Genomic DNA, 178,006 nt, shown 5'->3' with positions numbered 1-178,006 from the left:
GGGTAATTGAAAACTTCTTCGTGCCGCCATCGGCGGCCCCTTAAAATCGGCAAATGCCTGACCTGCCTACCTATCAACCGTCGCGCCTGCCAGCGGACGGCACTCGCCTGTTAGACGCCCAGTCGCTGGCCGCCGCATTGTCGCGCCCTATTGTCTTTGTCGACCTGGAGACCACCGGCGCGGACGCCCAGCGTGATCGCATCACCGAGATCGGCGTGGTCGAAGTGGGCCCCGACGGTATTGTCGAATGGGACACCCTGCTCGACCCCGGCATGTCGATCCCGCCGTTTATCCAGCGCATGACCGGCATCGGCGACGACATGGTGCGCGGGCAGCCCACCTTCGAATCCCTGGCCGAGTCGCTCGCCGAGCGCCTGCAGGGCCGCCTGTTCGTGGCCCATAACGCACGCTTCGACTACGGCTTCCTGAAGAACGCATTCCGGCGCGCCGGCGTGACGTTCCGGGCCGACGTGCTGTGCACCGTCAGGCTCTCGCGCTCGCTGTACCCGTCGGTCGAGCGCCATGGCCTGGACGCGCTGATCGCCCGCTTCGGCCTGACGCCCAAGGGCCGGCACCGCGCGCTGGCCGATGCGGAGCTGCTGTGGCAGTTCTGGCAGAAGATCCATGCCACCTATTCGGTCGACCTGGTGGAAGCGGCGGTGCGCACGCTGGTGCGGCGCGCCAGCCTGCCGGCCGGACTGGAAGAGACCGCGCTCGAAGACGTGCCCGCAACCCCGGGCGTCTATATCTTCTATGGCGACCAGGACGTGCCGCTCTATATCGGCAAGAGCGTGCACCTGCGCCAGCGCATCGGCGCGCATTTTTCCGGCGACTACCGCTACGGCAAGGATATGCGGCTGGCGCGGCTGGTGCGCCGGGTCGAATGGCGGGAAACCGGCGGCGAAACCGGCGCGCTGCTGCTGGAAGCCCGGCTGGTCAAGGCCATGCAGCCGGTGCACAACCAGCTGCTGCGCCGGAATACGCGCCTGTACGCCTGGGAGCTGCCGCAGCAGTTGCCGGTGCCGCGCCTGCGTTCGGATCGCGACACGGACTTCTGCCGCCATCGCGACCTGTTCGGCGTCTTCGGCAGCCGTGGCGCGGCCGAGGCACGCTTGCGCGCGCTGGCCGAGGAGCACGGCCTGTGCATGGCCACGCTGTCGCTGGAAAAGACCACGCGCCGTGGCAGCCCCTGCTTTGCGCGCCAGGTCCACCGCTGCGCCGGCGCCTGCGTCGGCGTGGAATCGTCGCGCGAACACCGTGCCCGTCTGGCCGCCGCGCTGGGGCCGATCGCGCTGGTGCCATGGCCGTTCGACGGCCCGGTGGCCTGGCGCGAGCAACACGGCGCGCGCGCCTGGTGGCATGTGGTTGACGAGTGGTGCTACCTGGGCTGCGCGGACACGCTGGAGGATGCCGGCGCACTGGCCACTGCGCCCGCGCATTTCGACCTGGACACCTACCAGATCCTGGCGCCGCGCCGGGAGCAATGGATGCCGGACGCGGTGCTCCTGTCCGTACGGCGGGATTTCACGCTGACCGCGCCGGAGACCGCCGCTGAAGCTCCGCGTCCTGCACGCCCGGTGTCGACGCCTGCTGCGCGCAAGTCCTTTGCCGCCGCAGAACAGCAAACCCTGGGCTTGTTTGCCGAGTAAGCATGCCTTGCCGTGGGGCCCGGCAATCTGTACGCCAGCCCCCACAACGCGCTTGCAAACGATGTGACAGCTCCACTAGTCTCCACAGACCGGCCCTTGCCGCCGGCTGCGCCGATGTGGAGCCCCCATGCCCGCCGATCCAGCCCCAGTTGCGTATGCCACCCGAACCGCGGCGCGCAGGCATGCGCGCGTCGCTGTCCTGTGCGCGGCGACCTTGGGGGCCACTTTGGCGGCGGCCTGTGCAGGTATCGGGACGGGCGCGATGCAAGACGTCATCGATTCCTGGAAGAGCATTCCGGTCGACGAAGCAAAGCGGCAGTGGGGTCCGCCGCAGGCGGTGCAGGCGCTTCCCGCCGGCACCGCCTACGTCTGGACCGATTCCGTGCCGGCCGCGCGGCCGCCAGGCAGCGGCCCGCGCGATGCCGGCATGGAGCGCACGCCTGCGCCGGGGCAATGCCAGCGCAAGCTGCTGACGGATCCCAATGGCATCGTGACCGGCGGTGAATGGCGCGGCGACGCCTGCTGCATCACCGCGCTGGCCGGCCGCTGCGCCGCGCTCAAATACCGGGCGCGCGGCTGAACCCGGCCATCGCCCGGCTCTCCTCCCGCCGCGCTCAGCGTTCCGGCCATGCGCCGGTATCGGCCAGCACCGGCGAGAACTCCCGAAAGGCGAAGCGCAGCGGCAGCACGCGCTCGCGCCGCACCACGCGCTCGACATGCAGCCGCACCAGCCGCTCGGCGCCAGCGAAGGCGGCCAGTGCCTCGCCCTCCCAGATCACTTCGGCGCGCCCATTCACATGCAGCAGCGAACCGTCGGCAAAATCCGGCACGACGATGCCCGCACGCGGGTCGGCCATCAGGTTGCCAACCGTGTTGAAGAAGTTGTTGCCGTTGAAATCCGGGAACGTCAGGGTATGGGCGTCGTCCACGCGGATAAAGCCAGGTTTGCCGCCGCGGTGCGAGACGTCGACACCGCCGGTGTGCTCGCCCTCGTCTTGCGGCGACGCGCTATGGCTGGACGCGATAAACAGCGTATCGGCGCCGCGCAGCCAGGCGCTGGCATGCGCGTCAAGCGCGTCGCCGTGCCATGTCGCGGGCGCGGCGGCAGGCTCGGCCGAGGCGACATCGCGCAGCTGGATGTAGCGCGGGCAATTGCCGAAGCTCTGCTCGACCTCGACCGTCAGCCCTGCCTGATCGCGCGCCACGATGATCCCGTTCATGCGGTTGCGCCGGCGCGTGGGCAGCTCGATGCCAAGCAGCCCGATGCGTGCGCCCTGCTCCAGCGCCGCGGCCAGCGGATCGCCGGGCAACGGCACGGCGTCGATGCGCAGATGCGTGGCGTCCGGCGTCTGCGCGAACCCGGGCGGTCCGACCAGCAGCGTGGCCCACGGCATGCCGTCGGCATCGACCGCGCCGGCCAGCAGGAACGGCAGTTGCGCGAAGAACGTGCGGTGCTGTTCCGGCATCTCGCCGCGGATCACGCGCGGACCCGCCGCGGCCATGCGCTCGCGCTTGCCGGCGCGCTGCTGTGCCGCGAGTTCGCCGGCGTGGAATGGCAGGCCGGCATGCGGCCAGGTGGGCAGGTCCATGATTGGCTCCTTCGCAACGTGAATGGCTTGACGCTCGCCGGGCGCAATGGCTAGGCGGCCACGCTGGGCTTCGATACCACCATCGGCACGAAGCCGGGCAATGCCTCGACGCGGCGCAGCCAGGCATTGAGCGCCGGGTACGGCGCCAGCGGCACGTTGCCTTCCTCGGCGCGAGCGATATAGCTGTAGGCGGCCACGTCGGCAATGGTGGCGTGATCGGCGGCGAGGAACGTGCCCTCGGCCAGCACCGATTCCATCAGCGTGAACAGCCGCTGCGCGCGGGCGACGGCATCTTCCATCGGCACCGGCCGCCCGAACAGCACGCCCAGGCGCGCGGCGGCCGGGCCGAACGCAATCTCGCCGGCCGCCACCGACAGCCAGCGCTGCACGCGCGCGGCACCGACCGGATCGCGCGGCAGCCAGCGGCCATCGTCATAGCGCGTGGCCAGGTAGACCAGGATCGCGTTGGAATCGCCCAGCACCACGCCGTCGTCGTCCAGCACCGGCACCTGGCCGAACGGGTTCAGGCGCAGGAAGGCCTCGCCGCGCTGCTCGCCGCCGCGCAGGTCGACGTCCACCAGCCGGTAGGGCAAGCCCAGCAGCCCCAGCATCAGTTCGGCGCGATGCGCGTGGCCGGACACCGGCGAACGGTACAACACCAGCGGCCTGGCGGGCACGGCGGGGGAATTGGTCTGTTGCATGGCACTCTCCTGAGCGGTTGGTATGGACGGATTCTCGGGGCCGGCGACACTGGAATAAATGGGGCCATTGGTATTTGACTACTCCAGAAAATGGAGTAATGTTTGGCGCCATGGACAAGCTACGTGCGATGCAGACCTTTGTGCGGATCGTCGACGAAGGCAGCCTGACGGCCGCAGCGGCGTCGCTGCATACCTCGTTGCCGGCGGTGGTGCGCACGCTGGCGGCGCTCGAATCCGAACTGCAGGTGCGGCTGCTCAACCGCACCACGCGGCGGCTCTCGCTGACCGCCGAGGGGCGCAGCTACCTGGACGGCTGCCGGCGCATCCTGGCCAATATCGACGAAGTCGAAGCCGGCCTGACGGAGAGCCATGTCGAGCCCAGCGGCCGGCTCACGCTGACCGCCTCGGTCCTGTTCGGCCAGATGTACGTGGCTCCGGCGGTGACGCGCTTCGTGCAGCGCTATCCGCGCGTGCGCTGCCGCATGGAATTCACCGACCGCGTGGTGAACCTGCTCGAGGAAGACCTGGACGTGGGGGTGCGCATCGGCCCGCTGGCCGACTCCACGCTGGTGGCGCAATCCGTCGGCCGCATCCGCCGCGTGGTGGTCGCCACGCCGGCCTATCTGCGCAAGCACGGCGTGCCGCGCCATCCGGACCAGCTGGCCAGCGCCAACTGTGTGCGCTTCACCGGCAACCATGCGCACTGGTGGTCGTTCCGCGACGGCGAACGCGAGTTCCATGTGCCGGTGTCGGGCAACCTGGAGTTCAACCAGACCGCGCCCGCCGTGGCCGCATGCGCGGCCGGTGCCGGCTTCGGCCATTTCCTGTCGTACCAGGTCGCGCAGCTGGTGGAAGAGCGCAAGCTGCGCATCGTGCTGGAAGACTTCGAGCTACCGGCGTGGCCGCTGTCGCTGATCTATCCCCACGCGCGGCTGCTGCCGGCGCGCACGCGCGCCTTTATCGACTGGATGCGCGACGAGCTGAGCCCGCGGTTCAGTTAAGCCTGGATCTCACGCGCTCGCATTCAGACTGTTCTGATTGATGGCCCGGGCAAAGCGCAAGGCACGCGGCCCGCACCGTCGTGCGCCGCACGGCATCCGTGCGCAACATTTGCAGGGCCAACCGACAAAACCTCTTGACGCGTTGCCGTGCGCACCGGTATTTTCAAATTCGAATCCGAATTCGAATACGGAAATATGACCATGTCAGCGACGCCTTCCAGCTTCCCCGCCAACGCTTCCTTCCCCCGTATCGACACCCCCTCGATCCTGCAGCCGCCCCGGCAGCGCCGTGCGCGCGAGACCGAACAGGCCTTGCTCGGCGCAGGCCGTGAACTGCTGGCGACGCGCGACTTCGCCGCGGTCTCGGTGGCGCAGATCGCAGCCTCGTGCCAGGTATCGGTGGGTGCCTTCTATGGGCGCTTCCGCGACAAGATGGCCTATTTCGAGGCGCTGCGAGCGCTGGTGATGGAAGAGACCTCCGCCTCGATTGACCGCTACCTGGCGCAGGAACGCTGGGAAGATGTCACCACACCGGTGCTGCTGGAAAAGACCGCGAGGTTCATGGTGCTCGGCACGCTGGCCAACCGCGGCGTGATGCGCGCGTCGCTGCGCCATGCCTCCACGCGTCCCGAGGAATGGCTGCCCCACCGCCAGAACGGTGAAGCGATCGTGGAGCGCATGGTGCAGCTGCTGGTGCCGCGCCTGCCGCTGCCCGCCGACACCGCCGAACTGCGCGTGCGCTTTGCCATGCAGGCCGTCTTCAGCGTGCTGGTCAATGCCGTGCTCAACGATTCCGGCCCGCTGCGCCTTGACGACGAGCGGCTGATCACCGAGCTGAGCCGCCTGATGGCTGGCTATCTCGACGTCAGGCCGGCCGCGGCGGCCTGAGCCTGCCTGGGTAATGCAGCCGGGCCATGGCTTCTATGAATTGCGCGGCGCTTGCTTGGCGGTGGCGCCGGCGCTCCCTAGAATGTGCCCACGCCCGGCCCCGCGCCGAGGCAGCCCTATCCGCCTCACTGCTTATCGGGACCGCTCATGGCCACGCTTTTCCTCGTCCGCCACGGACAAGCCTCGTTTGGCGCCGCCAACTACGACTGCCTGTCGCCCACCGGCCGGCAGCAGGCGCGCTGGCTTGGCGAATATTTCGCCGAACGCGGCGTCAGCTTCAGCCGGGTGGTGGCTGGCACGCTGGTGCGCCAGCAGGACACCGCCACGGAGATCCTGGCCGGCATGGGGCAGCCGCAGGCCGCGGTGATCTCGCATCCCGGCCTGAACGAATACGACGGCGAGGCACTGTACCGCTGCCACACCGGCGGCGCCGACCACCGCGCGCACCAGAACTCCGACTACAACGACTACTGGCGCACCTTCCGCGCGGCCTACGCGGCCTGGACGCAGGACGGGCTCGCGGAAATGCCCGAGAGCTGGACCGACTTCGGCGCGCGCATTGCCGGCGCGCTGGCGCAGGCCAGCGAGGGCACCACGCGCGAGGACGCCATCCTGGTGGTCAGCTCGGGTGGCGCCATCGGCCGCGCCACCGCCGACCTGCTCGGCGCGCCGGCGCAGGCCGCGATCGAGATGAACCTGCAATTCCGCAATACCGCGTTCTGCGAGATCATCGTCGGCCGCGGCGTGCAGCGGCTGCTGAGCTTCAACAACGTGCCCCACCTCGAGCGTGCCGACCGGCGCAGCGCCGTGACCTTCGCCTGACGCGCATTACGAGATCGGCGTTCTTCGCCACCAAATGACAATGGCCGCGATTTCGCGGCCATTCCTTTTTCTACTCCGGCTGCTGGCGCGGGCACTTTGACATGCCCGCGCCGCCGGTCCTTCTCCCTTTACTGCTCTTTATCGTGCTCTGTGCCGCTGCGCCGCTGCTTTACAACCGCTCGACGATGGTCACGTTGGCCAGCCCGCCGCCCTCGCACATGGTCTGCAGGCCGTAGCGCTTGCCATGCGTATGCAGCGCATGGACCAGCGTGGTCATCAGCTTGGCGCCGGAGCCGCCGAGCGGGTGGCCCAGCGCGATCGCGCCGCCATGCACGTTCAGGCGTTCCGGATCGGCGCCGGTGGCCTTGAGCCAGGCCAGCGGCACCGGCGCAAAGGCTTCGTTGACTTCGAACAGGTCGATATCGCCGATGCGCAGGCCGGCGCGCTTGAGCGCCACTTCGGTGGCCGGCAGCGGCGCTTCCAGCATCACCACCGGGTCATGGCCGATCACGGTCATGCTGTGCACGCGCGCCAGCGGCTTGACGCCCAGCTTCTTCAGGCCGGCTTCGTTGACCACCATCAGGCCCGCGGCGCCGTCGCAGATCTGGCTGGCGCTGGCAGCGGTGACGCGGCCGCCTTCGGCGATCAGCTTGACGCTGCCGATGCTTTCCAGCGTGGCGTCGTAGCGGATGCCTTCGTCGGTGGTGTGCCTCTCGCCGTTGGCGCCATCGGCGGTGCGCACTTCCACCGGCAGGATCTCGGCGCTGAAGCGGCCGGCCTTGGTGGCGGCGATGGCGCGCTGGTGGCTTTGCAGCGCGTAGGTGTCGAGCTGTTCGCGCGACAGCTCGTACTTGCGCGCGATCATCTCGGCGCCGGTGAACTGGCTGAATTGCACGCCGGGGTAGCGCGATTCGACGCCCGGGCTCTTGGGCACGCCGAAGCCGTTCTTGGCCGGCAGCTGCGAGGACAGGCCCATCGGCACGCGCGTCATGCTTTCGACGCCGGCGGCGATGACGATGTCCATCGCGCCCGACATCACCGCCTGTGCGGCAAAGTGCAGGGCCTGCTGCGACGAACCGCACTGGCGGTCGACCGAGGTGCCCGGCACGCTTTCCGGCAGGCGCGAGGCCAGGATGGCATTGCGCGCGACGTTGCCGGCCTGCTCGCCGACCTGGCTCACGCAGCCCATGATGACGTCTTCGACCAGCGCCGGGTCGGCGCCGGTGCGCTCCACCAGTGCGTCGAGCACCTGCGCGGCCAGGTCGGCCGGATGCCAGCCCGACAGCTTGCCGCCCTTGCGGCCGCCGGCGGTACGGACCGCCGCGACGATGTATGCCTCTGCCATGTGATCTCCTTGGTTCGGTGCAGGCCGCCGGGGCAGCCCTTGTGTTGTGCGGGATGCCGGCGCGGGTGCCGGCAGCATCGATGGCTATTGTTGCGCCGCGGGTCGCGGCCAGCGTCGTCGGAAGCGACGAAGTTGCCGCACCGCTCAGGCGCGCGGCGCCAGCACCGCGAAGATCGCCGTGGCGCGCAGCAGGCAGCGCTCGCCACTGAACAGCCGGCAGGTGCCGTAGCGCAGCCGCGAGCCGAGCTTGTCGAATTCCACGCGGGCTTCGACCCAGTCGCCCGGGCGCGCCGAATCGAGATAGTCGAGGCTCAGGTTGACCGTGACCGCGCTTTTGGCGCGGCCGGTTTCCAGCGACATCATCATGCCGATGGCGGTATCGGCCAGCGTCGCCAGCATGCCGCCGTGCGGGATACCCAGGTTGTTCAAATGGCTCTCGTCGATGCGCACCGCCAGCGTGCGGCGAGCCGCGTGCAGATAGAGCTGGCCGAAGCCGGCCATGTAGCCGCTCATCCGGCGCAGCGGGACAAAGCCTTCGGGCACGTCGGCGCCGGTTTCGGCCGGCGCGGCGATGGCGCGGGTCAGCGCCGCCTCGATTTCCGCCTCGGCCATGGCGTCAGGCAAAGTAGCGCGAGGCCACGCTGAGGTGTTCGCGGCAATCGGCCACCATGCGCGTGATCAGTTCTTCGCAGCTGGGCACGTCGTCGATCAGGCCCACGCACTGGCCGGCGCTGATGATGCCGCCGTCGGTCTCGCCCGCCTTGAGCGCGGCCTTGCCGCGCACGCCGGCAACCAGGTGCTTGACGTCCTCGAACTGCGCGCCGCCGGGACGGCGTTCGATGCTTACCACTTCGTCCGACACGGCGTTCTTGAGCACGCGCGCGGTGTTGTGCAGGGTGCGGAAGATCAGGTTGGTGTCGCGCTCGCTGGCTTGCACCAGCGCCTGCTTGACGTTGTCGTGGATCGGCGCCTCGCGCGTGGCGCAGAAGCGCGTGCCCATGTTGACGCCCTCGGCGCCCAGTGCCAGCGCGGCCGCCATGCCGCGCCCGTCGGCGATGCCGCCCGAGGCGATCACCGGGATCGACAGCTTGCGCACCGCCTGCGGGATCAGCACCATGCCGGGCACATCGTCCTCGCCCGGATGGCCGGCGCACTCGAAGCCGTCGATCGAGACCGCGTCCACGCCCAGCCGCTCGGCCGACAGCGCATGGCGCACCGCCACGCACTTGTGGATCACCTTGATGCCCGCGGCCTTGGCCCGCGCGATATGCTCCTTGGGGTTGTTGCCGGCGGTCTCCAGCACCTTGATGCCGCTCTCGATGATGACGTCGAGGTAGCGCGCGTACGGCGGCGGGTTGATCGACGGCAGCAGGGTCAGGTTCACGCCGAACGGCTTGTCGGTCATCTCGCGGCAGCGGCGGATCTCGGCGGCGAGGTCCTCGGGCGTCGGCTGCGTCAGCGCCGTCAGGATGCCCAGGCCGCCCGCGTTGGAAACGGCGGCTGCCATTTCGGCGTAGCCAACCCATTGCATGCCGCCCTGGATGATCGGGTAGCGGATGCCAAGCAGTTCGGTGATGCGTGTCTTCATGGTGGTCCCTTTTGCTGTCTGTGCCGGCAGGGGCAACGGCGCAATGTCGCGATGTGCCGGTCCTGCCGCCTGATCGGCATCAGTCTACGGCGGCGCGCGCCGTCCCAGCCTCGTCGGAAGCGACGATTGCGGGCGGCGCAATCTGCACTAGTGTTGGGCGAGCCCCGCCCCCGCTGCCGGCGCCTGTTCCGCTTGCCCCGGCACTCCGGCATCCCTTCCTACCTCCCAGCAGGAGTCCCGCATGACGCCAGCCACGCCTTCGTTCGAAACCCTGCGCTATGCCGTTGAAGACGGCGTCGCCACCATCACCCTGCACCGCCCGGACCAGCTCAACGCCTTCACCGCGCAGATGATGCACGAGCTGATCGCCGCGTTCGACGCCACCGATGCCGACGACAACGTGCGCGCGGTGATCGTCACCGGCTCCGGCCGCGCGTTCTGCGCCGGCGCCGACCTGTCGGGCGGCAGCTCCACCTTCGATTTCGAGAAGCGCTATGGCGCCAGCCCCGACACCGCGCATCGCGACGGCGGCGGGCGCGTGTCGCTGCGCATCTTCCGCAGCCTCAAGCCGGTGATTGCCGCAGTCAATGGCGCCGCGGTCGGCGTGGGCGTAACCATGCAGTTGCCGATGGATATCCGGCTGGCGTCGACCGACGCCAAGTTCGGCTTTGTCTTTGCGCGCCGCGGCATCACGCCGGAAGCGGCGTCGTCGTGGTTCCTGTCGCGCGTGGTCGGGATCTCGACCGCGCTGGAGTGGTGCTATACCGGCCGCGTGTTCTCGGCCCAGGAGGCGCACGAACGCGGCCTGGTGCGCTCGCTGCACGCGCCCGAAGACCTGTTGCCGGCGGCGCAGGCGATTGCCCGCGAGATCGCCGCCAATTCCGCTCCGGTGTCGGTGGCGATCTCGCGCCAGCTGATCTGGCGCATGGCCGGCGCCAGCCACCCGATGGAAGCGCACAAGCTCGACAGCCGCGCGATCCAGTCGCGTGGACGCTCCGCCGACGTGAAGGAAGGCGTCAGCGCGTTCCTGGAAAAGCGCCCCGCCGCGTTCCCGGAGACCGTGTCGCACGACATGCCCGACTTCTTCGACTGGACCGGCGAGCCGCTCTTCGCCTGATGCGCCCGCGTCGATCCCTGTTTCCGGAGTCCCGATGAAAGTCAGCCAAGCCGTCTCCAGCCGCAAGTCCGTCCGCGGCTTCCTGCCCCGGGCCGTGGCGCCCGACACCATCCGCCGCGTGCTCGACGCCGCGGCGCGCGCGCCGTCCGGCGGCAACCTACAGCCGTGGCACATCCATGTGGTCGGCGGCGAGGCGCTGGAGCGGCTGCGCGGCATCATGCGCGAACGCATCGCCGCGGCCCCCGCCGGCGAAGCGCGCGAGTACGACATCTATCCGCGCGAGCTGGTCTCGCCCTATCGCGAGCGCCGCTTCCAGGTGGGCGAGGCGCTCTACCAGCACCTCGACATCCCGCGCGAGGACAAGGCCCGGCGGCTGGCGCAGTTCGCCAGCAACTTCACCTTCTTCGGCGCGCCGCTGGCGCTGTTCTGCACCGTGGACCGGCGCATGGGCCCGCCGCAATGGTCGGACCTGGGCATGTACCTGCAGACAGTCATGCTGCTGCTGCGCGAAGAAGGCCTGGACAGCTGCGCGCAGGAGTGCTGGGCGATGTATCCGCAGACCATCGCCGCATTCCTGTCGCTGCCGGCCGAGCGGATGCTGTTCAGCGGCATGGCGATCGGCTACGAAGATCCCGAGGCGCCCGCCAACCGGCTGCGCGCCAGGCGCGCGCCGCTGACGGAATTCACCGAATTCATCGGTATCTGAGCCGGAGGGTCAGAGCAGGCCGAGCTGGCGCGCGATCGCGACCGCCTGGGTGCGGTTGCTGGCGTGCAGCTTGGCGCTGATATTGCGCAGGTGCGTGCGCACCGTGGTCTCGGACACGAACAGGCGCTCGGCCATGGCGACGTTGGAGTAGCCCTCGGCCAGCAGGTGCAGCACCTTCTGCTCCTTGGGCGTCAGTGGCTCGACCAGCGCCGCCGGCGCAGGCCGGCCGGCGCCGGGCGGCTCCGCGGCGGCCTGGCCGCAAGCCTGCAGCAGCTTTTCGACGTAAGGGGCCGGCAGGCTGGCCGCCTGGCGCGCGCACGCGTCGGCCACCAGCCGGCGCACATCGTCGCCCTCGTCGGTGAAGATGCGGACAAAGCCTTCGGCCGCGCCGAAGCGCAGCGCCTCGCCCATCACCACCAGCGCATGCGCGCCGTCGCCGCTGCGCTGCCACGCCTGCGCCAGCAGGATGCGCAGCTTGAGCGCGCGGCGCATCAGCTGGTTGCCCGCGGCGGCCGCAAGTTCGCGCTCGATGGCTTCGCGCACCGGCGTGCCCGGGCGCGCGTACAGGTCCAGCCGCAGCCGGCCCAGCGTGATGTCCTCGACATCGCTGGCAAACGAGCTGACGCCGGGACGCGTGCGCCACAGCGCCGGCTCGGCGGCGCGCTCGATCGCCTCCTGCGCGGCATGCACATTGCCCTGGCGCAGCGCCAGCCGGGCACGCTCAAGCATCGCCGCCATCACCAGCCGCGTCAGGCCGCGATGGTGGCCCAGCGCTTCGAGCTGGGCCAGCCATTCGTGGGCCTGGTCGGTCTCGCGGCGCTCGAAGGCGATGCGGGCCAGCACCGCGTGGCCGGTGATGATCTGGTCAGGCAGGCCGAGGTCGCGCGAGAGCGGCAGGTAGACGTTGAGCAGACGGCTGGCACGCTCGGAATCGCCGCTCTCGTACAGGCCCTCGGCCAGCAGGATGCCGGCCATGGCGTTGCCGTTGGTGGGCCCGAAGCGGTTCGGCAGCATCGTGCTGGCGGCGATGCGGAAGCGCGCCAGGGCCTGCTGCAGCCGACCCTGGCGCAGATCGATCAGCCCTTCGACGGACTCCGAGAAGATCTTGTTGAAATTGCTGTCGGACCCGCGCACCGCGTGCCGCGCCACCTGCAGCAGCCGGCGCGCCTCGGGATAGTCGCCGGCCACCGCGGCCAGCCGCGCCATCGAGGTGGCCAGAATCGCGTCGGGGAAGGCATAGCCCATCGGCAACGGTGGCAGCTCGTTGCGGGCGAAGGCGCGCGCGTCGTCGAAGCGGTCCATCATGTTCAGCAACATGTGGCGCAACGCGCGGATATGCGCCAGCAGGTCGCCGGCCGCACCCTCGGTGGGGATCTGCTGCAGCAGCGCGATGGCTTCGGCCGGCCCGCGCGTGAACGACACCGCCCACACGCGCGCGATCTGCAGCTTGGGCAGGCGGGCCAGGTCCTCGGCGGGCACCGACTCCAGCCAGCGCGTCAGCAACCGCATGCGGCCCTGCGCCAGCAGGTCGTCGGCGGCGCTGTCGAGCAACTGCAGCGCATGCGCCAGCGCACCGGCAGCGAAGGCGTGTTCGATGGCGGGCACTAGCCGCCCCTGCGACTCATACCAGCGCGACGCCGACAGGTGCAGCTGCGGCACCGACTCCGGCATGGCCTGCGCCAGCTGCGCGCGCAGGAAACCGGAAAACAGGCTGTGATAGCGATACCACTGCTCGGGCGCGGCGCCGGAGCCGCGTTCGCCATAGCGTTCGCTCTCCAGCGGCAGCAGGAACAGGTTGGCGCGCTCGAGCCAGGCGAGGATCTCCTCGCTGCTGCCCGCGGCGGGCTGGCAGACCGCGTCGCACAACGGCCCGCATAACTGATCCAGGATCGAGGTGCGCAGCAGGAAGTCGCGCACCGCTTCGGGCAGGTGCAGGAAGACATCTTCGACCAGGTAATCGGCAATGGCCGCGTTCGAGCCCGAGAAGCCGGCGATAAAGCCCTCCGGCTGGGTGCGCCGCTCCAGCGCCACCGACGCCAGCCACAGCGCCGTGGCCCAACCCTCGGTGCGCCGGTGCAGCACGCTGATGGCGGCCTGCTCCAGCTTCAGCCCGCGCGCCTGGCGCAGGAACGATGCGGTCTCGTCGGCGGAAAAGCGCAGCTGCGCCGGCTCGATCTCGAGCAGCTCGCCGCGCGCGCGCAAGCGTGCCAGCCCGGTTTCGGGCACCCAGCGCGTGCCGATCACCACGCGGCAGCCGGGCGGCAGGCTTTCCACCAGTTGCCAGACCAGTCCCGCCACGGCAGCGTTCTGCACCGCTTCGAAATCATCGAGGAACAGCGTGAACTCGCCGTGATGGCTGGCGAGGCGGTCGATCAGCGCCAGCGCCTGCTCGCCCGGGTCCTGCGCCAGCGCCTGGCGCGCGGACCGGTCCGGCCCGCCGCTGCCGAGGCCCTGGGCGATGGCAGCCTCGATCGAACCGAGGAAGCGCGAGGCGTCATTGTCCGAGCGGTCCAGTGTCAGCCACGCGGTGCGGCCGCCGGCGGATTCGAGCCGCGCGCGGCACTGGAGCATGGCGGTGGTCTTGCCGAAGCCGGCGGGTGCGCGCACCAGCACCAGCTTGACAAAGCCCGCCGCGCACACGGCATCGCAGATTGCCGTGCGCTGGACCTGGAACGGGGTCAGCAGCGGCGGGCGCAGCTTGGCGGCCAGCGATGCCGCGCCGGCGGGTGGCGGCGTGCGCCGTCCGGTCTCCTCGATACTTGCCATTGGCTGTCAGTGGTCTCCCGCACATCGCGGCCCTTGGCGGGCGCGCCATGCGCCCCCGGCGCTGCAGGATGCAGGCGGGCGGCCGTGGCTGTGGTGTAGCGAGGCATTATGACGTAAACCGCTGCGCTGGCGAAAACGCGGGCAGCGGCCCGGCACCGCTTGCCGCGGTCTCACACCAGCTTGCTGGCGTGTCCGGCCCAGTAGCGGTCGCGCAGCAGCCGCTTGAGCAGCTTGCCGGTGGGCAGGCGCGGCAACTCGGGCTCGAAGTCGACCGAGCGCGGGCACTTGATGGCAGACAGGTTGGCGCGGCAGAACGCGATCAGCTCGGCCGCCAGCTCGGGCCCGGCCTGCCCCATGTCGGCGGGCTGCACCACGGCCTTGACCTCTTCGCCGAAATCCTCGTTGGGCACGCCGATCACGGCGACATCCATCACCTTCGGATGCGTCATCAGCAGGTTCTCGGCCTCTTGCGGGTAGATGTTGACGCCGCCGGAGATGATCATGTTGGCCTTGCGGTCGGTCAGGTAAAGATAGCCATCCGCGTCCACGTAGCCGACATCGCCGATGGTGCTCCAGTCCGGATGCTGCGGATGGCGCGTCTCCGCGGTCTTGGCCTCGTCGTTGTGGTACGTGAACGGGCGGCCCTCGGCAAAGTAGATCGTGCCCGGCTCGCCCGGCGGCAGCAGCGCGCCGTCCGGCCCGCAGATGCGCAGCTTGCCGACCATGGCGCGCCCGACCGTGCCCTTGCGTTCCTGCCATTGCGGCGTGTCGACCACGGTCACGCCGTTGCCCTCGGTGCCGGCGTAGTACTCCCAGATCACCGGCCCCCACCACGCGATCATCGCTTCCTTCACCTGCACCGGGCACGGTGCGGCGGCGTGGATCGCCACGCGCAGCGACGACACGTCATAGCCCTGTCGCTGCGCCTCGGGCAGCTTGAGCATGCGCGAGAACATCGTGGGCACCAGTTGCGTATGCGTGATGCGGTGTTGCTGCACCAGCCGCAGGTACTGCTCGGCATCGAAGTGCTCCATCACCACCGCAGTGCCGCCCAGCGCCTGCACCGACATGGTGTAGCGCAGCGGTGCCGCGTGGTACAGCGGCGCGGGCGACAGGTAGCGCGTGTCGGCATCGAAGCCGTAGAGCCGCTGGCACAGCGTGGTCAGCGTGGTCGGCGCGTCGATGTCGGGGCTCGACGGCGGCGCGTACACGCCTTTGGGCCGGCCGGTGGTGCCCGATGAATACAGCATGTCGCCGCCGGTCACCTCGTCTGCGATGCGCGTGGCCGGACAATCGGCCAGCGCGGTCTCGTAGGCGTCGTATCCGGGCACCGTGCCATCCAGCATCAGGCGCGCCTGCAGCACCAGCGTCTGCCCGCTCAGCGCCGCTGCAATCTCCGCCTGGGCGTGCGTGGTGACCAGCATGCGCGCGCCGCTGTCATTGACGATATAGGCGGCGTCGGCTGCGTTCAGGCGCGTGCTCAGGCAGATATAGACGATGCCGCTGCGCTGCGCACCCCAGCACAGCTCGAACAGCCGCGGATGGTTCTCCACCATGAAGGCCACGCGGTCGCCGGGCCGCACGCCGAGCTTGCGGAACAGGTGGGCGACCTGGTTCGAGCGCTGGTCCAGCTCGCGGTAGGTGACGACGGCGCCGCTGCCGCCCATGATGACGGCGGGCTTGTCGGGCGTGCGCTGCGCGTGGATGTGCGGATGCATGGCGTGGAGCTCCTCGACTGGAATGGTGGGTGGGCGGATGCCGATCCCGCATTCTCGGAACCCTGGCCGGTTCGACCATCGTCGGAAGCGACGAAGCGGCACGGCCGCGTTTTGCCGCAGCGCCGCAAAAGAAGGCGCCCTCCGGCCCCACCTTCCGCCCCCACTTCAGCTTCGTCCGATGCGACGATGCGCCGCCCGCCGGCCTGGCCGGAAGATGCCCGCCAGACTACCGCCCTTACGCCTCACCCTTATCCGAAGGAGCCAAGGTGGATTTCCAGTTCAGCGAAGAACAGTCGATGCTGCGCGACACGCTCGCGCGTTACCTGGCCGATCACTACGATTTCGAAGCCCGCCGCGCGGCGGCGCAGTCCGCGGCGGGTTGGCGCCCGGACTGCTGGCACGCGTTTGCGCGCGACCTGGGCATCCTGGGCGCCGCGTTTCCCGAGCACCTCGGCGGCCTCGGCGGCGGCGCCGTCGAGCACATGGTGGTGATGGAACAGCTTGGCCGCCACCTGGTGCTGGAGCCCTACCTCGGCACCATGGTGCTGGGCGGCGGCGCGCTGTTGCACGGCAGCCCCGAGCTGGCGGCGCAGTGGATTCCGGCCATCATCGGCGGCGAGGCCACGGTGGGTTGGGCCCATGCCGAGCCCGCCAGCCGCTACTGCCGGCACGCCGTCCAGGCCAGCGCCACGCGCCAGGGCGACGGCTACCGGCTCAGCGGCCACAAGCACGCGGTGGCCGGCGCACCCTTCGCCTCGCATCTGCTGGTCAGCGCCCGCAGCAGCGGCACGCGCCGCGACCAGCGCGGCATCAGCCTGTTCTGGATCGCGCGCGACACGCCGGGCGTGACGCTGCGCGACTATCCCACCTTCGACGGCCAGCGCGCCGCCGAGGTGCTGCTCGACAACGTGCAGGTGCCGGCCAGCCAGCGCATCGGCGCTGAAGGCGAAGCGCTGGCACTGATCGAGCAGCTGTGCGACCACGCCATGGTCGCGCTGGCCGCCGAAGCCAATGGCGCGATGGCGCGCATGCTGGCCGACACCATCGACTACGCGCGCCAGCGCAAGCAGTTCGGCGTGCCAATCGGCACCTTCCAGGTGCTGCAGCATCGCATGGCCGACATGTACATGCAGCTGGAGCAATCGGTGGCACTGACGCAGGTGGCCGCCATGCAGGCCGCCAGCGCTGCGCCCGTGCGCGCGCAGGCCGCGTGCGCCGCGAAGATCCAGGCCGGCCAGGCGGGCGCCTTCGTCGGCCAGGGCGCGGTGCAGATCCACGGCGGCATGGGCGTGACCGAGGAACTGGCCGTGGGCCACTACTTCAAGCGCGTCACGGCGATCGACCTGCAGTTCGGCTCGGCCGAGCACCACCTGCGCCGCTATGCCGACCTGCTCTATCCCGCCCGGGCCGCGGCCTGAAGCCGCCCCGACCCACGATCGATTACCAGCGAGGCCCGTCGATGCATCTCGATTTCTCCCCGCAAGACCAGCAGTTCCGCGAAGAAGTACGCGCCTGGATTGTCCAGGCCTATGACGCCGACCTGCGTGCGATGATGGCGCAGTCCAAGAACGGCTACCTCGACAAGGCCGGACAGGTGCGCTGGCAGAAGGCGCTGTACGCGCGCGGCTGGGCCGCGCCGAACTGGCCGAAGGAATACGGCGGCCCGGGCTGGAGCGCGACCGAGCGCTTTATCTTCCAGTCCGAACTGGCCGCCGCGGGATGCCCGCCGGTGTCGCCGATGGGCCTGAAGATGGTGGCGCCGGTGATCATGAAGTACGGCACGCCCGAGCAGAAGCAGCGCTTCCTGCCGCCGATCCTGAGCTCCGACGTTTGGTGGTGCCAGGGCTATTCCGAGCCGAATTCCGGCTCCGACCTGGCGTCGCTGCAGCTGCGCGCCGACCACGGCACCGATGGCGACGGCGAGCACTACATCCTGAACGGCTCCAAGATCTGGACCACGCATGCGCAATGGGCCGACTGGATGTTCTGCCTGGTGCGCACCAGCCGCGAATCGAAGCGCCAGGAAGGGATTTCGTTCCTGCTGCTCGACATGCACACGCCCGGCATCACGGTGTCGGCGCTGCCAACGCTGGATGGCCCGATGCCCGGCCAGCAGGAGGTGAACCAGGTCTTCTTCGAAAACGCGCGGGTGCCGGTGGCCAACCGCATCGGCGAGGAAGGCAAGGGCTGGACCTACGCCAAGTACTTGCTGGAGTTCGAGCGCGGCGGCACGTATAGCCCGATGCTGCGCAAGCAGCTGTCCAAGATCGCGGAAATCGCCGCGGAGCAGCCCGGCGATGACGGTGGGCGGCTGCTGGATGATCCGGTGTTCCGGCGCAAGCTGGCGGCGCTGCACCTGCGTGCGGCGGCGCTGGAAGCGGTGGAGTTGCGGGTGTTTTCCGGGGTGGAATCGGGCACTTCGATCGGCGCCGCGTCGAGCATGCTCAAGCTCACAGGCACCGAGACCTTGCAGGCGGCAAGCGAGCTTGCGGTGGAGGCGGCGGGGCCTGCGGCGCTGCCGTTCGTGCAGGATACCTGGGCGGAACTGCAGGGGCGCGACGCGCAGCCGCGGGTCGGGCCGGATTATGCGGCGGTGCTGGCGCCGCGTTATTTCAACTATCGCAAGGCGTCGATCTATGGGGGGTCTAACGAGATCCAGAGGAACATTATTGCGAAGCTGGTGTTGGGGCTTTGAGGTGGGGGGTCGACGTTCGAAAGGGCCGATTCTTTGGGGGGATCGCTGTTGGTGACATGCTGTCGGCTGTTGAACCGCGTGGTTCCGCCCTGCTGGGCGGGTCACTTTTTGGCCGAGCGCCAAAAAGTAACCAAAAAGCGCGTTTACGGCCCTGCGGGCGGCATGCTTATCGTAGTGTGCCTGGGGGTTTTCGTACGGGGCTGGGCTTCCTCACATAGCGGGGCTGCCTGCCGCGGGGGTGCACCACGGTGGGTGGGGCGTTGGAATGATGGTTGAACGAGCCCAGAGCGCGGAGTGGCCCCTGCTGCTGGCCTTGTCGTAGGAACGCCTACGGCTGCTGCGCCGGCCCTATCGCGAAGCGTGGGCCCTGGCACGGTACGCTTCGCTGCGCTCGCTTGGCGCTGCCGACCTGTGACCGGGGCTGGCGAAATCGCGCAAATGCTAAATGCCCGGCCAGCGCAATTGAGCCCGCGCAGCAGCCGTAGGCGTCCCCGCGATACGGCCGGCAGCAGGCTGCCTACAACCCTCATTGGGATTGTTCAATAGTGGGTGATCGCAGGCATCGTCCCTGACTCACATAGCGTTAGCAGGGTCGAACGGGCACCCACGCCCAAACGGAAAGCACCACCGCCCGAACCACCAACGCCGTGGAATTGATTGCCAGCCGCACAGGCGACGCGCTTTTTGGTTACTTTTTGGCGCTCGGCCAAAAAGTGACTCGCCGGCTACGCCGGCGAAACAGCCGCGCCTGCCAAGCACGATAGGTCGCCGGAATTCCACCTCTTAGGGTTCCCCTTAATTGACGCTCCCCCCTCTCACCCATATATTTTTATGAACATCTAGTTCATTTTTGAACACAACCACCAGTCAGCTGCAAAAAATGTCTCTCAAAATCGGAATCAACGGCGCCGGCATCGGCGGCCTGGCCGCGGCCATCGCGCTGCGCAAGCTCGGCATGGAAGCCGTGGTCTACGAGCAGGCGCCCCGCTTTGCCCGCGTCGGCGCCGACATCAACCTGACGCCCAACGCGGTACGCGCCCTGGACGGGCTTGGCGTGGGCGAGGCCCTGCGTGAAACCGCCGCCCGTCCCAGCCACCGCATCAGCCGCATGTGGGACACCGGCGCCGAAACCTCGCGCCTGCCGATGCAGGAAGAGGCCGAGCAGCGCTACGGCGCGCCCCAGTTGACCATGCACCGCGCCGACCTGATGACGGCACTGGAAGCCGCGGTGCCTGACACATGCGTTCGGCTCGGCCACAAGGCCGTGGCGATCGAGACCCGCGCCGATGGCGCGACGCTGCGCTTTGCCAACGGCGCGCAGGAAGATGTCGACGTGCTGGTCGGTGCCGACGGCATCCACTCCACCGTGCGCACCGCGCTGTTCGGCCAGGAGAGCCCGATCTTCACCGGCGTGGTCGCGTATCGCGCCGTGGTGCCGGCCGCGCGCCTGGCCGGCTTGCCGAACCTGGGCGCCTTCACCAAATGGTGGGGCCCGGACGCGGCCACGCAGATCGTCACTTTTCCGCTCAACCGCGGCCGCGACATCTTTGTCTTCGCCACCGTCGCGCAGGACGCTTGGCGCCATGAATCGTGGACCACGCCGGGCCGCGTGGAAGACCTGCGCAACGCCTATGCCGGCTTCCATGCCGAGGCCCGCGCGCTGCTCGACGCCTGCGACGACGTGCTGATCTCCGCGCTGTACGTGCGCGATCCGCTGCCGGCCTGGTCGGCCGGCCCGGTCACGCTGATGGGCGACGCCTGCCATCCGATGATGCCGTTCATGGCCCAGGGTGCGGGCATGGCGATCGAGGACGGCGTGGTGCTGGCGCGCTGCCTCGCCGATGCCGCAACTGACGGCGCCGCTGGCGTGCCGGCCGCGCTGGCACGCTACCAGGCCGCGCGCCATGCGCGCACCAGCCGCATCCAGGTCGGCTCGCGCAGCAATGCCTGGCTCAAGGAAGGCGGCAACGCCGACTGGGTGTACGATTACGACGCCTGGAACGTCGCCCTCGGCTGAAACCGCCGGCCCCGCGTTCCGCGCCAGCACGGCCGCCTGCGCGGCCGTTTTCCATGGATAGTCCACGCCCACATGCCCAAGTCCCGCCTGCCGACCGAACCTGACCTCGACGATGGCGCCGCACCGGAGGATGCCCGCGAGGCCCAGCTGGTGTCGCCGGTCATCCGCGGCATGCGGCTGCTGCGCTTTATCGCCGAAGGCGGCGCCACCGCCAACCTGAGCGAGGTCGGCCGCCGCATCGACGTGAACCGGGTCACCGTGATGCGCCTGCTCGATACGCTCGAGCATGAAGGCATGGTCGAGCGGCTGCCCCAGGGCGGCCACCAGGTCGGCTTCAACTTCCTGAAGCTGGCCTCGCGCGTGCTGGCCTCCAACGACCTGACCAGCTTCGCCGGGCGCGTGCTGGCCCGGCTCAGTGCCTCGCTGCAGCTATCGGCCTACCTGGCGGTGCGCGATGGCGGCGATGCGCTCTACCTGCTGCGGCAGATGCCGGCGGCGGCGCTGGTCAGCAATATCCAGGTGGGCAGCCGCGTTGCCGCGCACCTGACCACGCCGGGCCGGATGCTGATTGCCGAGTTGCCGCCCGAGACGCTGCGCGAATTGCTGGGGCCCGATCCGCTGCCCGCGGCCACCGGGCAGAGCCCGGCGACCCATGCGCGCCTGGCCGAGATCCTGGCCGCCGACCGCGAGCGCGGCTGCGCCTGGAGCTTCTCCGCCTACGAACCCGGCATCGATGCCTGCTCGGCACCGGTGCGCGGCGCCGACGGCGCGGTGATCGCCGCCATCAGCGTGGCCGGGCCGCAGCAGCGCTTCGAGGCCGACGGCACGCTGCGCGAGCGCGTGCAGAAGGAAGTCCGGCAGGCGGCGCGCGACCTGTCCGGACTGATGGGCTATCGGGGCGACGCTGCGCCGCGGTGACGCCGTACCGGCGGCCCCGGTTCAGGCAAACGGCCTGGGCACCTCCGGCCGGTAGTCGAGCAGCCGCGACAGCTCCGCCGCGGCGCGCCGCACCTGTTCCACCATGTTGTCGAGCTGGTCCGGGTCGATGCGAGCGGCCGGGATGGTCGCGCCCAGCGCCGCCGTCACCTTGCCGCTGCGGTCGCGCACCGGCGCCGCGATGGTCGAGATGCTGGCCTCGAAGAAGCCTTCGTGCAGCACGTAGCCACGCTGGCGGTCGCGCTGGACCATCTCGTACAGCTCTTCGACCGTGCGCGGCGTGCTTTCGGAATAAACTTCCAGCCGCTCTTCCGGATAAAGCGCGCGCAATTCGGCCAGCGACAGGTCTTCCAGCAGCACGCGCCCCAGCACCGTGGCATGCGCCGGCAGCCGGGTGCCGACATTGACGGTGCTGGCAAACGGGCGCGACGCCACCGACTTGGCCACATAGACGATGGAACGGCCGTCGCGCACCACCAGGTTGCACGGGTAGTGGATCTCGTCGCGCAGCCGGTCCAGCAGCGGGCGCCCAAGCTCGGTCAGCTCGAGCGAAGCCAGGTAGTCGAAGCCGAGGCGCAGCACCGCCATGCCCAGCCGGAACTCGCGCCCACCGTCGGTGCGCTCGACGAAGCCCATCATTTCCAGCGTGGCCAGCAGCCGGAACACGGTCGAGCGCGGCACCTTGAGCCGGCGCGCCAGCTCGGCGGCCGACAGGGTGCGCTCGCGGCTGCTGAACTCGCCCAGCAGGCGCAGCCCGCGCTCGAGCCCGGGCACGATGTACTTGTCTTGCGCGCTTTCTGGTGCACCCTCCTGCGCACTCTCCTGGCCGCCTTCCTGCGTGTCTTCCTGCGGCGAATCGGTCGTCATGGTCTGTCTCTGCAATAGTCGGTCTTGGCGCAACGCTCTCATATATCACGCCCGCACCCGATAGGGTACCCGTATTGCGGACAGTCCCCGCTGCCAAGGCCGCCGACGCCGCTATGCGCCAGGGCGCAGGTAGTCGTGCAGCCACGCCGCGCACTGCTCGCCATGCGCCGCCGGCCAGCGCACCACGATGGTCTCGTCGGGGCGGCGCAGCTCGATGCAGATCTCGGCATGCGGCCCGCGCGCGGCGTCGCCGCGCCCGAACAGGCGCGCCAACAGCCCGGCCGGAGCGGCTTGCGGCGCCAACGGGCGCGCCGGCAGCACTGCGTGGCCGTTGGCGGCCGAACGCGGCGCGACGGCGGTCGCCTGCGCCGCAGGCGCTTGCTGCGCCGGCTCGGGCACAGCCTGCCCGTCCTGCGGCGACAGCCGCGCCAGCAGGTTGGCGCCGAACTCGTCCCACATGCGGTCGGCCTTGGTTTTCATCACGCTCAGGCCGAAGGTCCCCAGCCGCCCCAGCACATCGACCTGCACCTTGATGCGCAGCTGCGTGCCGCCATGGTCCAGCGGCGTCAGGAACAATTCGCTCGACTGGCGCAGCGAGCTGGCCACCGAAGCGTCCTCGCCGCTGCCCTCGGTGCGCAGGTAATGGGGCGCGCGGGTCTCGACGATCTTCGTATGCAGCCGGAAGCGCGCGTTGATGAAGGCGATCTTTACCGCCATGTGCGCGACGTACTCGACCTCGCTGAGCACTTCGATCGATTCCATGCCGGGCACGCACGCGCCCATCACGTTGGGGTCGAGCAGCAGTTCCCACACGCGCGCCTGCGGCGCCGCGGTGACCAGGGTCTTTTCAATTTCCACGCATTGCCTCCGCGGCGGACAGGACCGATTCGACGATGCCGACATAACCGGTGCAACGGCACAGGTTGCCGTTCAGGCCATGGCGGACTTCTTCTTCGGTCGGATTGGGATTATTGGCGAGCAGCGCGCACGCCGCCATCAGGAAGCCCGGCGTGCAATAGCCGCACTGCAGCCCGCCGTGCTCCATGAAGCTTTGCTGCAGCGGATGCAGCTGGCCGTCGGCGGCCAGGCCTTCCACGGTCATCACATGACGGCCGCGCGCCTGCACCGCGAGCAACAGGCAGGACTTGACCACCTCGCCGTCGACCAGTACGGAGCAGGCGCCGCAGATGCCGGTCTCGCAGCCGCGCTTGGTGCCGGTCAGGTTCAGGTCGTCGCGCAGCAGGTCGGCAAGCAGGCGCCGCGCCGGCACCTGCACCTGGTGTTCTTCACCGTTGACGGTGACTTCGATGCTGACTGGATTCATGGGTAGGCTCCTTACTCCGATGCCACGCCGAACAAGGCGGCAATGGTGCGGTGCGCGACCACGCGCACCATTTCGCGGCGGTAGCCCTCGGCCCCGCGCGCGTCCGACACGGCATTGATGTCCTCGGCGACGATGGCCGCGGCTTGCGCGGCCAGCTCCGCCGTCACTGCCTGGCCCGCCAGCAGCGCCTCGGCGCGCCGCAGCCGGCACGGCACCGGCGTCGACGCGCCCACCGCCAGGCGGGCCTCGATACAGAACGCGCCCTCGCGCCGCACCGCCAGCGCCACGCTGGCCAGCGGGCGGTGCTCGGCGGCCGTGCGCAGGAAGCGCGCATAGTGGCCGTCGGCGCCGGCACCCGGCGCGGGCACGCGGATCTGCGTGACGATTTCATCTGGCGCCAGCGCCGTGACGTAGTAGTCGACCAGGAAGTCCTCGATGTCGATCACGCGCTCGCCGTCGCGGCCACGGACCACGACCTGCGCGCCCAGCGCCATCAGGCAGCCGGGCGGATCGGTGGCCGGGTCGGCATAGCAGAGATTGCCGCCGAGGGTGCCCTGGTTGCGCACCTGCGGATTGGCGACGCGCGCGGCCATGCTGGCCAGCATTGGATAGTGCGCCTGCACCAGCGGCGAGCGCGCAAGCTCGGCATGCAGGGTCAGCGCGCCGATGCGCAGGCCCTCGCGCGCATCGAAGCTGATGCCGCGCAGCGCATCGAGCCGGCCCAGCGAGACCAGGTGGCTGGGCGCCAGCATGCGCTGGCGCATGCCCAGCATCAGCGCGGTGCCGCCGGCAAAGAGGCGGCAGCTGTCGCCCAGGTCGGCCAGCATGTGGCTGGCCTCGGCCACGGTGGCCGGCTCCAGGAAAGCAAAGTCACGCACGGGCGGCCTCCTTTTGGTCGAGTTCGCGCAGGCCTGCCAGCACCTTCTCGGGCGTGATCGGCAGCGACTGGATGCGCACGCCGACCGCGTCGAACACGGCATTGGCGATCGCCGCCGCGCCCGGCAGGATCGCGGTCTCGCTGGCGCCCTTGGCGCCGTAGGGGCCGTTGGGGTCGTTCGATTCGACCACGTCGGTGCGCAGCATCGGCACCGCGTCGGCGGTGGGCATGGTGTAGTCGGCGAAGTTGCCGTTCATCAGGCGGCCGTCCTCGTATTGCAGATGCTCGTACAGGGTCCAGCCGATCGCCTGCACGGTGGCGCCGTGGGTCTGGCCGTGAACCGCGAGCGGGTTGATGGCCTTGCCACAGTCGTCGGCGACAAAGCTGTCGATCACGGTGACCTGGCCGGTGCAGGTATCGACCTCCACTTCCACCGCCTGAGCCGCGAACGAATGCGCGGGGGCGACGTTGCCGTAGTAGTTGGCGTCGTGCATCACCGTGGGCGCGTCGTAAGTGGCGCGCACGTGGATGCCCTCGCCGCCGTGGCGGAAGATATGCAGCCGCGCGATCTCGGCCAGCGTGGCCGACTTGTCGGGCTGATCCGGCACCGCGATGCGGCCATCGGCGATCACCAGTTGCCGCGCCTCCACGCCGAGCTTTTCCGCCGCCAGCGCCAGCAGCTTCTGCCGCGCCTCGCGCGCCGCGCGCAGCACCGCGTTGCCCGAGATGATGGTCACGCGCGACGCCAGCGAGCCCAGGCAGAACGGCGCGGTATCGGTATCCGGCGCCATTACGGTAACGTGCGACAGCGGAATGCCCAGCTCCTGCGCGCAGATCTGGCTGAGCATGGTGTTGGCGCCCTGCCCCATGTCGCACTCGCTGGTCTGCAGCATCACGCGCCCGTCCTCGTTCATCTTGAGCAGGATGGTCGAGCCGTCCCAGTTGCCCAGCGTGCGGTTGCCGCTGACATGCATCGCCGCGGCAATGCCGACGCCGCGCCGGCGCGTGCCGGTGCCGCGCGGCGCCGCGCGCTTGTCGTCCCAGCCGATGGCGCGGCGCGTCATGTCCAGGCATTCGGCCATGCCGGTGCTGCTGATCTTCCAGCCATGCACGCTGGTCTCGCCGGCGCCGATGGCATTGCGCTTGTGCACTTCGATCGGGTCGATGCCGAGCATGCCGGCCAGCACCGTCAGGTGGCAGTTCAGCGGAAACTGCATCTGCTGGCCGCCGAAGCCGCGAAAGGCGCCGCGCGGCGGGTTGTTGGTATAGGCCATCACCGCGTGCGAGCGCACGTTGTGCAAGCGATGCATGTTGTCGCTGCGCATGGCGGTGACGTGCATCACATCGCCGGCCAGCCCGGAATAGGCGCCGCACTCGGCCGTGATGCGCACGTCCTTGGCCAGGATCACGCCGTCGGCGTCAACGCCCAGGCGCAGCCAGACTCGCATCGGCACGCTGGCGCGCGCGCCCTGGAAGTCTTCCAGCCGGTTGTTGACCAGCCGCACCGGGCGCTCCAGCCGGCTCGCCAGGAAGGCGCAGATCAGGCTGTTGTTCTCCTCGACGATCTTGGCGCCGAAGCCGCCGCCGGTGGTGGCCTGAACCACGCGGATGGTCGAGACCGGCCGGTCCAGCGCCTCGGCCAGCCGCGCGCGCGCCAGGAACACCGACTGCGTCGACGCCCACACCGTAAGCCGTCCGTTGCCGTCCTGCGCGGCGACCGACGCCATCGGCTCGAGGTAGCCGGGGTACTGCGAGTGCATGTCGTAGGTCGCCTCGTATACCGCGGCGCACGCCGCGAAGGCGGCCTCGACGTCGCCGCGCTCGATGCGCATTTCATGGCCGATATTGCCCGTACCGGCGTGGATCTCCGGCGCGCCCGCGGCCAGCGCCGCGGCCGGCGTCAGCAGCGCGGGCAGCGCCTCGTACTCGACCTGGATCAGGTCCAGCGCATCGCGCGCGATCTCCTCGCTGACCGCCACCACCGCCGCCACTTCCTCGCCGACATGGCGCACCACGCCGCAGGCCAGGATGCGCTGCTCCTTGCGGTGCGGCCCCCAGTGGCGGGCGGGCACGTCGTACCCCGTTACCACCAGCTTCACCCCGGGCAGCGCCCTGGCTGCGGCGGTGTCGATGCGCACGATGCGCGCGTGCGGGTGCGGGCTGCGCAGCACCTTGGCGTGCAGCATGCCGGGCAGCTTGAGGTCGCCGGCATACTGCGCGCGCCCCATGACCTTTTCCCGCGCGGTCACCTGCGGCGTGGACGTTCCCACGATGGCCCTGCTCATGCCGGCCTCCTGTCTGTCGTTGTTGTTTCCGTTGCCGATGGCGTGGTGCTGGAAGGCGATGCGCCGGTGCGGTTTATTCCGCGGTGATCGCCAGCTCGCGGATCACCTTGCCCAGGCGCTCGTAGTCGGCCGCGTTGACCTTCTCCAGCGCGGCCGGTGCGCCGCCGACGGGGATGGCGCCGAAGGTGGCCATCTTGTCGGCCACGTCGGGCAGGCGCAGCACCTCGTTGAGCTGCTGGTTCAGCGTCCTGACCACCTCGGGCGGCGTGCCTTTCGGCGCCATCACGCCGTGCCACGCGCCGACCACCACGTCCTTGTAGCCCAGCTCGGCGAGCGTCGGCACATTGGGCAGCAGCGGCGAGCGCCGCGCATCGGTGATCGCCAGCGGGATCAGCCGGCCCGTATTCAGGTATTGCGCCACCGGGCCCAGCGTGACGTAGGCAAACGGCACGTGCCCCGCCACCACGTCGTTGACCGCGGGCGCCACGCCCTTGTAGGGCACGTGCTGGATCTTCACGCCGGCGGCGCGGTTCAGCATCTCGCCGGCGATATGCATCGGCGATCCCGCGCCCGGGCTGCCATAGGTCAGCGCCTTGCCGGCCCTGGCCGCGGCCACCATCTCGCCCACGCTTTTCACGCCCGCCTGCGGGTTGGCCACCAGCAGCACCGCCTGCACCGCGGTCTGGATCACCGGCGTGAAGCCGTGCAACGGGTCATAGCTGGCCGACGGCGCCAGCTTCAGCACCGTTGGCGCCAGCGTGAACGGGTTCGGCGTGTACAACAGCGTGTAGCCGTCCGCCGGCGCGCGGCTGACGAATGCGGCGCCCACCACGCCGCCGGCGCCGGGACGGTTCTCGACGATGACCGGCTGCTTCAGGCGGGCCGACAGCTTGTCGGCGTAGAGCCGCGCCATGGCATCGGTATCGCCGCCTGGCGGATAGGCCACCACCATGGTCACGGCCTTGGCCGGATACGGGGCGGCAGCCTGCGCGCCGGCCGCGCTCAGCGCAAGCACGGCCATGGCGGCGGTGACAAGGCCGGCAGCAGCGCCAGCGGCGCGTCGGGAACGTTGTTGTCTCATCTACAGCTCCTGTGGGGGCGCATTCGCGACGCTTGAGTCAGTGGTTGTGCACATCGCGAAAACAGGGGTGGCGTGGGTACAACTCTCGTCGGTTGTTTTATTAATGAAACGTTAGTTCAATAAAGGAACACAATCATCGTAGGCCGCCTTATTTGACAACTCAACTTACGTTAACCACTAATTGACGGTTGGCTTCTCTTTAAGATTTTTTTGCGCTGACGGGATCCAGACTCGATGGCGGCAATGGCAAGCGCCTGTGAGACAATCTGCCCCGCTAACCGGCCACGCATCCTGGCCGGCAGACCAGACCAAGAGGAACGCATGTCCCGTGATGCCGCGCCCGCCCATGGCACGCCCGCGCCCGCCCCTGCCGCCAACGCCAACGCCAGCCCGTGGACCGATCTCGACGAGGCCGGCAGCGGCCTGACCGTCGACAACTTCCTGACCACGATGCTGAGCCAGCTGGTGACCGCGCTGCGCAGCACGGTCACCAAGCCCTATGCGGAGCAGTTCGGCCTGACCGTGCCGGAATGGCGCATCCTGGCGCTGCTGGCCCATGCGCGCGCGTTGCCGTTTGCCGAACTGGTGACCCAGTCCACGTCGGACAAGGCGCTGGTCAGCCGCACCCTGCGGCTGCTGGAAGACCGCGGGCTGGTGCAGCTGACCTCCGCCGGCAATACCCCGCGCAAGAAGCTGCTGTGCGCCATCACCGAAGCCGGCATCGCGCTGCACGACCAGGTGATGCCGCTGGCGCGGCGCGGCCAGGCCGAGGTGATCCGGCAGCTGTCGCCGCAGGAGCGCGAGGCGGTGTACCAGGGACTGCGCAAGCTGTTGCACGCGCAGGCATAAGAAGAAGGGGCCGCGACGAGCGCGGCCGGTTTTCCTCCCGCAAGACTTCTCCACGCCCGGGCATGACGGCACCAGCCAGATCGCCTATAACGTCTGCTACCGGCTTCCTGCAAGGAAAACCGGACCCGGGCGACGAACGTCGCGACCTGGCCGCGACGCCGATCGCTACGAGCTGAGCGGAACGAGAAATCACTACCCACGGGAGGAGACACCATGACGCTTTGCCATTCGATCCGACGCCGGACCGCCGGCGTCCTCGCGCTTGCCGCGGCGCTGGCCTGCGGCACCGCGCAGGCCCAGCCCAGGGCCGCGATTTCCGATGACGTGGTCAAGCTCGGCATGCTGCTCGACATGAGCGGCCTGTACGCCGACGTCACCGGCCGCGGCAGCGCCACCGCGGCGCAGATGGCCATCGACGATTTCGGCGGCAAGGTGCTCGGCAAGAAAATCGAGCTGCTAGTGGTCGATCACCAGAACAAGGCCGATATCGCCGCCAACAAGGCGCGCGAGTGGTACGACACCGGCAATGTCGACGCCATCCTCGACGTGGCCGCGTCGGCGCCGGCGCTGGCGGTGCTGGAAGTGGCGAAGCAGAAAAACCGCATCGTGGTGTTCTCGGGGCCGGGCACCGAGCGCATCACCAACGACCTGTGCACGCCGGTGTCGGTGCACTACGCCTACGACACCTACGCGCTTGCCAACACCACTGCGCGCGCGACGGTGCAGCGCGGCGGCAAGAGCTGGTTCTTCCTGACCGCCGACTACGCCTTCGGGCACACGCTGCAGGACTCCGCCACCGCGGTCATCAACGAAACCGGCGGCAAGGTGGTGGGGGCCGCGCGCCACCCGATCGGCGCCAGTGACTTTGCCTCGTACCTGCTGCAGGCGCAGGCCAGCAAGGCGCAGATCGTCGGGCTGGCCAACGCCGGCGGCGACGCCATCAACGCGATCAAGGCGGCATCGGAGTTCGGCCTCACGCGCAACCACGCCCAGCGCATGGCAGGCCTGCTGCTGTACGTCAACGACATCCACGCCCTCGGCCTGAAGACCACGGCCGGCCTGCTGCTGACCGAAGGCTTCTACTGGGACATGAACGACGCCACCCGCGCGTGGTCGCGACGCTATTTCGAAAAACTGAAGAAGATGCCCAACATGAGCCAGGCCGGCGCGTATTCGTCGGTAATGCACTACCTGAAGGCGGTGCAGGCGGCGGGCACCGACGAGACCGCGGCGGTGATGAAGCAGATGAAAGCGATGCCGATCAACGACTTCTTCGCGAAGAACGGCCGCATCCGCGAGGACGGCCGCATGATCCACGACATGTACCTGTTCGAGGTTAAGACGCCGGCCGAATCGAAGTACCCATGGGACTACTACAAGGTGGTGGCGACGGTGCCCGGCGAGCAGGCCTTCATGCCGGCGGCGAAGTCGAAATGCCCGCTGCTGCGGCACTGACAGCGTTGACCGGGGTGTCACAAGCCGCAGCGCCCATGCGCTCCTGACGGAAGCAGCATGGGCACGTGCCCGCTCAGACCTCCAGCTCTTCCAGCACCCGCCCCTTGGTCTCGATGCCAAGGCAATGCACGGTGATGGCGGCCAGCGCCGGCACCACCGACAGCGCGAAGAACGCAATGCTCAGGTCGCCGCTGCCGATGGTGCTGGCGATCAGACCCGGGGCGAAGATCGCCGCCAGCTTCAGCCAGGCTCCGCCGAGGCCGCAGCCCATGGCCCGCACGCTGGTCGGATACAGCTCCGGCGTGTAGACGTAGGCAGTAATGAAGCCGCTGGCGAGGAAGCCCATCGCCAGCGCGCAGAAGGTGGCGACAACGTACACGCTGGAGGCGTGGAACACCCCCGCCAGCACCAGCGACAGCGCACACAGCAGGAACGACACATTGATCACCGGCTTGCGCCCGACCTTGTCGACGATCATGGCGCAGACCAGCGACCCCACCACCCCCAGCACCGATGCCGCCGCGGCCAGGTTCAGCGCCAGCTGCAGCGGCGCGTGATAGACGGTCTTATAGACCGTGGGCAGCCAGGTCGACAGCCCGTACTGGATAAAGCCGCAGGTGGCCCACAGCATCCACACCGCCAGCGTGCGGCCGAGATAGGCCTTGCTGACCAGGTCGCGCACGCGCCGGCGCGGGTGGTGGACCATGTGTTCGTAGGCGCCGGCGTTCTGCGGCGGCGGCAGCGGATCCCTGGCGCGCGCCTCGAACGCGCGCAGCGCGGCGTCGGCTTCTTCCAGGCGCCCCTTCTCGGCCAGCCAGCGCGGCGATTCGGGAATCACGCGCCTCAGGATAAAGAACAGCACCAGCGGCACGCCGCCAATGAAGTACATCACCTCCCAGCCATAGTGCGGCACCAGCCAGGCGCCGACGCCGTTCGACACCATCAGGCCGATCGGGAACACCACCTCGTACAGCAGCACGAAGCGCCCGCGGCCGTGCGCGCGCGTGACTTCGTTGATATAGGTCGCGGCGACCGGCAGCTCGCCGCCGAGGCCCAGGCCCTGCACGATGCGCAGGAGCAGGAAAATCTCGAACGACGGCGCGAAGCCGCAAGCAATGCTCATCAGGCCGATGATGCCCGCGCTCCAGCCGATCGAGCGCAAGCGCCCGAAGCGCTCCGCCAGCCCCGGGAACAGCAGTGCCCCGACCAGCTGGCCGACCGACGGCGCCGCGATCAGGACCCCGATCTGCCCGGGCGTGAGCGACCACTGCGCGATCAGCAGCGGCAGCGTGGCGGCGATGGCGATCACGTCGAAGCCATCGAAGAAGGTGGCCAGGCCGATCAGCAGCCGGGCCCGCACATGCATGGCGTTGCCGGGCATGCGCTCGATGCGGGCGACGATATTGCCGCGCGTGAGCGGGCCGGTGCGGGCGCTGGCGGCGCTCCGGCCGGCGCTGTCGGCCGTGGTCACGATACCTGCGGTGGCGGCCACCGGTGCGCCGGGGGACGCTGCGTCTTGTCTCTGGGTTAGCACGGTATTTTTTGGGTTGGGTCTTTCGAATGGCTCCCCTCTCCCGCTTGCGGGAGAGGGGTTGGGGGAGAGGGCAGGCGCTTGCAGGCGGCAGATGCCTGGCTTGCCGATGGCCCTGGATGAGGAAGCCGGGACTCTGCATGGCGCTGGCTTCTGCCGGCGCTGGCCCTCTCCCCCGCCCCTCTCCCGCACACGGGAGAGGGGAGCAAACACGCGCGGATCGAGCGCTCGCGAACTACAAATCCAGTACCAGCTTGCTGCCCTTGCACCCCGACACGCACACCATCATGGTCTTGTTGCTGGCGCGCTCGCTGTTGCTCAGCACGCTGTCGCGGTGGTCGGGGCAGCCTTCCAGCACGGCGGTCTCGCACGAGCCGCATACGCCTTCGCGGCAGCTGTATTCGACCTCCACGCCTGAGTCGAGCAGCGCGTCCAGCAGCGACTTGCCCGACGGCACCTTGACCAGGCTGCCGGTGCGCGACAGCTGCACCACGTACTCGCCTTCCTGCACCGCTTCGGTCGACGGGTCGGCGGCGAAGCGCTCGATATGGACGTTGGGGTAGGCATGCGCTTCGCATGCGGCCTCGAACGCGTTCAACATCGGGCCCGGGCCGCAGCAGTAGAAGTGCGTCTGTCCGTCCTGGCCGCCCAGCATTGCCTTCAGGTCCGGCGGCGCGCCCGCTTCATCGTCGAAGTGGAAGCGCACCGCGTCGCCGTAGGCCGACAGCGGTTCGACGAACGCCGCCTCGGCGCGCGAACGCGCGCAGTAGATCAGCGTGAACGAGCGGCCCAGCTCGGCCAGCCGGCGCGCCATGCAGACGATCGGCGTGACGCCGATGCCGCCGGCCACCAGCACCGTGTGAGCGGCGCTCTGGTCGAGCTCGAAGTTGTTGCGCGGCGCGCCCACGGTCAGCGTGGCGCCCACGCGCAGCTGCTCGTGCACGTAGCGCGAGCCGCCGCGGCTGCCGCGATCCAGCAGCACGCCCACGGTGTAGCGGTTGCGCGTCTCGGGCGCGCCGCACAGCGAGTAGCTGCGCACCAGGCCGTTGCCCAGGTGCAGGTCGATATGGGCACCCGGGCTGTACTCGGGCAGGGGCTTCCCTTCGGGGTCTTGCAGTTCGATGCTGACCACGCCGCGCGCTTCGTAGCGCATGGCCTGGACCCGCAGGGTCAGGGACTGGTGGGCACTCATTGCTGCTTCCTTCTGTTGCGCTGCTGCTTACCGCTTCTCGGTCAGGAACTTGCCTGCCGGGCCGCCCGCGTCCTTCTGGCGGCGGGTGTTGCCGTCGATGCCGCCCTCGATCGCCCATTCGGCGAACATGGTCGGGCCCGGCTCGAAGGCGCGCGGCTCCCAGTGCTCGTCGAGCTGGTCTTCGTCAGCGTAGTACTCGATCAGGCCGCCGGCCGGGTTCTTGAAGTACCAGAAGTAGGCAGACGAAATCGGGTGCCGGCCGGGGCCGAGCTGCGTGTCCCAGCCCTTGCGCGACACGTGCATGCCGCCGCCGAACACTTCATGGATGTCGCGCACGGTGAAGGCAACATGGTTCAGGCCGCTCTTCGGTTCCGGCAGCTGCAGCAGGAACAGGTCGTGGTGGCCACCGTCCGCGGTGCAGCGCAGGAACGCGCCGCGGTCCGGGTAGCGGTCCGACGGCACGAAGCCGAACTTCTCGACATAGAACCGCTCGGTGGCTTTGACGTCCTTGACGAAGAACACCACATGGCCCACTTCGATCGGCGTGGCGTGGTCGTAGATCGGACTGCGCTGGTTCATGCGCGGCTTGTCGTTCCACGTGTTCATCAGCGCGCATTCGACCTGCACCTCATGCTTGCGCGTGACCTGGAAGCGCACCGCGAGGCCGTTCGGATCGGTGCAGCCGAGGCGCAGCGTGTCGCCTTCGCCCTGCTTCACGAAGCCCGGCGCCGCGGCGATCGCTTCGGCGAGGTGGTCGAGCGATGCCTGCGATTCGACGCCCCACACCACTTCGCGCAGCGTCGGGCCGGCCTCGATCGCGGGCGGCAGCGACGGATCGTCGATGCGGCGCACCAGCACGCGGCAGCCATTCAGCGTTTCGAAATCCAGGCCCTGCGCGTCATCGCGCTTGATGGCCAGGCCCCAGTCGGTGAAGAAACCGCGGCAGGCGTCGAAGTCATCCGCGCCGTAGACGATCTCGTCGATTCCCAATACCTTGATCATTGTTTCTCTCCAGCCTGCCGGGTTCAGTGGTTGGCCCACGGCAGCGGTTGTTCGTTCAGGCCCCAGTACACGCTTTTCTGCTCCATGTACTGCAGGATGCCGAGCCGTCCCTTCTCGCGGCCCAGGCCGCTGTCGCGCCAGCCGCCGAACGGCGTCGAGATCGAGAACTGCTTGTAGGTGTTGATCCACACATTGCCTGCCTGCACCGCACGGGCCACGCGCCAGGCGCGCTTGTAGTCGCGCGTCCAGATGCCGGCGGCGAGCGCATAGACGCTATCGTTGGCCTGCGCGATCAGGTCGTCCTCGTCGTCGAAGGGGATCGCCACCAGCACCGGGCCGAAGATTTCTTCCTGGCAGATGCGGGCGTGGTTATCCAGGCCTTCAATGATGGTCGGCGTGTAGAAATATCCGTTGGGCAGGCCGGCCACGTCGGGGCGCACGCCGCCGGTGCGCAGCTGGCCGCCTTCGTCCACGCCGGCGGCGACATACGACTCGATCGAATCGCGGTGGCGGTCGGTGATCAGCGGGCCCATCTGGGTGCGCTCGTCGGCCGGGTCGCCCACGCGCAGCTGCGCGGCGCCGTGCGCAAGGCGGTCGATGAAGGCCTCGTACTGCGAACGCGCGACGAACAGGCGCGAGCCGGCGATGCACGATTCGCCCGACGAGCTGAAGATGCCGTACAGCACGCCGTTGACGGCATGGTCGAGGTCGGCATCGTCGAACACCATGGTCGGCGACTTGCCGCCCAGCTCCAGCGACACCGGCATCATCTTGTCGGCGGCGATATGCGCGATGTGCTTGCCGGTGGTGGTGCCGCCGGTGAACGACACACGCCGCACCAGCGGATGCTTGGTGATGGCGTCGCCGATCACCGAGCCCTTGCCCGGCAGCACGCTGATCAGCCCCCGGGGCACGCCGGCCTCCTCGCAGATGCGCGCCAGTTCCAGCGCCATCAGCGGCGTGACTTCGGCGGGCTTGACCACCACGGCATTGCCGGCGGCGAGCGCGGGCGCCATCTTCTGCGCCTCGCTGGCGATCGGCGAGTTCCACGGCGTGATCGCCGCGACCACGCCCATCGGCTCGTAGACGCTCATGGTCAGGCAGTCGCCGCGCTGCGGCGTGATGGTTTCTTCCAGCGTTTCGCAGGCGGCGGCAAAGAACTGGAAGGTGCCGGCGGCGCTGGCGACCAGTGCCCGGGTTTCGCTGATGGGCTTGCCGTTGTCGAGGCGCTGGCGCTGGGCCAGCTGCTCGCCCTTGGCGCGGATCAGCTCCGCCACACGGTACAGCACGGCGGCGCGCTCGTGCGGCTTGCGCTGGGCCCAACCGCTGGTAATGAACGCGCGATGGGCACCCTGCACGGCCTCTTCGACATCGGCGAGGCTGGCGGCATTCAGTTCCGCGACGACCTCGCCGGTCGCCGGGTAGCGCGTGCCGTAGCGGTCGCCCGTGCCGAGGCGCCACTCGCCGGCGATGCAGATGGGGAGGACTTCTTGTGGGTTCATGTCGTTGCCTGCTAAGTCATTGGAGCGTGGCCGCGTGGGCTACCGCGTCAGATCGATACTGCATGCGCCCGGTTGCCCAGCGCGCGCACCACGCTGAACACCGTGAGCGCGGAAGTCTTCGGATTCGCCGCCAGCGGCTTGCCGCGCATGGTCAGCTCAAACCCGCCGAACGCCCCACGCGCTTCGACGTGGTGCACGTTCTCCACCGCATGCGGATCGGCCAGCAGCTTCACCGCGGTGCGGTCGAGCCCGAGGCCGGCCAACGACACCGTGGCGGCGACGTTGGCGTTCTTCGGGTACAGGCGCGCGGCATCGCGCGCGGTGCCTTCGAAGATCACCGTGGTCTCGGTCAGCGCCTCCAGGTCGAACAGCTGCTCGGCCGGCGTGCCGGTCCATGCGCGCGCGGGCTTGCGGCCGGTGTAGATGACCTCGTCGAGCCCGCCGACACGCGCCGCGGCCAGCGCGTCGATGGCGCCGATCGCGCCGGACAGCAGCTGCACCTGCGTGCCGCCGCGGCGCGCCGCGGCTTCCAGGCGCTCGGCCATGCCGGGCTCGGACAGCGCGCCCACCGACACCACCATGCAGGGGATGCCACGCTCCAGCGCCGGCACGATGTGCTCTTCCAGCGCATGGTGGCCGGCGCACTCGACCAGCAGGTCGGGCCGCTGGTCGTCCAGTTGCGTGGCAACGCGGGCGCGCGGCGCCAGCGCGGAGACCGCGCCGCGGGCCTCGTCCATCGTGTGCTCCGGCACGATCACCACGTCAAACACCACGTCCGGATCGCTCTTGAGCAATTCCATCACGCCGCGGCCGATCGCGCCGCAGCCAACCATGGACACATGCAGCATCTCCGGTCTCCTTCAGGCGGTGACAGTGGTTTGGTCGCGCGCCGGCTCTTCGTTGTCCTTGTTCACCGGCGGGCCGGCGAAGATGGTCTTGAAGGAACCGATCGACAGCATGTCGATTTCCAGCAGGAACGGGCCGGACTCGGACTGGGCCGCCGCGAGCGCGGCGCCGACCTCGGCCAGGTTGCTGACACGCGCGTGGCGCAGCGACAGCGACTTCGCCAGCGTGGCGTAATCCGGCGTATGCAGGTCCACATAGTGGCGGCGGCCGCCGTACTGCGCATCCTGGATGTTCTTGATCACGCCGTAGCCCTTGTCGTTCATCAGCACGATCACCATGTCGGCGCGTTCCTGCACCGCGGTGGCGAGTTCGCCCAGGTTCAGGATGAAGCCGCCGTCGCCGGCCAGCGTGTAGGTCTTCTTGCCCGAGCCGGCGGCCGCGGCGCCGATCGCGGCGCCGATGCCCATCGCCAGGCCCTGGCCGATGCCGCCGCCCAGCGCATGCACGCCGGCGCGGGAGTCGAAGATACGCAGCTGGCGGTTGCCCCAGGTGCTGTTCGACACGGTCACGTCGCGCACCCAGTTGAAGTTGCGGCCGACCGCGTCCTGCAGCGCCTGCACCAGCGCCGAGTACGGGCCCAGGCCATCGACCAGGCTGTTGACCGCGGTGTCGTGCGCGCGGCGCAGGTCGGCGGCGAAGGCCGGGTCGATCTGCATGCGCTTTTCGAGTCGATCCGCCAGCGCATCCAGCGCCAGCGCAGCGTCGCCGCTGACAAAGTAGTCGCTCATGTAGCAGCGGCCTTCGGCGGCGGGATCGGCGTCGATGCGCAGCAGCGGGCGCGGCAGCTTCAGCTCGTACTTCAGGGTTTCATTGCCGCGCAGGCGCGAGCCCACCACCAGCATTGCGTCGCAGGTCTGGTAGAAGGCCTCGACCGGCTTGTGCAGGTTGAACGCGCCCAGCGAGCGCGGATCGTCCTCGGGCACGATGCCGCGGCCCTGGGTGCTGGTGACCACGCCGAAGCCCAGGTCCAGCAGGCGCTGCACCTGCTTGCTGGCATGGCGCGCGCCGCCGCCCAGCCACAGCAGCGGGCGCTTCGCCTTGACCAGGCGCTCGGCCAGCGCGTCCAGCGCATGCGCGGACGGCACGTGCTGCGGCACCGGCAGCGGCTGCAGGTCGGCCGGCAGGTCGATCAGCGCGGCCTGGATGTCGATCGGGATCTCCACGCTGACCGGGCCGGTCGGCGCCGTCAGCGCGGTCTGCACCGCCAGCTTGATGGTGCTGAGCGCGGTGTCGGCGCTGCGGATGCGGAAGGCGGCCTTCGACACCGCCTTCAGCATGGTGAGCTGGTCCGGCGCTTCGTGGATGTAGGCCAGGCTCTGATCCAGGTACGGGGTCTCGATCTGGCCGGTGATATGCAGCATCGGCGTGCCGGCGGTCAGCGCTTCGACCATGGCGCCGGCGGCGTTGCCGGCGGCGGTGCCGGTGCTGGTCAGGCACACGCCCAGGCCGCCGGTGGTGCGGGCACAGGCGTCGGCCATATTGGTGCCGCCGGCTTCGCCGCGCGCCGGCACGAAGCGGATCTTGCCGCGCTCGCCCATGGCGTCGAGGATCGGCATGTTGTGGATCGAGATCACGCCGAACGCGGCCTTGACCCCGCACTGCTCGAGAAACGCCGTGATGGCGCAGCCGACGGTGACCTGCTGCTGTTCGTACGGTTGTTGATTAGGCATGACGGGAGTGTCCTCCGGAGATATCGATATGGCTGCCCGTGGTGTACGAAGACAACGGCGAGGCAAGGAACAGGATGGCGCGGGCTGCCTCGACGGGCAGGCCCAGGCGGCCAAGGGGAATATGTTTCTGCCGGGCCAGGCGCGCGGTCCACGCGGCCCAGTCCAGGTGGCGATCCTCTTCGGGGCGCGCGTCGAAGCGGCGGCGCCACTGGCCCGATTCGACCAGCCCGATCAGGATGCCGTTGACGCGCACGCCCCTGGGCGCGAACTCGGTCGCCATCGAGCGCACCAGGTTGAGCACGCCGGCGCGTGCGGCGGAGGTTGCCACCATGTGCGGCTCGGGCTGCTGCGCCAGCAGCGAGTTGACGCAGACGATGGCACCCTGCCCCGACTGCTCCAGCTGCGGCAGGAACGCGCGCGTCGGGTGGATCACCGAGAAGAACTTGAGCTGCAGCTCGTCCATCCAGGCCGCGTCCTCGGTATTGGCGAAGGTGGACACGCGGCCCTGGCCGGCGTTGTTGACCAGCATGTCGACGTTGCCCAGCTTCTGCTGCACGTCGGCGGCAAAGGCGGCGACCTGTTCCGGCCTGAGCACGTCGCAGGTGGCGGCATGGAGCCGGCAGCCGGGGAATTTCTCGCGCAGCTGCGCTTCGGCGCTGCGCAGGCGGGCCTCGTCGCGGCCGCACAGGGCGACCGCGGCGCCCGCTTCGAGCAGCAGCTCGACGGTCGCCAGCCCGATGCCGGAGGACCCGCCGGTAACGACAGCAACCTTGCCGCCGAGATCAATCATGGACATTGTCCTCACTCCCGATACAGATTCACGACCTTGCCGGCGCTGTGCAGCGACGGCCGGTAGTCGAGCAGGCGCGACAGCTCGCCCGCGCTCTCCCTGACTTTCTCCACCATCGCGTCCAGCTGGTCCGGATCGATATGCGCCGCGGGGATGGTCGCGCCCAGCGCCGCCACCACCTTGCCGGTGCGGTCGCGCACCGGCGCCGCGATGGTCGAGATGCTCGATTCGAAAAAGCCTTCCTGCAGCACGTAGCCGCGCTCGCGGTCGCGCTGGACGATGGCAAACAGTGCATCGGCCGTGCGCGGCGTGCTGTCGGAGAACACTTCGAGCTGCGCCTCCGGATACAGCGCGCGCAGCTCCGCCAGCGACAGGTCTTCCAGCAGCACGCGCCCCAGCACGGTGGCGTGCGCGGGCAGACGCGTGCCGACGTTGACCGAGCTGGCGAAGGGCCGCGGCGATACCGCCTTGGCCACGTAGACGATCGAACGCCCGTCGCGCACCACCAGGTTGGTCGGATAGCCGATCTCGTCGCGCAGCCGCTCCAGCAGCGGGCGGCCCAGCTCGGTCAGCTCCAGCGACGCCAGGTATTCGAAGCCGAGCCGCAGCACCGCCATGCCCAGCCGGAAATCGCGGCCGCCATCGGCGCGCTCGACGAAGCCCAGCATTTCCAGCGTGGCCAGCAGGCGGAACACCGTGGAGCGCGGCACCTTCAGGCGGCGCGCCAGTTCCGCGGCCGACATGCTGCGGTCCTTGCTGCTGAACTCGCCGAGCAGGCGCAGCCCGCGCTCCAGGCCCGGGACGATGTACTTGTCCGGGGTCTCGTTGGCGGCTGGCGTGGTCGGGATGGCGTTGGTGTTCATGGTCAGTGCGTGCGGACGGGCCGATGGCGCATCAGCGCTTGATCTTCGTCAGCGGGTGCTCGGGCGGGTAGGTCGGCGTGATCGGCTTCTTGGCGCCGAGCATCACGCACATCAGCGCGTCTTCCTCGCCGATATTGATTTCCTCGCGATATACGCCCGGCGGCACCGAGACCAGGTCGCGGTCGGTCAGGATGGTCTCGAAGCGCTCGCCGTCCTTTTCCAGGATCAGCTTGATCTTGCCGCGCAGGATGAAGAACACCTCCTCCACGTCGGTGTGCAGGTGCGACGGGCCCTCATGGCCGGCCGGGATGATCATAGTGGAAAACGTGAAATGCTCCGACGGCACGGTATTGGTGTCGGCGGCCACGCCGGTGCCGCCGGTGCCCAGGTAGCGCATCTGCGCGCGGCGGTACTTGGGGTCGTGGTCGGCCTGGAACTTCAGCGCGTCCCAGTCGTACTTGCGCGTGGAGAAGCGCGCAACGCGGCTTTCCATCCACTGGTCGAACGAGGCGCCCTCCGGCTGGTCCCAGGAACGCTTGATGTTTTGCTGTTGGGAAAGATCGCTCATTTGGATTCCTTGTGCTTGGATGTGGCTATCGGTGGATCGGTGGATCAATGCATGACAAAGCCGCCGTTGACCGCCAGGGTCTGGCCGGTCACGAAACGGGCGAGGTCGGACAGCGCGAACAGCACCGCGCCGCAGACATCGTCGGGCAGCTGCTCGCGCGGGATCGCGCGCTGCTCGCGGTACAGGTCGTGGCGATGCTGGGGCACGTATTCGGTGGCTTCCACCAAGGTCAGGCCCGGCGCCACGGCGTTCACCGTGATCTGGTCCTGGCCCAGTTCGCGCGCCAGCGAGCGGGTCATGCCGATGATGGCGCTCTTGCTGGCCACGTAGGCGAGCAGGTTGGGCGCGCCCCACAGCGGCGTGTCCGACGCCAGGTTGACCACCGCGCCACGGCCGCTGGCGCGCAGCGCCGGCAGGCAGGCGGTGGTCATCAGCCAGGTGCCGCGCACGTTGACGTTCATCACGCGGTCCCAGGTGGCGATATCGATGGCGCCGGCATCGCGGCCGCCCGAGTCGGTCACGGCGGCGTTGTTGACCAGGCCGTCGAGGCCGCCCAGCGCCTTCACCGCCGCGTCGGCGCAGGCCTGCACCGAGGCGGGGTCCGACAGGTCGAGCGTGACCGGCACCACCTTCAGGCCGCGGGCGCGCAGCGCATCGGCTTCCTGCTGCAGGCGCTCGGCCAGGATGTCGGCCATCGCCACGCTGGCGCCGGCTTCGGCCAGCGAGGTAGCGAAGGCCAGGCCCAGGCCGCGCGCGGCGCCGGTGACCAGCACCTTGCGGCCCGCCAGCAGCGTGTTGTGCTTGATGGCTTCAGGCATGGCTGGCGGCTCCGGCAGGCTTGAGCATGGCCACCGGCTCGTCGGCGACTTCCTGCTCGGCGCGGCGCTTGAGCAGCCGGCGCACGCGCGTGATGCCGGCATCGTGCTGGTACAGCATCTCGTGCTCGCGCGCATTCGGCGCCATCATTTCCAGCACCACGCGGTCCTGCTCCAGCACGTCCCAGTGCAGCTGCTCCAGGCGGTTGCGATACAGGAAGCGCCACACGTCGCGCTCCCAGCCCTGCACGTGGCGGGTGCGCCAGAAGAACACCATGCAGTGGTCTTCATCCACCGGCGTGGCCATGCCGACGATGCCGAACGGGCCACCGGGGCCGACCTTGGCGCGGTACGGGATCGCCAGGCGCAGCCACAGCGTGCCGGTCTCGCCGAACTCGACCCAGTCGAAGTTGACGCCGCGCTGGCCGGTCTTCTCGAATACCAGGCCGTGCTCGGTCTCGCGGATCTGCATCACCGCGGACTTCTCGCCGGCCGCCATCGAGTGCGACACCGCATGCAGGTAGGCGCCGTGCATCGGGTCCATGACGTTGTCGATGGCGTAGCGGTAGTTGCAGTCCCAGTGCGCCACGCACAGGAAGTGGCTGTGCTCGTCGCTGGCCAGTTCCTCCGGCAGGCGCAGTTCGTCGGGACTGCCCTCGCCCTGCGGTGCCTGCTCGCCGAACCAGAGGAAGATCGCGCCGGCCTTTTCCTGCACCGGGTAGCTGCGCACGCAGGTGCGCCCTTCAAGCGGGCAGCTTTCCACCGCCGGCACGCTCTTGACCTGGCCATCGCCGCCGACTTCGACGCCGTGGTACCAGCAGGCGACGCGGTCGCCCAGGTTCCAGCCCATCGACAGCCGCGCGCCGCGGTGCGGGCAGCGGTCTTCCAGCGCATGCACCTTTCCGGCGCCGTCGCGCCACAGCACGATGTTCTGGCTCAGGCGCGTGATGCCGATCGGGGCATGCGTCACCGCCCACGAGGCGGCGACCGGGTACCAGTAGTTGCGCAGGCCGGTGTTGAGGCGGGCTTCGGCGCGGGCTTGCTTGTTCGATTCCATGTGGTTCTCGCTAAGGCGCTGTGCTGGGACGGCTGGTGGCTTAGGCGTTCAGGCGCCCAGGCGGCGCATTTCCGACAGGAAGCGCTCTTCGGTCCAGGGCTGGCTGTCGACGGTGAGGAAGCCGGCGGCGTTGAATGCGCGCACGATGTCCTGCGGGTTCTGCGCACCGCCTTCGAAGGCGGCCTCGAGGGCGTCGCCCAGCGCGTTCTCGTACGCGCTCGGTGCCGCGGCGCGGGTCTGCCAGACGATGTTGGCGACCTTGCCGGGGCGCTCGATATGGCCCTTGCCCGCCACGTTGTTCGGCGCCGGACGCTCCCAGGGCACCAGGTTCGGGTTGTACGAGAGGCTTTCCATTGCGCTTGGCTCCATGTCTTGCAGCAGGGGGACCGTGTTCCGCGTGTGTGGCTGGCCGTCTTCCGGTTGCCGACCACGTTTTACTAATGAAACACCGGTTTAGATATTGAACACAGGTACGACTATAGACAACGACGGCGTAAAAATTGACTGGGGTTAACCCGCGACCGGGCCGATTGCCCGGCGCTGCTGCGCAAGCGAGGCGCCATGGATGCGGAGACCGCGGCGGCAGGACGCCGCCACGGGAATCAGTGGCCGCCCGGCAGCGCCGAACGGATCAGCCGCGCCGTGGCGGCGGCCTGGTCGATATAGCAGGCATGCCCGGCATCCGGGATCAGCGAGAACGGCAGGCCGAAGCGCTCAGCCAGCGCTGCGCAGGCAGGCGGCGTGGTGACGACGTCGCGGCCGCCGCAGGCGATCTGCGTCGGCAGGCGTTCGGGGCGGCGCGCCAGGTAGGCGTCGATGTTGTCGCCGCACAGCATCGCCACCGCCTGGCGGTAGCCCTCCGGGTTCAGCCGCCGCATGTTCCAGCGCACCCAGGCCTGCGCGCCCCCATCGGCCGCTTCGCTGAGCAGCCGCGCCGGGCCGCGCTCGGCCAGCCCTTCGACGCCCAGCGACGCCAGCGCCTCCAGTCGCTGGCTTGCCACCGCGCTGGCCTGCGACTCCTTGCCGGCCGCGCCGTAGCCTTGCGCCACGCTCAGCAGCAGCAGGCGCGCCGGCAGCAGGCGCGCGGTGGCGGCATAGGCGGCCGCCATCAGCGCGCCCAGCGAATGCCCGACCACCAGCGCCGGCTGCACGCCCAGGGTCTCCAGCAGGCCTTCGAGCCGCCGCGCGTAGTCCGCGGCCAGCGGCCGCGCCTGCGCCAGCGGCGACGAATCGCCGTAGCCCGGTGCGTCCCAGGCGATCACGCGCGCATGCGCGGCCAGCAGGCTGGCGCATGGCAACCACGACGCCGCCCCGGAGCTGATGCCGTGCAGCAGCATCACCACCGGCCCTGATCCGCCGCCGCAGCGATAGGCCACGCGCTCGCCATCGACGTGCGCCATGCGCTGGGCAAACCCGCTGTCCAAGGCCTCCAGCAAGCCACGGTCCGGTTCGGGAGGCGTTTGATGCTGATTTTGTTCCATATATAAGACGATAATTTGCAAATAAAACACATGAAGGATAGGCGCTGCTGTAGTGCCGACGGGATCAGGGTTAACGATAGGCATACCGAAAAACGGCGTCGCCACGCCAGCCCCGGTCATCCAGGCCGGCTGCTTTAGGGATAACCCTCCTCACATCTTCCCGAAAGTCGCGGCTATATTTTGCTCAACGTTTCTTATGTTGTTTGACGTTTCATATATAAAACACAAAAGAGACCGAGACGACATCCAGTGCCGCCATTCGCAGGGGGTACGGGAGCACAAGACCAAGACACCACAAGACGGAAAACGGAAGGAAACCGGTAGATGAAACTTGCACGAACCGCCGCGGCGCTGCTTGCGGCCTCCCCCCTGCTGGCCTGGGCGCAATCGTCGTCATCGTCGGTCACGCTGTACGGCGTGATCGACAGTGGCGTCGAGTACGTGAGCAATGTCGGCGCCAACGGCGACGGCCTGGTGCGCATGCCCAACAACACCGCCACGGTGCCGTCGCGCTGGGGCATCCGCGGCACGGAAGACCTGGGCGGCGGGCTCAAGGGCCTGTTCGTGCTGGAATCCGGTTTCTCGCCCGACACCGGCAGCGCCAACCAGGGCGGCCGCCTGTTCGGGCGCCAGGCGCTGGTCGGCCTGAGCAACCCGTACGGCCAGCTGTCGTTCGGCCGCCAGTACACCATGCTGTTCTGGGCCATCCTCGACAGCGACATCCTCGGGCCCAACGTCTACGGCTCGGGCTCGCTCGACAGTTACCTGCCCAATACGCGCGCCGACAACGCGGTCGCGTACAAGGCCAACTTCAACGGCATCGTGGTCGGCGCCACCTACAGCTTCGGGCGCGACGCGGTCAACGCCGGTCCCAGCCCCGCCGGCACCAACTGCGCCGGCGAGAACCCGGCCGACAAGAAGGCATGCCGCGAATGGTCGGCCATGATCGGCTACGACAGCAAACGCTGGGGCGTGATCGCGGCCTATGACTCGCAGCGCGGCGGTCCCGGGGCGTTCGGCGGCCTCACCAGCAGCAACCTGACCGACGACCGCCTGTCGCTGGGCGGCTACATGCTGCTGAAGAACACCAAGCTCGGCGCCGGCTGGATCCGCCGCGACAACGAGGGCAGCCCGACGCCGGTCAGCGACCTGTACTACGCCGGCGTCTCGCACGACCTCACGCCAGCGGTCAACCTGGCCGGGCAGGTGTACTTCCTGAACTACCACGGCAGCGACAACCAGGCCATGCTGTACGCGCTGCGCGCGACCTACAGTTTCAGCAAGCGCACCTCGGTCTATGCCACCGCGGGCTTTATCAACAACGACGGCCAGCTGGCGATGTCGGTCAGCGGCGGCTCGCCCGGTTCCGCCCCGCGCCCGGGCGAGAACCAGTGGGGCTCGATGCTCGGCATCAAGCACATCTTCTAAGTCCGCACTATCCATCCGAGCCGCCGACGCGCGCCGGTTCCACGCAACGCGGCACCGCCCCCGGGCCGGTGCCCGGTTTTACCGAGGTCTGAAGATCATGAAGTCCGCACGACGCCACCTCCTGGCCACGCTGGCCGCCGCCACGCTCGCTCCCGCCGCCCTGCTGGGCGCCGGCGGCGCGCTGGCCCAGGGTTCGTACCCGAGCAAACCCGTCACCATCGTCGTCGCCTACCCCGCCGGCGGCGACGTCGACGTGCTGGCACGCATGCTGGCAGAGAAACTGGCTCCGCGCCTGAAGCAATCCGTGGTGGTGGAAAACCGCACCGGCGCCGCCGGCACCATCGGCAGCGCCTACGTGGCGCGCGCCAACCCGGACGGCCACACGCTGCTGCTGGCGCCCAACACCGTCGCGATCGCGCCGCTGGTGCTGCGCGCCGGCACCGGCGCCAGCTACGACGTGCAGCAGGACTTCACGCCGATCAGCCAGATCGGCACGCAGTCGCTGTTCGTGGTGGTCAACAAGGGCACTGGCATCACCAAGGTCAGCGATCTGGTGGCGCGCGCCAAGGCCGGCAAGGTCGAGACCTATGCCACCCCCGGCAACGGCTCGCCGATGCACATCATGGGCGAGCTGTTCAACAAGTCGGCCGGCATCAAGATCAGCCAGGTGCCGTACCGTGGCCTGGCGCCCGCCATCGTCGACGTGATCGGCGGCCAGGTGCCGGTCACCTACATCACCTACGGCGCGATCTCGCAGTACGTCGGCAACGGCAGCCTGGTGCCGCTGGCGGTGGCAGACCAGAAGCGCTCGCCGTTCGCGCCCAACGTGCCCACGCTGGCCGAGCTGGGCTACAAGGATGTCGAGATCGGCGCCTGGCAGGCGCTGCTGGGGCCGAAGAACATGCCGGCCGAGGTGGTGCGCACGCTCAACGCGCACGTCAACGAGATCCTGAAGATGCCCGACGTGGTGTCGCGCATGGCCACCATCGCGGTCACGCCTTCCGGCGGCGAACCGGCCGTTCTGTCCAGGCTGATCGCCAGCGATACCTCGCGCTATACCAAGGTCGTGAAGGAGTTCGGCATCCAGGCCGACTGACCATGGTTCGCAGGCACGGCCAGCGTGGCCGGTCCGTGCCTGTAAGAATTACCATTCGATACCTGCGATATAGCGGCGCCGGCGCCACGGCGCGGTCGCTCCGTGCTTTGCGCGGCTGGCAAGAATGTTGCAGCGTTGCCGGCATGGACTTTTCGATCGACTGGCGCGAAGCGCTCTTCTTCACCGTCTCGCCGCTCGAAACCATCGTGCGCGGCACGGTGATGTACTGGTCGCTGTTCCTGCTGTTCCGCTTCGTGGTGCGGCGCGACATCGGCTCGATGGGCATCGCCGACCTGCTGCTGATCGTGATCGTCGCCGACGCGGCGCAGAACGGCATGGCGGGCAAGGGCGAAGGCGTGGCCGACGCGGTGCTGCTGGTGATCACGCTGATCGTCTGGAACCGGCTAATCGACTTCCTCGCCTACAAATACCCGGGCTTCCAGCGCTTTGCCGAAGCCAGGAAGGTGCTGCTGGTGCGCGACGGCGTCAAGCTGCACGAGAACATGCGGCGCGAGAACATCACCGACGAGGAACTCGAGGCCAAGTACCGCCAGCATGGCGTCGATTCGATCGAAGGCGTCAAGGCGCTCTACCTGGAAGCCGACGGCAAGGTCAGCGTGATCAAGAAGGAATAGGCCTCCGGGCCCGCCACAAGCAAAAGCCCGCCGGGTCGCGACGGGCTTTTGTCGTGCGGGGCTGGCTTCAGTTCACCTGCCGGTTCATGCCTTCCCAGAAAGGCTCGCGCAGCTTGCGGCGCAGCAGCTTGCCTGACGGGTTGCGCGGCAGCGCATCGACGAACTCGATGCTCTTCGGCACCTTGAAACCGGCCACGCGCTGGCGCGTCCAGGCGAGGATGGCATCGCGGTCCGCCGCCTGCCCCGGCTTGAGCACGACCATGGCCTTGACCGCCTCGCCCCACTTCTCGTCCGGCACGCCGATCACGGCCACGTCCGCCACTTGCGGATGGCCGTAGATGGCGCTTTCGACCTCGGCCGGATAGACGTTCTCGCCGCCGCTGATGATCATGTCCTTGACGCGGTCGTGGATGTACAGGTAGCCCTCGGCATCCATGTAGCCGGCGTCGCCGGTGCGCAGCCAGCCGTCGGCATCGATGGTGCGCGCGGTCTCTTCGGGCTGCTTCCAGTAGCCGGCCATGTTGTGCTGCGAGCGCACCACCACTTCGCCGACCTCGCCCGGTGCCAGCTGGCGCCCTTCGTAATCCACCACCTTCAGCTCGACCCCCGGCAGCGCCTTGCCCGCTGCGCGCATGCGCGGCACCTCGTCGGTGGTGTGGTCCTCGGGCGGCAGCGCGACGATGGTGCCGGTGGTCTCGGTCATGCCGTACTGCTGCACGAAACCGCAGCCGAATACTTCGATGCCTTCGCGCAGCAGCGCCGCAGGAATCGGCGCGGCGCCGTACAGCAGGTACTTCAGGCGCGAATAGTCGACCTGGCGCGCGCGCGGGTCGCGCAGCACGATCTGCATCGCGGCCGGCACCAGGAACAGCTTGCTGACGCGTTCCTTCTCGATGAAGTCGAGCACCGCGCGCGGATCGAACTCGCGCGCGACCACGCCCTTGGCGCCGGACAGCAGGTTGCGCAGGCCCCAGCCAGAGCCGCCGATATGCGCCACCGGCATCGCCACCAGCGAAATATCGTCGGCCACCCAATGCGACCAGGCCAGGTGTTCGCGCTCGCTGACCTCGGTGCCGATGGTCAGGTTGCGGTGCGTCAGCATCGCGCCCTTGGGCCGGCCGGTGGTGCCTGACGTGTACAGCTGCAGCACCACGTCGTGCGCGGCCGGCTCATGCGCCGGCGGCGTGGCCGGATGCGCGTCGCGCCAGTCGGTGTAGCAGGGCCAGTCGCCCTGGCCGTCGCACGGCTCCATCACCACCACCTTGCGCACCAGCGGCAGCGCCGGCAGCAGGTTGCGCGCCATCGCCGCCGACTCGGCGCCGACAAACAGCACCACCGCATCGCTATGCGCGAGGATGAACTCCACCTCGGGCGGCGCGAGGCGCCAGCTGGCCGGCGCCATCACCGCGCCGGTCTTGGCCGCACCCAGCAGCAGTTCGAAATAGTGGTCGCTGTTCTTGCCGATATAGCCGATGCGATCGCCCGCGCGCACGCCTTCGGCCAGCAAGCCCTGCGCCACGCGGTCGGTGTAGCGCTCGAACCCGGCGTACGTGGTCTGCCGGCCTTCGAACGAATACGCCACCGCCTCCGGCCGCAGGCGCGCGAAATGGCGCACCGCGTGAGGCAGCGTCGTCAGATAGCTGAAATCCATCCGCGTCTCCCAAAGATTTCATGCCATGTACGGACTCGCGTGACGCGGGTCCGCACATGGCGACAAGCCGGTCTTGCGTTCAGCGCGGCGCCATGCGGATGGCGCCGTCCAGTCGCACCGACTCGCCGTTGAAATAGCCGTTGCGGCACATCTCGACCGCCAGCGAGGCAAACTCTTCCGGCTGCCCCAGGCGCTTGGGGAACGGCACCGACGCGGCCAGCGCGGCCTTGACGTTCTCGGCCGCGCCCTGCAGCAGCGGCGTATTGAAGATGCCGGGCAGGATGGTGTTGACGCGGATGCCCTCGCCCGCCAGGTCGCGCGCGATCGGCAGCGTCATGCCGACCACGGCCGCCTTCGATGCCGAGTATGCAGCCTGGCCCATCTGGCCGTCCTGCGCCGCTACCGAGGCGGTGTTGATGATCACGCCGCGCTCGCCGCCGGCGGTGTCCAGCGTCAGCATGCCGGCGGCCGAACGCGCGATGCAGCGGAAGGTGCCGATCAGGTTGATCTGGATGATGCGCTCGAAGGCATCGGACGGGAAATGCTTGATCTGGTCCGGCGCTTCCTTGGAACGCGAGGCGGTCTTGATGGCGTTGCCGGTGCCGGCGCAGTTGACCAGGATACGCTCCTGGCCGATGGCGGCGCGCGCCTTGGCAAAGCCGGCCTCGACCTCGGCCTCGGAGGTCACGTTGACCTGGCAGAACACGCCGCCGAGTTCACGCGCCAGCGCTTCGCCCTTCTCGGCGTTCAGGTCGAACAGTGCCACGCGCACGCCCTGTGCCGCCAGCGCCCGTGCGGTTGCCGCGCCCAGGCCCGAAGCGCCACCCGTCACCACTGCCGATACCGATGCATTGAGTTCCATGCCGTCTTTCCTTTGTCTCTTGTTGCCGTGCGGCCGCGCTGTGCGGCCGCGTCCTGGTTGAAGCCGGCAGGCGCGAGCAGCGCCTGTACCGGAGTGGGTTCGAGATTCGGGGATCGGCGCCGCCGATGCATCGTCTGAAGCGACGAATGCGCCCGATGCGCGCCCCAGAACGCCGCCCGGCACACCACGCGACCGATGCGTTACAGTGGCGCGATCGATGGCCATTCCGGCGCCGGCGCCAGCCGGCAAACGATCACCCGCCATGCGCAAACCCGACCCTAACGCCTTCGCCCGGCGCCGCCGGCATGCCGCCCTGGCCTGGCTGGCCGGCCTGCTCGCGCTGCTGTGCGCCATGCCGGTGCGCTCCGCCCCGGCCGGCCCGCTCGCCGCCTTGCTGGCGCCGGCGGAAAAACCCGCGGCCCCCGCCAGCACCGCTGCCGCCAGCATGCCGCTGGCGCAGTCGCTGGACCAGGTCATCGCCACGCTGCAGGACGACGGCGAGCGGCGCGCGCTGGTGGGCCAGCTGCAAACCCTGCGGCAGGGCCTGGCGGCGTCAGCGGCGATGGCGTCGTCGGCCGCCGCGGCTTCGGCGCCAGGGCTGTTCGGCGCCGTGGCGCAGGTGCTGGACGAAGTCGACTCGCACCTGCGCGAAGACCGTGGCCCGTGGCAGTACTGGGGCTGGCGCACGCGCTTCGCGGCCGAGGAATGGCGCGCCGCGCTGACGCTGGGCGGCACGCGCCCGGCACTGGACTCGCTGCGCGAATTCGCGCTGGTGCTGGCGGCATGGGCGGCGTGCGGCTGGCTGCTGTACGAGGCCGGCCACCGGCTGCGGCGGCGGCGCACCGCAGGCACCGCGCCCGCGCCGCGCGGCAAGCTGCCGGAACTGCCCTCGTGGGTCGACGTCGGCCTCTACATGCTGCGCCATATCGGGCCATGGGTGGTGGCATTCGGGCTGACGCTGCTGCTGGCCCGGCAGCTGTTCGCGCAATCGCCGGCCAGCGTCGCCGCCGTGCTGCTGGCCTACGCCATCGTCGCCGGCGCGGTCGCGGCGGCGGTGTGCCAGGTCATCTTCGCGCTGTTCCGCAGCGCGCACCGGCAACTGGCGGTGCGGCAACTGCTGGCGCGTTCCCCGTGGCTGCTGTTCTGCACCGGCGCGCTGGCCGCGCTGGGCAACGGCGCCGCCGACGGCCGCATGGTCGCGGTGCTGGGCGGCAACCTTTGCGCGCTGGTCTCGACCCTGGCCAATATCGCCGCGGCGCTGGGCATCGGCGCGTTCGCGCTGGGCTTCCGGCGCCAGATCGGCCAGCTGATCAGCCAGCGGCCGCTGGCCTTCCGCCAGGCCCATCCCGCCGTGACCGACCTGCTGCGCCTGGCCGGCAACGCCTGGCACCTGCCGGTGCTGGCGGTGGTGGTGGCATCGGTGATCGGCACGGTGCTGGCCACCGGCCATGCCGATGTGTTCCTGCGCCGCACGGTGGCGTCGGTGGCGCTGTTCGTCGCCGCGCTGCTGCTGACCATGGTGCTGGGGCGCTCGCCCAAGGCCGGCGCGCGCGCACCGCGCATCCGCGACCGCCGCCGCTCGGCTTACCTGCAACGCTTCGGGCGCTTTGCGCTGGCGCTGGGGCGCGTGCTGGTGTGGGCGGTGTTCGTGGAAATCGTCATGCGCGTGTGGGGCACGTCGCTGGTGCGGCTGGCCGAGTCGTCGGCCGTCGGGCGCCACCTGACCGAGACCGCGTTCCACGTCACCAGCACCGTGCTGCTGGCCTGGCTGGTCTGGCTGCTGATCGACACCGCGATCATGCAGTCCCTCTCACCCGCGCACGCGCGCGCGGCGCAGCCCAGCCTGCGGGCCCGGACCATCCTGCCGCTGGTGCGCAATGCCTCGTTCATCGGCCTGCTGGTGCTGACCGTGATCGCGGTGCTGGCCAACCTGGGCGTCAACGTGACGCCGCTGCTGGCGGGCGCCGGCGTGGTCGGCCTGGCCATCGGCTTCGGCGCGCAAAGCCTGGTGCAGGACCTGATCACCGGCCTGTTTATCGTGGTCGAGGATTCCATCGCCATCGGCGACTCGATCGAGCTGCCCGACCACGCCGGCGTGGTCGAGGCCATGACCATCCGCACCGTCAAGCTGCGCGACGGCCGCGGCGCGCTGCACACGCTGCCGTACAGCCAGATCAAGGCGGTCAAGAACCTGTCGCGCGGCTACGGCTACGCCGTGCTCAGCATCGGCATCAGCTACCAGAGCGACCTGGACCAGGCGCTGGAGCTGATCCGCACCACCGGCGCCGAGCTGGCGCGCGACCACCGCTACGGCCGCAAGCTGATGTCCGGCCTCGAGATCCTGGGCCTGGACCGCTTCGACCCGAGCGGCCCGGTGGTGATGGCGCAGATCAAGACCCGGCCGCTGATGCAGGCGGAGATCACGCGCGCCTTCAATGCCCGGCTCAAGCGCAACTTCGACGCCAGCGGCATCCGCATGGCGTCGCCGAACCTGACCATCCAGGTCGATGGCGGCACGGTGGAGTTGCCCGCCGGGGAGCTGGCGACAAAGGCCGCGCCCCGGTAACCGCCTGCACCCGGGCGAGCGGCTGAAGTTGCCTCCGGCCCAGCTCGTATCCTGCCCCGAAAGCGACGCAGGATAAGCCTGATGAGAATTTTGCGCCGCACAATCGGGGTTTCCCCCTCCAACACGGGGTATAAAACATACAACATTGTTTGGCATGATTGCGGCACGGCAAGCGCGACCAACCAGGCGCGCTGCCGGCAGCAGCCGTATCGGCGCCACTACAGAACGCCAGAACGGAACCGATAACACGAAGGGATGTGGCCACTTGCCGTGGCGCAGAGCAAGAGGCGTTTGCCACCGGGGGGATCTGAACATGGGCGAACACCCGACAACGGACGAAGACTTCCATCGTCTGGTCGACTCCATCTATGAGTCCGCGCTGGACGTCGCGGCCATGCCCGCCGCCCTTGACCTGTTTTCACGGTACACCTGCACCGTCAGCCCGCGCTACCTGATCTGGGACAAGCTGGCCGGCCATGCCCGCCTCGGCGTGACCCCGCACGGCTGCTTCACCGGCGGTGCCAGCCTGCCGGGAACGCTCGGCGCTTGCCACGGTGCCCGCCCGGCCCCGCTCGACGCAGCCGCGCTGTGCTGCGGCGGCGCGACCGCCACCGATGTCGCGGCGCTGGTCTGCAGCGAACTCGAGCAAGGCATCCGGCTGGTCGAGAACGCCGAAGTCTGCGTGCTGATGAGCGGCACCAACGCCGGCAGCATCAGCACCGGCCAGCGCGAACGGCGCCTGTCGCATGTGATGCCGCACTGGGTGCGCGCGGCGCGCATGCAGCAGCGCAACTTCGAACTGAGCGGGCTGGCCAGCCTGGGCCTGGCCGGGCTCGATACGCTGGACTTCGGCGTGATGGTGCTGCAGGCCGACCTGCGCGTGCGCTACGCCAACAGCTGGGCCGAAGCGCTGGTGCAGGCCGACAGCCACCTGTCGCTGCAGGACGGCGTGCTGCGCGCCCACAGCGACACGCTGCAGGCGGTGCTGCGCAAGCTGCTCGACGGCGCCATGCGCGGCCGCGGCGCCGACGCCGCGTCGGGCTCGTGGATGCATATCACCTCCGGCGGGCAGCCGGTGCCGATCATCGTCACGCCGCTGGTGTCACGCCAGCCGGTGGAGGGCCCGTGGCAGCTGCCGGCGGCGATGCTGCTGCTGGGCAACTCCGAATCGCGCTCGGTGCTGGATGCCGGCGTGCTGACCTCGCTGTTCGGGCTGTCGCGCAAGGAGAGCATCATCGCCATCCGGCTCGCCGCCGGCGAAACCCTCAACGAGATCGCCGAGCGCGAGTTCCTCTCGCCCCATACCGTGCGCGTGCATATCCGCGACACGCTGCGCAAGACCGGCACGCATCGCCAGTCCGAGCTGGTGCGGCTGCTGCACCTGCTGCCCGGCGTCAACCTGGAGCGGGCCGGCATGACTTCGGCGATCCGGCCGCGCACCCCGCGCCCGCGCGCCGCCTGAGCGTCCAGGCTGGTTCCCTGTTTACTGCACCGCGGCCTGCGCCGCCGCCAGGAAGCGTTGCACCTGGCGGTCGCCGTCATCGGGCCGCGCCGCCAGCGCAATGCCGATGCGGCCCGCCGGCCGCGGGCTCGACAAGGGCAGGAAGCGCACGCGCTGGTTGGCGTAGCGCGCCGCCACGCTCGGCACCAGTGCCACGCCCAATCCGCTTTCCACCAGGCTCACCTGGGTCTGCACCTGCACCGCCTCCTGCGTGACGCGCGGCACGAAGCCCGCCTGCTGGCACAGCAGCATTGCCACCGCATGCAGGTTGGGCACCTGCGCCGCCGGATACATGATGAAAGGCTGGTCGGCCAGCGCGCGCAGCGCGATCGCGTCCGCGCGTGCCAGCGGGCTGTCAGCCGGCACCGCGGCGACAAAGACATCGTTCTCCAGCGGCGTCAGCGCGTAGCCGCCGCTGCTCAGGATCGGGAAGCGCACCAGCCCGGCATCGATCTGGTGCTTTTCCAGCCGGTCGAGGATCGCGGCGGTGGTCGATTCATGCAGGATCAGCTCGATCCCGGGATGCGCGGCGCGGAACGCCGGGATCAGCTTGGGCAGCAGCGCATAGGTGGCCGAGCCGATAAAGCCGATGCGCAACGCGCCGCGCTCGCCCTGCCCCGCCGCCATCGCCGCGGCGCGCGCCTGCTGTGCATGGAACAGCGCCCGGCGCGCGTCATGCAGGGCGGCCTCGCCCGCCTGCGTCAGCCGCACCCCGCGCGAGGTGCGCACGAACAGCGCCGTGCCGAGCTGCTCCTCGAGCTTGCGAATTGAAATCGAAAGCGGCGGCTGCGCCATGTGCAACCGTTCGGCGGCGCGGTGGAAATTGCCGGTCTCGGCCAGAGCGACAAACTGCTGCAATTGGCGCAGGTCCATGGTTGCCAATATCCAGGGGATATCGATTGCTAAAAAACTAATATTAGACCAGCCGGTCCCCGCTGATCTACCCTGTGGCCCACAGTACAAAAGACCGGAGACACTATGCTGCCGCTTGCAGGTATCCGCGTGGTCGACCTGTCCACGGTGGTGATGGGGCCGTATGCCAGCCAGTGGCTGGCCGACCTCGGCGCCGAGGTGATCAAGGTCGAGCCGCCCGAAGGCGATTCCACGCGCCGCACCGGGCCCGCCGCCGAACCCGGCATGGCGGCGATCTTCCTCGGCGTCAACCGCGGCAAGCGCAGCGTGGTGCTGGACCTGAAGCAGCCAGCCGCGCAGGCCGCGCTGGAGCGCGTGCTGGACCGCGCCGACGTGCTGATGCACAGCATGCGCCCGCAGAAGCTGGCGGCGCTTGGCCTGGACCCCGACGCGGTGCGGGCGCGCCATCCTGACCTGGTCTTCGTCAGCCTGCTGGGCTTTGCCGAGGACGGTCCCTACGGCGGCCGGCCGGCCTACGACGACATCATCCAGGGCCTGTCGGGCAATGCCGCGCTGATGGCGGCGCAGACCGGCGACAGCCGCTACTTCCCCACCATTGCCGCGGACAAGACCAGCGGGCTGGTGGCGGCGCTGTCGGTATGCGCGGCGCTGGCCGGCCGCGCGCAGCGCCAGGCCGACGGCGGCGCCGGCCATGGCACGCTGGTCGAGGTGCCGATGTTCGAGTCGATGGTGGCGTTCAACCTGGTCGAGCACTTCTACGGCCACCACTTCGAGCCGCCGCGCGGCCCGAGCGGCTATCCGCGCGTGCTGGCGCCATTGCGCCGCCCCTACCGCAGCGCCGACGGCCATGTCTGCATGATGCCGTACACCGATGCGCACTGGCGCGACTTCTTCCACGCCGCCGGGCGCCCCGAGCTGGCTGCCGATGCGCGCTTTGCCGACATCGCCGCCCGCACCGAGCATATCGAGACCCTGTACGAACTGACCGGCGAGATCGTGCAGGCGCACGGCACCGCGCACTGGGTGGCGCTGTGCGAACGGCTGCAGATCCCGGTGGCGCGCATCAACGCGCTCGACGACCTGACGCACGATCCGCACCTGGCCGCCACCGGCTTCTTCGAGACCGCCGACGATCCGGCCATGGGCAAGCTGCGCTTTCCCGGCGCGCCGGTGCGTTTCGACGGCCAGCGCGCGCCGCTGGCGCTGCCGCCGCGGCTGGGCGAGCACACCCGCGCGGTGCTGGCCGGGGCCGGCCTCGCTGAAGAACAGATCGCACAACTGCAACAGAGCGGCGCCGCGCACTGCGCCGCCGCCACGGAGACACCATGACGCATGCCGAACTGCCCCGCCTGGGCCAGGGCTTCTACTGGCAAGACCTGCACCAGGGCCAGGCCTTCCGCACCTTTGCCCGCACCGTGACCGAAACCGACCTGGTCAACTTCATCTCGGTCACCGGCATGGTCGAGGCCATCTTCATCGAAGCCGGCTACGACGGCGGCGCGATCCAGGGCCGGCCGGTGCCGGCGGCGCTGACCTATGCGCTGATCGAGGGCTTCATCCTGCAGACCATGATCCAGGGCACCGGGCTGGCGATGCTGGAGCTGACGCAGCAGATCCACGGCCCGGTGCTGGTCGGCGACACCATCCACGCCACCGTGACCGTGACCGGCATCCGCCCGACCTCGCGCAGCGGCCGCGCCGTGGTGGATTCGCGCATCGAGGTGTTCAACCAGCGCGGCGAACAGGTGATGACCTATACCGCGCGCCGGCTGCTGGCAGGTCGGTGACGCTGCGCGGAATCCAAAGCACGCCTCTGCCATATCAAGCGACAGGACTCAAACGTGACCGCATTGCTTTCCACCTTCAGCCTTACCACCCTGCCTCCCCACGCCGCGGCATTCCGCGCCGAGGTGCGGGCCTTCCTGGACCAGCACATGCCGGCGCTGCCGCCGGAAACGCGGGCGCGCTCGTGGATGGGCTTCGATGCCGGCTTCAGCCGGGCGCTGGCCGCGCGCGGCTGGGTCGGCATCACGCTGCCGGCGCAGTACGGCGGCGCGGGGCTGGACCCGTTTTCGCGCTTCGTGCTGGTCGAAGAACTGCTGGCGTGCGGCGCGCCGGTGTCGGCGCACTGGATTGCCGACCGCCAGAGCGGCCCGCTGATCCTGCGCTACGGCAACGACGCGCAGAAGGCGCGCTACCTCCCCGCGATCAGCCGCGGCGAGGCCTTTTTCTGCATCGGCATGAGCGAGCCCAATTCCGGCTCGGACCTGGCCAGCGTGGCCACGCGCGCGGTGCGCCAGCCGGATGGCAGCTGGCGCCTGAACGGCCGCAAGATCTGGACCACCAATGCCGACCGCTGCCACTTCATGATCGCGCTGGTGCGCACCTCGGGCACGCCGCAGGACCGGCAGGCCGGGCTGTCGCAGTTCATCGTCGACCTGCAAGCGCCGGGCGTCACGGTGCGGCCGATCCGCGACCTGGCCGGCGATGCGCACTTCTCGGAAGTGAGCTTCGACGACGTGGCGCTGGCCGCGGATGCGCTGGTCGGCAACGAAGGCAGCGGCTGGGAGCAGGTCAACGCCGAGCTGGCGTTCGAGCGCAGCGGCCCGGAGCGGCTGTATTCCAGCGTGGTGCTGCTCGACACCTGGCTCGACGCCCTGCGCCGCCTGCCGCCGGCGCGGCGCGACACCGTCACCGCCGGCCGCCTCGCCGGCCACCTGGCGGTGCTGCGCGCGATGTCGCTGGCGGTCACGGCGCGGCTGGCCGCGGGCGAAAGCCCGGTGGTGGAGGCCGCGCTGGTGAAGGACCTGGGCACCACCTTCGAGCAATCGGTGCCGGCCCTGGTGGAAGCCGCGCTCGGCGACGAACCGGCACTCGCGGCCGACGGAGCGCTGTACCGCACCCTGGCCTATGTGACGCAGATCGCGCCGTCGTACTCGCTGCGCGGCGGCACCCGCGAAATCCTGCGCGGCATGATCGCGCGCGGACTGGGCCTGCGCTGATCCGCTCCCGTCGACCGCCATCCTGAACGAGATTGCCCATGCATAACGCCTACTCCGATGCCCTCGATGCGCTGCTGCGCGACTGCTGCACGCCCGCCACGGTGCGCGCGCTGGAATTGCAGGCCAATCCGCAGCCGCTATGGCAGCCGCTATGGCAAGCGCTGCAAGACAGCGGCTTCGCCGACTGCCTGTTGCCCGAATCCGCCGGCGGCGCCGCGCTGCCGCTGCAAGAACTGGCGCCGGTGCTGTTCGTGACCGGCCGCCACGCCCTGCCGCTGCCGCTGGCGCAGACCGTTTTTGCGCGCGCGCTGCTGCATGCCGGCGGCGTCGCGCTGCCAGACGGCCCGATCGCGCTGGCAAGCTTCGACGACGGCGCCGCCGCCACGCTGGTGGCGGACGCCCGCCATGCGCAGTGGTTCCTGCTGCAGGACGGCGAGCGCTGCCTGCTGCTGCCCGCCGCGGCGGCGCGCGCCGAGGCCACCGGTGCGCACGGCGACCTGACGCTGCGCGTGCCGCGCCCGGACGCCGCCGCGCCCGCGGCATTCCAGCTCCCGGCCGGCACCGTGCGCACGCTGGGCGCCTGCCTGCACGCGGCGCAACTGGCCGGCGCGCTGTCGCATGTGCTCGACGTGACGCTGCAGTACGCCAACGACCGCCAGCAGTTCGGCCGCGCCATCGGCAAGTTCCAGGCAATCCAGCACCAGGTCAGCGAAATGGCCGAGCATGTCGCCGCCGCGCGGGTGGCCGCGCAGCTGGCCTGCGACAGCGGCGGCGCCACGCCTGACCGCCTGCGCGCGGCGATCGGCAAGCTGCGCGCCAGCGACGCGGTCACGCCGGTGGCCGCGATCGCCCATGCCGTGCACGGCGCGATCGGCATTACCGAGGAATATGACCTGCAACTCTATACGCGCCGGCTGCATGCGTGGCGCGTGGCGGACGGATCGGAACGCTGGTGGAGCCGCGTGCTGGGTGAAGCGGTCTGTGCCAGCGACGGCCGCAAGGCGGTGGAACTGGTGCGCGACTGGTGCGAACCGGCGCCCGCCGCCTGAAGCGGCGGGGCCAGCGGCGCCGCTTCAGGCGGCCAGGCTCAGCCCGCTGCCGTGCGGGCGACGGTGGCGGCGCTCAGGCTTGCATTCGTACTTGAGCTCGGTGCGGCCGTCTTCATAGGCCACCTCCAGCCGTACGGTAAAGCCCCATAGCCGGGTCACGTGCCGCACCACTTCATCGAAGTTGTGCGCCAGCGGACGCCGGTCGTTCTGCAGGTGGCGCAGCGTCAGCGAGCGGTCGCCGCCGACATCGACGTTGGTGACCTGGATGTTGGGCTCCATGCTGGACAGGTCGTACTGCGCCGCCATCAACTGGCGGATGGCGCGGTAGCCCTCGTCGTCATGGATCGCGGTGACGCGCAGCTTGCCCTCGCGGTCATCGTCCAGCACCGAGAACAGCTTCAGCTCGCGGATCACGCGCGGCGACAGGAACTGCAGCAGGAAGCTCTCGTCCTTGAAGTTGCGCATGGCGAAGTCCAGCGTCTTGCGCCAGTCGGTGCCGGCGATCTCGGGCGCCCAGCGGTAGTCTTCGTCGGTCGGGCTCTCGCACATGCGGCGCAGGTCCTGGAACATCAGGAAGCCCACCGTGTAGGGGTTCATGCCGCTGTAGTAGGGGCTGTGGTACGGCGGCTGGTAGATGACGTTGGTGTGCGCCTGCAGCAGCTCCATCATGAACGCGTCGTTGACCAGTTTTTCCTCGTACAGCTGGTTGATGATGGTGTAGTGCCAGAACGTGGCCCAGCCTTCGTTCATCACCTTGGTCTGGCGCTGCGGATAGAAGTATTGCGCGATCTTGCGCACGATGCGCACGATCTCGCGCTGCCACGGTGCCAGCTTGGGCGCGTTCTTCTCGATGAAATACAGCAGGTTCTCCTGCGGCTCGGGCGGGAATGGCACATCCGGCTCGGGCGTGTCGTCGTCCGACGCCAGCGCGTGCGGCCGGTGCTTGGGCAGCGTGCGCCACAGGTCGTTGACCTGCATCTGCAGGTAGTTCTCGCGGTCGGCCTGACGGGCCTTTTCCTCGGTGATCGACAGCTTCTTGGGCCGCTTGTAGCGGTCCACGCCGTAGTTCTGCAGCGCGTGGCAGGAGTCCAGCAGCAGCTCCACCTCCTGCTCGCCGTAGCGCTGCTCGCACTCGGCCACATAGTTCTTGGCGAACAGCAGGTAGTCGACGATGGCGTCGGCGTTGGTCCAGGTACGGAACAGGTAGTTGCCCTTGAAGAAGGAATTGTGGCCGTAGCAGGCATGCGCGATCGTCAGCGCCTGCATCGGCATGGTGTTCTCCTCCATCAGGTAGGCGATGCAGGGATTGGAGTTGATGACGATCTCGTAGGCCAGCCCCATGTGCCCGCGCTGGTAGCTGCGCTCCGACGCCAGGAAATGCTTGCCGTAGGACCAGTGGCTGTAGCCTACCGGCAATCCCGCCGACGCGTAGGCGTCGAGCATCTGCTCCGCGGTGATGATCTCGATCTGATTGGGATAGGTATCCAGGCCGAATTCGCCGGCGATGCGAGAAATCTCGCGGTCATACCGGTTGATCAGCTCGAAGGTCCATTCCGAACCCGTGGACAGATAAGCCATCTTCGCCCCTTTTGTCCGGGCAAGACAGGCAGGCCGGTGCTGACGGCGCGGGCGCGCCGCCAGGTCCCCTGTCTTGCCAATATTGCCTTCTTCACCGCGGCTTGCCGGTCATTGCCGCCAATGTCCGGCCCAGCACTGATTATGCCGCGCGTTTCTGGAACAGGTCGTGCAGCACCGGATAGATCTCGTCCGCGCCGATGATGCGCTGCATCGCAAAGTGATCGAACTGGCTCTTCACCGTCAGATACTCTTCCCAGAGGTTCTGCGGCTCTTCCGACGCTACCTCCACATAGGCGTAATACTGCACCAGCGGCAGGATCGACTCGCGCAGCAGCCGCCCGCACAGCTCGGAATCGCCGGCCCAGTTATCCCCGTCCGAGGCCTGCGCGCAATAGATGTTCCACTGGCTGGGCGGATAGCGGTCATGGATGACCTCCACCATCAGCTTCAGCGCGCTCGACACGACGGTGCCGCCGGACTCGCGCGAGTGGAAGAAATCTTCCTCTTCGACTTCCTTCGCCACGGTGTGATGGCGGATAAACACCACATCGATGCGCTCGTAGTTGCGCTTCAGGAACAGGTACAGCAGCATGAAGAAGCGCTTGGCCAGGTCCTTGCGGCTCTCGTCCATCGAGCCGGACACGTCCATCAGGCAGAACATCACCGCCTGGGCCTGCGGACGCTTCTTCAGCACGCGGTTGTTGTAGCGCAGGTCGAGCTTCTCGATAAAGGGAACGCGATCGATGCAGGCGCGCAGGTGCCGCATCTTCTCCATCAGCTCGAGCGTGCCTTCGGCATACGGTCCGTCCTGCTCCAGCGCCTCGGCATAGGCCAGCTCCAGCTGGCGCAGGCGCTTCTGGTAAGGGCTGGACAAGGCGATGCGCCGCCCCAGCGAACTGCGCATGGTGCGCAGGATCGACAGGTTGGACGGGGTGCCGTCGATGGAAAAGCCGGCGCGCACCTTGCGCACCTCGGCAATCTTGGCGAGGTGGCGCTTGGCCAGGTCCGGCAGCGCCATGTCCTCGAAGAAGAAATTGAGGAAGTCCTCGCGCGACAGCGTGAAGACGAAATCGTCCTCGCCCTCGCCGCTGTCACTGGCGCGCGAACCGGTCCCGCCGCCGCCCTGCTGCTGGCGGTCGAAGGAATCACCCTTGACGAACTTCTTGTTGCCAGGGTGAATCCACTCGCGCCGCCCGCCCGGGCCGTGGTGGAAGATGGGTTCGCTGATGTCCTTGACCGGAATGGACACCTGCCCGCTCTGCTCGATGTCCATGATCTTCCGGCCGGACACCGCCTTTGCCACCGCTTGCCGGATCTGCTCGCGGTAGCGCTTGATGAAGCGTTGCTGGTTGACGGCACTCTTGTTGCCGCCGTTTTCGCGCCGATCGATGACCGTAGCCATATGTTGCCCTCGTTGAGAGACCCGTTCCGCGGCGCCGTTACGATGACTTTCTTACGCGCAGATACCACTCCACCAACAGTCTCACTTGCTTGGGCGTGTACCCCTTCTCGACCATGCGGTTGACGAAGTTCTCGTGCTTGTCCTGGTCTTCGCGCGAAGACTTGGCATTGAACGAGATCACCGGCAGCAGGTCCTCCGTGGTGGAGAACATGCGCTTCTCGATCACCATCCGCAGCTTTTCATAGCTGGTCCAGACCGGGTTCTTGCCACCGTTGTTGGCCCGCGCCCGCAGCACGAAGTTGACGATCTCGTTGCGGAAGTCCTTCGGGTTCGAGATACCCGCGGGCTTTTCCACTTTCTCGAGCTCGTCGTTCAGCGCGTTGCGGTCGAGGATTTCGCCGGTGTTGGGATCGCGGTACTCCTGGTCCTGGATCCACAGGTCGGCGAACACCACATAGCGGTCGAAGATGTTCTGCCCGTACTCCGAATACGATTCCAGGTAAGCGGTCTGGATCTCCTTGCCGATGAACTCCACGAACGGCGTGGTCAGGTACTCCTTGATATACGACAGCAGCTTGGCCTCCTGCTCCGGCGGGAACTGCTCGCGCTCGATCTGCTGCTCGAGCACGTACAGCAGGTGCACCGGGTTGGCCGCCACTTCGGTGTTGTCGAAGTTGAAGACCTTGGACAGGACCTTGAAGGCGAAGCGCGTCGACAGCCCGTTCATGCCCTCGTCGATGCCGGCGTAGTCGCGGTATTCCTGGTACGACTTCGCCTTCGGATCCACGTCCTTCAGGCTCTCGCCATCGTAGACGCGCATCTTCGAGAAGATGTTGGAATTCTCCGGCTCCTTGATGCGCGTGAGCACGGCGAACTGCGCCATCATCTTCAGCGTGTTGGGCGCGCACGGCGCGGCCGACAGCGAACTGCTGCGCAACAGCTTGTCGTAGATCTTGACCTCGTCGGACACGCGCAGGCAGTACGGCACCTTGACGATATAGATCCGGTCGAGGAAGGCCTCGTTGTTCTTGTCCGCCTTGAAGGTCTGCCACTCGGCCTCGTTCGAGTGCGCCAGGATGACGCCGTCGAACGGGATCGCGCCAAAGCCTTCCGTGCCCTTGTAGTTGCCCTCCTGGGTCGCGGTCAGCAGCGGGTGCAGCACCTTGATCGGCGCCTTGAACATTTCGACGAACTCGAGCAGGCCGCGGTTGGCCAGGCACAGGCCGCCGGAATACGAGTACGCGTCCGGGTCGTCCTGCGGGAAGTCCTCGAGCTTGCGGATGTCTACCTTGCCCACCAGCGACGAGATGTCCTGGTTGTTCTCGTCGCCCGGCTCGGTCTTCGAGATCGCGATCTGCGACAGCACCGACGGGCGCAGCTTCACCACCTTGAACTTGGTGATGTCGCCGTTGAACTCGTGCAGGCGCTTCACTGCCCATGGCGAGGCAATGGTATTGAGATAGCGCAGCGGGATGCCGTAGTCCTCTTCCAGGATCTTGCCGTCTTCTTCCGGCGAGAACAGACCCAGCGGTGACTCGTGGATGGGCGAACCCTTCAGCGCGTAGATGGGGATCTGTTCCATCAACGCCTTCAGCTTTTCCGCGAGCGAGGACTTGCCGCCGCCGGGAGGCCCGAGCAGATACAGGATCTGCTTGCGCTCTTCCAGGCCCTGCGCCGCGTGCTTGAAGAACGAGACGATCTGCTCGATCGTGTCCTCCATGCCGTAGAAGTCGCGGAAGGCCGGATAGATGCGAATGACCTTGTTGAAGAACAGGCGGGACAGCCTGGGATCATGGTGGGTATCCACCAGCTCAGGCTGACCGATCGCGGCGAGCATGCGTTCGGCAGCGGTCGCGTAGGCAGTCGGATCCTTCTTGCAGATCTCCAGGTATTCCTGGATGCTGTATTCCTCTTCCTTGCGAGCTTCGAACCGCGTAGCGTAATGGCCAAAAATGTCCATACCTCACTCCCGTCAGAGTTCACGTCCGAGGCGTAGGTAGTGCTACCCCCAAGGCTTCGCGCAACGTTCGCGGTACACCACCCCGGCCTGGCGACCTGTCATGTTGCGAAGTCTTTACTTCATCATAGTCAAATAACGGCGATGGTGGAGTCCGAGTTGACGAATCTTGCATCGATGCAACGGGTGTTTCGTTGCTGCATTTCCCGCTGCATTCCTGCCGGATTTCGCTGTCAGCTTTTGGCTGATCCCACTCGGCTTCGCCTCCGCGCGCGACGGGCCATTGACCATGCTTGTGACACACCTTACACCTTTCCCGCCATCCGTGCACATCCGGTTTTGTAACCATAAGCACGAAAGCCGGCACAGGTGCCGGCTTTCATTTTTGCGCATGTCGTCAGGCGTTTTGCGACGTCTCGCGCTGCCTGCGCGCACTAGCACACAGACAGTGCTGATAGCGCAGCGCCTGCGTTGACGGGCTCAGAGCGTGCGTGCGACCAGCTCCTTCATGATCTCGTTGGAGCCGCCGAAGATCTTGCTGACGCGTGCGTTCGCGTACATGCGCGCGATCGGGTATTCCAGCATGTAGCCATAGCCCCCGTGCAACTGCAGGCACTCGTCGATGACCTGGCAGTTCTGTTGGGTGCACCACCATTTGGCCATCGCCGCGGTCGCCGCGTCGAGCTGGCCGTCCATCAGGCGCTGCATGCAGTCGTCGACGAAGGTCGCGGCGATGGTGGCCACGGTCTTGCATTCGGCCAGCTTGAAACGGGTGTTCTGCAGGTCGCCGAGGGGCTGGCCGAACACCTTGCGCTGGCGCACGTAGTCGGTGGTCAGCTCGATCGCGCGCTGCATGGTGGCGACCGCGCCCAGCGCAATGATCATGCGCTCCTGCGGCAGCTGCTGCATCAGCTGGTAAAAGCCCTGCCCTTCCTGCGTGCCGAGCAGGTTGTCGCATGGCACCAGCACGTCGTCGAAGAACAGCTCGGCGGTGTCCTGGCCCTTCTGCCCGATCTTTTCCAGGATGCGGCCGCGGCGGAAGCCCGGCAGGTCGCGGGTTTCCACCATGACCAGCGACACGCCGCGCGAGCCGGCCTCCGGATCGGTCTTGGCCACCACGCAGATCAGGTCGGCGTGGTAGCCGTTGGTGATGAAGGTCTTGGCGCCGTTGATGCGATAGCAGTCTCCGTCCGCGGTTGGTTCCCGCAGCGCGCGGGTGCGTATCGCTTTGAGGTCGGAACCGGCGCCGGGTTCCGACATCGCGATGGCGGCCACCAGTTCGCCGCTGGCCATCTGCGGCAGCCACTTTTGCTTCTGCGCTTCGGTGCCGTAGCGCAGCAGGTAATGCGCCACGATGCCGCTGTGCACGTTGTTGCCCAGGCTGGTGCAGACCGCGCGCGACATCTCCTGGGTGATGATGGCCTCGTGGGCGAAGGTGCCGCCGCCGCCGCCGTATTCCTCGGGGATGCTGGCGCACAGCAGCCCGATCTGGCCGGCGCGGCGCCACATGTCGCGGTCAATGTAGCCTTGTTCGGCCCAGCGCGCCTCGTTGGGGGCGAGTTCGCGCTCGACGAAGCGGCGCACGGTGTCCTGGAACATTTCCAGCTCTTCGTTCATCCAGGGGGTCTGGCGTGCGGCGGGCGCCGCGTTCTGGTCTTGGGATCCCATAAGTCGTACCGGTATCAGGGTAAACGTGAACAATGAAGCGGCAGGCGTCGGACGATGCCGGATACCTGCCTATATAAATAAGGGCGAAAACAAGGGGGTGACCGATGCTGCGGGCAGCAAGCCCCGCCGGCCCCTCAGTCCGGCCAGCGGTAGCGCAGCGGCTGCTTGGCCATGAAGCGATCGGCGGCCTCGCGGCGGTAGCCGGTGGAGAAGGCGATGCCCTGCGCGTCCGCCTCCATCGCCAGCATGGTGCTCAGGTCCTGTCCCAGCGACGCATTGAGCGCCTGCTTGGTCAGGCTGACCGCCACCGGCGAGGCCTCGGTGAACGCCTGCGCGAGCGCCCGGGCGCGCGCCTGCAGGCCGTCGGCGGGCACGATTTCCATGACGATGCCAAGGTCTTGCGCGGCCTGCGCATCGAGCTCGCGCATCGAGAACATCAGCGCCTTGGCCCGCTGCAGGCCGATCATGCGCGGCAGCGTGTAGAACACGCCACAGTCAGGCACCAGCCCCATGCGCAGGAACGGCAGCCCGAAGCGCGCGCGCGGCGTGGCCAGGATGATGTCCGCCGTCAGCGCCAGACTGAAGCCTGCGCCATAGGCGGCCCCATCGACCGCGGCGATGACCGGCACGTCCAGCTGGATCAGGTCTTCCAGCCAGCCGTGCAGCTTGCGCAGGCGCCTGCGGCCCTGCTCGGCGCTGATCTCGACCTGCATCGAGCTGATGTCGCCGCCCGACGAGAAATCGGTGCCAGCGGCGGTCAGGATCAGCGCGCGCACGCTGTCGTCGTCCCGTATCCCGCGAATCACTTCGCCGATCTCCTCGCGCATCTGCAGCGACAGCGCGTTCTTGCGCGCCGGCGCGTCCAGTGTCAGCGTGGCGACGCCGTCCTCCAGGGCAAAACGGATGGTTTCCATGGCTTGGGCTCCGCGATGGTGTCAGTCCAGCTGGATGTTGGCGTCGCGCACGATCCTGGCCCACTTGGGCGTGTCGCCGGCGACCACGGCAGCCAGTTCCTGCGGCGTCGAGCCGACCGGCTGCAAACCCATGCCGGCCAGCTTTGCCGTCACTTCGGGCAGCCGCACGATGCGCGCGGTTTCGGCGGCCAGTTTTGCCGTCACGTCCCTGGGCGCGTTGCCGGGCAGGAACAGCCCGAACCAGCCATTGGGCTCGAACCCCGCCAGGCCCAGCTCGGAGAAGGTCGGCACATTGGGCAGCGCCTTGTAGCGCTGGGTCCCGGTGATGCCCAGGATCTTGAACTTGCCGCTGGTCAGGTAGGGGTTGGCCGAGGTCACGTCGACGAAGGCGCTGTCCACCTGGCCGCCCAGCAGGTCGCTCATCAGCGGCGCCGCGCCCTTGTACGGGATATGGGCGATCTCGATGCCGGCCTGCTGCCGCAGCAGTTCGCCGTGCAGGTGCGACGAGGTGCCGTTGCCGTACGAGCCATAGCTGAGCTTGCCGGACCTGGCCAGCGCCAGGAACTCGCGCATGGTGCTGGCCGGCACGCGGTTGGGCACCACGAACAGGTCGGACGACTTGGCGATCAGCGACACCGGGGTGAAGTCCCTGGCGACGTCGTACGGGGTGCGCTTGTACAGCGCCGGCGACTGGATCAGCGCGGTGATCGCCAGCAGCAGGGTGTAGCCGTCGGCCGGCGCCTTGGCGACGGTGTCGTTGCCCAGCATGCCGCTGGCACCGGGCTTGTTTTCGACCACCACCGGCTGGCCCAGGCTTTCGGCCAGGCGCTGGCCAATCAGCCGCCCCACGGTATCGGTGCCGCCGCCGGCCGGGTATGGCACGATCAGCCGGATCGGCTTGGCGGGATACGGCTGCTGGGCGAAAGCCTGCCCCGCGCCGCCAAGGATGGCCGCGCCGGCCAGGGTGCCGGCCTGCGCCAGCCAGTTGCGTCTGCTCTGCTGCATGGTGTCTCTCTCTTTGCTGCTCGGGTTGCTGCGCGGGGCGGCATCACCGCTACGCTCAGGCGCCCGGTTGGTTCGCCTGCATCTCGCGCTCCTGCAGCGCGCGCCACAGGATCTTGCCGGTGGCCGACTTGGGCAGCGCCTCGACCACGTCGACGATGCGCGGCACCTTGTACGCCGCCATATGCTCGCGGCACCAGGCCATGATGCGTTCGGGGTCGGCCTCGGCCGTGCCGCGCGCGTCGGGGCGCAGCGCCACCACCGCCTTGACGGTTTCGCCGCGGCGCTCATCGCGCGCCGCGATCACGCAGGCCTCGTGGATGGCGGGGTGGCCGTACAGCATGTTCTCCACCTCGGCCGGCCAGACCTTGTAGCCGGACGCGTTGATCATGCGCTTGAGGCGGTCGCGCATGAAGAAGTAGCCCTCCTCGTCCATGAAGCCCAGGTCGCCGGTGCGCAGGAAGCGCTTGCCGTCGAGCTCGATGAAAGTGGCGGCGTTGGCGTCTTCGTTGTGCCAGTAGCCCTGCATCACCTGGCCGCCGTGGACCACGATCTCGCCGGTCTCGCCGTGCGGCAGTTCGCGCAGCGTTTCGGGGTCGACCACGCGCGCGTCCACGCCGAAGGTGGCGATGCCCAGGCATTCGCGCTTGGGCTGGTTGCGCGGGTTCGACAGGATGAAGGCCGCGGTCTCGGTCATGCCGTAGGCCTCGACATAGGGCAGGCCAAAGCGCTGCTGCAGCATGTTGGCCACCGCTTCCGGCATGGCCGCGCCGCCGCCGCCGACGTAGGCCAGGCTGGACAGGTCGCGCGCGTCGATGCCGGGCTGGGAGAAGAAGTCCACCATCATCGCCGGCGGCGCGCCCCACACCGAGACGCGGTAGCGCTCGATCAGGTCCGCCGCCAGCGCGCGGTCCCAGCGCGGCATCAGCACCACCGTCGCGCCCAGGTAGAGCGGCGAGTTCATGCAGTTCTGCATGCCCAGCAGGTGGAACATCGGCGCCACCGCCAGCACCACCGATTCGGGCGAGCCGCCGCGCCAGATCACCGAGCCGGCGGCCGCGGTCATCAGCGTGCCGTGGGTATGCATGCAGCCCTTGGGATTGCCGGTGGTGCCCGAGGTATAGGCCAGCATGCACAGCGTGTCCTGGCCGGCCTGGTGCGGCAGCGGCCGGTGTCCGGCGCGGCTGGCGGTGTCCCACGCCACCGGCATCGCGCCGGAGGGAGCGGCCTGCGGCGCGGGCGGCGCTTCGCGCAGCCAGGCCGGCACCCGCAAGCCGCCGTCGTCGCGCAGCATGCCCGCGTAGTCGTGCAGGATCACGTGGCGCAGCGCGGGACCGTGCAGCGGCGCCATGCGCGAGTACAGCTCGCTGCCGGCGAATGCGGCGACCGCGCCGCTGTCCTGCACCACGTGGGCAAGCTCGGCTTCCAGCCACATCGGGTTGGCGGGAACGACCACGCCTTCGGCGCGCAGGATGGCGTAATAGGCAATGATGAACTGCGGGCAGTTCTGGCTGAACAGCACCACGCGGTCGCCGGGCTGGATGCCGCAGGCGTGCTGCAGGTAGCCGGCCATCCGTTCGATCTCGTCGCGCAACTCGCCATACGAGATCGCGGTGCCGAAGTACTGGATCGCGGTCTTGTCCGGATAGCGCTGCGCCGCGACCTCGACGTTGTAGAACAGGCTGGTGCGCGGCGTATGCAGCGTCGCCGGCAGGCCGGGCGGCCAGGCGGGGGAACGGAACGGCGGGGTGGTGCGTGTGGCAGGCTTCATTGCAGCAATTGGTGGGTCAGATGCAGGTCAGATACAGCTCAAACGGAGAAGGACTCAATCCAGGCGGATATTGCGCGTGCGGATCACCTTGCCCCAGCGCACGTAGTCGGCCTGGATGGTCTGGGCGAAGGCATCCGGCGTGCTGCCGGTCAGGATCACGCCAAGCTCGTTCATGCGCTTGCGCACGTCAGGCTGGGCCAGCACGCGGTTGACGTCGGCGGAGAACTTCTCGACGATCGGGCGCGGCGTGGCGGCCGGCAGCAGCAGGCCGAACCAGCCCATCGCGTCCATGCCCTCGATGCCGGCCTCGCGGAAAGTGGGCACGTCCGGCAGTTGCGGCGCGCGCGCGGGTCCGGTCACCGCCAGCGCGCGCAGGCGGCCGGTGGCGACATGGGGCTTGGCGCCCATCACCGAGATCACCGCGGCCGGCACCTGGCCGCCGAGCAGGTCGTTCAGTTCCGGCGCCTCGCCCTTGTAGGAGACGTGGAGCATGTCGATCCTGGCGGCGTCGTTGAAGACTTCGCCATACAGGTGGCCGCTGGAGCCCGCGCCAAACGAGCCATAGGAGAACTGCTTGGGCTTGGTGCGCACCAGCGCGATAAAGTCCTTCAGGTTGGTGGCCGGCACGGCATTGGTATTGACCGCGAACACGAGATTGGTGGTGCCGAGCTCGGAGACGGCGGCAAAATCCTTCACCGGGTCGTACGGTGCGCGCGCATACAGGCTCGGCGCCTGCACCAGCGGCGTGATCGTCAGCAGCGCGGTATGGCCGTCGGCCTCGGCGCGGGCGACCACTTCGGCGCCCAGCATGCCGCTGGCGCCCGGGCGGTTCTCCACCACCACCGGTCGCTTCCACTGCTTGCCCAGGCCCTCGGCCAGCGCGCGCGCCAGCACGTCGGTGGCCCCGCCGGCGGGGAACGGCACCACCATGCGCACGGTGCGTGCCGGGAAATCAGCCTGGGCGTGGGCCACGCCCGCGCCCAGCATGCCGGCTGCCAGTCCGCTCCACGCCAGCAATCCGGCGCCCAGGTAGCCGAGGGTACGGCGACGCGGACTACGCTCCCCACTACGACGATCTGCCTGCATGTGCTGTCTCCTTTGGTTTTTCCGTGGGCGGGCACGGGCTTTTTGCCGCGTTGCGGGATCCGCCCGGGCCGGTGGGCCGGCCTTGTAGAGGTACTTGCCGGAGAGTGCGCGATGCTGCGGTGCGTGGACAATGACCAGACGCGCCAAAATGATTGGCCGAATCGCTCAGGCGGAAGGCAGGCTTTGGCAAATCCCGATTGTGCGGCGCCGCGCGGGCTTGCTAAGGTGGCGCCATGATGTGGCCAGAGGGCTGAAAGGCCTGGAGAGGCCGGCACCGGCGCGTCGCCGTGACGAGGAGACCCATGCAAACAGCCGTTCTGCCATCGCTGCGCCCGCCGATGCCGGGCCAGCCGCACCTTGCCGGCCACGCGCTGCCGGGGGCGCGCCTGCGCGAAGCCGGCGGCCCCTCAGCTTCGGGCGCGACAGTGGAACCAGCCGCGCCGGCTCGCCACACCATCGCCATCCAGCATGTGACGCATATCCTGCAGGGAGCGCGGCGGCTCGGCTACGACATCGATGCGCTGCTGCGCCGCGCCGACATCTCGCCGGCCCTGCTGGCCTCGCCCAGCGCGCGCGTGACGCAGGGCCAGTATGCGGCACTGATCCGCACGCTGCGCCGGGTCATGCGCGATGAGCTGTGGGGCCTGCTGGAGCGGCCCGTGACGCCCGGCGTGTTCGCGCAGGTGTGCCGCAGCCTGGTCCATTGCGCCACGCTCGAGGACGCCATCCGCACCGGGCTGCGCCTGTACCGCCAGCATATCGACGCCTTCGCGCCGCGCCTGCATGTAGGCGCCGACGGCAACACCGCGGCGGTGGTGCTGCATCCGCGCGCGCCCGCGTCGGCGTGCCGCAGCTTTGCCGAATCGACCTTTGTGTTCCATGCCTATGCGCTGGTCAGCTGGCTGGTGGCCGGGCAGATCCCGCTGACGCGGGTCGACCTGAGCGCCGCCGCGTCGCAGGGGCGCACCGACACCGAGCGCGTATTCAAGGCCGCGGTCAGCTACGGCCAGCCCGTCACCGCGCTGCACTTCGACGCCGCCTCGCTGCGCCTGCCGGTGATGCAGGACGCCGCCAGCCTGCGCGACTTCCTGCGCGAGACCCCGCGCAACCTGCTGATCCGCTACCGCGACAACAGCTGCCTGGCGGAACGCATCCGGCAGCACCTGCGCTCGCACCTGGACCACGAACTGCCGTCGCTGGAGCAGATGGCGCAGCTGCTGCGGCTGACGCCGCAGACCCTGCGCCGCCGCCTGCGCGACGAGGGCCGCGGCTACCAGAGCATCAAGGACAGCCTGCGGCGCGACGTGGCCATCGGCATGATGGAGCGCCCCGGCATGACGCTGCAGGACGTGGCGCTGCGGCTCGGCTTTTCCGAGCCGAGCACGTTCCACCGCGCCTTCAAGAAATGGACCGGCGTGGCGCCGGGGGAATACCGGATGCGCGGGATGCGCAAGGAAGGCGTGCCGGCGGCCTAGCCGGCGATCGCGCAGCCGCCGGCTTACTCGAGCCGGATCTCGCCGTCGAAGCGCGCCTGCAGCTTCACCGCCGCCAGCTCCAGCGTCACCGACACCGGCAGGTGTTCGTTGCCGGCCAGCGTGCCGTCGGCCACGGCCCTGGCGATGGCCTGCTCGATCTCGCGCTGGGAATTCACGCCAACCACCTTCAGGAACTTGCGGATGCTGAGGTTGAAGGTCTCTTCGTCCATGGCTGTCTCCGGGAAGGAAGCGGCATGCTGCCGCTATCCGGACAGCCTACGCCAGTGACGGCATCCGTGCAGCGGCGCGCCGGGAGCACCATGCTGCCCGACGCGCCTGCGCTTAGACCACGCCCTGCTCGCGCAGCCGGGCGATACGCTCGCCAGACAGGCCCAGCACCGTCTCCAGCACCTGCTCGGTATGCTGGCCCAGCCGCGGCGGCGGCGCATCGTACTGCACCGGGGTGGCCGACAGCCGCAGCGGGCTCTTGACGGTCGGACACAGGCTGCCGTCGTCGCGCACCAGGTCGACCTGCAGCTCGCGATGCCGTACCTGCGAATCTTCCAACACCTGGCCGTAGTCGTTGATCGGCCCGCAGGGGATGCCCTGCGCTTCCAGCGCCTGCACCCAGTGCGCGGTCGGCCGCGTGCGCATATGCGCCTCGAGCAGCGGCACCAGCGTGTCGCGATGGATGATGCGGCCGGGGCCGGTGGCAAAGCGCTCGTCGGCGGCCAGGTCGGGACGCTCGACACCGCGGCAATACGCCTGCCACTGCCCGTCGTTGCCGGCCGCGACGATCATGTAGCCGTCGGCGGTGGCGAACACATGGTAGGGCACCATGTTGGCGTGCGCGTTGCCGTAGCGCGGCATGGCCTGGCCGGTGACGCGCTGCGCAATGATGGGCGTGGCGCCGACCGCCACCACCGCGTCGAGCAGCGCCATGTCGATATGCTGGCCCTCGCCGGTGCGTTCGGCATGGCGCAGCGCGGCCAGCACGGCCACGGTGGCGTACATGCCGGTCAGCATGTCGACCACCGCCACGCCCACCTTCTGCGGCCCGCCGCCGGGCAGGTCGTCGCGCTCGCCGGTGACGCTCATCAGGCCGCCCAGGCCCTGGAAGATGAAGTCGTAGCCGGGCTTGTGCGCGCTCGGCCCGGTCTGGCCATAGCCCGTGATCGAACAGTAGACCAGCGCCGGGTTGACCGCCTTCAGGCTGTCATAGTCCAGCCCGTAGCGCTTCAGGTCGCCGACCTTGTAGTTCTCCAGCACGATCTGCGACTTCGCGGCCAGCTCGCGCACGATCTGCTGCCCTTGCGGGCTGGCGATATCGAGCGTGACCGACTGCTTGCCGCGGTTGGCGCCGGCAAAGTAGGTGGCGTCGCGCGACGGCTGCCCGTCCGCGCCGGGCAGCCACGGCGGCCCCCACGAACGGGTATCGTCGCCGGCGCCGGGGCGCTCCACCTTGATCACCTCGGCGCCCAGGTCCGCCAGGTTCTGCGCGCACCACGGGCCGGCCAGGATGCGCGACAGGTCCAGCACGCGCACGCCGGCAAGCGCGCCGCGCGCCGGGGCTTGGCCGCCCGTCATCAGATCGGGTCCCAGCTGATCACGTCGGGCGAGCGCTCCAGCTTGAAGAAGCTGCTGCGCATCGCCGGCATTGCGACCTCGCCCACCGACTCCGGCGTCCAGCCCTCGCTCATATGGACCGAGCGCACCGGGCGCGGCTGGCTCATCAGGATGATCTCGTTGGCGCGCACCGCGAAGATCTGGCCGTTGACCTCGCTCGCCGCCGGGCTGGCCAGGTAGATTGCGACCGGGCCGATCTTGCCGGCTTCCATCTTCTGCAGCTTGGCCACGCGCGCCTTTTCTTCCGGCGTCTCGGCCGGGATCGAGCTGGTCATGCGGCTCCACGCGAACGGCGCGATGCAGTTCGAGCGCACGTTGAAGCGCTGCATGTCGAGCGCGATCGACTTCGACAGCGCGGCGATGCCCAGCTTGGCCGCCGAATAGTTGGCCTGGCCCAGGTTGCCGATCAGGCCAGAGGTGGAGGTCATGTGCACGTAGGCGCCGCTCTCCTGGTCCTTGAAGTAGTTGGCCGCGGCGCGGCTGACGAAGAAGGTGCCGTTCAGGTGCACGTCGATCACCGAGCGCCATTCTTCCTCGTTCATCTTGAAGAACATGCGGTCGCGCAGGTTGCCGGCGTTGTTGACCACGGCGTCGATGCGGCCGAAGCTATCCAGCGCGCATTGCACGATGGCGTTGGCGCCGGCCCAGGTCGACACGCTGTCGGTGCTGGCCACGGCCTCGCCGCCGGCGGCGCGGATTTCCTCGACCACGCGCTGCGCGGGACCGGCGTCACCGCCCTCGCCGGTCATCGACACGCCCAGGTCATTGACCACCACCCTGGCACCGGCGGCCGCCATGGCCAACGCGATGCCGCGTCCGATCCCACCCCCGGCGCCCGTCACCAGCGCAACCTTGCCTGCCATCAAACCGCTCATTGCATGCTCCTCGGAACTCGTCCTTTGAATACTTTTTGTGCGGTCACCGACCGCAAACCCGGTGAAACAGCCCCCGCGCAGCGGGCAACGCCCGCCGCTGCGGTCAATCCGGATGTCCACGCCGCAGCGGATACGATAAATTGACGCCCGAGCCTTTGGAATTCACGAATCACAAAACTGGCCTTTGGCCTGACAGAAGCCCATGCATTACGACCTGACCGACCTCCGCCTCTTCCTGAATGTCGGCGAGACGGAGAACCTGACCCGTGCCGCCGAGCGCAGCTTTCTGTCGCTGCCCGCCGCAAGCACGCGGATCAAGCAGCTGGAAGAGGCGTTCCAGACACAATTGCTGATCCGTCAGGTCAAGGGCGTGCGGCTCACGCCGGCGGGCGATGCGCTGCTGCGCCACGCGCGCGAGGTCTTCCGCGAGCTGGAGTGCCTGCACTCGGACCTGCGCCCGTATGCCAAGGGGGTGAAGGGGCGCGTGCGGCTGCTGGCCAACACCACCGCGACCAACTCGTTCCTCGCCACCGGCGTGTCGCGCTTCCTCAGCGAGAACCCGGACGTGGACATCGAACTGGAAGAGCACCTGTCGCAGGAGATCGTGTCGGCAATCAGCGCGGGCGCGGCGGACCTGGGCATCGTCGCCGGCGAGGTTGCCACGCAGGACCTGGATGCGATGCACCTGTGCAGCGACGCGCTGATCGTGATCGCGCCGGTCAACCATCCGCTGCCGACCTTCAAGCGGCTGCCTTTCGCCGACCTGCTCGATACCTGCCGCTTTGTCGGGCTGAACCAGTTCAGCGCGATCCAGTCGTTCCTCGACCGCATTGCCGCCGGCATGGGCAAGCGCATCAGCCTGCGCATCCAGGTAGGCAGCTTTGACGCCGTATGCCGCATGGTCGAGGCCGGCGCGGGCATCGCCATCGTGCCCAACAGCTGCGCGCGCCGCTATGCCAGCCGCAAGGTGCTGCGCTTTATCCCGCTGGAAGACGAATGGGCCAGGCGCGAGCTGCGCCTGGTGCGCCGGCCGGGGCGCGAGCTGCCGCAGTTCGCCGAAACCCTGATCCAGTACCTGGTCGACGCCGCGCGCGAGCCCGTGTAACGCGGCGCGCGGGGTTCAGTGTTTCAGCCGGCGCCCGGCGCGCCGCCCTGCACCATCAGCGCCGCCAGCGGACGCAGCGACACCACCATCACCAGCAGCAGCAGGCCCATGGCGAACACGCCCGGCCAGCTGGTGCGGCCGCGGCGCTCGAGCGAGTCGTTCACCAGTTCGGGCGAGTAGTGGTACTCGCGCACATGGCGGATGGTGGCCTCGGCGTGCCAGCGGTACAGCTCGTTGCCGTACAGCCCCAGCAGCAGCGCCAGCGCGTACAGCAAGGGCCGGCCCGCCATCGGCAGCTGCAGGCCGAACCATGCATGCAGCAGCGGCTCGGTGCCGACGATCAGCGCATACACGCCCACCTGCCAGTACATGCGCCGGTACGCCATCCAGAACGGGCCCAGCAGGCACGCCGCCCAGTTCCACGAGATGCCGCCGTGGGTCTCTGCCACCGACCAGCGCTCGCCGTAATACGGAAATCGCGGCCCCACGAATGCGGCCAGCGCCGCGTCGTCACGGATCGATGCATGCATGCCAACCTCCCCTCTGCTGCGTCGGCGGCGCCCTGGCTTCGTGGCGCAACCTGTGCCACAGCATAGGGCGCGCGGGGCCCTGGCTGTGTGCGCCGGCGCGCATTCGGTGCGCGTTTGCCGCACGAACGCCGAGGGAAAGGAGTGGATTGGCGCGCAAGGGCACAGACCGGCGCACCGGTCCGTGATGCGGCGACGTTACTTCCAGCGCTGCAGGATCTGCAGGATGACCAGCGTGAACACCGTGGCGATCACCGCCGTGGTGTCGCGCCCGAGCCCGGCCGACACGCCGATCGCTGCCACCATCCAGATGCTGGCCGCGGTGGTCAGGCCCTTGATATGGGCTTCGTCGTTCTGCTTGAGGATGGCGCCCGCGCCTAGGAAGCCGATGCCGGCGATCAGCCCCTGCAGCACCCGGCTCATGTCGGCCAGCGGCACGCCGGCCTGCAGCGGCACCAGCACGAACAGCGCCGAGCCCAGCGCCACCAGCATATGGGTGCGCAGCCCCGCCGCCTTGCCGGAAGACTCGCGCTCATAGCCGATCAGGCCGCCGAGCAGCACCGCCATGGTCAGCCGCACCAGGATGCGGGTGGCCTCGGCCGCGTCCGGCACATCGGCAAATTCCGCGCGAAAGGTACGGAAGATCTCGGTCCAGACAGACTCCATCGCCAACCTCCGGGGACTAGGGTGCAGGGCTGAGCGTAGCACGGCACACCTGGGCCGCGGCAAGACTTGTGCGCCACATCGGCGCGCCGTCGGCGTGTGCGGCGACGTCCTACACCGCAAGCGGAAGCTCCCCGACAGTCCCGCCAGCGCGGCATTCCTATATTGGAATCACCAACCACTGTCCTCCCATGGAGTTGCACCATGCCCTATATCCTCGCCTGGCTACTTGGTGTTCCGGCCTTTGTCCTGATCCTGATCTGGCTCTTCGTCCACTGATCGGCAGGCGGTGCCACGGCACCGGCCCCACCCTCCACCGGCGCCCCGCGCGCCACACCTGCACGCCCGGTTCGCCGGGCGTCTTGCATGGTGGCGCCGCCCTGCTGCGACGCTTGCTTCCCACCTAAGCCGGCCCTAAGCCGCTCTTTCGCAAATCCGAATTTCAGCGTGCAGTGGGCTCGGGAATAATGGCCTCCAGTTCCAATCGACCCGGCGACCCATGCACGCAGACCAGGACCCCGACCAGCTGTACCCCGAAATTCGCGAGGCCGTGCGCAGCCTGTGCGCGGGCTTCGATTCGGCGTACTGGCAACGGGTGGAAGAGCAGGAAGCCTTTCCCGAAAGCTTTGTCCAGGCGCTGACGCAGGCCGGCTGGCTGTCGGCGCTGATCCCGGAAGCCTATGGCGGCTCGGGGCTGTCGCTGACCGCGGCGTCGGTCATCATGGAAGAGATCAACCGCAGCGGCGGCAACTCCGGCGCCTGCCACGGGCAGATGTACGTGATGGGCTGCCTGCTGCGCCATGGGTCCGACGCACAGAAGCAGCGCTGGCTGCCAGCCATCGCCTCGGGCGAACTGCGCATGCAGTCGATGGCGGTGACCGAGCCCAGCACCGGCACCGACACCACCAAGCTCAAGACCACCGCGGTGCGCCAGGGCGACAAGTACCTCGTCAATGGCCAGAAGGTATGGATTTCGCGCGTGCAGCACTCGGACCTGATGCTGCTGCTGGCGCGCACCACGCCGCTGGACCAGGTCAAGCGCAAGTCGGACGGCCTGTCGGTATTCGTGGTCGACCTGCGCGATGCCATCGGCAAGGGGCTGACGGTCAAGCCGATCCGCAACATGGTCAACCACGAGACCAACGAGCTGTTCTTCGACAACCTGGAAGTCCCCGCCGAAAACCTGATCGGCGAGGAAGGCAAGGGCCTCAAATACATCCTCGACGGTCTCAACGCCGAGCGCATCCTGATCGCCGCCGAGTGCATCGGCGACGGCTACTGGTTCGTGGAGCGCGCCAGCAACTACGCGCGCGACCGCATCGTGTTCGACCGCCCGATCGGCCAGAACCAGGCGGTACAGTTCCCGATCGCCCGCGCATACGTCAATGTCGAGGCCGCCAGCCTGATGCGCTACAAGGCGGCGCGGCTGTTCGACGCGGGCAGGTCGTGCGGCAAGGAAGCCAATATCGCCAAGCTGCTGGCTGCCGATGCCTCGTGGGAAGCCGCCAACGTCTGCCTGCAGACGCATGGCGGCTTCGGCTTCGCCGCCGAATACGACATCGAGCGCAAGTTCCGCGAGACCCGCCTGTACCAGGTGGCGCCGATCTCCACCAACCTGATCCTGTCCTACGTGGCCGAGCACGTGCTCGAGTTGCCGCGTTCGTTCTGAGAACCCTACATGTCACAACCCTCCCAAGGCATCCGCCCGCTCGACGGCATCCGCGTGGTCTCGCTCGAGCATGCCGTGGCCGCGCCCTTCGCCACGCGCCAGCTGGCCGACCTGGGCGCGCGCGTGATCAAGGTCGAGCGCCCCGGCGTGGGCGACTTCGCGCGCGGCTACGACCAGTCCGTGCACGGCCAGGCTTCGTACTTCGTCTGGCTCAACCGGGGCAAGGAAAGCCTGGCCCTGGACCTGAAGGACAACGAAGCGCAGGCCATCCTGCACCGCCTGCTGGCCGACGCCGACGTGCTGGTGCAGAACCTCGCCCCGGGCGCTGCCGCCCGCATGGGCCTGGATTTCGACACCCTGCACGGCAAGTACCAGAAGCTGATCGTCTGCGACATCTCCGGCTACGGCGACTCCGGCCCCTACCGCGACAAGAAGGCCTATGACCTGCTGATCCAGGCCGCCGCCGGCCTGGTGGGCCTGACCGGCGGCCCGAACGAGCCGTCGCGCGCCGGGGTCTCGATCGCCGACATCTCGGCCGGCATGTACGCGTACAGCGGCATCCTGTCGGCGCTGCTGCAGCGCGGCCGCACCGGCAAGGGCCTGCGCGTGCAGGTAACCATGTTCGAGGCGATGGCCGAGTGGATGAACCAGGTGCTTTACTTCGGCCACTACGGCGGCACGCCGCCGGCGCGCTTCGGCGCCTCGCATCCGACCATCGCCCCGTACGGCGTGCATCGAACCAGCAATGGCAGCGTGATCTTCAGCGTGCAGAACGAGCGCGAGTTCGCCAATTTCTGCGAGATCGTGCTCGGCGACCGCGCGCTGGCGCAGGACGAGCGCTATTCCAGCAATACCGCGCGCGTGCGCAACCGCCCCGAACTGACCGCGCTGATCGAAGCCCGCTTTGCCTCGCTGACGGTGGCGCAGGCCGAGGCGCTGCTGGACCAGGCGCAGATCGCCAATGCGCCGATGAACGACATCGAGGCGGTGTGGAACCACCCGCAATTGCAGGCGCGCCAGCGCTGGCGCGAGGTCAATACGCCGAACGGCCCGATCGGCGCGCTGCTGCCGCCGGCCAACCTGTCGGGCGTCGAGCCCGTCATGGGCGACGTGCCGGCGCTGGGCGCGCACAGCCGCAGCATCCTGGCCGAGCTCGGCTACGGCGAGACCGACATCGACGCCCTGGCCGACAAGCGCACCATCTGAACCGACACGGGCGCCCAAGGCTAGCCCGGCGCCCTTCTCTTTCCGCAAGCACTGTTCAATCTCCGGAGCCGGCATGAGCCAAGCCGCAGACACCACTTACCCGACCCGCCAGCTTTGCGAATTCCTGGCCAACCTCAAGCTGGCCGACGTGCCTGCGCCCGTGATCGAGCGCACCAAGGACCTGTTTCTCGACTGGATCGCATCGGCCATCGCCGGCAAGGACGCCCCGGCCGTGCGCAAGCTGCAGGAGTTCGCCGCGGCCATGGGCCCGTCCGACGGCGCCGCCGAAGTGCTGGTCGACCGCCGCCGCACCTCGCCCTACTTCGCCGCGCTGATCAACGGCGCGTCTTCGCACGTGGTCGAGCAGGACGACGTGCACAACGGCTCGGTGCTGCATCCGGCCGCGGTGGTATTCCCCGCCGTGGTCGCGGCCGCGCAGGCCGAAGGCAAGACCGGCGCCGAAGTGCTGCTGGCCTCGATCGCCGGCTATGAAGCCGGCATCCGCATTGGCGAGTTCATGGGCCGCTCGCACTACCGCGTGTTCCACACCACCGGCACCGTCGGCACGCTGGCCGCCGCCGCGGCAGTGGCCAAGCTGTTCGGCCTCGATGCCGAAGGCATCAACCAGGCGCTGGGCTCGGCCGGCACGCAGGCCGCGGGTCTGTGGGAATTCCTGCGCGACGCCGCCGACTCCAAGCAGCTGCACACCGCCAAGGCCGCCGCCGATGGCCTGCAGTCGGCGTGGCTGGCGCGCGCCGGCTTCACCGGCGCGAAGCAGATCCTCGAGGGCGCCCAGGGCATGGCCGCCGGCATGTCGAGCGATGCCAACCCCGCCTGCCTGACCGATGGCCTGGGCACGCGCTGGGCCACCGCGGAGACTTCGTTCAAGTTCTTCGCGTCGTGCCGCCACACTCACCCGGCCGCCGATGCACTGAAGGCGCTGATGCAGCGCGAAGGCGTTGCCGCCGACCAGATCGCCAGCGTCACCACGCACGTGCACCAGGGCGCTATCGACGTGCTCGGCCCCGTGGTCAATCCCGCCACCATCCACCAGGCCAAGTTCTCGATGGGCACGGTGCTGGGCCTGGTGGCGGTGCATGGCCACGCCGGCCTGGGCGAGTTCGAGCAGCATGCGCTGCAGGATCCGGCGGTGGCCGCGTTCCGCGGCAAGGTCGACATGGAACTGGATGCCGAGATCAACGCCGCCTACCCGCGCCAGTGGATCGGCCGCGTGACGGCAAAGACTACCGACGGCCGCACGCTGGCCGCGCGTGTCGACGTGCCCAAGGGCGATCCCGACAACACGCTGTCGCGCCCGGAGCTGGAAGCCAAGGCGCTGCAGCTGGGCGCGTTCCGCCAGGGCGCAAGCGAGGCCGAGATGCGCGCCATCATCCAGCGCGTGTGGACCCTGGAGCAGGCCCCGAACGTCAACGACTGGCTGCCCGCCGCGCGCTGAGGAACGCCATGTCCACCGCCGTTACTTACCTGTTCGTGCCGGGCGACCGGCGCGAACGCTTCGACAAGGCCGCCGCCGCCGGCCCCGATGTGATGATCCTCGACCTCGAGGACGCGGTCCATCCGGACGCCAAGCCCGCCGCGCGCGAAGCCATCGCCGCATGGCTGACCGGCCGGCCCGGCGCCAACGCCTTTGTGCGCATCAACGACTGCGCCTCGCCCGCCTTTGCCGCCGACATGGCCTGGCTGCGCGCACTGCCCCAGGGCACCGCGCTGGCCGGGCTGCTGGTGCCAAAGGCCGAAGATGCCGCCGCGCTCGACACCATCGCCCAGGCCCTGCAAGCGATCAACCCGCAGGGCGAACTGGTCGCCATTATCGAAACCGCGCTCGGCCTGCACCAGGTCGACGCCGTGGCGTCCGCCAGCGGCGTGGCGCGCCTGGCCTTCGGCTCGCTCGACTATGCGGTCGACCTGGGCTGCAGCCACACTCGCGACGCCCTCGCCTTTGCGCGCGCGCGCATCGTGCTGGCCTCGCGCGTGGCCGGCCTGCCGCCGCCGGTCGACGGCGTCACCACCGCGCTCAAGGACGAAGCCGTGCTCGCCAGCGACGTCGCCTACGCGCGCGAACTCGGCTTTGCCGGCAAGCTCTGCATCCACCCGGCACAACTGGGCGCGGTCCGCGCCGGCTTCCTGCCCAGCCCCGAGCAGCTCGACTGGGCCCGGCGCGTGCTCGCCGCCACCGCCAGCGGCAGCCACGCGGTGCAGGTCGACGGCAAGATGGTCGACCGGCCCGTGATCGAGCAGGCCCGCCGGCTGCTGGCGCTGGCGCAATAGCGCGCCATCCGACTCCCCTCATGCATCTGAAGGCCACCTGCCATGACTGACGCCACTTCCGAACTCGAACGCCTGCGCGGCTGGATCGGCCGCAGCGAAACGCGCACCGAAACGCTGTCGCCCGAACCGGTCGCCAGCCTGGCCGCCACCTTCGACCTCGACCCCGAAGCCATCGCCGCCGGCCCGTTGCCGCCGCTGTGGCACTGGCTCTACTTTCTGCCGCGCGCGCCGCAGCGCGAACTCGGCCGCGACGGCCACCCCACCCTCGGCGGCTTCATGCCCCCGGTGCCGCTACCGCGCCGCATGTGGGCCGGCAGCGAAGTCAGCTTCAACCATCCGCTGCATATCGGCGACACCGTCACGCGCACCTCCACCATCGCCGACGTGCAGTACAAGACCGGCCGCACCGGCGAACTCTGGTTCGTCGCCGTCGACCACGAACTGACCGTTAACGGCAACACCGCCGTCAACGAGCGCCACGACATCGTCTACCGCGCCATGCCCGACCCGACCAAGCCGCAAGCGCCACGCCCGCGGCTGGAGCAGACCGCGCAATGGCAGCGCACGCTGCAGGCCGACCCGGTGATGCTGTTCCGCTATTCCGCGCTGACCTTCAACGGTCACCGCATCCACTACGACCGCCAGTACACGCGCGACGTCGAAGGCTATCCCGGCCTGGTGGTGCACGGCCCGATGCAGGCGATGCTGATGCTGGACCTGGTGGCGCGCGAGCAGCCCAAGGCGCGCGTGCGCCGCTTCGGCTTCCGCGGGCTGGCGCCGTTGTTCGACCAGGACACCATCACGGTCGGTGGCGCGGCCGATCCGGCGCAGCCGGGGCGGCTGGTGCTGTGGACGGGGGATGATGCCGGCGGGCAGGCGATGCAGGGGTGGGCGGAGGTGGAGGGGTAAAGGCGGCGCTGCGGGCGGTCAGGGCCGCCGTCAGTACTGGTAGACGAACTGGAATCCGCCTGACACGCTGGCGGTGTGAAAGGCCGCCGGCTTATACACCGGCGTACCGGCGAACAGATCATAGGACAGCCGGCCAAAGACAGGACCGAAACCGCCGCGCAACCCAATCCCCGCGCCGGCCAGGCGCGTACCGGCAAGGCCTGCCGTAGACGGCCCGAAAACGCTGCCATAGTCGAGACCCGCGTACAGCGCCTGACCGGTTGCGCCAAGCGGCAGCTGCATTTCATTGCGCCAATAGAAGCCGCTGTCGCCGGCCAACAGCCGCTCCCCGTCAAAACCACGCACGGTGTAGCGGCTGCCGATGGTCATGGCGTCCAACGAGTAAAGCCAGTCATTGGTGTACTGCCCGCGAAAGGTCGTGACATAGCGCAGCGGATATTCAGCCACCTTGAACGGCACCGACAGGTTGGCATCCGCGACAAGCATCCGGAATCGCCAGGTCGGCCCGCCGATCGCGGTCAGGGCGTCATCCTGCGACCCGAATCCGCCAATGCCCTGGCGGTACGCTACGGTGCCGTCAAATTGCGCCGCACCGAAATAGTGGCGGTCGGTAAATCCTGCCTCCAGCACGGTGTTGTTGCGCCGCTGCTGGGTAATCTCCGTGTCCTCGATAAAGCTGTGGCCGAAGCGGCGCGACAGCCGGAACTGCAGTCCCAACACATCGTTCTGGCTGCGCCGGATCACGCGGTGCAGCTTAAGGTCGACCGTCCGCGAATCGCCGCTGGACACGAACGTCTGGTTGACGCCGGCGATCTGCTGGAAATAGGTGTTGGAATAGGCCGACAGCGTGCCGGTCCAGTAGCCCCACGGCACTGAATAGAAGCCGTTCCAGCCGTGCGTGCCTCGGCTCTTGTCACTGAACTCCAGGTCCTGGCTGTAGCCGACGTTGAACAGGTCATTGAGGCCCAGTGGGTTGTCGACGGCCAGGCTCAGGTTGCCCTGGGGCTTGCCGGTCGAGCGCGTGCCCGAGTTGTCGACCGAGGCGACGAACGTCCACGGCTTGGCGCGCTTGACGGTGATGACCACATCGCTGACGCCCGGTGTTGGAGTCGGCACGATTTGCATGTCGGCATCCTGACTGCCCACGCGCTTCAGTTGCTCCAGCCCTTGTTCGAGGTCACGCAGGTTGAGCAGATCTCCAGAGCGAGACGGGAACGCGGACTTCCAGGTGCCGCGTGTTTCGGGATCGGCAAAGCGGAGTTCTCCGATGAGGCCGGGGATCAATGTCAGGCGCAGGGTGCTTGTGCTGAGGTCCTGCTGCGGCAGCAATACCCGCGTGGTGACGTAGCCGCGGCTAAGGATGGCCTGGGAGATGCCCCTGGTGAGTCTCACCAGGCCCTGCTTGCCAACGCAGGCGCCTTGGTAGTGATTGAGCCATGTCAGAGCGAAGGCGAAGGGGTCTTGGGGCAAGGCGGAAGTGCCTTGTGCTTTGGCGGCTTCTGGCAGGTCGGGTGGGACGTCTAGCGTGAAGCGGTCGATGGGGAAGCAAGGCGACTCGGCCGGCAGCGATGGATACTCGATCGGAGCTGCCTCCTGCACACGCAGTCCCGGTGCCTGGACCGCCTGGGCGCGCTCGCGGGCGTCCTGTTGCTGACGGGCGCGCTGGTCTTGTTCTGCATTGCTCAGTGCAGCGGATTGACCGGTGGGCGGCATCGTGACTTGGGCGGTTGTCGTCAGTGAGTAGATGAACAGGCACAATGAAAGTGCTGCAGTCGTGCCAATACTATCTGATTTCGAAGACATGGAGGCGAACTAAGAATATAGAGGGGGCGCGAACACATTCAGGAATTCCAAATCATGATTTCCCGCCAGAAATATCGACAAACGGTTTCTCTCCTGCTATCAAAGTAGTGGCAACCACACCCGGACGAAGAACTACTCCAGTAAGTGGAAAGGAAAAAGTAGACAGTCTTCCATGTTAAGTTCACGCCAGGACCGTCCTTGAAACTCTTCCATCCCCTCCTCGGAGCCACGAAATCGGTCTTCCATCGGGTGCCCTATCCCAATTAGGAACGTGCGGAGCAACTCCATCATGAGGATGGTCGATTTCAATTTACTCTAGGGAGCTCCTGATTAAATCAGTACCCGAGTCACCGAGGCCTTGGGTGAGAGCGTTGTCATAAGCGTGTCCATGCTTTAGGCCATGTGATGTAGCGACAGGGGAGCAATATGATCATCGATTCCCTAAGTTCGGTCATCATTCAAGTTTTACCAGCCTTGGGGCAAACAATATGCTTGAGCTGGATTTTTCCACCGAATTCGCGCGCCAACCAACCAAAATTGTCAGAATCAATCTTACCGCCACATACAAAACATCGATCCGGCCATCCATGTTGCCGCCAATCGGCAACATCCTTGAAATCTGCCCCATGGGCATAAGCTGTCCACTCCTTTTGACTCAAGCCTAAAATTTCATGCGCCGGAGTGGTCTGGCTCGTGTCCGAAAGTACATCACCACAGATGTCGTTCGCCTCATCTGAAGTGATTTTTCCGTGGGTCAGCTTATCAAGTAGATCGTTTTCTTTCATGCTTGATGGCCTCAACCACTCGTGTAGGAGCCGACTAAAAAATCGATGAAATCATCACTTTTTTCGGCATTCAAAGCATCCCAGCTCAACAAGCCGAATGATTTTAATCGGCTCTTTAACTTATTTGTTCCAGTGAAATATATCGCATCCCAAATGACATTTTCATCCAAGCCACGGCTCTCATCGCCGCTTATCAAAAGCGCCCTAACTCGAGGCGCCCCCATTTCTGTTGGCTTCCCTGGGTAGCTGACAATTTCCAGCAGATCGGCCGCAACGTTTCTACAAATGAAATCAATCACTGCCTGCCTCCATGCCACCGGATTGGTGCCATACTGACCTCCCAATACGTTCGGTAGCGCCGAATTAGGCGTGAAGTCTTCAAGACCTGCAAATATTAATTGCCGTTGATAGTCAATGGCATCAAAGAATGTTTTGGTCATGTCATTTTCCCGGAAACTTGAATTTTGCAACACTTCCTCTATTCACATTCCTCACAGCTTGGTTGTTCACTTCGACAGTTGCAGTATTCGAATCGGTCGAGGAGGATGCTTGGCCCGCCGGACGATAAGTGATAGCTGTTCCATCTGGCATGATCGCCACCCAGCTTCCTGGCCCGGTTATGTTATTGATAACCTTGGTCGGCGTCTGGCCGTTGAACGCATTTCTTGCAAATTCCTCTGCGGTTGCATTGGGGTTTGCCGTCGGTTGCATTGGGATTGGTGTGCCCGCTCCCCCTATGCCTGGTGGCAGACTACCATTAGGTCCCAGCAACGATGGTGGAACGCTGACGTTAGATTTGCCAGCTTCGGTACTAAAAATTGCACCTAACCCATCTACGACCTGCCCAGGGAAGGACAAGATGTTTCCTACGATGTTGGTGAGCGGTTGCTTGAACGGTTCAGACTGGTTGTTTCCTGACTGATCCGGCGTCCCAGTCAACGCGGCTTCGCTTGGGTCCGCCGGCTTCCCCGGCGTCTGAAACGGCTTCTGCGCCTGCCCAGGTGACCAAATCGGCGGGCTGGGCATCGGCCCGGCTCCAAGCTGATTGTTCTCGATCTCGAACGTCGCCCCGTTCATGGCCGTAGCCGGGTTTGCTCCGGCTGCGCCGGCAACACCCGCCACCAGGCTCTGGATAGCGTTCTCGCGCACCTGCTTTTGCTGCGCCGTCATGCCTTCGGTCGGTCCGAGCAGCGAGCCCAGCACCGAAGCGGTGGCGGCGCCCATGGCGCCCGCACCACAAGCCTGGCTCGCTGCCGCGGCGCCGGCACACCCGACAATGGCATGTAGCGCCGCACGCGCGGTCTCGCTATCCAGACCATCGGCGATCTGCTTCACCTGGTTGGCTGCCAGGCCCTGGAAGTAGCCCACCGCCGCGCTCTGCACGAACTGCATGGTGGAACCAGTCACGTTGCCGCTTGCGGCAGCCGTCAGCGCCGTCACCACCTGCCGATAGGTGCCACCCTGCCCCCACTTCGCCAGGTCGTCGGCCTGCTGCTGCAGGGCGGCACGCTGCTCGGGCGTCGCGTTTGCATCCTTTGCCACGGCGTCGGCTGCCTGCTTCGCAGCTTCCGCATCGTTGGCGCGGTTGTTCAGGAAGACGCCTGCTTCGCGCTGCAGCGCGCCCACGATCTCAAAACCGGCCTTGATCTTCTTCTCGTCGAAGATCGGACTAAGCGAATTGCCGGTGTTGGTCGTGTCGCGGTTCAGCCCGGCAACGGTATCCGCAGCGCTTTGGCCCGTCAGTTCCTGCTGCTTGGCGTCGTTGCGGATCGTGATGCTGCCGGCGCTGATCCCGCTCTGCGTCGTGCTGCTGGCACTGCCGGTGGCGCCCGCCACCATCGGCGGCGCGACGGAGAAGCCCTGGCCACCAACACCTGTGGTCGGCAGCTCAGTCCCGGGCACGGTACCAGAACCCGTCGTTGACGCCTCGCCGCCCTGGTTCACGCCAACGCCCGACTTGCCGCTGTTGCCGACCGCCGAGAAGCCTCCGCCTATGCCGATGCTGCTGGCGCTGTAATGGGCACGGTTTTGAATGTCGCTGACGGTCAGCGTATCGGTCGCAAAGCTGTTCCTGTCCGCCACGCCACCCGCGATCACGCCGCCCTTGAGGTCGGTGTTGCCGCTGACATCCACCTGGTAGCCGCCGCTGCCGGCGCGGATGGCGGATTGCTCGCCCACACTCGCGAAGTCGCTGTTGATCTTCTGCTGGCTGACGCTGGCGCTACCCGAGACACCGTATCCTACGGTCATACTACCGCTGGCTGACTGATCCTTGCTGTCGTACCTGCTGGTGTCCTGCAGGCTCTCGACGTTGAGGTTGCCGCCCACGTTGGCAATGACCTGGTTGCCGGACGCGACGGCGCCGCGCAGGCTGGTATCGCCGCCGGAATCGATCACCAACGCATTGCCGGCCGTGGCGTGGCTGTTGGTCCAGGTCACGTCGTTGCCATCGGCCTTGCCGCGCGCTGCCGAAGCGTTGGCCGTCACACCAAAAGCGGCGCCATTGGACCCATAGCTCACGGCAATGCCGACGCCACCGGATGCGCTCTGGTTGCTGCTGTGCTGCTCGGCTGTGTTCGCGGCGGCCAGCAGGTTCACCTGGTTCTCGGCCTTGAGCACCAGGTTGTTGCCCGCCTGGATATCGCTGCCGACCACGTTGATGTTGCTGTGTTCGCCGGCTCCCTCGGCGCGGATGCGCACATTGCCGCCGGCGTTAATCTGGCTGCCGACCGCCGTGGTGCTGCTTTGCGTCTGCATGCTGTCGCTCTTTGAGGCACCGACGGTGATGCTGATGTTCACGCCGCCAGCAGCCTGCGGGTCCTTGCTCACCGCGTCGTAGGTATTCCTGGCCGCCAGACCCGTTGCTGCACCGGCCAGTGCCTTCATGCGCGGATCATCGGTCTGGCTCTGCGCATGCGCCATTTGCCCGGCGGTTTGCGTCGCGGCGAGCACGGGGTTGGAGACTGCGATGGTCAGGCCGCTTTGGCGGAAGTGCGTTTCCTGATCGAACCGCCCCGTATCCGTCGCCACGTTGATATCCACCGTTTTGGCGCGGATGTCCACGTCGCCCTTTATCGCAGTCACTGCGCTGCCAGTTTGCGTGTAACCTTCGCCCGCACTCAAGCTCACATTACCCTGCAAGCTACCCACCACTGAGCCGGTGTGCGACGTCGTCTGCGCGGTCTGGCTTTCGTTGAGCTGTTGCTTGCCGAAGGTGACGCTGGCGCCGCCGTTCGACAGCATCCCCGACTTGCGGGTTTCCTGCGAGGCGCTGCTTGTTGCCGTGCTTTCGGACGCGCCGATGACGAGATTGCGGTTCGCACGCAGTGCCACGTCGTCAGTGGCGACCACATTGCTGCCGGCAATCGCCAGATCCCGGCCGGCGTGGCCTGCGACCGCGTTGGCCGAGACGGTGGAGCCGACTGCAATGATCTGCTGTTCGCTGCTGGCCTTGGTGGTCTGCTCCTTCGACAGGAAACCGGACTTGTTCGTCTGGGACCAGCTCTGCGCCGTGTGTGTTTCGTTGACCGTGCCCACGGTCACGTCCTGTGCGGCAATCAGGCTGGCTGTACCTCCGCCGCTGCCGCCATGGCCAGTCGTGATGGCCGCTCCCAGCACCGCGAGGCTGCCCGTGCCCGCTGGTACGGCTGCCGCTTCCGGCGAAGCCCGCAGGCCATTGTCCGCCAGCACGGCCGCCGCCAGTGGCGCCTGGCCCGCGGCCAGCGTCGCGTTGTTGCCTGCCTGCACCGCGCTGCCGCGCGCCGCCTCGTCGTAGGACGACTTAGTGTATTGCGCATTCTTCCCGCCCAGCGATCCCTCGCTGTGCGTGTTCGAATCCAGTGATGCCGTGACCGTGGCATTGCGGCCCGCGACCAGTGAAGCATTGTTGCCCGCGTCGAGCGTCGAGCCGGTCAAGGTTGCGTCGCGGCCAGCCACCGCCACCACATTGCCATCGGCAGCCACGGTGCTGCCCACACCGACGGTTTTCTGATCGTGGTAATAGCTCTGGCCGCCGCGCGAGCTGGAGTCCATCGTGGTGCCGGCCGTGGCGGTACCAAGGTTCAGGTCACGGCCGGCAGCCAGCAGCGCGCTGCCGCCGGCATCGACCTCGCCACCGGTCATGGAAATATCGCGCCCAGCCAGCACGCCGACGTTGTTCGCACCCGAGATCGACGCCACGGCACCGACGCCCGTGCCGCTGGCGCTGTGGCCCCCCATCGTGACCTGATTGGTGATGGTCTGCGTCTCGTTGATCACGTCGCGGCCAGCGGACACCACAGTATCGGTGCCGCTGATGCGTCCGCCCAGGTTGCGCACGTCCTGTGCAGCCTTTACGACCGTGGTGCCGGTCGCGCCGATCTGGCCCCGGTTGACGATATTGTTGCCCACCACCTGCGTGGCCAGGTCGCCCACGATCCGGCCGCTGTTGGCCACGTCTGCGCTGGCATCGAGGTTGACCTGGCTGCCCGTCAGCAGGGCGCCGGTGCTGGTCAGGTCCACCGCATGGCTATGGGCCAGGTACAGTTTGGGCACCAGCACCGACTGGCGTGTGCCATCGGGTAGCGTCACTTCCTGGCTGACCAGCCACACCATGTCGGTGGTGAGCTGGGCCATCTGGCTCTCGGACAAGCCGATGCCAGGGGCCAGATTGAACGCCTTGGCGTAGGTCGCGCCGTTGGTCATCAGCGCCTGGTATTGCGCCATCTGGTCGCTGTAGCCCGCCAGATGGGTACGCCCGGTCAACTGCGTCACCTGGTCGCGGATCAGCTTCTGCTCGTAGAGGCCGTCGCCCAGGCGCTTTTGCAGCATCAGCGGATCCAAGCCAAGCTGGCCCAGCATGTAGTCGCTGGAAATGAATTTGCTGTATTGCGTGAAGCGCGCATCGGTGGCAATCAGGTACGTGGCGCCCGGCGCCGTCTGGTAGTGATACAGGCCGTTCGTTGGCAGCGTCAGGTTAGGGATGCCACCGCTGGCGGTACCTAACGTCTGCAGGGGCTTGCCAGGGCCGCCGGCCGCGCCCGCGACCTGCGCGCCGGTGGCACTGCCGCCCGTTACGCCACTGCCTGTAACGGTCTCGCCCAGCCGGTTGACGGTCGTGACCTGGATGTCCTGGGCTGTCGTCTGCACCGTCTGATTGGCCGATGCGATGGCTGGCAGCGCCATCACCGTGGTCGATGCCTGCGGCGTGGTCGGATAGGGCACCATCTGCGTATCGCTGTTGCCGCCGGATTTCTGATGCCAGTAGAAGGTCGAGGTTTCCGTCGTGCTGACCGACTGCTGCAGGGCAGTGCCCGCGTCCTGCACCGTGCCGCCCACCGCGGAGCGCACCAGGTCTGCGCCGGCCGCCATGATCGACGACTGATTCAGGATCGTGCCGCCATTGCCATTGATGCGGATCGCGCCACCGGCTTGGATCTTGGCCGGATCGCTGGCGCTCACCAGCCGATCCGTCGTGGCACTGGTCGTGACCGTGCGCGAGATTTCGCTGTAATCGTGGCTGTCCGTGCCGAGATCGAAGCGAATCCGCACGTCGTCCGGGCGGATATGCCTCGCCGGGTCCCAGTCTGGCCAGAACGTGATCGTATAGGTGCTGCCATTGTCCGTGATGGACTGGTAATACTGCGTGGGATTGCTGGTGAGGTTGCGCGTGAAGACCGTCGGAGGCGGGCAATCCGTACAGATCACCCGGGAAGTCGCATCGTAATATTCCTCGACCGGTGGCTGCGTGAAGGTAAAACTCTGCGCCGCGGCATCGAGCCTGGCGACGTTCGACTTGTCCACCGTCAGGCTGACCGGCTGCATCAGGGCGTAGGTGCGACTGGCGCTGACCGAGGCGTTTTCGCCGCTCCACCGCCAAGTCGGGAACGTCACGCTTTCATGGAAGTTCAGGTCGCTGCCGCTCATGCCCGCGTTCCACATGACCAGCGTCTGGGCGGCGCTGGTGACGGGCGTGCCCGCCTCGGTCTCGATTCTGGCGCGCGTGTTGCTGACCTGTGTGGCGGCGATGTCGATATCGCCCTCGGCCTCGATGGTGGCAGAGCGGTTGATCAGCGTTCCGACCTGGTTGACCAGCAACCCGGTTGCCGGGTCACGCACGCCGTCCCGGGCAATCTGCAGGTTGCCGGCGCTGTAGAGCGTCGCACCGTCCAGGTTCTGCACCGAATGGCTGGCGTAGAGAGTGAGGTTTTCTGCCGCCGCGATCAATGCCGCTGCACCGGTGTTGGCGATGTCGCTGCCCTGCACGGTCACGCGGTTGCCAATGATGGTGCCGGCGTTATTGGCGGTCGCGGTGTTGATCTGTACTGCATCGCCTTCGATCCGGCCAGCGTTGTCCAGCCGATTGGTGGCGTTGACCGTGGTGGTGGTGCTGGCCATGTCGGCGCCCGCGGCGTTGACCACATCGGTGCCTTGGACCGTCAGATCGCCCGCCGCGGCCAGCGTGCCGGTGTTGGTCAGGGTGCCGGCGGCGGCAACGCGCATGTTGCCATCGGCGTGCAGCCGGTTCGCGGCATCGTTGACATAGTCGCCGGCAACATCGAGCGCCAGGTCGTGTCCGGCAGTCATCTCGCCGCTGCCCGACACCGCGCCCTTGACGGCGATGTCCTGGTTGGCCTTGATCGTGCCCCCGGCATTGTTCAGGTTGGCGACATCGATGAAAGCGTCTGTCGCGCTCTGGATCTGGCCCCCCTCATTGACCAAAGTCGCATCGGCCTGTTCCAGCACCAGACCCTTGCCGCCGTAGAGCTGGCCACCGGAGTTGTCGACGATGCGCGTCGTGTTGAGCGCGAGCGCACCGCTGGCAATCACGCTGCCTTTGGCGATGTTGACCAGATCCTGCGCATTGACTGTCATGTCGCCATTGCCGCCCAGTGTGCCGCCGGTATTGATCAGCGCATGGGTTGCCGTCACCGTGGTGGCGCCGTCGCCGGCGTTGGTCAGCAGACCGCGGGTGTTGTCGAAGCTCTCGGCCGAAACATCAAGCAGACCGTGCGCGTCGTTGGCGGTCAGCGTGCCGTTGGCATTGGCAAGCTTCCCGGCGGCGATGGCGGAGAGATTGCCATTGGTCTGAACCGAGCCGCCCGTGTTGTCGATTTGTCCGCCACTGCCAAGCGCCAGGCCGTCCTTGCCATAAAGCTTGCCGTAGCGGTTGAGCAGGTCGCCGCTGATGGCAATGGTGGCCTTGTCCTGGGCCGAAATGCTGCCGCCAGCGTTGTCCAGCGTGGCCGCCGTAGCTTGCAGCGCTCCGTTGGTTTCGATGGTGCCGGTGGCGTTGGAGAATTCCCTCTCGCTCGTTACCGTCAACAACCCGGCGCCGGCGTGCTGGATCTTGCCCGCCGAATTGACAATGGTCTGGCCGGATACGGCCAGGTCGCCGCCATTGGCCGCAATCGTGCCTTGAGTGTTGTCGAGCGTGCCGCCAGCGTGCACGGTGGCGCCGGTGGCGCCATATTGGTTAATGATGCCGCCGCGGTTAAGCAGGTCATCCCTTGTAGCAATGGCAAGGTTGTCGGCTTCGACATGGCCGCCGGCGTTGTCGAGGGCGGAGGCGTCCAGGTTCAGCGTGGCGGCCGACAGCGTGCCAAGGCGATTGGTCGCCGCCCAGGCGATCCTGGCTGACAGCGTGCCGCCCGCCGTCACCTTGCCGTTGTCGTTATCGAACGCCTGCGTGTCGAACGTCGCATCGTCCAGCGCGTTGATCTGGCCGTGGTTGGTCAGCGCGCCAGCATCGATCACCACGCTGCCGTTGCCGCCGATCAGGCCACCTTCGGTACCGGTGGCAGTCGTGCCGGCGGCGTTGACGAGCGCCCCGGTGGTAGTCAGCGACAGGCCGTCCCCGTTGAGTGACACGATGCGGCCCGCCATGTTATCGAGCGCGCCGGCATGCGCCGAGAGCGCACCGTTGGCCTGGATCGTTCCCTGCGTATTGTTGACCGCGCCCGCCACCTTCAGCGTGGCGGCCTGCTGCGCCACGATCTGGCCGCCCTGGTTCGACAGACTGTCCGCTTGCAGGACCAGGCCGCCCCGGCTGGAAAGCTGGCCTCCGTCATTGACGAGCGCACCGCCCGCCGTGGCATTGAGCGCTGCGCCTGCGTGGATGTCGGCACCGGTGAGGTCCAGCTTGCCGGCGCCAGCCTGCAGGTTCAGGTTGCCGCCCGCCGACGTCTGGCTGCCAGCCAGGTTGGCGCCGGCGCCCTGCAGCGTCGCATTGCCGCTGGCCTGGTTGCGGCCGGTTGCGGTGAGTGCGCCGTTGGTCGCAACAACGGTAAGGTCAGCCGGCGCGGCGGTCGAGCCATCGGCGTTCACGCCCGCAGCCAGCGTCCCCGTCGAGGCCACGCTGCCAGCGTAGGCGTTGAGCCATTGCTGGCCGGCAAGCGTTCCCGAATTGGCCAGGACGCCATCGGTGTTGATCGACACGCCTTGCGCGCCGTAGGTCGTGCCGCTGTTTTCGATCCCGTCGCGCGCGTAGACCACCAGGTTGGCGGAGGCATTAGTTTGCCCGGCCAGCACCAGCTTGCCTTGGGCGGTCAGCGTCAGCTCGCCTGCTTGCGCGGCGGCAATGCCACGCAATGACACCCCCACGCCATGCTCGGTCGATGCCAGCATGATCTTGCTGGCATACATGCCGCCGAGCTGCGCCACATCGATGCCCAGCGCCGGTGCGGCTGCCGAGCTCGCAATCGGCGTGGCGGCCAGCGTGGCACGATCCACCTGGTTGGCACCGGCGATGACGTTGAGCTGCGTGGCATAGAGCACCGCGTTCGCCTGTACCGCACGCGCGATCAGATCCACCTGATCGACATTGGCGGCGCTCATGCCTTCGCCCTGAATGGCGATCTGCCCGCTGGTTACGCGGAATGCATCGAGGCTGCCATTGCCGCCGAACATCGGAATGGCAGTGGTCAGCGTGGCGCGACTGGTATTGATAAAGCCCAGGCCATTGACCACCAGTCCATTCGGGTTGGCGATGACCACTTCCGATCTCGGGCCGGCCACCTCGACATAGCCCTGCAACTGGCTGGGAGACGTGCCGGTGATCTGATTGACGATGATGCGTGCCGATCCGCCCGGCAGCAGATTGGGGTTGCCGTTGACGTATCCGGCCTGCCGGGTGGAGACCGGCGTCGGGGCGTTGTTCAGGATGATCCCGGGGCGGGGCACATCGAACTGCGTGTAGGCGTTGGTCGAAACCCCGGCCGCCGACGGTCGCGTGATATTGACCTGCTGCAAGCCGTTGGCGGTTTGCACGACCGTCGGGCGGTTGGCGCCCGAGTTGGGGTCGGCGATAACCTGGGCCCGCGCACATGGCAGGCCTGCCGCGATCCAGGCAGCGAGCGCAAGTGTCGGGACCGCAAAGCGCGCAATGCTTGCCGTCTGGGCGCACTCACCAGCGCAGCGCGAGCCCGCCTGCCGGCCCTTGCCACATCCCATGGCACATTCCCGCACGGCAACCAGCATGCCTCGCGCGGCGTTGAAGACAAGGCGATAGAGATTCCGATTCATACCCGGATGCGAAACGCTGACGGCCGATGCAAGACGACCAGGCTGCGTTCATGCGCGGCCTGGTATCTGCCTCAAAGTGGGGGAATCAGTGCGACAGCCGCACGACGTACACACCGGCCGCTGGAGCCGAGGCAGTCACGTTCACATTGGTGCCGTTCACGGTGCCATTGCTGCCTGGCGCGGCGGTATAGGTGACACCATTGGCGGTGCCCTGAGCCACTTCGATGGCCGGCGCGGCAGCGAGAACAGTCGCGGTGGTGAAAGTCAGGCTGATTTGCGGGTTGAGCAGGCTGGCATAGCCACCGTCCGCCTTGACCTCATAGACGTAGTCGGCAACGACGCCGGCGGGGACCGGGTCCGGCTTGCCGAGGCAGATCGTGACATTGGCGAGGCCTGTGGCAGGCGTCTTGACGGTCAGCCTGGCAATGCCGTCGTCCGTCACAATGGACATGTTGGCGTTCGGCACCGAGCTGTTGGACAGCGTGAGTTTTCTGTAGCTATCGGGGCAGGAGAATGCGGCCGGCGCGGGAGTGGGGATTGGGCTGGAGGCGCCGCCGTTTGCGCCAGACTGGTCTTGTGCGGAAGTGCCGCCATTGCCATCATCGCCTCCGCCGCCGCAGGCGGCAAACAGCGCGACACTTGAAGCCAGGCCTACGTACATCGTCAGTTTTTTCATTGCTCAAGTCCTCTCCGGATGGGTTAATCGTTCCTCCCTGACGGCATCCACACACGTGGTTGCCGACGGTGAACGAATTAACCGTTTTCCAGACTAATGCGTCTATCAGACTTGCCTTAAAAATTCCAAAACAATGAAAACGTTGGCTCCAGGCGATGGATCGGGATAATTGCCGCCCAGATCCGCGTGCCCTACTCAGAACACGCAGAATATTTTCGATCCGAAAACTGCGAATATCATCCGGAAATTTCTGATTTACAAAAACCAATTTCGAATGGAGAAAGGCCAGTGACTCGCGAAATTGAGAACATCCGACCAACACAACGCCCCCTCGAATTCCGCCGCCCCAAAAAACAAAAAAGGCCGGCTTTCAGCCGGCCTCTCCGCAGTATCCATAAACCCTCAATCGGCCTGGATATTCGCCTTCTTCACCACCCCGCCCCACAACGCCAGTTCCCGCTGAATCCGGTCCCCCAGCGCCTTGGGCGTGCTGATGTTGACGTCATAACCACCGGCCGTCATCCGCTGTCGGAAGGCGGCATCCTCCCCCACCGCCTTCTGCGCCTTGACCAGCTTGTCCACCACATCGGCCGGCAGCTTTTGCGGCCCCACCAGCGCATACCAGCCGGTCAGGTCATAGTCCTTCTGCCCCGACTCGATCATGGTCGGCACGTTGGGCAAGGCCGGGTTGCGGGTCCTGGACGTGACCGCCAGCGCGCGCACCTTGCCGCCGTTGATATGGCCGATGGCGGTGCCGGTGATGTCGAACATGAAGGTGACCTTGCCGCTCATCACGTCGGCCATCGCCGGCGCGTTGCCCTTGTACGGCACGTGCAGCATCTTCACGTTGTTCATCTGCGCCAGCAGTTCGGCCGACAGGTGGTTGGACGCGCCCACGCCGGCGGAGCCGAATGAGACGCCCTCAGGGTTCTTGCGCGCGTAGGCGACCAGTTCGCCGACGTTTTTGGCCGGGAAATCCTTGTTGACCAGCAGCACGTTGGTGTAGTCCGTGATCAGGCCGATGTAGCTGAAGTCCTTGACCGGATTGAAGTTGACCGAGTGCTGGATCAGCGGGGTCATGGTCATGGTGGGGCTGGCGACGAAATACAGCGTATAGCCGTCCGGCGCCGCCTTGGCGGTCATGTCGGCGGCGATTGCGCCGCTGGCGCCGGCGCGGTTGTCGACCACCACCGGTTGCTTGAGCACGCGGCCGAGCTGCTCGGCGTAGATGCGTGCGGCGGTATCGACCGGGCCGCCGGGCGCGTAGCCGACCAGCAGCTTGACAGGGCGCGACGGGTAGGCGTCCGCGGCCCATGCCGCGCCCTGCAGCAGCAGCGTGGCGGTCAGCGCCGCCAGCGTCTTCCATGTTTTCATTTGTGTTCTCCTCCAGGATGGCTTATTGCCCGGGGCCGCGTGCCCCGGGGGCTTAATCGAGCATGGCGCGCAGCGGCTGCTTGAGCAGCTTGCCGCTCGCCGTGGTCGGAATCACGTCGACGGTGCGGACTTCGGCCGGCCGCTTGTACGGCGCAAGGCTGTCGCGCAGGTAGGTGTCCAGCGCCTTGCGGTCGAGCTCGGCGCCTTCCTGCAGTTCGATGAAGGCCACCACCTCTTCGTTGCCGTCGCTCGTGCTGCGCCCCACCACCGCGGACTGGCGCACGCCGGCAAAGGCGTTGATCACCGACTCCACTTCGATCGGATACACGTTGAAGCCGGAACGGATGATCAGGTCCTTGGAGCGGCCGGAAATGAACAGCGCGCCGTCGGCGTCGAGATAGCCGAGGTCGCCGGTATTGAGCCAGCCGCCCGGCAGCAGCGCCTCGGCGGTCTGTTCGGGATTGCGGTAGTAGCCGACCATCACGCCCGGGCCGCGCACGCGGATCTGGCCGCGGTCGCCCGCGGGCAGCGGCTTGCCTTCGGCATCGGTGATGGCGATCTCCACGCCTTCGACGATATAGCCGGCCGAGCAATCGGCGCGCGGCGCGTCCATGCGCGTGATGAAGAGCGAGCCGGCGTATTCGGTGATGCCGTAGCCGTGGTGCAGCGGCTGGCCGAACAGCGTTTCGGCGTCGCGCTTGAGCGTGGGATCGAGCGGGGCGCCGCCGGTATAGAGGTAGCGCAGGCGCGGATAGGCGCCGGGCTTCGCGCCCAGCGCGGGCGCCACCGCCATGATGCGCGTGAACATGGTCGGCACGCCTTGCAGGATGGTGACGCCCGGCGCAGCCAGGGCCTCGAACACTTCATTGGCGTCGAAGCGCGGGCGCAGGAACAGGCCGGCGCCGGCGTACAGCGTGGCCATCAGCACCGTGGCAATGCCGAAGATATGCGACATCGGCAGCGCGCCGTAGGCCACGTCGGCCGGGCCCATGTCGCGCGAGGTGGCGGAGATGCGCGCAAACTGCGTCAGCCCGGCGTGCGGCACCATCACGCCCTTGGGCGCGCCGGTGGTGCCCGAGGTATAGATCAGCGTGGCGACGCGGCGCGCCAGCTCGGCAGGCTCGCGCTGCGGCGCGGTGGCTGCACGGGCGACGCGCATGCCGTCGTCATAGACCGCGCAGCCGGTAGCCTGCGCGCCCAGCCGCTCGCCGTGCGCCGCGGCCACGTCGGAAACATGGCCGGTGAACAGCACCAGCGCCGGCTGCGCGTGGTCGCGGATATTGTCGATCTCGCGCGCGGACAGGCGCGCGTTGACGTTGATCGGCCAGGCGTGCAGCAGGCTGCAGGCGAACAGCGTGACCACCATCTCGTTGCAGTTCTCGCCGACCACCATGACGCGGTCGCCCTCGCCTGCGCCCTGCGACGCCAGCCAGTCACGCGCGGCTTCGATGCGCCGCCACAGCTCGCCATAGCTGATGACGGCGCCGTTCTCGTACAGGCATGGGGCCTCGGGCGTCTGCGCGGCCCAGTGGGCGGGGATCTCGTGGATGAATTGGGGGCGGAAGGAAGACATGGTGCTGGAGGATCTCTCGAATGCGAGCGGAGTCGGATATGCGGCGGAATGCACCCGGCCACATCAAAACCGGCCGCATCAGTTTGCGGCAAGCCCCGCGCCACAGCCATTTGGAATTCACTAAGGTCGTGTTCGTCCACGCCGGGGTCCTGGCGCTGGCACCCATGCGCAGGCATGGCCGGGTGCGGCTGGTTCCACCTGCGCGAAGGACGCCTTCCGGATTGATAAAGCAACGAATCCCGGCCCGCCAATACAATCGGCCGGCACAGCAAGGGCTTGCGCCATGGCGCGCTGCACAACCGGCAACACCGTCGGTTTGCACGCCGCAGCGCGGAGCCCGCGTACCACAGGGGACATTCAGATGGATTTGCGTTTCACCGCCGAGGAACAGGCCTTCCGCGAGGAAGTCCGCGCTTTCGTGCAGGAAAAATTGCCGGAAGACATCCGCAACAAGGTGCTCAACCACCAGCGCGTGGAGAAGGACGACTACGTCCGCTGGCACCGCATCCTGCAGGCGCAGGGCTGGGGCGCGCCCACCTGGCCTACGCAATGGGGCGGCACCGGCTGGACCGCGCTGCAGCGCCTGATCTTCGAGATCGAGACGTTCCGTGCCGGCGCGCCGCGGCTGCTGCCGTTCGGGCTGACCATGATCGGCCCGGTGCTGATGAAGTACGCCAGCCCCGAGATGCAGCAGCGCTTCCTGCCGCGCATCCCGGGCGTGGAAGACTTCTGGTGCCAGGGCTACTCCGAGCCGGGTTCGGGTTCCGACCTGGCCTCGTTGAAGACCCGCGCGGTGCGCAAGGGCGATAAGTACATCGTCAACGGCCAGAAGACCTGGACCACGATGGCGCACTTCGCCGACTGGATCTTCTGCCTGGTGCGCACTGATCCCGATGCCAAGGCGCAGGAAGGCATCTCGATGCTGCTGATCGACATGAAGTCGCCCGGCGTTACGGTGCGCCCGATCACCACGCTCGACGGCGGCCACGACGTCAACGAGACCTGGTTCGAGGACGTCGAAGTGCCGGTCGAGAACCTGGTCGGCGAAGAGAACCGCGCCTGGACTTACGCCAAGTACCTGCTCGGCCATGAGCGCACCGGCATCGCCGGCATCGGCCATTGCCACCGCGAGCTGCGCCAGCTGAAGCACTACGCCGCGCAAGCCACCGACGGCGCCGGCCGCCCGCTGATCGAGGACGTGCGCATGCGCGACAAGATCGCGCGCGTCGAGATGGACATCATGGCGCTGGAGATGCTGCTGCTGCGCGTCGCCACGCAGGCCGCCGGCACGCCGGGGCCGGAAGCGTCGATCGTCAAGATCCGCGGCTCGGAGGTGCAGCAGGACCTGGGCATGCTGATGATGGAAGTGGCCGGCCCCAACGCCTGGCCGTATTCGCCGGACTGGCTCGAGCCCGGCGCGACGCAGCCGGTGTCTGGTCCGGAGTGGGCCGCACCGGCCGCCTCCACCTACTACGACATGCGCAAGACCTCGATCTACGGCGGCGCGACCGAAGTGCAGAAGAACATCATCTCCAAGATGATCCTGGGTTTCTGAAGGGATAGCTGACATGGACTTCACCTACAGCGAAGAGCAACAGATGCTGGCGGACAGCCTGCGCCGCTTCATCGATACCGAATACACCTTCGAGGCTCGCCGCAAGAGCGCGCGCCAGGGCGAAAGCCTGGACCGCGGCGTGTGGAACAAGCTCGCCGAAATGGGCGTGCTGGGCCTGACCGTGCCGGCCGACTTCGGCGGCTTCGGCGAAGGCCCCGCCAGCCAGCTGGTGGTGCAGCGCGAGCTGGGCCGCGGCCTGGTGCTGGAGCCGGTCACGCCCAGCGGCGTGATGGCCGCCGCCGTCCTGTCCGCCCACGGCAGCGACGCGCAGAAGCAAGAGTGGCTGCCCGCGATCGCGTCGGGCGAGCGCATCGTCACGCTGGCCTACCTGGAGCCGACCACGCGCTACCGCCCGGAATCGGCCCGCGCCAGCGCCGAGCGCAGCGGCGACGGCTACCTGATCAGCGGCACCAAGAGCGTGGTCTGGCACGGCGCCGCCGCCGATGCCTACCTGCTGACCGCGCGCATCGCGGGCAGCAACGAGATCGCGCTGTTCCTGGTACCGCGCGACAGCAAGGGCCTGACGGTGACCGCCTACCCGACCATCGATGGCCTGCGCGCCGCCGACCTGTCGCTGCAGAACGTTGCCGTGCCGGCCAGCGCGCTGGTGGGCCAGCCCGCCGACGGCCTGACAGCGCTGGGCGTCGGCCTGGAGCACGGCATCGCCGCGCTGTGCGCCGAGGGCGCGGGCGCGATGGAAAAGCTGATCCAGATCACCGGTGAATACCTGGGCACGCGCCAGCAGTTCGGCAAGCCGCTGGCCAGCTTCCAGGCGCTGCAGCACCGCATGGCCGACATGCTGGTGCAGAAGGAGTTGGCGCTGTCGATGGCCTACGTCGCCGCGCAGGCGCTGGACGAGACCGACCCCGCCGCGCGCCGCCGCATGCTGTCGGCCGCCAAGGTGACGGTGGCCCGCGCCGGCCGCTTCGTTGGCCAGCAGGCGGTGCAGCTGCACGGCGGCATGGGCATGACCGACGAGCTGTCGGTGGGCGACTACTTCAAGCGCCTGACCATGCTGGACCAGCTGCTGGGCGACAGCGACTACCATCTGCAGCGTTTTGGCGAAGTGATGGAGGCTTGATTCAAGCGCTGGCGATCAGTCAGAACTCCAGAGGCCGGGCACTTGCCCGGCCTTTTTGTTGCGCGCTCCTCCGCCTAGGGGAAATCCACTAGTCCGTTCCAACGATTCCCGGCCGCGGCGCCGTCACTACCCTGTGTCCACAGGCACGGACGTCGCCGGCCATTCCCAAGGAGCGAGACTGCAATGACATCCACTACACATCGACTGCTGCGCGGCGGCCTGCTGGTGACCAGCATGGCACTGGCCGCGGCATCGTGGGCGAAGGTCACCCCGGAAGACCTCAAGCAGCTTGACGGCAACCTCACGCCGATGGGCGCCGAGCGCGCCGCAAGCAAGGACGGCGATGTGCCGGCCTGGAGCGGCAAGTGGCTGGGTACGCCGCCTCAGGTCAAATACCAACGTGGCGAGCGCTATGCGGACCCGTACGGCGACGAGAAGCCGCTGTTCGTCATCACCGCGCAGAACATGGCGCAGTATGCCGAGCGGCTGACCGAAGGCCAGAAGGCGATGTTCAAGAAGTACCCCGACACCTTCAAGATGCCGGTGTACCCCAGCCATCGCGATTTCCGCTACGAAGACGCGGTCTACAAGGACATCCGCACCTACGCCACCACCGTCAGCATGACCCCCGACGCCAACGGCCTGAAGGATGCGGGACCGCAGGTGCCCTACCCGATCCCGAAGAGCGCGATGGAGCTGCTGTGGAACCAGCGCTTCTCGTCGGCCATCGGCGCGGAGAAGGCGCAGTATGACCAGGCCGTGGTCTATCCCAACGGCTCGATCGCCTGGGGCCGGGTCTCGTACAACATCTTCTCGCCGCGCAATCACGGCAAATTCGACCCGGAAAACAAGCTCAACGACCGCTCCTTCTTCCGCACCGCCACCGACCTGCCGCTGCGCGACCGCGGCCAGGTGATCGTCGGCTATGCGGTGTGGGACCAGGAAGGCTCGGACACCAACCGCACCTGGATCTACAACCCCGGCACGCGGCGTGTGCGCCAGGCGCCGGAATTCGGCTTCGACCAGCCCCAGGGCCCCGGCGGCTTCCGCACCGTGGATGACGACCGCCTCTTCAACGGCTCCGGCGAGCGCTACAACTGGAAGATCGTCGGCAAGAAGGAAATCTATGTCCCGTACCACAACTACAAGCTGCTGAGCGCTTCGGTCAAGTACAAGGACCTGCTGACCAACGGCCACGCCAATCCCGACGTCATGCGCTACGAGCTGCACCGCGTATGGATCCTGGAGGCAACGCTCAAGTCGGGCTTCCGCCACCAGTATGCGAAGCGCGTGCTGTTCCTGGACGAAGATAGCTGGCAGGCCCTGGCCGCCGACAACTACGACGGCCGCGGCCAGCTGTGGCGCACCAACCTGCAGGCTTCGGTGTATGCCTATGATGCGCGCCGCTACTACCCGACCACCACGTTCTACCATGACCTGATCTCGGGCGCGTACCTGGCCGACCGCCTGACCAACGAAGGTCCGATGCCGAAGCTGAACAACAGCCCGGAGTTCAGCGAGGCCTTCTTCTCGCCGGACGCGGCGCGCGGATCGGGGACCTGACCGGGTCGTGATCCCTGGCCGGGCGAGGTTTCGTCCGGCCTGATTTTTTTGGCTGTCCCCTCCCCACTCCCCTTTCGCCACAGGCCGCGCGCCTCACCGTCACGGCTGGCGCCGGCATGGCCAAGCGCCATGACCACCGCCCCTCCACGCTCGCCTTCCCACTCGTACCAGTCCGGGCCGTTCCATGCGATGGCCAAGCCCAGCGGATCCGATTGCAACCTGGACTGCGCCTATTGCTTCTACCTGGAAAAAGCCGCGCTGTATGAACCGGGCGCCGGCGAACGCAAGCGCCGCATGCCGGACGATGTGCTGGCCGCCTATGTGCGCAACTACATTGCGTCGCATCCCCCGGGCGCCGAAGTCGTCTTCACCTGGCAGGGCGGCGAGCCCACGCTGTTGGGCCTGGATTTCTACCGCCGGGCGGTCCACCTGCAGCAGCAGTTGCGCGCAGGACGGTCCATCCGCAACAGCTTCCAGACCAACGGCCTGCTGCTGGACGACGAATGGTGCGCCTTCTTCGCCAGCCACGACTTCCTGGTGGGCCTGTCGCTCGACGGCCCGGCGGAAATCCACGATGCCTACCGCGTCTCGGCCGGTGGCCAGCCGACCCACGCGCTGGTGATGCGCGCGCTGGCAACACTGCAGGCGCATCACGTCCGCCATAACGTGCTGGCCTGCGTCAACCGCCGCAGCGCGGCGGAGCCGCTGCGGACCTACGAGTTCCTGCGCGCCCACGGCGTCAGGCATATTCAGTTCATCCCGGTCGTCGAGCGCCGCCCCAGCGCGGCCGACAGCGCCATCGGCCTCACGCTGCATGGCCCCGGCGGCAAGGTGCTGGCGCAGGCCTTGCCGGGTGCCGCAGGCAGCGTGACCGAATGGTCGGTCCCCTCCGGCGGCTACGGTGACTTTCTCAATGCCATCTTCGACGTGTGGGTGCGCCGCGATGTCGGCACCGTCCACGTGATGAATTTCGAATGGGCGCTGGCGAATTACATGGGCGAGCCGGGCGCTGCCTGCCATCACCAGCCGACCTGCGGCCGGGCCGTGGTGGTCGAGCACAACGGCGACGTCTATGCCTGCGACCACTACGTCTATCCGGCGTACCGGCTCGGCAATCTCGGCACCGCGTCGCTGGCGCAGATGGTCGACTCAGCGGCCCAGCATGCGTTTGGCCAGGACAAGCTGCGCTCGCTGCCGCGGCAATGCGTGGGCTGCAAGATGCTGAAGGGCTGCTGGGGCGGCTGCCCGAAGCACCGCTTCACCACGACGCGGGACGGCGAGCCCGGCTTGAACTACCTGTGTGACGGCTATTACCGCTTCTTCGGCCACGTGGCGCCGTACCTGCGCACCATGTCCGAACTGATCCGCGCTGGCAGGCCGGCCAGCGACATCACCCGCGCCGTCGTTCTTCGTGCGCCGGCCACGCCGTAGCGAGGCGCTTGCACAGCGGCCGCGGGCGGCCTCCGCCGCTAGCGCAGGTCGATCGAGACCTGTTCGATGCGCCCGCCGCTGAAGGCATAGCCCGGCAGCGCGTCCGCGGGATAGTCGCCCGCGGCCGAACCATGGTCGATGCCGACATCGAAGGTCTCGTCGATGGTGTAGAAGCCAGGCGGGCTCGCTGGCAAGCGGCCCCTGCCCGCGGGCTTGCCGTCGACCAGCAGCTGCACGTCGGCGCCCCTGGCATAGCCGCCGCCGTCATAGCGGAAATCGAAGCGCAACTGGTGGCGCCCGGCGGTCAGCGGCGCCGGCCCGCGCAGCGTCACGGTCTTCAGGTTGAACAGGCGGTAGCTGAACACCGGAACGCCGGCGCCGTCAAGGTAGAGCGACCATCCCGCGCTGTGGCCGCCCAGCGTGGCGATCACGCCGCGCGCGCGCTCACCGGCATCGACGGTGGCCGATACGCTCCACGAGCGGTTATAGGTCTTGGGCAAGGCCGACTCGGGCACGCCGACCACGCCCTGCCTGAACGTCATGCTGGTGCGGCCCGCTGACAACGACGGCAGCGCCCCGGCCTGGTTCGGCGACATATTGCGCAGCGGCAGCACCTGGTTGCGCTGTGCCTCGCGCTGGAACAATGCCTGCATGCGCGCCAGCCGCACTGGCTCGCGCTGCGCCACGTCATGGGCCTGCGAGAAATCGCTGTTCAGGTCATAGAGTTCCCATTGGTCGTCCTCGAACTTCTTCTGGCCATAGTCGATCACGGTCCACGGGCGGCGGCTGTGGAAGGCCGACGCCATCCAGCCATCCTGGTAGAGGGCGCGATGGCCGAATACCTCGAAGTACTGCGTGGTATGGCGCGTCGCCGCCCCGGCATCGGCGAAGCTGTAGAGCAGGCTCACGCCATCCATCGGCTTCTGCGCGATGCCGTTGACCCCCGCAGGCGCCGGCAGTTTTGCGGCTTCCAGGATGGTCGGCACGATGTCGTTGACGTGTCCGAACTGGCTGCGCAGCCCGCCGCGCTGGGCGGCATGCCTGGGCCACGTGACCACCATCGGATTGCGCGTGCCGCCCAGGTGAGACGCCACCGCCTTGGTCCATTTGAACGGCGTATCCAGCGCCCAGGCCCAGCCGGCGGGATAGTGCGGATAGGTGCCGGGCCCGCCCAGCGCGTCGAGCTGCGCCAGCCGGGCGGCATCGCTTTCGGGCAGCCCCTGCACCGGCGCAAAGTAGCTGGCGCTGCCGAGCAGGCCGCCTTCGGCGCTGGCACCGTTGTCGCCGACGATGTAGAAGAACATCGTGTTGTCGAACTGCCCGTTCGCCTTCAGCGCCTCGACCAGCCTGCCCACCTGCGCGTCGGCATGCGCCAGGAAGCCGGCATAGACCTCCATCAGCCGCGAGGCGACCCGCTTCTGGTCCGGTGTCAGCGTGTCCCACGCCGGCAGGTCCGGCATGCGCGCGGTCAGCTGCGTATTGGCCGGAATCACGCCGAGCGTCTTCTGTCGCGCGAAGATCTCTTCGCGCAGCCGGTCCCAGCCCTGGTCGAACTTGCCGCGGTATGCCTCGATCCATGCCTTCGGTGCCTGCAGCGGCGCGTGCGCGGCACCCGGGGCGAAGTACAGGAACACGGGCTTGTCCGGCGTGACCGCGTGCTGCACGCGCAGCCAGTCAATCGCCTTGTCGGCAAGGTCCGCGGTGAGGTGGTAGTCGCGCCCGGGCGGGCGCATCACCGGCGTGGTGCCGTCATAGAGCGAAGGCTCGTACTGGTCGGTTTCGCCGCCATGGAAGCCATAGAAACGCTCGAACCCTTCGCCGGTCGGCCAGCGGTCGAACGGGCCGCTTGGCGACAGCTCCCAGTCCGGGGTCTGGTGCCATTTGCCGAACGCCGCGGTGTTGTAGCCGTTCTGGCGCAGCACCTCCGCGATGGTGGCGGTGTCCTTGGTGTGGAAGCTGCTGTACCCCGGGCGCTCGTCGGCAACGTTCGCCACCGCGCCGATGCCGGTCGCATGCGCATTGCGCCCGGTCAGCAGTGCCGAGCGGGTGGGCGAGCAGATCGCCGTGGTATGGAAGTTGTTGTAGCGCAGGCCTTCGCGCGCCAGCGACTCCAGCACCGGCGTCTGCACCGGGCCGCCGAAGGTGGACGCCGCACCGAAGCCGACATCGTCGAGCAGCACGATCACCACGTTGGGCGCGCCCGCAGGCGCCTTGACCTGGTAGGCCGGCCCGCGGTCGGCACCGGCAAGCGCCGGGCCCTGTTGTGCGTGGGCCGGCATGCAGGCCGGCGTGGCGGCCAGCGCCAGGCAAGTGGTGATGAACTTCCGGGAAAATGGCATAGGCGTCCTGCGATATCGTTGGCCGGCGCGGCGGCGCGTCACTGCCGCCGCGCATGGTTCGGGCATGGCTACCGCATTGTTCCCACCGCGCCACGCCGCGGGCATCGTCCGCCCGGACTATCCGGCCCGGCGGACGGGATGCCGCCTGGGGTTGTCGTCAGTCCCGCCGCACCAGCTGCGGCATCGCGTAAGTCCCGTCGACCAGCGGCGCGGTCGGGCCATAGAAGCGTGCCGCCAGCCTGAACGGCCCTTTGGCCGGCAGCGGCATCCAGTTGCGCGCCTGGGCCGCGTCGGATGGCTTGTCGTGCTGGAAATAAAGCGTGAGCTTGCCGTCCCGCACCGCGAACTGGCCGGCCGCGACCTGGTAGCTGGTCACGCTGTAGCGGTCGATCGGGTTGTCGACGAAGTAGCCGTTGTCGTCGTAGACCGGCAGTTCCCAGAACTCGGTGACCGGCGGCAGGTTGTTCATGTCCAGCGTCATGGTGTAGCGCCGGCCGCTGTCCAGCGGCTTGCCGTGCGCGTCGGTCATGGCGTAGGCGATGGTGTGCGACTGGTATGGCACGGGGCTGCCCCAGGCGATGTCCGCGGCGCCGGCCCTGACCTTGTAGTCGTTGGGGTCGTAGAACAGGCTGCTCTGCAGTTTCCATCCGTTCATGTCGACCTGCGCCGCGCTGAATGCCGTGCGTGCCTGCGCGCGCGCGGCGTCGAAGCCCCGTTGCACGGCGCGGCGCTGCGCGGGCGTGAGCCGCTGCGGATCGAACTGCACGCCCTTGCGCAGGCCCAGTGGCGCCAGCGCGCGCAGGGTCTCGCGCTCGGTCACCGAGTCCCTGCGCTGGGTCAGGGTGTCGTCGTTGATCACCAGGCTGGCCAGCTGCAGGTAGTCGGTCGCGGTCATCGATTTGGCCACATCCGGAATCTGCGCCATGCGTGCGAAGGTGCGGTAGTTCGCCGGCTGCGTCGGCACCTCGTCCAGCGGCACCGGCTTGCCGCCGTTGCGTTGCCAGTGCTCCAGCGGCTCGACACTGACGCCGTCCATCAGCCGGTGCGCGGCCGCGAAGTCGGCAGCGTCGCGCGTGGTGATCGCCACGCGCAGCGTGATCGAAAACGCGTTGGAAGGCGCCCGCACCACCTCCGTGCCGCGGAATCCCGCCGGCAGCGTGCCCTTCCAGTCCGGCCCGACGATCAGGTAGCGCTGCGCCGCGTTGCCGGTGAACTGGCTGCCCACCATGAAAAACCAGTCGGCGTACTGGTCCAGCGCCTGGATGCTCCAGTAGCGGCCATCGTCGACCCTGGGCGAGGTCACCACCACCGGCTGTTGCGACAGGTCGAAGAAGCCGCCCGAATACAGCGTCGAGGCGTTCGGGGTGGTGGCAAAGCGCTCCCTGGCGGTAAAGAGCTGGCGGTTCTGCGCCAGGCGGTTGATGCCGCGGTAGGCCGGCATCTGCTGCGCCTGCGTGAAGACGTAGCGCAGCTCGTAGAAGCCGGTCTGCTGCAGGCCCCAGAAGTAGGCCTGCCGGGTCAGCGCTTCGATTTGTGCGGGCGTGATGCGGGCATCGATGCCAGCGGGGGGTAGTGGTGCCGGCGCCGGCGCGGACCGGGCGTGGGACTGCAGGCAGGCGAGGGCAAGGGCAAGGACAGCGATGCGGGCGTGCCGCATCCAGTTGGCGTACATCGGCAGGCTCCTTGAGCAAAAGAAGGCGGCACGCTGCGCCGCCACGCATGCCAGTGTCCCGGCAACGCCGACGGCCGACATCGTCTGCCTGAGCAAGAGGCCTCTACTACAAATAGGGGTGGCGCCGCGACGCGGCACGTGCCTGGCTCAGCTGAGCGACACGACGCTGTTGAGCAGCGTGCGCACCAGTTCCGCCTGCCGCGTGACGCCCGCCTTCTGGAAGACCGCGCGCAGATGGGCGCGTACGGTATTGGTCTTGACCTTCAGCGCTTCGGCCGCGGCCTCCAGCGAAGCGCCGTTGGCCATCAGCAGTGCCAGCGATGCCTCCGTCGGCGTGAAGTCGAACAACTGGCGCAAGACCTCGACCGAGGTCTGTGCGCTGCACGCCGGGTCGCGGATCACCACCACGCAGGCCGGGCACCACTTGTTCTCGTCCGACCATTCGCGCATCGGGATGGCGCGGATCAGCACCTCCAGCCGCCCCGTGCGGGAAGGCCTGGCCAGCGACATCGCCTCCACCATGGGCGCGGCGGCGCCGTCATCCTGCGTGACCGAGATCGAATCGATAGAGCGCCTGACCAGCTGTCGGAAGCGGCCGCGATCACGCGTATCCGCAAACTCGAACTTGCCGCCGCGCAGGCGGATGCCGTCGTTCTCGCCCAGCAGCGTGCGCGCGGCCGCATTGGCCTTGAGCACCATGCCCTGGTCGTCCAGCAGCACCATGCCGATCAGCATGCGGTCCACCGCATACTCGTAAAGGCCGCGCTCGGACTCGGCCACGTCGATGCGGGAATACAGGTCGACCGCGCGCTTGATATGCGGCAGCAGCGCCACGCAGACGGCCTGGTCCTTCTCCGAGAAGTCGTGCGCGTCATGGCCCCGGCACAGGCGGAAGCGGCACACCACGCCGTCGGCGGTCTGGATATCCGCGCCGAGCACATAGCGCATGTCCAGGTCCTTGAGCAGTTCCTGGTAGATGGGGCTGCGGCACCATGCCTCGGCGCCGACGAACCTGTCCACCGTGGTCACCATGCCCGGCGGGAGGTCGACAAACGGGTCCAGCGAGTGATAGTAGCTGTTGTACGTAACGCCTTGCCGCCGGTAGGTCTCCCGCGGCGGCATGTTGAACATCGAGCCGGGGCGGTCGAACGTGGGCGGGCGCAGGACCAGGGTCGCCGAGCAGGCGTTGAGCAGGACACGCACGGACTCGAGCGCGCTGGACCAGGGCGCTTCCTCGAGCGGCCCCCGATAGATGGCGTCGAGCAGTTCGCCATACTGCGCTACGGAAAAGCTCGCCAATGCATAGATTGACGGCTCGACCAAGTGCCCGGTAGTCGCCATCAACTTGTCCCTCTCGTGTCCAGGTAAAAATTTGCCGACGGGATTGTTCCACGCACGCCGTGGCGAGCGCTATTGGCGTTCACCCGAAGGCATGCCGGCATCCCCGCCCCTAATCCCTCCTCGCCCCCTCGTTCCCCTCGCCCCCGCATCGTCCATGTCGGCAGGGGCCGTCTACTCCATTCCGAGGTGGTGCGCCGACGGCGCCCCCGCATATCGTCTACCGGCACAACCTCGCCTGGAGATTCCGTCAATGCGTCCACCAGCACCTTCCCGGCTGAAGGCCGGCGCCCTTGCCTGCCTTGCCCTGCTTTACTCGACCGTGACCGCCCCGGCACACGCCGGCACCCTGCCGGATGCCAGCGGGCTGACCCTGCCGCTTCCCGACATCAAGACGACCCCCGGCATCATCGGCCACACCTTCAAGGACTCGACCGCGCCGGCGCGCCAGTGGCAAAAGGCCCCGGCGGGTGCGCCGAATGTGGTGGTGGTGCTGCTTGACGATGTCGGCTTCGGCGCCGCCGGCACCTTCGGCGGCCTGGTCCCCACGCCGGCACTCGATGCACTTGCCAGCCGCGGCCAGCGCTACAACCGCTTCCACACCACGGGCATGTGCTCCCCCACGCGCGCCGCGCTGCTCACCGGCCGCAATCCGCACGCGGTCGGCTGGGGCGTGGTCAGTGAACTGAGCACGCCGTACGACGGCTATCTTGGCTACATCCCCAGGAGCGCCGCCAGCGTCGCGGAGATCCTGCGGCAGCACGGCTACGCCACGTCGGCATGGGGCAAGTGGCACAACACTCCGGTGTGGGAGTCATCCTTCAACGGGCCGTTCGACCACTGGCCCACCGGGCAGGGCTTCGAGCGCTTCTACGGCTTCCTTGGGGGCGAGACCGACCAGTACGAGCCCGCGCTGGTCGACAACACCGCACCGGCACGCCGGCCCGACCGGGCCGGCTACCACCTGACCGAAGACCTGGCCGATCACGCCATCGACTGGATGCAGCAGCAAAAATCGGTCGCGCCGGACAGGCCCTTCTTCGTGTACTGGGCACCCGGCGGCACGCACGCGCCGCTGCAAGTGCCCAGGCCATGGATCGATCGCTTCAAGGGACGCTTCGACCAGGGCTGGGACAAGGTGCGTGAAGAGATCTTCGCGCGGCAGAAAGCGCAAGGCGTGGTGCCCGCCGATGCCGTGCTGACACCACGGCCGAAGGAGTTGCCCGCATGGGACGGCCTTTCCCCCGATGAAAGAAAAGTCGCGGCGCGCCTGATGGAAACGTATGCGGGCTTCCTGGCCCATACCGATGCCCAGGTAGGACGCCTGGCCGCTTCCCTGCAACGCATGGGGCAGTTCGACAACACGCTCTTTGTCTACATCGTCGGCGACAACGGCGCCAGCGCCGAAGGCGGCCTGCATGGCCACTTCCACGAGATCGACAGCTTCAACGGCGTCGCCGAGGATCCCGCCGTCATAGCCGGGCGCCTCGACGATATCGGCAGCCCCGCCTCCCTGCCGCACTACGCCTCGCCGTGGGCGTGGGCCATGAATACGCCCTTCCAGTGGATGAAGCAGGTCGCTTCCCACCTTGGCGGGACCCGCAATCCGATGGTGATCAGCTGGCCGGCTCGGATGCGTTCGCCGGGCGGACTGCGCTCCCAGTTCAGCTATGTCAGCGACCTGATGCCGACCATCCTGGAAGCGGCACGGATTCCCGTGCCGAAGCAGGTCAACGGTGTCGCCCAGCAGCGCGTGGATGGACAGAGCCTGCTCTACACCTTTGATGCCCCTGAAGGCCCTGATGCCTCGCCACGCCGCCGCACCCAGTATTTCGAGATGGTCGGCAACCGCGCGATCTACCAGGATGGCTGGATGGCATCGACCCGGCCGGCGCACATGCCGTGGAACGTCATGGCCAGGGGCCCGAACGCGCTGGGTACCGAGCGGTGGGAGCTCTATCACCTCGACAAGGATTTCACGCAGGCGCATGACCTCGCCGCGCAGCATCCCGCCAAGCTCCGGCAGTTGCAGCGGCTGTTCTGGCAGCAAGCAGCCAGCAACAAGGTCCTGCCGCTGGACGACCGCTTCGCCGAGCGCCTGTCCCTGACCAACGATGCCGGACAGGCGCAGTTGCGCCCCAGCCTGACCGCGGGACGCAACCGCTTTGTCTACTACCCGGGCGCGGTCGGCATCAATGAAGCCAGTGCGCCAAACCTGAAGAACCGCTCCCACACCATCACTGCAAGGGTGCGGGTGCCCGCCGCCGGCGCGCAGGGCGTGCTTGCCGCGCAAGGCGGTTCCGGTTCAGGCTGGGCACTGTACGTGAACGAGCGCGGGCTGCCCGTGTACACCTATGTGTTCGCCGGCAAGCGTACGACGCTGAGCAGCGACGTGCGCCTGCCAGCAGGGGATGCCGAGGTTCGTGTGGACTTTGCCTATGACGGCAAAGGGCGCGGCAAGGCCGGCGTGGCAACGCTGCTGGTCAACGGCCGCCCCGCGGGCCAGGCCAGCATCGAGCGGACCGTGCCGGCGCTGTTTTCGATCAGCGAGCCGTTCGATGTTGGCACCGACAGCCAGTCACCGGTCGGACTATCCGCGCGACTACCGCTTCGCCGGCGAAATCGACAACGTCACGATTGACCTGCGCTAGTCCACCTCGCTCCCGCCGCCGGGCGCGGCGGGAGCGCGGATCAGAACGGATCCGAACGGATCCGAACGGGTCAGAACGTCAGCGGACGCTGCACGGCATCGAGGCCGCCGTCGATGAACACCACATTGCCGTGCATGTAGGCCGCTTGCGGCCCGCACAGGAAGGCGATCAGCGCGGCCACCTCCTCAGGCTGCGCACGGCGGCCCAGCGGCGGCAGGAAATCGCGGATGGCGTCTCCATAGCGGGGATCGTTCAGGCCGGCCTGCAGCAACGGCGTTTCCACCGCGCCCGGCGCCACCACATTGAGGCGCACTCCGGCCCTTCCCCACGCCGCCGCCCGCTGCCGCGCCGCGGCAGTCACCGCATGCTTGGAGCTGGCGTAGGCGATGTATCCGGCCTGGTCGCGCGTGGCTTCGGCCTGCGCGGCGGCGGCCAGCATGGCCAGCACGCCGGCCTCGTCACCGGCGAGGTAGGCATCGCGCAGCGGGCTGCCGTCCCATGACTGCAGCGTCGCCGAGTTCGAAGACACCACCACGGCGCAAGGCTGCGTGCCCTCGCGCAGCGCGTCGAACCAGCCATCCAGCAACGCCACCACGCCGAAGTAGTTGACCGATGCCACCAGCGTGGCCGGGTCGACATGCGGGCCCAGGCCGGCGCAGCAGACCAGCTGGTCGATGCGGCCGCCCGACTGCGACAGCACGGCATCGATCGCCGCGGCGCGGCCCTGCGTGGTGGACAGATCGGCCTGCACGTCGGCATCGCGCAGGTCGACGCCGATCACGCGGCAGCCGTCGGCCAGCATCCGCCGGCGCACCGCCGCGCCCATGCCGGAAGCGGCGCCGGTAATGACCACGGTTCTCATGGTCAGTCCTCGAACACGTGGCGCAGCGCCGGCGGCTCGATGTTGCCCGGGTTCATCTCGACCACGCGCCGCGCGACGCTGGACGGCCGCACCTGCTCGACGTCGGTATAGAACTGCTGGTACCAGTCGCGCATCTGGTACATCGGCCCGTCGCCTTCGCACAGCAGCGGGTTGTCGATGCGGATCTTGTTGTCCCAGATCGCCACGTCCTCGTAAAACGCGGCGCGGGCCTGGTCGACATAGGCCTGCGCCATGGCGCGGTTCTGTTCATCCGACAGGCCGGGGACCTTCTTCACCAGCACGCCATAGCGCAGCACGAAGCTGTTCAGGTCGATCGGCACATGGCAGTTCAGCAGCACCGAATGGATCTCCTGGTCGCCCATGCGGCCGCTCATGTCGGTGATGTGGTAGGCCGGACCGAAGTACGTGGACAGCGCCGTCAGCTGCGAGTCGCCGGAGAGCCGCGCGCTGCGCCCGATCATCAGCTGCGTGGCCTTGTGGTCTTCGAACAGGTTGGCGAAGTAGTCCACCGGCGCGCCATGGACGGTGCCGAAATGCGCCATGTCGGAGATATTGTCGACCAGCTCGCGGCAGTTGGTCTGGATCACCATCTCGTCCATGGCCCAGTCGGACCACTCGTCGGAGAAGCAGGCATCGATGCGCGGGATCGCCACTTCCGGCGGTGCCGGACGGCCTTCGGGATCGTGCCAGATAAACAGCAGGCGGTTCTGCTCGCAGGTCTCCCAGGCACCGATGCGCGCCTTGGGCGGCACCCGCTTGCAATAGGGGATGGACTTGCAGCCGCCGTCGCCGCCCCATTGCCAGCCGTGGAACGGGCACACCAGGTTGTCGCCCTGCACGGTGCCGGTGCTGAGGTCGGCGCCCATGTGCGGACAGTGGCCGTCGATCACGCGGATGGCGCCGGTCGAGTCGGCAAATGCCGCCAGGCGCCTGCCGAAGATGTCCAGCGTGTGCGGCTTGCCGTCGCGGTAGCTGTCGGCCAGGCCCAGGCAATGCCAGCCGCGCGCGTAGCGGGCCTCGGGCGGGCGCGATTCGATCTTGTAGCCTTGTACGCTCATGGCGTCTGTCTCCTTGAAATCCCGTGGGACCTTCAAGATAGGGGCGTCGGGCCCGGCCCTCATCGTCCCATCGGACTACTGCAGCGCAACCATGCGGGTCAGCGCCGGGTCGTTGCCGGGGCCATGCACGCAGCTGACCCCGGCGGGGTCGTAGATGCGCGCGACGCAGCCGTTGCAGCTGTCGCAGGCCGAGCGCCGCAACGTGCCGGCGCGCCAGCCGGCGACCAGCGCCGGGTCGTGGATCAGCGCTCGCGCCAGGGCGACGGCGTCGAAGCCCTCCCCCATCAGCTGCGCCACGTTGTCGAGCGACTTGACCCCGCCGATATAGGCCAGCGGCATCCGCACCGCCTGCCGCACCACGCGCGAGGCTTCGAGGAAATACAGTTCGCGGAAGGCCAGGTCGCGCGGCGTGCGCTGTTCCAGCATGGTGATGCCCAGGCGCGCCAGCGCGGTCGGTGCCGCGGCCTTCATCTGCGCGGTCGGCATCGGGCTGCCGAACAGCGCCCACGGGCTTTCCACGTTGCGGCCGCCGCTGAGGGTCAGCAGGTCGGCGCCCCCGCCTTCCAGCAGGCGCGCGGTCAGCGCCGAGTCGGCGGGCTGGTTGCCGCCCGGCACGCCGTCGCTGACGCTGAGCTTGCAGCACACCGCAAGGTCGGCGCCGACCGCATCCTTCACCCGGCGCAGCACCGCGGCCGGAAAGCGGGTCCGGTTCTCCACGCTGCCGCCGAAGCCATCGCGCCGCCGGTTGCTCAGCGGCGACAGGAACTGGTTGAGCAAGTAGCCGTGTCCCATGTGGATTTCGACCGCGTCGAAGCCGGCGTCGCGCGCCAGCCGCGCCGCCGCGGCAAACTGGCCGGCCACGCGCTCCATGTCCGGCGCGCGCATGGCGCGCTGGAAATACACGCCGTGCATCATGCCGAAGGCATTGAGCCCCGACGAGGCACTGCCCGGCGCCCGGCTGCCGCCGTGGCGCATGGTGGTGAACGAGCCCGCGTGCGTGATCTGCAGGCAGGCCGCCGCGCCTTCGCGATGGACCGCGTCGGTCAGCACGCGCAGGTGCGGCACCTGCTCCGCGCGCATGCTGAGCTGGTGCGCGAAGGTCAGCCCGTCGTCGGCGACCGCCGCGTAGGCCACCGTGGTCATGCCCACGCCGCCCGCCGCCATGGCGCGGTGATGTTCGACCAGCGCCCGGGTCGGCAGGCCTTGCGGCGTCATGCCTTCATTCGCGCCGGCCTTGATAAAGCGGTTGCGCAGCGTCAGCGGGCCGAGGCGAAGCGGCGTGAAGGCCGGCGCCGCGGAGGTCTGGGTCCCGGGCATGCAGTCTCTCCGGTTGCGATGATCAGACCGCGTCTGACTTCAGACCATGCGCCACCGGCCCCGACTCTGCGCCGCTGGCAGCCCCAACTGGTCTGGCGGCCGCGCCCCTGGCACGGGCCCGCTCTTCCTGCTCCACGCCGAGCCACGCTGCCAGCGCCGGCAGCAGCGACACCGCGCCGAACAGGTTCACCAGGAACATGAACGCCAGCAGGATGCCCATGTCGGCCTGGAACTTGAGCGCGGCAAAGGCCCACGTGCCCACGCCGATGCACATCGTCAGCGCCGTGAACAGCGCCGCCGAGCCGCGCTGGCGCATGGCCTCGGCGAACGCCTGCGGCAGCGCCTGCCCTTCCTCGCGGATCTGGTGCTGGATGCGCTCGTACAGGTAGATGCCGTAGTCCACGCCCACGCCCACGCCCAGCGTGATCACCGGCAGCGTCGACACCTTCAGGCCGATGCCCAGGCGCGCCATCAGCGCATTGCACAGCACCGACACCAGCGTCAGCGGCACGATGATGCACAGCACCGCGCGCCACGAGCGGAAGGTCAGCAGGCACAGCAGCGTGATCGCGCCGAAGATCGCCAGCAGCATCGCCACCTCGGCCTCTTCCACCGCCTCGTTGGTTGCCGCCATCACGCCGATATTGCCGCCCGCCAGGCGGAAGGCCACGTTGGGGGTCTTGTCGCTGGCCTCGAAGCGGCGGATCTCGCGGATGATGTGGGCGATGGTCGCGCCTTCGTGGTTGGCGGTGTAGATCAGCACCTGGATCGCCTGGCAGTTCGACGTATTCATGCCGTTGTCCGGGTCGAAGGCCTTGGCACCCTGGCTCAGGCCGGCGCTGTTGCGCGGCAGCGCCTCCCAGCGCGGATTGCCCTCGTTGTAGGCCCCGATCACCACCTTGGCCAGCGACGACACGCTGACCACCGACTGCACCCCGGACACGCCGCGCATATGCATCTCGAAGCGCTCCACCGCGCTCATCACCGGGTAGTGCAGGCAGCCATCGTCGAAGCCGGTGGGCTCGACCACCACGGTGAGCGCATCCGAGCCGATGTTGTACTGGCTGACGATGCTGGCGCTGTCGCGGTTATAGCGCGAATCCGCGCGCAGCTCCGGCGCGCCGGTGCCGACATCGCCGATCTTCAGGTCGCGCGACTCGATCGCGCCGTAGGCCAGCAGCGCCAGCGCCGCGACGAACACGCCCAGTGCCGGCGCCGGCCGCGCCAGCGCGCCGAACCTGTGCCACAGGCTGCCCTGTCCCGTTGCGTGCGATGCCCGCGTTGCCCGCGCCAGCGCCGAAGGCTCCAGCCGCGTGTACGACAGCAGGATCGGCAGGAATACCTTGTTGGTCACGATCATCAGCAGCACACCCAGGCAGGCGGTGATGCCAAGTTCGCGCACGATATCGATCTCGATGCGCATGATCACCATGAAGCCCAGCGCATTGGTCAGCAGCGCCACGGTGCCGGGGATGAACAGCTTGCGGAAGGCCGCGCTGGCGCTGTCGAGCGGGCCGTGTCCCTGCGCCACCTCCTGCTTCCACGCATTGGTCATCTGCACCGCATGCGAGACCCCGATCGAGAAGATCAGGAACGGTACCAGGATCGACATCGGGTCGATGCCGTAGCCGAGCAGCGGCAGCAGCCCCAGCAGCCAGGCCACCGGCAGCAGCGCCACCACCAGTGCCAGCGCGGTGATGCGCAGCGAACGCGTGTACAGCCACAGCAGCAGCGCGGTGACGGCAAAGGCCAGCGCGAAGAAGCCCATCACGCCGGCGATGCCGTCTTCGACATCACCCACCAGCTTGGCGAAGCCGACGATATTGACTTCGACATCGGTGCCGCCGAACTGCGCGCGGATTTTCTCGAGCTGGCGCGCCACCGAGCCGTAGTCGATGGTCTTGCCGGTAGCCGGGTCGGTCTCGCGCAGTTCCGCGCGGATCAGCGCGGACTTCAGGTCATTGCTGACCAGCCGGCCGATCTGGCCGGAGCGGGCCACGTTGCGCCGCACCTTGTCGAGTTCGTCCGGCGCGCCAGAAAAGCGCCCCGGCACCACCACGTCACCGCGAAAGCCGGCTTCGGTGACCTCGGTGTAGCGCACGTTGGGCGTGAACAGCGAGAACACGCGCGAGCGGTCCACGCCGGGGATGAAGAACACTTCATCGGTGGCGTGGCGCAGCTTGTCCATGAAGGCGGCGTTGTAGATGTCGCCGTCGCCCTTCCAGCGCAGGCTCACCAGCACGGTGTTGGCACCGGAGAAGGTGCTCGCGTACTTGGTGAACACCTGCATGTACGGATGCTGCAGCGGGATCATCTTGTTGAAGCCGGGATCGAGCCGCAGGCGCGTGGCGGAAACGCCCAGCGCCACAGTCACGGCCAGGCACAGCAACAGCAGCAGGCGGCGCCGGCGCATCAGCACGCCGGCGCAGGCGTCGACGAAGCGGCCCAGGCGGCCGGGGGATTGGGGGCGGGTCATGATCGTTCTCGCGTCCGGTCGGTCGGGTTCAGGGATTGGCGGCGAGCGTGGCGCCGGCCAGGCCGCCATTGCCGCCGAGCGCCAGCGTGTCCTTGGCGGTGGCGGCCAGCGCGGCCAGGGTCTGCGGGCTGCCCGCCGGCAGCGCGGTGAAGCGGCGTCCGCCGTCGGCGGACATCACCAGCACGCCGCCCTGCCCGGCCAGCACGATGCGGCCGTCGGCAAGCTCGGCGCCGCCGAAGAACGAGGTCCTGAGGCCGGTCTGCGCCGCGCGCCAGGTGGTGCCGAAGTCTTCGCTGCGCAGGGCGTTGCCGCGCATGCCGTAGGCCAGCCAGGCGCCGTCGCGCAGCGGCAGCACGCCGTACAGCGAGCCTTCATAAGGGGTCTTGACCGGCTCCCACTGGCTGCCGCCGTCGGTCGAGCGCAGCACCAGCCCGGCCTCGCCGACCAGCATCAGCCGCCCCTGCCCGTCGCTGGCGATGGCGTTGAGGTGGCGGTCCTGCATGGCCTTGCCGCCGGCCTCTTCCCAGTGCCGGCCCTGGTCGCGCGACATCAGGAAACGGCCGAAGCTGCCCACCGCGAACCACGGCCCGCTGGCCTGGGCCAGCGCGCCCAGCAGGGGGTCGGACGATTCCGAATCGAACGCAACCTGCTGCCAGTGCGCGCCGCCGTCTTCGGTGCGCAGGATCTGACCGCTGTGGCCGACCGCGATGCCGCGGCGGCTGTCGGCAAAGGCCACCTGCGTCAGCGTGGCGCCTTGCGGCTTATCCACCGCTGCCGGGCGCCAGCTGCGCCCCAGGTCATCGCTGAACAGGATCTTGCCGCGCTCGCCGACCGCGATCAGGCGCTCGCCGGCGCGGGCGATGCCGTTGACCTGCAGGCCGTCCGGGCGCAGCGCAGTGGCCGGGAACGGCGGCAGCGGACGCGGCGCGAAGGCCCATACCGCGGTGGCCAGCACGGCCAGCGACATGGCGATGCCGAGCAGTCGTTTCATGATGTCTCCTCCGGGTTGGAGTGATGTTGTTTGTTTGCTCCCCTCTCCCGCTGGCGGGAGAGGGGCCGGGGGAGAGGGCAGGCGCCGGCATACCGACGCACTTCACTTCGTCGATGCTCCCGCCCTCTCCCCCGCCCCTCTCCCATAAATGGGAGAGGGGAGAAAACCAGCGGTTCCTACAGGACGTCGAACAGCGCCGCCGCCCCCATGCCGCCGCCGATGCACATCGTCACCACCGCCTGCTGCACGTCGCGGCGCCGGCCTTCGATCAACGCGTGCGCGGTCATGCGCGCGCCCGACATGCCGAACGGATGGCCGATCGAAATGGCGCCGCCGTTGACGTTCAGCCGCGCATCGGGGATGCCCAGCTTCTGCTGGCAATACAGCACCTGGCAGGCAAAGGCTTCGTTCAGCTCCCACAGGCCCACGTCGGCCACCGTCATGCCATGGCGCGCCAGCAGCTTCGGCACCGCGAACACGGGGCCGATGCCCATCTCGTCCGGCGCGCAGCCGGTCACCGCCATGCCGCGGTAGCGCCCGAGCGGTCGCAAGCCGCGGCGGCGTGCCTCGTCGGCGCTCATCAGCAGCACCGCGGCGGCGCCGTCGGACAGCTGCGAGGCATTGCCGGCGGTGATGTGCTCGCCCGCGGCCACGGCCTGCCCGCCGCTCCAGACCGGCTTGAGCGCCTCCAGGCTGGCAGCGGTGGTGTCGGGCCGGTTGCATTCGTCCTGCGCCAGCCGCACGGTCTCGTGACCGGTCAGCGCGCCGGCCTTGTCGAACAGCGCGCGGCGCGTTTCCAACGGCACGATCTCGTCATCGAAGGCGCCGCGCCGTTGTGCTTCGGCAGTGCGCTGCTGGCTGCGCCAGGCGTAGGCGTCCTGCTCGGCGCGGCTGATGCCGTAGCGGCGCGCCACCACCTCGGCGGTCTCGATCATCGCCATGTAGGCCGCCGGCTGGCGCGCCAGCACCGCTTCGGACTGGGCGCGATAGCTGTTCTTGTGCTTGTTCTGCGTCAGCGAGATCGACTCAGCGCCGCCGGCGACGATGATGTCGGCCTCGCCGCATTGAATCGCGCGCGCACCGGCCGCGATCGTCATCAGGCCGGAGCCGCACATGCGGTCCATGGTCATGCCCGGCACGCTGTCGGGCAGGCCCGCCGCCACCGCGCTCAGGCGGCCCAGGTTGTAGCCCTGGGTGCCCTGCTGCGCGGCCGCGCCGATCAGCACATCGTCGACCTCGGCCGGGTCCACGCCGGCGCGCTCCACCACCGCGCGCACCACGTGGCCGCCCAGCACCGGGGCTTCGGTATCGTTGAAGGCGCCGCGGAAGGCCTTGCCGATGGGAGTGCGCGCGACGGCGACGATGACTGCGTCTTTCATGCTGTGGGTTCCTGTTCAGAAGTAGTAGCGGCTGATGGTCTCAGCCACGCAGGCGGGCTTGGGCTCGCCTTCGATCTCGACGGTCATGCGCACCACCGACTGCACGCCGCCATCCAGGGTCTCGGCCCGCACCACCTCGCCCACGCCGCGCACGCGCGCGCCGACGCGCACCGGCGCCGGGAAGCGCACCTTGTCGCAGCCGTAGTTGACGCCGAACTTCATGCCCTCGACGGCGACCAGTTCGGGCAAGAACTGGTTGACCAGCGCCAGCGTCAGGTAGCCGTGCGCGATGCAGGCACCGTAGGGACCCTGCGCGGCGCGTTCGGGCTCGACGTGCAGCCACTGGTGGTCGCCGGTGGCATGGGCGAACTGGTCGACCTGTTGCTGGGTGATGCGGGTCCAGGCGCTGGCGCCGAGGTGGTGGCCGACGGCGGCGTGGATGTCTTCGGCGCAGCGGAAGATTGTTGGCATTGCTGTTTCCTCAAGCCCTCTGACTACTGACCGGCAGCACTTCCCCAGTCATATACGACGCATAATCACTGGCCAGAAACACCATCACATTGGCCACCTCCCACACCTCCGCCGCGCGCCCGAAGGCTTCGCGCTCGCTCAGCTGCCGCAGCAGGTCCGCCGGCGCCGACTTCTTCAGGAAGTCGTGCAGCGCGATGCTCGGCGCCACCGCGTTGATGCGCACGCCAAACTCGGCGGCCTCCATCGCGCTGCAGCGCGTCAGCGCCATCACCCCGGCCTTGGCCGCGGCGTAGTGCGACTGCTCCTTCTGTGCCCGCCATCCCAGCACCGACGCGTTGTTGACGATGGCGCCGCGGCCGCGCGCCTGCATGTGCGGCAGCATCGCGCGCGTCATGCGGAAGGTGCCGGTAAGGGAAATATCGATGACGCGCGACCACTCGGCATCGTCCATATCAACTAGGCGGCGCGAGCCGCCCAGGCCGGCGTTGTTGATCAGCACGTCGGTGCCGCCGAGTGCCTCTTCCGCCGCGGCCACCAGTGCGCGCACCTGCGCTTCGTCGGACACATCGCAGAGTTGGCCATGGATAGCCTGCAGCCCGGTTTCCGCGCGCAGGCGTTCGACCGCCTCGTCGAGCCGCTTGGGATGGATGTCGGAGATCATCAGCGCGCGGCAGCCCTCCTCCGCGCAGCGGCGCGCGGCAGCGAAGCCGATGCCGGCGCCGGCGGCGGCGGTGATCAGCACGCTCCTGCCGGCGAGCAGTTGGTGGCCCGGCACATAGGCCGGGGCGCTGGGGGTTTCTGCATGAAGGGTCATGACCGTCCTCTGGCCTCGCGCGGCATGCCCAGCCCGCGTTCGGCGATGATGTTGAGCTGGATTTCGTTGGTGCCGGCGTAGATGGTGTCGGCGCGCGAGAACAGCGCCATCTGCTGCAGCCGCGTGCGGCGCGTGTCGGCCGGGTCCAGCACGTTGGCAAGCGGGCCCAGCACGTCCAGTGCCAGCTGCCCCAGGTCGCGGTGCCAGTTGGACCAGTAGTACTTGTAGATCAGCGCCTCGCGCTGCAGCGCGGTGCCGCCGTCCTCGCTTGCCTGGGCCGCACCGGCCAGCATGCGCAGCGCGTTGGCGCGCATCACGCGCAGGCCGGCCCAGGCGCGCGCGATGCGCTGGCGCACCAGCGCGTCACGGCTGCTGCCGTTGTCGCGCGCGGCCTGCGCCACCCATTCCAGCTCATGCGTGAACTGCATCTGCTGGCCGAGCGTGGAAATGCCGCGCTCGAAGCCGAGCAGCGCCATGGCGATACGCCAGCCGTCGCCGGGCTCGCCCAGCACGTCGGCGGCCGCGGCGCGCGCGCCGTCGAAGAAGACCTCATTGAATTCCGCCCCGCCGCCCATCTGGCGGATCGGGCGGATTTCGATGCCAGGCTGGTCCAGCGGCAGCATCAGGAAGATCAAACCCTTGCTGCCGCGCGAGCCGGGCTCGCAGCGCGCCAGCACGAAGATCCAGTCGGACTCATGCGCGAGCGAGGTCCATACCTTCTGCCCGCTGACCAGCCAGTCGCCGCTGGCGGCATCGCGCACCGCGCGCGTGCGCACGTTGGCCAGGTCCGAGCCCGCGCCGGGCTCCGAATAGCCCTGGCACCAGAACGTGGTGCCGTTGCGAATGCCGGGCAGCAGGCGCGCCTTCTGGTCCTCGGTGCCGAAGGCGATCAGGGTCGGGCCGATCAGCCCCTCGCCGATATGCCCCATGCGGCCCGGACCGCCGGCGCGCGCGTATTCCTCGTGGAAGATCACCTGCTGCATCACCGGCAGTTCGCGCCCGCCCTGCGCGCGCGGCCAGCCCAGCCCGGTCCAGCCGCCCTCGGCGAGGCGACGTTCCCATGCCTTGCGCAGCTGAGGATAGGCTTCTTCGTCGCCGGGGCCGCCGCGGTGTTTCAGGCATTCGAATTCGCCGGCCAGGTTGTCGGCCAGCCACTGCGCCACCTCGGCCCGGAATGCCGACTCTTCATTCGCTTTCATGCTGTCCTCCATGCCTGCGGGCCGTTGGCGGCGATGTAGGCAAGCGCGACGCCGGCGCCGCCCAGCCAGTGGCTGGCGGCCTGCGCGCGCTTGAAATAGAGCTGGGGGTCGTATTCCCAGGTGAAGCCGACCCCGCCATGCAACTGGATCGCATCCTGCGCGCCGAAGCGCAGCGCCTCGTCGGCCGCGACGGCAGCCGCGGCGATCTCGAGGCGCGCGTCGGGCATGGCGCCCGCCTCCCACGCCTGCGCCGCGCCATACACCGCCGAGCGCGCCGCCTCGACCTGCACCATCATCTGCGCGCAGCGGTGCTTGACCGCCTGGAACGAGCCGATGGCGCGGCCGAACTGGATGCGCTCGGCCACATAGGCGACGGTCAGGTCCAGGCATTGCTGCGCGGCGCCGAGCTGCTCGGCGGCCAGCATCAGCTTGCCGTGCCACCACGCCTGGGCCAGGCCCTGGACGGCGGCGTCGCCGCGCGCCAGGCAGGCGCTGGCGGCAACGGCCACGCCGTCGAGCCGCAGTGACGCCAGCGGCCGCGTGCGGTCGAGCGTGTCCAGCGGCGCAATGGCGAAGCGCGCATCCTGCGCCAGCGCGGCGGGCTCCAGCAGGAACAGCGCCGGCTCGCCATCGTCGAGCCGCGCCGGCACCAGCAGCCAGTCGGCCCCGGCGGCATCGGCCAGCTGGGCGGCGCTGCCGCGCAGCACGAAGCCGTCCGCTCCTGCCTGCGCAGTGACCGGGACACCGTCGTAGTGCCAGCCGCCATCGTCCGGCAGGACCGCCGCGGCGCGGCACTCGCCCGCGGCCAGCCGCTCCAGCCACGGTCCACTGTGGCCGACGCTGCCCTGCAACCATGGCGCCACCACGCATGCCGTCGACCAGAACGGCACGCACGCCAGCCGCTGGCCCAGCTGCTCCTGCAGCAGCACCAGCCCGGGCGCACCCAGGCCTGCGCCGCCCACGGCCTCAGGCAGCGCGATGCCGCACCAGCCAAGCTCGCCCGCAATCGCTTGCCACAGGGCGTGGTCGTGAGCCGGACCCGCCTCGGTCACGCGCCGCACCGCCGCCGAATCGCTGTGCGCGGCGAGGTAGTCGCGCGCGCTGTCGCGGACCATCTGGTGTTCGACTGAGAAGGAGAAGTCCATGGCCGTCGCGCTCAGCTGCCGTAGACCGCCTGGGGCGGCTGCGCCTGCGCCAGCAGCCCCGCCACCGCCGCACCCACTTCGGCCGGTTGCCAGCGCCCGCCCTTGTCGGCCTTCGGACCGGTGCGCCAGCCGTCTGCCACCGACACCATGCCGCCGGCCGCCTCGAACATGCGCCCGTTGACCTGGGCGGAATCCGCGCTGCCCAGCCACACCACCAGCGGCGCAACGTTGGCCGGGTCGTAGTAGTCGAAGCCGCCTTCCGGCGCCTTCATCATGTCGGCGAACACGTCTTCGGTCATGCCGGTGCGCGCGGCCGGCGCCAGCGCATTGGCAGTGATGCCGTAGCGGCCCAGTTCCGCCGCCTGCACCAGCGTCAGCGCGGCAATGCCGGCCTTGGCGGCGGCGTAGTTGGACTGCCCCACCGAGCCTTGCAGGCCTGCGCCGGAGCTGGTGTTGATGATGCGCGCATCGACCGCACGGCCGGCCTTGGCCGCATCGCGCCAGCGCCGCGCCAGCAGGTTGGCCAGGCAGAAGTGGCCGCGCAGGTGCACGCGCATGACATTGTCCCAGTCGGCCTCGGTCAGGCTGACGAACATGCGGTCGCGGCAGATGCCGGCGTTGTTGACCAGCACGTGGACCTCGCCATAGGCCTCGACCGCGGCATCGACGATGCGCTGCGCGGTGGCCAGCTGCGTGATGTCGTCATCGCTGGCGAGCGCACTGCCGCCGGCGGCGCGGATCTCCGCGCAGACCGCCTCGGCCGCGTCGCGCCGGATGTCGTTGACGACCACGTTGGCGCCCTCGGCGCCGAAGGCCAGCGCATAGGCACGGCCCAGCCCGCCGCCGGCGCCGGTGATGATGACGGTGCGTCCCTTGCAGATTCCCATGGCGCTCTCCTTACAGCCGTTCGATGATGGTGACGTTGGCCAGCCCGCCGCCCTCGCACATGGTCTGCAGCCCATAGCGGCCGCCGGTGCGTTCCAGTTCGTGCAGCAGCGTGGTCATCAGGCGCGCGCCGGTGGCGCCGAGCGGGTGGCCCAGCGCGATCGCGCCGCCGTTGGGGTTGGTGCGCTCCGGCGCATAGCCGGTCTCGGCCAGCCACGCCATCGCCACCGAGGCAAAGGCTTCGTTGATCTCGACCACGTCGATATCGGCCAGGCGCAGGCCGCTGCGTTCCAGCGCGCGCTTCGTCGCCGGAATCGGTGCGGTCAGCATCCACAGCGGGTCGTCGCCCAGCACGCTCATATGGGCGATGCGCGCGCGCGGCGTCAGGCCGTAGCGCTTGAGCGCGTCCTCGGAAACGATCAGCAGCGCAGCGGCGGCATCGGCGGTCTGGCTGGACACGGCAGCGGTCAGCGAGCTGCCCGGCATCAGCGGCTCCAGCGCCGCCATCCTGGCCAGCGTGGTATCGGGACGCGGGGTTTCATCCCGGGTCACGCCTTCGCACGGCACGATCTCGCGCGCGAAGCGGCCGCCCTCGATCGCCGCGGCCGCGCGCTGGTGGCTCTCCAGCGCATACGCCTCCATTGCCTCGCGCGACAGCTTCCAGTGCTCGGCAATCCGCTGCGCCGCGTGGAACTGCGACACCGGCGCATCGCCGAAGCGCGCCTGCCAGCCCTTGCTGCCCGAGAACGGGTCGGCAAAGCCCAGCGCCTGCCCGGCCAGCATCGCCGACGAGATCGGGACCTGCGTCATGGTCTGCACGCCGCCGGCGATCACCACGTCCTGCGTGCCGCTCATCACCGCCTGCGCGGCGAAGTGAACGGCCTGCTGCGACGAGCCGCACTGGCGGTCCACCGTCACGCCCGGCACCGTCAGCGGCAGGCCTGCTGCCAGCCACGCGCTGCGCGCGATATTGCCGGCCAGCGGGCCGATGGTGTCGACGCAGCCGAACACCACGTCGTCATAGTCCTCTGCCGGGATGCCGTTGCGGCGCACCAGCTCGGCCAGCACGAAGCCGCCCAGGTCGGCGCCGTGCAGGTGCGACAGTCCACCCTTGCGGCGCCCGGTGGGGGTGCGCAGGGCATCAACGATATAGGCGTGTTTCATGGTCATTGGTCTCCTTGGGATCGGGCCATTCAGGCAAAGGTGGCGCCGGCGCCGATGGCGTGCTCGCCATCCAGGATGTGCGCGCCCAGGCGTGCCTTGTGGAACGCGCGGTCGCCCCAGCTTCCCGCCAGGGCCCAGGCGCGCTTGGTGAAGATCTGCAGGTCCAGCTCCCAGGTGTAGCCCATCGCGCCATGCACCTGGATCGCCTGCCGTGCCGCGCTCCACGCGCAGCGCGCGGCGGCGACGCGGGCATGCGAAACATGCAGGCCGGCATGCGGCAGGCCATGCGCCAGCGCCGCGGCGGCGCGCAGCAGCACCGGCTTGGCGAACTCCAGCTGGATCGCCACGTCGGCCAGCAGGTGCTTGACCGCCTGGTAGGCGCCGATGGCCTTGCCGAACTGCTTGCGCTGCGCGCTGTAGTCGATCGCCAGGTCCAGCATGCGCAGGGTCAGGCCCAACTGCTGCGCGGCCACGCCCAGCGCGCCGCGGTTCAGCGCCGCGTCCCACAGGCCAGCACCAGCTCCGGCCGGCACCAGCTCGGTTTCGGCGCTCGGCGTCCACGCCAGCTCGAACAGCCGGCGCGAAGGATCGAGACCGGTGCGCGCGGTCAGCGTGGCCTGGTTGGGCCGCAGCAGGTGCACGGCCCCTTCATGCGCGCACAGGATGGCGTCGGCGACATGGGCGTCCGCCACCAGCCGGTCCTGCGGGTGCGCCACCGCCACGCGGGCGTCGCCGGCGGCGATGCGTTCCAGCAGCGTGGCGCAGCGCGCGCGCGTTGCGTCGTCCGGCGCGGCATCGAGTGCATCGCGCAGCAGCCCGGCCGCCACCAGCGCCGTGTCGAGCAGCGGCTCCGGCAGCGCGAAATAGCCGCACGCCTGTGCCAGCGGTGCCCATTCGAGTTCGGCCAGGCCGAGCCCGCCCTGCTCCGCCGGCACCATCACGGCGGTCATGCCCTGGTCGGCCAGTTGCCGCCACAGCGCATCGGAGCGGCCGGTTTCGGTGGCCCACAGCTCGCGCGTCAGTTCCGGCGTCATCTCGGTCATCAGGAAGCGCCGGATCGCCTCGGCGAACTGTTCCTGCTCTTCGGTCAATGCGAAATCCATGTCTATTCCCCGGGGTGCCGTCATGCGCGCGGCATGCCGAGCAGGCGCTCGGCGACGATGTTGCGCTGGATCTCGTTGGTGCCGGCATAGATCGGCCCGGCCTGCGCGAACAGGAAGCCGTCCAGCCAGTGGCCGAGCGAACCCGGCGGCTGGCCGGCGGGCGCGACTTCGGCGGCCTGCCCCAGGATGGCCAGCGCGGTATCGTGCATATGGATGTCCAGCTCGGACCAGAACACCTTGTTGGTGCTCGACTCCGCGCCGATGTGGCCGCCCTTTACCAGCCGGCTCGCGGTAGCGTAGGTCGACAGCGTGTAGGCCTCGGCATCCATCCACGCGCGCAGCACCGCTTCGCGCAGCGACGGGTCGCGGTCCGCGGCCTCGCGGTTGGCCTGGTACAGCCGCACCAGCGCGCGCGCGGTTTCCTGGAAGCGGGCGGGCGAGCGCAGCATCAGCCCGCGCTCGAAGCCGGCGGTGGCCATTGCCACCTGCCAGCCGGCGCCTTCTGCGGCCAGCCGGTTTTCCACCGGCACGCGCACGTCGTCGAAGAAGATTTCGGCAAAGCCGGTCTGGCCGTTGAGCTGGCGGATCGGGCGCACGGTGATGCCAGGCGTGTCGAGCGGCACCAGCACGAAGGTCAGCCCGTGATGGCGCGTCGAGGCCGGGTCGGTGCGGAACAGGCCGAACAGCCAGTCGGCCCACACCGCGCGCGTCGACCAGATCTTCTGGCCGTTGATCACGTAGTCATCGCCCTGCCGGATCGCGCTGCAGCGGATCGCGGCCATGTCGGAGCCGGCGTTGGGCTCGGACCAGCCCTGCGCCCAGATATGCTCGCCGGCGGCCATGCGCGGCAGGAAGCGCGCCTTCTGCGCCTCGGTGCCGAATTCCATCAGCGTGGGGCCCAGCAGGAAGATGCCGTTCTGGTTGACGCGCATCGGCGCGCCGGCGCGCCAGTACTCTTCCTCGAAGATCAGCCACTCGATCAGGTCGCAACCGCGCCCGCCCAGCTCCGCCGGCCACGTGACCATGCTCCAGCGGCCCTGGTTGAGCGTGGCTTCCCAGGCGCGGTGCTGGGCAAAGCCGGCCTCGGTATCGAAACTTTCCAGCGGCGTGCGCGGCACGTGCGCGGCCATCCAGTCGCGCACCTCGGCGCGGAAGGCGCGCTGGGCGTCGGTGTATTCAAGCTGCATCGCGGGCTCCATGCTCCACTGCGGCGAAGGAGGCCTCGCGACCTTCGACAAAGGCCGCGCGCGCCTCGCCGGAATCGGCGCTCATGTATGCCTGCAGCGTGAAGCCCTGCTCCCAGCGGTACTTGTCTTCGAGGTTGCCGTCTTCCACGCCGTTGAGCGCCTCTTTGGCCAGCTGCAGCATGGCCGGGCTCTTGGCCGCGATCTGGCGCGCCAGCGCCATGGCGGCGTCGCGCAGTCCGGCGCGCGGCACCACGCGCTCGACCGCGCCCAGCCGGTAGGCCTCGGCGGCGTCGATCATCTCCCCGGTGAAGTACATCGCCCGCACCTTCTGCACGCCGAACATGCGCTGCAGGTGCGCACCGCCGCCCATGGCGCCGCGGTCGATCTCGGGCACGCCAAAGCGCGCGCACTCCGATGCCACGATGATGTCGGCGGCGCCGCAGATGCCGATGCCGCCGCCCAGCACGAAGCCGTGCACGGCGACGATGACCGGCTTGGGATTGCGGTGCACGGCGCGGAAGGTGGCGTAGTTGCCGGCATTGACGCCGACGATGCGTTCCGGATGCGCCGATAGCTCCTTGATGTCGACTCCGGCGCAGAAGCCGCGGCCTTCGCCGCGCAGCACGATCACGCGCACCGCGGGATCGGCGCCGAGGCGGTCGATGGCCGCGGCCAGCGCATGCCAGCCGGCGTTGTCGAGCGCGTTGACGGGCGGGTGGTCGATCACCAGCTCGGCGATGCCGTCGGCGCTTTCAATGTGGAATGGCGCGGTCTTGTTGTTCATTTGTCGATGTCCTCAGTCTGTCGGTCAAGCCGCTGCAGTCAGGCCCGTCCCGGCCAGCACCGCAAGCCGTGCCTGCGCCTGGGCGGCCATGCCGGCCACGATCTGTTCGCACGATTCGATCGCGCCGATCGCCGCGGCGGCCTGCCCGCTGGGCAGCACCCCTTCATCGGGGCACCCTTCCACCATCGCGCGCTGGATCAGCACCGGCGCATTGGCGGCCATCAGCGTCTGCGCGACGCTGTAGTCCTGCTCCCGCATCGCGCGCCAGGCCGTTGCCAGCAGCTGCGTGCTGCGCATGCCGGTGCGCGCCTGCCATTTGCGCGCGGCGGCAAGCGCCAGCCACGTGCGGCGCAGCGGGCCGGCCTGTTCCAGTCCGACCAGCAGGTCGTTGTCGATCATCCGCTGCGGCAGCCCGTCGATCGCCAGCGAGACGCGAATCTGGCCAGCGTCACGCACCTTGACGTAGCGCTCCAGCGTCTGCGCCGGCACCGGCGACTCGGCCGACATCAGGAAGCGCGTGCCCATGGCCACGCCGGCGGCGCCGTAGGCCAGCGCCGCGGCCAGCCCGCGGCCGTCGAAGAAGCCGCCCGCCGCCACCACCGGCACGCTGACGCTGTCCAGCACCTGCGGCAGCAGCAGCGTGGTCGGCGTGCCGCCGGTATGGCCGCCGCCCTCGCCGCCCTGCACCGTGACCACGTCCGCGCCCATTTCGACGGCCTTGGCCGCGTGCTTGGCCGCTCCCACCGTCGGCATGCAGACGATGCCCGCCGCCTTGAGCCGGCCGACCATCTTCGCGTCCGGGCCGCGCCCATAGCTGACCGCGCGCAGCCGGTGGCGGATCGCCATCTCGATGACCTCGTGCGCGTTGGGCTGGAACATGTGGAAGTTGATGCCGAAGGGCCGGTCGCTGAGCGCCTTGACGCGCAGGATTTCGCGTTCGACCTCGCCCGGCGGAATGGTGGCGCCGGCCAGGAAGCCGAAGGCCCCGGCATTGCCGCTGGCGGCCACCAGCTTGGCGTCCGCCACCCACCCCATCGCCGTCTGCACGATTGGATAGCGGCAGCCAAGCAGCTCGCACAGCACCGTGTGCAGGCTCGCGGTGCTCATGCCGGGGTTCATGCCTTGTCCTCGCTGCCGGTACGTTGCGACGCCGCCATCGCGCGCGCGTCGTAGCCGCCGAGCTTGTCGCCGCTGACCAGCTCGTTGTGCGCATGCGCGAAGTGGTGCCAGGCAAAGACCGCATCCATCGCGGTGCGCTTGCCCTGCAGGTCTTCCACGTGATTGACCGCCTGCTTGGTCAGCGTCAGGCCCAGCCGCGGCATCTGCGCGACCTTGGCGGCCATGCCGTAGACCGTGTCCTCGAGCGCGTCGCGCGGCACCACGCGGTTGACCATGCCCATGCGCTCGGCGCGCTCGGCGCCCATGCGCTCGCCCAGGAACAGGAATTCCTTGGCGATGCGCGGGTGCAGCTCATACGCATGCGCGAAATACTCGACGCCGGGAATCCCCATGCGCACCACCGGATCGGCAAAGAAGGCATCGTCGGACGCCACGATCAGGTCGCACACCCAGGCCAGCATCAACCCGCCGGCGATGCAGGCGCCGTGCACCATGGCGATGGTCGGCTTGGGCAGCTCGCGCCAGCGCCGGCACATGCCCAGGTAGACCTCCTGCTCGCGCGCATAGAGGAACTCGCCGCCGGGCTTGTTGACGTGGTCATACCAGAGCGAGGCACGCTCGAAGGTCTCGTTGATATCGCGCCCTGGCGTGCCGATGTCGTGCCCGGCGGAGAAGTGCTTGCCGGCGCCGCGCAGCACGATCACCTTGACCGCGTCGTCGGCGGCGGCGCGCCGGTAGGCCTCGTCCAGCGCATATGTCATCTTAGAGTTCTGCGCGTTGTGGAACTGCGGCCGGTTCATGGTCACCGTGGCGATGCCGTCGGCGACCTGGTAGAGCACCTCGGCGTTCGGACCGAGGCTGATGGGTTCGATGGCAGGCGATGTCATGGCAGTCTCAGGCGCGTCCGGAAGGGTTGCCGCGCACGATCGCGGCGCGCAGGTTGTGCGGGTCGAGCTGAGCGATCAGCCGCAGTTCTTCCGGCGTCGGTGCCGTCGTCTCTGGCAGCGCTTCGCCGGGCGTGTTGGCCAGCGCAAAGCCGGTGGCGGCCTGCACCTGCTCCAGGCTGACGCCCGGGTGCAGCGAGCGCACGCGGATGGCGTGGTTCGGTCCGCCGAAATCCATCACGCACAGGTCCGTGACGATCACGCGCAGGTCGACGAAGCTGCGCATGCCTTCGATCTGGCGCGCCGGGTTGTAGCCGACGCTGCAGACCATGTCGACTTCGCCGGCGACAAACGAGCGCGTGCTGTGTCCCGACACAAAGTACGAATTGGCGTGATGGATGCTGTTGCCGGGAAAGCCGCGCGCGCCCAGCAGCTGGGTCTTGGGCTGCGCATGGGTGCCGCCCAGGCAGGAGATATTGGCCTGGCCGAAGCGGTCGATCTGCGTCGGCATCACCAGCGCATGGCGGCGCCCGCCCCACAGGCAGTCGAACACGCGCGCATAGCCCATCCAGCCGCTGGCGCGCACCTGGTAATCCGGCTCGCGCGGACCCAGCGGCACCGGCCTTTCCACCAGGTAGGCCTCGCCGTCGGTCAGCAGCAGGCCGGGGTTGTGCGCAAGCCGCGCCAGGCCGGCGGCGATGCGCGGGCCGGTGCCGATGCCGGTGGCCAGCACCTCGCCGTCGTCGCACCAGGCGCGGGCGGCGACGGCGATCATCAGCTCGGCGCGGGTAAATTCATAAGTGGCGCTCACGGTCGCTCCTTGGGATCAAAGTACGGGCAGCGGCAGATCGTGCACGTGGCCAGGGCCGCCGATGCACGCCAGGTAATGCGCTTCGCTGTCGCCCACCACCTCGTCGCGGTAGGCGCGGAAGCCGTCTTCCGCGTCGGCGCTGGCGCAATAGGACTTCAGCGCTGGCAGGTCCCAGCCATAGGCCGGCGCGCACGAAGTGGGATGGGCGCCCGCCGGCGCGTGCACCACGCCGGTCACCAGCGCGCGCTCGAACGGGTTGTTGCGGGCGCGCGCGAGCTCGGTGTCTTCCAGGCGCGGGTGCAGCGTTTCGCAGCTGACATAGCAGCGCTGCGCGGCGCGCGCGAACCACTCATCGAAGAACGGATCGGGGCCGTCGATGCGGGTGTTGCCCAGCACATCGCTTTCGTTCACGTGCAGCAGCGCCGCATCCAGCGGGATTGCCGGCATCGCCAGCAGGACTTCGCCATCGTCGTAAGGCGAACGGACGGTCTTCAGGTGCGGGTTGCGGTCCAGCACGTCGGTGCCCAGCGCGGCGCGCGTCGGCAGGAACGGCAGGCGCGCCGCGGCGGCGCGCAAACCCAGCTGCAGCATGCCTTCGTCCAGCTCGGTCACCGCCAGCAGGCCGCGCTCGCGCGCCTGGCGAAAGTACGGCTCGAGCGGGATCACGTCGAGCGAGACAAAGCCGAACACCAGCCGGCGCACCTTTCCGGCAGCGCACAGCATGCCCACTTCGGGGCCGCCGTAGGCCACCACGGTCAGGTCCTTCAGCGGCGAGCGCAGGATCTCGCGCACCAGCGCCATGGGCTTGCGGCGCGGGCCCCAGCCGCCAATGCCGATGGTCATGCCGTCGGCGAGCTGGCCGACCACGTCGGCCGCGCTCATGGTCTTGTCGATGGTCTTGGTCATAGGTCTGTGCCGCGCTTAGCGGTATCCGATGCTGAAGTCATGGCCCCACAGGCTTACCCGCGTGGCCTCGTAGGCGGCGTGGCGGCTCCAGTCCACCTCCAGCCCGCCGTGGCCGAACTCGAGGTCGAAGCCGCCGGGGGTCTTCATGTAGAACGAAGTCATGCGGTCATTGCAGTGCTGCCCCAGCGTGGCCGACAGCTTCACGCCGTGCTGCTGCACCCGGTCCAGCGCGCGGCCCACCTCGGCCATGTCGGGCACCTCGGCCATCACGTGGATGCAGCCGGCCTCGGACGGCATCTCGAAGATCGCCAGGCTGTGGTGGCGCGCATTGGCGCAATGCAGGAAGTGGATGCGCTTTTCCGGCTCGTTGGGATCGCTGGTGAAGCGCACGCGATAGATGTCGGACAGGCCGAAGCCCATCACGTCGCGCAGGAAGGCATAGGTCCGGTCGAAGGCCGGTGCCGGCAGCACGGTGTGGCCCGCGCCCATCGGGTCCGTGATGAAGCGTGGCACGCCCACCGGCGAGACAAAGCGCAGGAAGTCGGAACGCATGCCCCACGAGACCTCGTGGCGGTTGCCGGACGGATCGGCAAACCACGCCATCGCCTGCACCCTGCGCTGCGCCAGTTCGGCGGCGCTGGCCTGCACGACCTCGACGTTGGCCTGGCGCAGCGTCTCGAGCGCATGGCGGTAGGCCGCCTCGTCGGCCAGCTCCCAGCCCGATGCCAGGTAGCGGTCGCGCACCCCCGGCACCACCAGGTAGCGGTAGTCGCGCTCATCCATTTTCACGTACAGCGCACCGCCGGGGGCGCCGGCGCAGGTCATGCCGAGCACCTGCTCGGCATAGTCTCGCCATTGCCCGATGTCGGTGGACTCGACCACGATGTAGCCAAGCGCACGAATGTCCAACATGCCGGTCTCCTCTGGTTCGATGTGGGGGTTCGATGTGAGTGTCGAACGGGGCGGCTGCGGCGCGGCTGCAGCCTGTCGATGGGACCGATTCTTTCGTGTGCGGGCACTTGGTGCATCGTCCTGGCGGACTAGCCGGTATCGCCACGCGGGGCTTGGCGGCCTGCCTGTGGGCGTAGTACGGGGTAGTCCGAACGAGTGATGTGCGTGCGGTGCGCTGGCCGCACCCTCTGCGCGGGACAGACCCCTACACAGAGGAGCAGAGATGACGGAATCAGGACAAGCCTGCGTCGCCGTGGTCACCGGCGCATCGCGCGGCGCCGGCCGCGGCATTGCGCTGGCGCTGGGTGCGGCGGGCGCCACGGTGTATGTCACCGGCCGCACCGAACAGGAGGGCAGCGCGCCGCTGCCTGGCACCATCCACGCCACCGCGCGCGAGATCGATGCCCTCGGCGGGCGCGGCATCGCGGTCGCCTGCGACCACGGCGACGACGCCCAGGTCGCTGCGCTGTTCCGCCGTGTGCGCGAAGAGGCGGGACGGCTGGACATCCTGGTCAACAACGCCACCTTCCTGCATGACCAGCTGATCCAGCCGGGGCCGTTCTGGCAGAAGCCGCTGGAAATGGCCGGCATCCTCGACGTGGGGCTGCGTTCCGGCTATGTCGCCAGCTGGCACGCCGCGCCAGTGATGGCGGCGCAGGGGCGCGGGCTGATCGTGTTCACCTCTTCCTTCGGCGCCAACTGCTATATGCATGGGCCGGCCTACGGCGCGCAGAAGGCCGGCATCGACAAGTTCGCGCATGACATGGCGGTGGACCTGCGGCCTTATGGCGTGGCTGCGGTGTCGCTGTGGATGGGACCGCTGCGCACCGCGCGCACGCTGCGGGTATGGGAGCAGCATCCGGACAAGTACGCGGACTTCGCGCCGGTGGCGGAGACGCCGGAGTTCACGGAGCGCATTATCGACGCACTGTATCGGGATCCGGCGTTGATGGAGAAGTCCGGGCAGGTGCTGATCGGGGCGGAGTCGGCGCTGGCCTATGGCATCGTCGATGCGGAGGGGGTGCAGCCGCCGTCGTACCGGCAGGCGCTGGGCGGCCCGCCGGCGGTGCATCCGGCGATCGTGGAATAGGGGTCGGAGGCACTGGCGTATTGGACGCGCCTGCCCTCTCCCCCGGCCCCTCTCCCGCAAGCGGGAGAGGGGAGCAAACAATCGGCGAACGTCAGCCAGCCCCCATCGACAACAACCCCGTAGTGAATACCGTCGACCGAATCACCCAGGCCCCCTCCACCCTCACATACACATCCACATAGCGCCCAGTCAGGAAAGTCCGCGTCCCGCCGGCATCATCCAGCGCCAGGTAAGCCAGATCCCAGCTGCCCTCGGCCGTGCCATCGTCTCGCACGCGGATATCCCCTTGCCCCGCGAAGTGCATCTCCCGCAGCGTAGGCCGGCAGGCCAGTTCTGCAAAGCACTGCACCAGCGCATCGCGTCCCGCAAAGGTCCCGATCCGGTCATAGTGGATATGCGCGCCCTCGGCGACAAAGCACGCCCGCATGGCCTCGGGGTTCTTGTCGTCGCAGGCGCGCAGGTAGCGAAGCTTGAGCGCGCGGATCGCATCGGCGGCCTCGAGCCGGTCCAGCCGTTCGGCAAGTGACTTCATGTCCGTCATGTCGTGTTCCCCCGTCACGATGCCCGCAACTGGTACTTGAGCACCTTGCCCGCCGCACTCACCGGCAGCGAGCTCACAAACAACACCTCGCGCGGCACCTTGTAATTGGCCATATGCCGGCGCGCCCAGGCGATCAGCGTGTCGGCGTCGACGCGCGCGCCGTGCCGCAGCACCACGTAGGCGCGGCCGACCTCGCCGAGGCGGTCATGCGGCATGCCCACCACCGCCACCTGGGCCACCGCCGGATGCGCCACCAGCAGCTTTTCCACCTCGGCCGGATAGCAGTTGAAGCCGCCGACGATAAACATGTCCTTGATGCGGTCGGTGATGCGCAGGTAGCCGCGCGCATCGAGCGTGCCGACGTCGCCGGTATGCAGCCAGCCGTCGCTGTCGACAGCTTCGGCGGTGGCTTCGGGCAGGCCGAAATAGCCTTGCATCACGTTGTAGCCGCGCACCAGCACTTCGCCCGGCTCGCCGGTGGCCACCGGCTGCCCCTGCGCGTCGATGCAGCGGATCTCGATGCCCGGCATCGCGCGCCCGGAGGTGCCGGCGACGGTCTCGGCGTCGTCGCCGGCGCGTGTCAGCGTGGCGAAGCCGCACGACTCGGTCAGGCCGTAGCCGGTGATGATGGTGTCGAAGCCGAGTTCGTCGCGCATGCGCTGGATCAGCGCCGGGGCGATCGCCGAGGCGCCGGTCACCGCCACGCGCAGCGAAGACAGGTCGAACTCGCGCAGGCGCGGCGCGTTCAGCAGGGTCTGGTACAGCGTGGGCGGGCCGGGCAGCACCGTGATGCCTTCGTTCTCCACGCGGGTCATCACGGCCTCGGCGTCGAACACTAGGTGGGGCAGCACCGTGGCGCCGCGCGACAGCGCCGCCAGCCATCCGGCCTTGTAGCCGAAGGTATGGAAGAACGGATTGACGATCAGGTAGCGGTCCCCGGCCCGCACGCCGGTGATGGCGGCCCAGCCGTCGATGGCGCGCAGGTTCTGCGCGTGCGCCGTCATCACGCCCTTGGGCCGTCCGGTGGTGCCCGAGGTGAACATGATGTCCATCGGCGTGTCGCCGCGCACCCCGGCCTCGCACGCAGAAAATGCAGCCATGTCGGTGCGTGGCGCCAGCGCGAGGAAATCGTCCCATGCCAGTTCGTCCGCGCCGGCAGCCCTGCCCTGCCCCGGCCGCAGGATTACCAGCCGCTCCAGCGTGCCGGGACGGTGCGGCGCCAGCATCTGCGGATAGCTTTCGCCGAGGAAGCCGTCAACGCAGAACAGCAGCCGCGCGCCGCTGTCGGCCAGCACCGCGCCGGCTTCGGCCCCTTTCATGCGCGTATTGAGCGGCACCAGCGCCGCGCCCACGCTGTGCGTGGCCAGCGCCGCGATAATCCACTCGGAGAAGTTCGGCGCCCACAGGGCGACGCGGTCGCCAGGCTGCACGCCGAGCGCCATCAGCGCGCGCGCCGCCTGGATCCGGCTGTCGTCGAGCGCGGCGTAGCTCAGGCGCAGCCCGTCTTCCTGGATGGCAATGCGCTCGCCGTGGCGGCTGGCCGCGCGCCGCAGCAGCGCGGGAATGGTCTCGGCAAGGCTGTCGTTGGCCGCGGCTTCGATGCCGGCCGGTGCCACAATGGCGTCGAGGGTGTCAGATGGAGTCATGTCAATCCGGGAACTTCAGGTGGATCTCGCTGCTGGCCGGGCGCGCCTGGCACGCCAGGGTCCAGCCCGCCTCCAGGTCGGCGCGGTCGAGCACATGGTTTTCGCCGAGCGTCACGTCGCCCTGCGTTACCTGGCACATGCAGGCGCCGCACAGGCCGGCGCGGCAGGAGCTGGGCGCGGCCACGCCGGCGCGCTGCAGCGCGTCGAGCACGGTTTCATCGGGCGCCACGCCGACCTCGTGGGTCGCGCCGTCCAGCTGCACGGTCAGGGCTGCGCCGCGCATCGCCGGCACGGAGACGACAGGTTCGGCCACGGCCACGCGGGCCGGCGCCGTGGCCGCCGGCGCATCGGGCAACGATACGAAGCGCTCCACGTGCAGTTGCCCGCGCGGCACGCCCAGCGCCTGCAGTGCGGCCTGGGCGCCGTCCATGAACGGCCCGGGCCCGCACACAAAGCATTGCGCCATGCTCCAGGGCCGCACCAGTTCCTCGATCTGGCGCTGCGTGGGCGGGCCCTGCACGCTGTCCAGCCAGTGGATCACGCGCAGGCGGCCGGGATGGCTGCGCGCCAGTTCCGCCAGCGCCTCGCGAAAGATGATGGAGCGCTCGTCGCGATTGGCATACACCAGCGTGACCGCGCCGCGTCCGTGCCGCAGCGCCGCCTTGGCGATCGACAGCACCGGCGTGATGCCGCTGCCGCCCGCCAGCAGCAGGAAATCGCCCTGCAGCGCGGGCGGCGTGAACACGCCGGCCGGCGGCATTGCCTCGACCGTGTCGCCGGCGCCGAGATGGTCGCAGATCCAGTTGGACACGCGCCCGCTCTGCACGCGCTTGACGGTCACGCGCAGCGCGCCGTCCACGCCCGGCGAGCTGGACAGCGAATAACAGCGCTGCAGCGGCACGCCATCGACCGGCACGCGCAGCGTCAGGAACTGGCCCGGGCGGTAGGCAAAGGTATCGCGCAGCGCCTCGGGCAGCGCGAATACCAGTGAATGCGCCTGGTCCGTCTCCGCGACCACTTCGGCAATCTGCAGCCGATGGAATTGCACTGGCGCCATGATGTCCTTGTTTCGTCGTTGCTTCCCGGCGTGCGCTCAGGCCACGCCCATGATGGTCTGCGCGTTGTCGATGCGCAGTTCCGCGCCGTTGATGAAGCGCGATTCATCCGACGCCAGAAACAGCACCAGGTTGGCCACGTCGCGCGGATGGCACATGCGCTGCATCGGCTCGGCGCCGCCGACTTCCTCGGGCAGCGCGGTGGCGCCGCCCGGGAGGAAGGCCGCGGTCATCGGCGTCAGGATGCCGTCCGGGTGGATCGAATTGCAGCGGATGCGGTAGCCGCTCTGCTTGCAATGGCCCGCGACGGCGCGCGTCAGCGCGGCCACCGCGCCCTTGCTGGCGCTATAGGCGCAGAACGCGCCCATGCCGCCCAGCGCCGCCACCGACGACATATTGACGATGCTGCCGCCGCCCGCCTTCATCGCGGCCACGCCGTACTTGCAGCCCAGGAAGTAGCCGTCGGCGTTGATACGCATCACGCGCTGCCATTGCTCCAGTGTGGCTTCCTCGACCGTGCCCAGCATCAGGATGGCGGCGTTGTTGACCAGCACGGTGGGCGCGCCGAAGCGCTGCTCGGTGCGCGCCATCACCTGCTCCCAGCCGGCTTCGCTGGCGATGTCGTGCGGCACGAACAGCGCAGTCTCGCCGATCTCGCGCGCCAGCGCGTGGCCCGCTTCCTCGTTGACGTCGGTCAGCACCACGCGCGCGCCCTCGCGCGCCAGCAGCAAGGCGTCTTCCTTGCCGACGCCGCTGGCGGCCCCGGTGACGATGGCGATCTTTCCTTCAGTACGTCGGCTCATGGGTAGTCTCCTGGTGGGTATGCGCCTGCCGTCCGTCGGCAGGCTGTTGTGCGAGATGGCGGCCCGCATTGCGTCCCGACCAGATGCAGTCGGCAAGCGACAGGCCGCTTACGTAGTGATTGGAGGCGATGCCGACGGCGGTTCGGCCGACGGCGTAGAGCCCGGCTATCGGTGCCCCGCCCGCGGCGGCCAGCACGCGGCCGCTGGATTCCTCCACCGCCAAGCCGCCCAGCGTGATCGCCGGACACGGAAAGACCCGGCTGTCGGCCGAGATGTCGATGGCCAGCCACGGCCCGCTCTCGAGCGACGCACACATGGCCACCGACTTGCCGGTCGGATCGGGCGTTTCGCCACGCGCCGCGGCGTTATAGGCGTCGAGAGTCGCGCGCAGCGCGGGCGCTGGCATGTCCAGCTTGCCGGCCAGCGTCTCGATGCTGGCGGCACGGCGCGCCCCGGCCAGCAGCAGCAGCGCCGCCGGCACGGCCTGGAATGCCCACAGCCGGCCGCCCAGGCATTCGCGCAGCGCCTCGCGCGCCAGCGCGCGGTTCAGCACCAGCCAGGCACGCCCGCCATGCCGCTCGCAGATGGCGTGGCCGAGGGTGGCGCCATAGGTTTCCTCGTTGCCGATGCGCGCGCCCTGCGCGTCGACCACGCAGCCGCGCGCCCAGGCGAACGGCGGATTGATGAAGCGCCACGCCGACACGCGCTCCAGGTGCCGCGTGGCGCCGCCGGCCGACTCGCCGAGGCGGATGCCGCTGCCGTCGCAACCGGTCGCGCCCAGGCGCCAGGCCTGCTGGTACTTGCCGGCATGGCGCGCCACCATGGCGCGGTTGAAGATAAAACCGCCCGTGGCCAGCACCACCGCGCGGGTGCGCACCGCGACCGGTTGTGCGTGGCGCAGTTCCAGCTGCAGCACCTGCGCACGCAGCCGGTCGGCCAGCGCCGGCAGGGCGTTGTGCAGGCGCTCGGCCAGCCGCGCCAGGCGCGCATGGCGCTTCTGGTGACGGCCCGGCGGCAGCTGCCACAGCTCGACGCCGACCACCGCGCCGTCGCGGTCCAGGATCAGCCGCCGCGCCGCGCACTGGCGCATGACGGTGATCTGCCGGTTGTCGTCCACCGCACAGCACAGCGCGCCGTACAGTGTGCGGCCTGACATGCCGGGGCCCTTTACACGGTGGCCGCGCGGGGCGGGCGCGGCATGCTGCGCGTAGGCGGCCACCGCTTCATTGCCGGAGTAATACAGGTAATAGGGCTGCGCCGGATACGAGGTCTTGCGCGGCGGCACGGTCGCGGCAAAGCGCACCCCCAGCGCCTCCAGCCAGCCGATCATCGCGCGGCTGTTGTCGCAGAAGTCCTGCAGCGTGGCGTCGCTGACCACGCCTTCGGTTTCCTGGCGCAGGTAGCCGGCCATCGCCTGCGGCGTATCGTCATAGCCCGCGGCGCGCTGGTAGGGCGTGCCGCCGCCGGCATAGACCACGCCGCCGCTCCTGGCGCTGGCGCCGCCGCCCTCGAAGCGTTCCGCCACGATCACGCGCGCGCCGCCATGCGCGGCTTCCAGCGCGGCGCAGGCCCCGGCGGCGCCAAAGCCCACCACCACGGCATCGCAGGCGGCCTGCCAGGGATGCGCGTCGGGGTCATCGAGCCGCAACGGGGCGTGGACGGGCGTAACGGCGTCGTAAGCCATGCTGGCGCTTGCTCCGGGTCAGGCCGAACACAGCGCGCGCAGCGGCGCGGACGTGGTATAGGCGCCGTCGACGTAGACCAGCGGCGAGACCTCGCCGGCCAGCCTGACCTCGCGCAGCCGGCCGATAAAGACCGCATGGGTGCCGTAGTCGAAGCGGCCGTCCTGCTGGCAGATCAGGTTGGCCTGGGCATCGCGCAGGGACGGCACGCCCAGCAGGTCGTCTTCCCACTCGCCGCTGGTGAAGCGTGCTTCGCCCTTGAGCCGGCCGCTGCAATCCACGGCGATATCGCGATGGTCGGCGGCGAGCAGGTTGATGCAGAAGTCGGCGCCGGCATCGAGCGGCGGGTAGATCGATGAATTGCGGTTGATGCAGATCAGCAGCGAAGGCGGATCGGCGGACAGCGAATCGACCGCGGTCACCGACATCGAATAGCGGCGCTCACCGTGGCGGCAGCTGATCACGGCGACGGAGCGGGCCATGCGGCGCATCGCCTTGAGCATGTCATCGCGCAGCGCGCCACCGGATGCGGCGCTGGAATCTGCGCTGGAATCCGCACTGGTTTGGGGTCTGGCGCTCATAGAGCCTCCTGTACAGGTTGAGCGGTGTGCGTGGCGGCGGGTTGCCGCGCATGCTGCGAAATCACGTCTGCGGCGATCATGCCGAAGGTCATCGCCGGGCCCAGCGTGGAGCCGGCGCCGGGGTAGCTGGTGCCCATCATCGAAGCGCTGGTATTGCCGATGGCGAACAGGCCGGCGATGGCGCTGCCGTCATCGCGCAGCACGCGCGCGCTGGCGTCGGTGACCAGTCCGCCCTTGGTGCCGATATCGCCGGCGTCGAGCCGCACTGCGTAGAACGGGGCTTTGCCGATCGGCGCCAGGCAGGGGTTGGGCCGTACCGCGGGGTCGCTGTAGTAGGTGTCGAACAGGTTGTCGCCCTTGCCGAACTCCGCGTCCACGCCGGTGGCGGCGTAGTCGTTCATGCGCGCGACGCTGCCGGCCAGGCCATCGGCATCCACGCCGATCTTCTGCGCCAGCTGCCCCAGCGTGTCGGCGCGCACCAGGATGCCGGACAGGCTGGCCGGGATGCTGCGGTCCGGCATCACCGAGCCGGGCAGGATCGGCCCGCACGGGTACTTGTGGCGGAAGGTGGCATCGAACACCATCCAGGCCGGCACGCTGCATCCGGTCTGTTCGTGGTCGCGGTACATCGCGGGCACGAACTCGGAATACGGCGCGGCCTCGTTGACAAAGCGCCGGCCCTGCCCGTTCACCACCAGGCAGCCCGGCATGGCGCGCTCGATAAACAGCGCGCGCTGCTTTTCCTCGCCCTGCACCTGCACCGTGGGCGCGCCCCAGACGTGCGACATCAGGGCCACATCGGCGCCGGCCGCCTGCGCGGCGCGGATGGCGTCGCCGGTATTGTTGGGCGGCGTCGCGCTCCAGGCGGCCCGGGTCGGCTGCGGCAGGTATTGTTCGCGCATGGCCTGGTTGCGCTCGAAGCCGCCCGCGGCCAGGATCACGCCGCGCAGTGCGCGGATCTCCACCACGCGGCCGTCCTGCACGGCGCGCACGCCGCGCACGGTGCCATCCTCGACGATCAGGTCCTGCAACGCGGTATCGAGCCACAGCGGAACCGCGCGATCCATCAGCGCGCGCCGCAGGCCGCCGACCAGGCTGTTGCCGAGCGTGAGGCGGCGGTCGCGCCGGGTCTTGCGGCGCCAGCCCAGGTCGAGCCAGTAGCGCGCGAACTGGCGCAGCGCCAGCCCGAACCAGCCGCGCGAGCGGCACAGCAGCGCGTGCGCCTCGCCCGAGGTCACGGCCACGCGCCCGCCCACCAGCGTGCCGGGCGACGGCGGCCGCAGCCGGTCGAACTCTTCGCGCAGCTGCGCGCCGTCGAACGGCATCGGGTCGAGCGCACGGTAGCCGGGCATCGCCCCCGGCAGCTTCTGGAAGTAGTCGGCGTAGCGCGGCAGCGTGTAGTAGCGCACGCCGGCCTGCTGCTCCAGGTATTGCAGCATGCGCGGCGCCTGTTCGAGATACGCGCGGATGCGCTGCGGGTCGCCGTGCTCGCCGGTGCAGGCCAGCACGTATTCCAGCGCGCTGGCGTAGTCGTCCTGCCCGCCCGCCGGCGCGATATGGTGATTCAGCGGAATCCAGATGCCGCCGCCGGACACCGCCGAGGTGCCGCCGTACTGGCTGCTCTTCTCCAGCACCACCACCGACAGGCCGCGGTCGGCGGCGCGGCAGGCGGCCAGCATGCCGCCGGCGCCGGAGCCGACCACCACCACGTCAAACTCGCTGGGCTGCATGCGCGCTCTGCTCTGGCTCATGTTGGGTCCTCGTGCCGATGCGGCTCAGATGAAGAAGTCCGTGTTGGCGCGGCCCATCATCACGCCGCCCAGGTTCTGGCCGAAACGGTCCAGGTTGTTGGCGTAGTGGGCGCGCGCCGCGTGCAGGTCGAGGAAGCGGCGCACCATCGGGTTGCTGCGGTAGATGCCGTTGCCGCCGGCGTAGCGCAGCAGGCCGTTGGCCAGCTGCGCGCAGCGCTCCGCCACCTGCGCGGACTGGTAGCGGAAATGCAGGCGGCGCGGGGTCTCGACCTGGCCGCCGTCGCGGGCCACCGCCAGCAGTTCGTCGAAGTTGCGCTCCAGGATGGTCCGCATCTCGTCGATGGCCACCTGCGCGCTGGCGCACGCCATCTGCGCGCCGCCGTCTTCCGCGGTCTTGCCGCCGCCATTGCTGCTGACGCGGCCGTCGGCGTAGGCGACGAAGTCGTCCAGCGTGCCTTCGAGCGCGCCGATGCAGGCGGTGCAGACCGCGCGCACGAAGATCTGCGCGAACGGCAGCCGGTACAGCGGCACGTCATTGACGGCCAGCCCCGGGCTGGTGCCCATGGCGCCATCGACGGCGCGGTGGGTGCGGTAGTCGGGCACGAATACGTCGTCGACCACGATGTCGTGGCTGCCGGTTGCGCGCAGGCCCAGCACGTCCCAGTTGCGCACGATCTTGTAGTCCGGGCGCGGCAGCAGGAAGGTGCGGTAGTCATAGGCGCCGCCCGGCTCGGCGGGGGGCACCAGGCCGCCGAGGAAGATCCAGTCGCACAGCTCGCTGCCGCTGGAGAACTTCCAGTGGCCGGAGAAGCGGTACCCGCCCTCCACCGGCGTGACCTTGCCCACCGGCATGTAGGTCGAGGCGATCAGCGTGGCGGCATCGTTGCCCCACACTTCCTGTTGCGCGCGTTCGTCGAACAGCGCCAGCTGCCAGTTGTGCACGCCAACCACGCCGTAGACCCAGGCAGTGGACATGCAACCCTTGGCCAGCGCCATCTGGATGCGGAAGAAGGTCTGCGGATCCAGCTCGTAGCCGCCGTGGCGGCGCGGCTGCAGCACCTTGAAGAAGCCCGCGGCCTGCATCTCGGCAATGGTCTCGGCGGGAATGCGCCCGTCGGCCTCGGCCTGCGCGGCGCGCCGGGCCAGCGCCGGGATCATCTGCTCGGCACGCGCGATCAGGCGCGCGGCCAGTTCCTTGGGATTGTTGTCGTGATGCACCGCAGTCTCCTTGTTGGCCTGGTTTTGTGGCTGGCATCGATGTTTGCACCGGTGGGGCGGCGTGCCATCGTCTGTTGGGACTAGCTGTTATCGCGGACCCGTATGTGCGACTTCGTGGTTGCGCCGGCCCTCTCCCCCGCCCCTCTCCCGCAAGCGGGAGAGGGGAGAAAAACCGTCGGAGAGCAAGCAGCGCCTGTCAGGCCACGCGCAGCTTGTGGCCCTGCTTGCGGAAATGCGGAATCACGTGCTCGCCGATATTGCGGATGGTCTCCAGCTGCGCCCACTGCGGCACCGTGCCCATCTGGCAGATAAACAGGATTTCATCGGCGCCCGCATCGATCAGCCGCTGCACGTAGCCGATGCAGTCCTCCACCGTGCCGTAGGCATGGTTCGGGTTCAGCATCATCATCGACGGATCGCTGAAGTCCACCGACACCTTCTCGGAAGCGAACTTCGTATTGATCACCGCCTTGCCCTGCGCATCGGTCGCTGTGACATGCTCGTCGTCCCACGCCGACGGATCGGGGCGCTCGCCGCCGGCATACCAGTACGACAGCGACTCCATGAAATAGCGCTGCCCCTTGATGCCGATCTTGCGCGCGGCCAGGCCGTCTTCCAGCACGATGGTCGGGCACAGCGCCGCCAGGTGCTGGTGCGGACGGAAGCCCACCTGGTCCTCCGGCTTGCGCGTTTCCCACGCGGCGCGGTAGATCTCGTTCTTCTTGGCGACGTCCTCGGGCCCGCCGAAGCCCAGCACCAGCGCGCCCATGCCGCGCGCGCCGGCGCGCTGCAGCGTGTCGGCGTTGGTGCAGGCCAGGTACATCAGCGGGTGCGGTTCCTGGCGCGGCTTGGGGTGGATCGGGCGGCGCGGAATCTTGATGAACTCGCCGTCGTGTTCGATCTCGTCCTGCGTCAGGATCTTCGGGATCAGGTACATCGACTCGTCGATCATCGGGTGCAGGGTGTTGAGGTCGTAGCCGAACGTGCCCGCCTCCTGCTGGGTGCCGCCCTTGCCGACGCCGAAGTGCACGCGGCCGCCGGACAGGATGTCGAGCGTGGCGATGCGTTCGGCCACCTTCACCGGATGGTTCATCGCCGGCGGCAGGCAGACTACGCCGTGGCCGATGCCGATGCGCTGCGTGCGCCCGGCGACGAAGGCCAGGAAGGTCTCCGGCGCGCTCATGTGCGCGTAATTGGTCAGCGCGGTGTGTTCCACCGCCCAGACCACGTCGAAGCCCATGTCCTCGGCCAGCACCACCTGTTCCATGATTTCATCGAACACCTTGTGGTCGCCGGCGCGCGAGGCATCGACGGTCTGGGCTTCATAGATCAACGAAAAACGCATTGCAGTCCCCTCTCGCTTTGTCGGTACAAGACCGCATCCGGGGCACTGCGAGGCGCTGCGCCTTGGGCCGGAAGCGGCCTGCGTGATCGCAGTGTGGTCGGCGCAAGACGTCGCAACATCGTCTGATTGGATTATGAGCCGCGCCGGGCGCGTCCCTATCATGGGCACCGGGCAAACCGCCCGCGCTGATCGAAAGGAACTGACACCATGCAAGCCAGGCTGCTGCTTTACCCCGTTGCGGACATCGACGCCGCGCTGCCGTTCTTCACCGAAGCACTGGGACTGCCGGTGAAGTTCCGCGACGCCGACCGCTATTGCGCGCTCGATGCGGGCGCGCTGACGCTGGCACTGGTGGCCGGCGAGGAACGGCTGGTGGACCAGCCGGCGCTGGCCTTCAAGGTGGACGAGGGGGACGATATCGCCGCGCCGATCGCGCGGCTGGTGGCAGCTGGCGCCACGGTGGCGCAGCCCGCGGCGCAGGGACCGCACGAGACGCGCGCGGTACTGCGCACGCCGGAGGGCTTTGCGCTGGTGCTCAGCGCAAAGCCCTGACGTCTTGCTTTAGCCCAGCGAAATCACGCTGCTCAGCAGCATGCGCACCAGCGTGGCCTGGCGGGTCACGCCGGTCTTGGAGAAGATCGCGCGCAGGTGCGCGCGTGCCGTGTTCTTGCTGATGCCGAGTTCGTCCGCGGCTTCATCGAGCGTGAGGCCGTTGGCCAGCTGCAGCGCGAGCTGCGTCTCCGCCGGGGTGAAGTCGAACAGCTGGCGCACCACGTCGTGCGAGGCCTGCGAGCGGCGCTCGGGGTCGCGGATAAACACCACGCAGGCGGGGCGCTTGCGGTTGTCCTCGGACCACTCGCTCAGCGGGATGGTGCGGATCAGCACGCCCAGCCTGGCGCTGCCGGACGGGCGCGTGATCGACATCGCTTCCATCAGCGCCGGCGCGGTGCCGAGGTGGCCCATCATGGCCTGGCGCAGCAGGCGCTGGAACTTGCGGTTTTCCTGGCCGTACTCGACATCCAGCCCGCCCTTGGCAACGCGGATGCCATCCTTGGCGCCAAGGATTTCATCGGCGGCGGCATTGGTCTTGATGATGGTGCCCGACTCGTCCAGGATCACCATGCCGACCAGCATGCGGTCGATGGCGCTGGCGTAGACGGTACGCTCCGACTCGACCACGTCCAGGCGCGAGTGCAGGTCCACCGCGCGCTTCAGGTGCGGCAGCAGCGAGGTGCACAGCGCCTTGTCCGCGGCGGAGAAATCCGGGCCGTCATGGTCGCGGCACACACGGAAGCGGCATTCCACGCCGTCGTCGGTGCGCAGGTCGGCGCCGAGGATATAGCGGATGCCGACGTCCTTGAGAAACTGCAGGTACAGCTCGCTCTTGCACCACACGCCGTGCCCGAGGTGCTCGTCGATGGTCACCACGCGGTCCGACGGCAGCCCGATGAAGGGATCCAGCGCGTAGTAATAGTTGTTGTAGGAGGTCTCGCCCGGCAGCGTCGAGCCATGCTCGGAGGCGTTGATCATCAGCCCGGGACGATCGGTGGCCGGCGAGCGCAGGATCAGCGTGGCGTAATTGGCATTGAGCTGGCGCCGGATCTGCTCCAGCGCCTTGCCCCATGGCACCTGCTCCATCGGGCCCTGGTAGATATTGCCCAGCAATGCGCTGAACTCCGACAGCGACACCGTCGCCTGCGCGAACAGGTGTGCGGCCGCCTGGCTCTGGCTAACCTCCATCAGCATTTTCCTCTGTCTCCATTGTGGCGTGCTCAGCGCTCCGTACTAGCCGGGCCGCTGGCTTGTGCGGGCTCTGTGGCCCTTTTTTTGTGCCCCGATTATAGGGACGGCGAAGGGGTCGCGGCTTGCCCCCTACCTTCATGGTTTGCCCTAGGCTGCCGGGCCGCCGCACGCCGGCCGCACCTGCAAGCCGGACTAGTCCCGCGCGACAGGGCCCATCGTCACGCGCCGGCGGCGCAAACACATACTCCAAACAGACTAAGGACAGACCCATGCCCGCCCGCCAAGGGCAAACCCCTATGCAACTGGTGGCGCCGGGGCATCCCACCCAAACAGACGATGTCCGCGCGCGGCGCCGCCGCTACAAGAAGCCATGCGCGGCGATGGACGCCGCCATTTTCAGGAGACCTTCACCATGGCGGCAAACCCGCGGCAACAGGCCGCAGTGATCACCGGAGCAGCCGGCGGCATCGGGCTGGGGCTGGCGCAGGCGCTGGCCGCGCAAGGCTACGCGCTGGCGCTGGCCGATATCGATGCCGAAGCGCTCGAAGCCGCACGCGCGGCACTGGCACGCGACGGCGCGACCGTCGTCGCCGTGCCCACCGACGTAGCCGACGCGCGGCAGATCGCGCACCTTTGCGACGAGAGCTTCCGGCAGCTGGGCCGTGTCGACCTGCTGCTCAACAACGCCGGCGTGCTCGCCACCGGCCGCTGCTGGGAATTGCCGCCCGAAGTGTTCGACAAGGTCATGCGGGTCAACCTGTGGAGCGTGCTGCATGCGCTGCGCTGCTTCGTGCCGCGCATGGTGGCGCAGGGCTCGGGGCATATCGTCAATGTCGCATCGATGGCGGGCCTGGCCGTGGGACCGTGGCTGGCCCCTTACACGCTGTCCAAGCAGGGCGTGGTGGCGTTGAGCGAAGGGCTGGCGCTGGAGCTGCAGGCGGCGGGGCTGCCGATCAAGGTGTCGGTGGTCTGCCCCGGCCCGGTTGCCACCGGCATCGCGGCGGACCTCGACGGCGCCGCGCCGCAGGAGGTGCACCAGATGAACGGCGCGCTGCGCACGGGCATCGCCGCCGGCCTGACGCCGGACCAGGCCGCGCGCGTGATCCTCGACGGCGTCTCGGCCGGCCAGTTCTGGATCCTGCCGCACGAACAGGCTGCGCATGCGGCGCTGGCGCGCGCACAGGGCATTGCCGCGGGCAGCGCGCCGTCGTTCTCGTTCCAGGCCTGATTTCCCGTCGGATTCCCTACTCGATTCCTCGCCCTCCAGGAGACACCATGCCGCTCGATCCCCAGGCCCGTGCCATGCTCGATGCCATGGCCGCCATGCCCAACCCCGACTTCTCCACACTGCGCGCCGCCGACTACCGCGCCGCGCTGGCGGCCATGCCCGGCTTCGCGCCCGGCGATGCCATCGCCGCGCAGCAAGACCTCACCCTGGACGGCCCGGCCGGTCCGCTGCAGGCGCGCCTGTACCGGCCCCACGCGCACAATGAAGCCGATGGCAACGCGGCGCTGCCGCTCGTGATCTATTTCCACGGCGGCGGCTTCGTGCTGTGCGGCCTCGATTCGCACGACAACATCTGCCGCAGCCTGGCGCGCCGCAGCGGCGCGCTGGTGCTGTCGGTCGACTACCGCCTCGCACCAGAGGCACGCTTCCCGGCCGCGGCCGACGATGCCGTCGCCGCGGTGCGCTGGGCCGCCGCGCACGCGGCGCAACTGGGTGCCGACCCGTGCCGGCTGGCCGTCGCCGGCGACAGCGCCGGCGGCAACCTGGCCGCGGTGGTGTGCCAGCAGTTGCGCGGCAGCGGCATCGCGCTGCGGCACCAGCTGCTGCTCTATCCCTGGCTGGACTGCAGCGATGCCGCTGCAGCCAGCGCCAGCTATCGGGACTGCGCGCAGGGCTACTTCCTCAGCGCCGCGGAACTGGACTGGTATCGCGCCCAGTACCTGGCCACGCCCGCCGACGCCGGCGATGTCCGCGCCAGTCCGCTGCACCAGCGCGACCTGCACGGCCTGCCGCCGGCCACCATCATTACCGCCGAGTTCGATCCGCTGCGCGACCAGGGCGAGGCCTACGGCGAGGCGCTGCAGCGGGCCGGCGGCAACGCTGCCGTGCGCCGCTGGCCCGGCCAGATCCATGGCTTCGCCAGCATGCAAGGGGTGATGGATGCCGCCAGCCATGTGCTGGATGCGGCCGCCGCGGCGCTGCGCCAGGCCTTCGGCGCAAGCAGCCGGCAGGAGGCAGCATGAGCGCGGCCAACCTCCTGGCGCCGATGGCCGAAGTGCTGGCAGCGCTCGCCGCGGGCGAGCGCGTGGTGGTGCTCGAAGACGACAGCGCGGAAGCCACCGGCTGCGTGCTGGTGGCCGCCGAGCGCGCCACCGAGGCCGACGTCAACTTCATGGCCGCCGAGGCGCGCGGCCTGGTGTGCATGGCCATCACCGAGGCGCGCCGCGCGCTGCTGCAGCTGCCGCCGATGGCCGCCAGCCAGCGCCAGCGCGAGCGCTACACGGTGTCGATCGAGGCCGCCAGCGGCGTCAGCACCGGCATCTCCGCCGCCGACCGCGCGCTGACGCTGCGCGTAGCGGCGGCGCCGCGCGCCCGGCCGCAGGACCTGGTCCAGCCCGGCCACGTCTTTCCGGTGGTGGCGCAGCCGGACGGCGTGCTGCGCCGCGCGGGCTTTGCCGAAGCGTGCTCGGACCTGCCCCGGCTGGCCGGGCGCGTCGCGTCCGGGGCCTATGCGCTGGTTCTGGACGACGACGGCGAGCTGATGCGCGGCCCCGCCCTGCTGGCCTTCGCCGAACACCACGGCCTGCCGGCGGTCTCGGTCAGCGCGCTGATCCACCACCGCCTGCTGACCGAGGGCGCGCTGCGCCGTACCCGCTCGACCGAACTGGCGACGCCGTTCGGGCGCTTCACCGTGCACGCCTACCACGACGCGCCGGTGGATGCGCTGCACCTGGCGCTGGTGCTGGGCCAGCCCGATCCACGCACCCCCGTGCTGACGCGGGTGCAGTCAGTGGAGATGCAGCGCGACGTGCTGGCCTTCGGCACGTCCGCGCAGCCAGCATGGAACCTGGAGCGCTCGCTGGAGAGAATCGGCGCCGAGGGTTGCGGCGTACTGGTGCTGCTGGACGAGCGCGAGTCACCGCAGCAACGGCTGGACCGGCTGGCCGCCACGGCCGCCGCCGCGCCCGCGCCCGCCTTCGCGCAGCGCGCGCTCGGCGTCGGGGCGCAGATCCTGCGCGACGTGGGCGCGCACAAGCTGCGCCTGCTGAGCCATCCGGTGCCGTACCGCGCGGTCACCGGCTTCGACCTGGAGGTGACGGAGTTTGTCCCGCCGGGCTGAGCGGCGCGCCGAAGCAGTCGGCAAAGCTGCGTGTGAAGCGCTCCACGTCGGGGTCCGGCAGGTGGTTGATGCCGCCGGCCAGGCGCCGGCCGCCGCCGGTGTCGAAGCTGCGGCAGAAGTCTGCCGCGCCGGTGGCGCTGTGCGGCGGCACCCGCACGCTGACGGCAAAGCCGCCGCCGGACCGGGGCGACAGCAGGCCGATCGCATCGCCGGGACGCCTGCGCACCAGCTCGTTGGCAAGCACGCCGATCGCGCGCCGTGCCCATGGTGCGTCGGGCAGCAACAGCAGCGCGGCGCCGGGCACTTCATGCACGGGCGAGAGGCGGCGCGCCTGGACCATGTCGTCCTCGTAGCCGTCGCACAGCAGCGTGAAAGTGGCGCACTGCGCGGCGAAGTCCAGCGGGTCGGCGAAGGGCAGCATGTGCTGCGCCAGTTCGGCGGGGTTGCAATGCAGGTCGGCCACGCACTCGCCGTACGCGTTGTAGTTCAGGCAGGTGCCGAGCCGCTCCAGCACCGCCGTCTGGCCGGCGTCCAGGCCCAGCTGCGCCGCCATCGCGCGCGCCACGTCGCCGAGGTTGTCGCCAAAGGCCGCGGTAACCGCCCAGCGCCGGTGGCGCCCGCCCAGGTGGCGGTCGACCAGGATGCTGGTGCAGACCTGCGCCGCCTCGTCGATATGCGCGCGCAGGCCGGCATGCGACGGCACCTCGCCGGCGTGGTGGTGGTCGAAGTAGTCCACCTCCACCCCGGCGTCGAGCAGCCGCAGCAGGCCATCGCGATTCTGCTCGAGCGAGATGTCGAGCGCCGTCACGGTATCGCCGGCGCGCGCGTCGATGCGCTCGAGCAGCCGGATATCGCGCTTGACGCCGGTCACCAGCGTGGCGTCGCTGGCGTGCGAACCGCCGGCCAGGCGCAGTTGCTGCAGCGCGCACAGGCCGTCGGCGTCGCCGTTGAAGGCAAAGTAGCTTGTCATGGCATGCGGTGCTGTGGGCTCAGGGCATGAAATCGCCACCATTGGCGTCCAGCGAGGCGCCGGTGATGGCCCTGGCGTAGTCTGACACGAGAAACAGCGCAGCGCGCGCGCAATCGTCGTCGGTCGGCATCCGGCCCAGCGCGATCTGCGCGGTCACCGGCGCGATCACCGCGTCTTCGCTCACACCCTGCTCGGCGGCGGCGTGGCGCACATAGCCCTGCACCGGCGCGCCCCACATCCAGCCCATGAAGATGCTGTTGGCACGGATGCCATGCGGCCCCAGCTCACGCGCCAGATACTTGACCGCCACCGCCAGCGCGCCCTTGGACGCGGCGTAGCCGGATTCGCCCGGCATCGGCTTGCGCGTGGCCTGGGTGTTGATCATCACGATGGCGCCGCCGCCCTGCGGCTTCATCAGCGCCGCCACCTCCTGCGTCAGCGTCATGGTGCCGAAGACATTGGTGTCGAACACCTGGCGCCACACGTCCAGGTCGGCCGCTTCCACCGGCTCGGGGAAATTACCGTGCTGGAAAGCGCTGTTGACCAGCGCGTCGATGCGGCCAAAGCGGCGCAGGGTCTCGCTGGCAAGGTGGCGCGACTGGGCGCGGTCGGTGATGTCGGTCACCACCTTCAGCACCTCGCAATCTGCGCCGAGGGCATCGATGCGGGCCTGCGCTTCGTCCAGTTTCGCTTCGGTGCGCGCGGCAATGGCCACGGCGCGGGCGCCTTCGCGCGCGGCCTCGACAGCGAGCTTGATGCCCAGTCCGGGGCCGATGCCGGATACGATGACGATCTTGTCTTTCAGCAGCATGTTGGTGTCTCCTCGTTGTTATCGGTCTCAGGCGCGGCCCACGATGTGCCGCGCACGGTAACCGGCGAAATCGCGCTCAAGTTGCGCCTGGCTCAGCCCGAACCGTTCCGGCGTATAGGCATGCGCCGCGCGCTGGTTGCGCGGGTTGCTTTCCATCCAGGCCCACATGCCGGCGCGCGCCGCCTCGGTCAGCGGCATGCCGGCGAAGCGGTAGACCGCCTGCGCCACGCCGAAGGGATCGCGTACCGTGTCCTCGAAGCGCACGTCGAGGAAGCGCTCGGCCGGCATGGCGTCGCGCACGGCCATGGCGTGGTCGGTGCCGCGCCGCATCTGTTCGCTCCACTGGCGGCCGGCCGTGACGGGATCCGGAGCGTCGGCGTACAGCTTCCACAGCGTATGCGCCATGCTCGCCATCGACGGAATGGTCTGCACCGGATCGCGGTGGGTCAGCACCACCTGGGCGCCCGGGAACACCCGGAACAGCACCTCCAGCGTATGCAGGTGCTGCGGGGTCTTCAGCACCCAGCGCTGCGCCGGCTTCTCCCCACGCTGGCGCTTCTGCCACTGCAGGAACTGCAGCATGGTCTTCAGGCAGGCATAGACCTCGGTATGGTCCTGCTGCGCCAGCCAGCCGGTGTAAGCCGGCACGTTGGCGTAGGAATCCATCGCGCACAGGAACGAATGCTCCATCAGCATGAATTCCTCGTCGGCAGCCATCGCGTCGAGCGGGTGGATGGCAAGGATGTCCGGGATGAACCGGATCATCTGCGCGACTTCCTCGCGCGCCGCGGCGATGCGCCGACTGGGATCGCGCACGTCCTCACCCGGCAGCGGGGCAGGATAGCGGGTCTCCCACCACGCCGCCGAGCTGAAGCGCGCGTCGGTGGCCAACATGCGCTGCAGCAGCGTGGTGCCGGTGCGCGGCAGGCCGACGATCACCAACGGATCGTCCACGCGCTCCTGCAGGATCTCCGGGTGGCGCCGGCAGAAGTCCTGGACCACCAGCCGGTTCACCAGCTGGCCCTGCAGCTTGCCTTCCAGCATCTGCGCGCCTTGCGCCGACAGGTGGGCCTCGCGTGCCAGCGAGTCCGACAGCACCCGCAGCGCCTCGCGATAGTTGCCCGGACCGAAGTCGTCCAGGCCGCCGGCCTGCTCGCTCGCCTGCGCCAGCAGGCGTTCCACGTTGATGGCATTCATGCGTTGTTCTCCCTGAGCGATGCAAGCTTGACCACGCGCGTGCGCGGATGCGCGGGCTGCGCCGCGCCGACCCAGCGCCAGCACATGGTGCCGTTGTGATGGCCGGCGGTTTCCAGCCAGTTGGGCAGGCCCGGGTCGCGCGCGCTGAGGATCACGGTGACGCCGCCATTGGCGTTAAGACGGGCGCCATGCTTGTTGAGGCAGATGTCGTGATAGCGGTAGTCGAGCGATTCCATCCAGTAGTTGTTGATCTGGAAGTTCCAGAACTCGCACTCCGGCACCCGCTCGACCTCGACCACCAGCGCCTCGTCATCGGCGAGACGCCAGCACGAGTGGTAGTAAAAGATATTGGGATCGCCGCCCGCCGCCTGGCACACCGCCTGGTCCGCGGGCGGCAGCGCGTTGACATGGCCGCCGTAGCCCTCGGCCCAGTCGGCAAAGATGCGCGCGGTGCCCTCGACAAAACCGGCGGCGCGCAGCAGCCCGGCGTGCAAACGCTCCGCGCTCAGCGCGGGCGGCTTGCCGTTGGCGTCGAGTCGCTCGATCTGCAGTTCCGCCGGCGTCTCCGCCTTGCGGTCGAGAAAGGTCTGGCGCACCACCAGCGCATTGGTGGACGGCTCCATGCGCACCCAGTTGCCCGGCTGCTGCAGCTGAGGCTCGGCGCTGAGCGTGATCTCGAAACTGCCGTCCGGCTCCACGGCCAGCTTGTTGCTGTCGATAAAACCGGTCTGGACCATGCGCCCGTCGGCTTCGTAGCCGCCCTTCTGCGTGCCGAAGCTCAGATACGCCACCGTGCCGCGCCGGCCGCGGATGCGGTACGCCGCATTGCCGTCCAGGCGTGCGTAGCGGTACAGGTTGTCCGGATTGTCCGCGCCGATCTTGGCGGTCTCGTGCGACGGCGAGAACAAGCCTGGGAACGCCGGATCGGCAAATTCCACATGCATTTCCAGCGCGATGCGCAGCAAGCGGCTCAGGTAGCGGAAGCCCTCGGCGCGCGTGAGCGCATCCGTCGGCGCTTCCGGGCGCAGGATCTGCTGCCCGCTGCGCTTGAGTACCTCGCAAAACTCGGCCCAGGTCTGGCCGCTCAGCAATTGGTCTTCGGTGGAGGTCGCCATCTGCCTGCTCCCGTGGTTGGTCGGCGCAGCAACGATACCCAGCGCAGGACGGCTCCTTCCTCGTCCGGGTGGACTAGGAAATGCGCGCCGCGGCCCGCGATTTCTTAGTCCGCCCGGACGAAGTGGCGCAGGCCCCCGGCTCGCTACCTTGTGGCCATGCCAGACGGCCGCGACAACCATGCGCGGCACCGGCAAACCCAGAGGACCAAGAGGATAAAAAGGAGACCCCGATGTTGACCCACCTGGAGCAACTGGAGGCCGAGAGCATCCACATCATGCGGGAGGTGGTGGCGGACTGCGAGAACCCCGTCATGCTCTATTCGATCGGCAAGGACAGCGCGGTGATGCTGCACCTGGCGATGAAGGCCTTCCATCCCGCGCGGCCGCCGTTCCCGCTGCTGCATGTCGATACCACGTGGAAATTCCGCGAGATGATCGCGTTCCGCGACCAGACCGCGGCGCGGCTCGGCCTGGACCTGCGCGTGCACATCAACCCCGAAGGGCTGGCGCGCAATATCAGCCCGCACGAGCATGGCTCGGCCGTCCACACCGACGTGTGGAAAACGCAGGGGCTGAAGCAGGCGCTGGACCACTACGGCTTTGACGCGGCCTTCGGCGGCGCGCGCCGCGACGAAGAGAAATCCCGCGCCAAGGAGCGCGTGTTCTCGGTGCGCACCGCGCAGCACCGCTGGGATCCGAAGATGCAGCGCCCCGAACTCTGGCGCCAGTACAACACGCGCAAGCGCAAGGGCGAGAGCCTGCGCGTGTTTCCGCTGTCGAACTGGACCGAGCTCGACATCTGGCAATACATCTACCTGAACGAAATCCCGATCGTGCCGCTGTACTTCGCCAGGGAACGGCCGGTGGTGGAGCGCGACGGCACCTTGATCATGGTCGACGACGAGCGCCTGCCGCTGCGTCCTGGCGAAACCCCGCAACTGCGCAAGGTGCGCTTCCGCACGCTGGGGTGCTACCCGCTCACCGGCGCGATCGAGAGCGACGCCGACACGCTCGGCGGCATCATCCAGGAAATGCTGCGGGCGACCACGTCGGAGCGCCAGGGACGGCTGATCGACAGCGATTCGGCCGGTTCGATGGAGAAGAAAAAGCAGGAGGGATACTTCTGATGGAAACCCTGATCGACAACGCGCCGGCAATGGCGCAACCCGCCGGCACGCAGAGCGAGATCGCCCAGTATCTGCGCGCCCAGCAACACAAGAGCCTGCTGCGCTTCATCACCTGCGGCAGCGTCGACGACGGCAAGAGCACGCTGATCGGCCGGCTGCTGTATGAATCGAAGATGCTGTTCGAGGACCAGCTGGCGCAACTCGAAGCCGACTCGAAGAAGATGGGCACGCAGGGCGAGAACCTGGACTTTGCGCTGCTGGTGGACGGCCTGGCCGCCGAGCGCGAACAGGGCATCACCATCGACGTGGCCTACCGCTTCTTCGCCACCGACAAGCGCAAGTTCATCGTCGCCGACACCCCAGGCCATGAGCAATACACGCGCAACATGGTCACCGGCGCCTCCACCGCCGACCTGGCCATCCTGCTGGTCGACGCGCGTCGCGGCGTGCAGACGCAGACGCGGCGCCACAGCTTCCTGGTGGCCACGCTCGGCATCCGGCGCGTGGTGCTGGCCGTCAACAAACTCGACATGGTGGACTACTCGCGCGAGGTCCATACGCGCATCGAGAAGGAATACCGCGAGTTCGCACGGCAGATCGGCCTGACCGACATTGTCTGCATCCCCATGTCCGCGCTGCGCGGCGACAACATCACCGCGCCCAGCGCCAATACGCCGTGGTACCAGGGCCCGACGCTGATGGACCACCTCGAGAGCGTGCCGATCGACCACGCGCCCGCGCAGGACGAGTCGTTCCGGCTGCCGGTGCAGTGGGTCAACCGCCCCAACCTGGACTTCCGCGGCTTTGCCGGCACCGTCAGCGCCGGCGTGATCCGGCGCGGCGACCGCGTGCGCGCACTGCCCTCCGGCCGCGAAAGCCGCGTCACCGGCATCGTCGGCGCCGCCGGCGCATGCGAGCAAGCCCTGCGCGGCCAGGCGGTGACGCTGACCCTGGCCGACGAGATCGACATCAGCCGCGGCGACGTGCTGGCCTGCGCCGAAGACCCGCCCGCGGTGGCCGACCAGTTCGAGGCGACGCTGGTCTGGATGAACGAGGACGCCATGCTGCCCGGGCGCCCCTACCTGCTCAAGCTCGGCACGCGCACCGTGGGCGTGACCGTGGCCCAGCCCAAGTACAAGGTCAACGTCAATACGCTCGAGCACCTGGCCGCGCGCACGCTGGAGCTGAACGAGATCGGCGTCTGCAACCTGCACCTGGACCAGCCGGTGGCGTTCGACCCGTACGCGCGCAACCGCGAGCTGGGCGGCTTTATCCTGATCGACCGCCTCACCAACAACACGGTTGGCGCCGGCATGCTGCATTTTGCGCTGCGCCGGGCGCAGAACGTCCACTGGCAGGCCATCGACGTGGACCGCCGCGCGCATGCCGCGCTCAAGCACCAGTCACCGCGCATCGTCTGGTTCACCGGGCTCTCCGGCGCGGGCAAGTCCACCATCGCCAACCTGGTGGAAAAGCGCCTGCACGCGTGCGGCCACCACACCTACCTGCTCGATGGCGACAATGTCCGCCATGGCCTGAACAAGGATCTGGGTTTCTCCGAAGCGGACCGCATCGAGAACATCCGGCGCGTGGCGGAGGTGGCAAGGCTGATGCTGGATGCGGGGCTGATCGTGCTGGTGTCCTTCATCTCCCCCTTCCGCTCGGAACGCGAGATGGCGCGCACGCTGGCCGGGAATGGCGAGTTCATCGAAGTCTTCATCGACACGCCGCTGGCCGTGGCCGAGCAACGCGATCCCAAGGGCCTGTACCGCAAGGCGCGCCGCGGGGAGCTGAAGAACTTCACCGGCATCGACTCGCCCTACGAGCCGCCCGAGCATCCTGAGATCCGCATCGACACCACCGGCGACACCGCCGAGCAGGCGACGGAGCGGATCGTGGCGTGGCTAAGGGACAGGCCCTAGGCTGAACGGACGATGAGGCGGTGGTGGGGGTGGGTACGATGGGAAAAACTGACCGATTGCGTACTCCCTCGCCCGCTTGCGGGAGCGGGTCGGGGAGAGGGCCGGCGCCTCGACGAAGCGCAGACCGTCGGCATTGCCACCGCCGGCCCTCTCCCCCAGCCCCTCTCCCGCAGGCGGGAGAGGGGAGCACGCCGGCGGCCCACCGAATCGCCTCGACCATGCTGCCAGCTTCCCTTCCAGCCGCCGAACTCAGCGCCCTGCTCGCCCAACTCTACCAGGGCCCCACCGAAACCGTCCCCTGGGCCGGCTTCCTCGAAAGCCTCCGCCAGCGCCTGGCCGCCGCCTTTGTCACGCTGGTTCTGCGCCACCCCGCCACCGACCGTCCCGGCCTGATCGTCAACGCCTCCGACTACGGCCCCCACCTGCCCGGCGAGCCCTCATACAGCGAGCAATACTATGCGCTGTGCCCCTTCCTGGACCTGCACCCCGACCGCCTCTTCAGCGCCGACGAACTGTTCGGCGAAGCCGGCTGGCTGGCGCATCCGTTCCATGTGCAATACCTGCAGCCGCTCGGCCTGCGCTACATCCTGGCAGCCAACCTGGTCACGCCGGATGGCGTCGAATGCGCGCTGTTCATCAGCCGCACCGCGGCGGGACAAGACTTCGGCAGTGCCGACACGGCCCTGCTGCAGGACCTGCTGCCGCACCTGAAGCGCGCCGTCGACCTGCATGCCGCGCTCGACGTGCTGGCCTCCGAACGGTCGCTCTACGCCGATGCGGTCGACCGCATGCAGGTGGGCACGGTCATCCTGGACGAGCACGGCCGCTGCATCCGCAGCAACGACGTCGCCGGCCGCCTGCTGCGCGCCCGCGACGGCCTCTACCTGGCAGACGGCGCGCTGCACGCGCACTGCCCGATGGAAAACCGCAGGTTCCGCAAGATCCTGGAGAGCGCCGCGCAGGCTCACGCGCTGGCTACGCCCCGCAGCGAAGTCACCACGCTCAGCCGGCCCGCCGCGCCCACGCCGCTGAGCGTGCTGGTGCGCCCCATCCCGCTCAGCTACCGCAGCGAGGACAAGGCCCGCCGCCCCGCGGTAGCGGTCTTCATCCGCGACCCCGCAGGCTCGCCGCGCAACACCCACGCCAACCTGCGCAAGCTGTTCCACCTGACCCCCACCGAGATCGAACTGGCCCTGCTGATGGTCGACGGGCTGACCCTCGATGAGGCCGCGGCGCGGCTGGGCAGAACACGGCGCGGGCGCATTTGCGGGGGATCTTTGCCAAGACGGGGGCGACGCGGCAGGCGGTGCTGGTGAAGATGTTGTTGTCTAGTGTGGTGGGGATGGGCTGAGGCAGGTGCGGGGCCTGGAGCATGCGTCCACGGCGCAGCGCTCCCGTCAGCGTGATTCCGGCCTGCCCTGCGAGTTCACGTCGCCGGCACCGCGCCTGCTATCAGGGTGCCGTACAACGCCTGCGCGGCAGGCTGCAATGGCCGGTCATGGCGCCGTATCAGGCCAAGGACCCGGTCTACGGAAGGCTCCACCAACGGCAAGCCGCAAAGCCGGGGATGATCGTGCGGCAGCGCCATACCGGGCAGCACTGCCATGCCGAGGCCGGCCTCTACCAGCGCCAGCACCCCGACAACGTGATTGGCTTCGTAGTGGATGGTCGGGCGTTGCCTCAGGTGGGCGATGGCATTTTCGATCAAGGCGCGATTGCCGCTTTGCTTCGAGACGCTCACCATCCGCTGGCCGGCAAGCTCATCCCAGGCGATGGCATCCCGCCCCGACCAGGGATGGTCACGCCGCATCACCAGCCGGTAGGGCTCGGCGCGGATTGCGCGAAATTCGATGTTCGGCTCCTGGGCGCCCATGAAATTGAGCCCGAAATCGGACTCGCCGGAGATCACGCTGGCCAGCACGTCGTTCGCGTTTTCGTCAATCACCCGCACGCGCACGCCGGGGTGCCGGCAGCCGAACTCATGAATTGCGTCGGGCAGGAAATGCAGCACCGACGACGGTATCGCGGCCACGGTCACAAGCCCGCGCTGGAGCGTGACCTCGTCACCGAGTCGCAGTACCGCGCTGTCGAGGATGGACAGCGCAGCACGGGCTTCCTCCAGGAACTGCCGGCCAATGTTGGTCACCTGCACGCGTCGCGTGGTCCGTTCGAGCAGGCGGGAGCCAAGCGTCCGTTCGAGTTTGTCGATGCGCCGGCTCAGCGCGGGCTGGGAAATGTGGAGGGCCTCCGCGGCCATGCGGAAGCTGCCTTGTTCCGCGGTGGCGACAAAGGCCTGCAGATCTTCCAGCCCGAAATTAATGCGCGGCATGCATCAGCTCTTGAATAAGTTGCAATTCACAGATTAATACGCCGCCCATTATGCTGGCAATGCTTCAACGAGGCGCGATGGCGTGCAGTGAAGCGCATAAATTCAGGTCAGCATTCACCAGGGAGACGATATGAAGTCCGCCACCTCCGCCGCCCGGCATACCGTTCTGATCTTGTTGCTCGGGCTGGTCGACCCAGCCTGGGCGGATGACATCCGTGTCATTACCTCGGGCGGTTTCACGGCGGCCTACCAGAAACTCGTCCCGCTTTACGAGGCCGCCACACATGACCGCGTCATCACGGCCTATGGCGCATCGATGGGCAATGCACCGGACTCCATCCCAAGCCGGCTGGCGCGCGGCGAGACCTTCGACGTGGTCATCCTGGCGGATGCCGGACTCGAGAAACTGGCCGCCGAAGGCAAGGTCCTGGCCGGCAGCCGCGTCGACCTCGCGCGCTCGCTGATCGGCATGTCGGTGCGCAAGGGGATGGCCAGGCCGGATATCAGCAACACCGATGCCTTCAGGCAAACGCTGCTCAACGCGCGGTCGATCGCCTACTCCGCCAGCGCCAGTGGCACCTATTTGTCCAGCGAGCTGTTTCCCCGGCTCGGTGTCGCGGACCAGATCAAGGACAAGACCCACAAGATCTACAGTGAGCGCGTCGGCGCCGTGGTGGCGCGCGGCGATGCGGAAATCGGCTTCCAGCAGGTCAGCGAACTGCTGCCATTCCAGGAACTCGATTACGTCGGCCCCTTGCCTGACGAACTGCAGCAAAAAGTCTTCTTCTCGGCCGGAACAATCGCGGGCCGGCAGACAGCGGCCACCTCGCGTTTCGTTGGTTTCCTGGCCTCGCCGGCAGCGGCTGCAATCGTGAGCAGCACCGGCCTGGAACCGGTGGCGACGCCGCTGCCGCCACCGGCACCGCCGAAGCTGGGGCAACCGGCGAAGCCTTGATGCCGGGCATTGATTCCGACTCTGCAACGATCTTGCTGGAGACTTGGATGACCGACCGGTCGGGCTAACAAACCCATTGGGGGGATGGCGCTCTGCCAATTTGTTCGGGCACTGCATCAGAGCCCATGGGACCAAGGCAGAAAATACCCGCGACCCTCGACAATGTCATTGAAGCGCCGGTGATGGCCACCTAAGATGTAGTTTCTGGCGTGAGCGGCGAGCTTGCCCTTGCCCAGTCTGTGGTCTGCGATGACTGGACCTTCCGATCCAGGCGGACCTGCGGTGTAGTGTAGTCCCGTAGCAAGAATAGACCTATAGCTTGGGAGACAACTGTGCTGAGTCATCATGAAATCGCCACGCTGGTCCTGCTGAACGACCACTCTGACGCCGCCGAGCTGGACGGCGCAGATATGCAGGCGCTGCTTGAGAAGCAGTTCATCACGCTCGAGCGTCTCGGGCCAACCCTTGCACACCCGCAAGTCACGATTCAAGGCTACGCCTTTCTCAAAGCGGTCGGTCGTGTTCGCGCAAGCGACGGCAAGGCACGCCAGCAAACCGCCTGCAGAGCATTGCTTTAACCCTTCGGGAACTGTCGACTTCCCTGGCCTGCTTTCGCGGCAAGGGGCAGCCGGCATTGCCAATGCGGCATGGCAATCGTCGTGCCTTGACTCTCCGCTCCACGCAGCACTGGTCTCGCAATCGTTGCGAGGGGCGGAATTTATCTGGAGACGCAACATGACAAAGTGGTCCCCTGAGCAAATCAGCAAGCTTCAGCTCACCGGCATCGACGCCTGGGCGGGGCTGGCCAGCAAGTCGCTGGATTGCATCGCCAAGTTGGTCGACCTGAATCTCCAGACCATGAAAACTACCCTGGAAAACGGGCAGGATTGCGCCAGGAAGGCCTTGTCGACCAAGGACACGCAAGAACTCGTTGAACTGCAAGCGGCATTGTTCCAACCCACGGCCGAAGCGATGCTGGCGTATCGACGCCGTGTGCAAGACATTGTTGCCGATGCGCAGGCCAACGTCGAAAAGGTGCTGGAGGTGCAATACGCCGCCGGCAAGCGCGAGGTACAGGGATTCGTGGAAACCGCGCTCAGCAACGCACCGCCAACCTCGATGACGCCTTTTGTCGCCTGGCAGGAGGCGCTTAACGCCACGACCGCGCTATTCGACTCCATGCAAGCGACGGCAAAGCAGGCGATGCAGATGGCCGGGAGCAGCTTCGATTCGGCCGCCGAAGCTACGTCCAAGGGCGTGCGACGCCGCACTGCACCCGCCCCCCACACGGCGGAGTAATACCGCCGCCGCGTTTGTCGGCGCCGCCGCCAGGCCGCTTACCGTACCGATCCGGGACAACGCCCGGAACCGTGGCGTATTCGGCCTGGCGTATGTCCCGCATATTTGAGACACAGAGGATCGCAGACATGACAAAAAAAATCGCCATCGTGACAGGTGGCATGGGCGGGCTTGGCGAAGCGATCAGCGTCCGGCTACACGACGCCGGCTGCACCGTCGCGGTCACGCATTCGCATGGCAACAGCGGCGTCGACGCCTGGCTGGCCAGAATGGAAGAAGGCGGGAGAAAATTCCACGCCTATCCCGTGGACGTTGCCGACTACGAATCGTGCCAACTGTGTGTTGCGGCCATTCACGAGGAACTTGGCCCGACTGACATCCTGGTCAACAACGCCGGTATCACGCGCGATGCCAGCTTCAGGAAGCTGGACAAGGTCAATTGGGACGCGGTCATGCGCACCAACCTCGACTCGGTATTCAACATGACCAAGCCAGTGTGCGAAGGCATGGTCAAGCGCGGCTGGGGCCGCATCATCAATATCTCGTCGATCATTGGCTCCAAGGGCGGCTTCGGTCAGGCCAATTACGCCGCGGCCAAGGCCGGCATGCATGGATTCACCAAATCGCTGGCGCTCGAAGTGGCCAAGAACGGCGTGACGGTCAACACCGTGTCGCCGGGCTTTATCGCCACCAGGATGGTAACGGCGGTCCCGCAGGAGATCCTGGACACCAAGATCATTCCGCATATTCCTGTCGGCCGCCTGGGAGAGCCGGAGGAAGTGGCGGCGTTGATTGCCTATCTTTGCTCGCATGAAGCCGGCTTTTTGACCGGCGCGAACATAGCGATCAACGGGGGACAACATTTGCAGTGAAGCCTCGCTGCTTCGGCCGGTTCGATGTTGACGCAGCAATGCGTGAGCATCGCCCCGGCGGGTCGCAGTGTCAGGCGCATGAGCAAGGCAAGAAGCTCCGGGCCGGAGCGGCATGCTAGCATGAACGCCTTCGCTTCTCCGCCCCGCTTCCCATGACCACGCTCTACGCGACGCTTGGCGTACAGGCCGATGCCACCCTGGATGAGATCAAGCTTGCCTATCGCCGCGCGGCAATGAAATGGCATCCGGACCGCAATCCCGGTCGCGAAGCCGAAAGCCATGCCGCCTTCCAGCAGATTCGCGATGCCTATGCGATCCTGTCCGACGCCGAACAGCGCCAGGTCTACGACGACGTCTTCGAACGCGAAATGCGTCGGTGGCAAGCCGAACACGCAGCGCAAGAAGCCGAGCAGCGCCAGGCCCAGGAACAAGCCCGACGCGTCGCGCAGGAGCATTACGAGAAGATGGTCGCCGTCGCAATGCGCTTCGCCGACGAAGGGCATTCACGCGACGTCCTGTTCGGCATCCTGCTGGGCAAGGACTGCGAGACGGAGCTTGCCGGACAAATTGCGGACAGCGTTTATGCACTGCATCAGTCGCGCAAGGCATTCGCCGAGAGCGAGGCTGTAGCACCGGCGGATGCTAGCACGGCGCGTACCGAGATCCCCACCAGCCCGTTCGATGCATTCTGGCAAGGGCTGTTCAGGTTTCGCTAGCAGGCGATTCCGGATGCGCGTGTCACCGCTTGCATGGTCGTGGCCCGGTCCATGGGAGCGTGCGCGGCCCCCTCAACACCACGCCATAGCGTCGAAAAACCGCACCCAACCATCGAAGGCCTGACGTGTTGCACTGGGCCCTGCGTTGATGTGTCCCTACGCCACCAAATTACACCCCCACTTTGGTGGGGTGTTGGCGCTGCAAAATTGAATCTCTGTTAACCGCCGTTTGATATAGATTGTAAAGACATTTAGAGCCACGGGTTCGCATAGCAGGGCCTGGCCGTAGTTCATCTTTGGTATCAGCCGTCGGCGATGACCACGATCTCGTGGTGAGCGCCGCGAGCCGGGGGAGACAATGTTGCGCCAGGTGCTTGCGCGCATGCGCAGCCCGCTTGGACGCCTTGGGTCGCGTTCCATCACAGCGGGCACGGTGCTTCTTGGAGCGCTGACGACGGCTGTCGTCTATGCGTTCTGCACCGATCTGCTGGAACGGGATGTGCGGTTGCGCTTCGAGAGCGATACCAGCGACGTGGTCCAGCAGATCGATACGCGGATCCGGCTCTATACCGACGTGCTGGTCACGATGCAGGCGCTGTTCGGTGCCAGCGACCATGTCTCGCGGGGCGAGTTTCGCGACTTTGTCGTCGGCCTGAACCTGCCGCAGCGCTACCCCGGTTTCCAGACGCTGAACTACGCGCCCTACGTGCCGGCGCCAGAGGTCGACGCGTTTATCGCCCGGCAGCGCAGTGATCCGATCCTGCGCGAGGCCGGCGTGACGTTCAGCATCCGGCCTCCTGGCCAGCGGCCGGGCTACTTCGTGCTGACCTATGTCGAGCCGCTCGACACCAACCTGCCGTCCCTCGGCATCGACATGGGTGCCGAACCGCGCCGCCTCGCCGCGCTGGAGCGTGCCCGCGATACCGGGCACCCGGTGAGCAGCGGCCGGCTGATCTTCAGCGACGCCAGGAATCCTCATGTAGGTATTGCGCTGCGCTTGCCGGTGTATCGCAAGGCGCTGAACCTGGATTCCGTGGAGGCGCGCCGGGCCGCTTACGTCGGGTCGGTCGGTGCCGGCATTCGCGTGGCGGACTTGCTCAGGGACCTGGTCAGCAACCAGAACCTGCGCCCGATCCGCTTTCGCGTCCATGATGCCGGCGACGTCGCGGCGCCGGCCGATGCCCTGTCAGCCGGCAACCTCCTTTATGACAGCCGCACGGGATTGGCGACGCCGCGGCCGGGCCGTGCCGCGGAAGGCCGCGCAGCGCCTCGCGCGGGCACGCCGGCGGACCAATCGGCGGCCGCGGCGGACAGCCGGGACGACCTGACCAAGAGCGTGGAGCGAAACTTCGGCGGACGGCGCTGGGTCATTGCCTTCGCTGCCGACTCGACCGCGATCGGCGGTCCGCAACGCTATCTGCCGACGCTGGTGATCATTTCCGGGATGATCATCACCGTGCTGCTGGGCTGGCTGGCCTACGCCTTGTCCAGTTCGCGTGCACGGGCCGTTGCCGTGGCCGACCAGATGACGCACAGCCTGCGCGAGAGCCAGGCGGCGCTGGCCGAGGCGCAGCAGATTGCCCAGCTCGGCGACTGGCGCATCGACCTGGGCAAGGACGTGGCTCACTTTTCACGGGAAATGGGTCGCTTGCTGGGCTGGCGCGGCCACCGGCCGACACCGGACACGCTGTTCCAGGCGATCGAGACGAGCCATCGCGCGGTGTTGCGCGAACGGATGGAAAAAGCCGCACGGGACCTTCAGCCGTTCGAACTCGAGTGCCCTTACCGTTCGCAACGTGGACGGCGCGGCTGGCTGCACCTGATTTGCCACGCGCATGGTCCTGCGGGCAGCAGTACCGCGTTGCGCGGCACCGCACAGGATATCAGCCAGCGCAAGTCGGCAGAACAGGCCCGTGCGCAGGAGCACCAGATCGCCCTGCACCTGGCCACGGCCGACAGTGAAGCCGAAGTGCTCGAGGACATCGTCCACACGCTGCTGGAAGGCATGGAATGGGAGGCCGGGGCCTTCTGGCCGGCCGACGACGGTCATGGCAACAAGCTGCCGCAGGTACGCCTGAGCCGCGCCAAGGCGCTCGAATCGTGGCTCGCTGCGCGCCCTGCCCGTGCGGCGGGTGCCACGGCCATCGCGGCGCCACAATGGTATGCGGGGCTTCATGACGTGGCCAGGCACGGGCAAGCCGGTTGGCTTGCCAGCGGTGGCATCCGCACGGTATTCGCCTTTCCGCTGAGCCGGGGTCACGTGAGCCTTGGCGTGGTCGAACTCTATTCCCGCACCCGGCGCAGCGCCGATGTCCATGCCCTGGCGATGGCCGGCGGCATTGCCAGCCAGACCGGGCATTTCCTGCTGCGGCGGCAGGCCGAGGAAAACCTGCGTTTCATCGCCAATCACGATGCTCTGACCGGCCTGCCCAACCGGCTGATGTTCAAGGCCGAGTTTGAAAAGGCCCTGGCTCGCGCCCGCGCCGGCGGGCAGGCACTGCATGTGATCTTCGTCGACCTGGACGAATTCAAGGTCGTCAATGACACCATCGGTCACAACGCCGGAGATGCCGTGCTCCGCGAAATGGCCGAGCGGCTCCGCCAGGGCCTGCCCGAGGTGGAATTGATTACGCGCTTCGGTGGCGACGAGTTTGTCGTGCTGCTCGACCCCAAGGGCGATTCGACGATTCTCGGCCGGACCATCTCGCAACTGCAGGCCGTGCTCACGCCCGCCTTTGTCATCCACGATTCCGAAATGCGGATGACCGCCAGCATCGGCATCAGCTCGTTCCCCGAAGACGGCGACGACTGGCAAACCCTGCTCAAGCATGCCGACCTGGCCATGTACGGCGCCAAGCAGCTGGGCAAGAACGGCTACCAGTTCTATTGCCCCGGCATGAGCACGACCTTGCAGCGGCGCATCGACATGGAATCGCACCTGCACCGCGCGCTCGAGAATGACGAGTTCGTGCTCTATTACCAGCCGCGCATCGCGCTGGCATCGGGAACCTGCACCGCAGTCGAGGCACTGATCCGCTGGCGCCACCCGGAGCTGGGCCTGGTCATGCCCGCGGACTTCATTCCCTTCGCCGAGCAAAGCGGCGCCATCGTCGAGATCGGGGCGTGGGCGCTGCGCGAAGCGTGCCGCCAGAATGCCGCGTGGCTGGCCCAGGGACTGCCGCCGGTCCGGGTTTCGGTCAACCTATCCGCCCGCCAGTTCGCCGACAAGGCGCTCAGGCTGACCATCATCGATGCGCTGCGCCAGGCGGCGCTGCCCGGCAACCTGCTTGAACTGGAACTGACCGAAAGCATGGTCATGCGCGATGCCGAGCAGGCCTCGAACTGGCTGTCGCGCCTGAAGCGAACCGGGGTGCGCCTGGCCATCGATGATTTCGGTACCGGTTATTCCTCGCTCGCCTACCTGAGCCGCTTCCCGATCGATACGGTCAAGATCGACCGCAGCTTTGTCCGCTATGTCCCGGAAAGCCGCAGCGACACGCAGATCACCAGCGCGGTGATCGGCCTGGGCCACCGGCTCGGCCTCGAAGTCGTCGCCGAGGGCGTGGAGAACGAGGCACAGCTTGAATTCCTGCGCCGCGAAGGCTGCGACGAAGTGCAGGGTTACTACTTCAGCCATCCGTTGCCGCCGGCGAAGATCACTGCCTTCCTCGCCAGCCGCATGGAGAATGGCCCCGATTTCGCACGGGGCCAGGAACCGATGCGCGCCTGACCGAAGTCAGGCGCGCGTTCGTGTCGTCGCATTGCAGGCAGTCCAAAACCAGCAAAAATAGAGGAAACTGAATCATGCATGAACCTACTGTGCAAACCATGTGGCAAGACATCGATGCCCTCGATTTCTCGAGGATGAAGGCCAAGCTGCTGCACCAGCAGCATCGGGACTGGACCCCGGCGTCCCTGGAGCAGGCCGAGGACGGCTACCGCCAGTTCCTGAAGCTGGCCGCGAAGTATCCGGAAACGCCGGCCGTGCCCAGCGAGCTGGTCGATGCCTTCTGGCACGCCCATATCCTGGATACCCGGCGCTATGCCGACGACTGCGTGCGCATCTTCGGCCGCGTCCTGCATCACGATCCCTACGTCGGCATCGATGGCCCGGAAGACGAGGCGCGCCTGCTGGCGATGGCCGCCTCGAGCGACGCGCTGAACCTGCGCGAATTCGGCAACCCGCTCACCTCCGCGGCGTACTGCGCGCGCGCGGCAACGGACAACGCCGCGTATTGCGCGCGCATGAGCGAAAAGAAGGAAGCCGCCTACTGTGCCCGGCTGGCTGAAAGGAAGGATGCCGCCTACTGTGCTCGCCTGGCGACGGATGAGGCCGCCTACTGCGCACGGGAAGCGGAAAGCGGGCCGGAACAAGTGCACTCGGTCACGGCGAGGCCCGCTTACTGCGCGGTGAATTCGCCTCGGAGTGTTGCCTGACTTCGGATCAGGAAAGCACCCATCACGTTTAGCCGGAGTGCTAGCGACCACTGGTACAACCTGCAGATCGCTCCCCGTTATCTGTCAGGTGATTGTGAATGCGCGGCTCTGCCGCGCATTTTTTTAGCTGGACGGCAAACCTGATCGTCCGGAATTTTTCCGGCGAACCTCGGAGAGGACAATTTGGACCCCGTTGCGCACAATCAGGCCCTCCTGTTCCATCTGTGCCAGCGCGCGATACAGGGTTTCATGCGCGATCCCAAGCGTGGCCGCCCATTGCATGAGCGTTCCGGGCGGCGTGAACCGTCCGTGCGCATCGTGCTCGAGCTGCAGGCAATGCAGGATGCGGTCGCGCGGCGCGCGTAGCGTCAGGCGTTCCTCGCGGGCACGGCTGCGCATGAGTTGCCGCGACAGGAGCCGTACCCAATCCACCGCGAACGATGGATCGCCCTGCAGACACGCAAGCAACGTCCTCGCGGGAAAGGCCAGCAATTCGCTCGCTCTCCCGCAGAATGCGTCGCAGTGGTAGTGGGAGCTGAAGAGGCTTGCTTCGGCCACGAAATCGCCGGGACCTGCTGTCTGCAGCGTGAGGGATTCGCCGTCCGCTCCGTCACGTCGCAACAAAACCTGCCCTGTCTGAACCTGGTAGACCGACTCGACCCGCTGCCCGCGATTGAATACGTAGGTGTCAGCATCATACCGGCGCAAGCGCGCCGAGTCGCGCAGCGCGTCCGGCCATGCCGGCAGAGCGGCCACCGCCTGGGCAGGGGATGAATCAGGCAAATCGTCGACTGGCATTCTGGTCGTATGCGCGGCCTATTCCGCTGTCGAGGCGTCCGCAGGACGATGACGCATCATGCCGGGGCTGTGTCCTGCCATCGCGTCGTGGCCATGATCGGACAACTGGGCATCGAACCAGACGTGCAGCGCGGCGACGAGGCTAGGTTCGTCCGCGTGGTATTCGATTTCGCCGCCATCGGGCAAGTCGCGATAGTGGATCTTCAGTTCTCCCGGCTGTGCTGCACGCAGCGCGGCCAGGCCCGGCATATCGGTGCCGTGGATATGCTCCGGCGCCTTGAAGTCACCCGCCGCGAACTGCCGAGCGATCGCGCTCAGATGCCCGCGGATCAGCGTAACCTGCTTCGGGTCATGATGCTTCGTGACGACCTGTTGGTTCCCACCGTCTGCCGTCTTCGTAAAGATGTGGGTGGTGGCCGCAAGGGCGAACGGCATGACCTCCGCGCCGTGTTGCCGAACGTCCTTCTGGCGTGCCGTGACATCGGCCATGGCGAACGACGAAAGCGCAGCGGCGCCAAGAAGGATGGCGGTCGACGCCGCGATGACAGTGGCTGAATGCCGCTTCATGTATCACTCCAATCGAAAGTTCGCTCGCAGTCTAGTGCCGGTATCCGGCTCGCTCTATGACTGAAATCATACGCGGTGACACGCCGTTTGCCGCGCGGCAGTTGCGGGTCCAAATATCCTGCCCGTCCAGGAAGACACCGGGCTTCCATACGCGAGCAGCCGGCCCGGCATCATGCATGCCTGTGGACACGACGGCCACACCGCCATGTTGCTTGGCGCGGCAAAGCACGTGGCGGCCACGAGGAACTTCTCCGGCACGCGTAACCTGATCTTTCAGCCAGCGGAGGAGCGGGGATTCGACAGCGGCGCCAAGGCCATGGTGGCAGATGGTTTGTTTGATCGTTTTCCTTGTGACATGGTGTTTGCCATGCACAACCATCCCGGTGTACCCCAAGGCCAGTTCCTGATGCGTCCGGGACCGTTTCTCGCGGCAGGCGACCGTGTGTTCATCAAGGTCATTGGCTTGGGCGGCCACGCTGCGCGCCCTCACCTCGCGGTCGACCCGCTGGTGGCGGCGGCCGCCATCGTGATGGCGCTCCAGACCGTAGTCTCGCGCAACGTCCCCCCAACGAGTCGGCAGTGCTCACTGTTGGCCGGCTGCACGCAGGGACGCACTGAACGTCATCCCTGCCGAAGCTGAAATCGGCATCAGCGTGCGCTCGTTCAGTCCGGAGGTACGCGCACTACTGAAGGACCGCATCACCAAGCTGGTCCACATGACCGCCGCATCGTATGGCGCGATAGCCGAGATCCGCTATGTGGAGGGCTACCCGATTGTCGACAACGCCGCCGACGCGGTAGCTTTGGCGGCGGAAGTTGCTACAGCGCTTGTTGGCCAGAAGGATGTAGACCGCGACTATCCGAAGATGATGGGTAGCGAAGACTTCGCCTACATGCTGCAGGAATGCCCGGGCGCGCTCATCCGTATCGGCAACGGCCCATCCGACGGCGGGCGCGGCTTGCACAACCCGCGCTATGACTTCAACGACCGCAATCTGGCGTTGGGCGCAGCGTTTTGGTGCCGACTGACAGAGACATTGCTCGTTCTGAAGCCAGCCTAGGAGGCGAGCGCGGCATGTGCGCCGGCGAAGCAAGACGTTGGCGGAAGAGGCTTGAACGGCAGCAATGGGTCGGTAGGAGCCAACCAAGTTACTCGATGACGCGGTCAGCCGTCTTCAGTAAATCGGGAGCAATCGTCAATCCAAAGCTCCATGCCAGCCGCGCGCGCTGCAGCACCGTTGGCCCGCTCTATGAGTGCCAAGCCGTTGGCATCAACTCCCGGAATGTGTGATTCGCTCAGGATGGCAACGCGTTCAAGTCCGGAGATGAGCGACTTGAGGATGTCGAACTGCCGGGATGGAGCTCGGGGTCCTCGTACACAAGCTTCGAATAGGTCCGTCGCCGGCTATGCCGGCGAAACAGCAGCGCATCCAAGCACGACAACCCCCGTCATCACCTCACACGCTGCGCCTGCATCCAAGCCAGATCGGCCACACGGGCAAAGCGCTCACCCATGGCATGCGCCTCGGCACTGGACGCCGTACCGCGAGCAGCGCGTCCCTTGACCCCATGCAGAATCGCCGCGAAGCGGAACATATTGAAGGCAATATAGAAGTCCAGATCACCGATGCCATCGCGCCCGGTGCGCCGGCAATACGCTTCCACATACGCCGCCTCGTCCGGCAATCCCGCCGCGGCCAGGTCATGCCCGGCGATGCCGCCCAGGATATCGGGCGGCATGCGGAACATCATGGCGTGGTAGGCGAAGTCGGCAAGCGGATCGCCCAGTGTCGACAGCTCCCAATCCAGCACGGCCAGTACGCGCGGCTCGGTGGGATGGAAGATCAGGTTGTCGGCCCGGAAGTCGCCGTGAGTGATGGCAACGTCGTCAGTCACGGGCAGATGCTTCGGCAGCCACTCGACCAGCCGATCCATCGCCGGATGCCGGCCGGCCAGCTCGTCCTCGAGGTACTGCTTCGACCACCGCGCAAGCTGCCGCGCGACATAGCCGCCCGCCTTGCCGTAGTCCCCTAGCCCGACGGCCTGCGGATCGATCGTATGCAGCCTGGCCAGCGTCGCGTTCATCGCATCCATGTACGCGGCGCGATCATCGTGCGGCACATCGGCAAAGCCTGCATCCCAGAAGATGCGGCCTTCGACCAGGTCCATCACGAAAAACCAGCTGCCGATCACCGAATCGTCGGTACAGAGTCCGTGTATGCGTGGGACAGGAAAGCCTGCCTGTGCCAGCGCCGCCATCACGCGGGCTTCGCGTTCAACCGCATGCGCGCCCTTGAGCAGTTCGCCGGGCGGCTTGCGCCGCAGCACATAGCTGTGCCCCGGCGTGCGCAGCCGATAGGTAGGGTTGGACTGCCCGCCCTTGAACTGGTCGATCGTCAGAGGCCCGGCATAGCCCTCGACCTGCTGCGCCATCCAGCGCTCCAGCGCGGCCTGGTCGAAACGGTGCTGTTCGCGCACCGGCACCGTGCCGGCGAAATCGCTCGCCTCAGCCATGGCTGGCCTCGCCGCTCAGGGCCTTGCGCTTGATCATCTTCGCCAGCGACCACTTGTGGACCTCGGTGGGGCCATCATAGATGCGGAAGGCGCGCACTTCGCGGAACACCTGCTCGACGATCGAATCGCGCGACACGCCCGCTCCGCCCATGACCTGCACGCAGCGGTCCGCAACGCGATACACCGCCTCGGACACCGCCACCTTGGCCATCGAGCTTTCGGTGGTGCCGAGCACGCCGCCATCGAGCACGCCGGCGCACCAGTCGATCATCAGCGCCGCCTGCTGCAGGTCGATCAGGTTCTCGGCCAGCATGAAGCCCACACCTTCATGGTCGATCAGCAGCTTGCCGAATGCCTTGCGCCGGGTCGCGTAGTCCGTGGCGATCTCGTGCGCGCGCGTGGCGCAGCCATGCCAGCGCATGCAGTGCGACAGCCGCGCGGGAGACAGCCGTACCTGCGCATAGCGGAAGCCTTCATTGACCTCGCCAAGCACCTGGCTGGCCGGCACGCGCAGATTGTCGATGACGATCAGCGCATGGCCGCCCGGCATCGAGTTGTCGATGGTGTCGAGCACGCGTTCGATGCGGATGGCGGGATCCGGCAGGTCGACCAGGAACATGGTCGACTGGACCTTGTCGTTGCCTCCGGTGCGCGCCATCACGATGCCGACCGAAGCACCTTGCGCACCGGTGATGAACATCTTGCGGCCGTTGATGACCCAGTGGTCGCCCTGCGGCACCGCGGTGGTCTGCAGCATCGACGGATCGGAGCCCGCGCCGCCGTCCTCGGCCGGCTCGGTCATGAAGAAGGCCGAGCGCGCGTCGCCGCTCACGAGCTTGTCGAGAAACCGCCGCTTCTGTTCCGGCGTGGCGACCCTGCCGAGCAGGTACATATTGCCCTCGTCCGGTGCCATCGTATTGACAGCCACCGGGCCCAGCGGCGACAGCGCCGAACGCTTGAGCACCGCGGCCGTTTCGAGCTGCGTCAGGTGGCCGCCGTCGGGCAGGATGTGCGGCGTCATGACGCCGGCTTCGCGGGCCTTGGCACGCAGTTCGCTGACCAGATCCTCGGTCGGACCGTGGCCGGCGTTGCGGGGATCGCGCTCATAAAGCGCGACAACCTCGCGCACGAAGGCCTCGACGCGGTCGGCGATGGCCTTGCTGCGCTCGGTGGGACAGGGAGTGAACATGGAAGCTTGCCTTAAAGCGAATTGATGGAATGGCCGCCGTCGACCGGCAGCACCGTGCCGGTCATGAAGTCTGACGCGCCGGAGGCCAGCAGTAGTAGCGCACCATCGAGCTGGCGCGGCTGTCCGATCCGGCGCTGCGGAATGCGCCGGATCAGGGCCTGCCCGCTTTCGGTCTCGAAAAAACTGCGGTTGATGTCCGTCTCGAAGTACCCTGGCGCAAGCGCATTGACACGGATGCCGTGGCGAGCCCATTCCAGTGCCAGCGAGCGCGTCAGGTGAATGAGGCCGGCCTTGGCGGCGGTATAGGCAGGCACCTGCTGGGCCACGCGCAGGCCGAGGATCGAGGCGATGTTGATGATGCTGCCGCCCGCCCCGGCATCGCGCATCATGCGCGCAGCGCGCTGGGCGACGCGCCAGGCGCCGTTCAGGTTGGTGTCGATGACGCTTTGCCACTGCGCCTCGTCCACCTCCAGCGCAGCCCCGGTGGTGGCGATGCCGGCGCTGTTGACGACGACCTGCACCGGACCAAGCTTGCGCTGTGCGGCGTCGAACGCCGCGTCGACCGAGGCCGGGTTCCTCACGTCGAGCGCCACCACGCACCCTTGCCCGCCTTCCCGGCGCAGCTCGGCCAGCACCGCCTCGCCTTCGCCCACGCGACGACCGGCCAATGCCACTTTGCAACCCGCGCGCGACAGGGTCTTCGCGAAATGCAGTCCAAGCCCGCCGAAGGCGCCGGTGACCAGCGCCACCTTGCCCTCCAGGTCGGCAAACGGGTTGAGGCCGCGACCATCGTCCTGATTCATTGCCATGTCTCCTGTTATCTCTGTTATCTCTGTATCGCTGTGCCTGTGCCGAAGCGCTGCTTACGCAGCCTTGACCATGTCCTCGACCACCTTCTTGGCGTCGCCGAACACCATCATGGTCTTGTCCATGTAGAACAGTTCATTGTCCAGGCCGGCATAACCGGACGCCATCGAGCGCTTGTTGACGATGATGGTCTTGGCCTTGTACGCCTCCAGGATCGGCATGCCGGCAATGGGCGACTTGGGGTCGGTCTTGGCCGCCGGGTTGACCACGTCGTTGGCGCCCAGCACCAGCACCACGTCGGCCTGGCCGAACTCACTATTGATGTCCTCCATCTCGAAGACCTGGTCGTAGGGCACTTCTGCCTCGGCCAGCAGCACGTTCATGTGGCCCGGCATGCGGCCCGCCACCGGGTGGATCGCGTACTTCACGGTCACGCCCTTCTCGGTCAGCTTTTCGGTCAGTTCCTTCAGCGCGTGCTGGGCGCGCGCCACCGCCAGGCCGTAGCCGGGCACGATGATCACGGTCTCGGCGTTGCCCATCAGGAAGGACGCGTCATCGGCCGAACCCGACTTCACATTGCGCTGGGCCTGCGCACCGGCCGCGCCGGCCGTTGCCGCTTCGCTGCCGAAGCCGCCCAGGATCACGTTGAAGAACGATCGGTTCATCGCCTTGCACATGATGTACGAGAGGATGGCACCGGACGAACCCACCAGAGAGCCCGCGATGATCAGCATCGGGTTGTTCAGAGAGAAACCGATGCCCGCCGCGGCCCAGCCCGAGTACGAGTTCAGCATCGACACCACCACCGGCATGTCGGCACCGCCGATCGGGATGATGATCAGCACGCCCAGCACGAAGGCGATCGCCAGCATTACCAGGAACGGCAACCAGTCCTGCGTCATGAAGAACGCAATGCCAAAGCCGACCATCGCGACCGCGAGCGCCAGGTTCAGCATGTGCTGGCCGGGAAATACCACTGGTGCGCCCTGGAACAGACGGAACTTGTAGCGCCCGGCCAGCTTGCCGAAGGCGATCACGGAGCCCGAGAACGTGATCGCGCCGACGAAGCAGCCGATGAACAACTCGATACGGTTGCCCGTGGGAATCTCATGCGATCCCGCCGCTGCGATGCCAAAGGCCGCAGGCTCCGCCACGGCGGCCACCGCGATGCACACCGCGGCCAGGCCGATCAGCGAGTGCATCGCCGCGACAAGCTCGGGCATCTTGGTCATCTCGACCTTCTTTGCCACATAGGCACCGATACCGCCGCCAACGACCAGCCCCGCGAGAATCAGCGCCAGGCCCGAACCCACGCCCGCGCCACCGTCGGCAGCCAGGAACTCGCTCTTGAGCTTGGCAATCAGCGCCACCGTCGTAAGCGCCGCCACCGCCATGCCGATCATGCCGAAGGCGTTGCCCTGGCGGGCCGAAGCCGGGTGCGAGAGACCCTTCAGCGCCTGGATGAAACAGACCGACGCACCCAGGTAGAACAGCGTCACCATATTCATGGACAGGGCATTCATCGCGGCATCTCCACCAGTCCTGCGCCAGCCTGCGCCGGCGCGTTTGCCTCGGCCTTCGCCTTCGGCGCCTTCTTGCGGAACATCTCCAGCATGCGTTGCGTGACCAGGAAGCCGCCGAACACATTGACCGCGGCCAGCGCCACCGCCAGCGTGCCCATGGTGCGGCCAACGCCGCCTTCGGTCAGGCCGGCCGCCAGCATGGCGCCGACGATGATGATGGCCGAGATCGCGTTGGTTACCGCCATCAGCGGCGTATGCAGGGCGGGCGTGACGGTCCACACCACGTGGTAGCCCACGTAAATCGCCAGCACGAAGATGATCAGGTTGATCACCGTGTGGTTCACCATTTCCATCGACTTCTCCTTAACCGGCCAGCGCCGCTTCGGCTTGCCCTGTCATCAGGCAGGCCGCGACGATGTCGTCGTCTTTGTTGATCAGCAGGCTGCCTTCCTTGTCGAGGATCAGCTTGAGAAAATCCAGCACGTTGCGCGCATACAGCGCCGAGGCGTCGGCCGCGACCATGCTGGCCAGGTTGGTGTGTCCGACGAAGGTCACGCCATGGCGCTCGACCACTTCGTCGGCCACGGTCAGCGGGCAGTTGCCGCCTTGCGCCGCGGCCAGGTCGACCACCACCGAACCCGGCTTCATCTGCTGGACGGTGGTTTCGTGCAGCAGCACGGGTGCCTTGCGGCCCGGGATCAGCGCGGTGGTGATGACGATGTCGGCCTGGAGCGCGCGCTGGTGCACCAGCTCGGCCTGGCGCTTCATCCAGTCCGGCGGCATCGGGCGCGCGTAGCCGCCGACGCCCTGCGCGATCTCGCGCTCTTCGTCGGTCAGGAACGGCACGTCGAGGAACTTGCCGCCGAGCGATTCGATCTGCTCCTTCACCGCGGGGCGCACGTCGGACGCTTCGATCACGGCGCCCAGGCGCTTGGCGGTGGCGATGGCCTGCAGGCCGGCGACGCCGGCGCCCAGGATCAGCACGCGCGCCGCCTTGACGGTGCCGGCGGCGGTCATCAGCATCGGCATGAAGCGCTGGTAGTGGTGCGCGGCCACCAGCACGGCCTTGTAGCCGGCGATATTGGCCTGCGACGACAGCACGTCCATGCTCTGCGCGCGCGTGGTGCGCGGCGCGGCTTCCAGCGCGAAGGCGGTGACGCCGGCTGCGGACATGCGCGCCTTGTTCTCGATATCGAACGGGTCGAGCATGCCCACCAGCACCGCGCCCGGCTTCATGTGCGCCAACTCGGTGATCTCGGGCGCGCGCACCTTCAGCACCAGCGGCGCGCCGAGCGCCTCGGCGGCGCTGACCATGCGTGCGCCCGCGGCCTCATAGGCCGCATCCGGCTGGCTGGCCCGCAGGCCTGCACCCGTCTGCACCACAACCTGATGGCCCTGCGCGACGTACTTCTTGACCGTCTCTGGCGTGGCGGCGACACGCGCCTCCCCCGCCCGGGTCTCAGTCGGGATCCCTATCTGCATGCTTCACTCTCCTGTGGACCGCGTCCCCGCGCGGGACGCAGTGCGCCGGGCCACGCCACCGGCCAGCAGTGGCCGGGGCGGTGCCTGAATGGTCGTGCCGCTCAGCGGGGCACGTCGCCCTCGAGCGTCACGCGGTTGAGTACGCGCTCGGCATTGCCGTAGTCATGCACGGCGTAGTGCATGGTGTTGCGGTTGTCCCACATCACCACATCGCCTTCCTGCCACATGTGGCGGTACACGTTGTCCGGGGTGACCGAGTGCTGGTACAGGAAGTCGAGCAGCGGCCGGCTTTCCGCCTCGGTCATGCCCTCGATGCACAGGGCAGTATCCGGGTGGCCGACGTACAGCGCCTTGCGGCCGGTTTCCGGATGCGTGCGCACGATGGGATGGACGGCCGTCGGCACCTTGTCGGAGCCGGTCATCTTGGCCAGGCGGCCGCCGCTGAAGGTGGCGCGCAGCCCTTCAATCATGCGCTGCAGGGTGGGCGACAGGCGCTCATACGAAAGGTACTGGTTGCACCACATGGTATCCCCGCCCACCGGGATGGTGACGGCCGACAGGATGGAGATCTTCGGCGGTACGGCGGTGTAGATCGAATCAGAGTGCCAGGCTTCGGTGGAGGCGGTCTCCTTGGGGATCCTGGTGACCTGGAACAGTTCGGGGAATTCCGCCAGGCCCTTCAGCAGCGGGTTGCCCTGGACCGGCGTGCCCCACAGGCGCGCGAACGCCACCTGTGCCGCCGGCTGCAGGAACTGGCCGCGGAAGACAAGCATGCCGTGCTCCAGGAAGGCCTCGTGCAGGACCTTGAAGGTGGCGTCGTTGATCGGGTCGTTCAGGTTCACACCGGTAACGGCGGCGCCCACGGAGCCGGTCAACGGCTTGATTTCGATGGTCATCATGTCTCCTCTTCTGGGATGGGTTCAGTCGACCAGCAGCACGATCTTGCCGACGTGCTGGTCCTGCTTCATGTATTCGTGAGCCGCGCCGATATCGGTCATGGCAAAGGTGCGGTCGATCGGCAGCCGCACGCGGCCGGCGCGCAGGAAGGGCAGCATGTCGCGCGCGCAGGCCTGGATGCACTCCAGCCGCTCCTGCTCGGTGCGGGTACGGAAGGTCACGCCGATCAGCTGCAGGCGCTTGAGCCACAGCGTCGACAGGTCGATCTGGGCGGTGGCCGACCCGAGCCGGGCGATGTTCACCAGGCGCCCCTTGACGGCAAGGCTCTTCATATTGGCCTCGAAGACCGGGCCGCCGACCGTGTCGATGATGATGTCGACGCCCTTGTTGCCGGTCGCCGCCATGACCGCGTCGACCTGGTCGTCTTTCGACGAATCGATGCCGACGTCGACGCCGTACTGGCCGATCTTGTCCAGCTTGGCCGCCGAACGCGACGTGGCAATGACCGGCTTCGCGCCCATCAGCGCGGCGATCTGGATCGCGGCCATGGCGACCCCGCCGGAGGCGCCGTTGACCAGCACCGACTCGCCCGCCTTGAGCTGGCCGTTGACCACCAGCGCGTCGTGCGCGGTGATGAATACATTGGGGAATGCCGCGGCGTCGATCCATGACATGCCATCCGGCACGGCGATCAGCGCCATCGGGTTGGC

145 protein-coding genes and 2 pseudogenes (1 of these 147 only partly in view) are annotated in these 178,006 nt (G+C 68.1%); 50 read left to right on the top strand and 97 right to left on the bottom strand.

Annotated elements, in window-relative coordinates; all coding sequences use genetic code 11:
• Nucleotides 1-53 precede the first annotated feature (53 nt).
• Nucleotides 54-1,649: a 3'-5' exonuclease family protein gene (locus MKD38_RS10950; RefSeq protein WP_252676705.1), complete on the top strand. Its 1,596-nt coding sequence runs from the start codon at nt 54-56 to the stop codon at nt 1,647-1,649.
• Nucleotides 1,650-1,776: 127 nt separating this feature from the next.
• Nucleotides 1,777-2,229 (top strand): hypothetical protein, encoded by a 453-nt coding sequence (locus MKD38_RS10945; RefSeq protein WP_252676703.1) that lies wholly within the window; start codon nt 1,777-1,779, stop codon nt 2,227-2,229.
• 34 nt (nt 2,230-2,263) lie between these two features.
• Here the strand turns inward: MKD38_RS10945 and MKD38_RS10940 are convergent, their stop codons facing one another.
• Both MKD38_RS10940 and MKD38_RS10935 read right to left on the bottom strand, forming a co-directional pair.
• Nucleotides 2,264-3,238 (bottom strand): pyridoxamine 5'-phosphate oxidase family protein, encoded by a 975-nt coding sequence (locus tag MKD38_RS10940; RefSeq protein WP_252676701.1) that lies wholly within the window; start codon nt 3,236-3,238, stop codon nt 2,264-2,266.
• 50 nt (nt 3,239-3,288) lie between these two features.
• Nucleotides 3,289-3,939, bottom strand: coding sequence for a glutathione S-transferase family protein (locus MKD38_RS10935; RefSeq protein ID WP_252676699.1), 651 nt, complete (start codon nt 3,937-3,939; stop codon nt 3,289-3,291).
• Nucleotides 3,940-4,037: 98 nt separating this feature from the next.
• Between MKD38_RS10935 and MKD38_RS10930 the strand changes: the two genes are divergently transcribed.
• From MKD38_RS10930 to MKD38_RS10920, 3 genes are all read left to right on the top strand, one after another.
• Nucleotides 4,038-4,940, top strand: a complete 903-nt coding sequence (locus tag MKD38_RS10930; RefSeq protein ID WP_252676697.1) for a LysR family transcriptional regulator — start codon at nt 4,038-4,040, stop codon at nt 4,938-4,940.
• Between the two features lie 201 nt (nt 4,941-5,141).
• Entirely contained in the window at nt 5,142-5,828 is a 687-nt protein-coding gene (locus tag MKD38_RS10925) for a TetR/AcrR family transcriptional regulator (RefSeq protein ID WP_252676695.1), read from the top strand.
• Nucleotides 5,829-5,975: 147 nt separating this feature from the next.
• Nucleotides 5,976-6,650 carry a histidine phosphatase family protein gene (locus MKD38_RS10920; RefSeq protein ID WP_115699912.1) on the top strand — a complete coding sequence of 225 codons (675 nt, stop codon included), beginning with the start codon at nt 5,976-5,978 and terminating at the stop codon, nt 6,648-6,650.
• 169 nt (nt 6,651-6,819) lie between these two features.
• Here the strand turns inward: MKD38_RS10920 and MKD38_RS10915 are convergent, their stop codons facing one another.
• The 3 genes from MKD38_RS10915 to MKD38_RS10905 all read right to left on the bottom strand — a co-directional run bounded on the left by MKD38_RS10915 (nt 6,820) and on the right by MKD38_RS10905 (nt 9,613).
• Entirely contained in the window at nt 6,820-7,995 is a 1,176-nt protein-coding gene (locus tag MKD38_RS10915; RefSeq protein ID WP_252676693.1) for an acetyl-CoA C-acetyltransferase, read from the bottom strand.
• 144 nt (nt 7,996-8,139) lie between these two features.
• Nucleotides 8,140-8,607 carry a PaaI family thioesterase gene (locus MKD38_RS10910; RefSeq protein WP_252676691.1) on the bottom strand — a complete coding sequence of 156 codons (468 nt, stop codon included), beginning with the start codon at nt 8,605-8,607 and terminating at the stop codon, nt 8,140-8,142.
• 4 nt (nt 8,608-8,611) lie between these two features.
• Complete coding sequence (locus MKD38_RS10905; RefSeq protein ID WP_256504805.1) at nt 8,612-9,613, bottom strand: NAD(P)H-dependent flavin oxidoreductase; 1,002 nt, start codon at nt 9,611-9,613, stop codon at nt 8,612-8,614.
• A 211-nt stretch (nt 9,614-9,824) separates the two neighbouring features.
• Here MKD38_RS10905 and MKD38_RS10900 point away from each other — a divergent pair, with 211 nt between their 5' ends.
• Both MKD38_RS10900 and MKD38_RS10895 read left to right on the top strand, forming a co-directional pair.
• On the top strand, nt 9,825-10,700 hold the full coding sequence (locus MKD38_RS10900) for a crotonase/enoyl-CoA hydratase family protein (protein ID WP_252676687.1): 876 nt from the start codon (nt 9,825-9,827) through the stop codon (nt 10,698-10,700).
• Between the two features lie 34 nt (nt 10,701-10,734).
• Entirely contained in the window at nt 10,735-11,406 is a 672-nt protein-coding gene (locus tag MKD38_RS10895; RefSeq protein ID WP_252676685.1) for a nitroreductase, read from the top strand.
• Between the two features lie 9 nt (nt 11,407-11,415).
• On the opposite strand, the gene MKD38_RS10890 is transcribed toward MKD38_RS10895, so the two are convergent.
• Nucleotides 11,416-14,172, bottom strand: coding sequence for a winged helix-turn-helix domain-containing protein (locus tag MKD38_RS10890; protein WP_252676683.1), 2,757 nt, complete (start codon nt 14,170-14,172; stop codon nt 11,416-11,418).
• Between the two features lie 170 nt (nt 14,173-14,342).
• Nucleotides 14,343-15,890, bottom strand: coding sequence for an AMP-binding protein (locus MKD38_RS10885; RefSeq protein WP_252676681.1), 1,548 nt, complete (start codon nt 15,888-15,890; stop codon nt 14,343-14,345).
• Nucleotides 15,891-16,156: 266 nt separating this feature from the next.
• Between MKD38_RS10885 and MKD38_RS10880 the strand changes: the two genes are divergently transcribed.
• From MKD38_RS10880 to MKD38_RS10865, 4 genes are all read left to right on the top strand, one after another.
• Complete coding sequence (locus MKD38_RS10880) at nt 16,157-17,308, top strand: acyl-CoA dehydrogenase family protein (protein ID WP_252676679.1); 1,152 nt, start codon at nt 16,157-16,159, stop codon at nt 17,306-17,308.
• 41 nt (nt 17,309-17,349) lie between these two features.
• A complete protein-coding gene (locus tag MKD38_RS10875) occupies nt 17,350-18,585 on the top strand; it encodes an acyl-CoA dehydrogenase family protein (protein WP_252676677.1) in 1,236 nt (411 codons plus the stop codon).
• Nucleotides 18,586-19,465: 880 nt separating this feature from the next.
• Nucleotides 19,466-20,602, top strand: a complete 1,137-nt coding sequence (locus MKD38_RS10870; protein ID WP_252676675.1) for an FAD-dependent monooxygenase — start codon at nt 19,466-19,468, stop codon at nt 20,600-20,602.
• A gap of 72 nt (nt 20,603-20,674) precedes the next feature.
• Nucleotides 20,675-21,520, top strand: a complete 846-nt coding sequence (locus MKD38_RS10865; protein ID WP_252676673.1) for an IclR family transcriptional regulator — start codon at nt 20,675-20,677, stop codon at nt 21,518-21,520.
• Between the two features lie 21 nt (nt 21,521-21,541).
• Here MKD38_RS10865 and MKD38_RS10860 read toward each other — a convergent pair whose 3' ends face one another.
• The 6 genes from MKD38_RS10860 to MKD38_RS10835 all read right to left on the bottom strand — a co-directional run bounded on the left by MKD38_RS10860 (nt 21,542) and on the right by MKD38_RS10835 (nt 27,972).
• Nucleotides 21,542-22,405, bottom strand: coding sequence for an IclR family transcriptional regulator (locus MKD38_RS10860; RefSeq protein WP_252676671.1), 864 nt, complete (start codon nt 22,403-22,405; stop codon nt 21,542-21,544).
• 111 nt (nt 22,406-22,516) lie between these two features.
• Complete coding sequence (locus MKD38_RS10855) at nt 22,517-23,263, bottom strand: SRPBCC family protein (protein ID WP_252676669.1); 747 nt, start codon at nt 23,261-23,263, stop codon at nt 22,517-22,519.
• Nucleotides 23,253-23,729, bottom strand: a complete 477-nt coding sequence (locus MKD38_RS10850) for a (2Fe-2S)-binding protein (protein ID WP_252676667.1) — start codon at nt 23,727-23,729, stop codon at nt 23,253-23,255. Before MKD38_RS10850 ends, MKD38_RS10855 begins: the two co-directional genes overlap by 11 nt.
• A gap of 11 nt (nt 23,730-23,740) precedes the next feature.
• Nucleotides 23,741-24,607 (bottom strand): FAD binding domain-containing protein, encoded by an 867-nt coding sequence (locus tag MKD38_RS10845; protein WP_252676665.1) that lies wholly within the window; start codon nt 24,605-24,607, stop codon nt 23,741-23,743.
• Nucleotides 24,600-26,891, bottom strand: a complete 2,292-nt coding sequence (locus MKD38_RS10840) for a xanthine dehydrogenase family protein molybdopterin-binding subunit (protein ID WP_252676663.1) — start codon at nt 26,889-26,891, stop codon at nt 24,600-24,602. Before MKD38_RS10840 ends, MKD38_RS10845 begins: the two co-directional genes overlap by 8 nt.
• 73 nt (nt 26,892-26,964) lie before the next feature.
• Nucleotides 26,965-27,972, bottom strand: a complete 1,008-nt coding sequence (locus MKD38_RS10835; protein WP_371925674.1) for a tripartite tricarboxylate transporter substrate binding protein — start codon at nt 27,970-27,972, stop codon at nt 26,965-26,967.
• Between the two features lie 321 nt (nt 27,973-28,293).
• Between MKD38_RS10835 and MKD38_RS10830 the strand changes: the two genes are divergently transcribed.
• Nucleotides 28,294-28,821, top strand: coding sequence for a MarR family winged helix-turn-helix transcriptional regulator (locus MKD38_RS10830; RefSeq protein WP_252676660.1), 528 nt, complete (start codon nt 28,294-28,296; stop codon nt 28,819-28,821).
• 213 nt (nt 28,822-29,034) lie between these two features.
• The gene (locus MKD38_RS10825) at nt 29,035-30,276 is read left to right on the top strand and encodes an ABC transporter substrate-binding protein (protein WP_252676658.1); all 1,242 of its coding nucleotides are present in this window, start codon (nt 29,035-29,037) and stop codon (nt 30,274-30,276) included.
• Nucleotides 30,277-30,349: 73 nt separating this feature from the next.
• Here MKD38_RS10825 and MKD38_RS10820 read toward each other — a convergent pair whose 3' ends face one another.
• The 13 genes from MKD38_RS10820 to MKD38_RS10760 form a co-directional block, all read right to left on the bottom strand.
• Nucleotides 30,350-31,768 carry an MFS transporter gene (locus MKD38_RS10820; RefSeq protein ID WP_252676656.1) on the bottom strand — a complete coding sequence of 473 codons (1,419 nt, stop codon included), beginning with the start codon at nt 31,766-31,768 and terminating at the stop codon, nt 30,350-30,352.
• Nucleotides 31,769-32,042: 274 nt separating this feature from the next.
• Nucleotides 32,043-32,999, bottom strand: a complete 957-nt coding sequence (locus MKD38_RS10815) for a PDR/VanB family oxidoreductase (RefSeq protein ID WP_252676655.1) — start codon at nt 32,997-32,999, stop codon at nt 32,043-32,045.
• A 27-nt stretch (nt 33,000-33,026) separates the two neighbouring features.
• Nucleotides 33,027-34,001 (bottom strand): VOC family protein, encoded by a 975-nt coding sequence (locus MKD38_RS10810; protein WP_252676653.1) that lies wholly within the window; start codon nt 33,999-34,001, stop codon nt 33,027-33,029.
• Nucleotides 34,002-34,024: 23 nt separating this feature from the next.
• Nucleotides 34,025-35,503: an aldehyde dehydrogenase gene (locus MKD38_RS10805; protein ID WP_252676651.1), complete on the bottom strand. Its 1,479-nt coding sequence runs from the start codon at nt 35,501-35,503 to the stop codon at nt 34,025-34,027.
• Nucleotides 35,504-35,550: 47 nt separating this feature from the next.
• Nucleotides 35,551-36,351 carry an aspartate dehydrogenase gene (locus tag MKD38_RS10800; RefSeq protein WP_252676649.1) on the bottom strand — a complete coding sequence of 267 codons (801 nt, stop codon included), beginning with the start codon at nt 36,349-36,351 and terminating at the stop codon, nt 35,551-35,553.
• 12 nt (nt 36,352-36,363) lie between these two features.
• Nucleotides 36,364-38,079: a thiamine pyrophosphate-binding protein gene (locus MKD38_RS10795; RefSeq protein ID WP_252676648.1), complete on the bottom strand. Its 1,716-nt coding sequence runs from the start codon at nt 38,077-38,079 to the stop codon at nt 36,364-36,366.
• A complete protein-coding gene (locus tag MKD38_RS10790) occupies nt 38,072-38,875 on the bottom strand; it encodes an SDR family oxidoreductase (protein ID WP_252676647.1) in 804 nt (267 codons plus the stop codon). Before MKD38_RS10790 ends, MKD38_RS10795 begins: the two co-directional genes overlap by 8 nt.
• A gap of 5 nt (nt 38,876-38,880) precedes the next feature.
• The gene (locus tag MKD38_RS10785) at nt 38,881-39,732 is read right to left on the bottom strand and encodes an IclR family transcriptional regulator (protein WP_252676646.1); all 852 of its coding nucleotides are present in this window, start codon (nt 39,730-39,732) and stop codon (nt 38,881-38,883) included.
• 31 nt (nt 39,733-39,763) lie between these two features.
• Nucleotides 39,764-40,300: a cupin domain-containing protein gene (locus MKD38_RS10780; protein WP_252676645.1), complete on the bottom strand. Its 537-nt coding sequence runs from the start codon at nt 40,298-40,300 to the stop codon at nt 39,764-39,766.
• Between the two features lie 44 nt (nt 40,301-40,344).
• Entirely contained in the window at nt 40,345-41,118 is a 774-nt protein-coding gene (locus tag MKD38_RS10775) for an SDR family oxidoreductase (protein ID WP_252676644.1), read from the bottom strand.
• Nucleotides 41,111-42,172 carry an aromatic ring-hydroxylating dioxygenase subunit alpha gene (locus MKD38_RS10770; RefSeq protein WP_252676643.1) on the bottom strand — a complete coding sequence of 354 codons (1,062 nt, stop codon included), beginning with the start codon at nt 42,170-42,172 and terminating at the stop codon, nt 41,111-41,113. The genes MKD38_RS10775 and MKD38_RS10770 overlap by 8 nt, the downstream gene beginning before the upstream one ends.
• Before the next feature lie 48 nt (nt 42,173-42,220).
• On the bottom strand, nt 42,221-42,526 hold the full coding sequence (locus MKD38_RS10765) for a recombinase-like helix-turn-helix domain-containing protein (RefSeq protein ID WP_240071766.1): 306 nt from the start codon (nt 42,524-42,526) through the stop codon (nt 42,221-42,223).
• 248 nt (nt 42,527-42,774) lie between these two features.
• On the bottom strand, nt 42,775-43,653 hold the full coding sequence (locus MKD38_RS10760; RefSeq protein WP_252676641.1) for an alpha/beta fold hydrolase: 879 nt from the start codon (nt 43,651-43,653) through the stop codon (nt 42,775-42,777).
• Between the two features lie 324 nt (nt 43,654-43,977).
• On the opposite strand from MKD38_RS10760, the gene MKD38_RS10755 reads away from it, so the two are divergent.
• The 3 genes from MKD38_RS10755 (at nt 43,978) to MKD38_RS10745 (ending at nt 46,812) form a co-directional block, all read left to right on the top strand.
• A complete protein-coding gene (locus MKD38_RS10755) occupies nt 43,978-45,081 on the top strand; it encodes a porin (RefSeq protein WP_252676639.1) in 1,104 nt (367 codons plus the stop codon).
• A gap of 97 nt (nt 45,082-45,178) precedes the next feature.
• Nucleotides 45,179-46,177, top strand: a complete 999-nt coding sequence (locus MKD38_RS10750; protein ID WP_252676637.1) for a Bug family tripartite tricarboxylate transporter substrate binding protein — start codon at nt 45,179-45,181, stop codon at nt 46,175-46,177.
• 143 nt (nt 46,178-46,320) lie between these two features.
• A complete protein-coding gene (locus tag MKD38_RS10745) occupies nt 46,321-46,812 on the top strand; it encodes a DUF421 domain-containing protein (RefSeq protein WP_252676635.1) in 492 nt (163 codons plus the stop codon).
• A gap of 67 nt (nt 46,813-46,879) precedes the next feature.
• Here the strand turns inward: MKD38_RS10745 and MKD38_RS10740 are convergent, their stop codons facing one another.
• Together MKD38_RS10740 and MKD38_RS10735 are read right to left on the bottom strand one after the other, a co-directional pair.
• Nucleotides 46,880-48,463, bottom strand: a complete 1,584-nt coding sequence (locus tag MKD38_RS10740; protein ID WP_252676633.1) for a fatty acid--CoA ligase — start codon at nt 48,461-48,463, stop codon at nt 46,880-46,882.
• Nucleotides 48,464-48,542: 79 nt separating this feature from the next.
• Nucleotides 48,543-49,325 carry an SDR family NAD(P)-dependent oxidoreductase gene (locus MKD38_RS10735; RefSeq protein WP_115681554.1) on the bottom strand — a complete coding sequence of 261 codons (783 nt, stop codon included), beginning with the start codon at nt 49,323-49,325 and terminating at the stop codon, nt 48,543-48,545.
• Between the two features lie 262 nt (nt 49,326-49,587).
• On the opposite strand from MKD38_RS10735, the gene MKD38_RS10730 reads away from it, so the two are divergent.
• The gene (locus MKD38_RS10730) at nt 49,588-51,891 is read left to right on the top strand and encodes a mechanosensitive ion channel family protein (RefSeq protein WP_252676631.1); all 2,304 of its coding nucleotides are present in this window, start codon (nt 49,588-49,590) and stop codon (nt 51,889-51,891) included.
• Nucleotides 51,892-52,204: 313 nt separating this feature from the next.
• Nucleotides 52,205-53,353, top strand: a complete 1,149-nt coding sequence (locus MKD38_RS10725; RefSeq protein WP_252676629.1) for a helix-turn-helix transcriptional regulator — start codon at nt 52,205-52,207, stop codon at nt 53,351-53,353.
• Nucleotides 53,354-53,374: 21 nt separating this feature from the next.
• On the opposite strand, the gene MKD38_RS10720 is transcribed toward MKD38_RS10725, so the two are convergent.
• Nucleotides 53,375-54,265, bottom strand: a complete 891-nt coding sequence (locus MKD38_RS10720; protein ID WP_252676627.1) for a LysR family transcriptional regulator — start codon at nt 54,263-54,265, stop codon at nt 53,375-53,377.
• 105 nt (nt 54,266-54,370) lie between these two features.
• Here MKD38_RS10720 and MKD38_RS10715 point away from each other — a divergent pair, with 105 nt between their 5' ends.
• Genes MKD38_RS10715 through MKD38_RS10700 form a run of 4 tightly spaced genes read left to right on the top strand, consistent with a single transcriptional unit; the run spans nt 54,371 to nt 58,316 of the window.
• Nucleotides 54,371-55,594, top strand: coding sequence for a CaiB/BaiF CoA transferase family protein (locus tag MKD38_RS10715; RefSeq protein ID WP_252676625.1), 1,224 nt, complete (start codon nt 54,371-54,373; stop codon nt 55,592-55,594).
• On the top strand, nt 55,591-56,052 hold the full coding sequence (locus MKD38_RS10710) for a MaoC family dehydratase (RefSeq protein WP_252676623.1): 462 nt from the start codon (nt 55,591-55,593) through the stop codon (nt 56,050-56,052). Before MKD38_RS10715 ends, MKD38_RS10710 begins: the two co-directional genes overlap by 4 nt.
• A 54-nt stretch (nt 56,053-56,106) precedes the next feature.
• Complete coding sequence (locus MKD38_RS10705; protein WP_252676621.1) at nt 56,107-57,267, top strand: acyl-CoA dehydrogenase family protein; 1,161 nt, start codon at nt 56,107-56,109, stop codon at nt 57,265-57,267.
• A gap of 38 nt (nt 57,268-57,305) precedes the next feature.
• The gene (locus tag MKD38_RS10700) at nt 57,306-58,316 is read left to right on the top strand and encodes an acyl-CoA dehydrogenase family protein (protein WP_252676619.1); all 1,011 of its coding nucleotides are present in this window, start codon (nt 57,306-57,308) and stop codon (nt 58,314-58,316) included.
• Nucleotides 58,317-58,340: 24 nt separating this feature from the next.
• Here the strand turns inward: MKD38_RS10700 and MKD38_RS10695 are convergent, their stop codons facing one another.
• The 8 genes from MKD38_RS10695 to MKD38_RS10660 form a co-directional block, all read right to left on the bottom strand.
• Nucleotides 58,341-59,894 carry a SpoVR family protein gene (locus MKD38_RS10695; protein ID WP_252676618.1) on the bottom strand — a complete coding sequence of 518 codons (1,554 nt, stop codon included), beginning with the start codon at nt 59,892-59,894 and terminating at the stop codon, nt 58,341-58,343.
• Nucleotides 59,895-60,033: 139 nt separating this feature from the next.
• Entirely contained in the window at nt 60,034-61,296 is a 1,263-nt protein-coding gene (locus MKD38_RS10690) for a YeaH/YhbH family protein (RefSeq protein WP_252676617.1), read from the bottom strand.
• A 37-nt stretch (nt 61,297-61,333) separates the two neighbouring features.
• Nucleotides 61,334-63,256 carry a PrkA family serine protein kinase gene (locus MKD38_RS10685; protein ID WP_012355394.1) on the bottom strand — a complete coding sequence of 641 codons (1,923 nt, stop codon included), beginning with the start codon at nt 63,254-63,256 and terminating at the stop codon, nt 61,334-61,336.
• Nucleotides 63,257-63,733: 477 nt separating this feature from the next.
• Nucleotides 63,734-64,921 (bottom strand): acyl-CoA dehydrogenase family protein, encoded by a 1,188-nt coding sequence (locus MKD38_RS10680; protein WP_252667634.1) that lies wholly within the window; start codon nt 64,919-64,921, stop codon nt 63,734-63,736.
• Between the two features lie 134 nt (nt 64,922-65,055).
• Nucleotides 65,056-65,835, bottom strand: a complete 780-nt coding sequence (locus MKD38_RS10675) for an enoyl-CoA hydratase/isomerase family protein (protein ID WP_252676616.1) — start codon at nt 65,833-65,835, stop codon at nt 65,056-65,058.
• A gap of 21 nt (nt 65,836-65,856) precedes the next feature.
• Nucleotides 65,857-66,840 (bottom strand): Bug family tripartite tricarboxylate transporter substrate binding protein, encoded by a 984-nt coding sequence (locus tag MKD38_RS10670; RefSeq protein WP_252676615.1) that lies wholly within the window; start codon nt 66,838-66,840, stop codon nt 65,857-65,859.
• A gap of 55 nt (nt 66,841-66,895) precedes the next feature.
• A complete protein-coding gene (locus MKD38_RS10665; RefSeq protein ID WP_252676614.1) occupies nt 66,896-68,608 on the bottom strand; it encodes a long-chain fatty acid--CoA ligase in 1,713 nt (570 codons plus the stop codon).
• Nucleotides 68,609-68,662: 54 nt separating this feature from the next.
• Nucleotides 68,663-69,694 (bottom strand): Bug family tripartite tricarboxylate transporter substrate binding protein, encoded by a 1,032-nt coding sequence (locus MKD38_RS10660; RefSeq protein ID WP_252676613.1) that lies wholly within the window; start codon nt 69,692-69,694, stop codon nt 68,663-68,665.
• 302 nt (nt 69,695-69,996) lie between these two features.
• Here MKD38_RS10660 and MKD38_RS10655 point away from each other — a divergent pair, with 302 nt between their 5' ends.
• The gene (locus MKD38_RS10655) at nt 69,997-71,169 is read left to right on the top strand and encodes an AraC family transcriptional regulator (protein ID WP_252676611.1); all 1,173 of its coding nucleotides are present in this window, start codon (nt 69,997-69,999) and stop codon (nt 71,167-71,169) included.
• Nucleotides 71,170-71,192: 23 nt separating this feature from the next.
• Here the strand turns inward: MKD38_RS10655 and MKD38_RS10650 are convergent, their stop codons facing one another.
• The 3 genes from MKD38_RS10650 to MKD38_RS10640 all read right to left on the bottom strand — a co-directional run bounded on the left by MKD38_RS10650 (nt 71,193) and on the right by MKD38_RS10640 (nt 73,670).
• Nucleotides 71,193-71,399, bottom strand: a complete 207-nt coding sequence (locus tag MKD38_RS10650) for a DUF6494 family protein (RefSeq protein ID WP_062802625.1) — start codon at nt 71,397-71,399, stop codon at nt 71,193-71,195.
• 112 nt (nt 71,400-71,511) lie between these two features.
• On the bottom strand, nt 71,512-72,756 hold the full coding sequence (locus tag MKD38_RS10645) for a CaiB/BaiF CoA transferase family protein (RefSeq protein ID WP_252676609.1): 1,245 nt from the start codon (nt 72,754-72,756) through the stop codon (nt 71,512-71,514).
• Complete coding sequence (locus tag MKD38_RS10640) at nt 72,756-73,670, bottom strand: SDR family NAD(P)-dependent oxidoreductase (RefSeq protein ID WP_252676607.1); 915 nt, start codon at nt 73,668-73,670, stop codon at nt 72,756-72,758. The genes MKD38_RS10645 and MKD38_RS10640 overlap by 1 nt, the downstream gene beginning before the upstream one ends.
• Nucleotides 73,671-73,872: 202 nt before the next feature.
• On the opposite strand from MKD38_RS10640, the gene MKD38_RS10635 reads away from it, so the two are divergent.
• Nucleotides 73,873-74,775, top strand: a complete 903-nt coding sequence (locus MKD38_RS10635; protein WP_252676605.1) for a LysR family transcriptional regulator — start codon at nt 73,873-73,875, stop codon at nt 74,773-74,775.
• Between the two features lie 23 nt (nt 74,776-74,798).
• On the opposite strand, the gene MKD38_RS10630 is transcribed toward MKD38_RS10635, so the two are convergent.
• Both MKD38_RS10630 and MKD38_RS10625 read right to left on the bottom strand, forming a co-directional pair.
• Nucleotides 74,799-75,305, bottom strand: a complete 507-nt coding sequence (locus MKD38_RS10630) for a DUF2628 domain-containing protein (RefSeq protein ID WP_252676603.1) — start codon at nt 75,303-75,305, stop codon at nt 74,799-74,801.
• 195 nt (nt 75,306-75,500) lie between these two features.
• Entirely contained in the window at nt 75,501-75,968 is a 468-nt protein-coding gene (locus MKD38_RS10625; RefSeq protein ID WP_252676601.1) for an MgtC/SapB family protein, read from the bottom strand.
• 496 nt (nt 75,969-76,464) lie between these two features.
• Between MKD38_RS10625 and MKD38_RS10620 the strand changes: the two genes are divergently transcribed.
• From MKD38_RS10620 to MKD38_RS10600, 5 genes are all read left to right on the top strand, one after another.
• A complete protein-coding gene (locus tag MKD38_RS10620) occupies nt 76,465-77,634 on the top strand; it encodes an acyl-CoA dehydrogenase family protein (RefSeq protein WP_252676599.1) in 1,170 nt (389 codons plus the stop codon).
• 9 nt (nt 77,635-77,643) lie between these two features.
• Complete coding sequence (locus MKD38_RS10615; protein ID WP_252676597.1) at nt 77,644-78,840, top strand: CaiB/BaiF CoA transferase family protein; 1,197 nt, start codon at nt 77,644-77,646, stop codon at nt 78,838-78,840.
• Nucleotides 78,841-78,913: 73 nt separating this feature from the next.
• A complete protein-coding gene (locus tag MKD38_RS10610; RefSeq protein WP_252676594.1) occupies nt 78,914-80,296 on the top strand; it encodes an MmgE/PrpD family protein in 1,383 nt (460 codons plus the stop codon).
• Nucleotides 80,297-80,304: 8 nt separating this feature from the next.
• The gene (locus MKD38_RS10605) at nt 80,305-81,129 is read left to right on the top strand and encodes an HpcH/HpaI aldolase/citrate lyase family protein (protein ID WP_252676591.1); all 825 of its coding nucleotides are present in this window, start codon (nt 80,305-80,307) and stop codon (nt 81,127-81,129) included.
• Between the two features lie 42 nt (nt 81,130-81,171).
• A complete protein-coding gene (locus tag MKD38_RS10600) occupies nt 81,172-82,038 on the top strand; it encodes an HTD2 family dehydratase (protein WP_252676589.1) in 867 nt (288 codons plus the stop codon).
• 30 nt (nt 82,039-82,068) lie between these two features.
• On the opposite strand, the gene MKD38_RS10595 is transcribed toward MKD38_RS10600, so the two are convergent.
• The 7 genes from MKD38_RS10595 to MKD38_RS10565 all read right to left on the bottom strand — a co-directional run bounded on the left by MKD38_RS10595 (nt 82,069) and on the right by MKD38_RS10565 (nt 97,750).
• Nucleotides 82,069-83,751, bottom strand: coding sequence for a ShlB/FhaC/HecB family hemolysin secretion/activation protein (locus MKD38_RS10595; protein WP_252676739.1), 1,683 nt, complete (start codon nt 83,749-83,751; stop codon nt 82,069-82,071).
• Nucleotides 83,752-84,299: 548 nt separating this feature from the next.
• The gene (locus MKD38_RS10590) at nt 84,300-84,626 is read right to left on the bottom strand and encodes a hypothetical protein (protein WP_252676587.1); all 327 of its coding nucleotides are present in this window, start codon (nt 84,624-84,626) and stop codon (nt 84,300-84,302) included.
• Between the two features lie 11 nt (nt 84,627-84,637).
• Entirely contained in the window at nt 84,638-85,066 is a 429-nt protein-coding gene (locus MKD38_RS10585; RefSeq protein WP_252676585.1) for a hypothetical protein, read from the bottom strand.
• Nucleotide 85,067: 1 nt separating this feature from the next.
• Nucleotides 85,068-94,127 carry a hemagglutinin repeat-containing protein gene (locus tag MKD38_RS10580; RefSeq protein WP_252676582.1) on the bottom strand — a complete coding sequence of 3,020 codons (9,060 nt, stop codon included), beginning with the start codon at nt 94,125-94,127 and terminating at the stop codon, nt 85,068-85,070.
• 85 nt (nt 94,128-94,212) lie between these two features.
• Complete coding sequence (locus tag MKD38_RS10575; RefSeq protein WP_252676580.1) at nt 94,213-94,803, bottom strand: hypothetical protein; 591 nt, start codon at nt 94,801-94,803, stop codon at nt 94,213-94,215.
• Nucleotides 94,804-95,205: 402 nt separating this feature from the next.
• The gene (locus MKD38_RS10570; protein ID WP_252676578.1) at nt 95,206-96,177 is read right to left on the bottom strand and encodes a Bug family tripartite tricarboxylate transporter substrate binding protein; all 972 of its coding nucleotides are present in this window, start codon (nt 96,175-96,177) and stop codon (nt 95,206-95,208) included.
• A 52-nt stretch (nt 96,178-96,229) separates the two neighbouring features.
• Nucleotides 96,230-97,750, bottom strand: a complete 1,521-nt coding sequence (locus MKD38_RS10565) for a class I adenylate-forming enzyme family protein (protein ID WP_252676576.1) — start codon at nt 97,748-97,750, stop codon at nt 96,230-96,232.
• 361 nt (nt 97,751-98,111) lie between these two features.
• Here MKD38_RS10565 and MKD38_RS10560 point away from each other — a divergent pair, with 361 nt between their 5' ends.
• The 4 genes from MKD38_RS10560 to MKD38_RS10545 all read left to right on the top strand — a co-directional run bounded on the left by MKD38_RS10560 (nt 98,112) and on the right by MKD38_RS10545 (nt 103,440).
• Complete coding sequence (locus MKD38_RS10560; protein ID WP_252676574.1) at nt 98,112-99,305, top strand: acyl-CoA dehydrogenase family protein; 1,194 nt, start codon at nt 98,112-98,114, stop codon at nt 99,303-99,305.
• Between the two features lie 13 nt (nt 99,306-99,318).
• The gene (locus MKD38_RS10555) at nt 99,319-100,446 is read left to right on the top strand and encodes an acyl-CoA dehydrogenase family protein (protein WP_252676572.1); all 1,128 of its coding nucleotides are present in this window, start codon (nt 99,319-99,321) and stop codon (nt 100,444-100,446) included.
• A gap of 183 nt (nt 100,447-100,629) precedes the next feature.
• Nucleotides 100,630-102,009 (top strand): DUF1329 domain-containing protein, encoded by a 1,380-nt coding sequence (locus tag MKD38_RS10550; RefSeq protein ID WP_252676570.1) that lies wholly within the window; start codon nt 100,630-100,632, stop codon nt 102,007-102,009.
• A 129-nt stretch (nt 102,010-102,138) separates the two neighbouring features.
• On the top strand, nt 102,139-103,440 hold the full coding sequence (locus MKD38_RS10545) for an anaerobic sulfatase maturase (RefSeq protein ID WP_252676567.1): 1,302 nt from the start codon (nt 102,139-102,141) through the stop codon (nt 103,438-103,440).
• A gap of 38 nt (nt 103,441-103,478) precedes the next feature.
• Here the strand turns inward: MKD38_RS10545 and MKD38_RS10540 are convergent, their stop codons facing one another.
• The 3 genes from MKD38_RS10540 to MKD38_RS10530 all read right to left on the bottom strand — a co-directional run bounded on the left by MKD38_RS10540 (nt 103,479) and on the right by MKD38_RS10530 (nt 108,792).
• A complete protein-coding gene (locus MKD38_RS10540) occupies nt 103,479-105,779 on the bottom strand; it encodes an arylsulfatase (protein ID WP_252676566.1) in 2,301 nt (766 codons plus the stop codon).
• A gap of 157 nt (nt 105,780-105,936) precedes the next feature.
• Nucleotides 105,937-107,451: a DUF1254 domain-containing protein gene (locus MKD38_RS10535; RefSeq protein WP_252676564.1), complete on the bottom strand. Its 1,515-nt coding sequence runs from the start codon at nt 107,449-107,451 to the stop codon at nt 105,937-105,939.
• Between the two features lie 147 nt (nt 107,452-107,598).
• Nucleotides 107,599-108,792, bottom strand: coding sequence for a helix-turn-helix transcriptional regulator (locus MKD38_RS10530; RefSeq protein ID WP_252676562.1), 1,194 nt, complete (start codon nt 108,790-108,792; stop codon nt 107,599-107,601).
• A 250-nt stretch (nt 108,793-109,042) separates the two neighbouring features.
• Between MKD38_RS10530 and MKD38_RS10525 the strand changes: the two genes are divergently transcribed.
• On the top strand, nt 109,043-111,430 hold the full coding sequence (locus MKD38_RS10525; RefSeq protein ID WP_252676560.1) for an arylsulfatase: 2,388 nt from the start codon (nt 109,043-109,045) through the stop codon (nt 111,428-111,430).
• Between the two features lie 80 nt (nt 111,431-111,510).
• Here MKD38_RS10525 and MKD38_RS10520 read toward each other — a convergent pair whose 3' ends face one another.
• The 20 genes from MKD38_RS10520 to MKD38_RS10425 all read right to left on the bottom strand — a co-directional run bounded on the left by MKD38_RS10520 (nt 111,511) and on the right by MKD38_RS10425 (nt 132,928).
• Entirely contained in the window at nt 111,511-112,302 is a 792-nt protein-coding gene (locus tag MKD38_RS10520; RefSeq protein ID WP_252676558.1) for an SDR family oxidoreductase, read from the bottom strand.
• Between the two features lie 2 nt (nt 112,303-112,304).
• Nucleotides 112,305-113,381, bottom strand: coding sequence for a 3-ketosteroid-9-alpha-monooxygenase, oxygenase component (locus tag MKD38_RS10515; RefSeq protein WP_252676556.1), 1,077 nt, complete (start codon nt 113,379-113,381; stop codon nt 112,305-112,307).
• A 75-nt stretch (nt 113,382-113,456) separates the two neighbouring features.
• Nucleotides 113,457-114,698, bottom strand: a complete 1,242-nt coding sequence (locus MKD38_RS10510; protein WP_252676554.1) for an NADH:flavin oxidoreductase — start codon at nt 114,696-114,698, stop codon at nt 113,457-113,459.
• Nucleotides 114,699-114,720: 22 nt separating this feature from the next.
• Entirely contained in the window at nt 114,721-117,174 is a 2,454-nt protein-coding gene (locus MKD38_RS10505; protein ID WP_252676552.1) for an efflux RND transporter permease subunit, read from the bottom strand.
• Nucleotides 117,175-117,202: 28 nt separating this feature from the next.
• The gene (locus MKD38_RS10500) at nt 117,203-118,165 is read right to left on the bottom strand and encodes a WD40/YVTN/BNR-like repeat-containing protein (protein WP_252676550.1); all 963 of its coding nucleotides are present in this window, start codon (nt 118,163-118,165) and stop codon (nt 117,203-117,205) included.
• Nucleotides 118,166-118,341: 176 nt separating this feature from the next.
• Entirely contained in the window at nt 118,342-119,544 is a 1,203-nt protein-coding gene (locus MKD38_RS10495; RefSeq protein ID WP_252676548.1) for an acetyl-CoA C-acyltransferase, read from the bottom strand.
• Nucleotides 119,545-119,559: 15 nt separating this feature from the next.
• Complete coding sequence (locus MKD38_RS10490; RefSeq protein ID WP_252676545.1) at nt 119,560-120,015, bottom strand: MaoC family dehydratase; 456 nt, start codon at nt 120,013-120,015, stop codon at nt 119,560-119,562.
• Between the two features lie 10 nt (nt 120,016-120,025).
• Nucleotides 120,026-120,829, bottom strand: a complete 804-nt coding sequence (locus MKD38_RS10485; protein WP_252676543.1) for an SDR family oxidoreductase — start codon at nt 120,827-120,829, stop codon at nt 120,026-120,028.
• Nucleotides 120,826-122,028: an acyl-CoA dehydrogenase family protein gene (locus tag MKD38_RS10480; protein WP_252676541.1), complete on the bottom strand. Its 1,203-nt coding sequence runs from the start codon at nt 122,026-122,028 to the stop codon at nt 120,826-120,828. Before MKD38_RS10480 ends, MKD38_RS10485 begins: the two co-directional genes overlap by 4 nt.
• Nucleotides 122,025-123,173, bottom strand: a complete 1,149-nt coding sequence (locus MKD38_RS10475) for an acyl-CoA dehydrogenase family protein (protein WP_252676539.1) — start codon at nt 123,171-123,173, stop codon at nt 122,025-122,027. The genes MKD38_RS10480 and MKD38_RS10475 overlap by 4 nt, the downstream gene beginning before the upstream one ends.
• Before the next feature lie 11 nt (nt 123,174-123,184).
• Nucleotides 123,185-124,060 (bottom strand): SDR family oxidoreductase, encoded by an 876-nt coding sequence (locus tag MKD38_RS10470; RefSeq protein ID WP_252676537.1) that lies wholly within the window; start codon nt 124,058-124,060, stop codon nt 123,185-123,187.
• A 10-nt stretch (nt 124,061-124,070) separates the two neighbouring features.
• The gene (locus tag MKD38_RS10465; protein WP_252676737.1) at nt 124,071-125,222 is read right to left on the bottom strand and encodes an acetyl-CoA C-acetyltransferase; all 1,152 of its coding nucleotides are present in this window, start codon (nt 125,220-125,222) and stop codon (nt 124,071-124,073) included.
• Between the two features lie 29 nt (nt 125,223-125,251).
• Entirely contained in the window at nt 125,252-126,325 is a 1,074-nt protein-coding gene (locus MKD38_RS10460) for an acyl-CoA dehydrogenase family protein (protein WP_252676535.1), read from the bottom strand.
• A 20-nt stretch (nt 126,326-126,345) separates the two neighbouring features.
• Nucleotides 126,346-127,512 (bottom strand): acyl-CoA dehydrogenase family protein, encoded by a 1,167-nt coding sequence (locus MKD38_RS10455; protein WP_252676533.1) that lies wholly within the window; start codon nt 127,510-127,512, stop codon nt 126,346-126,348.
• Nucleotides 127,502-128,296, bottom strand: coding sequence for an enoyl-CoA hydratase family protein (locus MKD38_RS10450; RefSeq protein WP_252676531.1), 795 nt, complete (start codon nt 128,294-128,296; stop codon nt 127,502-127,504). The genes MKD38_RS10455 and MKD38_RS10450 overlap by 11 nt, the downstream gene beginning before the upstream one ends.
• A gap of 24 nt (nt 128,297-128,320) precedes the next feature.
• Nucleotides 128,321-129,403, bottom strand: a complete 1,083-nt coding sequence (locus MKD38_RS10445) for an NAD(P)H-dependent flavin oxidoreductase (protein WP_252676735.1) — start codon at nt 129,401-129,403, stop codon at nt 128,321-128,323.
• A gap of 8 nt (nt 129,404-129,411) precedes the next feature.
• Nucleotides 129,412-130,302, bottom strand: a complete 891-nt coding sequence (locus MKD38_RS10440) for an enoyl-CoA hydratase (protein ID WP_252676529.1) — start codon at nt 130,300-130,302, stop codon at nt 129,412-129,414.
• 7 nt (nt 130,303-130,309) lie between these two features.
• Nucleotides 130,310-131,110 (bottom strand): CoA-transferase subunit beta, encoded by an 801-nt coding sequence (locus MKD38_RS10435; protein WP_252676527.1) that lies wholly within the window; start codon nt 131,108-131,110, stop codon nt 130,310-130,312.
• Between the two features lie 15 nt (nt 131,111-131,125).
• The gene (locus MKD38_RS10430) at nt 131,126-132,016 is read right to left on the bottom strand and encodes a CoA transferase subunit A (protein WP_252676525.1); all 891 of its coding nucleotides are present in this window, start codon (nt 132,014-132,016) and stop codon (nt 131,126-131,128) included.
• 15 nt (nt 132,017-132,031) lie between these two features.
• On the bottom strand, nt 132,032-132,928 hold the full coding sequence (locus MKD38_RS10425; RefSeq protein ID WP_252676523.1) for a VOC family protein: 897 nt from the start codon (nt 132,926-132,928) through the stop codon (nt 132,032-132,034).
• Nucleotides 132,929-133,190: 262 nt separating this feature from the next.
• Between MKD38_RS10425 and MKD38_RS10420 the strand changes: the two genes are divergently transcribed.
• Nucleotides 133,191-134,057, top strand: coding sequence for an SDR family NAD(P)-dependent oxidoreductase (locus tag MKD38_RS10420; RefSeq protein WP_252676521.1), 867 nt, complete (start codon nt 133,191-133,193; stop codon nt 134,055-134,057).
• A gap of 91 nt (nt 134,058-134,148) precedes the next feature.
• Here the strand turns inward: MKD38_RS10420 and MKD38_RS10415 are convergent, their stop codons facing one another.
• The 9 genes from MKD38_RS10415 to MKD38_RS10375 form a co-directional block, all read right to left on the bottom strand.
• The gene (locus MKD38_RS10415) at nt 134,149-134,598 is read right to left on the bottom strand and encodes a nuclear transport factor 2 family protein (RefSeq protein WP_252676519.1); all 450 of its coding nucleotides are present in this window, start codon (nt 134,596-134,598) and stop codon (nt 134,149-134,151) included.
• Nucleotides 134,599-134,612: 14 nt separating this feature from the next.
• Entirely contained in the window at nt 134,613-136,244 is a 1,632-nt protein-coding gene (locus tag MKD38_RS10410) for a FadD3 family acyl-CoA ligase (protein WP_252667584.1), read from the bottom strand.
• A 1-nt stretch (nt 136,245) separates the two neighbouring features.
• The gene (locus MKD38_RS10405) at nt 136,246-137,301 is read right to left on the bottom strand and encodes a ferredoxin--NADP reductase (protein ID WP_252676517.1); all 1,056 of its coding nucleotides are present in this window, start codon (nt 137,299-137,301) and stop codon (nt 136,246-136,248) included.
• Between the two features lie 36 nt (nt 137,302-137,337).
• Entirely contained in the window at nt 137,338-138,102 is a 765-nt protein-coding gene (locus MKD38_RS10400) for an SDR family oxidoreductase (RefSeq protein ID WP_252676516.1), read from the bottom strand.
• A complete protein-coding gene (locus MKD38_RS10395) occupies nt 138,086-139,786 on the bottom strand; it encodes an FAD-binding protein (protein ID WP_252676515.1) in 1,701 nt (566 codons plus the stop codon). The genes MKD38_RS10400 and MKD38_RS10395 overlap by 17 nt, the downstream gene beginning before the upstream one ends.
• Before the next feature lie 18 nt (nt 139,787-139,804).
• Entirely contained in the window at nt 139,805-140,365 is a 561-nt protein-coding gene (locus MKD38_RS10390) for a flavin reductase family protein (protein ID WP_371925672.1), read from the bottom strand.
• Nucleotides 140,362-142,116 carry an FAD-dependent oxidoreductase gene (locus tag MKD38_RS10385; protein ID WP_252676514.1) on the bottom strand — a complete coding sequence of 585 codons (1,755 nt, stop codon included), beginning with the start codon at nt 142,114-142,116 and terminating at the stop codon, nt 140,362-140,364. Before MKD38_RS10385 ends, MKD38_RS10390 begins: the two co-directional genes overlap by 4 nt.
• A 24-nt stretch (nt 142,117-142,140) precedes the next feature.
• Nucleotides 142,141-143,334: a flavin-dependent monooxygenase gene (locus MKD38_RS10380; RefSeq protein ID WP_252676513.1), complete on the bottom strand. Its 1,194-nt coding sequence runs from the start codon at nt 143,332-143,334 to the stop codon at nt 142,141-142,143.
• Nucleotides 143,335-143,530: 196 nt separating this feature from the next.
• Nucleotides 143,531-144,679 carry an LLM class flavin-dependent oxidoreductase gene (locus MKD38_RS10375; RefSeq protein WP_252676512.1) on the bottom strand — a complete coding sequence of 383 codons (1,149 nt, stop codon included), beginning with the start codon at nt 144,677-144,679 and terminating at the stop codon, nt 143,531-143,533.
• A gap of 207 nt (nt 144,680-144,886) precedes the next feature.
• Here MKD38_RS10375 and MKD38_RS10370 point away from each other — a divergent pair, with 207 nt between their 5' ends.
• Nucleotides 144,887-145,231, top strand: a complete 345-nt coding sequence (locus tag MKD38_RS10370) for a VOC family protein (protein ID WP_252676511.1) — start codon at nt 144,887-144,889, stop codon at nt 145,229-145,231.
• Nucleotides 145,232-145,240: 9 nt separating this feature from the next.
• Here the strand turns inward: MKD38_RS10370 and MKD38_RS10365 are convergent, their stop codons facing one another.
• Nucleotides 145,241-146,425, bottom strand: a complete 1,185-nt coding sequence (locus tag MKD38_RS10365) for a helix-turn-helix transcriptional regulator (RefSeq protein WP_025583301.1) — start codon at nt 146,423-146,425, stop codon at nt 145,241-145,243.
• Between the two features lie 409 nt (nt 146,426-146,834).
• Here MKD38_RS10365 and MKD38_RS10360 point away from each other — a divergent pair, with 409 nt between their 5' ends.
• Genes MKD38_RS10360 through MKD38_RS10350 form a run of 3 tightly spaced genes read left to right on the top strand, consistent with a single transcriptional unit; the run spans nt 146,835 to nt 149,769 of the window.
• Nucleotides 146,835-147,650, top strand: coding sequence for an SDR family NAD(P)-dependent oxidoreductase (locus MKD38_RS10360; protein ID WP_252676508.1), 816 nt, complete (start codon nt 146,835-146,837; stop codon nt 147,648-147,650).
• A 47-nt stretch (nt 147,651-147,697) separates the two neighbouring features.
• Entirely contained in the window at nt 147,698-148,672 is a 975-nt protein-coding gene (lipP1, locus tag MKD38_RS10355; protein ID WP_252676507.1) for a LipP1 family hormone-sensitive lipase, read from the top strand.
• Nucleotides 148,669-149,769: a 3,4-dihydroxy-2-butanone-4-phosphate synthase gene (locus MKD38_RS10350; RefSeq protein WP_252676505.1), complete on the top strand. Its 1,101-nt coding sequence runs from the start codon at nt 148,669-148,671 to the stop codon at nt 149,767-149,769. The genes lipP1 and MKD38_RS10350 overlap by 4 nt, the downstream gene beginning before the upstream one ends.
• Here MKD38_RS10350 and MKD38_RS10345 read toward each other — a convergent pair.
• Genes MKD38_RS10345 through MKD38_RS10330 form a run of 4 tightly spaced genes read right to left on the bottom strand, consistent with a single transcriptional unit; the run spans nt 149,723 to nt 153,862 of the window.
• Nucleotides 149,723-150,739 carry an acetyltransferase gene (locus MKD38_RS10345; RefSeq protein WP_252676503.1) on the bottom strand — a complete coding sequence of 339 codons (1,017 nt, stop codon included), beginning with the start codon at nt 150,737-150,739 and terminating at the stop codon, nt 149,723-149,725. The genes MKD38_RS10350 and MKD38_RS10345 overlap by 47 nt on opposite strands.
• 19 nt (nt 150,740-150,758) lie before the next feature.
• Nucleotides 150,759-151,550 (bottom strand): SDR family oxidoreductase, encoded by a 792-nt coding sequence (locus MKD38_RS10340; protein WP_092311610.1) that lies wholly within the window; start codon nt 151,548-151,550, stop codon nt 150,759-150,761.
• Between the two features lie 27 nt (nt 151,551-151,577).
• A complete protein-coding gene (locus MKD38_RS10335) occupies nt 151,578-152,747 on the bottom strand; it encodes a sulfotransferase family protein (protein ID WP_252676501.1) in 1,170 nt (389 codons plus the stop codon).
• Nucleotides 152,744-153,862: a DUF1214 domain-containing protein gene (locus tag MKD38_RS10330; protein WP_252676499.1), complete on the bottom strand. Its 1,119-nt coding sequence runs from the start codon at nt 153,860-153,862 to the stop codon at nt 152,744-152,746. Before MKD38_RS10330 ends, MKD38_RS10335 begins: the two co-directional genes overlap by 4 nt.
• 80 nt (nt 153,863-153,942) lie before the next feature.
• Here MKD38_RS10330 and cysD point away from each other — a divergent pair, with 80 nt between their 5' ends.
• From cysD to MKD38_RS10315, 3 genes and pseudogenes are all read left to right on the top strand, one after another.
• On the top strand, nt 153,943-154,989 hold the full coding sequence (cysD, locus tag MKD38_RS10325; protein WP_256504784.1) for a sulfate adenylyltransferase subunit CysD: 1,047 nt from the start codon (nt 153,943-153,945) through the stop codon (nt 154,987-154,989).
• On the top strand, nt 154,989-156,911 hold the full coding sequence (gene cysN, locus MKD38_RS10320; protein WP_252676495.1) for a sulfate adenylyltransferase subunit CysN: 1,923 nt from the start codon (nt 154,989-154,991) through the stop codon (nt 156,909-156,911). The genes cysD and cysN overlap by 1 nt, the downstream gene beginning before the upstream one ends.
• Nucleotides 156,912-157,129: 218 nt before the next feature.
• Nucleotides 157,130-158,262: pseudogene (locus MKD38_RS10315) on the top strand (helix-turn-helix transcriptional regulator).
• Nucleotides 158,263-158,337: 75 nt separating this feature from the next.
• On the opposite strand, the gene MKD38_RS10310 reads toward MKD38_RS10315, so the two are convergent.
• Nucleotides 158,338-159,240, bottom strand: coding sequence for a LysR family transcriptional regulator (locus MKD38_RS10310; protein ID WP_252676491.1), 903 nt, complete (start codon nt 159,238-159,240; stop codon nt 158,338-158,340).
• Between the two features lie 130 nt (nt 159,241-159,370).
• Between MKD38_RS10310 and MKD38_RS10305 the strand changes: the two genes are divergently transcribed.
• The 7 genes from MKD38_RS10305 (at nt 159,371) to MKD38_RS10275 (ending at nt 167,519) form a co-directional block, all read left to right on the top strand.
• Nucleotides 159,371-160,195: a substrate-binding domain-containing protein gene (locus MKD38_RS10305; protein WP_252676489.1), complete on the top strand. Its 825-nt coding sequence runs from the start codon at nt 159,371-159,373 to the stop codon at nt 160,193-160,195.
• Nucleotides 160,196-160,527: 332 nt separating this feature from the next.
• Complete coding sequence (locus MKD38_RS10300; RefSeq protein ID WP_252676488.1) at nt 160,528-160,773, top strand: hypothetical protein; 246 nt, start codon at nt 160,528-160,530, stop codon at nt 160,771-160,773.
• Between the two features lie 157 nt (nt 160,774-160,930).
• A complete protein-coding gene (gene phaP, locus MKD38_RS10295) occupies nt 160,931-161,494 on the top strand; it encodes a TIGR01841 family phasin (protein ID WP_252676486.1) in 564 nt (187 codons plus the stop codon).
• A 128-nt stretch (nt 161,495-161,622) separates the two neighbouring features.
• The gene (phbB, locus tag MKD38_RS10290) at nt 161,623-162,366 is read left to right on the top strand and encodes an acetoacetyl-CoA reductase (RefSeq protein WP_252676484.1); all 744 of its coding nucleotides are present in this window, start codon (nt 161,623-161,625) and stop codon (nt 162,364-162,366) included.
• A gap of 152 nt (nt 162,367-162,518) precedes the next feature.
• On the top strand, nt 162,519-163,082 hold the full coding sequence (locus tag MKD38_RS10285; RefSeq protein WP_252676482.1) for a J domain-containing protein: 564 nt from the start codon (nt 162,519-162,521) through the stop codon (nt 163,080-163,082).
• A 382-nt stretch (nt 163,083-163,464) separates the two neighbouring features.
• A complete protein-coding gene (locus MKD38_RS10280; RefSeq protein WP_252676480.1) occupies nt 163,465-166,812 on the top strand; it encodes a bifunctional diguanylate cyclase/phosphodiesterase in 3,348 nt (1,115 codons plus the stop codon).
• 74 nt (nt 166,813-166,886) lie between these two features.
• A complete protein-coding gene (locus MKD38_RS10275) occupies nt 166,887-167,519 on the top strand; it encodes a glycine-rich domain-containing protein (protein WP_252676478.1) in 633 nt (210 codons plus the stop codon).
• Between the two features lie 123 nt (nt 167,520-167,642).
• Here the strand turns inward: MKD38_RS10275 and MKD38_RS10270 are convergent, their stop codons facing one another.
• Nucleotides 167,643-168,317, bottom strand: coding sequence for a Crp/Fnr family transcriptional regulator (locus MKD38_RS10270; RefSeq protein ID WP_252676476.1), 675 nt, complete (start codon nt 168,315-168,317; stop codon nt 167,643-167,645).
• 18 nt (nt 168,318-168,335) lie between these two features.
• Nucleotides 168,336-168,884, bottom strand: a complete 549-nt coding sequence (locus tag MKD38_RS10265) for an aspartate carbamoyltransferase (RefSeq protein WP_252676474.1) — start codon at nt 168,882-168,884, stop codon at nt 168,336-168,338.
• Nucleotides 168,885-168,987: 103 nt separating this feature from the next.
• Between MKD38_RS10265 and MKD38_RS10260 the strand changes: the two are divergent.
• Nucleotides 168,988-169,945 (top strand): annotated as a pseudogene (locus tag MKD38_RS10260) (amidohydrolase); the annotation flags it as partial.
• Nucleotides 169,946-170,336: 391 nt separating this feature from the next.
• On the opposite strand, the gene MKD38_RS10255 reads toward MKD38_RS10260, so the two are convergent.
• From MKD38_RS10255 to MKD38_RS10220, 8 genes are all read right to left on the bottom strand, one after another.
• Nucleotides 170,337-171,398 (bottom strand): phosphotransferase family protein, encoded by a 1,062-nt coding sequence (locus MKD38_RS10255; RefSeq protein WP_252676473.1) that lies wholly within the window; start codon nt 171,396-171,398, stop codon nt 170,337-170,339.
• Entirely contained in the window at nt 171,391-172,587 is a 1,197-nt protein-coding gene (locus tag MKD38_RS10250) for an acyl-CoA dehydrogenase family protein (protein WP_252676471.1), read from the bottom strand. The genes MKD38_RS10255 and MKD38_RS10250 overlap by 8 nt, the downstream gene beginning before the upstream one ends.
• Nucleotides 172,588-172,598: 11 nt before the next feature.
• The gene (locus MKD38_RS10245; protein WP_252676469.1) at nt 172,599-173,390 is read right to left on the bottom strand and encodes an SDR family NAD(P)-dependent oxidoreductase; all 792 of its coding nucleotides are present in this window, start codon (nt 173,388-173,390) and stop codon (nt 172,599-172,601) included.
• A 60-nt stretch (nt 173,391-173,450) separates the two neighbouring features.
• On the bottom strand, nt 173,451-174,917 hold the full coding sequence (locus tag MKD38_RS10240) for an NAD(P)(+) transhydrogenase (Re/Si-specific) subunit beta (protein WP_252676467.1): 1,467 nt from the start codon (nt 174,915-174,917) through the stop codon (nt 173,451-173,453).
• Nucleotides 174,914-175,270: an NAD(P) transhydrogenase subunit alpha part 2 gene (locus MKD38_RS10235; protein ID WP_252676465.1), complete on the bottom strand. Its 357-nt coding sequence runs from the start codon at nt 175,268-175,270 to the stop codon at nt 174,914-174,916. The genes MKD38_RS10240 and MKD38_RS10235 overlap by 4 nt, the downstream gene beginning before the upstream one ends.
• Nucleotides 175,271-175,280: 10 nt before the next feature.
• Entirely contained in the window at nt 175,281-176,399 is a 1,119-nt protein-coding gene (locus MKD38_RS10230; protein ID WP_252676463.1) for a Re/Si-specific NAD(P)(+) transhydrogenase subunit alpha, read from the bottom strand.
• A gap of 101 nt (nt 176,400-176,500) precedes the next feature.
• Nucleotides 176,501-177,295, bottom strand: a complete 795-nt coding sequence (locus tag MKD38_RS10225) for a TauD/TfdA dioxygenase family protein (protein ID WP_252676732.1) — start codon at nt 177,293-177,295, stop codon at nt 176,501-176,503.
• 24 nt (nt 177,296-177,319) lie between these two features.
• Nucleotides 177,320-178,006 carry the 3' portion of a zinc-binding dehydrogenase gene (locus MKD38_RS10220; protein WP_252676461.1) on the bottom strand. It continues 285 nt past the right edge of the window, so 687 of the gene's 972 nt are visible here — the last part of the coding sequence; its start codon lies beyond the right edge, outside the window — the gene reads right to left on this strand; its stop codon occupies nt 177,320-177,322.

This window comes from Cupriavidus sp. WGlv3, assembly GCF_023952475.1.
Classification (GTDB): domain Bacteria; phylum Pseudomonadota; class Gammaproteobacteria; order Burkholderiales; family Burkholderiaceae; genus Cupriavidus; species Cupriavidus phytorum.
Note: the sequence above shows the minus strand (reverse complement) of the source record. Positions and strands in the feature narration are given on the sequence as shown.

What these genes read in the sequence shown, in the direction of transcription:
- MKD38_RS10950 (WP_252676705.1), top strand. Translation starts at nt 54, where the DNA reads ATGCCTGACCTGCCTACCTATCAACCGTCGCGCCTGCCAGCGGACGGC.
- MKD38_RS10945 (WP_252676703.1), top strand. Translation starts at nt 1,777, where the DNA reads ATGCCCGCCGATCCAGCCCCAGTTGCGTATGCCACCCGAACCGCGGCG.
- MKD38_RS10940 (WP_252676701.1), bottom strand. Translation starts at nt 3,238, where the DNA reads ATGGACCTGCCCACCTGGCCGCATGCCGGCCTGCCATTCCACGCCGGC.
- MKD38_RS10935 (WP_252676699.1), bottom strand. Translation starts at nt 3,939, where the DNA reads ATGCAACAGACCAATTCCCCCGCCGTGCCCGCCAGGCCGCTGGTGTTG.
- MKD38_RS10930 (WP_252676697.1), top strand. Translation starts at nt 4,038, where the DNA reads ATGTTTGGCGCCATGGACAAGCTACGTGCGATGCAGACCTTTGTGCGG.
- MKD38_RS10925 (WP_252676695.1), top strand. Translation starts at nt 5,142, where the DNA reads ATGTCAGCGACGCCTTCCAGCTTCCCCGCCAACGCTTCCTTCCCCCGT.
- MKD38_RS10920 (WP_115699912.1), top strand. Translation starts at nt 5,976, where the DNA reads ATGGCCACGCTTTTCCTCGTCCGCCACGGACAAGCCTCGTTTGGCGCC.
- MKD38_RS10915 (WP_252676693.1), bottom strand. Translation starts at nt 7,995, where the DNA reads ATGGCAGAGGCATACATCGTCGCGGCGGTCCGTACCGCCGGCGGCCGC.
- MKD38_RS10910 (WP_252676691.1), bottom strand. Translation starts at nt 8,607, where the DNA reads ATGGCCGAGGCGGAAATCGAGGCGGCGCTGACCCGCGCCATCGCCGCG.
- MKD38_RS10900 (WP_252676687.1), top strand. Translation starts at nt 9,825, where the DNA reads ATGACGCCAGCCACGCCTTCGTTCGAAACCCTGCGCTATGCCGTTGAA.
- MKD38_RS10895 (WP_252676685.1), top strand. Translation starts at nt 10,735, where the DNA reads ATGAAAGTCAGCCAAGCCGTCTCCAGCCGCAAGTCCGTCCGCGGCTTC.
- MKD38_RS10890 (WP_252676683.1), bottom strand. Translation starts at nt 14,172, where the DNA reads ATGGCAAGTATCGAGGAGACCGGACGGCGCACGCCGCCACCCGCCGGC.
- MKD38_RS10885 (WP_252676681.1), bottom strand. Translation starts at nt 15,890, where the DNA reads ATGCATCCGCACATCCACGCGCAGCGCACGCCCGACAAGCCCGCCGTC.
- MKD38_RS10875 (WP_252676677.1), top strand. Translation starts at nt 17,350, where the DNA reads ATGCATCTCGATTTCTCCCCGCAAGACCAGCAGTTCCGCGAAGAAGTA.
- MKD38_RS10870 (WP_252676675.1), top strand. Translation starts at nt 19,466, where the DNA reads ATGTCTCTCAAAATCGGAATCAACGGCGCCGGCATCGGCGGCCTGGCC.
- MKD38_RS10865 (WP_252676673.1), top strand. Translation starts at nt 20,675, where the DNA reads ATGCCCAAGTCCCGCCTGCCGACCGAACCTGACCTCGACGATGGCGCC.
- MKD38_RS10860 (WP_252676671.1), bottom strand. Translation starts at nt 22,405, where the DNA reads ATGACGACCGATTCGCCGCAGGAAGACACGCAGGAAGGCGGCCAGGAG.
- MKD38_RS10850 (WP_252676667.1), bottom strand. Translation starts at nt 23,729, where the DNA reads ATGAATCCAGTCAGCATCGAAGTCACCGTCAACGGTGAAGAACACCAG.
- MKD38_RS10840 (WP_252676663.1), bottom strand. Translation starts at nt 26,891, where the DNA reads ATGAGCAGGGCCATCGTGGGAACGTCCACGCCGCAGGTGACCGCGCGG.
- MKD38_RS10835 (WP_371925674.1), bottom strand. Translation starts at nt 27,972, where the DNA reads ATGAGACAACAACGTTCCCGACGCGCCGCTGGCGCTGCTGCCGGCCTT.
- MKD38_RS10830 (WP_252676660.1), top strand. Translation starts at nt 28,294, where the DNA reads ATGTCCCGTGATGCCGCGCCCGCCCATGGCACGCCCGCGCCCGCCCCT.
- MKD38_RS10825 (WP_252676658.1), top strand. Translation starts at nt 29,035, where the DNA reads ATGACGCTTTGCCATTCGATCCGACGCCGGACCGCCGGCGTCCTCGCG.
- MKD38_RS10815 (WP_252676655.1), bottom strand. Translation starts at nt 32,999, where the DNA reads ATGAGTGCCCACCAGTCCCTGACCCTGCGGGTCCAGGCCATGCGCTAC.
- MKD38_RS10810 (WP_252676653.1), bottom strand. Translation starts at nt 34,001, where the DNA reads ATGATCAAGGTATTGGGAATCGACGAGATCGTCTACGGCGCGGATGAC.
- MKD38_RS10805 (WP_252676651.1), bottom strand. Translation starts at nt 35,503, where the DNA reads ATGAACCCACAAGAAGTCCTCCCCATCTGCATCGCCGGCGAGTGGCGC.
- MKD38_RS10800 (WP_252676649.1), bottom strand. Translation starts at nt 36,351, where the DNA reads ATGCTGCATGTGTCCATGGTTGGCTGCGGCGCGATCGGCCGCGGCGTG.
- MKD38_RS10795 (WP_252676648.1), bottom strand. Translation starts at nt 38,079, where the DNA reads ATGCCTAATCAACAACCGTACGAACAGCAGCAGGTCACCGTCGGCTGC.
- MKD38_RS10790 (WP_252676647.1), bottom strand. Translation starts at nt 38,875, where the DNA reads ATGTCCATGATTGATCTCGGCGGCAAGGTTGCTGTCGTTACCGGCGGG.
- MKD38_RS10785 (WP_252676646.1), bottom strand. Translation starts at nt 39,732, where the DNA reads ATGAACACCAACGCCATCCCGACCACGCCAGCCGCCAACGAGACCCCG.
- MKD38_RS10780 (WP_252676645.1), bottom strand. Translation starts at nt 40,300, where the DNA reads ATGAGCGATCTTTCCCAACAGCAAAACATCAAGCGTTCCTGGGACCAG.
- MKD38_RS10775 (WP_252676644.1), bottom strand. Translation starts at nt 41,118, where the DNA reads ATGCCTGAAGCCATCAAGCACAACACGCTGCTGGCGGGCCGCAAGGTG.
- MKD38_RS10770 (WP_252676643.1), bottom strand. Translation starts at nt 42,172, where the DNA reads ATGGAATCGAACAAGCAAGCCCGCGCCGAAGCCCGCCTCAACACCGGC.
- MKD38_RS10765 (WP_240071766.1), bottom strand. Translation starts at nt 42,526, where the DNA reads ATGGAAAGCCTCTCGTACAACCCGAACCTGGTGCCCTGGGAGCGTCCG.
- MKD38_RS10760 (WP_252676641.1), bottom strand. Translation starts at nt 43,653, where the DNA reads ATGGAACAAAATCAGCATCAAACGCCTCCCGAACCGGACCGTGGCTTG.
- MKD38_RS10755 (WP_252676639.1), top strand. Translation starts at nt 43,978, where the DNA reads ATGAAACTTGCACGAACCGCCGCGGCGCTGCTTGCGGCCTCCCCCCTG.
- MKD38_RS10750 (WP_252676637.1), top strand. Translation starts at nt 45,179, where the DNA reads ATGAAGTCCGCACGACGCCACCTCCTGGCCACGCTGGCCGCCGCCACG.
- MKD38_RS10745 (WP_252676635.1), top strand. Translation starts at nt 46,321, where the DNA reads ATGGACTTTTCGATCGACTGGCGCGAAGCGCTCTTCTTCACCGTCTCG.
- MKD38_RS10740 (WP_252676633.1), bottom strand. Translation starts at nt 48,463, where the DNA reads ATGGATTTCAGCTATCTGACGACGCTGCCTCACGCGGTGCGCCATTTC.
- MKD38_RS10735 (WP_115681554.1), bottom strand. Translation starts at nt 49,325, where the DNA reads ATGGAACTCAATGCATCGGTATCGGCAGTGGTGACGGGTGGCGCTTCG.
- MKD38_RS10730 (WP_252676631.1), top strand. Translation starts at nt 49,588, where the DNA reads ATGCGCAAACCCGACCCTAACGCCTTCGCCCGGCGCCGCCGGCATGCC.
- MKD38_RS10725 (WP_252676629.1), top strand. Translation starts at nt 52,205, where the DNA reads ATGGGCGAACACCCGACAACGGACGAAGACTTCCATCGTCTGGTCGAC.
- MKD38_RS10720 (WP_252676627.1), bottom strand. Translation starts at nt 54,265, where the DNA reads ATGGACCTGCGCCAATTGCAGCAGTTTGTCGCTCTGGCCGAGACCGGC.
- MKD38_RS10715 (WP_252676625.1), top strand. Translation starts at nt 54,371, where the DNA reads ATGCTGCCGCTTGCAGGTATCCGCGTGGTCGACCTGTCCACGGTGGTG.
- MKD38_RS10710 (WP_252676623.1), top strand. Translation starts at nt 55,591, where the DNA reads ATGACGCATGCCGAACTGCCCCGCCTGGGCCAGGGCTTCTACTGGCAA.
- MKD38_RS10700 (WP_252676619.1), top strand. Translation starts at nt 57,306, where the DNA reads ATGCATAACGCCTACTCCGATGCCCTCGATGCGCTGCTGCGCGACTGC.
- MKD38_RS10695 (WP_252676618.1), bottom strand. Translation starts at nt 59,894, where the DNA reads ATGGCTTATCTGTCCACGGGTTCGGAATGGACCTTCGAGCTGATCAAC.
- MKD38_RS10690 (WP_252676617.1), bottom strand. Translation starts at nt 61,296, where the DNA reads ATGGCTACGGTCATCGATCGGCGCGAAAACGGCGGCAACAAGAGTGCC.
- MKD38_RS10685 (WP_012355394.1), bottom strand. Translation starts at nt 63,256, where the DNA reads ATGGACATTTTTGGCCATTACGCTACGCGGTTCGAAGCTCGCAAGGAA.
- MKD38_RS10680 (WP_252667634.1), bottom strand. Translation starts at nt 64,921, where the DNA reads ATGGGATCCCAAGACCAGAACGCGGCGCCCGCCGCACGCCAGACCCCC.
- MKD38_RS10675 (WP_252676616.1), bottom strand. Translation starts at nt 65,835, where the DNA reads ATGGAAACCATCCGTTTTGCCCTGGAGGACGGCGTCGCCACGCTGACA.
- MKD38_RS10670 (WP_252676615.1), bottom strand. Translation starts at nt 66,840, where the DNA reads ATGCAGCAGAGCAGACGCAACTGGCTGGCGCAGGCCGGCACCCTGGCC.
- MKD38_RS10665 (WP_252676614.1), bottom strand. Translation starts at nt 68,608, where the DNA reads ATGAAGCCTGCCACACGCACCACCCCGCCGTTCCGTTCCCCCGCCTGG.
- MKD38_RS10660 (WP_252676613.1), bottom strand. Translation starts at nt 69,694, where the DNA reads ATGCAGGCAGATCGTCGTAGTGGGGAGCGTAGTCCGCGTCGCCGTACC.
- MKD38_RS10655 (WP_252676611.1), top strand. Translation starts at nt 69,997, where the DNA reads ATGCAAACAGCCGTTCTGCCATCGCTGCGCCCGCCGATGCCGGGCCAG.
- MKD38_RS10650 (WP_062802625.1), bottom strand. Translation starts at nt 71,399, where the DNA reads ATGGACGAAGAGACCTTCAACCTCAGCATCCGCAAGTTCCTGAAGGTG.
- MKD38_RS10645 (WP_252676609.1), bottom strand. Translation starts at nt 72,756, where the DNA reads ATGACGGGCGGCCAAGCCCCGGCGCGCGGCGCGCTTGCCGGCGTGCGC.
- MKD38_RS10640 (WP_252676607.1), bottom strand. Translation starts at nt 73,670, where the DNA reads ATGAGCGGTTTGATGGCAGGCAAGGTTGCGCTGGTGACGGGCGCCGGG.
- MKD38_RS10635 (WP_252676605.1), top strand. Translation starts at nt 73,873, where the DNA reads ATGCATTACGACCTGACCGACCTCCGCCTCTTCCTGAATGTCGGCGAG.
- MKD38_RS10630 (WP_252676603.1), bottom strand. Translation starts at nt 75,305, where the DNA reads ATGCATGCATCGATCCGTGACGACGCGGCGCTGGCCGCATTCGTGGGG.
- MKD38_RS10625 (WP_252676601.1), bottom strand. Translation starts at nt 75,968, where the DNA reads ATGGAGTCTGTCTGGACCGAGATCTTCCGTACCTTTCGCGCGGAATTT.
- MKD38_RS10620 (WP_252676599.1), top strand. Translation starts at nt 76,465, where the DNA reads ATGCACGCAGACCAGGACCCCGACCAGCTGTACCCCGAAATTCGCGAG.
- MKD38_RS10615 (WP_252676597.1), top strand. Translation starts at nt 77,644, where the DNA reads ATGTCACAACCCTCCCAAGGCATCCGCCCGCTCGACGGCATCCGCGTG.
- MKD38_RS10610 (WP_252676594.1), top strand. Translation starts at nt 78,914, where the DNA reads ATGAGCCAAGCCGCAGACACCACTTACCCGACCCGCCAGCTTTGCGAA.
- MKD38_RS10605 (WP_252676591.1), top strand. Translation starts at nt 80,305, where the DNA reads ATGTCCACCGCCGTTACTTACCTGTTCGTGCCGGGCGACCGGCGCGAA.
- MKD38_RS10600 (WP_252676589.1), top strand. Translation starts at nt 81,172, where the DNA reads ATGACTGACGCCACTTCCGAACTCGAACGCCTGCGCGGCTGGATCGGC.
- MKD38_RS10595 (WP_252676739.1), bottom strand. Translation starts at nt 83,751, where the DNA reads ATGCCGCCCACCGGTCAATCCGCTGCACTGAGCAATGCAGAACAAGAC.
- MKD38_RS10590 (WP_252676587.1), bottom strand. Translation starts at nt 84,626, where the DNA reads ATGAAAGAAAACGATCTACTTGATAAGCTGACCCACGGAAAAATCACT.
- MKD38_RS10585 (WP_252676585.1), bottom strand. Translation starts at nt 85,066, where the DNA reads ATGACCAAAACATTCTTTGATGCCATTGACTATCAACGGCAATTAATA.
- MKD38_RS10580 (WP_252676582.1), bottom strand. Translation starts at nt 94,127, where the DNA reads ATGAATCGGAATCTCTATCGCCTTGTCTTCAACGCCGCGCGAGGCATG.
- MKD38_RS10575 (WP_252676580.1), bottom strand. Translation starts at nt 94,803, where the DNA reads ATGAAAAAACTGACGATGTACGTAGGCCTGGCTTCAAGTGTCGCGCTG.
- MKD38_RS10570 (WP_252676578.1), bottom strand. Translation starts at nt 96,177, where the DNA reads ATGAAAACATGGAAGACGCTGGCGGCGCTGACCGCCACGCTGCTGCTG.
- MKD38_RS10565 (WP_252676576.1), bottom strand. Translation starts at nt 97,750, where the DNA reads ATGTCTTCCTTCCGCCCCCAATTCATCCACGAGATCCCCGCCCACTGG.
- MKD38_RS10560 (WP_252676574.1), top strand. Translation starts at nt 98,112, where the DNA reads ATGGATTTGCGTTTCACCGCCGAGGAACAGGCCTTCCGCGAGGAAGTC.
- MKD38_RS10555 (WP_252676572.1), top strand. Translation starts at nt 99,319, where the DNA reads ATGGACTTCACCTACAGCGAAGAGCAACAGATGCTGGCGGACAGCCTG.
- MKD38_RS10550 (WP_252676570.1), top strand. Translation starts at nt 100,630, where the DNA reads ATGACATCCACTACACATCGACTGCTGCGCGGCGGCCTGCTGGTGACC.
- MKD38_RS10545 (WP_252676567.1), top strand. Translation starts at nt 102,139, where the DNA reads ATGACCACCGCCCCTCCACGCTCGCCTTCCCACTCGTACCAGTCCGGG.
- MKD38_RS10540 (WP_252676566.1), bottom strand. Translation starts at nt 105,779, where the DNA reads ATGCCATTTTCCCGGAAGTTCATCACCACTTGCCTGGCGCTGGCCGCC.
- MKD38_RS10535 (WP_252676564.1), bottom strand. Translation starts at nt 107,451, where the DNA reads ATGTACGCCAACTGGATGCGGCACGCCCGCATCGCTGTCCTTGCCCTT.
- MKD38_RS10530 (WP_252676562.1), bottom strand. Translation starts at nt 108,792, where the DNA reads ATGGCGACTACCGGGCACTTGGTCGAGCCGTCAATCTATGCATTGGCG.
- MKD38_RS10525 (WP_252676560.1), top strand. Translation starts at nt 109,043, where the DNA reads ATGCGTCCACCAGCACCTTCCCGGCTGAAGGCCGGCGCCCTTGCCTGC.
- MKD38_RS10520 (WP_252676558.1), bottom strand. Translation starts at nt 112,302, where the DNA reads ATGAGAACCGTGGTCATTACCGGCGCCGCTTCCGGCATGGGCGCGGCG.
- MKD38_RS10515 (WP_252676556.1), bottom strand. Translation starts at nt 113,381, where the DNA reads ATGAGCGTACAAGGCTACAAGATCGAATCGCGCCCGCCCGAGGCCCGC.
- MKD38_RS10510 (WP_252676554.1), bottom strand. Translation starts at nt 114,698, where the DNA reads ATGCCCGGGACCCAGACCTCCGCGGCGCCGGCCTTCACGCCGCTTCGC.
- MKD38_RS10505 (WP_252676552.1), bottom strand. Translation starts at nt 117,174, where the DNA reads ATGACCCGCCCCCAATCCCCCGGCCGCCTGGGCCGCTTCGTCGACGCC.
- MKD38_RS10500 (WP_252676550.1), bottom strand. Translation starts at nt 118,165, where the DNA reads ATGAAACGACTGCTCGGCATCGCCATGTCGCTGGCCGTGCTGGCCACC.
- MKD38_RS10495 (WP_252676548.1), bottom strand. Translation starts at nt 119,544, where the DNA reads ATGAAAGACGCAGTCATCGTCGCCGTCGCGCGCACTCCCATCGGCAAG.
- MKD38_RS10490 (WP_252676545.1), bottom strand. Translation starts at nt 120,015, where the DNA reads ATGCCAACAATCTTCCGCTGCGCCGAAGACATCCACGCCGCCGTCGGC.
- MKD38_RS10485 (WP_252676543.1), bottom strand. Translation starts at nt 120,829, where the DNA reads ATGACCCTTCATGCAGAAACCCCCAGCGCCCCGGCCTATGTGCCGGGC.
- MKD38_RS10480 (WP_252676541.1), bottom strand. Translation starts at nt 122,028, where the DNA reads ATGAAAGCGAATGAAGAGTCGGCATTCCGGGCCGAGGTGGCGCAGTGG.
- MKD38_RS10475 (WP_252676539.1), bottom strand. Translation starts at nt 123,173, where the DNA reads ATGGACTTCTCCTTCTCAGTCGAACACCAGATGGTCCGCGACAGCGCG.
- MKD38_RS10470 (WP_252676537.1), bottom strand. Translation starts at nt 124,060, where the DNA reads ATGGGAATCTGCAAGGGACGCACCGTCATCATCACCGGCGCCGGCGGC.
- MKD38_RS10465 (WP_252676737.1), bottom strand. Translation starts at nt 125,222, where the DNA reads ATGAAACACGCCTATATCGTTGATGCCCTGCGCACCCCCACCGGGCGC.
- MKD38_RS10460 (WP_252676535.1), bottom strand. Translation starts at nt 126,325, where the DNA reads ATGGATTTCGCATTGACCGAAGAGCAGGAACAGTTCGCCGAGGCGATC.
- MKD38_RS10455 (WP_252676533.1), bottom strand. Translation starts at nt 127,512, where the DNA reads ATGCAGCTTGAATACACCGACGCCCAGCGCGCCTTCCGCGCCGAGGTG.
- MKD38_RS10450 (WP_252676531.1), bottom strand. Translation starts at nt 128,296, where the DNA reads ATGAACAACAAGACCGCGCCATTCCACATTGAAAGCGCCGACGGCATC.
- MKD38_RS10445 (WP_252676735.1), bottom strand. Translation starts at nt 129,403, where the DNA reads ATGAGCACCGCGAGCCTGCACACGGTGCTGTGCGAGCTGCTTGGCTGC.
- MKD38_RS10440 (WP_252676529.1), bottom strand. Translation starts at nt 130,302, where the DNA reads ATGACATCGCCTGCCATCGAACCCATCAGCCTCGGTCCGAACGCCGAG.
- MKD38_RS10430 (WP_252676525.1), bottom strand. Translation starts at nt 132,016, where the DNA reads ATGACCAAGACCATCGACAAGACCATGAGCGCGGCCGACGTGGTCGGC.
- MKD38_RS10425 (WP_252676523.1), bottom strand. Translation starts at nt 132,928, where the DNA reads ATGTTGGACATTCGTGCGCTTGGCTACATCGTGGTCGAGTCCACCGAC.
- MKD38_RS10420 (WP_252676521.1), top strand. Translation starts at nt 133,191, where the DNA reads ATGACGGAATCAGGACAAGCCTGCGTCGCCGTGGTCACCGGCGCATCG.
- MKD38_RS10415 (WP_252676519.1), bottom strand. Translation starts at nt 134,598, where the DNA reads ATGACGGACATGAAGTCACTTGCCGAACGGCTGGACCGGCTCGAGGCC.
- MKD38_RS10410 (WP_252667584.1), bottom strand. Translation starts at nt 136,244, where the DNA reads ATGACTCCATCTGACACCCTCGACGCCATTGTGGCACCGGCCGGCATC.
- MKD38_RS10405 (WP_252676517.1), bottom strand. Translation starts at nt 137,301, where the DNA reads ATGGCGCCAGTGCAATTCCATCGGCTGCAGATTGCCGAAGTGGTCGCG.
- MKD38_RS10400 (WP_252676516.1), bottom strand. Translation starts at nt 138,102, where the DNA reads ATGAGCCGACGTACTGAAGGAAAGATCGCCATCGTCACCGGGGCCGCC.
- MKD38_RS10395 (WP_252676515.1), bottom strand. Translation starts at nt 139,786, where the DNA reads ATGGCTTACGACGCCGTTACGCCCGTCCACGCCCCGTTGCGGCTCGAT.
- MKD38_RS10390 (WP_371925672.1), bottom strand. Translation starts at nt 140,365, where the DNA reads ATGAGCGCCAGACCCCAAACCAGTGCGGATTCCAGCGCAGATTCCAGC.
- MKD38_RS10385 (WP_252676514.1), bottom strand. Translation starts at nt 142,116, where the DNA reads ATGAGCCAGAGCAGAGCGCGCATGCAGCCCAGCGAGTTTGACGTGGTG.
- MKD38_RS10375 (WP_252676512.1), bottom strand. Translation starts at nt 144,679, where the DNA reads ATGCGTTTTTCGTTGATCTATGAAGCCCAGACCGTCGATGCCTCGCGC.
- MKD38_RS10370 (WP_252676511.1), top strand. Translation starts at nt 144,887, where the DNA reads ATGCAAGCCAGGCTGCTGCTTTACCCCGTTGCGGACATCGACGCCGCG.
- MKD38_RS10365 (WP_025583301.1), bottom strand. Translation starts at nt 146,425, where the DNA reads ATGCTGATGGAGGTTAGCCAGAGCCAGGCGGCCGCACACCTGTTCGCG.
- MKD38_RS10360 (WP_252676508.1), top strand. Translation starts at nt 146,835, where the DNA reads ATGGCGGCAAACCCGCGGCAACAGGCCGCAGTGATCACCGGAGCAGCC.
- lipP1 (WP_252676507.1), top strand. Translation starts at nt 147,698, where the DNA reads ATGCCGCTCGATCCCCAGGCCCGTGCCATGCTCGATGCCATGGCCGCC.
- MKD38_RS10350 (WP_252676505.1), top strand. Translation starts at nt 148,669, where the DNA reads ATGAGCGCGGCCAACCTCCTGGCGCCGATGGCCGAAGTGCTGGCAGCG.
- MKD38_RS10345 (WP_252676503.1), bottom strand. Translation starts at nt 150,739, where the DNA reads ATGACAAGCTACTTTGCCTTCAACGGCGACGCCGACGGCCTGTGCGCG.
- MKD38_RS10340 (WP_092311610.1), bottom strand. Translation starts at nt 151,550, where the DNA reads ATGCTGCTGAAAGACAAGATCGTCATCGTATCCGGCATCGGCCCCGGA.
- MKD38_RS10335 (WP_252676501.1), bottom strand. Translation starts at nt 152,747, where the DNA reads ATGAATGCCATCAACGTGGAACGCCTGCTGGCGCAGGCGAGCGAGCAG.
- MKD38_RS10330 (WP_252676499.1), bottom strand. Translation starts at nt 153,862, where the DNA reads ATGGCGACCTCCACCGAAGACCAATTGCTGAGCGGCCAGACCTGGGCC.
- cysD (WP_256504784.1), top strand. Translation starts at nt 153,943, where the DNA reads ATGCGCGCCGCGGCCCGCGATTTCTTAGTCCGCCCGGACGAAGTGGCG.
- cysN (WP_252676495.1), top strand. Translation starts at nt 154,989, where the DNA reads ATGGAAACCCTGATCGACAACGCGCCGGCAATGGCGCAACCCGCCGGC.
- MKD38_RS10310 (WP_252676491.1), bottom strand. Translation starts at nt 159,240, where the DNA reads ATGCCGCGCATTAATTTCGGGCTGGAAGATCTGCAGGCCTTTGTCGCC.
- MKD38_RS10305 (WP_252676489.1), top strand. Translation starts at nt 159,371, where the DNA reads ATGAAGTCCGCCACCTCCGCCGCCCGGCATACCGTTCTGATCTTGTTG.
- phaP (WP_252676486.1), top strand. Translation starts at nt 160,931, where the DNA reads ATGACAAAGTGGTCCCCTGAGCAAATCAGCAAGCTTCAGCTCACCGGC.
- phbB (WP_252676484.1), top strand. Translation starts at nt 161,623, where the DNA reads ATGACAAAAAAAATCGCCATCGTGACAGGTGGCATGGGCGGGCTTGGC.
- MKD38_RS10285 (WP_252676482.1), top strand. Translation starts at nt 162,519, where the DNA reads ATGACCACGCTCTACGCGACGCTTGGCGTACAGGCCGATGCCACCCTG.
- MKD38_RS10280 (WP_252676480.1), top strand. Translation starts at nt 163,465, where the DNA reads ATGCGCAGCCCGCTTGGACGCCTTGGGTCGCGTTCCATCACAGCGGGC.
- MKD38_RS10275 (WP_252676478.1), top strand. Translation starts at nt 166,887, where the DNA reads ATGCATGAACCTACTGTGCAAACCATGTGGCAAGACATCGATGCCCTC.
- MKD38_RS10270 (WP_252676476.1), bottom strand. Translation starts at nt 168,317, where the DNA reads ATGCCAGTCGACGATTTGCCTGATTCATCCCCTGCCCAGGCGGTGGCC.
- MKD38_RS10265 (WP_252676474.1), bottom strand. Translation starts at nt 168,884, where the DNA reads ATGAAGCGGCATTCAGCCACTGTCATCGCGGCGTCGACCGCCATCCTT.
- MKD38_RS10255 (WP_252676473.1), bottom strand. Translation starts at nt 171,398, where the DNA reads ATGGCTGAGGCGAGCGATTTCGCCGGCACGGTGCCGGTGCGCGAACAG.
- MKD38_RS10250 (WP_252676471.1), bottom strand. Translation starts at nt 172,587, where the DNA reads ATGTTCACTCCCTGTCCCACCGAGCGCAGCAAGGCCATCGCCGACCGC.
- MKD38_RS10245 (WP_252676469.1), bottom strand. Translation starts at nt 173,390, where the DNA reads ATGAATCAGGACGATGGTCGCGGCCTCAACCCGTTTGCCGACCTGGAG.
- MKD38_RS10240 (WP_252676467.1), bottom strand. Translation starts at nt 174,917, where the DNA reads ATGAATGCCCTGTCCATGAATATGGTGACGCTGTTCTACCTGGGTGCG.
- MKD38_RS10235 (WP_252676465.1), bottom strand. Translation starts at nt 175,270, where the DNA reads ATGGAAATGGTGAACCACACGGTGATCAACCTGATCATCTTCGTGCTG.
- MKD38_RS10230 (WP_252676463.1), bottom strand. Translation starts at nt 176,399, where the DNA reads ATGCAGATAGGGATCCCGACTGAGACCCGGGCGGGGGAGGCGCGTGTC.
- MKD38_RS10225 (WP_252676732.1), bottom strand. Translation starts at nt 177,295, where the DNA reads ATGACCATCGAAATCAAGCCGTTGACCGGCTCCGTGGGCGCCGCCGTT.